The sequence below is a fragment of the Neisseria dentiae genome, from assembly GCF_014055005.1.
Taxonomy (GTDB): domain Bacteria; phylum Pseudomonadota; class Gammaproteobacteria; order Burkholderiales; family Neisseriaceae; genus Neisseria; species Neisseria dentiae.
Genome location: NZ_CP059570.1, coordinates 115344 through 346029, shown reverse-complemented (window position 1 = coordinate 346029; position 230686 = coordinate 115344). Strand labels below are relative to the sequence as shown.

The 230686-nt window shown below is 54.0% G+C and carries 180 protein-coding genes, 11 tRNA genes, 3 rRNA genes, 1 other RNA gene and 21 pseudogenes (1 of these 216 running past the window's edge); 102 read left to right on the top strand and 114 right to left on the bottom strand.

The window, feature by feature from the left end; translation table 11 throughout:
- The first annotated feature begins 128 nt into the window (after positions 1–128).
- The 4 genes from H3L92_RS01615 (at position 129) to H3L92_RS01600 (ending at position 2636) form a co-directional block, all read left to right on the top strand.
- Positions 129–521 (top strand): hypothetical protein, encoded by a 393-nt coding sequence (locus H3L92_RS01615; protein ID WP_085365062.1) that lies wholly within the window; start codon positions 129–131, stop codon positions 519–521.
- An 85-nt stretch (positions 522–606) separates the two neighbouring features.
- Positions 607–960 carry a hypothetical protein gene (locus tag H3L92_RS01610; RefSeq protein WP_143824302.1) on the top strand — a complete coding sequence of 118 codons (354 nt, stop codon included), beginning with the start codon at positions 607–609 and terminating at the stop codon, positions 958–960.
- 231 nt (positions 961–1191) lie between these two features.
- Positions 1192–2034, top strand: a complete 843-nt coding sequence (locus tag H3L92_RS01605; RefSeq protein ID WP_085365064.1) for an SDR family NAD(P)-dependent oxidoreductase — start codon at positions 1192–1194, stop codon at positions 2032–2034.
- Positions 2031–2636 carry a Maf family protein gene (locus H3L92_RS01600; protein ID WP_085365065.1) on the top strand — a complete coding sequence of 202 codons (606 nt, stop codon included), beginning with the start codon at positions 2031–2033 and terminating at the stop codon, positions 2634–2636. Before H3L92_RS01605 ends, H3L92_RS01600 begins: the two co-directional genes overlap by 4 nt.
- A 36-nt stretch (positions 2637–2672) precedes the next feature.
- Here the strand turns inward: H3L92_RS01600 and H3L92_RS01595 are convergent, their stop codons facing one another.
- A complete protein-coding gene (locus tag H3L92_RS01595; protein ID WP_158088138.1) occupies positions 2673–4202 on the bottom strand; it encodes an alpha/beta hydrolase-fold protein in 1530 nt (509 codons plus the stop codon).
- Between the two features lie 10 nt (positions 4203–4212).
- Positions 4213–6336, bottom strand: a complete 2124-nt coding sequence (locus tag H3L92_RS01590) for a TonB-dependent siderophore receptor (protein WP_085365067.1) — start codon at positions 6334–6336, stop codon at positions 4213–4215.
- Between the two features lie 101 nt (positions 6337–6437).
- Between H3L92_RS01590 and H3L92_RS01585 the strand changes: the two genes are divergently transcribed.
- The gene (locus H3L92_RS01585) at positions 6438–7310 is read left to right on the top strand and encodes a helix-turn-helix transcriptional regulator (protein WP_143824304.1); all 873 of its coding nucleotides are present in this window, start codon (positions 6438–6440) and stop codon (positions 7308–7310) included.
- Positions 7311–7369: 59 nt separating this feature from the next.
- Here H3L92_RS01585 and plsX read toward each other — a convergent pair whose 3' ends face one another.
- The 4 genes from plsX to H3L92_RS01565 all read right to left on the bottom strand — a co-directional run bounded on the left by plsX (position 7370) and on the right by H3L92_RS01565 (position 9916).
- Positions 7370–8434 (bottom strand): phosphate acyltransferase PlsX, encoded by a 1065-nt coding sequence (plsX, locus tag H3L92_RS01580; RefSeq protein WP_085365069.1) that lies wholly within the window; start codon positions 8432–8434, stop codon positions 7370–7372.
- Positions 8435–8501: 67 nt separating this feature from the next.
- Positions 8502–9029 (bottom strand): phosphoribosyltransferase, encoded by a 528-nt coding sequence (locus tag H3L92_RS01575; protein ID WP_085365148.1) that lies wholly within the window; start codon positions 9027–9029, stop codon positions 8502–8504.
- 168 nt (positions 9030–9197) lie between these two features.
- Positions 9198–9377, bottom strand: a complete 180-nt coding sequence (gene rpmF / locus H3L92_RS01570; protein WP_003785213.1) for a 50S ribosomal protein L32 — start codon at positions 9375–9377, stop codon at positions 9198–9200.
- A gap of 35 nt (positions 9378–9412) precedes the next feature.
- The gene (locus tag H3L92_RS01565) at positions 9413–9916 is read right to left on the bottom strand and encodes a YceD family protein (RefSeq protein ID WP_085365070.1); all 504 of its coding nucleotides are present in this window, start codon (positions 9914–9916) and stop codon (positions 9413–9415) included.
- Between the two features lie 51 nt (positions 9917–9967).
- Here H3L92_RS01565 and H3L92_RS01560 point away from each other — a divergent pair, with 51 nt between their 5' ends.
- The 17 genes from H3L92_RS01560 to H3L92_RS01480 all read left to right on the top strand — a co-directional run bounded on the left by H3L92_RS01560 (position 9968) and on the right by H3L92_RS01480 (position 26686).
- The gene (locus H3L92_RS01560; RefSeq protein WP_085365071.1) at positions 9968–10558 is read left to right on the top strand and encodes a Maf family protein; all 591 of its coding nucleotides are present in this window, start codon (positions 9968–9970) and stop codon (positions 10556–10558) included.
- A 132-nt stretch (positions 10559–10690) separates the two neighbouring features.
- Positions 10691–11401 (top strand): SAM-dependent methyltransferase, encoded by a 711-nt coding sequence (locus H3L92_RS01555; protein ID WP_085365072.1) that lies wholly within the window; start codon positions 10691–10693, stop codon positions 11399–11401.
- Between the two features lie 107 nt (positions 11402–11508).
- Positions 11509–11585, top strand: a tRNA-Pro gene (locus tag H3L92_RS01550).
- A 201-nt stretch (positions 11586–11786) separates the two neighbouring features.
- Positions 11787–12752 (top strand): beta-ketoacyl-ACP synthase III, encoded by a 966-nt coding sequence (locus tag H3L92_RS01545; RefSeq protein WP_085365073.1) that lies wholly within the window; start codon positions 11787–11789, stop codon positions 12750–12752.
- 176 nt (positions 12753–12928) lie between these two features.
- Positions 12929–14185 (top strand): DUF1294 domain-containing protein, encoded by a 1257-nt coding sequence (locus H3L92_RS01540; protein ID WP_085365074.1) that lies wholly within the window; start codon positions 12929–12931, stop codon positions 14183–14185.
- Between the two features lie 9 nt (positions 14186–14194).
- On the top strand, positions 14195–15124 hold the full coding sequence (fabD, locus tag H3L92_RS01535; protein WP_085365075.1) for an ACP S-malonyltransferase: 930 nt from the start codon (positions 14195–14197) through the stop codon (positions 15122–15124).
- Positions 15125–15189: 65 nt separating this feature from the next.
- The gene (locus H3L92_RS01530) at positions 15190–16203 is read left to right on the top strand and encodes a WaaS/CpsH family glycosyltransferase (protein ID WP_085365076.1); all 1014 of its coding nucleotides are present in this window, start codon (positions 15190–15192) and stop codon (positions 16201–16203) included.
- Positions 16204–16283: 80 nt separating this feature from the next.
- Positions 16284–17312, top strand: a complete 1029-nt coding sequence (locus H3L92_RS01525; protein WP_085365077.1) for a WaaS/CpsH family glycosyltransferase — start codon at positions 16284–16286, stop codon at positions 17310–17312.
- Positions 17313–17596: 284 nt separating this feature from the next.
- Complete coding sequence (msrAB, locus tag H3L92_RS01520; protein WP_085365149.1) at positions 17597–19150, top strand: bifunctional peptide-methionine (S)-S-oxide reductase MsrA/peptide-methionine (R)-S-oxide reductase MsrB; 1554 nt, start codon at positions 17597–17599, stop codon at positions 19148–19150.
- 205 nt (positions 19151–19355) lie between these two features.
- The gene (locus tag H3L92_RS01515) at positions 19356–20132 is read left to right on the top strand and encodes an ADP-ribosylglycohydrolase family protein (RefSeq protein WP_085365078.1); all 777 of its coding nucleotides are present in this window, start codon (positions 19356–19358) and stop codon (positions 20130–20132) included.
- Between the two features lie 158 nt (positions 20133–20290).
- Complete coding sequence (locus H3L92_RS01510; RefSeq protein WP_085365079.1) at positions 20291–21382, top strand: conjugal transfer protein; 1092 nt, start codon at positions 20291–20293, stop codon at positions 21380–21382.
- On the top strand, positions 21379–21846 hold the full coding sequence (locus H3L92_RS01505; RefSeq protein ID WP_085365080.1) for a low molecular weight protein-tyrosine-phosphatase: 468 nt from the start codon (positions 21379–21381) through the stop codon (positions 21844–21846). The genes H3L92_RS01510 and H3L92_RS01505 overlap by 4 nt, the downstream gene beginning before the upstream one ends.
- Positions 21847–22231: 385 nt before the next feature.
- Complete coding sequence (locus H3L92_RS01500) at positions 22232–22507, top strand: accessory factor UbiK family protein (protein ID WP_085365081.1); 276 nt, start codon at positions 22232–22234, stop codon at positions 22505–22507.
- 26 nt (positions 22508–22533) lie between these two features.
- A complete protein-coding gene (locus H3L92_RS01495; protein WP_085365082.1) occupies positions 22534–24024 on the top strand; it encodes a YifB family Mg chelatase-like AAA ATPase in 1491 nt (496 codons plus the stop codon).
- A gap of 112 nt (positions 24025–24136) precedes the next feature.
- Positions 24137–24946: an SPOR domain-containing protein gene (locus H3L92_RS01490; RefSeq protein WP_085365083.1), complete on the top strand. Its 810-nt coding sequence runs from the start codon at positions 24137–24139 to the stop codon at positions 24944–24946.
- A gap of 19 nt (positions 24947–24965) precedes the next feature.
- Positions 24966–25667 carry a thiol:disulfide interchange protein DsbA/DsbL gene (locus H3L92_RS01485; RefSeq protein ID WP_085365084.1) on the top strand — a complete coding sequence of 234 codons (702 nt, stop codon included), beginning with the start codon at positions 24966–24968 and terminating at the stop codon, positions 25665–25667.
- A gap of 191 nt (positions 25668–25858) precedes the next feature.
- The gene (locus H3L92_RS01480; protein ID WP_085365085.1) at positions 25859–26686 is read left to right on the top strand and encodes an undecaprenyl-diphosphate phosphatase; all 828 of its coding nucleotides are present in this window, start codon (positions 25859–25861) and stop codon (positions 26684–26686) included.
- Positions 26687–26850: 164 nt separating this feature from the next.
- Here the strand turns inward: H3L92_RS01480 and H3L92_RS01475 are convergent, their stop codons facing one another.
- The 6 genes from H3L92_RS01475 to H3L92_RS01450 form a co-directional block, all read right to left on the bottom strand.
- Positions 26851–27534: a M48 family metallopeptidase gene (locus H3L92_RS01475; protein WP_085365086.1), complete on the bottom strand. Its 684-nt coding sequence runs from the start codon at positions 27532–27534 to the stop codon at positions 26851–26853.
- A 22-nt stretch (positions 27535–27556) separates the two neighbouring features.
- A complete protein-coding gene (locus H3L92_RS01470; protein WP_085365087.1) occupies positions 27557–28291 on the bottom strand; it encodes a lysophospholipid acyltransferase family protein in 735 nt (244 codons plus the stop codon).
- A gap of 251 nt (positions 28292–28542) precedes the next feature.
- Complete coding sequence (gmhB, locus tag H3L92_RS01465; RefSeq protein WP_085365088.1) at positions 28543–29112, bottom strand: D-glycero-beta-D-manno-heptose 1,7-bisphosphate 7-phosphatase; 570 nt, start codon at positions 29110–29112, stop codon at positions 28543–28545.
- A 12-nt stretch (positions 29113–29124) separates the two neighbouring features.
- Complete coding sequence (locus tag H3L92_RS01460; RefSeq protein ID WP_085365089.1) at positions 29125–30180, bottom strand: glycosyltransferase family 4 protein; 1056 nt, start codon at positions 30178–30180, stop codon at positions 29125–29127.
- A 22-nt stretch (positions 30181–30202) separates the two neighbouring features.
- Positions 30203–30655, bottom strand: coding sequence for a DUF7832 domain-containing protein (locus H3L92_RS01455; protein WP_085365090.1), 453 nt, complete (start codon positions 30653–30655; stop codon positions 30203–30205).
- Positions 30656–30783: 128 nt separating this feature from the next.
- Entirely contained in the window at positions 30784–31302 is a 519-nt protein-coding gene (locus H3L92_RS01450) for an RNA pyrophosphohydrolase (RefSeq protein WP_085365091.1), read from the bottom strand.
- 314 nt (positions 31303–31616) lie between these two features.
- Between H3L92_RS01450 and H3L92_RS01445 the strand changes: the two genes are divergently transcribed.
- The 3 genes from H3L92_RS01445 (at position 31617) to tsaD (ending at position 35279) form a co-directional block, all read left to right on the top strand.
- Complete coding sequence (locus tag H3L92_RS01445) at positions 31617–32777, top strand: polyamine ABC transporter substrate-binding protein (protein WP_085365092.1); 1161 nt, start codon at positions 31617–31619, stop codon at positions 32775–32777.
- Positions 32778–33291: 514 nt separating this feature from the next.
- On the top strand, positions 33292–34137 hold the full coding sequence (metF, locus tag H3L92_RS01440) for a methylenetetrahydrofolate reductase [NAD(P)H] (RefSeq protein WP_085365094.1): 846 nt from the start codon (positions 33292–33294) through the stop codon (positions 34135–34137).
- Between the two features lie 77 nt (positions 34138–34214).
- Positions 34215–35279, top strand: a complete 1065-nt coding sequence (gene tsaD, locus H3L92_RS01435; RefSeq protein WP_085365150.1) for a tRNA (adenosine(37)-N6)-threonylcarbamoyltransferase complex transferase subunit TsaD — start codon at positions 34215–34217, stop codon at positions 35277–35279.
- Between the two features lie 145 nt (positions 35280–35424).
- Here tsaD and ispH read toward each other — a convergent pair whose 3' ends face one another.
- Together ispH and lspA are read right to left on the bottom strand one after the other, a co-directional pair.
- Complete coding sequence (ispH, locus tag H3L92_RS01430) at positions 35425–36363, bottom strand: 4-hydroxy-3-methylbut-2-enyl diphosphate reductase (RefSeq protein WP_085365095.1); 939 nt, start codon at positions 36361–36363, stop codon at positions 35425–35427.
- A gap of 28 nt (positions 36364–36391) precedes the next feature.
- Positions 36392–36904 (bottom strand): signal peptidase II, encoded by a 513-nt coding sequence (gene lspA / locus H3L92_RS01425; RefSeq protein ID WP_085365096.1) that lies wholly within the window; start codon positions 36902–36904, stop codon positions 36392–36394.
- A 228-nt stretch (positions 36905–37132) separates the two neighbouring features.
- Between lspA and H3L92_RS01420 the strand changes: the two genes are divergently transcribed.
- The gene (locus H3L92_RS01420; protein ID WP_085365097.1) at positions 37133–37909 is read left to right on the top strand and encodes a ferredoxin--NADP reductase; all 777 of its coding nucleotides are present in this window, start codon (positions 37133–37135) and stop codon (positions 37907–37909) included.
- Positions 37910–38085: 176 nt separating this feature from the next.
- On the opposite strand, the gene H3L92_RS01415 is transcribed toward H3L92_RS01420, so the two are convergent.
- The 14 genes and pseudogenes from H3L92_RS01415 to H3L92_RS01350 form a co-directional block, all read right to left on the bottom strand.
- Positions 38086–40161, bottom strand: coding sequence for a TonB-dependent siderophore receptor (locus tag H3L92_RS01415; RefSeq protein WP_085365098.1), 2076 nt, complete (start codon positions 40159–40161; stop codon positions 38086–38088).
- 348 nt (positions 40162–40509) lie between these two features.
- Positions 40510–40686 (bottom strand): zf-HC2 domain-containing protein, encoded by a 177-nt coding sequence (locus tag H3L92_RS01410; protein WP_085365099.1) that lies wholly within the window; start codon positions 40684–40686, stop codon positions 40510–40512.
- Positions 40687–40695: 9 nt separating this feature from the next.
- Positions 40696–41289 carry a sigma-70 family RNA polymerase sigma factor gene (locus H3L92_RS01405; RefSeq protein WP_085365100.1) on the bottom strand — a complete coding sequence of 198 codons (594 nt, stop codon included), beginning with the start codon at positions 41287–41289 and terminating at the stop codon, positions 40696–40698.
- A 3-nt stretch (positions 41290–41292) separates the two neighbouring features.
- A complete protein-coding gene (locus tag H3L92_RS01400; protein WP_085365101.1) occupies positions 41293–42015 on the bottom strand; it encodes an HvfC family RiPP maturation protein in 723 nt (240 codons plus the stop codon).
- On the bottom strand, positions 42002–42853 hold the full coding sequence (locus H3L92_RS01395) for an HvfB family MNIO-type RiPP peptide maturase (RefSeq protein ID WP_085365102.1): 852 nt from the start codon (positions 42851–42853) through the stop codon (positions 42002–42004). The genes H3L92_RS01400 and H3L92_RS01395 overlap by 14 nt, the downstream gene beginning before the upstream one ends.
- Positions 42854–42939: 86 nt before the next feature.
- Entirely contained in the window at positions 42940–43170 is a 231-nt protein-coding gene (locus H3L92_RS01390; protein WP_085365103.1) for an HvfA family oxazolone/thioamide-modified RiPP metallophore, read from the bottom strand.
- Positions 43171–43276: 106 nt separating this feature from the next.
- Positions 43277–43366, bottom strand: a pseudogene (locus H3L92_RS13690) (HvfA family oxazolone/thioamide-modified RiPP metallophore); the annotation flags it as partial.
- Positions 43367–43555: 189 nt separating this feature from the next.
- A complete protein-coding gene (locus H3L92_RS01380; protein WP_085365105.1) occupies positions 43556–44011 on the bottom strand; it encodes an HvfX family Cu-binding RiPP maturation protein in 456 nt (151 codons plus the stop codon).
- A gap of 235 nt (positions 44012–44246) precedes the next feature.
- Positions 44247–45155: a DMT family transporter gene (locus H3L92_RS01375; protein ID WP_245945455.1), complete on the bottom strand. Its 909-nt coding sequence runs from the start codon at positions 45153–45155 to the stop codon at positions 44247–44249.
- A 22-nt stretch (positions 45156–45177) separates the two neighbouring features.
- Positions 45178–46254 (bottom strand): NADH:flavin oxidoreductase/NADH oxidase, encoded by a 1077-nt coding sequence (locus H3L92_RS01370; RefSeq protein ID WP_085365106.1) that lies wholly within the window; start codon positions 46252–46254, stop codon positions 45178–45180.
- Positions 46255–46548: 294 nt separating this feature from the next.
- Positions 46549–46878 carry an ArsR/SmtB family transcription factor gene (locus tag H3L92_RS01365; protein WP_085365107.1) on the bottom strand — a complete coding sequence of 110 codons (330 nt, stop codon included), beginning with the start codon at positions 46876–46878 and terminating at the stop codon, positions 46549–46551.
- Between the two features lie 142 nt (positions 46879–47020).
- Positions 47021–48460, bottom strand: a complete 1440-nt coding sequence (locus H3L92_RS01360) for an efflux transporter outer membrane subunit (protein WP_085365108.1) — start codon at positions 48458–48460, stop codon at positions 47021–47023.
- A gap of 2 nt (positions 48461–48462) precedes the next feature.
- Positions 48463–51663, bottom strand: a complete 3201-nt coding sequence (locus tag H3L92_RS01355; protein ID WP_085365109.1) for an efflux RND transporter permease subunit — start codon at positions 51661–51663, stop codon at positions 48463–48465.
- Positions 51664–51674: 11 nt separating this feature from the next.
- Positions 51675–52946, bottom strand: a complete 1272-nt coding sequence (locus H3L92_RS01350) for an efflux RND transporter periplasmic adaptor subunit (RefSeq protein ID WP_085365110.1) — start codon at positions 52944–52946, stop codon at positions 51675–51677.
- 234 nt (positions 52947–53180) lie between these two features.
- On the opposite strand from H3L92_RS01350, the gene mtrR reads away from it, so the two are divergent.
- Positions 53181–53825, top strand: a complete 645-nt coding sequence (gene mtrR, locus H3L92_RS01345; protein ID WP_085365111.1) for a multidrug efflux system transcriptional repressor MtrR — start codon at positions 53181–53183, stop codon at positions 53823–53825.
- A gap of 294 nt (positions 53826–54119) precedes the next feature.
- Here the strand turns inward: mtrR and H3L92_RS01340 are convergent, their stop codons facing one another.
- The 15 genes from H3L92_RS01340 to H3L92_RS01270 form a co-directional block, all read right to left on the bottom strand.
- Positions 54120–55070 carry an IS110 family RNA-guided transposase gene (locus H3L92_RS01340; RefSeq protein ID WP_085365112.1) on the bottom strand — a complete coding sequence of 317 codons (951 nt, stop codon included), beginning with the start codon at positions 55068–55070 and terminating at the stop codon, positions 54120–54122.
- A gap of 1108 nt (positions 55071–56178) precedes the next feature.
- Positions 56179–57333 (bottom strand): zonular occludens toxin domain-containing protein, encoded by a 1155-nt coding sequence (locus H3L92_RS01335; RefSeq protein WP_085365113.1) that lies wholly within the window; start codon positions 57331–57333, stop codon positions 56179–56181.
- A gap of 9 nt (positions 57334–57342) precedes the next feature.
- Positions 57343–57627, bottom strand: a complete 285-nt coding sequence (locus H3L92_RS01330; RefSeq protein WP_085365114.1) for a DUF2523 domain-containing protein — start codon at positions 57625–57627, stop codon at positions 57343–57345.
- A 4-nt stretch (positions 57628–57631) separates the two neighbouring features.
- Entirely contained in the window at positions 57632–59269 is a 1638-nt protein-coding gene (locus tag H3L92_RS01325) for an IgG-binding virulence factor TspB family protein (RefSeq protein ID WP_115336271.1), read from the bottom strand.
- Between the two features lie 409 nt (positions 59270–59678).
- Entirely contained in the window at positions 59679–59954 is a 276-nt protein-coding gene (locus tag H3L92_RS01320) for a hypothetical protein (RefSeq protein WP_085365116.1), read from the bottom strand.
- 12 nt (positions 59955–59966) lie between these two features.
- Positions 59967–60185 (bottom strand): major capsid protein, encoded by a 219-nt coding sequence (locus H3L92_RS01315; protein ID WP_085365117.1) that lies wholly within the window; start codon positions 60183–60185, stop codon positions 59967–59969.
- Positions 60186–60270: 85 nt separating this feature from the next.
- Entirely contained in the window at positions 60271–60468 is a 198-nt protein-coding gene (locus H3L92_RS01310; protein WP_085365118.1) for a hypothetical protein, read from the bottom strand.
- Between the two features lie 3 nt (positions 60469–60471).
- Positions 60472–60768: a hypothetical protein gene (locus tag H3L92_RS01305; RefSeq protein WP_085365119.1), complete on the bottom strand. Its 297-nt coding sequence runs from the start codon at positions 60766–60768 to the stop codon at positions 60472–60474.
- A 54-nt stretch (positions 60769–60822) separates the two neighbouring features.
- A complete protein-coding gene (locus H3L92_RS01300) occupies positions 60823–62148 on the bottom strand; it encodes a replication initiation factor domain-containing protein (RefSeq protein WP_372338515.1) in 1326 nt (441 codons plus the stop codon).
- On the bottom strand, positions 62145–62351 hold the full coding sequence (locus H3L92_RS01295; RefSeq protein WP_085365120.1) for a hypothetical protein: 207 nt from the start codon (positions 62349–62351) through the stop codon (positions 62145–62147). The genes H3L92_RS01300 and H3L92_RS01295 overlap by 4 nt, the downstream gene beginning before the upstream one ends.
- A gap of 133 nt (positions 62352–62484) precedes the next feature.
- A complete protein-coding gene (locus H3L92_RS01290) occupies positions 62485–63243 on the bottom strand; it encodes a peptidylprolyl isomerase (protein WP_372338517.1) in 759 nt (252 codons plus the stop codon).
- A gap of 21 nt (positions 63244–63264) precedes the next feature.
- Entirely contained in the window at positions 63265–64140 is an 876-nt protein-coding gene (locus tag H3L92_RS01285; RefSeq protein WP_085365122.1) for a peptidylprolyl isomerase, read from the bottom strand.
- Positions 64141–64201: 61 nt separating this feature from the next.
- On the bottom strand, positions 64202–64471 hold the full coding sequence (locus H3L92_RS01280; RefSeq protein WP_085365123.1) for a BolA family protein: 270 nt from the start codon (positions 64469–64471) through the stop codon (positions 64202–64204).
- Positions 64471–64761, bottom strand: coding sequence for a YciI family protein (locus tag H3L92_RS01275; RefSeq protein WP_085365124.1), 291 nt, complete (start codon positions 64759–64761; stop codon positions 64471–64473). The genes H3L92_RS01280 and H3L92_RS01275 overlap by 1 nt, the downstream gene beginning before the upstream one ends.
- 3 nt (positions 64762–64764) lie before the next feature.
- The gene (locus H3L92_RS01270) at positions 64765–65298 is read right to left on the bottom strand and encodes a septation protein A (protein WP_085365125.1); all 534 of its coding nucleotides are present in this window, start codon (positions 65296–65298) and stop codon (positions 64765–64767) included.
- A gap of 288 nt (positions 65299–65586) precedes the next feature.
- Between H3L92_RS01270 and H3L92_RS01265 the strand changes: the two genes are divergently transcribed.
- Positions 65587–67974, top strand: a complete 2388-nt coding sequence (locus tag H3L92_RS01265) for a motility hub landmark protein FimV (protein WP_085365126.1) — start codon at positions 65587–65589, stop codon at positions 67972–67974.
- 599 nt (positions 67975–68573) lie between these two features.
- Here H3L92_RS01265 and hflX read toward each other — a convergent pair.
- The 8 genes from hflX to H3L92_RS01225 form a co-directional block, all read right to left on the bottom strand.
- Positions 68574–69665, bottom strand: a complete 1092-nt coding sequence (gene hflX, locus H3L92_RS01260; protein ID WP_372338518.1) for a GTPase HflX — start codon at positions 69663–69665, stop codon at positions 68574–68576.
- Positions 69666–69765: 100 nt separating this feature from the next.
- A complete protein-coding gene (locus tag H3L92_RS01255) occupies positions 69766–70539 on the bottom strand; it encodes a TatD family hydrolase (RefSeq protein ID WP_085365128.1) in 774 nt (257 codons plus the stop codon).
- Between the two features lie 226 nt (positions 70540–70765).
- Positions 70766–71824, bottom strand: a complete 1059-nt coding sequence (alr, locus tag H3L92_RS01250) for an alanine racemase (RefSeq protein ID WP_085365154.1) — start codon at positions 71822–71824, stop codon at positions 70766–70768.
- A 331-nt stretch (positions 71825–72155) separates the two neighbouring features.
- A complete protein-coding gene (gene hisD / locus H3L92_RS01245) occupies positions 72156–73448 on the bottom strand; it encodes a histidinol dehydrogenase (RefSeq protein WP_085365129.1) in 1293 nt (430 codons plus the stop codon).
- A 41-nt stretch (positions 73449–73489) separates the two neighbouring features.
- Positions 73490–73849 (bottom strand): MmcQ/YjbR family DNA-binding protein, encoded by a 360-nt coding sequence (locus H3L92_RS01240; protein ID WP_085365130.1) that lies wholly within the window; start codon positions 73847–73849, stop codon positions 73490–73492.
- A 31-nt stretch (positions 73850–73880) separates the two neighbouring features.
- Positions 73881–75113 (bottom strand): NYN domain-containing protein, encoded by a 1233-nt coding sequence (locus tag H3L92_RS01235; protein WP_085365131.1) that lies wholly within the window; start codon positions 75111–75113, stop codon positions 73881–73883.
- A 26-nt stretch (positions 75114–75139) separates the two neighbouring features.
- Positions 75140–75799, bottom strand: coding sequence for an ATP phosphoribosyltransferase (gene hisG, locus H3L92_RS01230; RefSeq protein ID WP_085365132.1), 660 nt, complete (start codon positions 75797–75799; stop codon positions 75140–75142).
- 73 nt (positions 75800–75872) lie between these two features.
- A complete protein-coding gene (locus H3L92_RS01225; RefSeq protein ID WP_085365133.1) occupies positions 75873–76538 on the bottom strand; it encodes an SCO family protein in 666 nt (221 codons plus the stop codon).
- A 242-nt stretch (positions 76539–76780) separates the two neighbouring features.
- Here H3L92_RS01225 and H3L92_RS01220 point away from each other — a divergent pair.
- Positions 76781–76865: transfer RNA gene (locus H3L92_RS01220), tRNA-Leu, on the top strand.
- A gap of 375 nt (positions 76866–77240) precedes the next feature.
- Here the strand turns inward: H3L92_RS01220 and H3L92_RS01215 are convergent.
- The 3 genes from H3L92_RS01215 to H3L92_RS01205 form a co-directional block, all read right to left on the bottom strand.
- Positions 77241–77750, bottom strand: a complete 510-nt coding sequence (locus H3L92_RS01215) for a TPM domain-containing protein (RefSeq protein ID WP_085365134.1) — start codon at positions 77748–77750, stop codon at positions 77241–77243.
- Positions 77750–78634 (bottom strand): TPM domain-containing protein, encoded by an 885-nt coding sequence (locus H3L92_RS01210; protein ID WP_115336270.1) that lies wholly within the window; start codon positions 78632–78634, stop codon positions 77750–77752. Before H3L92_RS01210 ends, H3L92_RS01215 begins: the two co-directional genes overlap by 1 nt.
- Positions 78635–78745: 111 nt before the next feature.
- Positions 78746–79336 carry a LemA family protein gene (locus tag H3L92_RS01205; RefSeq protein ID WP_085365136.1) on the bottom strand — a complete coding sequence of 197 codons (591 nt, stop codon included), beginning with the start codon at positions 79334–79336 and terminating at the stop codon, positions 78746–78748.
- Between the two features lie 189 nt (positions 79337–79525).
- Between H3L92_RS01205 and rfbB the strand changes: the two genes are divergently transcribed.
- The 5 genes from rfbB (at position 79526) to H3L92_RS01180 (ending at position 84194) form a co-directional block, all read left to right on the top strand.
- A complete protein-coding gene (gene rfbB, locus H3L92_RS01200; protein ID WP_085365137.1) occupies positions 79526–80611 on the top strand; it encodes a dTDP-glucose 4,6-dehydratase in 1086 nt (361 codons plus the stop codon).
- A 97-nt stretch (positions 80612–80708) separates the two neighbouring features.
- The gene (gene rfbA / locus H3L92_RS01195) at positions 80709–81587 is read left to right on the top strand and encodes a glucose-1-phosphate thymidylyltransferase RfbA (RefSeq protein WP_085365138.1); all 879 of its coding nucleotides are present in this window, start codon (positions 80709–80711) and stop codon (positions 81585–81587) included.
- A gap of 81 nt (positions 81588–81668) precedes the next feature.
- Positions 81669–82205, top strand: a complete 537-nt coding sequence (rfbC, locus tag H3L92_RS01190; RefSeq protein WP_085365139.1) for a dTDP-4-dehydrorhamnose 3,5-epimerase — start codon at positions 81669–81671, stop codon at positions 82203–82205.
- Positions 82202–83068 (top strand): dTDP-4-dehydrorhamnose reductase, encoded by an 867-nt coding sequence (rfbD, locus tag H3L92_RS01185; protein WP_085365140.1) that lies wholly within the window; start codon positions 82202–82204, stop codon positions 83066–83068. The genes rfbC and rfbD overlap by 4 nt, the downstream gene beginning before the upstream one ends.
- 121 nt (positions 83069–83189) lie before the next feature.
- Positions 83190–84194, top strand: a complete 1005-nt coding sequence (locus H3L92_RS01180) for an IS5 family transposase (RefSeq protein ID WP_174222533.1) — start codon at positions 83190–83192, stop codon at positions 84192–84194.
- Between the two features lie 273 nt (positions 84195–84467).
- On the opposite strand, the gene yacG is transcribed toward H3L92_RS01180, so the two are convergent.
- The 7 genes from yacG to H3L92_RS01145 form a co-directional block, all read right to left on the bottom strand.
- Positions 84468–84671: a DNA gyrase inhibitor YacG gene (gene yacG, locus H3L92_RS01175; protein ID WP_085366436.1), complete on the bottom strand. Its 204-nt coding sequence runs from the start codon at positions 84669–84671 to the stop codon at positions 84468–84470.
- Between the two features lie 10 nt (positions 84672–84681).
- Positions 84682–85440, bottom strand: a complete 759-nt coding sequence (gene zapD / locus H3L92_RS01170; RefSeq protein WP_085366434.1) for a cell division protein ZapD — start codon at positions 85438–85440, stop codon at positions 84682–84684.
- Positions 85437–86057, bottom strand: a complete 621-nt coding sequence (coaE, locus tag H3L92_RS01165; RefSeq protein ID WP_085366432.1) for a dephospho-CoA kinase — start codon at positions 86055–86057, stop codon at positions 85437–85439. Before coaE ends, zapD begins: the two co-directional genes overlap by 4 nt.
- A gap of 113 nt (positions 86058–86170) precedes the next feature.
- On the bottom strand, positions 86171–87034 hold the full coding sequence (locus tag H3L92_RS01160; RefSeq protein ID WP_085366430.1) for a prepilin peptidase: 864 nt from the start codon (positions 87032–87034) through the stop codon (positions 86171–86173).
- 1 nt (position 87035) lies between these two features.
- A complete protein-coding gene (locus H3L92_RS01155) occupies positions 87036–88274 on the bottom strand; it encodes a type II secretion system F family protein (RefSeq protein ID WP_085366428.1) in 1239 nt (412 codons plus the stop codon).
- Positions 88275–88466: 192 nt separating this feature from the next.
- The gene (pilB, locus tag H3L92_RS01150; RefSeq protein ID WP_085366426.1) at positions 88467–90146 is read right to left on the bottom strand and encodes a type IV-A pilus assembly ATPase PilB; all 1680 of its coding nucleotides are present in this window, start codon (positions 90144–90146) and stop codon (positions 88467–88469) included.
- Positions 90147–90418: 272 nt separating this feature from the next.
- A tRNA-Phe gene (locus tag H3L92_RS01145) sits at positions 90419–90494 on the bottom strand.
- A 353-nt stretch (positions 90495–90847) separates the two neighbouring features.
- Between H3L92_RS01145 and H3L92_RS01140 the strand changes: the two genes are divergently transcribed.
- From H3L92_RS01140 to groL, 3 genes are all read left to right on the top strand, one after another.
- The gene (locus tag H3L92_RS01140; RefSeq protein WP_085366424.1) at positions 90848–91468 is read left to right on the top strand and encodes an isochorismatase family protein; all 621 of its coding nucleotides are present in this window, start codon (positions 90848–90850) and stop codon (positions 91466–91468) included.
- 267 nt (positions 91469–91735) lie between these two features.
- Complete coding sequence (groES, locus tag H3L92_RS01135) at positions 91736–92023, top strand: co-chaperone GroES (protein ID WP_085366422.1); 288 nt, start codon at positions 91736–91738, stop codon at positions 92021–92023.
- Between the two features lie 85 nt (positions 92024–92108).
- On the top strand, positions 92109–93749 hold the full coding sequence (groL, locus tag H3L92_RS01130; RefSeq protein ID WP_085366420.1) for a chaperonin GroEL: 1641 nt from the start codon (positions 92109–92111) through the stop codon (positions 93747–93749).
- Between the two features lie 294 nt (positions 93750–94043).
- Here groL and H3L92_RS01125 read toward each other — a convergent pair whose 3' ends face one another.
- The 4 genes from H3L92_RS01125 to H3L92_RS01110 are packed head-to-tail and all read right to left on the bottom strand — an operon-like array spanning position 94044 to position 97878.
- The gene (locus H3L92_RS01125) at positions 94044–94694 is read right to left on the bottom strand and encodes an ABC transporter ATP-binding protein (RefSeq protein ID WP_085366418.1); all 651 of its coding nucleotides are present in this window, start codon (positions 94692–94694) and stop codon (positions 94044–94046) included.
- A complete protein-coding gene (locus tag H3L92_RS01120; RefSeq protein ID WP_085366416.1) occupies positions 94691–95488 on the bottom strand; it encodes an ABC transporter permease in 798 nt (265 codons plus the stop codon). Before H3L92_RS01120 ends, H3L92_RS01125 begins: the two co-directional genes overlap by 4 nt.
- Positions 95488–96693, bottom strand: coding sequence for a capsule biosynthesis protein (locus H3L92_RS01115; protein ID WP_115336269.1), 1206 nt, complete (start codon positions 96691–96693; stop codon positions 95488–95490). The genes H3L92_RS01120 and H3L92_RS01115 overlap by 1 nt, the downstream gene beginning before the upstream one ends.
- Before the next feature lie 15 nt (positions 96694–96708).
- A complete protein-coding gene (locus H3L92_RS01110) occupies positions 96709–97878 on the bottom strand; it encodes a polysaccharide biosynthesis/export family protein (protein WP_085366412.1) in 1170 nt (389 codons plus the stop codon).
- A gap of 241 nt (positions 97879–98119) precedes the next feature.
- Between H3L92_RS01110 and wecB the strand changes: the two genes are divergently transcribed.
- The 14 genes and pseudogenes from wecB to H3L92_RS01045 all read left to right on the top strand — a co-directional run bounded on the left by wecB (position 98120) and on the right by H3L92_RS01045 (position 118215).
- Positions 98120–99367 carry a non-hydrolyzing UDP-N-acetylglucosamine 2-epimerase gene (gene wecB / locus H3L92_RS01105; RefSeq protein WP_310648957.1) on the top strand — a complete coding sequence of 416 codons (1248 nt, stop codon included), beginning with the start codon at positions 98120–98122 and terminating at the stop codon, positions 99365–99367.
- A 13-nt stretch (positions 99368–99380) separates the two neighbouring features.
- Entirely contained in the window at positions 99381–100649 is a 1269-nt protein-coding gene (gene wecC / locus H3L92_RS01100; protein ID WP_085366410.1) for a UDP-N-acetyl-D-mannosamine dehydrogenase, read from the top strand.
- Between the two features lie 160 nt (positions 100650–100809).
- Positions 100810–102870 carry a CgeB family protein gene (locus tag H3L92_RS01095; RefSeq protein WP_085366408.1) on the top strand — a complete coding sequence of 687 codons (2061 nt, stop codon included), beginning with the start codon at positions 100810–100812 and terminating at the stop codon, positions 102868–102870.
- Complete coding sequence (locus H3L92_RS01090) at positions 102867–105233, top strand: glycosyltransferase (RefSeq protein WP_085366406.1); 2367 nt, start codon at positions 102867–102869, stop codon at positions 105231–105233. The genes H3L92_RS01095 and H3L92_RS01090 overlap by 4 nt, the downstream gene beginning before the upstream one ends.
- Before the next feature lie 17 nt (positions 105234–105250).
- Entirely contained in the window at positions 105251–107575 is a 2325-nt protein-coding gene (locus H3L92_RS01085; RefSeq protein WP_085366404.1) for an asparagine synthetase B family protein, read from the top strand.
- A 6-nt stretch (positions 107576–107581) separates the two neighbouring features.
- The gene (locus H3L92_RS01080; RefSeq protein ID WP_143824358.1) at positions 107582–108730 is read left to right on the top strand and encodes a DUF6270 domain-containing protein; all 1149 of its coding nucleotides are present in this window, start codon (positions 107582–107584) and stop codon (positions 108728–108730) included.
- Complete coding sequence (locus H3L92_RS01075; protein ID WP_085366400.1) at positions 108727–109707, top strand: CgeB family protein; 981 nt, start codon at positions 108727–108729, stop codon at positions 109705–109707. The genes H3L92_RS01080 and H3L92_RS01075 overlap by 4 nt, the downstream gene beginning before the upstream one ends.
- 91 nt (positions 109708–109798) lie before the next feature.
- A complete protein-coding gene (locus H3L92_RS01070) occupies positions 109799–111850 on the top strand; it encodes a capsule polysaccharide biogenesis protein (protein WP_158088161.1) in 2052 nt (683 codons plus the stop codon).
- Positions 111851–112337: 487 nt separating this feature from the next.
- Positions 112338–113594, top strand: a complete 1257-nt coding sequence (locus H3L92_RS01065; protein ID WP_085366396.1) for a capsule polysaccharide biogenesis protein — start codon at positions 112338–112340, stop codon at positions 113592–113594.
- A 158-nt stretch (positions 113595–113752) separates the two neighbouring features.
- Entirely contained in the window at positions 113753–114646 is an 894-nt protein-coding gene (locus H3L92_RS01060; protein WP_085366394.1) for a DMT family transporter, read from the top strand.
- 17 nt (positions 114647–114663) lie between these two features.
- On the top strand, positions 114664–115020 hold the full coding sequence (locus H3L92_RS01055) for a SpoIIAA family protein (protein ID WP_085366392.1): 357 nt from the start codon (positions 114664–114666) through the stop codon (positions 115018–115020).
- Between the two features lie 178 nt (positions 115021–115198).
- Entirely contained in the window at positions 115199–116023 is an 825-nt protein-coding gene (locus tag H3L92_RS01050; protein WP_211276421.1) for a crotonase/enoyl-CoA hydratase family protein, read from the top strand.
- Positions 116024–116060: 37 nt separating this feature from the next.
- Positions 116061–116207: pseudogene (locus tag H3L92_RS13085) on the top strand (lipoprotein signal peptidase).
- Between the two features lie 220 nt (positions 116208–116427).
- Positions 116428–118215 (top strand): 2-isopropylmalate synthase, encoded by a 1788-nt coding sequence (locus H3L92_RS01045; protein WP_085366390.1) that lies wholly within the window; start codon positions 116428–116430, stop codon positions 118213–118215.
- 399 nt (positions 118216–118614) lie between these two features.
- Here the strand turns inward: H3L92_RS01045 and H3L92_RS01040 are convergent.
- The 5 genes and pseudogenes from H3L92_RS01040 to H3L92_RS01020 form a co-directional block, all read right to left on the bottom strand.
- A pseudogene (locus H3L92_RS01040) lies at positions 118615–119444 on the bottom strand (integrase core domain-containing protein).
- Between the two features lie 50 nt (positions 119445–119494).
- On the bottom strand, positions 119495–120565 hold the full coding sequence (locus H3L92_RS01035; protein ID WP_085367129.1) for a Csu type fimbrial protein: 1071 nt from the start codon (positions 120563–120565) through the stop codon (positions 119495–119497).
- Positions 120553–123093 carry a fimbria/pilus outer membrane usher protein gene (locus tag H3L92_RS01030; protein ID WP_115336268.1) on the bottom strand — a complete coding sequence of 847 codons (2541 nt, stop codon included), beginning with the start codon at positions 123091–123093 and terminating at the stop codon, positions 120553–120555. Before H3L92_RS01030 ends, H3L92_RS01035 begins: the two co-directional genes overlap by 13 nt.
- Positions 123080–123805 carry a fimbrial biogenesis chaperone gene (locus H3L92_RS01025; protein WP_085367128.1) on the bottom strand — a complete coding sequence of 242 codons (726 nt, stop codon included), beginning with the start codon at positions 123803–123805 and terminating at the stop codon, positions 123080–123082. The genes H3L92_RS01030 and H3L92_RS01025 overlap by 14 nt, the downstream gene beginning before the upstream one ends.
- A gap of 20 nt (positions 123806–123825) precedes the next feature.
- Complete coding sequence (locus H3L92_RS01020; protein WP_085367127.1) at positions 123826–124413, bottom strand: Csu type fimbrial protein; 588 nt, start codon at positions 124411–124413, stop codon at positions 123826–123828.
- Between the two features lie 451 nt (positions 124414–124864).
- On the opposite strand from H3L92_RS01020, the gene H3L92_RS01015 reads away from it, so the two are divergent.
- From H3L92_RS01015 to H3L92_RS00990, 6 genes are all read left to right on the top strand, one after another.
- Positions 124865–126211: a Na+/H+ antiporter family protein gene (locus tag H3L92_RS01015; RefSeq protein ID WP_085367126.1), complete on the top strand. Its 1347-nt coding sequence runs from the start codon at positions 124865–124867 to the stop codon at positions 126209–126211.
- The gene (locus H3L92_RS01010; RefSeq protein WP_085367125.1) at positions 126211–126429 is read left to right on the top strand and encodes a SlyX family protein; all 219 of its coding nucleotides are present in this window, start codon (positions 126211–126213) and stop codon (positions 126427–126429) included. Before H3L92_RS01015 ends, H3L92_RS01010 begins: the two co-directional genes overlap by 1 nt.
- Before the next feature lie 318 nt (positions 126430–126747).
- The gene (gene rlmH, locus H3L92_RS01005; protein WP_085367124.1) at positions 126748–127218 is read left to right on the top strand and encodes a 23S rRNA (pseudouridine(1915)-N(3))-methyltransferase RlmH; all 471 of its coding nucleotides are present in this window, start codon (positions 126748–126750) and stop codon (positions 127216–127218) included.
- Positions 127219–127411: 193 nt separating this feature from the next.
- The gene (locus H3L92_RS01000) at positions 127412–127771 is read left to right on the top strand and encodes a VacJ (RefSeq protein WP_085367123.1); all 360 of its coding nucleotides are present in this window, start codon (positions 127412–127414) and stop codon (positions 127769–127771) included.
- Between the two features lie 20 nt (positions 127772–127791).
- A complete protein-coding gene (locus H3L92_RS00995) occupies positions 127792–128190 on the top strand; it encodes an acyl-CoA thioesterase (protein WP_245945453.1) in 399 nt (132 codons plus the stop codon).
- The gene (locus H3L92_RS00990; RefSeq protein ID WP_085367121.1) at positions 128187–128675 is read left to right on the top strand and encodes a TlpA disulfide reductase family protein; all 489 of its coding nucleotides are present in this window, start codon (positions 128187–128189) and stop codon (positions 128673–128675) included. The genes H3L92_RS00995 and H3L92_RS00990 overlap by 4 nt, the downstream gene beginning before the upstream one ends.
- A gap of 269 nt (positions 128676–128944) precedes the next feature.
- Here H3L92_RS00990 and H3L92_RS00985 read toward each other — a convergent pair whose 3' ends face one another.
- The 10 genes from H3L92_RS00985 to H3L92_RS00940 all read right to left on the bottom strand — a co-directional run bounded on the left by H3L92_RS00985 (position 128945) and on the right by H3L92_RS00940 (position 138506).
- On the bottom strand, positions 128945–129949 hold the full coding sequence (locus H3L92_RS00985; RefSeq protein ID WP_174222525.1) for an IS5 family transposase: 1005 nt from the start codon (positions 129947–129949) through the stop codon (positions 128945–128947).
- A 144-nt stretch (positions 129950–130093) separates the two neighbouring features.
- Entirely contained in the window at positions 130094–130825 is a 732-nt protein-coding gene (locus tag H3L92_RS00980) for a LytR/AlgR family response regulator transcription factor (protein WP_085367207.1), read from the bottom strand.
- A gap of 421 nt (positions 130826–131246) precedes the next feature.
- Positions 131247–131323 (bottom strand) — tRNA-Met (locus H3L92_RS00975).
- 458 nt (positions 131324–131781) lie between these two features.
- Positions 131782–132081, bottom strand: coding sequence for a ComEA family DNA-binding protein (locus H3L92_RS00970; protein ID WP_085366598.1), 300 nt, complete (start codon positions 132079–132081; stop codon positions 131782–131784).
- 116 nt (positions 132082–132197) lie between these two features.
- A protein-coding gene (locus H3L92_RS00965) for an IS630 family transposase (protein WP_115336200.1) occupies positions 132198–133051 on the bottom strand; the annotation gives its coding sequence in 2 pieces (ribosomal slippage) (positions 132198–132736 and positions 132736–133051; 855 coding nt in all).
- Between the two features lie 143 nt (positions 133052–133194).
- Positions 133195–133307: ribosomal RNA gene (rrf, locus tag H3L92_RS00960) — 5S ribosomal RNA — on the bottom strand.
- Between the two features lie 148 nt (positions 133308–133455).
- Positions 133456–136339: ribosomal RNA gene (locus H3L92_RS00955) — 23S ribosomal RNA — on the bottom strand.
- 353 nt (positions 136340–136692) lie between these two features.
- A tRNA-Ala gene (locus H3L92_RS00950) sits at positions 136693–136768 on the bottom strand.
- Positions 136769–136773: 5 nt separating this feature from the next.
- Positions 136774–136850 (bottom strand) — tRNA-Ile (locus tag H3L92_RS00945).
- Between the two features lie 115 nt (positions 136851–136965).
- Positions 136966–138506: ribosomal RNA gene (locus tag H3L92_RS00940) — 16S ribosomal RNA — on the bottom strand.
- Together the 16S, 23S and 5S rRNA genes with 2 tRNA genes alongside form the textbook arrangement of a ribosomal RNA operon.
- Positions 138507–138914: 408 nt before the next feature.
- Between H3L92_RS00940 and H3L92_RS13550 the strand changes: the two are divergent.
- From H3L92_RS13550 to H3L92_RS13685, 5 pseudogenes are all read left to right on the top strand, one after another.
- Positions 138915–139642: pseudogene (locus H3L92_RS13550) on the top strand (transposase family protein); the annotation flags it as partial.
- Between the two features lie 48 nt (positions 139643–139690).
- Positions 139691–140265 (top strand): annotated as a pseudogene (locus H3L92_RS00925) (IS1595 family transposase); the annotation flags it as partial.
- Positions 140266–140479: 214 nt separating this feature from the next.
- Positions 140480–141451 (top strand): annotated as a pseudogene (locus H3L92_RS00920) (IS5 family transposase).
- A 100-nt stretch (positions 141452–141551) separates the two neighbouring features.
- A pseudogene (locus tag H3L92_RS00915) lies at positions 141552–141695 on the top strand (IS1595 family transposase); the annotation flags it as partial.
- Between the two features lie 17 nt (positions 141696–141712).
- Positions 141713–141808, top strand: a pseudogene (locus H3L92_RS13685) (IS481 family transposase); the annotation flags it as partial.
- A 107-nt stretch (positions 141809–141915) separates the two neighbouring features.
- Here the strand turns inward: H3L92_RS13685 and H3L92_RS00910 are convergent.
- Both H3L92_RS00910 and H3L92_RS00905 read right to left on the bottom strand, forming a co-directional pair.
- Positions 141916–151269: an Ig-like domain-containing protein gene (locus H3L92_RS00910; RefSeq protein WP_115336267.1), complete on the bottom strand. Its 9354-nt coding sequence runs from the start codon at positions 151267–151269 to the stop codon at positions 141916–141918.
- Between the two features lie 29 nt (positions 151270–151298).
- A complete protein-coding gene (locus H3L92_RS00905; RefSeq protein WP_085367175.1) occupies positions 151299–152195 on the bottom strand; it encodes an OmpA family protein in 897 nt (298 codons plus the stop codon).
- 444 nt (positions 152196–152639) lie between these two features.
- On the opposite strand from H3L92_RS00905, the gene smc reads away from it, so the two are divergent.
- On the top strand, positions 152640–156134 hold the full coding sequence (gene smc, locus H3L92_RS00900) for a chromosome segregation protein SMC (RefSeq protein ID WP_085367176.1): 3495 nt from the start codon (positions 152640–152642) through the stop codon (positions 156132–156134).
- Between the two features lie 132 nt (positions 156135–156266).
- On the opposite strand, the gene H3L92_RS00895 is transcribed toward smc, so the two are convergent.
- On the bottom strand, positions 156267–157067 hold the full coding sequence (locus H3L92_RS00895; protein WP_115336266.1) for an IS3 family transposase: 801 nt from the start codon (positions 157065–157067) through the stop codon (positions 156267–156269).
- Positions 157068–157167: 100 nt separating this feature from the next.
- Positions 157168–157419 (bottom strand): helix-turn-helix domain-containing protein, encoded by a 252-nt coding sequence (locus H3L92_RS00890; RefSeq protein ID WP_245945433.1) that lies wholly within the window; start codon positions 157417–157419, stop codon positions 157168–157170.
- Between the two features lie 661 nt (positions 157420–158080).
- Between H3L92_RS00890 and H3L92_RS13075 the strand changes: the two genes are divergently transcribed.
- Together H3L92_RS13075 and H3L92_RS13545 are read left to right on the top strand one after the other, a co-directional pair.
- Positions 158081–158338 (top strand): transposase, encoded by a 258-nt coding sequence (locus H3L92_RS13075; RefSeq protein ID WP_245945452.1) that lies wholly within the window; start codon positions 158081–158083, stop codon positions 158336–158338.
- Positions 158339–158480: 142 nt separating this feature from the next.
- Positions 158481–158971, top strand: a pseudogene (locus H3L92_RS13545) (transposase).
- Between the two features lie 429 nt (positions 158972–159400).
- On the opposite strand, the pseudogene H3L92_RS00875 reads toward H3L92_RS13545, so the two are convergent.
- From H3L92_RS00875 to H3L92_RS00855, 5 genes and pseudogenes are all read right to left on the bottom strand, one after another.
- Positions 159401–160151, bottom strand: a pseudogene (locus H3L92_RS00875) (IS5 family transposase).
- 759 nt (positions 160152–160910) lie between these two features.
- On the bottom strand, positions 160911–161402 hold the full coding sequence (gene greB / locus H3L92_RS00870) for a transcription elongation factor GreB (protein ID WP_085367106.1): 492 nt from the start codon (positions 161400–161402) through the stop codon (positions 160911–160913).
- Between the two features lie 81 nt (positions 161403–161483).
- Entirely contained in the window at positions 161484–162056 is a 573-nt protein-coding gene (locus H3L92_RS00865; RefSeq protein ID WP_085367107.1) for a DUF4126 domain-containing protein, read from the bottom strand.
- Positions 162057–162144: 88 nt separating this feature from the next.
- On the bottom strand, positions 162145–162468 hold the full coding sequence (locus H3L92_RS00860) for a rhodanese-like domain-containing protein (RefSeq protein ID WP_085367108.1): 324 nt from the start codon (positions 162466–162468) through the stop codon (positions 162145–162147).
- Positions 162469–162577: 109 nt separating this feature from the next.
- Complete coding sequence (locus H3L92_RS00855; RefSeq protein ID WP_085367109.1) at positions 162578–163228, bottom strand: protein-L-isoaspartate O-methyltransferase family protein; 651 nt, start codon at positions 163226–163228, stop codon at positions 162578–162580.
- Positions 163229–163384: 156 nt separating this feature from the next.
- Between H3L92_RS00855 and H3L92_RS00850 the strand changes: the two are divergent.
- A pseudogene (locus H3L92_RS00850) lies at positions 163385–164043 on the top strand (IS1595 family transposase).
- A 45-nt stretch (positions 164044–164088) separates the two neighbouring features.
- Positions 164089–164729: pseudogene (locus H3L92_RS00845) on the top strand (IS1595 family transposase).
- A gap of 394 nt (positions 164730–165123) precedes the next feature.
- Here the strand turns inward: H3L92_RS00845 and H3L92_RS00840 are convergent.
- On the bottom strand, positions 165124–166422 hold the full coding sequence (locus tag H3L92_RS00840; RefSeq protein ID WP_245945490.1) for a M23 family metallopeptidase: 1299 nt from the start codon (positions 166420–166422) through the stop codon (positions 165124–165126).
- 1329 nt (positions 166423–167751) lie between these two features.
- On the opposite strand from H3L92_RS00840, the gene H3L92_RS00835 reads away from it, so the two are divergent.
- Positions 167752–168741 (top strand): hypothetical protein, encoded by a 990-nt coding sequence (locus tag H3L92_RS00835; protein ID WP_085367110.1) that lies wholly within the window; start codon positions 167752–167754, stop codon positions 168739–168741.
- A gap of 93 nt (positions 168742–168834) precedes the next feature.
- Here H3L92_RS00835 and orn read toward each other — a convergent pair whose 3' ends face one another.
- The 3 genes from orn to H3L92_RS00820 form a co-directional block, all read right to left on the bottom strand.
- Positions 168835–169392: an oligoribonuclease gene (gene orn / locus H3L92_RS00830; protein ID WP_085367111.1), complete on the bottom strand. Its 558-nt coding sequence runs from the start codon at positions 169390–169392 to the stop codon at positions 168835–168837.
- Positions 169393–169519: 127 nt separating this feature from the next.
- A complete protein-coding gene (locus tag H3L92_RS00825; protein WP_085367112.1) occupies positions 169520–170149 on the bottom strand; it encodes a hypothetical protein in 630 nt (209 codons plus the stop codon).
- 224 nt (positions 170150–170373) lie between these two features.
- Positions 170374–172050, bottom strand: coding sequence for a formate--tetrahydrofolate ligase (locus tag H3L92_RS00820; protein WP_085367167.1), 1677 nt, complete (start codon positions 172048–172050; stop codon positions 170374–170376).
- 284 nt (positions 172051–172334) lie between these two features.
- Between H3L92_RS00820 and H3L92_RS00815 the strand changes: the two genes are divergently transcribed.
- From H3L92_RS00815 to prpF, 9 genes are all read left to right on the top strand, one after another.
- Positions 172335–172763, top strand: a complete 429-nt coding sequence (locus H3L92_RS00815) for an EamA family transporter (protein ID WP_085367166.1) — start codon at positions 172335–172337, stop codon at positions 172761–172763.
- A 76-nt stretch (positions 172764–172839) separates the two neighbouring features.
- Positions 172840–174675, top strand: a complete 1836-nt coding sequence (gene uvrC / locus H3L92_RS00810; RefSeq protein ID WP_085367165.1) for an excinuclease ABC subunit UvrC — start codon at positions 172840–172842, stop codon at positions 174673–174675.
- Positions 174676–175071: 396 nt separating this feature from the next.
- Positions 175072–175650 (top strand): CDP-diacylglycerol--glycerol-3-phosphate 3-phosphatidyltransferase, encoded by a 579-nt coding sequence (gene pgsA / locus H3L92_RS00805; RefSeq protein WP_085367164.1) that lies wholly within the window; start codon positions 175072–175074, stop codon positions 175648–175650.
- An 84-nt stretch (positions 175651–175734) separates the two neighbouring features.
- Positions 175735–175810 (top strand) — tRNA-Gly (locus H3L92_RS00800).
- A gap of 26 nt (positions 175811–175836) precedes the next feature.
- Positions 175837–175912: transfer RNA gene (locus tag H3L92_RS00795), tRNA-Gly, on the top strand.
- Positions 175913–175932: 20 nt separating this feature from the next.
- A tRNA-Gly gene (locus H3L92_RS00790) sits at positions 175933–176008 on the top strand.
- 45 nt (positions 176009–176053) lie between these two features.
- Positions 176054–176127, top strand: a tRNA-Cys gene (locus H3L92_RS00785).
- Between the two features lie 140 nt (positions 176128–176267).
- Positions 176268–176357: transfer RNA gene (locus H3L92_RS00780), tRNA-Leu, on the top strand.
- 247 nt (positions 176358–176604) lie between these two features.
- Complete coding sequence (prpF, locus tag H3L92_RS00775) at positions 176605–177786, top strand: 2-methylaconitate cis-trans isomerase PrpF (RefSeq protein ID WP_085367163.1); 1182 nt, start codon at positions 176605–176607, stop codon at positions 177784–177786.
- Positions 177787–177961: 175 nt separating this feature from the next.
- On the opposite strand, the gene H3L92_RS00770 is transcribed toward prpF, so the two are convergent.
- Positions 177962–178762 carry an IS3 family transposase gene (locus H3L92_RS00770; RefSeq protein ID WP_085367140.1) on the bottom strand — a complete coding sequence of 267 codons (801 nt, stop codon included), beginning with the start codon at positions 178760–178762 and terminating at the stop codon, positions 177962–177964.
- Between the two features lie 100 nt (positions 178763–178862).
- The gene (locus H3L92_RS00765) at positions 178863–179114 is read right to left on the bottom strand and encodes a helix-turn-helix domain-containing protein (RefSeq protein ID WP_259345789.1); all 252 of its coding nucleotides are present in this window, start codon (positions 179112–179114) and stop codon (positions 178863–178865) included.
- A 250-nt stretch (positions 179115–179364) separates the two neighbouring features.
- On the opposite strand from H3L92_RS00765, the pseudogene H3L92_RS13495 reads away from it, so the two are divergent.
- Positions 179365–180084, top strand: a pseudogene (locus H3L92_RS13495) (integrase core domain-containing protein); the annotation flags it as partial.
- A gap of 18 nt (positions 180085–180102) precedes the next feature.
- Here H3L92_RS13495 and H3L92_RS00755 read toward each other — a convergent pair.
- Positions 180103–180781, bottom strand: a pseudogene (locus H3L92_RS00755) (IS1595 family transposase).
- 47 nt (positions 180782–180828) lie between these two features.
- On the opposite strand from H3L92_RS00755, the pseudogene H3L92_RS13680 reads away from it, so the two are divergent.
- Positions 180829–180918: pseudogene (locus tag H3L92_RS13680) on the top strand (IS481 family transposase); the annotation flags it as partial.
- 36 nt (positions 180919–180954) lie between these two features.
- Here the strand turns inward: H3L92_RS13680 and H3L92_RS00750 are convergent.
- Entirely contained in the window at positions 180955–181686 is a 732-nt protein-coding gene (locus H3L92_RS00750; protein ID WP_211276431.1) for a ZIP family metal transporter, read from the bottom strand.
- Positions 181687–181877: 191 nt separating this feature from the next.
- Between H3L92_RS00750 and H3L92_RS00745 the strand changes: the two are divergent.
- The 3 genes and pseudogenes from H3L92_RS00745 to H3L92_RS00740 form a co-directional block, all read left to right on the top strand.
- Positions 181878–182329 (top strand): annotated as a pseudogene (locus H3L92_RS00745) (transposase); the annotation flags it as partial.
- Between the two features lie 66 nt (positions 182330–182395).
- A pseudogene (locus tag H3L92_RS13675) lies at positions 182396–182643 on the top strand (transposase); the annotation flags it as partial.
- Between the two features lie 369 nt (positions 182644–183012).
- A complete protein-coding gene (locus tag H3L92_RS00740; protein WP_085367064.1) occupies positions 183013–183231 on the top strand; it encodes a hypothetical protein in 219 nt (72 codons plus the stop codon).
- 111 nt (positions 183232–183342) lie between these two features.
- Here the strand turns inward: H3L92_RS00740 and H3L92_RS00735 are convergent.
- Positions 183343–183949, bottom strand: a pseudogene (locus H3L92_RS00735) (IS1595 family transposase).
- Positions 183950–184058: 109 nt separating this feature from the next.
- On the opposite strand from H3L92_RS00735, the pseudogene H3L92_RS13540 reads away from it, so the two are divergent.
- Positions 184059–184729: pseudogene (locus H3L92_RS13540) on the top strand (IS1595 family transposase).
- A 40-nt stretch (positions 184730–184769) separates the two neighbouring features.
- Here the strand turns inward: H3L92_RS13540 and H3L92_RS00720 are convergent.
- Both H3L92_RS00720 and H3L92_RS00715 read right to left on the bottom strand, forming a co-directional pair.
- Complete coding sequence (locus H3L92_RS00720; protein WP_085367065.1) at positions 184770–186605, bottom strand: lytic transglycosylase domain-containing protein; 1836 nt, start codon at positions 186603–186605, stop codon at positions 184770–184772.
- Between the two features lie 455 nt (positions 186606–187060).
- On the bottom strand, positions 187061–187849 hold the full coding sequence (locus H3L92_RS00715) for a FadR/GntR family transcriptional regulator (RefSeq protein ID WP_085367066.1): 789 nt from the start codon (positions 187847–187849) through the stop codon (positions 187061–187063).
- A 279-nt stretch (positions 187850–188128) separates the two neighbouring features.
- On the opposite strand from H3L92_RS00715, the gene H3L92_RS00710 reads away from it, so the two are divergent.
- The 5 genes and pseudogenes from H3L92_RS00710 to H3L92_RS00690 all read left to right on the top strand — a co-directional run bounded on the left by H3L92_RS00710 (position 188129) and on the right by H3L92_RS00690 (position 193804).
- Positions 188129–188902 (top strand): (Fe-S)-binding protein, encoded by a 774-nt coding sequence (locus H3L92_RS00710; protein ID WP_085367067.1) that lies wholly within the window; start codon positions 188129–188131, stop codon positions 188900–188902.
- Positions 188899–189591 (top strand): LutC/YkgG family protein, encoded by a 693-nt coding sequence (locus H3L92_RS00705; protein ID WP_085367068.1) that lies wholly within the window; start codon positions 188899–188901, stop codon positions 189589–189591. The genes H3L92_RS00710 and H3L92_RS00705 overlap by 4 nt, the downstream gene beginning before the upstream one ends.
- Before the next feature lie 92 nt (positions 189592–189683).
- Positions 189684–191126, top strand: coding sequence for a LutB/LldF family L-lactate oxidation iron-sulfur protein (locus H3L92_RS00700; RefSeq protein WP_085367069.1), 1443 nt, complete (start codon positions 189684–189686; stop codon positions 191124–191126).
- Between the two features lie 158 nt (positions 191127–191284).
- Positions 191285–192931 (top strand): lactate permease LctP family transporter, encoded by a 1647-nt coding sequence (locus H3L92_RS00695; protein WP_085367070.1) that lies wholly within the window; start codon positions 191285–191287, stop codon positions 192929–192931.
- 208 nt (positions 192932–193139) lie between these two features.
- A pseudogene (locus tag H3L92_RS00690) lies at positions 193140–193804 on the top strand (IS1595 family transposase).
- Positions 193805–193908: 104 nt separating this feature from the next.
- Here H3L92_RS00690 and msrC read toward each other — a convergent pair.
- From msrC to H3L92_RS00670, 4 genes and pseudogenes are all read right to left on the bottom strand, one after another.
- Entirely contained in the window at positions 193909–194397 is a 489-nt protein-coding gene (gene msrC / locus H3L92_RS00685) for a free L-methionine (R)-S-oxide reductase MsrC (RefSeq protein WP_085366037.1), read from the bottom strand.
- Between the two features lie 297 nt (positions 194398–194694).
- Positions 194695–195390 (bottom strand): annotated as a pseudogene (locus H3L92_RS00680) (IS5 family transposase).
- Positions 195391–195525: 135 nt separating this feature from the next.
- Complete coding sequence (locus tag H3L92_RS00675) at positions 195526–196035, bottom strand: protein disulfide oxidoreductase (protein WP_085366038.1); 510 nt, start codon at positions 196033–196035, stop codon at positions 195526–195528.
- Entirely contained in the window at positions 196028–196885 is an 858-nt protein-coding gene (locus H3L92_RS00670; protein WP_115336351.1) for a mechanosensitive ion channel family protein, read from the bottom strand. Before H3L92_RS00670 ends, H3L92_RS00675 begins: the two co-directional genes overlap by 8 nt.
- Positions 196886–197249: 364 nt before the next feature.
- Here H3L92_RS00670 and hemL point away from each other — a divergent pair, with 364 nt between their 5' ends.
- The 3 genes from hemL to H3L92_RS00655 all read left to right on the top strand — a co-directional run bounded on the left by hemL (position 197250) and on the right by H3L92_RS00655 (position 201131).
- The gene (hemL, locus tag H3L92_RS00665; protein WP_085366040.1) at positions 197250–198539 is read left to right on the top strand and encodes a glutamate-1-semialdehyde 2,1-aminomutase; all 1290 of its coding nucleotides are present in this window, start codon (positions 197250–197252) and stop codon (positions 198537–198539) included.
- A gap of 170 nt (positions 198540–198709) precedes the next feature.
- Entirely contained in the window at positions 198710–199303 is a 594-nt protein-coding gene (locus H3L92_RS00660) for a LemA family protein (RefSeq protein ID WP_245945447.1), read from the top strand.
- Positions 199304–199322: 19 nt separating this feature from the next.
- On the top strand, positions 199323–201131 hold the full coding sequence (locus H3L92_RS00655; RefSeq protein ID WP_115336264.1) for a M48 family metalloprotease: 1809 nt from the start codon (positions 199323–199325) through the stop codon (positions 201129–201131).
- Positions 201132–201338: 207 nt separating this feature from the next.
- Here H3L92_RS00655 and rpsI read toward each other — a convergent pair whose 3' ends face one another.
- The 6 genes from rpsI to H3L92_RS00625 form a co-directional block, all read right to left on the bottom strand.
- A complete protein-coding gene (gene rpsI / locus H3L92_RS00650; RefSeq protein WP_085366042.1) occupies positions 201339–201731 on the bottom strand; it encodes a 30S ribosomal protein S9 in 393 nt (130 codons plus the stop codon).
- 9 nt (positions 201732–201740) lie between these two features.
- Positions 201741–202169 (bottom strand): 50S ribosomal protein L13, encoded by a 429-nt coding sequence (rplM, locus tag H3L92_RS00645; RefSeq protein WP_085366043.1) that lies wholly within the window; start codon positions 202167–202169, stop codon positions 201741–201743.
- A 193-nt stretch (positions 202170–202362) separates the two neighbouring features.
- Positions 202363–202540: non-coding RNA, 6S RNA (ssrS, locus tag H3L92_RS00640), on the bottom strand.
- Between the two features lie 5 nt (positions 202541–202545).
- The gene (locus H3L92_RS00635; protein ID WP_085366044.1) at positions 202546–202851 is read right to left on the bottom strand and encodes a cell division protein ZapA; all 306 of its coding nucleotides are present in this window, start codon (positions 202849–202851) and stop codon (positions 202546–202548) included.
- A 4-nt stretch (positions 202852–202855) separates the two neighbouring features.
- Complete coding sequence (locus tag H3L92_RS00630; RefSeq protein ID WP_085366045.1) at positions 202856–203314, bottom strand: hypothetical protein; 459 nt, start codon at positions 203312–203314, stop codon at positions 202856–202858.
- A gap of 118 nt (positions 203315–203432) precedes the next feature.
- The gene (locus H3L92_RS00625; RefSeq protein WP_085366046.1) at positions 203433–204422 is read right to left on the bottom strand and encodes an NAD(P)H-dependent glycerol-3-phosphate dehydrogenase; all 990 of its coding nucleotides are present in this window, start codon (positions 204420–204422) and stop codon (positions 203433–203435) included.
- Positions 204423–204689: 267 nt separating this feature from the next.
- Here H3L92_RS00625 and H3L92_RS00620 point away from each other — a divergent pair, with 267 nt between their 5' ends.
- The 3 genes from H3L92_RS00620 to fhuB are packed head-to-tail and all read left to right on the top strand — an operon-like array spanning position 204690 to position 208335.
- Positions 204690–205451, top strand: a complete 762-nt coding sequence (locus H3L92_RS00620) for an ABC transporter ATP-binding protein (protein ID WP_085366047.1) — start codon at positions 204690–204692, stop codon at positions 205449–205451.
- A 14-nt stretch (positions 205452–205465) separates the two neighbouring features.
- Positions 205466–206365, top strand: coding sequence for an ABC transporter substrate-binding protein (locus H3L92_RS00615; RefSeq protein WP_085366068.1), 900 nt, complete (start codon positions 205466–205468; stop codon positions 206363–206365).
- A complete protein-coding gene (gene fhuB / locus H3L92_RS00610; RefSeq protein WP_085366048.1) occupies positions 206359–208335 on the top strand; it encodes a Fe(3+)-hydroxamate ABC transporter permease FhuB in 1977 nt (658 codons plus the stop codon). Before H3L92_RS00615 ends, fhuB begins: the two co-directional genes overlap by 7 nt.
- A 70-nt stretch (positions 208336–208405) precedes the next feature.
- Here the strand turns inward: fhuB and H3L92_RS00605 are convergent, their stop codons facing one another.
- A complete protein-coding gene (locus H3L92_RS00605; RefSeq protein WP_085366049.1) occupies positions 208406–208735 on the bottom strand; it encodes a DMT family transporter in 330 nt (109 codons plus the stop codon).
- 269 nt (positions 208736–209004) lie between these two features.
- Here H3L92_RS00605 and H3L92_RS00600 point away from each other — a divergent pair, with 269 nt between their 5' ends.
- Both H3L92_RS00600 and H3L92_RS00595 read left to right on the top strand, forming a co-directional pair.
- A complete protein-coding gene (locus H3L92_RS00600) occupies positions 209005–210648 on the top strand; it encodes a multidrug ABC transporter permease/ATP-binding protein (protein WP_085366050.1) in 1644 nt (547 codons plus the stop codon).
- A gap of 295 nt (positions 210649–210943) precedes the next feature.
- Positions 210944–213052, top strand: a complete 2109-nt coding sequence (locus tag H3L92_RS00595; protein ID WP_085366051.1) for a TonB-dependent siderophore receptor — start codon at positions 210944–210946, stop codon at positions 213050–213052.
- Positions 213053–213261: 209 nt separating this feature from the next.
- Here the strand turns inward: H3L92_RS00595 and tldD are convergent, their stop codons facing one another.
- Positions 213262–214704, bottom strand: coding sequence for a metalloprotease TldD (tldD, locus tag H3L92_RS00590; protein ID WP_085366052.1), 1443 nt, complete (start codon positions 214702–214704; stop codon positions 213262–213264).
- Between the two features lie 788 nt (positions 214705–215492).
- The gene (locus H3L92_RS00585; protein ID WP_085366053.1) at positions 215493–216383 is read right to left on the bottom strand and encodes an NUDIX hydrolase; all 891 of its coding nucleotides are present in this window, start codon (positions 216381–216383) and stop codon (positions 215493–215495) included.
- A gap of 379 nt (positions 216384–216762) precedes the next feature.
- Here H3L92_RS00585 and parC point away from each other — a divergent pair, with 379 nt between their 5' ends.
- The 5 genes from parC to H3L92_RS00560 all read left to right on the top strand — a co-directional run bounded on the left by parC (position 216763) and on the right by H3L92_RS00560 (position 227570).
- A complete protein-coding gene (gene parC / locus H3L92_RS00580) occupies positions 216763–219072 on the top strand; it encodes a DNA topoisomerase IV subunit A (protein ID WP_085366069.1) in 2310 nt (769 codons plus the stop codon).
- A 285-nt stretch (positions 219073–219357) separates the two neighbouring features.
- Positions 219358–220950 (top strand): two-component system sensor histidine kinase NtrB, encoded by a 1593-nt coding sequence (locus H3L92_RS00575; RefSeq protein WP_085366054.1) that lies wholly within the window; start codon positions 219358–219360, stop codon positions 220948–220950.
- Positions 220937–222613, top strand: a complete 1677-nt coding sequence (locus H3L92_RS00570; RefSeq protein WP_085366055.1) for a sigma-54-dependent transcriptional regulator — start codon at positions 220937–220939, stop codon at positions 222611–222613. Before H3L92_RS00575 ends, H3L92_RS00570 begins: the two co-directional genes overlap by 14 nt.
- A 94-nt stretch (positions 222614–222707) precedes the next feature.
- Entirely contained in the window at positions 222708–225929 is a 3222-nt protein-coding gene (recC, locus tag H3L92_RS00565) for an exodeoxyribonuclease V subunit gamma (RefSeq protein ID WP_085366056.1), read from the top strand.
- A gap of 249 nt (positions 225930–226178) precedes the next feature.
- Entirely contained in the window at positions 226179–227570 is a 1392-nt protein-coding gene (locus tag H3L92_RS00560) for a DEAD/DEAH box helicase (protein WP_115336263.1), read from the top strand.
- A gap of 192 nt (positions 227571–227762) precedes the next feature.
- On the opposite strand, the gene H3L92_RS00555 is transcribed toward H3L92_RS00560, so the two are convergent.
- Positions 227763–229931 carry a primosomal protein N' gene (locus tag H3L92_RS00555; protein WP_085366070.1) on the bottom strand — a complete coding sequence of 723 codons (2169 nt, stop codon included), beginning with the start codon at positions 229929–229931 and terminating at the stop codon, positions 227763–227765.
- 97 nt (positions 229932–230028) lie between these two features.
- Here H3L92_RS00555 and rarD point away from each other — a divergent pair, with 97 nt between their 5' ends.
- Positions 230029–230686, top strand: partial view of an EamA family transporter RarD gene (gene rarD / locus H3L92_RS00550; protein WP_085366058.1) — the 5' portion only. Its footprint extends 257 nt past the window's final position; 658 of the gene's 915 nt are visible here — the first part of the coding sequence; it begins with the start codon at positions 230029–230031; its stop codon lies beyond the right edge, outside the window.

Sequence of the window (230686 nt, the reverse complement as noted above, 5' to 3'; positions counted from 1 at the left end):
GTTTCTCCCGCTCGGAATGCCCCAACAACCTTTATGCGGAAATTTAACCGTTTATCTAAAAAATAGTCACAAGCGTAATTTGTTTGGCATAATTCGTTTTGTTAAAAAATGTATTTTTTAGATAACTTATGAAACGACCGCTTTTTGTAACGGTTCTCGCCTGGTTTTTAATCGCCGCCTCGGTATTAAGCACCCTGGCCATGCTGGCAACCCGGCACAACCCCGAAATGCAGGAAATCATCCGCCACATCCCGTTTCCGATAGGCATTTATACTTCGGCCGCTTATTCGGAATCGGTGTTGAACATCATTGCCGGTGCAGCCATGCTGCGTGCCAAAAACTGGGGGCGCTGGCTGTATGTGATTTACGGCACGGCGGGTATCGTATTTAATCTGGCGGTATCGCCCGACCAACCGATGCTGCTTTACGGGGTGGTGCTGTTTGCCTGCATCGTGTATTTTTTGTTCCGCTCCCGTACCCATTTTTATTTTCAAACCTCCGGTGGAATAGGTAATGCGTAATCTGTTGAGTATGATATTTTTCTGTGGTGCCGTTTTCTGTCTGTATATGCTGGGGCTGACCGCTTTTATCTCCACGCAAACGGTAGTGGACAAATGGTCGGCACTATTGGCCTTTTCGGCAGCGTCGGCCGTGCTGACGGCTGTCGGCCTGGCTATCGCCCGCTTCAAAAACTGGCGGCTGAAAACCGGCATGGTGCTGTTGTTTTCATGCCTGGCGGTGTGCGGCGTGATGTTTGTGATTTTGGCCGCCCCCTCCACACCGGTTATTGCGGGTGCCGGCAACATTATGCAGCTTAAGGATTTCGGCGATTACCAAACCGGCGGCACCACCCTGCTGCTGCTGCTGCTTGTATCGGGCGCTTTGGTAATCTGGCACACCCGCGTATCGAAACTGAAAGATAAAATCGCAGCGCTTAAACAGCGCGTGCAACGGCTTTAAATCTGTTTCGCCCTACTAAAAGGCCGTCTGAAAGCAAATTCCGCATTTGTTTTCAGACGGCCTAAACGATTTTGCAAAAACCTCTGCCTGTTATTATCGGCAACGGCTGTTTCAATTTCCGCTACGGCCTTGCCGCGCCCTGCCGCTCCCATGCGGCGGCCTGTCTCCCGGTATCGGAAAATATTTATTGGCTATATACTTACCCTCCGCACCCATCAAACCATTAATATTATGAAAACCATTTTAATCACCGGCTGCTCCAGCGGCATCGGTTACGATACTGCCAAACAACTGCACGCGCTCGGCTGGCGCGTATTCGCAACATGCCGCCGATCCGAAGACGTCGAGCGCCTGCGCAGCGAAGGCTTAACCGATGCGCTGCAACTGGACGTTACCGACAGCCGCAGCATACAGGCCGCTTTCGACACCCTGCTGGCACAAACCGGCGGCAGGCTCGACGCCTTGTTCAGCAACGCGGGCTACGGCCAGGTCGGCGCGGTGGAAGACATTCCGCGAGAGGCTTTGCGCGAGCAGTTTGAAACCAATGTTTTCGGCGCATGGGAATGTATCCGCCTGGCCATGCGGGTGTTCAGGCAGCAAGGCCACGGCAGGATTTTGGTAAACAGCAGCATTTTGGGGTTTTCGGCCATGCCTTGGCGCGGCGCCTACAACAGCACCAAATTCGCGCTTGAAGGCATGTGCGACACGCTGCGCCACGAAACCCACGGCAGCGGTATTTTTGTCAGCCTGGTCGAACCCGGCCCTATCGCCACCCGCTTCCGCCCCAACGCCTTGAAAAAACTGCACCAATATATCGACATCGAATCCAGCTTCCACGCCGAAAACTACCGCCGCCAGCTCAACCGCCTGGAGGCGGAAGGCGCGGTGGCGCCTTTCACCATGTCGTCGCCCGATTGTGCCGCCGTGTGCGTCAAAGCCCTCACTGCCGACCGGCCCAAAGCACGCTATCTCGTTACCTTTCCCACCGTATTGTTTTGGTATCTGCGCCGCCTGCTGCCCATTTGGCTGCTCGACCGCATGCAACGCGGCGCCGTCGAAGGACAAGGCAAATGAACACGGTTTACCTTGCTTCAGGCAGCCCGCGCCGCCGCGAAATTCTCGAAAACCTCGGCTACACCGTTGCCCGTCTGCGCGCAGAAATCGACGAAACCCCTTATCTGCACGAAGCCGCCGCCGCTTATGTGGCGCGAATGGCGCTTGAAAAAAACGCCGCTGCCGTTGCTTATTGGCAGGCACAACATCCTTTTGCGCCCGAATACCCGCTGCTGAGTGCCGACACCACCGTTGCGCTGCACAACCACATTCTCGGCAAACCCCAATCGGCAGAAGATGCCGCCGATATTCTGCGCCGGCTTTCCGGCACCACCCACCAAGTATTAACGGCCGTATGCGTTTATTGGCAAGGAGACACCCGCGCCCTGATACAGCAGAGCGACGTTACTTTCAAAACCTTGAGCGAAGCCGAAATCGCCGCCTATATCACCAGCGGCGAGCCGATGGACAAAGCCGGCGCATACGGCATTCAGGGTTTGGGCGGAATATTCGTGGAAAACCTGCGCGGCAGCTTTACCGGCGTGATGGGGCTGCCCGTGTTTGAAACCGTAACCTTGCTGAAAAGCTTGGGTTTGGCCACCCCGCCTTTTCAGACGGCCTGAAACCATTTGCCGGCCACAACACCAGTGGGGCAATATTCAAAACCTGCCAAACAAATAAACCAAGCCGTCGGTTAAGGCATATTGCCAGATAGCATAATCATGGCCGCCGTTGTATTCCCGATAAACGGCATCGCGACCTTGCGCAGTCAGCACATCGGTCAAACGGCGGCTGCCGGCGGCAATGCCGTCGGCCGGGTCTTCGCCGGCGCGCGCGGTTTCGTAGCTGCCGGCGGCGATAAACCAATGTTGGGGCGGCATTTTTTGCGCGGCAAATTGGTCAGCCAACTTCTGCCCGTTACTGTTTTTATGCCAAAACGAACCGGAAAGCGGGATGGCATTGCCGAAAGTTTCCGGCCGGCGGTAGGCCGCATAAGCCGCGGCCAAACCGCCGTAGCTGCTGCCTGAAACAACCGTATGCTGCGGCCGGTGGCGGATGGCGGTATGCTGTTCGACAAAAGGCAGCAGCTCTTCGGCGAGCATATCGGCAAAATCGGGATTGGCCGGCAATTCGGCGCGCCTGTTTACATTATCGATCAATACCACCGCCACGGGCGGCAGTTTGTTTTGGCGCCGCAGGCCGTCGAGTATCGGTATCAGGCGGGTTTCGTAAAGATACTGCCAACCGTCGAACAGATACAGCACTACGGGGTCGGCGGCTTGCGGGTCGGTTTGGTAAATCCAGATACGGCGGGTGTTACCGAGCTTCTTACTGTGAAACGCATAGTTTTTCAGACGGCCTCGCGGCGCAACGGCTGCCTGATCGTGCGGTTCTGCCAAATCGACCAGTGAGGATTCGGCAAAACGGCGGCGGTTGAGCGGGTCAGGCACCAACACCGACAATAGGGCGCGGCGGCTGCGGTAGGCATCGGCACCGTCGGGTGTGGGAATGTCGGGCGCCAAACGATAGCTCAGCCGCAAATCGTTGCGCACTTTAAATGTTTTATACCACACGCCGCTGCCGGGCAGTTTTTCCAACCATTCGTGATCATTCGACGGCCCGCCGAGCAGGCGCACATTGTATGCCGCATCGCGGTAAAGAAAAGTGAGCAGGCTGTGCCCGCTATCGGTTTTCTCCACCAACGGTGCACCCTGCCGGCGGATTTCCGCCCAAAACCTCTCTTCGGCACGGCTGCCCTGCCGGTTAATTTCCCGCTGCAACTGCTGCAAGCGCGGGCTTTGCGGTGCCGCGTTTTCACGCACCATTTCATCGTAATGCGCCGCACTCTGTTTCAGGGTAAGGCGGTAACACAGATGGCGGTTGCCCGGTGCGCTCAGTTTCAGCCAAATGCGGCTGCCGTGCGGATACCACAACAAAAAATCCTGCCGGTTGGTTTGGTCGGCGAACAATTTGCGTTCGGACGCGGTATCGGAAACCGCGCTCAACGACACACCGCCGCGGGAAAAGTCGAGACGGCTGAATTCGATGTTTCCTTCAATATAACGGCCTTTGTTTAAATCAACGGCAATCCGCTCTTCGGCGCGGCCTTTCAGACAGGCCTGCCGTACCGTATCGGCTGCTGCCGTGAGCGGTGCGGCGGCGAAAGCCAAAGCAAGCAAATATTTCATACGGCCTGCCTTACCAGCGATAGCTGCCGGACAGCGTCCAAACACGGCCTTTTCCATAGAAACATGAGGCGTGGTTGGCGCAAGAGGCCACATATTGTTTGCCGGCGAGGTTTTGCACGTTCAGCTGCAATTGCGTGCCTTTTAATGCGGGGATGGCGGTGCCGGGTTTGTAGGCCAGTTTCATGTCCCAAACCGTATAGGCGGGCACACGGAAGGTGTTGGCATTATCACCCCAGGTTTTGCCGGTGTAGCGCAAACCCGTGCCGATGCTCAGCCCTTTGAGCGGGCTTTGGCTGCCGAAGCGGTAATCCAGCCAAAGCGAGGCGGTGTGTTTCGGCACGCCCCATTGCGTGGTGCCGACCAGTGCGGGATTGCTGTCTTCACGTACTTTCTTATCCAGATAGGTATAGCTGCCGCTGACGCCCCATTGCGGCGTGATGTCGCCCTGCACTTCGATTTCCGCGCCGCGCGTACGGACTTTGCCGACCTGTGTTTTCTGCCAGCTTACCGGATCGTACACCGACAAATTGGATTGGTTGATGTTGAACAGCGCGCCGGTCAGCAACACCCGCGGCGTCGGTTGGTATTTCACGCCCACCTCCGCCTGGTTGGCGGTAGTCGGTTTCAGGCTGCCGCCGTCGGCCGCGATGCCCGCTTCGGGTAGAAACGAAGTCGCATAATTGGCATAAGCACTGAGGCCGTCTGAAAAACGGTAAACCGCGCCGGCGCGCCAAGTGAATTTATTGTCGGAGTTGCTGTTGGATGTTGCCCTGAACATATCTTCCTGCGAAGTATCGGCCATATCGTAACGGCCGCCGAGCAGGAAGCGCCAGTTGCCCCATTCGAGCTGGTCTTGCAGATAGAGGCCGGTTTGACGGATGCGGCTCTTTTCGTCGCCGCTTAAAGCCGGCGTATCGACCGCCACCCCGTAAACCGGATTGCGCCAGTCAATCGGCGGCGCGTCGCCCAAATAGCTTTTCAGAGCACTGCGGCTGTCCTGATAATCCGCACCAAACAACACCGTATGCCGCAGCGCATCCGAACCCGTTTTCCACACCAGCCGGGTATCCGCCTGAAATTCATGCCAGTTTTCATCAAAAATCCGCGCCATACGCCGGATATTGCTGCCGCCGAGCGGGTTCCACACCACCAAGGATTTCAGATAGTTGTTATAGGCGCCGTAGCGCAGATTCTGTTGCAGGCTCAGATTGTCGTTGAATTTGTGTTCCAGTTCGTAGCCGATTTGGTTTTTGGTGTTGTTCAAATCGTGGTAGTTGGGGTCGCCGCTGAAAAAGTCGAGCGGAATGCGTTGCCCGTCAACGGGAAACAGCGTTCCGTCGCTAATCAGAAAATTGCGGTCGCCTGCTTCAGGCTGCCGTTCGTAAAGCCCTTTCAACACCAACTTGGTGCGTTCGGTAGGCCGCCACATCAATGAGGGCGCGAGCGTCAGGCTGCGTTGGCGCGTCTGTTTGCCCGCCTGCCAATCCACTTGTTTGGCATTGCCAACCAAGCGGTAGGCCAATTGTTCGTTCCATTCTTTATCTATATCCAAGCCGATTTCCGCGCGGTTGCCGCTGCCGGTTTTCAGCACGATTTCACTTTCGTTGCTGCCGGTGGCTTGCTTCGTAATCAGGTTGACAATGCCGCCCGGATTGCTCTGCCCGTACAGCATCGAAGCGGGGCCTTTCAGAATGTCGATGCGGTCGATGATGTAGGGATTGATTTCCAGCGAAGCGCCGTAGCGCAGGCCGTCCCAAAACGTCGGCTGCCCGCCGCCGTTGCTTTTGCCGCCGATGCCGCGCACCGACATTTCGATATGCGTATTTTCACCGCGGTAGCCGCCCGACACACCCGAAGTGTAAGCCAGCGTTTCTGCAATATCCTGCGGTTCGCGCTCATCCAAATGGCGGCGCGTTACCGTACTGGACGATTGCGGAACATCCATCAGCGAACCGTCGGTTTTGGCGGCGGTGCGCGTTTGTGCGGAGTCGGTCACATACTCGTAACGTGCAGCATTACGCGTGCCGTACACATTAATCGTTTCCAATTCGGTCTGCTCGGCAGCGGAAGCGAACGCAGCGGCAAACAGCGCGGGCAATGGTGCGAGGCGGAAAATCAAACGGCTTGTTTTCATCACGGATACTCCTTAGAATTAAGAACCATTCTTATTTATTATATGATTAGCCGTTGCCGCACGGCCCGAAGAATCCGCAACAATATCCCTACCACAACAAAATGATTCACACCGCACACCCCGTCCACCTCTCTCACCAACACGGCACCGTCAACACTTACTCCATGCTCGGCGGCCTCGACTTGAAACACAGCGAACTGACCACCGTGAGCGGAATCTGCCGCGAAAGCGGCCGTTTCTACCCGGCGTTACGCCTTATTTTTACTTTGGAAGGACAATCCCACCTCCGCTTCGGCAGCCGCGAAATCAGGTTGCAGGCAGACAGCAACCGCTCGGCGGCCTGCCTGCCGATCAATATGCCCGAAGAAGGCTGCAAAATCTTCCATAACGGCCGCCAGCGCGAGCTGGTTTTATTGTGCAGCAATGTTTGGCTGGAAAACATGGGCTGCCCGCCCCACATTCTGAAAGCCTTGCGCCAAGCCCATCTCCAACCGCACTATCTGGCGATTACCCCGCCTTTGTCCGAAAAAATCCGCAGCCTGATGCAGACCTGCCGCCGCCCCGCACCGTGGCGGGCACTGCACCAAACCATGCAGAGCATGGTGCTGGCGGCAGAAGTTTTGCAGACTCTGTTTCCCGACCACTCGGCCAAACCGTTGTCCGTGCGCCTGCAAAAACTGCTCAAACTGCTGCACGATCCGGCAGCCGCCAATGCCTGTCTGAACACATTGGCTAAAGCCTGCCACAGCAATCCCACCACATTGCAGCAAGAATTTCAGACGGCCTTCGGCATCAGCATCGCCCATTACCGCCGCGAATACCGCCTGCAACTGGCACGCAACGCACTGCTGCAAAACCACAGCGTCGGCGAAGCGGCGGCGCTGGCCGGATACGGCAATCCCGAATGTTTCAGCAAAGCCTTTAAAAAACTGTTCGGGCGGCCGCCAAGCCGATACCGTCCGACAGGAGCATAAAAAAATCAGGCTGACATTCCGTCAGCCTGATTTTTTCCACAATATATTGCCAACCGGCACTAACCGATATTGTCAGCCATAGCCGCCTGCTCGCTTTCCAGCTTTTTCTCCATCATCACCGCTAATTGCGCAGCTACGCCCTGCTCTATTTTGGTTAAGCTGTCCGCATGGGCTTCGTGATAAGCCTCCTCCAGCGCAAATGCAAAGCCGGCCGCATCGGTGCCGCCGTGGCTTTTAATCACCACGCCGCGCAGGCCGAGAAAGATGGCACCGTTGAAGCGGCGGGGATCGAATTTGTTTTTGAAACCTTTCAATGCCGGCATGGAAACCAGGGCGGCGGCTTTGGTGAACACATTGGCCTGAAATTCCTGCTTGATGGCGCCGCCCATAAACTTCACCGCGCCTTCTATGGTTTTCAGCACGATATTGCCCACGAAACCATCTGCCACAATCACATCGACCTTGCCGGAAAATACCGCATTGCCTTCCACATTGCCGACAAAGTTCAGATTGCTTGCCTTCAGCAGTTTGAACGTTTGCTTAACGGTTTCGGTGCCTTTGATGTCTTCCGTGCCCACATTCAGCAAACCCACGCGTGCGCGGCCGTTTTCGGGATAAAGGGCTTGGTAGAGTTCGCTGCCTATAACGGCAAACTGCATCAATTGCTCTTCGGTGCAATCGACATTGGCGCCCAAGTCGAGCATTAATGTCATGTGGTCGTTGGAAGATGGCAGAAATTTGGCGATGGCTGGCCGCTCGATGCCGGGAATGGTTTTCAACACAAAACGCGCCGTCGCCATCAGCGCACCGGTATTGCCCGCCGACACGGCGGCCTGCGCCAAACCTTCTTTCACTTGGTTGATGGCGATGCGCATCGAAGAATCTTTTTTGTTTTTCAACGCCAACTGCGGGGCTTCGTCCATCTCCACCACTTGGGAAGCGTGCTGAACGGTGATGCGCTCCATCGGCGCATGGGCGGCGGCGAGCGCGGCTTTCACAAGCGCCTCGTCTCCCACCATAATCAGATTCACGTTGCTCTGCCGGTTTAGAAAGGCCACGGCACCGGGAACGGTAACGTTCAATCCGGCATCGCCGCCCATGGCATCAACGGCCAAAGTAATCATTCATGTTTCTCCGTATGTTATACAAATGTTTCAGACGGCCGGGCTTTGCGGCCGCGAAACCTGCCGCTCATTCTGCGGCCTGAGCTGCCAGGCGGTTGTGTCCGTCGATGTCTTCGGCATCCCACGGGTAGTTGATCCACCAGTCGGGCACGGTCAATCCGCTGAAATAAGGCATATTTTCAGGCAGTTTGCCTTGTTTTTCTTTGATTTTTTCATGTAAAACGGCAATGCCTACGGTGCCGAACTGCTCTTTGGCAAGCTCGTTGAGGCAGAATTCGAGCGTAACACGGCTGTCATCCACTTCGTCCACCACCAGCACGTTTTTACCGCACAGGGTTTCGGGCATGGGGTCCAGCCATTGGATTTTTTTCACGCCGTCGGTTACCTGGCCTTCGTTATCGCTGTCGTAATAGGCGGTGGTTACGGCGTAGATCGGAATTTCCAGAAAACAGCGCAAAATCCGCGCGGGAATAAAACCGCCGCCGCCGATGGCTATCATGGCATCGTAACGCACGCCCGAGGCTTGGATTTTTTCTGCAAGCTGCTTGATAACACGGTGAATATCGTCGTAGGTGTACCAGACTTTCTTTTTCATCATACAAATACCGGCAATGCCGCAGGCACATACCTTAAACAAGCAAACAAGGTTTCAGACGGCCTGATTTATTGATATGTCAAATCTGCGGCGTTTAACGCAAAAAAGCCAGTAATTGCGGTTGGAAGGCAATCTTCTGGCTTTCGTTCATAACGGGGGCGGTGCGGATTATTCGCCTTTGGCTTTCACCACTTTGCGGCCGCGATACATACCGTTGGGGGAAATGTGGTGCGGGCGGTGCACTTCGCCGGTAGCGCCGTCAACCGACAGGGCGGGCGCAGTCAAGGCATCGTGCGAGCGGTGCATACCGCGGCGTGAGGGGGATTTTTTGTTTTGTTGAACGGCCATTTCAAGCTCCTAAAATATAAAACTGTAAAACCGGGTCAGCGGCTGCTTTTCAGCCCTGCCAAAACGGCAAACGGGTTGGGTTTGTCTCGGTTGACCTCTCCGACGGCGGCGTTGCCGCAGTTTTCATGGCGCGGCGAAAACGGCAGGGCCATCAGGATTTGGTCTTCCACCAAAGTGCGCACGTCGAGCGTTTCTTCCGCCACCATGCCTTCCAAGTCGTCGTCGGAAAGCATGGCTTCGTCCAAACCGGCTTCGTCGCCGAACAACACGATACGGCCGGTTTCGTTGAAATCGAACGGCATCGGCTGCATACAGCGCTGGCACACCAGCGGCACGCTGCCGGTTACGCCCAAATCGAGAAACAAGCGCCCGAGGCGGTCTTGCCCGCCCTGAAGCGTAAACAACACCTCGGCCTGTTTGTCGGCAAAATATTCGTGCGACCAAACGCGTTCGTCCAACTGGCTCAGCAAAAATCTGCCTTGCAGGCTCTGCTTTTCGGCGGCGAAAGCGGCGGGGTCAATCAAATTAAGGTCTGACATAAACGGGGTATGATATAATTTCGTTGCTTTAACGTCAATGTTTTTACACACATGAATGCAAATCTGCCGCTTATTTTAGGCTCGAGTTCGGTGTTCCGCCAAGCCCAGCTGCAACGCTTGGGGGTTTCGTTTCAGACGGCCCGTCCCGATTTCGACGAAACGCCCGCGCCCGGCGAAACCGCCGAGCAAACCGCCTTGCGCCTTGCCGTCGGCAAAGCCCGCTCGTTGGCCGGAAAATTTCCGCACGCGCTGATTATCGGTGCCGACCAAGTGGCCTGGTGCAACGGCCGCCAGCTCGGCAAGCCGATGAACGTCGCAAACGCACAACAGATGCTGACAGACTTGAGCGGGCAGCGTATTGAGTTTTACAGCGCGCTCTGCCTGCTCAACACCGCTTCCAACGGCCTGCACACCCATGTTGATAAAACCGTGGTTACCATGCGCGAATTGGACGGCGGGCAAATCCGCCGTTATCTAGAGCGCGAACCCGATGCCGTTTATTGCGCCGGCGCAGCCAAAAGCGAAGGCTTGGGCGCGGCGCTGCTGGAACGGATAGACAGCACCGATCCCAACGCCCTTATCGGCCTGCCGGTTTTCAAACTGGTGGCGTTTCTGGCGGCGGAAGATGTGGAAGTTATTTAACAACAATCACACCAGAACCTTTGTAAAACCACCTTGAGGCCGTCTGAAAATATTTCATTAAAAAATAACCTGTTTTTTCAGACGGCCTGATCAAACCGGCCGGTTTGCCGATTACGCCGAAAGCCCGAAACCATGCCCACCATACTCTACCTCATCCCCACCCCGCTCGGCACACCCGACACACCCTGCCTGCTGCCGCACGAACAGGCGCAAATTACCGGCCTTACCGACTTCGTGGTCGAAGCCGAAAAAACCGCCCGCGCCCACCTGAAACACTTGGGCATCACTACGCCGATACGCAATCTGAACCTGCAAACGCTCAACGAACACACCGACATCAAAACCCTGCCCGATTTGCTCAAACCGCTGCAAGAAGGCCGCAGCATGGGCATTGTCAGCGAAGCCGGCTGCCCTGCCGTGGCCGACCCCGGCGCCAACCTGGTGGCGCTGGCGCACGAGCACGGTTTCGAAGTGTGCCCCTTGGTCGGCCCGTCCAGCCTGCTGCTGGCTCTGATGGCATCGGGCGCCAACGGCCAGAATTTTGCATTCAAAGGTTACCTGCCGTCTGAAAAAAGCGAACGTATCCATGCCTTAAAGGCATTGGAACAGCGCTCCCGCCAACACAACGAAACCCAGTTGTTTATCGAAACACCCTACCGTAACGATGCGCTGCTGGCCGATGCCGTCGAAACACTTTCCCCCGCCACCCGCCTGTGCACCGCCAGCGATTTAACGCTGCCTTCACAAACCATCATCAGCCGAACCGTGGCCGGCTGGCGCAAAAGCGGGCCACTGCCCAACCTGAAAAAACGCCCCACCATATTTGTTGTGCACGCCGCCTGACTTCCGCCATCACAACGGCAAAAGCAGCTGCCGGCAAAGCGCCCCGTTAATTTTCGCCACCCTATCTTGCCAAATAGAAATTCTTTACCTATAATGCGCAGCTTATTCGGAATGTAGCGCAGCCCGGTAGCGCACTTCGTTCGGGACGAAGGGGTCGGAGGTTCGAATCCTCTCATTCCGACCACCATAACTCAGGCAGCTTTGGCAATTCAAAGCTGCCTGTTTTCTTATGTTTGGCTTTATTTGCAACACCGGCGGCCGGCCGAAACCTTTGCCAAACCGCCGTTGTTCGAAGCCTCCCGCCGCCCTTGCGATTAATATTTGGGAAAATCGGGCGGATTATCTTACAATAGCCGTTACCCCCAAACCCTTAAAAGGCGTTACCATGCAGTATGCCAAGATTCTCGGCACGGGCAGCTATTTGCCCGCCAACCGCGTCAGCAACGATGATTTAGCCAAAAAAATAGACACTTCCGACGAATGGATTACCACGCGCACCGGTATCAAATTCCGCCATCTCGCCGACGATAACGAAAAAACCAGCGATTTGGCCGTTGCCGCCGCGCGCAATGCCTTGGCAAGCGCCAACCTGCCCGCCGAAGAGCTTGATCTGATCATCGTTGCCACTTCAACGCCCGATATGATTTTTCCTTCCACTGCCACCATCGTGCAGCAGAAACTCGGCATCGGCAGCAGCGGCTGCCCTGCTTTCGATGTGCAGGCCGTGTGCGCGGGTTTTATGTATGCCATCACCACCGCCAACGCCTACATCAGAAGCGGCATGGCCAAAAACGTGTTGGTAATCGGCGCGGAAACCTTCAGCCGCATTCTCGACTGGAACGACCGCACCACCTGCGTACTGTTCGGCGACGGCGCAGGAGCGGTGGTGTTGGGCGCATCCGACGAACCGGGCATCATCCACAGCAAGTTACAGGCCGACGGCGACTACCTCGATCTGCTCAAAACCCCGGGCCAAGTGGTAAACGGCCAAGTTTGGGGCACGCCTTTCCTAACCATGGACGGCCCCGGCGTATTCAAATTCGCCGTAAAAATGCTGTCCAAAGTGGCCGACGAAGTGATCACCGAAGCGGGCTACACCGCCGGTCAAATCGACTGGCTCGTGCCGCACCAAGCCAACAAACGCATTATCGAAAGCACCGCCAAGCATTTGGGTTTGAGCATGGAAAAAGTGGTGCTGACCGTGCAGGAACACGGCAACACTTCCGCAGCATCCATTCCGCTCGCCTTAGACAGCGGCATACGCAGCGGCCAAATCAGCCGCGGGCAGCACCTGTTGCTCGAAGGCATCGGCGGCGGCTTCGCCTGGGGTGCGGTGCTGTTGAAATACTAACTATTCAAATACAATGCAAACCATTTAAAAAAACAACATTCAGGCCGCCTGAACCACAGCAAACCGAATATTTTCAGACGGCCAAACAAAAAAAACGAATAAAACGACGGCAGCCAATCAACGAGCAGGGGAAGCTCCCGGCCGCCCAACCATAACTCACCAAATACATTACGAAAATGACCAAACAAATACATTACGGCACAGTAACGCACTGGTTCGCCGAGCTGCAACGCGGCTCGGTGGTTTCCGACGATCACGGCGCACAGCGGATTCTGCTCGAAGCCTCGTCTTTAAGCCGGCACTACGCCCACCCGAAAAGCGGAGACCGCATCAGTTTCTGCCTGCATCAAGACGCCAAAAACCGCCTGTGCGCAGAAGGCGCGTCGCTGTTGCCGCCCTTAAAGGAAAACGAACGGGTGGAAGTAACGCTCACCGAATGGAACTTCCAACAAAACGGTGGCTACGGCATCCACCGGGTGCAGCGCAGTTCCCCGATTTTTATTTTGGGGCAGTTTTTAAACGACCAAACCCGCATTCCCGAAACCGGCGAAGTTTTGGAAGGCAGGCTGGTCAAACACAGCAACGGCCAATGGCTTTTGGTGGAAGCCGATATTATCGGCAGGCCGTCTGAAACCGCACCGGATACGGCGCAACAACCCGCCGCCGTTATCGCCGAAGAACAGCCGCAAACCGAAACCGGCCGCGCCGACAGCCCGCAAATCTCCGGCGGCGCCGATACCAGGCAACACGGCACCGCCGGCACCGACACACACGCCCTGCCCGCCAACCGTGTTTTAAACGGCGAAATCATCAGTTGGGACGACGAAAAAGGCTACGGTTTTATCCGCACCGCAAAAAAGCAAAGCGTGTTTTTCCATATTTCTGCGTTCCACTACACATCGCAGCGGCCGCAGGCCGGGCAGCAGGTGAGTTTCTACTGCAACCGCCCCGTCGGCAGCGAACCGCAGAAAGCCCTGAAAGTGGTGTTGAGCGGCCACGAAGCGTCGCTGTTTTCCGACCGCCCCTACGATTACCACGAGCTGAACCTGAATATGCGCAAATTTTTGTGTTACGGCCTGAGCGGTACGGTTTACCTGCTGGCCGTCAACCATTATTCCACCAAACTGGCCGCGTTTTACCTGCTTGCCAGCGCTGCCGCCTTCTGGCTTTACCGCAGCGACAAGCAAACCGCCGTTACCCAAGCCGGCAAAACAGGTTATCTGGGGCGCGTGCCTGAGAAAAAACTGCACCAAATCGGCCTGATCGGCGGCTGGCCGGGCGCGCTTTTGGCACGCGGCGCCTTCAACCACAAAACCGGCAAAGCATCGTTTATCCGCGTTTTCTGGCTGGTGGCGGCAATCAATATTGCCATCACCTATGCGCTGCTGATACATTATGCCGATAATCCGCTTGCTTCATTGTTAAAAAACTAAAGGATTGCCATGTCTTTCGCATTTTTCTTTCCCGGCCAAGGTTCGCAGAGCCTCGGCATGATGAACGGTTTCGACGGCACCGCCGTTGTGAAAGCCACTTTCGACGAAGCCTCCGCCGTGCTCGGCCGGGATTTGTGGGCGATGATTAACGGCGATGATGCCGCCCCCATCAACGAAACCGTCAACACCCAACCGCTGATGCTGGCCGCCGGCGTGGCCACTTACCGCGCCTATCTCGAAGCGGGCGGCAAAGCTCCCTCCGTGGCGGCTGGGCACAGCTTGGGCGAGTACACCGCATTGGTGGTTGCGGGCGCATTGGATTTTGCCGACGCCGTCAAACTCGTGCGCCTGCGTGCCGAGCTGATGCAGAGCGCCGTGCCGCAAGGCGAAGGGGCAATGGCCGCCATTTTGGGGCTGGACGACGATGTGGTTCGCGAAGTTTGCGCCGAAGCCGCCCAAGGCAGCGTGGTGGAAGCCGTCAACTTCAACTCGCCCGGCCAAGTGGTGATTGCCGGCGCCGCCGCTGCGGTGGAGCGCGCGATGGAACTTGCCAAAGAAAAAGGCGCCAAACGCGCCCTGCCGCTGCCTGTTTCGGTGCCCTCGCATTGCAGCCTGATGAAACCGGCCGCCGAGCAACTGGCCGAAGCATTGAAAAACGTGGCAATCAAAACACCGCAAATCCGCGTGATCCACAATGCCGACGTGGCCGCCTACGACGATGCCGAAAAAATCAAAGACGCCTTGGTACGCCAGCTTTACAGCCCCGTGCGCTGGACCGAAACCGTCAACGCGCTGGTTGCCGAAGGCATTACCCAATCCGCAGAATGCGGCCCCGGCAAAGTGCTGGCGGGTTTGGCCAAACGCATCAACAAAGAAGCCTCGTGCAGCGCGCTGACCGATGCCGCACAAGTGGCCGCTTTTATCGAATCGCAAGCCTGATAACGAAACTTTTCAGACGGCATGAAACACGCATGCCGTCTGAAAATCCGACAATCTCTCCCACCATGAGCAAAACCGTTATTTTGGCCGTGCCTTATATGTACGGCTTGGATCAATGTATCGAGAAAAACCTACGCCACCACGGCTTCGATGTTATTAACCTGTGTTATGACGACCGGGATTCCTACTACCCGCACCTGGGCAGCCGGCTGGCTGCGCTTTATCATAAAAAAATCACTAAAAACCAAGACTATAAGAAAAAGCTGAAGTTTTCGCGCTTTCAAAACGAAATCAACCGCAAACTTGCCGCGCTGGGCGGCAACAAAGCCGATTTCGCCTTGTGCATACGTGCCAATATCTACCCCAAAGCCATTATTAAAAAAATCCGCGAGCATTCCGCCTTCTGCATCAACTACCAATGGGACGGCATCGGCCGCTTTCCCGATATCATCGACTACCTGCCCTATTTCGACCGCTGCTTCGTGTTCGACAAAAACGATGTGGCCAAATATCCCCAACACCGTTTCGAAGCAACCACCAATTTTTATTTCGACTTTCCGGTCGAAACCGAAAACGGCAGCAACGGTCTGTATTTTCTCGGCGGCTACGAAGCCAACCGCGCCGTCGATACCAAACGCTTTATCGAAGAAGCACGCCGTCTGAAACTGCCGCTTGATTTCCATATCTACTGCAAAGACCAGCGCGCCCGCAAAGCCTTCGGCACCGAAGGCATCACCTATCTCAACCGTTCCACCGTGCTGAGCTTCGAGCAAAACCTGCAAAAAGTATGCGGCAGCCGTGCCGTGGTTGATTTTGTCCAATTCGACCATTACGGCCTGTCGTTCCGGATTTTCGACGCCCTGTGTTTCGATAAAAAGCTGATCACCAACAACCAAACCGTTACCGGCTACGATTTCTACCACCCCGACAATATTTTCGTGTGGAACGGCAAAAACCTCGACGGGCTGGCAGACTTTCTCAACAAGCCTTACGTTGCGTTGGATCCCGAAATCAAACAATATTATTCGTTCGGAAGCTGGATACAGCGCGCATTTTCGCCCTCTGCCGCACTGCCGTAAACCTTTGCCCCGCGCCGTTTTCAGACGGCCTCCATCCCGCGCCGGGCCGTCTGAAACCCCATAAAGCCAAAGTCTCCGCCATGAACAAACCGACCGTTTTTTTAGGTATGCCCGACAATATGGGTATCTACCGAAGCATCCAAGCCAACCTCGAACATCACGGCTTCAACGTGATCCATTTGGTTTCCGACCCCCGTACATTCCGCTACCCTTCACTATCCGCCCGGCTCGGCGTTAAATTCAGAAAACTGGTATTGCGCGACAAATACGCCAAACAGAAATTGCAGGCTGCCGTATTTCACCAAAATATCTTGAGCACACTCGATGCCGCCGGCCAAGCCGATTACGCCCTCTTTATCAGGGGCGATCTCTACGCGCCCGAACTGCTGGCCGAAATCCGCCGCCGCATCCGCCGCACCATGGTCAATTACCAATGGGACGGCATGAACCGCTATCCCGATATCTGGCAAACCGTTTCCAAATTCGACCGCTTTTATGTGTTCGACCCTGCCGACTTGCAGCCAAACGGCAACTTTCTGCCGCTTACCAATTTCTATTTCGACTACCCCGCCGCACAAACCGACGAAACCCATGCCGATTTCTATTTCGTCGGCTCGCACCTGCCGCAGCGCAGCGGCGTGATTGCCGAATTCGGGCATCAGGCCCGCGCGCACGGCTGGACGTTGGATTTCAACATCGTCTGCGCCGCCAAAGAAGAGAAAGCCTGCCGCGCCCTTTACCCCGACAACATCAAACTTTCCACCCTAACCTCCGACTACGCCGAAAACCTGCAACACGCCGCCCGTGCCAAAGTGCTGGTCGATTTCAAAACACCCATCCACAACGGCCTGTCGTTCCGCGCATTCGAAGCACTCGGCTACCGCAAAAAGCTGATTACCACCAACACCGAAACCGCCAAATATGATTTCTACCACCCCGACAACATTTTCATTTGGGACGGCGAAACATTCGACGGCATAGATGATTTCCTAAAGCGCCCCTATCACGAAACCGCCCCCGAAATCCGTGAAAAATACAGCTTCGGCAATTGGATACGCTATGTGTTGGATATTCCGCCCTATCAGCCGATTGCCCTGCCCGAAGCCTGATAAACCGAAGTCTTTGCAAAACACCCTCAGGCCGTCTGAAAAATATTCAGACGGCCTGAACGAATTTCACAAAGGCCTCAAACCACAAGCCGCGCCGACTTCCCACCGGTTTTACATCAAACCGTGTAAGTTTCCGACACCGTTCCCGTCTGCTGCCATATAACTAACGGAAAAGTATGATTTCCGGCATCACGTTCTCTTATGGCGTGATGCCGAAACAAGCCGCTTTTCCCCAATCATTTAAAAACAGGAGACCCTCCGTGAAACTGTCCGCATTTTGGAAAATGCTGCTTTTGTCGGCCATACCCGCCCTGATTGCCTCACTGTTTCTGTTCCACATCAAGCCCGGCAACGCCGCGCCCGTGCCCGCAGCCTTGCAGCAACTGCACGACACGCAGGGCAAGCCCGCCGGTCGGCATTTGGCCAAAGGCAAACCCACGCTGATAAAATTCTGGGCAAGCTGGTGCCCCTTGTGTTTGTCGGAACTTGCCCACACCGAACAATGGGCGCAAGATAAGCGCTTTCAGACGGCCAATCTGATTACCGTGGCCTCGCCCGGCTTTCTCGGCGAAAAAAACCAAGCCGATTTTCTGCAATGGTACCGCGGCCTGAACTATCCCAAACTGCCCGTGGTTACCGACGAAGGCGGCGGCTTGGCCAAAAGCCTGAATATCGGCGTTTACCCCTCGTGGGCGGTGCTCGACAAACACGGCAACCTCGCGCGCATCGTGAAAGGCAGCATCAACGAAGCGCAAGCGTTGGCCCTGATAGAAAACCATGAAGCCGACATAGGCCGTCTGAAACACACCTTCTACAAACCCGCTCAGAAAAAGGAACCTGCTGCGATGAACACCAAAACCATTTACCTTGCCGGCGGCTGCTTCTGGGGCTTGGAAGCCTATTTCCAGCGTATCAACGGCGTGGTTGACGCCGTTTCCGGCTACGCCAACGGCAACACCGAAAACCCTTCGTATGAAGACGTGGTGCGCCGCAACACCGGCCACGCCGAAACCGTGCGCGTGGTTTACGATGCCGACAAACTAAGCCTTAACGATATCCTGCAATATTATTTCCGCGTTATCGACCCCACCAGCCTCAACAAACAGGGCAACGACCGCGGCACCCAATACCGCACCGGCGTGTATTACACCAACCCGGCCGAGCAGGCCGTGATTGCCGCCGCGCTGAAGCAGGAACAGCAGAAATACGCCCAACCCTTAGTGGTGGAAAACCTGCCGCTGAAACATTTTTACGAAGCCGAGGAATACCACCAAGACTATCTGGTTAAAAACCCCAACGGCTACTGCCACATCGACATCCGCAAAGCCGACGAACCGCTGCCCGGCAAGGCCGCCCCGCAAAACGGCAAAGGCTTCGATGCCGCCGCCTACCGCAAACCGAATGATGCCGAGCTGAAAAAACGGCTCACCGCCGAGCAATACCGCATCACCCAGCAAAACGGCACCGAATACGCCTTCAGCCACGAATACGACCACCTGTTCGCCCCCGGCATTTATGTCGATGTGGTCAGCGGCGAGCCGCTGTTCAGCTCCGCCGACAAATACGACTCGGGTTGCGGCTGGCCGAGCTTCACCCGCCCGATCAGCGCCTCGTCCGTTACCGAACACAACGACTTCAGCTACAACATGCGCCGCACCGAAGTGCGCAGCACCGCCGCCGATTCGCATTTGGGCCACGTATTCCCCGACGGCCCGCCGGCCAAAGGCGGCCTGCGCTACTGCATCAACGGCGCCAGCCTGCGCTTTATCCCGCTCGATAAAATGGACGCAGAAGGCTACGGCCATCTGAAAGCCGCCGTAACCGAGCAAACGCGCTAAAGCTGAGGCCTTTGCAAAATTCTTTTAGGCACCTTAAAACACTTGCGTCATGCTCGTGCTCAACCCGAGCATCTGTTTGTTTTAGAAGAAAAAGAGATACCCGGGTTAAGCACGAGCATGACGAAGCATAAATAAATTCAGGGCTAAAACAGCTTTTTTGCAAAGGTCCCGGGCCGTCTGAAACCCGCACAAACAAGGCAGAACCATGTTAGGCGCAGCCATCGGCGATATTGCAGGTTCGCGTTTTGAAAACGCCCCCTGCAAGCGCACCGACTTCACCTTTTTCACACCCGAAAGCGGCTTTACCGACGACACCGTCTGCACCGCCGCCGTGGCCGACTGGGTGCTCGGCGGCTGCGGCACCGATTTGGCCGCCCTGATGCAGGCATGGTGCCGCCGCTACCCCGAGCCGCGCGGCGCTTACGGTGCATCGTTCCAACGCTGGATTATGCAGCCCGATCCGCAACCCTACCGAAGCTGGGGCAACGGCTCGGCCATGCGCGTATCGGCGGCGGGCTGGGCGTTCGGCACGCTGGCCGAAACCCTCGCCTGCGCCCGTGCCTCTGCCGCCATCACCCACAACCACCCCGAAGGCATCAAAGGCGCCGAAGCCGTGGCCGCCGCCGTTTACTGGGCGCGCACGGGGCGCAGCAAAGCCTTTATCAAACGGCAAACCGAAAAAATGTTCGGCTACGATTTGGGCAAAAGCTGCGACGAAATCCGCCCCGGCTACACCTTCGACGCAAGCTGCGCAGGCAGCGTACCGCAGGCGTTAACCGCATTTTTGGAAAGCAGCAGTTTCGAGCACGCCGTGCGTCTGGCCGTTTCGCTCGGCGGCGACAGCGACACGCTGGCCGCCATCGCCGGCAGCATCGCCGAAGCGTTTTACCGCGAAATTCCCGACGAAATCGTAAAACAGGCATTGGCCATTCTGCCCGCCGACATCAGCAGCGTGCTGCTGGCCGTTTCCGCAAACCGTTAACGGCGTTGCTGTGTTCGGATACCGGAACCTTTGCAAACCGTTGAGGCCGTCTGAAAAAATCTTTTCAGACGGCCTCAAGCCCTGCCGGCCGCCTTATACCGTAAACAAACCGATTCGCTATATAATGCGCCATCTTACGCACACACGAAAGCAACACCATGTTTACCCTGCCCGACACCCGCCCCTATCCTACCGATCCGGTCAAAAACAGCCTGCTCACCTACGCCTCGCAAATCGTGCACAGCACTTCCGCCGCCCAGCGCAAACTTTCCACCGAATCGCTACAGGCCGAAATCTATATGATGTTGCAGCAAAACCATTATCTCGGCCTTTCCGTGGCCATGAGCATGGCACCCGATGCCGACAGCTACCGCGCGCTGTTAAACGGTTTGGACGACACCCTGCAAGCCAAAACCGATGATGAAATCCAATGGTTCGCCCTGCCCGTGGTGCTGGTGGCCGGCTGCAACCAGCCGCAAACGCTGCCGCTCGATGCCCCCGCGCTAGAACTGTGCGCCTGCCTGGCCGATTATCCGCACCTGCGCGGGCTGGTGCAGGCAACCTGGCTGCCCAAACTGGTGCGCTCCGCCGATTTGGCCGCCGTTAACGCCGGCCAATGGTTCGCCGCCAAACAAAACGAAGCCGCCGCCCAAGCGCTTGCCGCCAAACTGCCGCAAGCCGATTTGGACATACCCCAAGGGCAGTCGGTGCACGTGGTGTTCGCCCTGGGCTACAGCAACAAAAACATTCAGACGGCCTTAACCCCCAACCTGCGCGAAGCCGCGCTGCCGCTGATGCAGGTGTGGCAAACCGCCCTCACGCGCCCCGGCCTCACCCTGTTCACCAACCCGCTCGCCCCCGCCACGCCGCTGGCCGCCCTCACCGACGGCAGCCATATGCGCCTGCGCATGGCGATGGACGTGTTTGCCGCCAACGCCCTCCGCGCCGTACGCCTGCAAAGCCCGCGCGCAGGCGTGGTGATGGCCGCGCAGCAGGGCGGCAAAATCCTGTTCGGCTTCAACGCCACCGACAGCGCCTTCGAGCTGGCCGACCAAGTGTTTGCCTGGCCGCTCTCGCCCGCCGACCGCGTTGCCACCATCCAGCAGAACTTTTTAGACCTGATGGCCGAATGCCAAGTGGAAAACATCCGCCTGCTGCACGACGCGCTGCCCGAAGAAGCCGAACTGCCCACCTACGCCCAAGCGCTCAAACTGCCCGGCCACAACCCCTTGTTTGCAGAACAATCATGAAAACCTACCGCATTTTGTTCGTGTGCCTCGGCAACATCTGCCGCTCGCCGATGGCCGAATACGTTTTCCGCAGCCAGGCCGCCGAAGCGGGCGTGGCACACCGCATAGAAACCGCCAGCTCGGGCACTTCGGGCTGGCACAACGGCGAAAACATGCACAACGGCACCCTGAAAAAACTCAAGCAGCAAGGCATCGACCCTTCGGGCTTCGCCAGCAGCCAAGTTAGGCAGAGCGACGGCAGCCGTTACGACTTTCTCATCGCCATGGACGACAACAACCTCGCCGAACTCGAACGCCTGTTCGGCCGCCGCCCCGAACAAATTTTCAAACTCACCGACCTGATACCCGAAAGCGGCTACAACCATGTGCCCGACCCGTGGTACACCGGCGATTTCGACGAAACCTTCCGCCTCGTTTCAGACGGCAGCCGCGCCTTGCTGCGCAAACTGGGGCTAACCCCATAACTTCCCCCTTACTTTTAGACGGCTATTTGAAAGCCAGAGAGTGGCGCATTTACAAAAACACATCACAACTTAAAACGATGGTTTTTTCCGCACTACTACCAAATACAAGCAAGACCTTTGTAAAAATACCTTAAACCATCCTTCACACGCAGACGGAAACCTAGGTACTTCGCATCCAAGCATTTGTTTAATCAAAATCTTAATATTTCCATCCGGATTCCCATCTACACGTAAATGACGGGATTGGATTTAAGTATTTCAAACGGCCTTGAAATTGTTTTTACAAGGTTCTTAATTCATGCAAACCTTTTGATAAACGCGTGTTTTCAGACGGCCTGATTCGCTATACAATGCCCTCAATCCCCTAGAATTAAGGAGCAGCAAAATGATCGGCAAAAAAATATTTGAAGAAGTGTCGGCCAAAGTGAGCGAAACCATCGCCAACAGCCCCGCCAAAGACGTTGAAAAAAACGTGAAAGCCCTGCTCGGCAGCGCGTTTAACCGCATGGATTTGGTTACCCGCGAAGAATTCGACATCCAGCAGCAGGTGCTGATTAAAACCCGTACCAAACTGGCCGAACTCGAAGCGCGCCTGGCCAAACTCGAAGGCGGCACCGCCGAGCCGCAGGAAGCCGCCGAAGTGCCCGAACAAACCGAATAAGGCCGTCTGAAACCGAAGACTGCCAAATGTCGTTAGCCCTTGTTTACAGCCGCGCCTTAAGCGGCATGAACGCGCCGTTGGTGGAGGTGGAAGCCCATCTTGCCAACGGCTTGCCCGCGTTTAATATCGTCGGCCTGCCCGACACCGAAGTCAAAGAAAGCCGCGACCGCGTGCGCGCGGCGATTATCCAGAGCGGCTTTGAATTTCCCGCCAAAAAAATCACCGTCAACCTCGCCCCCGCCGACCTGCCCAAAGAATCCGGCCGCTTCGACCTGCCGATTGCACTCGGCATACTGGCCGCCTCGGGGCAGGTTATGGCCGACAAACTGGCGCAATACGAATTCGCGGGCGAGCTGGCCCTATCGGGCGCGCTGCGCCCCGTGCGGGGTGCGCTGGCGATGGCCTGGCAGGGCATGAAGGCCGGCCGCGCCTTTATCCTGCCGCAGCAAAATGCCGAACAGGCCGCCATCATCAACGGCATCACGGTTTACGGTGCCGGCAGCTTGGGGCAGGTGGCCGCACACCTGAACGCCGTCGAACCGTTGGCGCAAACGCAGGCCGATATGGCGCAAAGGCCGTCTGAAAACCGCAGCCTGCACGATTTGAAAGACGTAAAAGGCCAGCACACCGCACGCCTGGCGTTGGAAATCGCCGCCGCCGGCGGCCACAGCCTGTTGATGATGGGGCCGCCCGGCACGGGTAAATCCATGCTCGCCCAGCGCCTGCCATCCATTCTGCCGCCGCTAACCGACGAAGAATTAATCGAAGTGTGGGCGTTGCGCTCGCTGCTGCCCAACCACAGGCAGGATTTGCACGGCCAACGGCCTTTTCAAAGCCCCCACCATACTTCCAGCCCCGTGGCGGTGGTGGGCGGAAATGCCGGCCCCGGCGAAATTTCATTGGCCCACAACGGCATTTTGTTTTTAGACGAACTTCCCGAGTTTGACCGCAAGGTGCTGGAAGTGTTGCGCGAACCGCTGGAAACCGGCGAAATCCATATTTCCCGCGCGGCGCACAAAGCCGTTTATCCCGCCGGATTCCAACTGGTTGCCGCCATGAACCCCTGCCCCTGCGGCTATCTCGGCCACCCCGCCAAACCCTGCCGCTGCACACCCGAGAGCATCGCCCGCTACCGCGGCAAAATCTCCGGCCCGCTGCTCGACCGCATCGACCTGACCATCGAAGTGCCCGCACTTTCCGCCGCCGAGCTGGCGCAGCAGCAGGCCGGCGAGAGCAGCGCCGATGTGTCGGCGCGCGTGCGGGCCGCGCGCGAGCGGCAGTATGCCCGGCAGGGCAAGGTCAATGCGGCCTTAAGCGTAACGGAACTGGACGAAACGGCGATGGTCTCTAAAGAGGCGCACGAAACGCTGGGCGGCCTGCTCGAAAAACTCTCGCTTTCCGCCCGCAGCTACCACCGCATCATGCGTGTGGCGCGCACGCTGGCCGATTTGGGCGGCGACGAAGGCGTCAGCCGCGCCCATGTGTTACGCGCGGTAAGTTTTCGTCGGGCTTTGTAAGGTTTTTGCTTCAAGCATAAGTTATTGCTAAAATGCGCCGCTTGGAAACTGGGGAGCACAGCAGTTTTCAGACGGCATCACCCAATAAAAATCAAGGTATCGTAGGTATTTTATGAGCGCGAAAAAACAGTATGGAAAAGGCCTGTCAGGCTTTATGTTGGGCTTGTTGCTGGCAACCGCAGTGATTGCCGGCGTTTTGTTCTTTTTGAACAAGAGCAATAAAGAAGCATTCAAAGAAGAAGCGCAGAAAGAGCTGCCCAAACCCGAAATCCTCACACCGAAAAGCAGCGAGCCTGCCGCATCCGCACCGCCCGCCGCCAGCGCCCCCGTTGATACGGCTTCCGACGTTTTAGGCGGCTTTATCGAAGACCGGCAAACCGCTTCCGAGCCTGCCGCCTCCGGCTCTTCCGCAGCCGTGCTGCCCCAAACCGCAGTCAAACCCAAAACCGAACAGAAACCGGCGGTGAAAAAACCCGAAGCCAAACCCGAGCCTAAGCCCGAAGCGAAAAAAGAGCAGCCGAAAAAAGAAGAGCAGAAAAAAGCAGCCAAACCCACACCCGAGCAGATTTTAGACAGCGGCAGCATCGAAAAAGCGCGTGAAAACGCCCGTGCAGAAGCCGCGAAAAAAGAAACGGCAAAAAAAGAAACGGCCAAAAAAGCCGATAGCGGCAAGCAGCCCGCCGACGACGAAGGCGGCCGCACCGTGCTGCAAATGGGTTCGTTCAACAACCGCGAAAGTGCCGAAGCCCACCGCGCCAAACTGGCCATGATGGGCGTGTCGTCAAGCGTGGTGGAAGGCGAAGCCAACGGCAAACCCGTTTACCGCGTGCAAAGCGGCCGCATGAGCAGCGATGCCGCCCGCCGCACCCAACAAACCCTCAAACGCAACGGCGTGGACAGCTTCGCCCGCTCCGTGAAATAAGATGCAAAAAGGACCACACATGAAACTGAAAAGCATTTTACTGGCCGCCGCGGCAGCATTCGGCTTGGCCGCCAACGCCCATGCGGCAACCGAAGGCACCGACTACACCGTTCTGCCCAAGCCGATTCCCCAGCTTCAGGCCGACAAAATCGAAGTGCTCGAATTTTTCGGTTATTTCTGCGTGCATTGCTACCATCTCGACCCGGTGCTGCTGAAACATGCCAAAACTTTCCCTGCCGATACCTATCTGCGCACCGAACACGTTGTTTGGCAGCCCGAAATGCTGGGCTTGGCGCGCGTAGCCGCCGCAGTGAACAGCTCCGGCCTGAAATACCAGGCCAACCCCGAGGTGTTTAAAGCCGTTTACGAGCAGAAAATCAACCTGGCCGACACGGCCACATTCAAGCAGTGGGCCGAAAGCCAGAAGGGCTTCGACGGCAAGAAACTGATTGCCGCTTACGATTCGTTCGGCAACCCCGCCCAAGCCAAAAAAATGGAAGAGCTGACCAACACCTACCAAATCAGCGGCACGCCCACCGTGATCGTGGGCGGCAAATACCAGGTGAAATTCACCGGCGACTGGAACGCCGGCATGAAAACCATTAACGAGTTGGTGGCCAAAGTGCGCAGCGAGCGCGGCATGAAAGCGCCGGCCGCTAAAAAAGCCGTTCCGGCACTGAAAAGCAAGGGCGCGTCGATTGCCAAGTCTGCCAACAAATAAGCAGCAAGCGGGCAGCCGTAGCAAAGAAACCTAATGATGATGCAAAGCTGGCGGCATCGGCGCAAAGAAGTGCGGCCGGGCGCGGCGGTTGCGGAATCGTTAGGTTTTCAGGCTATAAAAGGCTGCCTGAAATTTATTTTTACCAGGCCGTCTGAAAGCTGCCCGGCCGTCTGAAAGAACCTCCCTGATTTATGGATATCCTGTTATTGTTCAAAGCCCTGATTCTGGGCATTATCGAAGGCCTGACCGAATTTCTGCCGATTTCCAGCACCGGCCACCTGATTGTGGTAGGCGATTTGATCAACTTCAAAAGCAACGGCAAAGTGTTTGAAATCGCCATCCAGCTCGGCGCGGTGCTGGCGGTTATCTTCGAATACCGCCGCCGTTTCACCCATGTGGTTACCCACATCGGCCGCGACAAACAGGTGAACCGTTTCGTGATCAACCTGGCCGTGGCCTTTATCCCCGCTGCCGTGGTCGGCCTGATTTTCAGTAAGCAAATCAAACTTTGGCTGTTTAACCCGATTACCGTGGCTGCGGCCTTGGTTATCGGCGGATTTATTATTTTGTGGATCGAGCGCCGCCAGCGCTTTATTCCGCCGAAAGTAACCAGTGTGGACGATATGCGTATGCGCGACGCGCTGGTGGTGGGCATTGCCCAAATCTGCGCGCTGGTACCCGGCACTTCGCGCTCGGGCAGCACCATTATGGGCGGTATGTTGTGGGGGCTGGAGCGCAAAGTCGCCACCGAATTTTCATTCTTTCTGGCCGTGCCGGTGATGATTGCCGCCACCACTTACGATGTGTTGAAACACTTCCATCTGTTTTCCGCGCAAGACATCGGCCTGATTGCGGTGGGTTTCGTTTCCGCCTTCGCCGCCGGCCTCTTGGCGGTGAAAGCCCTGTTGAAATTCGTTGCCACCAAAAACTATGTGCCGTTTGCCTACTACCGCATTATTTTCGGCGGTTTGATCCTGATCACTTGGTGGATGGGCTGGGTAAACTGGACGGAAATGTAGCCGTTTTTCCCGAAAACGATTGATTGCGTCAAACCCGCCACAAAGGCCGTCTGAAAATATTTTCAGACGGCCTTCGCAGTATATAGTCAAGCAACTTAAGAAAAAGTATATACATCATATTCAGGCTTGGCCCAAGCATGACGACGGCGTTTGCCCCGCCCGCTTCAATCCAACACAAACAACTCGCCGCCGTGCTGTTTCAACCACTTTTTGGCGGCCTCTGTGTGCGGCGTATGGCGGTTGACCATTTCCCAAAAACGCGGGCTGTGGTTGGGATGCGGGATATGGCAGAGTTCGTGTATGCACACATAATCCGCCACAAAATCAGGGGCGCCGATAAGACGCCAGTTGAGACGGATGCCGGTGCGGCTGCGGCACACGCCCCAAAAGGTTTTGGCATTGCTCAGGGCGGTTGCGGCAGGGGTCAGCCGCATTGCGGCGGCGTGTTGCGCCAGACGCGACAGCAGGGTTTCGGCGGCGCGCCCGGCAAGGTGGCGGCGCAACAGGGTTTTCTGCCGGCTCCACGGTGCGTCGGGTAGCAGGATTTGCGGCGGTTGGTGCCGGATATGCGTCTGCGCGTGGGTATGCAGGGTATGCCGTTCGCCGCGATACCAAATGCGTTCGGGCATGGTTTCGGGCGCGGGTTGCGGGGCGCGGCTGAGGGTTTTCAGCAGCAAAGGCTCGTTGCCCGCCAGCCAGGCCTGCAACTGCCTGCCGCTCAGATAGGGCGGCACGTTGATGCGGACGGTGTCGGCCGAATGCGGCCGCAGAATGATATTTTTCTTGGCGCTGCGTTTCAGTTCGATATGAACGATGAGGCCGTCTGAAAAGGTGTAGGTAAGCTGCATGTGAATATGGCCGGAACAGGTTTCAGACGGCCTTGAGGGCTGCAAACGGCCCCCTGCCGCCGATTCTTTGCTGCTGCGCTTCAATCCAGCTTTCGCATTGCGCCATTACTTCTTCGGGCGCGCCGCTGTTGTAGGCGACGGGTTTGCCGATAACCACGGTGATTTCGCCGGGATATTTCCAAAACGAGTTTTTCGGCCAGAATTCGCCGCTGTTGAGCGCCACGGGCACTAAGTCCATTTCAAACATCTGCGCCATGCGCGCGCCGCCGAGTTTGTATTTGCCGCGTTGGCCGGGCGGCAAACGGGTGCCTTCGGGGAAGATGGTAATCCAAAAACCTTCTTTTTTGCGCGCCAAGCCCTGCTCCATCAGCCGGCGGTTGGCTTGGGTGCGGTTGCTGCGGTCTATGCCTATGGTGTTGGCCAGTTTCAACCCCCAGCCGAAAAACGGGATTTTAAACAGCTCTCTTTTGGCCACGAAAACATGCAGGGGGAAAATTTCTTGAAACGCCAAAGTTTCCCAGCCCGATTGGTGCTTGCTGCAAATAATCGACGGCCGCGCGGGAATGTTTTCGCGGCCTTCCACGCGGTATGTGAGGCCGACGATGTTCTTCAGCAGCCACACCAGCACCAGCGCCCATGCACGGCCAACGTAATTGGCGCCTTTGGGTATCAGGGCGGCGGGCAATATCAGGATAAACATCGGCGGGGTAATCAGCACCAGCACCAGCCAGTAGATAAGGTTGCGGATATAAAGCATTCGGGGTTCCTGTGGGTTGCGGGTGTTTTTTCAGACGGCTTGGGTTGTAGAAAAATCCAACGTTGTTTGGGCTGAGGCCTTTGCAAGTCGTTTAGGCCGTCTGAAAAATCCTACTGTCGTCATACTCGGGCTTGACCCGAGTATCTCTATTTATTTCTTTGCGAAACCAAAAGATGTTCGGCTCAAGCCCGGGCATGACGCAGAGTGTTTGCAATATCGATATGGCTCGCAAAGGCCTCAACTTGCCGGCATCAGGTTTCTTTGGCTTCTCCGGCGGCTTTCTCCTGCATAACGTATTGCGAAAACGCCAGCAGGTTGTCGAACACCTGCGTGTTTTCCGGCAGACGGTCGCCTTCGTTTTCCAGCGTTTTTTTGCCTTTGCCGGTGAGCACCAGCGCGGGCTTGCCGCCCACCGCGTCGATGGCCTGCAAATCGCGCAGGCTGTCGCCCACCAGCCAGGTGTCGGCGGCTTCGGCGTTGAAACGCTCGATAATGTCGGCAATCATGCCTGGCTTGGGTTTGCGGCAGCCGCAGTTGTCGGCGGCGGTGTGGGGGCAGAACCAGATACCGTCGATTTTTCCGCCTGCCTGCTGCACCAGCCGGTGCATTTTGGCGTGCATTTCGGTGAGGGTTTCCACGGTGAAATAATTGCGGCCTATGCCGGATTGGTTGGTGGCCACGGCCAGGGTGTAACCCGCCTCGGTGAGAAAGGCAACGGCATCCATGCTGCCCTCTATCGGCACCCATTCGTCGGCGGATTTTACAAAATCGTCGCGGTCGTGGTTAATCACGCCGTCGCGGTCGAGAATAATCAGTTTCATGTGTTTTCCTTTTCAGACGGCCTGCAACATGGCATCCAACCCGGCTATATGGTGCGCCACATCGGGATTGTAGGTTAAGGCTTGCAGCGGCTCGGCGATTTTATGGCCGCCCGCCTGCTTGAGGGCTGCCGCCTGCCGTACGGCCTCGGCCAGGGTTTCGGGGTTTTCGCGGGAAAAGAAAAAGCCGGCGCCGCCGTTCATCACTTCGGTGCAGGCCATATTGTCCGATAAAACCACGCGGGTGCCGCTCAACACCGATTCTACGCCCACCAAACCGAACGGCTCGTAGAGCGATGCCATAATAGTGTAGTCGGCGGCGCGGTAAAGGGCGGGCATATCGTCGCAGAAGCCCAGTTCCACCGTGTTTTTCATCGGGCGCGGCAAGGGCGAGCCTGCAACGGCGAGCTTGACCGGCAAATCGGTGTGCTCGAAAAAAGCAGCCAGCAAATCCAAACCTTTGCGCGTATGACCGGTGGACGGAAACAGGAAAACGGTTTCATCGTCGCGAAAACCGTAGCGGCGGCGCGTGGCGGCAGCCGACCCGGCATCGGGGTAGAAGCGGCGGGTGTCGGCAGGCGGATAAACCACACGGATTTTGGCAGAATCGATGCCGTAAAGCTCCACCAGTTCGCGCTGCATCATCGCCGAGTGCGCCATGATGGAGCGGGCGGTGGCGTAATTGCTGCGGTTGCGGCAAACGGTTAGTTTGTCGATCGGGTTGGCGGTTTTGCCCATGTTGCGCAGATAACCAAGATGCGTGCCGCCGCAAACGAATACGGCGGCATGGTCGCTGGGGTTGCAGGCTATCAGCTGCTCTTCGGGGCGGCGGTGCGGCTGCAATTGGGCGGAAAAGAAAAACGGCCTGAGTTTTTTGGGCACCAGCCTCTGCTTGACCAAACAAGGTTCGATGTGGGCGTATTCGGGCAAGGCGGCATCGAATTGCGCCGCATAAACACGCACGCTGCGGCCGCCGCCGGTGAGATGGCGCACCAAATCGAAAGTGTAGCTTTCCATGCCGCCGCCGCGGCGGAAGCAATTGATGCTGATGGCTAAGGGTTTGGCAGACATAGTGTTTATTCTTTCAGACGGCCTAACGTTTGCTGCGCAGGCTGGCATCCCACGCTTCAAAAGCGGCTTGGAACACGGCTTCCAAAGCGGCGCGGTTTTCGGCGTTGTCGGCAACATGGTAAAAACTGCCGAGCGCGGGGGTGTTCATGGTGCGCACATAGTCTTCCATAAACGCACCGTAGCCGTCTTCTTCGTCGTCGTAATAAAAGTCGGTAAAACGTTGGCCGAAATCGTTGAAATCGTCGCGCGTGAGTGCGCCGTCCATATGGCGGCGCAGAAATTCGGCGCCGCTGATGCCGCCTTCGAGCATGGCGGCGAAATCGGCGGCGGTTTCGGGCGCGCTCTGCCAAACGGGGTTGGTGAGGCCTTGCGATGCCGCCCACGCCCAATACATGCCGATATGGGTGGCCGCGTTTTCCGGCGGCAGGCCGGCGGGATAGTTTTCGTCGGTGTGGAATTGCACGTGGTCATACATGGTTTCTGCCCTCTTTCAGACGGCCTTCTGTATAGGCAACATTATCTGCACAAAACAGGCCGTCTGAAAAACCGCCGGTTGCCGTGCGGATATTCAGACGGCCTGAATGCGTGGTTAAACAAGCGCGCTCAGCGCTCTGCCGACTGCCTGCGGTTGAATTCTTCCAATGTTTCCAAACCGCGCAGAAAGCGCGACAACTCGCTTAAAGCGCCCGCATATACATCCCGTTTGAAATCAATTACCTCATCTATGGGCGCCCAATATTGGTGCCAGCGCCAGCCGTCGAACTCGGGGTGGCTTGTGGCGCGCAGATGCACGTCGCTTTCGCGGCCGATAAGGCGCAGCAGATACCAAATCTGCTTCTGGCCGCGGTAGGAGCCGCGCCATTCGCGGCGCACCCAGTGCGAAGGCACGTCGTAGCGCAGCCAGTCGCGCGTGCGGCCCAAAATCTTTACATGGTGCGGCAGCAGGCCCACTTCTTCCAAAAGTTCGCGGTACATCGCCGTTTCGGGGCTTTCCCCCGGTTTGATGCCGCCTTGCGGAAACTGCCACGAATGTTCGCGCACGCGTTTGCCCCAGAAAACCTCGTTGCGGTCGTTGGTTAAGATAATACCGACGTTGGGGCGATATCCTTCACGGTCGAGCATCGTTCGCCCTTTGCATAAAATTCAATCGGGCGATTTTCCCATAAATGCAGGGGTTTTGACAAATCCGCCACGGTGCGCGCAGCTGCTGCGGCACCGCGTGAAAAAAATTTTTGTTTATGATGAAACGCCTATCTGAAAATGTGTTAAAAAACGTTGGTTTTTACGCGCTAAGGTATTGCATCTGAAAGGCTTTTGCCGTTTAATCCGCACTACGCCGGCCAGCCGGCGCCTGCTGTATGCGGCAAGGTGCCGTTTACATATTTCTCTATTTTTTTGTACCACGCAAACGGTACGTTTTTTTGAAGGATAAAAAGATGAAAAAAACTTTATTGTTTTCTGCGCTGGCAAGCCTGTTTCTGGCCGCCTGCGGCGGATCGGGCGGCTCCGGCACCCAACAGGCAGGCGACACACCGGCAAGCGGCGCGCAGCAAACTTCTGCTGAGGGAACAGCCAACCTCAACATCTATAACTGGTCCGACTATGTCGATCCCGCCACCATCACCGAATTTGAAAAAGCCAACGGCGTGAAAGTGCGCTACGACTATTACGACAGCAACGAAACGCTCGAAGCCAAAGTATTAACCGGCAGATCGGGTTACGATTTGGTGGCGCCCTCGATTGCCAACGTGGGCCGCCAGATTAAAGCCGGCGCCTATCAGGAAATCGACAAAAACCTGATCCCCAACTATGCCAATCTTGATCCCGACCTGATGGCGATGATGGACAAAGTCGATCCCGGCAACAAATATGCCGTGCCCTACTTCTGGGGCATCAACACGCTGGCCATCAACAAAGACCAAGTGAAAAAAGCGCTCGGCACCGACCAGTTGCCCGCCAACGAATGGGATTTGGTGTTCAACCCCGAATACACCGCCAAACTGAAATCTTGCGGCATCAGCTTCTTCGACAGCCCCACCGAGCAGATTCCGCTGGCGCTGAACTATCTGGGCAAAGACCCGAACAGCGAAAACGCCGACGACTTGAAAGCCGCAATCGAGCTGATGAAAAAAGTTCGCCCCGACGTTAAACGCTTCAGCTCCTCCGGCTATATCGACGATATGGCGGCCGGCAACCTGTGCGTATCCGTAGGCTACGGCGGCGACCTCAACATTGCCAAAAACCGCGCCAAAGATGCGAAAAACGGCGTGAACATCGAAGTGCTCACCCCGAAAACCGGCGTGGGCATCTGGATCGATTCGTTTATGATCCCGAAAGACGCGCAAAACGTTGTTAACGCCCACAAATACATCAACTACACGCTCGATCCGAAAGTGGCGGCGCAAAACGGCAACTTCGTTACCTACGCCCCCGCCAGCAAACCCGCGCGCGAACTGATGGAAAAACAATATTCCGACGACAACTCCATCTTCCCCAGCGAAGAAGTGAAAGCCAAGAGCTTCGTGGTGCTGCCCAAATCGGCCGACGCCGTCAAACTGAGCGTGCGCCTGTGGCAGGGCTTGAAAGCCAACAAATAATAAGCACGAAGGCGGGAAGCACTTTGCCAACCCGCTTGAAGCATGGAAATATTTGTTTTCAAAAATACTCGGGCTCTGCCCGAGTATTTTTTGTTCCGCCGCAATAACCGATATTCGGGTGAATGCCGGCAAATGCGGCGCAGGCGTTTGGTGTTTCAAAAACCAAAAGCTTTGCCGGATATCTTTAAAGAAGGCCGTCTGAAAACATTTCCCTTTTGCCGCGCGCAACAATCCGATTCATATCCGAACAAATATTTTTCACGCAAACACCGCGCATTAGCGCTTGATTTAAAAACATCATGCCGCATAATCTAAGGAGTGCAGTCAGAAGGCATTGCGGCGGTATTTTTGGTTAAAATCCGCATCTGCGGCGTTACAAATGCTCGCAAGATATCCAATCTTGCTGTGCTTTTTGCCTTGCATCTGCGGATTTTTCCTCAAAAAACCGCTTCGCAAGCTTTCTGAACTACACTCCCTAGGGCATACTGAAAACCGAAAACCAAAAGGCCGCACCATGTTAAGCAGCAAGCAACGCAAAAAACTGAGTTTTGAATTTTTCCCCACCCGCACCCCCGAAGGCCGCGCCAAGCAAGTAATTACGCGCAAGCAGTTAAGCCAGTTCGACCCCGAATTCTTTTCCTGCACCTCCGGAGCGGGCGGTTCCACCAAAGAAGGCACCATGCAGGCGATTCAAGATATCTTGAGCGAAGGCGTGGCCGCCGCTCCCCACCTGCCCTGCGTGGGCATGCAGCCGCAGGAAATCATCAACCTGCTCAACGAATACAAATCCCTCGGCGTGCGCCACATCGTTGCCCTGCGCGGCGACATCCCCTCCGGCATGGGCGCGGGGCTGGGCGGCCTGCGTTACGCCAACGAACTGGTTTCATTGATTAAAACCGAGTTCGGCAGCGACTTCCACATCGAAGTGGCCGCCTACCCCGAATACCACCCGCAGGCGCGCAGCGCCGAAGACGACTTGAACAACTTCGTGCGCAAAGCCAAAGCCGGCGCCGATTCGGCCATCACCCAATATTTTTACAACGCCGACGCTTATTTCCGCTTCGTGGACGACGTGCACGGGCGCGGCGTGGATATTCCAATTATCCCCGGCATCATGCCGATTGCCAGCTTTTCCAAACTGGCGCGCTTTTCCGACACCTGCGGCGCCGAAATCCCCCGCTGGCTGCGGCTGAAGCTGCAATCGTATGCCGACGACACCGCCTCCATCAAAGCGCTGGCGCTCGACGTGGTAACCGACATGTGCGAGCGCCTGCTGCGCGAAGGCGCGCCCAGCCTGCATTTCTACACCCTCAACCAAGCCGGTTTGGTTTCGACCATCTGCCAGCGTTTGGGTTACTGATGCGCGCGGGCGGCAAGCCACGGCGGGCGCAAATCCGTTAGAATACCGCCTTTTACTTTTCAGACGGCCTGATGATTATGTTGGTATTGGGAATAGAATCTTCGTGCGACGAAACCGGCGTTGCGCTTTACGACACCGAACGCGGCCTGCTCGCACACCGCCTGCACACGCAGATGGCGATGCACGCCGAATACGGCGGCGTAGTGCCCGAGCTGGCCAGCCGCGACCATATCCGCCGCCTGGTGCCGCTCACCCAAAGCTGCCTGCGGGAAGCGGGCGCAGACTACGCCGACATCGACGCGGTGGCGTTCACGCAGGGGCCGGGTTTGGGCGGCGCGCTGCTGGCCGGCTCGGGCTACGCCAACGCGCTGGCGTTTGCGCTCGGCAAACCCGTGGTGCCGGTGCACCATCTCGAAGGCCACCTGCTCTCGCCGCTTCTGGCCGACGACAAACCCGCCTTTCCGTTTGTGGCACTGCTGGTTTCCGGCGGGCATACGCAGTTTATGGCGGTGCGGGGTATCGGCGACTACACGCTCTTGGGCGAAAGCGTTGACGATGCGGCGGGCGAAGCCTTCGACAAAACCGCCAAACTGCTCGGCCTGCCCTATCCGGGCGGCGCCAAACTGTCGCAACTGGCCAAACTCGGCTCGCCCGATGCGTTTGAATTTCCGCGCCCTATGCTGCATTCGCCCGACTTGCAGATGAGTTTTTCCGGCCTGAAAACCGCCGTATTAACCGCCGTGCAGAAAGTGCGTGCGGAAAACGGCGGCGAAATCCCCGAGCAAACCCGCAACGACATCTGCCGCGCGTTTCAAGACGCAGTAGTGGACGTGCTGGCGGCCAAGTCGCAAAAAGCCCTGCTCGACACGGGTTTCCGCACGCTGGTGGTGGCCGGCGGCGTGGGCGCCAACTGGAAGCTGCGCGAAACCCTGCTATCGCTCACCGTGCAGCCACCGCACGCCAAAGGCCGCGCCAAACCGCCCGCCGAAGCGGTGAGCGTGTATTTTCCGCCGATGGAATACTGCACCGACAACGGCGCCATGATTGCCTTTGCCGGCGCCATGCGCCTGCAAAACGCGCAGGCGGCGGGCGGCTTCGATGTGAAACCACGCTGGCCGCTGGCGGAGATTGTGAAAAGCTGAAATATCTGCGCCATGCCCGGGTTTGACCCGAGTATGACGTAAATGTTTTGCAATACCGAAATGGATTTATAAACACAGGCCGTCTGAAAACTTTCAGACGGCCTGTGTTTATGCAAATACCGATATATCGAAACCGTTTCCGCAATTATTCTTTCCGCAATGCTTTGGGCAGCACAAACACAATACTCTCTTCCGCACCCTCGCCTTCGCGCACGGTTTCATGCCCCCAGCTCTGAATCGTGGCAATCACTTCTTTCACCAGCACTTCGGGAGCAGATGCGCCGGCGGTTACGCCCACGCTGTTTTTGCCTTCGAACCATTCGCGTTTCAGATAGCCCGCATTGTCCACCATATAAGCGTCCACACCGCGCAGGGCGGCCACTTCGCGCAGGCGGTTGCTGTTGGAAGAATTGGGCGAGCCGACCACAATCACGATATCGCATTGCGCGGCCAGCTCTTTTACCGCTTCTTGGCGGTTGGTGGTGGCGTAGCAGATGTCTTCTTTATGCGGGCTGCGGATATGCGGAAAACGCGCCTGCAAGGCTTCGATGATGTCGCGGGTTTCGTCTACCGACAAAGTGGTTTGGCTCACATGGGCGAGTTTTTCGGTGTTGCGCACCTCGAGCTTGGCAACGTCTTCCACGGTTTCCACCAGAAGCATGCTGCCTTCCGAAAGCTGCCCCATCGTGCCTTCCACTTCGGGGTGGCCGGCGTGGCCTATCATAATAATCTGATAGCCCTGCGCATCGAGGCGGGCGACTTCTTTGTGCACTTTGGTTACCAGCGGGCAGGTGGCGTCGAACACCTGAAAACCGCGTTCGGCCGCTTCCTGCTGCACGGCTTTGGATACGCCGTGGGCGGAATAAACCAGCGTGGCGCCTTCGGGCACGTCGGCCAAATCTTCGATGAACACCGCACCTTTTTCGCGCAGGTTATCGACCACGAATTTGTTGTGCACCACTTCATGGCGCACATAAATCGGCGCGCCGAATTCTTCAAGCGCGCGCTCGACGATGCTGATGGCGCGGTCGACACCGGCGCAAAAACCGCGCGGGTTGGCTAAAATTATGGTTTTCTGGGTCATGATGTGTACTTTGTTGAATAAATGGTTTTCAGACGGCCTCTGCTCCGCTGCCTGCCGCTTTTTCTTTTTTGTGTTTAAAGCCGTCAATCACCAGCATCACGGCGCCGACGCAGATAAAGCTGTCGGCGGCATTAAACGCGGGGTAAAACCAGCTTTGCCAGTAAAACAGCAGAAAATCCACCACATGGCCGTGAATCAGGCGGTCGATCACATTGCCGAAAGCGCCGCCGATCACCATCGCCGCGCCCCATTTGCCCCATGCGCCGAAGTCGTCTTTCACAATCGCGCGGGCAAGATAAAAGCTGATAACGGCCGCCAGGGCGAGAAAGAAATATTTCTGCCAGCCGCCCGCATCGGCCAGAAAGCTGAACGCCGCCCCGGTGTTGAACACCAGCGTCAAATCGAAAAAATCGGGGATAATATTCAAACGTTCTGCAAATTGGAAACGCTGCAAAACAAGGGTTTTGGTGATCTGATCGATCACGATGGCGGCGGCAATCAAAAGCCAATATTTGATTTTGGAAGATTTTGGGGCGCTCATGTGTGTGGTTGGGATAGGGAAAATTTAAAGAACGGTATTTTACCCGAATCATCTGCAAGCGGGGTTAAATTGCGCAAACGGCGCAGCGGGCATCTTGCTTAACGGAGGGCGGCATCCAAAACAGACCAACCGCCAAAAACCACAGTCAAAATAAGTTTGCCCGCCCTAACCCATTTTCAGACGGCCTTTCGGTATAATTCAGGCCGTCTGAAAACATTAGGGGCAAACATGAGCGCCGCACCCGAAGCCAAATACACCGAAGAAACCGTTTTATGGGTTGAACGCCACACGCCCAAGCTGATGACGTTCGCCATCACCCGCCCCGAAAGCTACCGCTTCTCGGCCGGCCAGTTTTCGCGCCTGGGCTTTCGCGACGGAAGCGGTTTTATTTGGCGCGCTTATTCTGTGGTGTCTGCCGAGTATGCCGACACGCTCGAATATTTCGCCGTATTGATCGAAAACGGCCCGATGTCGGCCAAACTTGCCGCACTGCAAAGCGGCGATACCGTGTTGCTCGACAAAACCGCCACCGGCTTTCTGCTGCCCGAACGCTTTGCCGACGGCCGCGATTTAGTGATGCTCTGCACCGGCTCGGGCATCGCACCGTTTTTATCGATATTGGAGCAGCCCGAAATCTGGCAGCGTTTCGACAGCTTAACGCTGGCGCATTCCGTTTCTTATGCGGGCGAATTGATTTTTAACGGGCGCATCGCGGCTTTGCAGGCGCACCCTCTAGTGGGCGAGTATTTCCACAAACTCACCTTCCTGCCCGTGCTCACGCGCGAACAGGCGGCGGGCGCGTTAAACAAACGCCTGCCCGAGTTGCTGAAAAACGGCGGGCTGGCCGCCGCCGCAGGCAAAACGTTCACCCCGCAGGATACGCGCTTTATGATTTGCGGCAATCCGGCAATGGTGAGGGATACTTTCCAAGCGCTGCTCGATATGGGTTTCGCCATGCACCGCAACCGCATACCGGGGCAGATTATGATGGAAAACGGGTTTTGAAGCCGACAGGATTTTTGCAAGATTATCCAAATCGAATACACAATATAAAAGGCCGTCTGAAAGATTTTGATGCTTTCAGACGGCCTTATAGTTTCTATTTCTGTTTCCGCCAAAATTCCAAGCACAGCGGTTATCCGGTTGCGATACCCGCCATACCTGAAAAACAGTAGGGCAGATTAGAATCTGTAGTTCACTGCCAAGCGGAAATCGCGGCCTATGCCGGGCAGGGTTGTACCCTTCTGGCTGTGCGGATAATAGAACTTGTTAAACACATTGTTAACGGCGAAATTCACATTCAAAGTATCTTTGCCCAACGGCTTCCAGTTGGCATAGATATCGTTAACGTTATAGCTCTTGCGTTCAACCTGCGAACCGTCGCGCACCAAAACGGAACCCGAGGCTTTCTGCACGGTACGGTTCTGCCAGCCGATTTCCAAATCGGGCTTGTTGAAGCGGTAGGCCAGCGATGCGGTCCACGTGCGGCCTACCCGAACGGCAAATTCGGGGTTGTCGCTTAACAACTTCTCGGGGTGTGTGTCGTAAAGGCGCGGTTTGCTGTGTGCAACGCCCACTTTGGCAATCAGGCCGCCGGTACGGTAAGACGCGCCCAATTCGTAGCCGCGGTTTTTGATGTAGCCCGCATTGGCGGCTTCTCTAAAAGCCGAACCGTGGCGGTCTTGCGGGTTGGCGATAGCATCGCTGATTTTCTGCCAGAAGTAACTGCCGTTTGCCGCAAAAGTGCCGTTGTTGTAGTTGAAGCCGATTTCCGTGTTGCGCGCGCGCTCGGCTTTGGTACCGTCGGCAATGGAAACGATGCCGCGGCGGCCGTGGATCATCAAGGCATCATACAGGCGCGGGCTGCGGCTGGCGTAGTTGTGGACGGCGCTGAAGCTGAGCGTGTCGAGCGGCTGCCAAATCACGCCGAAGCTCGGGTTCAGACGGCCGGCAGACACTTTTTTGCCGTCGTGGGTTTTGATGTCGAAGTGGTCGTAGCGCAGGCCGCCGGTTAAGGTGAAATCGCCGATATCGTGAATGGCTTCCGCATACACGCCCGCGTCGGTCTTGGTCGGGTTAACCAGATTGTAGCTTCTCACCAGGCTTTGCAGTTGCGCATCATCTCTGTTGGTGTATTGCGAATTTAAAAAAGCGTGCGGCTTAATTTCCTGATGGCGGTAGTTCACGCCGTATTTGAGCAGCGTTTTTTCGCCCAAGCGGCTGTCCAAACCCAAATTGGCACCTTTGGTGTCGATTACGGTGGTGGTCGGGCCGGGCACATTGCCGGCATAACCGTTGCTGGTGTCGTCAACTGAATAACGCTTGTTTTTCATCAGATAGGCGTTTGCTTCCAGTTTTTCGATGAAACCCAAGTCTTGTGCCGTCCACTCCAAATTGGTGTTGGAAAGGGTGGTTTCACGGTAAACCGGGGCATTATCGGCAATCCGGTTGCCGCGCGGGAGGGTTTCCCAGCCGAATTCTTCGCGCACAAAACGCTCGCCGCGATGTTGGTCCTGCATATGGCTCAAGGCAATGCGGTGGTTGTCGAAATTCGCACCGATTTTGGCCAAATAGCTGCGCTTGTCCAAACCGCTTTTCAAAACGGTTTGGCCGCCATATTGGTTGGCGTAACCTTTGCCCGCCTTGTAATCGTCTTCATCTGTCCGGCTATAAGAGAGCAGGCCGTCAAAATTGCCTGCGCGGCCGAATACGCTGGTGCCGTAATTGTGGCCTTCATTGCTCGAATAACCGGCATTGACGCGCACGCCCCAATCTTTATCCAAGCCCTTGAGCAAATCTGCGGCATCAACGGTTTTGGCGACAATCGCGCCGTTGGTGGCACCGATGCCCGCGCTGGCCGAACCCGCGCCTTTTTGCACCGATACGATTTTCACCAACGCCGGGTCGATAATGAAGCGGCCTTGGTGATACAGAATCTGGCTGTCGGAATAGGCGTTGTCTATCTTAAGATCAACCGAGTTCTGACCCATGCCGCGAATGGTGAGAAACTGAGAAGTGCCGTTGCCGCCGCTGAAATCGATCGCAGGCTCTTCTTTTAACAGACCACGCAAATCGGTTGCCGTGCTTTCGTCTTTTTCCTGCAGGGTAACGATATTGGTTTTGATTTTACTGCCTTGCCGGTCGCCTTTCACCACTACATTATCCAATGTAACGCTTTGTGTTTGTGCTTCCGTTTCTGCCCAAGCAGGCAGGATAAATGCGTTGCCGATCAATACGGCCAAAATCGTTTTCTTCATTTTTCACCTCGTTTACACACTTAAAACAAATTAATTAAGAATTAGTATTATTTACATTTTTGCATGGTATTACAGGAATAATTTTACGTCAATAAAAATTTCGGCTCGGCTTTCGCCAAACCGAATTTTGTTTTTTATATTCAAATACAGTTACTTAAAATAAAATACACTCTGAAACTATTTTCATGATAATTATTTATCCTGATTGGACTTAATCCGATTATGGCGCGCATACTTTTCTTAAATTGATTCACGATAGCAAAAATAAAGCAGCGGTTTTATCGTTTAAAAACCGCTGCCCGGATGGCCTGCCGGCAAACACGAAAATTTCCAGCCGGCCGCCCCGCCCTATTCCCGCTCCTGCCAATTTTTAATATTTTTTCTGATAAACTTCAACTGTTTGCGGTATCGTCGGCAATGCGGGCAAATTGCCAGATGCACCCACACCGAAAGGCGTTCGCGCGGGGTGAGTGTGCGGTCCTGGCTTTGCGAAAGCAATACGCAGGCTTCTTTGCATTTCAACATATTTCCTCCTTATTTCCCTGCGCCTTCTTCTTCGGCCAAGTCGAACCAGCGGTGTTGCAGGCACCGGCGCAGGCCGTTGCGGGCGCGGTGCAAAATAACGTAGCAGTTATCTTTGCTGATGGCAAATTCGCGGCAGATTTCTTCCACGTCCCAACCCATCACTTCGCGCAAATAGAAAATGCGGGCGGTATCCTGCGGCAGGCCCTGCATGCAGTTTTCGAGCGCGCGGAAAAAATCCTGCCGGGCAACGGCTTCTTCGGGGGCGGGCTGCCAGTTTTGCGGGCTGTCGGCAAGCTGCCAGTGGCCGTTTTCGTCGAAACAGTGGTCGTAGTGGCGTTCGATGGCGTCGTTTTCTTCTTGCAGGCTCTCAAGGCTGACGGTGTATTTGTGGCTGCGGAAGTAATCGGCGATTTTGTTTTTGAGTATGCTCAACACCCAGGTTTTCAGCCCGGCGTCGCCGCGGAACTGGCTGTGTTTGGCGATGGCGGCGGCCAGCGTGTCTTGCACGATGTCTTCGGCCAGATATTCGTCGCGCAGTTGGATTTTGGCAAAGCGCAGCACATCTTGGCGAATGGCGGCCAGTTTTTGCGTGAATGCTTCCATGATTTATTCCGCCGTGAGTAAAACGCCTGCTTCCACCCAACCGCCGACGGCCGTTTTCAGGCGGCCTTCGATGTCCTGCCCCGGCAGCAGGCTTTGCAGGCTTTCGAGCAGGCGGGCGAAGGTGTCGTTTTGGCTTTGAAAATGTTGCAGTAAAAACAAATCGGTATCTTCCACAATGCGGTAATACACTTCGTTGCGGCGGTTGCGCCAGCTTAAAACGTGGCACGCGCCGGCGTTTATCTGCGCCAAACCGCTGCTGACGAAATCGCAGGGATATTGTTGCAGGCGGGCGGCGGGCGCCCATGATAACACGCTGTGTTCGCTCCAGCGGCCGTCTGAATCGGGTTGTCGGGCGGTTTCTGCGTGCAGCAGCGCGGTTTCGAAATCCATCATCGCCAGAATGTTTTCAGACGGCCTGTCGTGTTCGGGCAGGCGGTTGAGGTAGGCGAGAAACTGCGCGGGAATATCGTTGAAAAACGGCGATTCGGGGCGCGCTTCGATCAAAAAGCGGTTCTGCCAGCCCTGCCATTGCGCGGGGTCGAGCATAAGGCTGCTGTCGCTGAAGCAGAGGTCGAGAAAGCTTTTCAAATTGTTGCGCACCAGGCGGGTGTACACGGCCAGACGCTCGGGGGCGATGCCGGCGGGCGCGGGCAGCGCGGGGTTGCGCACATGGTCGGCCAGCTCGGCCTGCGCGCGGGCGGAGGGGCTGGGGTTATGCGGCTGCATGGCGTTCCTTTTCTGCTTGTTGTTGGATGGCGGCGATGCGGGCGACTTCGGCTTCCAGCTCGGCAAACGGCGGGAAGTTGCTGTCGCGCTCCAGCAGGGTGGGCACGCTGTGCGGCAGGCGGCGGCAGGCATAGGCAAACAAATCCCACACGTCGTCGCACACGGGCTGGCCGTGGGTGTCGATGAGCAGGTTTTCGGTTTTTTCGTCGTGGCCGGCCATGTGCATATAGCTGACGCGCGCCAAATCGGTGCGGTCGATGTAGTCGCGCGGGGCGACAATGCCGTGGTTGACGGCGTTAACGTAGATATTGTTGATGTCCAGATGGATGTCGCAGTCGGCCTCGCGCACCACGGCGTTGAGAAACTCGGCTTCGTCCATCTCGGCAATCGGGTTGTGGGCGTAATATGAAGTGTTTTCCACGGCGATGCGCATTTCGAGAATATCCTGCACCGCCCGGATGCGCGCGGCGGTGTGGCGCACCGACTCTTCGGTAAACGGCAGCGGCAGCAGGTCGTAAATATGGCCGTGGTGGCTGCAATAGCTCAAATGCTCCGAAAAAAAGCCGATGCGGTATTGCCGCAAAAATGCTTTGATTTGTTTGAGAAAATCAAGCTGCAACGGGTCTTGCCCGCCCAGCGACAGCGACAGGCCGTGGCAGGCGACGGGAAAGCGTTCGGCCACTTCATCAAACTGCTTGCGTGCCGCGCCGCCCATTCTCAACCAGTTTTCGGGGGCGATTTCAATGAAACGGATCGGGCTGTTGTTGCGGTCAAGCTGCAAGAAATCGGCAGCCATGCTGCGTTTGTAGCCCAAACCGGCGCCGTGCAAGGTATTCATTCCATCTCCTTTTTCATACTGTTCCAGCCATACGGGGCGAAAAGGCCGTCTGAAAACGGCAAACCTTTTCAGACGGCCTCAATTATTTATTTGCTGCCGCACTTGCCTTCGCCGCACTTGCCTTCGCCCGCTTTACCGGCAGATTTCTTGCCGGCCGACGCGCCGCATTTGCCCTCGCCGCAAGCGCCTTCCTGCGCTTTTTTAACGGCGGTTTTCACGGTTTTGGCTGCAGCGGGCTGTTTGGTTTCCGCCATTGCCTGTCCGCCCAACAATGCCAGCGCACCGGCCAATGCAATCAGAGAAGAAGATTTTTTCATGATGTTTCCTTTTAAAAAGTATTGAAAATTAACAAGTATTGAAAATGAAGTTGAACACATGAGGCCGTCTGAAAATGCCTGGCAGCCTTTTCAAACCGGTATCACATTATTTGCTGCCGCATTTACCCTCGCCGCACTTGCCTTCGGCAGCCTTGCCCGCTTGGGAAGCCGCGCCGCACTTGCCCTCGCCCGCTTTCTGCTGCACCGACACTTCCGGCGAAGAAGATTGCGCAGGCTCGACCTGGCAGCCCGCCAAAACCAGCGCGCCGGCCAATGCCATCAAAGTAGAAGTGGTTTTCATATTTCTTTTTCCTTTCAAACATATAGAGGGGATAAAACCAATAAAGAATAAAATCTCTGCCGGATAAAACGGCGCTTAACCGTTTCAGACGGCCTTATTGCGCCGGCCGAAAAGCAGATAGTCCAGCGAAAAACGGCCCATGCCCTGCAAAACCAACGGCAGCAGCGCCACCAGATAAATCAGTGCCATTTTGTAGCCGTTGTCGCACACGTTATAGCCGTTGCCGCTGTGTACCGCCGCCCATGCCACCGCCGTTAGTGCCATCAGCATCAGCGCGCCGGCGCGCCCGAACAGGCCGAACAGCAGCAACAGCGGCGCCACCAACTCGATGCCCGTTGCCGCCGTCCAGTTGAATCCAGCGGAAAACAAATTGAACGGAAACGGAAACGCGCTTTGAATATCGGCAAACCAGTTTTGGCCGTTCCATTTTTCAATGCCCGCTTCCCAGAATTCATAAGCGGCAAACAAGCGCAAACCCAAAATCGCGGCATCTTTGCCCCATGTGTCTGAAAAGCGGCTCAAACAAGCTGTGCGGTTCATGATGGTTCCTGAAAAATCGTTCATGCCCGAGTAGACGGCACAGGCGGCGGCTTCTTACACGTTGCTACAGATTTTTTATGATAAATCTTCAAGCGATTGAAAAAATTTAATATTTTGTTATAAAAACACCGCGGCCGTCTGAAACATTTCAGACGGCCGCGGTGTTTTTATAACAACCAACCCTTTGCAAAATCCATAACGCCATCTACTACATCAGCGTTATGCAAAAGCAGCCTTATGTTTTCCGAAGATTCATAACCAACATACCGCCCACCACCATCACCGCACCGCCGAGCAGGGAAACATGCAAAGGTTCGTTCAACCACAAAGTAGAGACGGTGATGCCGAAAACCGGTACCAGCGCCATATAGATTGCGGCTTTACCCGCGCCCAACGCTTTGATGCCGTCGAAATACCACAAATAGCCCAGCACAGTAGCCAGCACAACGATACCGGCCAAACTCATCCATGCCGCCGGCTGCGTATGGGCAAGCTGCTGCCAGCCGTGCACGCCTTCAACCAAAAACGAAGTTACCAGCAGCATCAGGCTGCCGCTGCCCGCCGCAACAAGCGTGCTGATGAGCGGCGGGATACCCTTGAGCAGAAAGCGGCCGATAAGGGTATAGGCGCCCCAACTCAGCACGGCACCGAAAAGCATATATTCGCCCATGCCCAGCCCGCCGGAAAACAGCGCCAGCCAATCGCCACGAGAAATGGCGGTTAATGCACCGGCAACCGCCAGCGCCATGCCGCAGAAAATACGCAGGTTAAGCGGTTCGCGAAACAGCCAGGCGCCGAGCAACAAAGGCAGCACCGGGTTTAGGGCAACCGTGGTCGCGCCTTTGCCGGCGGGCACATATTGCAGGGCAACCATGAAAAAGACGGCATAGAGATAAATGCCGAAAAAGCCGGCAATAATCAGCCCCGCCCACTGCGGGCGGCCAAGCGCGCGCAGCGGTGCAAAGCCTTGCCGGTAATACAGCCACATCAAGAGAATGGCGGTGCTGAACACAAAGCGCAGGCCGGCGCCGGCAATCGGCGGCATATGCTGCACCATGGTTTTCGCAAACGACCAGCTCGCACCCCAAAACAACGCCATGCCGATAAGTTGCAGGTGGACGCGCAAACGCGATGGGGCGGGCATAGTGCGGCTCCTTGATAAAAGCCTACACGCCGAACGCGCGCCGATAAGAATCAGGCACGAACTGCACTGGCGCGGCATCGGCGGCGGTTTGGCGGTATTGCGCGTTTAACAGCCAATACGGATCGCGCAGCAGGCCGCGGCCGACGGCCACCAGATCGGCGGCACCACTGCCCAACACATAATCGGCGACGGCGGGATCGTCCAGCAGGCCGACGGCAATCACCGGCAGGCCGGTGGCCTTTTTCACCGCATCGGCCAAATATACCTGATAACCGGCGGCAATCTGCGGCATATGCGCAGCATCGGGCGTATCGTCGCCGCCGCCGCTCACATCAATCACATCGGCGCCTGCCGCGGCATAATGCTTGGCGATTTCGCAGCCATAGGCCAGGTCATAACCGTTTGCGCCGTATTCCTGCGCAGAAATGCGCACCAACAGCGGCATTTCCGGCGGCATCACCGCACGGGCGGCGGCAATTACCTGCTCGCCGAACAAAAATTTGTTTTCGCCGTATTCATCGCTGCGCAGATTGGTTTTCGGTGCGTGGAACTGGTGGATCAAATAACCGTGTGCGCCGTGCAGCTCGATGGCATCAAAACCCGCTTCCACCGCGCGGCGCACCGCATCCTGAAACGCCTGCACGGTTTGGGCGATTTCTGCGCGCGACAATTCGCGCGGCTCCTGATAGCCGCCCCAGCGCGGGTCGGCTTCCACACCGCCGCCGTACGCACCGTTGGCCGAAGCGGACACCACATCGTCGGTGCCCAAGGCTTTGCGGCCGGCATGGGCGATTTGAATGGCAATCTTGCTGCCCTGCGCGTGTACGGCATCGACGATTTTTTTAAACCCATCGCGCTGTTCGTCGTTCCACAAGCCCAAACAGCGCGGGCTGATGCGGCCGTTGGGGGCAACGTTGGTCATCTCCACAATAATCAAGCCGGCGCCGCCGACGGCGCGGGAAACGTAGTGCACATAATGCCAATCGTTCGGCACGCCGTCAGTAGCCTGATATTGGCACATCGGCGGCATCACCAAGCGGTTTTTCAGCGCGAGGTTTTTGATGGTAAACGGGGTGTTGAGAAAACGGAATTTGGCCATTTTGGTTTCCTTATTTGTCTGTGAATCAATTGAAATCATACGCCCGATAGGCCGTCTGAAAGCGGTGCGGCGGCTTGTTCAAACAGGCCGCTGTTGTTTTGGTTTAACACGGAAAGATTGGGCAGTTGGCTGGTTTGCATATTGACTGCCCCTTTAAGTTTACCAATCGAAAATTTCTGTATTACATATATCTAAAAATTTAGATATTTAATCCGTTTAAAAACCGCTGCGAACAGCGCAAAACGTTTACGATACGCGGCAAAACCAGCTGCCGCGAACCGCTGAATCCCTGCCTTACAAGTTTTTTTGCAGGGCTTCGATTAATCCGGCCACGCCTTGCGGCAGATAGCGGTAGTAAGTCCATTTGCCCACCCGCCGGCTTTCGATCAGCCCGGCCTGCTTTAAGGTGCTCAGATAGCCCGACACCACCGACTGCGCCAAGCCCGATTTTTCAGTAATCATGCCCACGCACACCCAGCCGTCGAACGCTTCGCCCGAGGCTTGCAACATTTCTTGGTTGTTCAAACGCTCGGCCGCGAAATGCCCGTAAGGGTTTTTCAACCATTGCAGCATTTGCAAGCGGTGTTCGTTGGATAAGGCTTTTAAAACTTCGATGGTGTTCATGTGCGCGGCGTGGCGGGTGGATATGGCGGTGATTATATCTAGTTTTATAGATTTGTAAATAAGATATAATAAAAAAAGCCGTCTGAAAACTTTAGGCTTGAGATAAGCTGTTGTTTTCAGACGGCCTCTGTTTCATCAAAGATTATTGCCGGGCGGCATCGTCGTTTTGGGTGTAACGCTTCAAACCGCCGCCGAGGGCTTTATACAGGTCGGCAAGGTTCTCCAAACGGGTGAGCTGGTTGGCCAGCAGCGCGGTATCGGCGCTGTAGCTGCTGCGCTCGGCATCGAGCAAATCGAGCGCGCTGGATACGCCGTGGCGGTAGCGCAGGTTAATCAGGCGCAGCGAATCGGCATAAGCCCTGCTCTGCTTGGTTAAAGCGGCATTGCTTTTATCCAGCTGCTCGCGGGCAACCAAGGCGTTGGCTACGTCTTGGAAAGCCGACTGTACGGCGGCCTCATAATTAACCACTTGAATCTGCTGGCGGATTTTCGCAGCATCGAGGTTGGCTTTGTTGCTGCCCCAGTTGAAAATCGGCAGATTGATGCTGGGTGCGAACGACCATGTGCCGTTGCCGCCCTTAAACAAACCGCTCAACTCGGTAGAACCTGTGCCGATGGTGCTGGTGAGGCTGATGCTGGGGAAAAACGCCGCACGCGCCGCACCGATATTGGCGTTGGCCTGTTTGAGCGAATGCTCCGCTGCGCGGATGTCGGGGCGGTTAAGCATCACTTCGGAGCTTAAGCCTGCGGGCAATTTGCTGATTTTGAACTGTTTGTTCAACGGCAATCCGGCCGGCAAATCGGCCGGAAGCGGCTGGTTGATCAGCACGGCCAACGCGTTTGCCGCCTGCTCTTTGGATTTCACGGCATTAGCATAATCGGCTTTGGCCGATTCGATCAGGGCTTCCTGCTGGCGCAAATCAACGGCGGAAACCACGCCCGCTTTGTGTTTCAGCTGGGTGAGTTTGTAGGTTTGCTCGCGGGTTTTCAACACGTTTTGCGCCAGCTTCATGCTTTCTGCGGCATAAAGTTCGTTGAAATAGGCTTTCGCCACCGAAGCCACCAGAGAAAGATGGGTGGCATCGCGGGTGGCGGCGCTGTTGAAATAGCTTTGCAAGGCGGCTTCGGTGTTGCTGCGCACTTTGCCGAACAGGTCGATTTCGTAAGAAGTTACGCCCAAGCCGACGCTGTAAGCCGACGACACATACGACCGGCCCGTGTTGCTCAAATCGGCCGCCGTTCTGCCGCGCGAACCGCTGCCGGTGGCATTGATGCCGGGCAGCAGGTCGGCACGCTGAATCATATACTGCTTGCGCAGGGCTTCGGCATTGAGCGCGGCGCTGCGCAAATCGGTGTTGCGCGCCAACGCGATTTCAATCAGGCGGTGCAGGCGCGGGTCGGCGAAATAATCCTGCCAGCCCAAAGAGGCCGCCTGAATGCCGGTGCCTGGATAAGTGTCGTATTTGAAATTCTCGGGCACGCTTACCTGCGGCTGCTCGTATTTCGGAATCATGGCGCAGGCCGACAGGGCAATACTCACGGCCACGGCACTAATAAGGGGCTTGAAGTTCATGTGTTTCATACTTAATCCTTGCCAGGGTGGGCATTATCGGTTAAGGCGGCATTGTCTGCAACCTGTTCTTGCTCAGGTGTACCGTGGCCTCCTTTAAAGATTTTACGCACCACAACATAGAAAATCGGCACAAGGAACACGGCCAAAACCGTACCGACCAACATCCCCCACAACACAGTCGTACCAATGGCGCGTTGACTGGCCGAGCTGGCACCCGAAGCGATATACAGCGGCACCACGCCCAAGATAAAGGCAAACGAGGTCATAATAATCGGACGGAAACGCAGGTGTGCGGCTTCCAGTGCTGCGGCAATGGCCGTTTTGCCCTGCTCTTGCAAGTCTTTGGCAAACTCGATAATCAGAATGGCGTTCTTCGCACTCAAACCGATTACGGTAATCAGGCCGACTTGGAAGTAGATATCGTTGAGGTATTGGGCAGGCATACCGAACAGATTACCGGTAAGGTTGCGGCCGGTTACACCCAACACCACACCCAAGAAGCCCAGCGGCACCACCAAAATCACGGCCAGCGGAATCGACCAGCTTTCATACAATGCGGCCAGCACGAGGAATACGGCCAAAATGGCAAAACCATACAAAACATAAGTTTGCGAGCTGCCCTTGGCTTCTTCGCGCGACTGGCCGCCCCATTCCAAGCTGTAGCCGGGCATTTGGTCTACCATTTTCTGCACTTCGGCCATCACTTCGCCCGAAGAATAACCTGTAGCCGCCGCGCCTGAAATCTGCATGGCGGGATAGCCGTTGAAGCGCACGCTCTGCTCCATACCGTTTTGCCAAGATACGGTGGCAACGGTGGAAAGCGGCACCGCTACGCCGTTACTGTTGGGCACGGGCAATGCAAGAATATCGGCAGGCTGCATACGCGCGGCGGCATCGGCCTGAACAATCACCCGCTGCAAGCGGCCGTTATTGGGGAAGTCGTTTATATAAGAAGAACCCAACGCCGTACCCAAAACGGTTTTGATGCTGGAAAAATCAATGCCCTGCGCGGCGGCGGCCTGACGGTCGATTTCAATCTTCAACTGTGGCGCATCTTCCAAACCCGAAGCACGCACATTGCTGGCATCAAACATCGGGTTTTGGCGCATTTTGCCGATCAGCTCGTTACGTTTGGCTAACAACGCTTCGTGGCCGCTGTTGTTGCGGTCTTGCAGATACATTTCAAAACCGGAGCTGGTGCCCAATTCCATAATGGCGGGCGGGTTCATCACGATCGCAAAACCGTCGCGCACGCTGCCCATCAGCGCACCGGTAATCTTACCGGCCACCGAAGCAGCATCACTGCCTGCGGCTTTGCGCTCGTTCCAATCTTTCAGGGTCACGAAACCAAAACCCATATTCTGGCCGGAACCGGCAAAGCTGAAACCAGACACGCCGATAAAGTTTTCCACTTCGGGCATGGAGGTAATCACTTGGTTGGCAACGGCCAAAGTGGCATCGGTACGCTCTTTGGTGGCGCCTGAAGGCAGCTGCACCATCATCATCAGACTGCCTTGGTCTTCAGTCGGCAGGAAGGATGTGGGAATGCGCACAAACAGCAAACCGGCCACGGCGGCCAGCGCCACATACACCACCATCATGCGGGCGGATTTGCGCAACAGCTTGGCCACCCAGCCTTCGTAGCGGTGTGTGCCGTCTGAAAACTTGCGGTTGAACCAGCCGAAAAAGCCTTTTTTCTCTTCGTGATGGCCTTTGGGAATGGCTTTGAGCATGGAAGCGCACAAAGCGGGCGTGAGCGTGAGGGCGAAAAATGCCGAGAAAGCAATCGCAATCGCCATGGTTACGGCAAACTGGCGGTAAATATTACCGGTGGCGCCGCTGAACATCGCCAGCGGCACAAACACCGAAATCAACACGGCTGTAATACCGACTACCGCACCGGAAATCTGGCTCATGGCCTTTTTAGTGGCTTCAACCGGAGGCAGCCCTTCTTCGGCCATAATCCGCTCGACGTTTTCCACCACCACAATCGCATCGTCCACCACGATACCGATTACCAGCACCATCGCAAACATGGTCAGCACGTTAATCGACATGCCCAAATACCAAATCGAGGCAAACGCACCCAACAGCGAAATCGGCACCACGATGGTGGGAATCAGCGTATAGCGGATATTCTGCAAAAACAGGAACATCACAATAAACACCAACACAATGGCTTCGATCAGCGTGTGCACCACTTTCTCAATCGAAATGTTCACGAACTTAGACGTATCGTAAGGCGCCGACCATTTCATATCGTTGGGGAAATAACGCTGCAACTGATCCATTTTTTCACGCACGGCGGTAGCCGTCGCCACGGCGTTACCGCTGTTGGACAGCATCACCGCCATACCCACCGAAGGCTTGCCGTTCAAGCGCGTGCCGGTTGCATAATCCTGGCTGCCCAAAGCGATTTTGGCCACGTCTTTCAGATAAACGTTGGCACCGTCGGTGCTGGAACGCAAAACGATGTTGCCGAACTCTTCGGGCTTGCTCATCTGGCCTTGCGCCACAATGGTGGCGGCAATGGTCTGCCCCTGTACGGCAGGCAGATCGCCCATCGTGCCTACGGAAAGCTGGGCGTTTTGGGCACTGATGGCAGAAGATACGTCGGCAAAAGAAAGGTTGTAGTTTTGCAGTTTTTTCGGATCAACCCACACGCGCATGGCACGTTGCGAGCCGAACAGGCGGGCTTCGCCTACACCTTCCACACGCTGGATTTCCGGCTTGATGTTGCGCTCCACATAGTCGGCGATTTCTTCTGTGTCCATGGTGTCGGACGACATCATCAACACCATCAGGAAGTTGGATCGCGATTTGGATACGGTTACACCGTTTTGCTGCACGGTTGCGGGCAGCAGCGCCGTTACTTCGGAAAGTTTGTTCTGCACTTCAACCTGCGCCATATCCTCGTCGGTTTCGGGGGTAAAGGTCAGGCTGACCGTGCCGCCGCCGCTGGACGTTGCATTGGTGGTCATATAGTCCAAGCCTTCCACACCGTTCATATTGCGCTCGATAACGGCCAGCACGCTGTCTTCCATTACCTGTGCCGATGCACCCGGATAGGTGGCCGTCAGCGTGATGGTAGGTGCGCCCACGGAAGGATATTGGGAAACCGGCAGACTTCTGATGCCCACAACACCTGCGATAATCACGAAAATCGCGATTACCCAGGCAAAAATCGGGCGGTCGATAAAAAATTTAGCCATGTGTCGCTTCCTTATTTTTTCTCGCCGGAAGCGGCGGCGGGTTTGGCTTCAGAGGCCGTCTGAACGGCAGATGCGCCTTGGGCGGCGGGGGCGGCTTGCGATGCCTGCTCCGAAGGCGGCGTCCATTCTTTAGGCGTTACTTTTTTCGCCTGCATCATACCGGCGATAGATGTACCGTCCACAATCACTTTGTCGCCCGCCTTGAGGCCGTCTGAAATAATCCAATTACTGCCGTATTGCTGCGCCACCGTTACCACGCGCGGTTCCATACCGCCTTGGGCGTTCACAATCATCACCGTATCTTGCTTGCCGCGCGTTACCGCCTGCTGCGGCACCACGAACACATCATCCATATCGGCCTGCGGCAGGCTCACACGCACATATAAATTGGGCAGCAGAATGTTATCGGGATTGGGCACTTCGGCGCGCAGGGTTACTTGGCCGGTGGTTTCATCCACCGTTGGGTCTGCAAACAGAAGGCGGCCTTTGTGGGCGTAGGTTTGGCCGTTTTCAAGTTTGATGTCCACTTCCACCGCGCCGTTTACCGCCTTCATTTTGCCGTCGGCGATATCTTGGCGCAGCTTCATGGCATCGGTTGCGGATTGGGTAAGGTTCACATACATGGGGTTGGTCTGCTGGATAACGGCAAGCTTGGTGGTGCTGCCGGAACTAACCAACGCACCTTCCGAAACATAAGATTGGCCGATATAACCGGAAATCGGTGCGCTGATGCGCGAGCGGTCCACATTGATTTGGGCCGATCTGATTGCTGCTTGGGCAGCTTTCACACCGGCTTCGCCGGAGCGCTTAGACTGCACGGCGGCATCGTAATCCTGCTTGCTGATGGCATCGGCGGCCACCAAAGGCTTGTAGCGCGCCAAATCGGCATTGGCCTTAGCCAACGTTGCCTGTGCGGAAGCCAGCTCGGCGCGGGCGCTTTCCAAAGAAGCGGTATAGGTTGCATCATCCAACTGATACAGCGCCTGACCGGCCTTCACATAACTGCCCTCTTGAAACAAACGCTTTTTGATAATGCCGCTCACTTGCGGCAGGATATCGGCCGAGCGGCGCGACTCCAAACGGCCGGGCAGTTCGGTGCTGATGGTTACCGACTGCGGCTGCACGGTAACCACGCCCACTACGGGCGCGGGCGCCTGCTGGCCTGCCGCGCCCCCTTTGCCCTGCTGGGCCGATTCTTCACTTTTGCCGCAGGCAGACAATGCCAGCAGCGTAGCAGCGGCTACGGCCGCCAAGCGCAATGTTTTAGAAGAGCAATATGTCATGATCTCAATCTTTCTATGAAAATGTAATTTCCTTACATATCTTACACGGCCCAAACCATTTGCAAACCATGCAGATTTATTTTCGGCCGCCGGCAAAACCGGCAAAACCCACCTGCATCACGCAATACAGGCATAGTAAAATAATCCGCCATTATACATACACGCTTGCATGTTAAAAAGTTATTTCTTATAATCGTGAAACTTTTTTACAAAAAATAACCCGCAACACAAACCATGCGAAAAACCAAAGCCGAAGCCCTGAAAACGCGCGAACACCTGATGCTGGCCGCGTTAGACACTTTTTACCAAAAAGGCGTTTCCCGCGCCTCGCTCAACGAAATCGCCCAAAACGCCGGCGTAACGCGGGGGGCTTTTTATTGGCACTTCAAAAACAAAGAAGACTTGTTCGACGCCATCTTCCAACGCCTGTGCGACGAAATCGCCGGCCGCTTGGAGGCAGACTTGAACGATGATGCTGCCGATATGTGGGAAACCATGCACGTCAGCCTCACCAATATGTTTCACCGCATGGAAAACGACCCAGCGCACTATAAATTCAGCAGCGTGCTGCATTTGAAATGCGAGCATACCGAGCAAAACCAGGCCATCACCGCCGTTATCGACAAATATGAAAACATGTGGCACGAACTGCTCGATGCCGTGTTGAAACAATGCATCAAACAAGAATCGCTGCCTGCCGATTTAGACACCACACTTGCCCGGCTTTATCTGAAAGCATCCATTCACGGCCTGATTCACCAATGGCTGATCAATCCCGAACGGGCCAACTTAAAAGAAAACGGCCCGCGTTTCGTGCAAACCATACTCAGCAGCCTCAGGCACTGCCCCACCCTGCGCAAACCGCAAACCGCCGCTTAACCGTTTCACCAACTTTCAAAGCCCGAAAGCTTTATAAACATAATTAAGGCCGTCTGAAATGCTTAAATCCCGCCATTTCCGCCTATGCGGGAATGACGGTAATCGAATGTTTCAGACGGCCCAAACGAATTTTGCAAAAATCCAACCCATCGATATTCAACAGCTATTGTGTAAGAGCCAAAGACACAACAAAGATAGTGTATTAAACTGTCAATGCCATTATATTAAACAGCAGGCAACAGTTACCCCAAACCCCGTATTTTTACGGGGTTTTGCACTTTGTATATTGAAATTCTATGATACTGTTTTATATCGGTTTTTGTCGTATTCCGTCCCGTTTTTCAGTATATGGAAAGCGATTACGGCCAATTTTCGCATTATTGCAACAATAATGACTTTGAACGGCTTCTTTTTCTCTTTCAGGCGGCTTATGAAGTCGGGAAAGGCATTTATCCGATAAGCAACGAGCGCGGGCATATACAGGGCTGCCCGCAAGTCGGATTTGCCTACTTTTGAGATACGCGGCCTGCCGTTTATGCTTTGCCCTGATTGGTATTTGCGCGGATCCAGTCCGAGATATGCAGTAAATTGGGCGGAGCTTTCAAAGCGGTTCGTTAGTGTGGCAAGCAATACCGCCGCTGACATTTCGCCTATGCCGCTGATGGTTTCCAGGCGTTTTCGGTTTTTGTCGTAATCGGGGTTTTCTTTGTAAAAGGCCTGCAAGTCTTTTTTTAGCGCCTGTAAATGACCGTTCAAGTAGTCTATTGTTGCCTTTATGTGCCGCTTCAAGTAATCGGGGGCGGTCTGGTATTTGGTCAGTTCCGCCGCCCGTTGTTTTTTGACACGGGTTATATAGCGGGTAAGTTCCTGAAGCTGTTTTTGTGCCGGTGTCGGCTGTTGCCACGGTTCGGGATTCATGGCTTTGCAGTATTGGGCTATCAGTTTTGCATCTTGTTTGTCTGTTTTGCTTCTTTGCAATACGGCAACCGCGAAACCTTTTATTTTGCGCGGGTTCTCAACGCTTATTTTGTAATGGCCGCCAAGATATTCCGCCACGCTTTCGTAATAAGTTCCTGTTGCTTCGCAACAGCAATGCAGGGTAGCGGGGGCGGCGCAGCTTTCCAGCCATGCTTTCAGGGCTTTAAACCCGTCTTCGCTGTTTAAAAAATCACGCTCATAAAAAATGCCGTCTGAAATCAGACAGCACGACAGTTCAAACTTGCCTACATCTATGCCTAAGTACATGGGTTTTACCTTATAAATACAGGCTTTGCGCCTTAGATAGTGTTCAAACTTGATAATTGAGACAAGCCCCCGCTTCAATCTTTGTTACATGCTTGGACGCATCGGCCGTACTTGCAAAGTCGGGAGCTTTGCGGCGCGGGTAGCTAATCCGAGCCGCGCGGGAATTTTAACGGTATCGGGTATTTATAGCAATTTGGCATTTTATGCCCGCCGGTTTCGGTCGATTTTCGCCGTTTCGGCTTTGGCCAGTAAAATCGGTTGAAATAAAATGCTAAAGGCCGTCTGTATCGCGTTTCAGACGGCCTTTATTGTGTTTTGTTCAAACAGTGCAGGAAGATTCAGGCATCGGGGGCGGCGGGGCGGGGCGCTCTATCTAGGGTAATACCAGTCAAGGAATTCATGCGTTACCGCACCAACAACATGCCGAAGCCCTGGCCATATTCGCGCCCGGCCGCCCCCGATGTTTCGGCCTGTCGGCCGATGCCTAAAAATCCAACCGTTACCGGAACTACCCGTTACGCTGCATTTCCGCCATCTTGCGACGCAATCGGACGGGGGTTTTATGCGATTTAAAAACTGCCCTGTAAATCCTGCAAGGGGGTATTCATAAAGACTTCGTCTTTACAAACCTTCCCCCTTGCAGGATTTACAGGGCAGTTTTTGGACAATCGCAACCCCCGACCGACAGCGACGCAAGACCGATAAAAAAAACAGCTCCACTAATCAACCCCCCTTCCCTCAAGCTCAACAATCCCGATGGGGGCTGGCAGGACAGGGAACCAAACATTATTAATGAGATTTTCGCCAGCGACGGATTAACCAGCTGAAAAAGAAAGGAAATGACATGATTTAATTTTGAATGAAAACCGAATCAAGCAGGGCGGGGAATAGCAAAAATCCCCGTTGGCGCGGGGATTTTGGCATTGCCCGTCATCGTTTAATACGTTGAAAGGCTTAAAATGCAGTTTAAAATACTCTTCGCTAAGGGAAAACTGCTTTTGACGGTCAACATTGACACGCGGATTATTTTAGCGGTCATCATGTTAATCAGTCAATAGCGAGACCCGCCAAATAGGCCGACTGAATCCGATTCAGACGGCCTTTCTGTTTACGGCCTGAATTTTTCCCCCGCTTCGACATAGCCGTCATACATTAAATTCGGTAGTGGTTTTCCGCCCATTACCAGCACTTCCCCAGCAGGGGCAGAGATACCCCCTGCCGACGATTCAGACGGCCTATTTTGTGTGGTTTCGTCTTTGTACGGGTTAAACGGCAGGCCGTTTTTAACGTAGTCTTTGCACATTTCGGCGCTTACTTCTTTCAGCGGTGTAGCCTGATCTGAATAGCAGGTACAACCACTACTTCCACCCGAAATACAGGCCGCGATACGTTCATAGGTTTTTACTTGTCTTACACCGTCATACAGGGGCTTGCTTTCGGGCTTCTCGGCCAGCGTAGGCACATATAAATCAGGCGTGAGGCTTTGACCCTGCCCCACCGCAGACGGTGGCGCGGCAGGCATCGGAGACGAAGCCGGCGAAACGGCAGCATCGGAAGATATAGCCGAAGTTTCAGCTTCAACCTGCCCCGTTCCGCGTTTATAAGCATCATAAACGCCGTATCCTTTCCACGCGATTAATCCGAAAACGGCAACCAGAGCATAAACAGCTAAGGGAATATTCTTTTTGAATTTAAGATGCTGGCTAGACGATTTATAGTATTTAAATGCGTCTTTAGGCGGTTTCCAGCTTGCCGACTGGACACCTGTTACAGCAGCAGGATTTTCAAGACTGGTAACAGCCTTATACCACCAATATTGCTTCATTCCGATTGGCTTACGTTCGAGATGTATATGTTTCGAGACGAGATTACGTAGATACGGATCTATCATCATCGGATGTTGCGTCATAAGGATTAAGGTAAAACCCTCATGACGCAATTCTTTCAGCGTTTTAATATATGGCGGCACTTCGCGCCCCGCAGAGCGGGTAGGATAGGCATAATCGCATTCATCAACTATCACAACAGAACCCGTAGGCACAAGTTCATTTAGCGGCGCAGACTGTATTTGTTCTTCAGTCAACTCTTTTGCCTTGAATTTCTCTTTATTTAATCCGTCTATATGACAAAAATAAAGAGGGCGCGGCACTTCCGTACCATCTTCAAGCGTCATCTTAAACAAGCCGTCTTCGTTGTTCAAAATCATAGAAACAACTTTAGACGTTTTGCCGGTGCCCATATTTCCAGTTATTAAATAAATCATGGCAACCCCTTATCTAGGCATGACAAAAGTCAGCTTGTTTAAAGCAGCCATACCGACATAAAACGAAAAAGCGCCGAAAAGATAACCCAAACCCTGACCGAAACCCCCTATCAGCAGCAGGTTTAAAATATCAGACGGCATCGAGCTAAAAGCGTCAACAACATATTCTTTGAACTTGGTGAGTGCGACGGCATAGCCTACATAGCTTACAAAGGTAAGACCCGTAGCAATAATAATGCGGACTATGAGCAATTTAAGCAGCAAGGCCAAAAGCGGGATAAAAGCAGCAGGCATTTTTTTAACCCTTTCTCAACGAGCCGAAAACAATAAATGCGGACATGATGATAAAACCGAGCAATACAGCAAAGCGCACCTGCTCCATAAAATGACACAAAGGCGTATAGCTTATTTCAACGGGCTTACCCCAAATATGGAAAGTTTTAGGCTGAGGGCAAACACCATTAGGCGGTAAAAAATCATCGGGTTCCCAAGTTCTTTCATCTATTGTTTGCGGGATTGAAATGCCATCGAACATATCTTGGGTAGGTTCCCCGACTTTTGCACAGGCGAGAATATCGGGGAACAACTCACACAATAAGCCGCCGTCTTGCTTTTCATTGGGTTTGTCATCTGATGAATCGTCTTGTTTATCGCTATCAGGATTGTCTTTGTTATCCCCATCTTGATTAGGTATGTTTTCGGTACGGGTATCACCGTCTGTTTGCGGGGAACCATCAGGGCTTGGCGATGTACCCGGATTCGATGAGCTACCGGGATTGCTGGAACTGCCCGGATTGGACGAACTACCCGAATTGCTGGAACTGCCCGGGCTTGACGACGGCGCGGACGAACTGTTCGGGGTTAAATCGGGGCGCGGAGTAATCTGAACATTTACGGTTGTTTGACCGTTGGCGGTATTAAAGGTTACTGTTACCTGTTTGGGCTGGCCGTCTGTATCGGTATATGGGCCGATTGTTACAACGGTGCCGTTAGGTACGGTTACATCGGGGCTTGTCGTTACACCCGGCACAGTGCCGTCATCATTGGCGGTTGCATTGACATAGGGAGTAGGATTCGTATCGGCACGAGAGCCGATAATATCGTCAAATTCGGATTGGGTTATAGGCTGTTTGGTATTCGGCTTGATAGTCCAAAAGGCCTTAACCGCAGCCCCCCAACCAGTAACAGCACTACAACCACCATACGGAGTAGAGCCAGTATAACTTTTAGCTTTATGACTGGTATTACCCTTACTTTCATAATAGGCATCAACATCACGCGAAGCCCTATCACACAAGCCGTCTAAGGTTGATTTATAGCTTTCGTAGCCGTAATCATAAGACCGCTTGGTCAACCCCATACGGTAAAGAACCAGTTGTTTGCCTTCGCTATCTTTACGGTCATCATTACCTGTTATTTCGATAATATATTCTTTCGTAGTAACGAAGTTTTGGGCGTTGCTATCCCATACGTAGCCGTTTTCCTGTAGTGTTGGCGCAACTAAATCATAGGCGGTTTTTGCAACGGTTGCCGCCGTGATTCCCCAGCCGATCGGACCGCTGCCCGCACCGGCGGCGAGGCGGCCGCCTGCAATGGCTTTGCCAAGCAAGTTTTTTAGGACGGTTTGGCGAGGGACAGAAGCCGCAATAGAAACAGGAACTTTAGAAGAAGAAATGGCACCACTAGCAGCGTGTTTTACAGATACTTCATTAATTTTTTTAGCAAGATAACGCGCTTCAGCCTCTTCAGTTTTAGACCAGTTAACAGAGCGAAATTCTTTGCCATCAATACGGGTTATATCCTGATAAATAACCTTGCCACCACTATTTTGAACTAAAAGATGGTCAGAACTTCGCTCAATAACCGAAGCAAATGAGTTAGAGCAAACGAATAGAATAACGCCCGTAATAAAAAGCTGTTGAAATTTCATTATCATAATATTCCGAACATTCAAAGCCCGAATCGGAAAAATGAACTTTCAAAATAGAACTATCTTCAAAAAATACAACAATATCATTCAAATAAGTTCTATTAAGGAAATACTGGAAATATCGCCTTGCAAAAGAAACAAAATCATCAATAGGATAACGTTCATTCAATAAAACAAGTTCCCTAACACATATCTGATTAAGTTTTAAATCACGATATTCAAAAACAGTATCTTGCTTAAACTTTAATTCATCTTCCGAAATATAAAACATCTCAAACCCCACTTTCTAACCATCGTTACAGTTTTGAAAGTGCGAATTTAACACGTTTTCATAAATGACGGTATCAGTCCTTAAAAAGAATAAAGCCAATCGCAACCGGAACGGCCAATCCAAGATAAAAGTAATAATCCATCATCATTGAAACAGCCTTTTTGTAATTGAAACGAAATACACGGCAGCCATGACACCGAAAAGCAGCCAGCCTGTTTCAAGACCTGATTTCAGATTATCAACGGGATTGCATTGCGGCAGATTTGCCTTAATAGTTTGGCCGTTTAAAACCCATGCGGAACCGTTGTATTCTGGCTTGATAATTTGGCCGTCTTGACTAATTTGAGGTACTACCAAACTGAAATAGACGTTTTCAGCCTGGCTTTGCTCAAGACATTTATTTCCAACTTGGTAGTACATTCTGTTTACCTATTATCGCAACAAGCGTTTTACGATGGAGATAACAAACAGCGCCGCAAATACGCCCACTACCAGCCAACCAGCTTCAAGGCCGTCTGATTTGGCAGTTTCAATACCTGTTTTTGCCGCTTCAGGCAAAGCAGCATAGGCTTGAGTAGCGAGAGCCAGCGGAGCGGCTACAAAAAAGGCGGCTTTTGCGCCGTATTTACGGGCAATATTCATTGCTTTCATGATATTTCCTTTCAAAAGTGAGTTAAGAAAAATTTAGGTACGGGCTTTGTGAAGGTAATCAGACCGCCCGCCGAGCCTGAATCTTTTACATTTCAGTCAGGAAACCAAAGACGATAAAGTTGTCACCTATCTCTTCCAGCGCGGTTTCTATGGCTTCGTTCCTATCGAAGAAAAAACCGGCTTGGTTTATAAACGGCGTATGACCCACATCACCCGTATCAGACGGGTATAGGAAATCCCCTGTTTCCCGTGACTGCACTACATAAACATGGGTTATCGTCATGGCTTAACCTTTGCTTTGTGTTTTGGGCTGGAAACCGATGATTTTCAGTTTTTGGCTTTTGCCGTTAGTTACCAGCTCAACGGTTAAATTGGCTTCAAAAGGGAATGATGCGCCTTTGAATTGTTCAAAATTAACGGAACCGCCGAAATCGTATTCCGTAGCCGAGCTGCCCAAGGCGTTGCCTTGGCTGGCATCTAACGGGGTTGCGACGATAACGCGGCAGTAGTCGAATGTTTTGCCGTCGATTTGGCCGTTAAAACGTTTTACGCCCATGATTTGGCCTTGAATCTGCATTTGCATGATGGTTTTCCTTTCATAAATACGCTGCACTTTCAGGCGGCAGCGTTCTGCCTTTTAAAACTTGCTAGAATATTGGTGATACGCCCAAGCCAAATAATCTTCTTCGTGCTTGTCTGAAATCAGCTTGGTCATTTTTTGTTTCTGTTCCAATACCATTTCAATCAGCATTTGGGCGGATTCGCCCAGTTTCAGACGGCCTTCATCTTCATGAACAGCAGGTGCGTGATTATGTTCGGCTGAATAGGCTTCCATACTCAAACGCTTAGGCAATAAGTCGTGTTCGGGTTCAAACATGGCCAGTATTTCGGCAGGCTGTTTGTTCGGGAACATGGATTTGGCGGCATTGATGGCGCGGCCAACTTGGTTTCTGGCTACTTCGATACAGCGTTCAAAAGTCAATTCAAGATTCTTTTGTACGGCTTCAATCCGTTTGGCTTTCTCTTGGAACTGCGAGCAAATGGGATATGCACCGCCGAAGTATTCGCCCGGCACGGTCAGCACCTCAAAAGGAATCACAATATCTTTGGCCTTGAATTCGATTTCAAAACGCACCCAAGGGCTTTCTTTGTCGCCCAACTGTTTGCCTTTTTCGTACACACGGACGTATTTGGACGATTCGCGCGAGCCGACATAATAGGTTTTGCCCTTACCATTGTTTGATTCCCAGTCTGTTCCGACAGATTCGCCATCAGGCATCATGTGGTGATTGGTGAATTTGCCCGCCAGTCGGTCAGCTTTGGCTTGTTCGGGCGTGTATTCGCCGTTGAAAAAGTCTTTGGCAATATCGATACGGGTAATTTTCGGGCGGACGGCTTTGGTGATGAATTGGTAAAGACGGGATTCCCAGCCGTCTGAAGCGGCATTGCAGCCGGTGGCGGTAATTTCGACCAACATTGTGTTGTTTTGGCCGCCGAAGTGAACACGCCCGTATTGGGCGTTATCGGTTCCCATCAACCAGCAGGAATCATAGAAACGGCCGCCCGAATGTTTGGCTTTTTCTGTAATGCCAAAGCCGAAAATATCGTTAAGTGCCATTGATGCACGGATAATGTATTCATCATCTGCAACGAGCGGATAACCGGCGAGCAGCGACAAGGTATCTTCATGAATGGAAAAACTGATTTGGTCAATAAAGGCGGAATTTGCCTTACCGCGTCTTAACGGAATTTCCAGCAAACGGCCTTTGGAATCGGTCAAAAAGTGGGTGTATTTTTCAAACGCTTCCTGCTCCACGCTTACGACCGCTTCCGTTTCTGCTCCCCCCCTATTAGATAAGGGGGGCGCCATACCGGCGCATGAAGCCGCCTTTGGCGCGTCGTCGAAGCCGCCGCCACCAAATACGGCTTCATGCGCTTTCTTTGCTTTGTCTTGACTAATCATTTGGCAAGTTCCTTATCCATGATTTCGCGCACGGCCAAACGACCAAATTCGTAAGCTTGGTTCAAGGTTTTGACGCGATTATGCGGATTGCAAATAGGAAAAGAGACGGTGCGGATCAGAATGTCATCCCTGAAAATGCGGACAACGTAGGATTTGGGAGAAGTATAATCGTCGGGATTGACGGTATAGAATGCGATGAACATGATTAAGCCCCTTCACTTGGCGTTTAAGTTAAAGGGGCTTTACGTTTGTAAGATATGCCCCTTACATGGGGCGCAATATATAAGGCCGTCTGAAAACAAAGTTTCAGACGGCCTCGAACAACAGCCACGGTATTTAACCGCCTACTCCGTTGTCTTTCAAGATTTTTTCGATTTGTTCCTGAACTTTCTGCTGCTTAACCTGCTGCGTCAGGAAAGGTTTCACCTGCTCGAACGGCGGCGCTTCCGGGTTGCGCTCGGAGGCGGCCAGTTTAAACAGATAGAATTTTCCGTCCATATTCACCGGTTCGCGGGTAACTTGGCCGCGCGTCATGCCGTCAACCAGCTGTGCCATTGCGGGCGGCAGCTGCTGGGGCGAGACAAAGTCGGCAAACGCTTGTTCGGGGTTGGGATAGCGTTTCATCAATTCGTCGAACGACAAACCTTTCAGCAGCAGATCCTGAGCCTTGCGCGCCTCTTCGGCAGTGGGGAAATACACCTGCTGCAACTTCACCACACGGGTCTGCCGGTCGTAACCCGCACGCAATTCCGCTTCGCTAACTTCGGTGTTCCGCTCCAAATAAAGCGCATACTGCATGGCGTAAAACTGCGCTTCTACGTTTTTAAACTGGTTCTGCACTTCGGCATCTTTGTTCAAACCCGCCTTGAATGCTTCGTTTTTCAGCACCTCTGCGGTTTGCAGCTGCAAAATCACGTTTTTGCGTATCGCCGCGCCGTCGGGGCGCGGCGTACCGGGCGTGTTGTCCGCCTGTTGCAATACTTGGGCAACCATGCTGTCGATGCGCCCGCGGTCGATTTCAGGGGCTTTGGCAACTGCCAAACCGGCAGCCGCCAACACGGCCGCAGCCGCCAAAGTAGTGTATTTGTGTTTTATCATGGCATTCTCTCCAACTGCTTATCTGGCGTTTTGTATTTTGGCTTTGCGGTAAAGCGACTCAATCGCGCCGTCCACCCGGGCCGCCTGCAATTCTTGTGCAATGCCGTTTTTCGCGGTTTCGTAATCCGGCACTTTGGCGGCACGTTTGTCGTTAATATAAAACACGCCATACAAACCGTTGCCGTCTTCCAGCGGAGTGGTGGTGTATCCGCCCTTATTCAGGTTTTTCACGGCAGCATAAACGGCGGGCGCGCCCTGTTCCAAATCTTTCAAGTTCACATAAGCGGCATTCAGGCCGCCGGTCTGCTTGCCGCGCGGGTCGGCCGTATATTGCTTGGCAACGGCTTTGAAGTCTTTTTTGGCTTTTAAATCGGCAATGGCTTTTTGGGCGTCCGCCGCATTGCGGGTTAAGATTTCACCCAACTGCACTTCGTGGCTGCCCCGGTAAAACTTGCTGAAATCACCGTAGGCTTTTTTCACGTCGTTTTCTGTAACGGGGTTGCCGCGCAACACATGGGCGATGTAGGCTTGGTTTTGCAGGGCGGTTTCAAATGCCGACCACTGCTGCGGAAAACCGGGTTTCTTGTCATCCCCGCTCTGCTTCGCCGCCGCACGCGCCTGCTCCAGCGCCTGTTTGTATTCGGCAGACTGCTCCAGCTTCAACCGCTTCGCCTCCTGCGCCACCAAAGTCATGGTTACTTGGCGTTCGGTCAGGTTGCGGCGCAGCATCGCGCTGTCTTGAACCTGCGGGTTTTGGCTTTGCAGCAGCTTCACTTGGTAGTCGATATCTTTACTGTCGATTTTCGCACCGTTCACCGTTACGATGGTTTGCGCCATCAAGCTGCCGGACACCAACAACAACGCTGCGGCAGATGCAATATAAGATTTTTTCATGGTTGCTCTCTGATTTATCGGAAATCAAAATTAAACGTTAATCCGTATCAGCCGAACCGGCTTAACGGAAATATTCTTCGGGCGTAACCGCTTTGATGCTTAAGGCATGTATCAGGCCGTCTGAAAACAAATCCTGCAACGAATCTTTAACCATGCGCTGACGGTTGACCCTGCCCACGCCGGCAAACACTTCGCCTACCACTACAACAGCATAATGACCGCCGCCCCTGTTGCCTGCATGGCCGGCGTGCAGATGGCTGTCGTCGCGGAACTCGCACAATTGCAAGCCCAACGGTTTCAGACGGCCTTCGATAATCGCCTGCATATCCATTATTTAAACACGGCCTTAAACGGTTTGATCAGAATTTCTTCATACACGCCCGCTCCCACATAGGGATCCTGCTCCGCCCATGCCTGGGCATCGTCCAGCGACGCAAACTGGGCGATAATCAAACTGCCCGACACCCGATCGGGGTTCTCCGGCAGGGGGTTGGGGCCTGCCGTGAGCAAACGGCCTTCGGCCTGCAAGGCTTCCAAGCGTTTCAAATGCTCGGGGCGCGCAGCCATACGTGCATCGTGCACCCCTTCGCCGTCGGTGGCCAGCAACATATAATATTCCATAAATCAATCCTCCTGAGGCAGGTAACGGCCCAAATACATACCCTGCCCGATAACGAAAACAACCATCAGCCCGGTTGAGCCGAACAGTTTGTAATTAACCCATTGCGCTTCGGTAAACATATAGGCAACCGCAATATTGGCAATACCCATAAACACCAAAAAAGCCACCCAAATCCAAGTCAGCCGGCGCCAAACCTGATCGTCAAGCTCCAATTCCTTGCCCATCACGGCTTTCAAGCCGTTTTTACCCAAAAACTGCCCCAAGCCCAAGGCCAACGCCCCCGCCCAAAACAGCAAAGTGGGTTTCCACATAATGAAACGCGGATCACGCAGCAGAATCGTCGCCCCGCCGAACACCACTATCAAAACCAGGCCCACCCATTGCATCGTATCGAGCTTTTTATGCTTCAACCAGGCAAACCCGGCCTGCAACACGCCCACCACCAAGGCAACCGCCGTCGCCCACACGATGTTTTTGGTGAGCGTGTAGGTGGCGAAAAACAGAATCACAGCGATTAAGTCGCTTAAAATTTTCATATCTTGCCGAACAAATCCAAGCTAAAAACAATGTGCAATGATACAGGCAGATGAACTCTTTTGCATTACTTATGTCAATGGTAACAATAAACCGACAGGCCGTCTGAAAAACAGGCCGATTATCGGATTTTCCCCCGTGCGCAACAGAAAGTGGTTATAAAGTTGCAAACTCTGGTTTATTGTTTACATAAATTAGCAATTTTACTTGGCAGAGTAGGCGGTTAGCATATATCATGCTGTCTATATATTACAGGCAGCCTAGCTGCAAACTCGAACAGGGGACATAATTTGAAAAACAATCACAAAATCAAACTGATTGCTGCCTCCCTCGCGCTGACGACGTCATTTTCGGCAGTTGGCGGCCTAGGCGGCTTGAACGTTCAATCCAATCTCGGCGAGCCGTTTTCCGGCACGGTAACGGTAACTGGGGAAGAAGCCCGGATTCTGCTGAACGGCGGCAACGCCTCGCTTTCAGACGGCAGCCTGCGCGCCAGTGTTAGAAAATCCGGCAATAACGCCGTTATCAACATCCGCTCCAACGCACCGGTAAACGACCCCGTTTTAGTATTCCAAGTAGGCGTAGGTTCGCAATCGCGCCAATACACCGCCATTATCGACCCTGCCGACTACCCTGCCGAAAGCAGCGGCTCCGCCGGCACACAGCCGGAAAGCCGCACCCAAACGGCACCGGCCCAAACCGATGAAACCGGCACCCGCGCAGAAACACAACAATCCGCCGCCGCCCGTGCCAAACTGAAAGCCAAAAAAACACAAGAACAGCAGGCACGCAAAGAGCAGCAGAAAGCTGCCGCGGCCGCTCGCGAAAAATTGCGCGAACAAGCCGCAGCCGAGCGCAAATCCGAGCCGCCCCGCGGCAACTATAAAGTCAGCCGCGGCGAAACGCTCACCTCTATCGCCAACCAAATCCGCCCCTCTGGTTTGAGCGTACACGAAACCATAGCCGCCATCATGACGGCCAACCCGGAAATCTTCCCGACCCGTAACGCCAACCAGATTCTTGCTGGCCGCGTGTTGAACATTCCTTCTTCCGAAGAATTGAAACGCCTGGCCAAACAACCCGCTCCTGCCGCACAAGAGCAAGCCGCACAAGCATCGCAGCCTGACACCGCCGCTTCCGCACCCGCCGGAACCGCCGCCACTGCCTCTGCCCCGGCTTCCGCTCCCGCAGCGGACACAACCACGGCCGCAGCATCCGCCGCTCCCCAAGCATCGGAGCCGGCAACCGCCGCTGCCAGCAGCACAGCTTCGGAACCCGCCGCCACTTCCTCTCCGGCAGCAACGCCGCAACCTGCCCAACCCGCTTCTGAAGAAAGCAGCGGTTTATGGCGTTGGTTGCTGTTTGCAGGCTTAGGCACCATCGCCTTATGGCTGCTGTTGAAATTGGCAGGTAAGAAAAAAGCCGCCGTCGAAAGCACAACCGAGGGCGGCAAAGAAATTATTGCCAAAGACACCGATTCAGACGACGAATACGAAACGCTTGAATCCGCACCCGAAACAGAAATCCGCACACATCAGCCCGCAGCCTATCCGAGCGGCGAAGCCAAATCATCCGCAGGCACAACTGCGGCAGCCGCTACGGTTACAGCCGCGGCAGCCGCTGCAACAGCGGCCGCAACCAAAACCGAAGACGACGGTTTGGATGTGGAAGACGACTTCGACGATATTTTCTTCAGCGAAGCCGAAGCCGCTCCCGTAGAAAAAACCGAAAGCAACTTCAACTTGGATTTGGGTTCGATTGACCGCGAACAAGGCGGCATCGTATCCGGCGCACTGACTCAAGACGAAGAAACCCAGAAGCGCGAATATGCCGACTGGGATAACATCGAATCGACCGAAAGCGTTTACGAGCCTGAAACCGAAAGCGAATTCCAACATGTAGCCGTTGAATTCAATGCAGGTGAAGATGCGGATTCAAACCAAGAAACAACCGTAATAGCAGAATCCGAACCGAGCGATTCCGCTAAAGCCGACGACGATGCCTCGCTTGAGTTTTACACCGGGCAGGCTGAGGATGCCGTTACCGGCCAAGCTGCCCCTGATGGCGAAGAGCAGGTTGAAGAACTCTCTTTGGTGCAAATCGAAACCACAACTGCTCCGGAATCCGTAGCGGAAACGGTTGAAATCGACACGTTGTCGTTTACCGACGAAGCCGATGCGGCAGCACCCGCAGCCGAAACCATTACCGAGCAGCCCCCTATTACCATTGAAATTGCAGAAGATGCCGAACCCGAAACAGCGGATCATGTCTCTGAATCGACTGTTGGCGCCATCGAAACCGCACCGGCAGAAGAGCCTGCCGTAACCGAAGCAACAACCGAATCCGCTTGGACTGCGGCCACCCCGCAAGACGACGGTTTTGCCTTCCAAGACGGTGAAGATTTCGGCACCACGGTTAATCTCTCTACCGATGATGCGGAAACCATCGAATGGGAAAGCATCAACGTTGAAGGCGATTCACGCAGCGACGACGGCGGCTTTATCTCCGAATCCGTGGGTATGACCGCTCCGCTGGAGGCCAAATACGAACTGGCGCAAATGTATGTTGAAATCGGTGATCCCGAAGCAGCAAGAGAAACCCTGCAAGAGTTGTTGGAAGAATCCAGCGGCACGATTTTGGAAAAAACCAAAACTATGCTTGCCGAGTTGGATAAATAATTCCGATTTCTACAATAAATGCCGTCTGAAAAGACGGCATTTTTAGTTTCAACCCATAGTTACAGAGGGAAAAGAGAGTACCTGCAGAAAAATCTGGCGCTTTTTTATAGTGAATTCAAATAAAAACTCCGAAATGAAATAACTGCATTCAAACTTGCAATTGGGCGATATGCTAAAGAATCGTTTTACCCTACTTCGGCATTCTTATTTTAATCCACTATACATTGTCGTTTTTGCTTGCAAGCCCATTTTGGAATTTTTGAAGATTGAGACCTTTGCAAAAAAGCCGTTTTAATCCTGAATGTATTATATTTCGTCATACTCGGGCTTAACCCGAGTATCTGCCTTTTTCTTCTAAAACAAAGGATGCTCGGGTCAAGCCCGAGCATCACGCAAGTGTTTTGAGGTGTCGAAAAGAATTTTGAGAGGCATCAGGCCGTCTGAAATGCTTAAATTCCGTTATTCCGGCAAAATAAATGATACCTTTGCAAGTCGCTTAGGCTGTTTGGTATAAAAAGGATGTTGGCATAAAAAAGCATAAACTATTCCATCTATCCCACCTTTTCCAACACTTGCCTTGCCGGCAGGGCCTGAACCGCTCACTCTGCCCGTTCGATCATGGCCTCGCGCAATGCATCTAAGCCGAGATTTTCCGTAACCGAAACATTCACCGCCACCGCCCTGCCCCGCGTGTCGCGCAATACGCCGGCGGGGCGTTTGTTGTCGGGCAGCAGGTCGATTTTGTTATATACAACAAGCTGCGGCACTTCGTGGGCGCCGATTTCTTCGAGCACGGCATTTACATCGTCCATCTGCCGCTCGAAATCGGGGTGGGCGGCATCGACAACGTGCAAAAGCACATCGGCCAAGGCGGTTTCTTCGAGCGTGGCCGAAAAAGCCGATACCAGCTTGTGCGGCAAATCGCGCACGAAACCTACCGTATCGGTGAGAATCACGCTGGTTTGATGGTTGAGGTACAGGCGGCGGGCGGTGGTGTCGAGCGTGGCGAAAAGCTGGTCTTTCGCCAACACGTCAGCTTTGGTTAGGCGATTGAACAGGCTGGATTTTCCGGCATTGGTATAACCCACCAGCGCAAAAGTTTTGATATTGCCCTGCATACGCGCTTTGCGGCGGGTGGCGCGCTGTTTCTGCACGTTATGCAGCTGCTTTTTCAGCGCGGTGATTTTTTGGTTGATGAGGCGGCGGTCGGTTTCGAGCTGGGTTTCGCCCGGCCCTTTCAAACCGATGCCGCCTTTCTGGCTTTGCAGATGGCCGTAGCCGCGCACCAGGCGCCCGCTCAGGTGGCTGAGCTGCGCCAGCTCCACCTGCAATTTGCCTTCCTGCGACTGCGCACGTTTGGCGAAAATCGCCAGAATCAGGCCGACACGGTCGAGCACGCGGCATTGCAGCACCCGTTCCAGATTGCGCTCCTGCGTGGGGCTGAGTTCGTGGTTGAACACCACCAGCTCGATATTGTGCTGCCGCACGGTTTCGGCCAGCTCTTCCGCCTTGCCGGTGCCCACAAATAAAGCGGTATGCGCTTTGTCGCGCTTGGCGGTTTCGGTGCGCACCAAGTCGCCGCCTGCGGCCCGCACCAGTTCGGCCGCTTCGTTTAAAGCCGCCTGAAACGCCTGCTCGCGCAACTCGTTGGCACCGGTATAGTCGGCGCTGAGCATCACGCCCGCCAGCATCACGCGCTCGGGCTTTTCAAGGGATTTGTCGATTTGGAACAGGGTGGGTTTGCTCACGGCGCAGGCTCCGTTGGTCGGTTTTTTTCAGACGGCCTGAAGCCTATTGCGCTCTCGGCACTTTGTTAAACAACCGGTAAAAATTCTCGGTGGTGGTTTCGGCGATGCGCTCCGGCGTTTCGCCGCGCAACTGCGCCACAAAATCGGCGGTGTATTTCACATAGGCCGGTTCGTTGGGCTTGCCGCGCTTGGGCACGGGGGCGAGAAAAGGCGCATCGGTTTCCACCAGTATGCGGTCGGCGGGCACATATTTTGCCGCCGCCTGAATATCGGGGGCGTTTTTAAAGGTAACGATGCCGGAAAACGAAATATAAAAGCCCAAATCCAGCGCGGCTTTGGCCACTTCCACGTTTTCGGTGAAGCAATGGATAACGCCCGCGTGCGCCTGATGCCCGCGCAACAAGCGCATGGTGTCGGCGGCGGCATCGCGGGTGTGCACCACCAGCGGCAACCCGCTTTGGTTGGCGGCCAGGATATGGCAGACAAAACGCTGGTGCTGCCACGCCAAATCGCCTTTGCACCAATGGTAATCCAAGCCGGTTTCGCCTATGCCCACCACTTTCGGGTGTTGCGCATGGCGTACCAATTCTTCCACCGTAAACTCTTCGGCGTCTTCCCGGTCGGGGTGCACGCCCACGGTGGCAAAAATATGGTCGTTGGTCTCGGCAATCGCCAGCACCTCGGCAAAACTCTGCCGGCTCACGCTGATCGCCAGCGCCTGCCTGACCTGATTTTCAGCCATATTGGCAAACACTTCGGGCAGGCGGCTGCTTAGGCCGTCGAAATTAAGGTGGCAGTGGGAATCAACTAAATACATGATATTGTTTTAATAGGCTATATAAAGTATCGAGGCCGGGACCTTTGCAAAATTAAAAAAACATCACAAAAAATTTATTTCCCGTCATTCCCGCCTACGCGGGAATGACGGAATCTAAGCATTTCAGACGGCCTCAAGGTATTTTTGCAAAGGTCTCAGGCCGTCTGACAAAACGGAGCGGCTGCCGGAACAATGCGGGCTTTCAGACGGCCTTCGGCGCATCCGGTTATTCGTAATAAGTAAACTTCGCCCGCTTCACATGGCAGAGCAGTTCGTAGGCAATGGTGCCGGCGGCTTTGGCCACTTCGTTCACGTTCACCACATCGCCCCACAGCTCGACTTCGTTGCCTATGCCTTCGTGCGACACATCAAGCTCCACCGTCATCATATCCATCGACACGCGGCCAATAAGCTGGCTGCGGTGGCTGCCGATGGCAACGGGCGTGCCGTTGGGGGCATGGCGCGGGTAGCCGTCGGCATAGCCGCAGGCAATCAGACCCACGCGGGTGGATTTTTTGGTGTAGAACGCCGCGCCGTAACCCACCGGCGAATGCGGCTGCAACACCCGCTCGCCGAACACGCGCGTGCTCAGGCGCATCACGGGTTTCAAACGGCTGTCGGTGTGGCCGAACGGGCAGGCACCGTAAAGTGCGATGCCCGCCCTGCCCCAATCGCGGCGGGCGGCGGGATAACGCAGCATAGCGGCGGAATTGGCCAGGCTCTCTTCGCCCGCCAACCCCTCGCAGCCCAAATCAAACGCTTCAAGCTGCATTTCGGTCATGGCGTTGTCGGCTTCGTCGGCGCAGGCGAAGTGGCTGAATTTCACAATGCTGTCAACATTTCGGTTCTGTTTCAGCGCCGTGTAGGCAGCGGCGTAGTTATGCGGAAAGAAGCCGGCACGGTGCATACCCGAATCCATTTTCAGCCATACTTTCACGGGTTGCTGCCATGGGTGGTGCAGCAGCGCTTCAAGCTGCCATTGGCTGCACACGGCTGGCCACAGGCGGTGGCGGTCGACCTGTTCGTATTCTTTGGCTTCAAACACGCCTTCCAGCAGCAGAATCGGGTTTTCGATGCCGTGTTCCCGCAACTGCACCGCCTCTTCCACGCTCGCCACGGCAAAACCGTCGGCCAAATCCGCCAGCGCGTGCGCGCACCGCACCGCACCGTGGCCGTAGGCATCGGCCTTCACCACCGCCAACAGTTTGCCGCCGTGGATGTTTTTTAAGGTTTGATAATTGTGGCGCAGGTTTTCAAGGCGGATTTGGGCATTTAGCGGACGCATTTTCAGAATATCCTTTACGGCAGGGTTGGCAGGCATTGGTTAAAGGCCGTCTGAAAACGGCGCTTTTCAGACGGCCTGTTGTTTGAAGAAACGGATTATAGGCCGATCGGGGCGGTTTTTAAATATACACCTATGCCGAAACATTAGGGAGTGTAGTCAGAAAGCGTTGCGGCGGTATTTTTGGTCAAAATCCGCATCTGCGGCGTTAGGTAGCGTAGCGGACTTGCGAAGCTAAAATGCTCGCAAGATGTCCAATCTTGCTGCGCTTTTTGCCTGGCATCTGCGGATTTTTCCTCAAAAAACCGCTTCACAAGCCTTCTGACTACACTCCCTAATCTTTCAAACGGAATTCGGCCGCGCGCGCATGGGCGGTGAGCATTTCGCCGTGTGCCAAAATGCTGGCGGTTTTGCCCAGTTTTTGCGCGCCCGCTTCGGATACCTGAATCAGGCTCGAGCGTTTTTGGAAATCGTAGGTACCCAAGGGCGACGAGAAACGGGCGGTACGGCTGGTGGGCAGCACATGGTTGGGGCCGGCGCAATAGTCGCCCAAGCTCTCGCTGGTGTATCTGCCCATAAAAATCGCGCCGGCATGGCGGATTTTCTGCGCCCATTGATCGGCGTTTTCCACCGACAATTCCAAGTGTTCGGGTGCGATATAGTTGGCGATATCGCAGGCTTCGTCCAAATCTTTTGCCAACACAAACGCACCGCGGTTGCCCAGCGAGGCTTCGATGATGTCGCGGCGCGGCATTTCTTCAATCAGTTTGTCCATGGCCGTCTGAACTTCGTTTAAATACGCTTGCGAAGTGGCAATCAGAATGGCTTGGGCTATTTCGTCGTGTTCGGCCTGGCTGAACAAATCCATCGCCACCCAATCGGCGGGCGTGCTGCCGTCGGCAATCACCAGAATTTCAGACGGCCCGGCCACCATGTCGATGCCCACCACGCCGAACACGCGGCGTTTGGCGGCGGCCACAAAAGCATTGCCGGGGCCGGTGATTTTATCGACCTGCGGCACGGTTTCGGTGCCGTAAGCCAGCGCGGCCACGGCTTGCGCGCCGCCAATAGTAAACACTTTGGTTACGCCCGCCACATAAGCTGCCGCCAGCACGATGTCGTTGCGTTCGCCTTTCGGGGTCGGCACCACCATGATGATTTCTTTCACGCCGGCCACATGCGCGGGCATGGCGTTCATAATCACCGAGCTGGGGTAGGCTGCTTTACCGCCGGGCACATAAATGCCGACGCGGTCGAGCGCGGTAATTTGCTGGCCCAAGAGCGTGCCGTCTTCGTCGGTGTATGTCCACGATTCCAGTTTTTGGCGTTGGTGGTAGCTTTCCACGCGCGCGGCGGCGGTTTTCAAGGCCGTCTGAACATTTTCGGGCAGGCGTTCGAAGGCGTTTTTCAAATCTTCTTGGCTTAAGGTTAAATCGGCAAAGGTTTGCGCCGCCGTGCCGTCGAATTTATTGGTGTATTCGATTACAGCCGCATCGCCGCGCTTTTGCACGTCGGCGCAGATGTCGGCCACGATTTGGTCGATTTTCGGGTCTTGCGCGGTTTCAAAAGCCAGCAGCGCTTTGAGTTCGGCTTGGAAATCGGGGGATTGGGTGTTGAGGTGTTTCATGGTTTCGCTCTTTCGTTTTTTAAAGGTTCGGCCCGGGTTTTTCAGACGGCCTGTGTTAATGCGAAGCTGCCGTCCAGCAAAGCTTTTACCGTTTCCGCATCCGCAGAGCCGTCGAGCCGCACGCTCAGCCAGTGCGTTTTGTTCATGTGGTAGGCGGGCAGAAAACCCGTCTGCACGCGCAGGAGCTGCACCAAATCGGGGGCGGCTTTGATATTGGCCAACGGCACATTTGCGCTGCCTGCCAAGCCGAGTTTGGCGGCGGACACATCCATTAAAACGGCATACCATTTGCCGCTGCCCCTGTGGCGCAGCACGGCATAATCGGGATGCTTTCGCCACGGATATTCGGGCACGGTAAGGTAGCGTCGGGCGACATAGTCAAGCAGGGTTTGGCGGTCCACTGCGCGTACTCCTTGCGGTTTTCAGACGGCGTCAGTCTTTGCTCACAAACCGCTTGTTAACGCGCACGCGCTCACCGCGGCCGGCTTTTTTGATTTCCAGCCAGTCGCTGTAAATGGCGTGTATCAGCGCGCGGTCGGTGTCGAAGCCGTATTGGTGCGGGTTGACGGCGGGGGCGAGCTGTTTGAGCACGTCGCCCAGGCGCGCCCAGCCGCTCCCGTCGGCTGCGGCATCGACGGCCTGCTGCACCACGGGTATCAGTTTGGTGAAGGTGGGTTTGCCGTTGCTTTTGGGTTTGGCGGCGTTGTCTGCCGTTTCGGCCGTTGCGTGTGCCGCTGCGGTTTCAGACGGCGTTTCGTTTTGCGGCGCGCGCGCTTTGCGGGCGGGCTTTCGGCCTGGCGCGGGCACATCGGGTGCGGCGGGTTCGGCAGGCGCATTGTCCGGCTGAGCGGTTTGGTTTTTGCCGCGCACAGGCTCGCCGGTTTCGTTTTGGCGGGGCTCGTGCTGCCCGTTTTCAGACGGCCTGCCGTTTTTTTCGGCAACGGGGCGGCGGCGCACTTGGATTTGGTTGTTGTCGGTGCGCCATTCGAAGATGTCGAACGATTTGATTAATTCGGAAAGTTTGCTGAAACCGTAGAGGCGCGGGTCGAAATCGGGGTTGATTTTGTTGATGTAGCTGCCGATGGGGCCGAGGTTGGCCCAGCCCAAATCGTCGGCGTTTTCGCGCACTGCGCGTTTGATGAGCGTGGCGGCGTCGGGCGCGGACGAGCCGGTTTCGGCGGCAGGCTTGGTTTTGCCGCTGCTTTTGTTTTTATCGGCGCCGCTTTTTTCGGGGCGGAAAATTTCGGTGTGGATGAATTTGTCGCAGGCTTTGCGGAAGGCTTCGGGAGTTTTCTTTTCGCCGAAACCGTAAACGGTAAGGCCGCTTTCGCGCAGGCGGCTGGCCAGGCGGGTGAAGTCACTGTCGCTGGAAACGATGCAGAAGCCATCGAAATTGCCGCTGTAAAGCAGGTCCATCGCATCGATAACCAGCGCCATATCGGTGGCGTTTTTGCCTTTGGTGTAGGCAAACTGCTGCACGGGAATGATGGCGTGCGGCAACAGCGCGGCCTTCCATTTGTTGAGGCCGTGGCTCCAGTCGCCGTAGATGCGTTTGACGCTGGCGATGCCGTATTTGGCGATTTCTTCCAGCAGGCGGTCGATGATGTCGGCAGGGGCGTTGTCGGCGTCGATTAAAACGGCGAGCTTTTTGTCGGTGATGTTCATGGTTTGTTCTTCTTTTGGTTATCTTTTCAGACGGCCTCTGCGGCGATTGCGCCCGCAAATGCGTCGATTACGGGCTGGATGAGCGTGTGTTTCACTTTCAGCGCCGCCTTGTTCACCACCAAACGGCTGGAAATATCGCAGATATGCTCCACCGCTTCGAGATTGTTGGCTTTCAACGTGCCGCCGGTGGAAACCAAATCAACAATGGCGTCGCTCAAACCCACCAGCGGGGCGAGTTCCATCGAACCGTAAAGTTTGATGATGTCCACATGCACGCCTTTGGCGGCGAAGTGTTCGGCGGCGATATCGGGATATTTGGTGGCCACGCGCAGGCGGCAGCCCGGTTGCGAAGCGGCGGCATAATCGAAACCTTTGGGCACGGCCACCATCATGCGGCATTTGGCGATTTGCAGGTCCAGCGGCTGGTAAAGGCCGTCGCCGCCGTGCTCGATCAACACGTCTTTGCCGGCGATGCCGAAATCGGCCGCGCCGTATTGCACATAAGTGGGCACGTCGCTGGCGCGCACAATCACCAGGCGGATGTTTTCATGGTTGGTGCCGATAATCAGCTTGCGCGATTTTTCGGGGTTTTCTGCGGGTGTGATGCCTGCGGCGGCCAACAGCGGCAGGGTTTCGTCGAAAATGCGGCCTTTCGATAAGGCGATGGTCAATTGGTTTTCTTGCATATTTTTTGAAATGTTGTGATGTGATGGTTATCAGGCCGTCTGAAATCTTTTTCAGACGGCCTGATTCAGACGGTTAAGATTTTAACAAGATGCGGATATCGTCTGCAATCTGTTGCGCGGTGTTGCCGTAAGGCTCGAACACGGCTACTTCGCCGTTTTTATCAAGCAGATAAGCCCCTGCGGTGTGGTCGACCAGATAAACTTTTTCCGACTGCTGCTGCGCTTTGGCCGAAACCACGCGGTATTGCTGCTTGATCAGCGGCAAATCCTGGTCTTCTGTGGCAGTTAAGCCGATAAAGGCCGGGTTGAACTGGCGGGCATATTTGCCGATCAGCTCGGGCGTGTCGCGCTCGGGATCGACGCTGGCGAACACCACCGCCACCTTATCCGCCTCGGCACCGAGCTGCTTGAGCGCATCGCTGTAGGTGAGCAGTTCGGTGGGGCAGACATCGGGGCAATGGGTATAGCCGAACGATAAAATCACCGTTTTGCCTTTCAGGCTGCTCAGGCTGAACGGTTTGCCGTCGCCGTCGGTTAGCGTGAAATCGCCGCCGATGTCTTCCTTACGCATATCCGTGCCGTGAAAGCCCGCCGGCTGCGCCGCCGCCACCGTGGCGGAAGCCTTGTCGGGCGCAGGTTGCGATGCGGCCGGATCGGTAGTTTCCTGCGGCTTGCAGGCCGCCAGCAGGGCCGCAGCCGCAACGGCAAGCAGAATACGGCGGGGGGTCGGTTTGAACATGGCATTCTCCTGAATCGTTCAGATGAAATCAGTTTCCGCCATCTTAACCTGTTTACAGGTTTTAATGTTGCCCAACCGCCTGTTTCAGGTCAAATTCAGCACGTTTTTCCGCCCAAACGCCAACTGCGCCAAACATACTTTTATTCCATTTATTTTCAAGCAATTGTAAAAACAGCCCGAGAAATCCCCACACAAGGCTTTACAAGATTTTTTTTGGCACTATAATAGCCAACTCTTCACCTGCCCAGGTGGCGAAATTGGTAGACGCAGGGGACTCAAAATCCCCCGCCGAAAGGTGTGTCGGTTCGAGTCCGACCCTGGGCACCACACAAAACCGCTTTTTAGCGGTTGTTTTTTTGCCTGAAACAACCGCCGCCGTTCCCAATACCCCCGAGACCTTTGCAAAAAAACCAATTCAACCCTAAAAAGGTTTGTGCCTCGTCATTCCCGCGTAGGCGGGAATCTAGTCGTTTTTCGTAAACTATTGAAATAAAATACTTAATGGTTTAAAGGCTGGATTCCCGCCTACGCGGGAATGACGATGGTTGAATATTTCAGACGGCCTAAATGAATTTTGCAAAGGTCTCCCGTTAAAAAAGCTGCCGTACACACAGTTACGGCAGCTTTTTCATTCAGACGGCCTACAATGCGCTTGATTAACCGTGTTTGATGTTGCTGACTGACGAGTTGGTAACACAGTTGCTACCTGATCACCACATCGTTCGGCAAATCGTCTGCGGCGGCGGCGCCGTTGCGCGGGAAATGTGCGGTCAGAATGGCGTTGACTTCCTGCAAGCCGCTTTCCAAACCTTCTACGAACGCCCCGCGCTTAAACGCTTCGCGCATGGTTTCGCAAACGTGCCGCCATTCGTCTTCACCCACTTTGGCGGCGATGCCGCGGTCTGCCGCCACTTCGACGGCATGGTCGGCAAACGACACATACACCAGCACGCCGATGTTAAGCTCGGTATCCCACACTCCTAATTCTCCGAACCATTGCCAGGCGCGGGTGCGGGGTTGCAGGCCGCCCAACACGGCGCTGCCCGGGTAGCGCGATTCGACTACAAAGCGTATCTGCCCTTGGTGGTGCTGCTCGGATTCGCCGATATGGCGGCTGATGCGCTGCAAATCGGCGGTGGGAAAATACCGCTCGACACGGGCGCGCGGGTGCAGCCAATGCTGCCATAAGCGTTTGAATTTGTTTTGTTCCATTACCAACCTCCCGATGCGCCGCCGCCGCCGAAGCTGCCGCCGCCGCCGCTGAAACCGCCTCCGCCGAAGCCGCCGCTGCTCCAGCCGCCGCCCCCGCGCGAACCGCCGCCGAAGCCGCCTCCGCCGAAACCGCCGCCTCCCGAAATAAACGCCCCGCTGCCGATGATAAAGGCCAGCACCGCGCCGACCAGGGCGGCCAGCACGCCGATTGCCAGCCCCCAGCCGAACAGCATGGCAACGCCGAACATCACGCCGCCGGTAAACAGGCTGCCCAGCGTGCGCCCGAAGATGGCCTTTAAAAAGCCGCCGGCGATAAACGGCAGGATAAACAGCAGAATCAGGCTGTCGCCGCCGCCCTCCCCGCCGCTGTCGTTCTGCGCTTCGGGCAACTGCTCGCCGGCAATCAGTTTCTCAATCTGCACCACGGCGGCGCTGATGCCTTCATCGGTTTTACCTTCGCGCAGATAGGGGCGCAGAACATCTTCGAGAATGCGCTTGGCGTACACATCGGGAATCGCGCCTTCCAAGCCGCGGCCTACCGCCAAATGGGTTTTGCGCTCGTCGCGCACGAGCAGCAGCAGCACGCCGTCGCTGTGTTCCGCGCGGCCGATTTTCCATTGCTCCATCACGCGGGCGGAATAATCGAACGGGGTTTCCGGCTCGATTTTGGGCACGGTCAGCACCACAATCTGGCTGCCTTTTTCACGGCTGTATTGCAACAGATGGGCGCTGAGTTCCTGCCGCGCCTGCGGCTGCATCATCTGCGCCGTGTCCATCACGGGATCGGTAAGCTGGGGCACGGCAGCAAGCTCGGCGGCAAACAGCCACACGCTGGCCAGCAGCATGGCGGCGAAAACACCGATTCGCTGTATTACGGATTGCATGGCTTTCCTTTCCAATCGTTTTTTTCAGACGGCCTGCCGGCTCGGTAAGGCCGTCTGAAAAGCTTTTGCTCCGACGGTGCCGGCAAAAAATGCTTTCAGACGGCCCAAACGTTAAAACTCGACTTTGGGCGCGGTGGATACGGCTTTTTCGTTTTCAACCGTAAACTGCGGGCGCGCTTTCATGCCGAAGATTTTGGCGGTGATGTTTTGCGGAAACTGGCGCAGGGTGGTGTTATAAGTCTGCACCGCTTTGATGTAGTTGTTGCGCGCGAGCGTAACGCGGTTTTCCGTGCCTTCGAGCTGGGCTTGCAGGTCGCGGAAGTTTTGGTCGGCTTTAAGCTGCGGATAGTTTTCGGAAACCACCAGCAGGCGCGACAGGGCGCTGCTCAATTCGCCTTGCGCCTGCGCGTATTGCTTGAGCTTTTCTTCGTTGGTAGCGTCGTCGGCAGTCATCTGGATGCTACCCACTTTGCTGCGCGCGGCGGTAACTTCGGTGAGCACCTGCTCTTCGTGTTTGGCGTAACCTTTAACGGTGTTGACCAGGTTCGGAATCAGATCGGCGCGGCGCTGGTATTGGTTGAGCACTTCCGACCAAGCCGCATTGGCCGCTTCGTCTTGCGTTTGCATGGTGTTGTAGCCGCAGCCGTTAAGGGCGAACAGCGAGGTGAATACGGCGATAATGGCCAGCCATTTTTTCAACATGGGGAGTCTCCGTGAAAAAAATAATTTAAAGGGTTTCAGACGGCCTGAAGTTATCGGGCCGTCTGAAAACGTTAGGAGTATATAGAAAAGCACCTTGCCGAAAAACCCTAAGCGACAAACGGTTGTTGTGCGCTTTGGCCGTTTGCCGATACAATTACCGCCGATTACATTAACCGCAGAAATCCATCCATGCAGAAAAACACCGTGTTCGTTACTGGCGGCGCCGGCTTTATCGGCTCCGCGCTTATCCGCCACCTGATTGAAAACACCGACGCCAAAGTGGTGAATATCGACAAACTCACCTACGCAGGCAACCTGCAATCTTTGGAAAGCGTGTCCGCCAACCCGCGCTATGTGTTTTCGCACACCGACATCTGCGACCGCGCCGCACTCGATGCGCTGTTTGCCGAACACCGGCCGCGCGGCGTGCTGCATCTGGCCGCCGAAAGCCATGTTGACCGCAGCATCACCGGCCCCGCCGCCTTTATCGAAACCAACATCGTCGGCACCTACACCCTGCTCGAAGCCGCGCGCCAATATTGGAACACGCTCTCCGAACAAGACAAGCCGCAGTTCCGCTTCCACCACATTTCCACCGACGAAGTGTTCGGCGACCTGCACGGCACCGACGATTTGTTTACCGAAACCACGCCCTACGCGCCCAGCAGCCCCTATTCGGCCAGCAAAGCCTCCAGCGACCACCTCGTGCGCGCCTGGCAGCGCACCTACGGCCTGCCCGCAGTGCTTACCAACTGTTCCAACAACTACGGCCCCTACCACTTTCCCGAAAAGCTGATTCCGCTGATGATACTGAACTGTTTGGCAGGCAAACCCCTGCCCGTTTACGGCGAAGGCAAACAAATCCGCGACTGGCTCTATGTGGAAGACCACGCCCGCGCCTTGTGGACGGTGTTCACCCGCGCCGAAAACGGCGAAAGCTACAACATCGGCGGCCATAACGAGCGGCAGAATATCGACGTAGTGCGCACCATCTGCGCCATTCTCGACGAAATCCACCCCGTTGCCGGCAACCCCGCCGTGGCAGGCCGCATCGCATCGTATGCCGAACTGATCACCCACGTTGCCGACCGCCCCGGCCACGACGTGCGCTACGCCATCGACGCCTCCAAAATCGCACGCGACTTGGGCTGGAAGCCGCAGGAAACCTTCGAAAGCGGCATACGCAAAACCGTGCAATGGTATCTCGACAACGAAAACTGGTGGCAGGCCGTGCTCGACGGCTCGTATCAGGGCGAACGTTTGGGCCTGGTGTAAAAAACAGATGGTTTTCAGACGGCCTGTTACCGCACAAACATTCGAATACCCGAGGCCGTCTGAAAAAACAACGAAAAGAATAAAGAAAAGGAACAACATGAAAGGCATTATTCTGGCCGGTGGCTCCGGCACCCGCCTTTACCCGATTACCCGAGGCGTGTCGAAACAACTGCTGCCCGTTTACGACAAACCCATGATCTACTACCCGCTCTCGGTGCTGATGCTCTCCGGCATCCGCGACGTGCTGGTGATTTCCACCCCGGAAGACATGAGCGGCTACCAACGCCTGCTCGGCGACGGCAGCGACTTCGGCATCCGCATCAGCTACGCCGTCCAGCCCAGCCCCGACGGCCTCGCGCAAGCCTTTCTTATCGGCGAACAGTTTATCGGCAACGACCGCGTGTGTTTGGTATTGGGCGACAACATCTATTTCGGCGAACATTTCAGCAACAAACTCGCGGCCGCCGCCTCACGCGAAAACGGCGCCACCGTGTTCGGCTACCAAGTGGCCGACCCCCAACGCTTCGGCGTGGTTGAGTTCGACGAAAACTTCAAAGCCGTTTCCATCGAAGAAAAACCCGCCAAACCCAAATCCAACTACGCCGTTACCGGCCTGTATTTCTACGACAACGACGTCGTCCAAATCGCCAAACAAATCAAACCCTCGCCGCGCGGCGAGCTGGAAATCACCGATGTCAACCAAACTTATCTCGCCCAAGGCCGTCTGAACGTAGAGCTGCTCGGCCGCGGCTTTGCCTGGCTCGACACCGGCACCCACGACAGCCTGCTCGAAGCCGCCCATTTCGTGCACACCATCGAAAGCCGCCAGGGCCTGAAAGTGGCCTGTTTGGAAGAAATCGCCTTTAAAAAAGGCTGGCTGACCGCCGAACAGCTCGAAGCCCGCATTCGGCCGCTGGCCAAAACCGGCTACGGCCAATACCTGCAAAAACTGCTCGACGGCAGCCGCAGGGTTTAAACCGACTTCCGTTCAGACGGCCTGCCTGCCGTTTAAACAGGCCGTCTGAAACAACCAACCGCTTTACCAAAAGAACCCATCATGCAGATTATCGACACCGTGATTGCCGACGTTAAAATCATCCAGCCCAAAGTGTTCGGCGACGAGCGCGGCTTTTTTCTCGAAACCTTCGAAAAAAACCGCTACCGCGAAATGCTCGGCATCGAAGCCGATTTCGTGCAAGACAACCACTCGCGCTCGCAAAAAGGCGTGCTGCGCGGCCTGCACTTCCAAACCGAAAACCCGCAAGGCAAACTGGTGCGCTGCGTGCGCGGCGAAGTGTTCGACGTGGCCGTAGACATCCGCCCCGACTCACCCACTTTCGGCAAATGGGCGGGCGTGATTCTCAACGAAGACAACAAAACCCAATTCTGGATTCCGCCCGGCCTCGCCCACGGCTTCGCCGTATTGAGCGACACCGCCGACTTCGAATACAAATGCACCGATTTCTACAACCCCAAAGCCGAAGGCTGCCTGATTTGGAACGACCCCGCCGTCGGCATCGACTGGCCGCTGCAAAACCCACTGCTCTCGGCCAAAGACCAGCAAGGCAAAACCCTGGAGGAACTGTTTAAATGAGAATTCTGCTTACCGGCTCCAAAGGCCAACTCGGCCGCTGCTTCAAAGACCGCCTGCCTGAAGATTGGGAAATCATCGCCGCCGACTCGGCCACGCTCGACATCACCGATGCCGCCGCCGTGCTGAACATGGCGCGCAGCTTCCAGCCCGACGCCATCGTCAACGCCGCCGCCTACACCGCCGTTGACCAGGCCGAAAGCGAGCACGACAAAGCCTTCACGGTAAACGGCACCGCCGTACACAACCTCGCCGCCGCCGCCCGCACGGTGAAAGCCCGCTTTATCCACGTTTCCACCGATTACGTATTCGGCGGAAACAGCAAAACGCCCTACACCGAAACCTCGCTGCCCGAACCGGCCGGCGTGTACGGCAAATCCAAACTGGCAGGCGAATTGCTGGCGCTGGCCGCCCACCCCGACAGCGTGATCCTGCGCACCGCCTGGGTGTTCAGCGAGCACGGCAACAACTTCGTTAAAACCATGCTGCGCCTGGCCGCCGAGCGCAGCGAGCTTTCGGTGGTGAGCGACCAAATCGGCAACCCCACCTACGCCGGCGATTTGGCACAAGCCATGATCGACATACTCCGCCGCCCCGCCGCCCCGCGCGGTATCTACCACTTCTGCGGCGACAAACCCGTAAGCTGGTATGAATTTGCCGAGCGCATTTTTCAGACGGCCGCCGGCCACAACCCGGATTTCAAAGCCCCCGTGCTGCACGCCATCGGCACCGAAGCCTACCCCACCCCCGCCCCGCGCCCGTCATACAGCGTGCTCGACTGCAATAAAATCCGCACCGAGCTGGATATCGCCCCATCCGACTGGCAAAAAGCATTGGGCGAAGTGGTCAAACAATTGGCCGGATAAACCGCCGTGCGTCAGCTTGGTAAAACGAGAGGCCGTCTGAACAGTTTTAGACGGTTTGAGACCGTTGCAAAAACCCAAAAACTCCTCTAAATTCCCTTAAAGAATTCAGAGGAGTTTTTTGATGAGCTGCTTATTCCACCAACAAGCCCAAATCATGATGGGCAAACATATCGACAGCTATCCGTTGCTCAAAATTAACCAGCTACTCGATTGGCAGCCCATCGAACAACTTCTCAACCGGCAAAAGACCCGTTACATCCGCGACCACCGCGGTCGCCCCGCCTATCCGCTACTGCCCATGCTCAAAGCCGTATTGCTCGGCCAATGGCACAGCCTTTCCGATCCGGAATTGGAACGCTGTTTAGCCACCCGTCTGGATTTCTACTTCTTCTGCGGGTTTGATGAGGTCTCCTTACCTGACCACAGCACCCTCTGCCGTTTCCGCAATTGGCTGGCACAGGATGACACCTTAGCCCGGCTTCTCGAACTGATTAACTGCCAGCTGACCCAAAAAGGCTTAAAAATAGAGAAAGCCCCGGCGGCAGTAATTGACGCCACCATCATCCAAACTGCCGGAGGCAAACAGCGTCAGGCTATCGAAACCGATGAAAACGGCATCACCGCCGAAACCTTGCCCAGCAAAGACAAGGATGCGCGCTGGGTGAAGAAAGAGGGCAAATTCACCTTGGGCTACAAACAACACACCCGCACCGATTCAGAAGGCTATATCGAGAAACTGCACATCACTCCGGCCAACGCCCATGAATGCAACCATTTCGAACCGCTGTTGGACGGCATCGCACCCGGAACAACCGTCTATGCCGATAAAGGGTATGACAGTAAAGCCAACCGGGAACATCTGCAAAGCAAACAGCTATCCGACGGCATTATGCGTAAGGCACACCGGGGCAAACCTTTAACGGAGCATGAGAAACAGCGCAATACGCAGCTGTCGAAAGTGCGTTATGTGGTCGAGCAAACCTTCGGTACGCTGCACCGGAAGTTCGGCTGTAAAAGAGCGCGTTATTTTGGCTTACGAAAAGTGCTGGCGCAAAGCCATTTGAAAGCGGTGTGCCTGAACCTGTTAAAGGCAGCCAACAGGCTTCGTGTGCCTGCTGCTGCCTGAAAAGGCAATGGACACCCCGATAAAGGGGCTAATTGAGGGAAATATGGACGAGAAACACGTCTGAAAATGCAAAAACGGTTACTTGATTGTTCAAGATAACCGTTTGGATGGGGGGCGCCGGTATTTCGCAAAGGTATCGGCCTTTTGGTTTTGTGATTAACCGGTTGATAAAGAAAAACCTTGCCAGCCCCGACCAAGTTTTGCGAAAGCACCGAGCCATACAAAACCAAACCGATTTGAACCGCCTAAAAATAGCGGGAAATCAAGTCCTGCTCAATGTTTTCGGCCTAACCCCGGTTCGTCGGACAGCAGCCATTCTTCTTCCTGCGTTGCTACCGCATAATCCTCATTGGCCCAAGCACCCAAATCGATCAGTTTGCAGCGCTCGCTGCAAAACGGCCGGAAAGGATTATCGGCAGACCATTCGGTTAACGTGCGGCAGGTCGGGCATTTCACCCATGTGGTTTTTTCGGTCATAAAATCCCCTTTAAATCGGGTCGAAACTGCACATCATCAGTTTGAACGGCACATCGCCCGTTACCGGCCTGCCCCGGGCGTGTTCTTGCGAAGCTTCCAAAAAACGGATATGGGTAACGTATTTGTTGGCCGAAATCTCGGGCAAGGCCCGATACTGCATACCCACCTCGATGGTCAGCATATGGATGCTTTGCGCCAAACTGCTGCTTTGATAACTGCCTTTCTGCGCCACGCAATCAGCGGCAGCGGTATTGCCGCGCAAGATAGCCAGCAGCATGCCGACCGCTTCTTGAGTCGGCAGCAAGGTGGCCGCCCATTTCTGCAAATCGGCCAAACGGTGCGCATGCGGCTGCCGCTGCCAGAAATAATATGCGGGCAAATCGAACGGGCTGGTGCCGCCGGCCACCAGCATACGCTGTTTAATGGCCATCAGCCAATCGTTTTCACGCAGATGCTGGCCGAATTTCTGTTTGATTCCCTGCAAATTCTCGGCCACTGCCTGCAACTGCGCCGATAAAGCGGCCTGCGCACCCTGAATCCTACCGGCCGCCGCAAACTGCCGCTGCCGTTCCAACTCCTGCAAAAGATCCAGCTTTAACTCTGCACGGCCGGCACATTCCATAATTTCAAACAGCGTAAACAATGCCAAATGATGCGGCCACGGGCTGTCTTCCTGCCGCATACTTTCGGTTTGGAAACGGTTGAACAAATGTTCGATGCGTAAAAAACTGCGTACCCGCTCGGAAAGCGGGTGCTCGAAACGGATCATGGGTTTGCTCTCGAAAAACGGGAAAAATAAGCTCGGTAATAACGATGCAGACGTTGCACCTTAACCGCCAACTCTGCCAACGTGCCTTCATTAGGCAAAACATCATCGGCTGCGAGCAGGCGCTCCCTGCGGCACGCCTGCGAAGCCATGATACGCTTGATTTCTCCGGTATCAAGCCCGCTGCGGCTTTGCACGCGCTCGATTTGGGTTGCTTCTGAAACGTCCACCACCAGAATACGGTGGGCCAGCACGGAAAATGCGGGCTGCTCGATCAAAAGCGGAATATCGATTACACCGTAAACCTGTTCCGCCTCACTTTGCCGACGCCGGATCTCCGCCAAAATCAAGGGGTGCATGATACTTTCCAAAACCTGCTTGGCCTGAGGCCGTCTGAACACCCTATCCCGCAATGCGGCACGGTTCAGACGGCCTTTTGTATCAAATAATTCGTTACCGAGCCTCGCTCTTATTTCGGGCAAAGCCGCACCGTGATCCGCCGTTAAGCTGCGGCTGACCTCATCGGCATCAATCACCGGCACCCCCAAGCGGGCAAATTCGGCAGCGGCCTGTGATTTGCCGCTGCCGATTCCTCCGGTCAGTCCTACCCAGTATGTCATGTTCCAAGCACCTCCGAGCCGCTCGGGCTCTCTGCCTGCCGGCGTATCCTCTGCTCTTTCGGCGGTGCGGCTCTTATTTTAAGATCAAGTTTCACACAACGTTGCAAACCACCTTAAAACCCGGAAGCGCCCAACCACCATTTCACCGCAGCGGTGATTTTATCGTTGGCAATAAAAATCAGCCAGCCGGCCATGGCCAAACTCGGACCGAATGCAAACTGCTGGCCTTTGGCCACCCGCATTACCAGCGCGGCAACCACACCGATCAGGGCGGCCATAAATACCAATACGGGCAATACGCCCACTCCCAACCATGCGCCCAGCGCCGCCAACAGCTTGAAGTCACCGCCGCCCATGCCGATTTTGCCGGTGAGCAGCTTGTAAATATAACACAGCAGCCACAAGCTCATATACCCGCACACCGCACCCAGCACAGCCGAAGTAAGCGGCACAAAAGCGCCGTTCAAATTAAACAGCAAACCCAACCATACCAACGGCAGGGTTAATTGATCAGGTAGGTATTGCGTATCGGCATCGATAAAGGTTAAGGCAATCAGCATGGCGGTCAGCACCACGCCGCCCAAAGCAACCACAGTCCATCCGTATTGCCACGCCACTACGGCAAACAATACACCGGTTAACAGCTCTACCAAAGGATAACGCTTGCTGATCGGGGTTTTGCAGCTTCCGCACTTTCCGCCCAACAACAAATAGCTGACCACCGGAATATTTTGCCAAGGTTTGACCGGAGCATGACACTTCGGACAGCGGGAATCCGGTTTAATCAGATTGAAAGGCTGCCGTTCTTCGGCCGTAAGCACCAAACCCAGGTGTTCTTTGGCAAATGCCGTCCATCCGCGCTCCATCATCACCGGCACGCGGTAAATCACCACATTTAAAAAACTGCCTGTCAGCAAACCGAACAAAGCGGCCAAAGGCACCGCGAAGGGTGCCAGCTCTTGAAGAAAATCCAGCATATCAGCCCACCACATTACCAAGGTTGAACAGGGGCAGATACATCGCAACCAAAATCACGCCGATAATCGAACCGAGCACCACCATGATAATCGGCTCCATCAGCGATGAAAGCTGGGCAACGGCATTATCCACCTCGTCTTCATAAAATTCGGCGGCTTTATTCAGCATATCGTCCAATGAGCCTGATTCTTCGCCGATGGCAGCCATCTGCAACACCATATTGGGGAACATATCGGTACCCTGCATACTGGAAGTCAGCGACAAACCCTGAGTAACTTTGGCGCGAATATCCTGTGTGGCTTCTTCATAAAGAATATTGCCCGCCGCGCCGGATACCGAATCCAACACTTCCACCAAAGGCACGCCGGCAGTAAACAATGTGGCAGTAGTGCGTGCCCAGCGTGCAATCGTGGCCTTGCGCACAATATCACCGAAAATCGGCAGCTTGAGCAAAGCCGCATCAACCCGCTTTTGCAGCATGGGCGATCTTTTATACCACTGATACAGGCCGAAACCGACCGCAATGGTACCGACCACGATTACCCAGGCATACTTCACCATCAAGTCCGACATGTTCATTACGATTTGGGTTAACCCGGGCAACTCCGCCCCCATGCTGCTATATACTTTACCGAACTCCGGCAACACGAACACCATCATGATAAACACCAGCACAACGGCCACCACCACAATGGCAATCGGATAAGTTAGCGCGCTCTTCACTTTCTTTTTGATGGCTTGGGTTTTTTCTTTATACACCGCCAATTTGTCCAGCAATGATTCGAGCACGCCGCCCGCCTCACCGGCGGCAATCAGATTGCAATAAAAACGGTCGAAATATTTGGGGTGTTTGGAGAACGCCTTACCCAACGCGCTGCCCTGTTCCACATCGGCACGCACCTGCATCAGCATTTGCGTCATGGAAGGGTTGGAGTGGCCGCGCGCCACGATTTCAAACGCCTGCATCAAAGGCAAACCGGCCTTCATCATGGTGGCGAGCTGGCGGGTGAATACGGTAATGTCTTCTTGGGTGATGCGCTTTTTGCGTACCGCTTTAACCTTGCTCACGCGTAACGGCTTGATACCGCGCCGCTGTAACTTTTTGCGTGCTTCTTCTTCGTTTTTGGCCACCACTTCACCGCGCACCATTTGCTCGGTATCTATGTTTCTGCCTTCAAAAGAAAAACGCACGCCCTTGTCTTTTTTGGCCGAGCGGCTGCCAATATTGCTTTTAATCATGTTTACCCCTTAAATAATCAACTGTTTTCCGAGAGCTGCCGAGAATCAACTTGCAAAATGTTTTTAACAAAAACGGCAGGTGCAAAGCAAAAAACACAGCAAGGCAGATGCCCTGCCGGTATTTTTAACGCAGCAAATGGCTGTTTTGAAAAAATACCGCTGCAATGTCAATCGTCAACCGGCTCCGGTTAATTAATCGTTAGTGTGAGCCAAAACCTCTTCTAAAGAAGTAATCCCCTGCATCACTTTCAACAAACCGGCACGACGCAGATCCACCATACCTTCTTTATAGGCCATATTCATAATATCTACTTCGGTGCCGTTATTCATAATCACCCGCTGCATTTCTTCGGTAATCGGCATCACTTCATACACACCGGCACGGCCTTTATAGCCTTTTCCGCGGCAGCTGTCGCACCCGACCGCACGATACATCGTCCAATCTTTAGCCAGATCTTCATCTGTAAAGCCGGCTTTTTTCAAGGCAGGCACCGGCGGGCGCTCCATCGGCGTTTTACATGCCGGGCACAAACGGCGCAGCAGACGTTGCGCCATAATCAGGCTGACCGAACTGGCGATATTGAAAGGCGCCACCCCCATATTCAGCATACGCGACAAAGTGGCCGGGGCGTTATTGGTGTGCAGTGTGGAAAATACCATGTGGCCCGTTTGCGCAGCTTTAATGGCAATATCCGCAGTTTCCAAATCACGAATCTCACCCACCATAATGATATCCGGGTCTTGGCGCAGAAACGATTTCAATGCTGCCGCAAAAGTTAACCCCTGTTTGTCGTTCACGTTAACCTGATTGATGCCGGGCAGATTGATCTCTGCGGGGTCTTCCGCCGTAGCAATATTTACACTTTCGGTATTCAGAATATTCAAACAGGTATAAAGCGACACGGTTTTACCGGAGCCGGTGGGGCCGGTTACCAGCACCATGCCGTAAGGACGGTGAATAGCCTCGAGCAGCATTTCTTTTTGAAAAGGTTCGAAACCGAGTTGGTCGATATTAAGCGAGCCGGCATCCGAATTCAAAATACGCATCACCACTTTTTCGCCGAACAAGGTAGGCAGCGTGCTGACACGGAAATCGATCGGGCGGCCGTGTTTATGGAAGGCAATTTGAATACGGCCGTCTTGCGGCACGCGCTTTTCCGAAATATCCAAACGTGCCATCACTTTGATGCGCGAAGCCAGCTGGCCGCGCACCGCCACCGGAGGTTGCACCACCTCCCGAAGCTGGCCGTCGACACGGAAACGCACCCGCGCCATCTGTTCGTAAAACTCAAAATGGATATCGGATGCGCCGGCATTCAATGCATCGGAAAGCGTTTTGTGGATAAAGCGCGGAATCGGCCCGTCTTCCGCCTCTTCATTATCGATATATAACGCTTGTGCAGGAGCGGAAGCATCATGCTCCTTGCTCATTTCGTTCAAAATAGAAGTAGACCGCTGCCCCAACCACTCGAGCAAAGTGCTCAGCTGGTCGTCGCACACCACCACTAAATCAACCGATATACCTGAAGCAAAAGCGATTTTTTGGAAATTTTGAATCTGGGTAGGGTCAGACACCGCAAAATAAACTTTTCTACCCCGCTGAAAAATCGGAATACAGCGGTTTTGCAGCATCTGCTCTTCTGAAAGCACATCCGAAAGGATATTGCTGCGCGGATAATGGCGCAGATCCAACAGCGGATAGCTGAACACCCGCGCCAACAACTCCCCCAGCGCTTTAGGTGTAATCACGCCCTCCTCAAACAACATAGGAAGAATAGATTTATCGCTTTTTAATACGCTTTGATACCGCTCTACTTGTGCGGCATCGACAATCTGGCTTTGCACCAATACTCTTAATATACCGACGCTCATTTTTGTTATTCCTGCTTGACTGCCTGCCTGATACACAGGCAATTGCCATTATTATTAAATATGCCATTATACGGCATCATATGGTGATTTGCCGCCCGACATAAAACCCGCAATGCTGTTTCATACCCGATAAAACTATCTCGGTAAAAACAGTGCCATTATAAGCGAACAGGCCGGGTAAACCTACCCGGCCTGCGTTGAAATATATTCAATTTAATATTTATTCGGCGTAAAAACAACAGATAAAAAAATAACCGCATCATTGCGGTAAATGGTGGCCAGAGGCGGGATCGAACCGCCGACACACGGATTTTCAATCCGTTGCTCTACCAACTGAGCTATCTGGCCGTGCCTGAAGAGATGCGTATTAAAACAGAATCAGCCATACGGCGCAAGCATTTTGTTAAAAAAGTGCGCCGTTTCAAGCTAAGCGGCTATTTTTTCTGAAAATAAAACTGGTATTGTTGTTTACAGCATGCACAAATATGCCGACGCTGTTTATTTACTGCAAATATTTTTGCCCAAAACACCGATTATCTGTAATATAAACCGAATATCCTATGTGGGTAAGGTTTGATTATCACACTATTTTTTATTTATCAAAAATAATCAATATCTTGAAAATCAAACTGCCACGATATCCAAATAATGATAAACACCGTGCCGTGTGTGATTCTCTTTTCTCCAAATAGGGATTTTTTATGAGCATTGTCGCCATTGATATACATCCGCAGAAAACGTTTTCAGAACTCTGCCCGAACGAGCTTCCCGTACCGGGCGCGCTTTCTATTGTTCCCCATCTCAACCGCCAAGCAGCTTGGGCGCATTACCGGGTATTAACCAAAGATGCCCACAGCCCGCACGAGCCGTGGCAGATCGACAACCAAGAACACTATCTGCCGCTGGAAAACGCCGGCGACTGGGTCAGCCATGCGGTTTTGGGCACCGAAGGTTATGAAAACCTGCCCGGCCTGCCCTTGCCCGACAACTATCATTTTCTGGTGCATATCGGGCTGGAAAGTCACACCCACACTTTCGGCGCCTGTTTTCACGATATGTCTGAAAACATCAGCACCGGCCTGATAGAATGGCTGGCCAGCCGTAATGCAAAAACCTTGATTGTCGGCGGGCTGGCAACCGAATATTGTGTGCAGGCAACCGTGTTGCAGCTTTGCTGGTATGGAAAATGGCGCGTGATTGTTAATTTAGATGCCTGCCGCAGCCTGAATGCGAAAGAAGAACAGCAGGCTATCCGCAATATGGAAAAGGCCGGCGCCCTGATTGTGCACCACACCGACGATATTCCCGCCCTGCTGGCTTAAAATCCGGCCGTTAAAGCAGCTTCGTTTCGATAACAAGCTGCTTTCCCTTTTAATAAGGAACAAACCTTTACCATTGTTTTCAGACGGCCGTCTGAAACAATATTTTTAGCAAAAATGGTACTCGAGGGCTTGAATTTACCGCGCCCAGCCCTATTTTGCCTCTCGTTCAAAACAAAATACTGCGCACACGTTTGCCGTGCAGTATTTCCTTTCTTAACAGCCTTATATTCAGGCATTTGTTTTTATTATCTATTTTGGAGCATACGCATGACTATCCGCCCCCTGCACGACCGTGTAGTCGTTAAACGCTTGGAAGCTGAAGAAAAAACCGCATCAGGCATCGTATTGCCGGGTGCCGCCGCCGAAAAACCCGATATGGGCGAAGTAATCGCCGTCGGCGCGGGTAAAATCGGCCGCGACGGCAACCGCCGCCCGCTCGACGTAAAAGTCGGCGACAAAATCATCTTCGGCAAATACAGCGGCCAAACCGTGAAAGCCGACGGCGAAGAGCTGTTGGTAATGCGCGAAGAAGATATTTTCGGCATCGTAGAATAAAAGGCCAAAGGCCGTCTGAAAATGTTTTCAGACGGCCAAACAAAGAAAAACCCATTTTAATTCAATTAACTGGAGCATATAGATTATGGCAGCAAAAGACGTACAGTTCGGCAATGAAGTCCGCCAGAAAATGGTTAAAGGCGTAAACGTATTGGCCGACGCAGTAAAAGTAACCTTAGGCCCCAAAGGCCGCAACGTTGTGCTCGACCGCGCCTTCGGCGGCCCGCACATCACTAAAGACGGCGTAACCGTAGCCAAAGAAATCGAATTGAAAGACAAATTCGAAAACATGGGCGCGCAAATGGTAAAAGAAGTGGCGTCCAAAACCAACGACGTAGCCGGCGACGGCACCACCACCGCCACCGTTTTGGCGCAAGCCATCGTGGCCGAAGGCATGAAATACGTTACCGCAGGCATGAACCCCACCGACCTGAAGCGCGGCATCGACAAAGCCGTGGCCGCTTTGGTAGAAGAGCTGAAAAACATTGCCAAACCCTGCGACACTTCTAAAGAAATCGCCCAAGTGGGCGCCATTTCCGCCAACTCCGACGAACAAGTCGGCGCCATCATCGCCGAAGCAATGGAAAAAGTGGGCAAAGAAGGCGTGATTACCGTTGAAGACGGCAAATCGCTGGAAAACGAGCTGGACGTGGTGGAAGGCATGCAGTTCGACCGCGGCTACCTGTCGCCCTATTTCATCAACGAGCCGGAAAAACAAATCGCCGCCCTCGACAACCCCTTCGTGCTGCTGTTTGACAAAAAAATCAGCAACATCCGCGACCTGCTGCCCGTTTTGGAGCAAATCGCCAAAACCAGCCGGCCGCTCTTGATTATCGCCGAAGACGTGGAAGGCGAAGCGCTGGCCACTTTGGTGGTGAACAACCTGCGCGGTATTCTGAAAACCGTTGCCGTTAAAGCGCCCGGCTTCGGCGACCGCCGCAAAGCCATGCTGCAAGACATCGCCATTCTCACCGGCGGCACCGTGATTGCCGAAGAAGTGGGCCTGTCTTTGGAAAAAGCCACGCTGGAAGATTTGGGCCAAGCCAAACGCATCGAGATCGGCAAAGAAAACACCACCATTATCGACGGCTTCGGCGATGCCGCCCTGATTGACGCCCGCGTGGCCGAAATCCGCCAGCAAATCGAAACCGCCACCAGCGATTACGACAAAGAAAAACTGCAAGAGCGTGTAGCCAAACTGGCCGGCGGCGTGGCCGTGATTAAAGTCGGCGCCGCCACCGAAGTGGAAATGAAAGAGAAAAAAGACCGCGTTGACGACGCCCTGCACGCCACCCGCGCCGCAGTGGAAGAAGGCATCGTGGCCGGCGGCGGCGTAGCCCTGCTGCGTGCCCGTGCGGCTTTGTCTAAAGTGGAAACTTCCAACGCCGACCAAGACGCAGGCGTACAAATCGTTTTGCGCGCAGTAGAATCTCCACTGCGCCAAATCGTGAAAAACGCCGGCGGCGAGCCGAGCGTGGTGGTGAACAAAGTGCTGGAAGGCAAAGGCAACTACGGCTATAACGCCGGCAACGACAGCTACGGCGATATGCTGGAAATGGGCGTACTCGATCCTGCCAAAGTAACCCGTTCTGCATTGCAGCATGCCGCTTCCATCGCGGGCCTGATGCTGACCACCGACTGCATGATTGCCGAAATCCCCGAAGACAAACCCGCAGTCCCCGATATGGGCGGCATGGGTGGTATGGGCGGCATGGGCATGATGTAAGGCCGTCTGAAAGCATAACTGCACTATTCAATACCCGTACGATGCAAATCGTGCGGGTATTTTATATAGCGAGCTACTTAATTTTCGGCACAAGGCAACAAATCAAAGGCTGAGATCTTTGCAAAACTACCTTGAGGCCGTCTGAAATGCTTAAATCCCGTCATTCCCGCCTACGCGGGAATGACGAGACACAAACCTTTTCAGGGTTTAATTGTTTTTTTGCAAATGTCTCAGCCTGAAACCCTTGCAAAATGCCCAAAGGCCGTCTGAAAAATATTTCAGACGGCCTTTGGCTTACATTTGTGCATTGTAATATTGATACGCTTCATCCATATTATCAAACCGGTGCAAATGCCCTGCTTCCAACACCATCGCATTATCGCAATACTGCTTCATCGCACTGGGGCTGTGCGACACCAGAATAATCGAACGGTCGCGGCGTTTTTCAAACAATTCGTAACGGCATTTTTCTGAAAAGCGCGAGTCGCCCACGGCAATCACTTCGTCAATCAGGTAGCAATCGAACTCCACCGCCAGCGACAGCGCAAAGGCCAGCCGCGCCTTCATACCCGAAGAATAACGTTTTACCGGCTCATAAAGATATTGGCCCAGCTCTGAAAATTCTTCGGTAAACGCTTTCACATAATCTATATCAACATTATAAATACGGCAGATAAAACGCAGATTGTCCATGCCGGTGAGGCTGCCCTGAAATGCGCCGGAAAACGCCAACGGCCACGAAATGCTCATGGTGCGTTTGATTTCGCCCTTGGTCGGCGGCTCCACACCGCTGATCAAGCGGATTAAAGTGGACTTACCCGCGCCGTTGCGGCCGAGAATGCCGATTTTTTCACCTTTTTGCAGTGTGAAGTTGATGTCGTTCAACACCGTCCGCATTCCGTTGCGGGTTTGGTATTGTTTATAAACGTGTTCGACGGAAATCATTGCGGCTCCACCCCTTTGCTGAATTTGGCCACCATGGCCAAGCCGATAAACAGCAACACCAAATCACACAGCAGCAGATACCACGGGTTTCCCATCGTTATCGCGGAACTGCCGAAATAGCCGTGGCGGAACATTTCCGTGCCGTGCACCATCGGAATCCACAACACATATTCCTGCACCTGCTGCGGCAGCGACGATACAAAGAAAAACGCCCCCGAAAGCGGCAGCATCACAAAGCTCGCCGTGTTCCAAAGTTTGCCGAAAGCGTCGAATTTAAACGCAACCGAACACACCACCAGCCCCAAGCCCAGTGCAAACAAAGCCATCAATACCCAAGCCAACAGCATATAGAAAATATCGGCGGGCATTTCAACCCAGCGCACGGCAACCAGTATGGCAACAATAACGATTTGCGCCACCGTTGCACCCGCCACTTCGAGCAGAACACGCGAAAAAATTGTGTCCAACACCCGCACGTTGCGGTGGTAAAGCAGGCTCATATTGGCGGAAATCGCACCGATGGCGCGGTTGGAAGCATTGCGCCACATCATCGCCATCGGATAGCCGGTCAACGCAAACGCCACGATATTCAGCGATGAAACCTGGTCGGCACGCAGAAACTTCCACATACCCACAATAAACGCCGTCATCAGCAGCGGCTCGACAAACAACCACAAAAAACCGATATTGTTGCGCCCGTAGCGGGTAATGATTTCACGCATCAGCAACGCGCCGATCACCCGCCCCTGTATGGCCAGCGATTCTTTAAATGAAGTTTCGTGCAAGGCTTTCATCAATTTTTATGCTCTCTCACACTGGCCGTAAGCAGGCTGATGATGCCGTAAACCATCAGGCCGATAAAGAAAGTGGCGATGATGTTATAAAGCCGGTGAGGCTTCAACGCCATATCGGGGCGGCTCGGCTGCGACACCACTTCGAGATAAAGCTGTTTGCGGTCGGCTTCCGCTTTGGCGCTTTCCAACGAGGCGATGGCTGCGGCCAATTGCTTTTCCGCCAATTCGTTTTCTAAAAACAAGCGCTGGTAAGCGGCCGCCTGCGCGGTAATCGAATTATCACCCCCGCCCGAAATCATCTGCATCTGCTGTTTGATTTCGCGTTTCAGGCTTTTTTCACGCGCCTGCAAGCCCGAAAGCTGCGGGTTTTCAGGCGTTACCGCACGCACTTGGTCGAGCTGGGTTTGAATCACGATCAATTCGTCTTGCAGCTTCGACACCAATCCCATTTGCGCTTCCGATTGGGTTTTCAAATCGAAAATGCCGTTTTTGGTGCGGTAAACCGCCATATCTTCCGCAGCAGTCTTAACGCGCTCTTCGGCCACCGTTACGTTCTGCTCGGCCTGTGCAATGGTATCTTTGCGCGCACGGGCATTCAGCTTGTTAATCAACTCTTCGCCACGGCTCAATAAAGCCGCGTTGATTTGCTGAGACTCCGCCGCATCAAACGACTCCACGCTCAGCGTGGAAATGCCGGAAACCGGATCAAACGCAATATTGACCTTGCCTTTGTAGTACTGATAAAAGGCCTCGTTGGCATTCCACAAACCGAAACCGTTGAAACGGCTGAAAATATCGCCCTTATTTTCATAAAAAGAACGCACCGGCAACGCTTTTTCCAACGCCGTTAACGCCGAACGGGAACCCATATATTCGCGCACGGTATAAGTATCGTCCTGCGCACGCGAAAAGCCCGCGTTTTGCAGCAGCGCGCCCAAGCCGCTAACCGAAGCCTGGTTACTGGGCGAACGCACTACGAAGCTCGATTCAGACACATAGCGGTCTGAAGCCCAAGCCGAAAAATAAACCAGCGAACAGGCCGTCGGAATAATCACCGTAACCCAAAACAGTTTGCCGAACTTTTTCACTCGGAATTTCTTACCCTTTTGCGGCGTATCCGCCGAATAGGCCGCCTTAGCGGCGGCCGCTTTTTTTACTTCTTCTGATACTTGAGTGTTTTCCGTATCCACTTTTTGCTCAGACATTTTCACGCTTTCCGGTTAATTACCTAAATCATTAATACTGTTCGCACCGCTGATAATCGGCGAGAACACAAATTGCAGGAATTTCTGAATTTCAGCCACAGGCGCATTCGACACATAAACAATATCCTTGTCTTTCACAGGAAAGCGTTGCAACCAAAACAAAGAATTCGGATCCAGCAGATTCATGCGGTAAACCGTAGGCACATCCATCGCCAAATCGTAACCCTTGCCCAGCCACTTATCCTGCTCGCCCTGCGGCAGCGCAGAAACAGGCTGGTAGCGGAACACAAACACACCCTCGGCATTAGAACGCCTGTCTTGCAAGCCGCCCACCGCACCGATGGCCTCACCCAAATTCATGCCCTTGGCCGAAAACGGCACCTGCTGATTGCGCCCCAACGCACCCAAAGCCGTAAAACTCAAAGGCTTGGAAAGCAAAGTCAGCACATCGCCCGGGCGCAGCACCACATTTTGCGCCGCATCCGCCGTTACCGTTTCCAAAGCAACCGTGCGCACCGTATTACCGCGCGTGAGCTGAACGGAAATATCCTGCACACCGCTGTCGGTGCCGCCCACTGCCGCCACCGCATCCAGCACGCGCTCGTGATGCCCGGTAAGCGGCATACGGATACTGCGCCCCGCACGGATCACCGTTACATTGCTCGAATTATTCTGCGCCACACGCACCATCGCCTGAGGCTGGTTCGCCATTTTTTTCAGACGGCCTACGATTTCCTGCTGGATTCTGGCCGGTGTTTTACCGCTCACCGCCACATTGCCCAAAAACGGCACCGAAACCATTCCCTTCGTATCCACCACCTGCGGCGGCAGGCTTACCATTTGCGCAGAACCCGAGCCAACCGAATTCAGCGCCCCGCCGAACAGCACCGCCGGCGCCGCTTCCCACAGCGTAATTTCCAACACATCACCGGCGCCTACCGCATCGGCAAAACCCGAATGGTGCGTTGCCAAATCGGCTAACGACTGCCCTTTTCCGGCGGCATACAGTGCGGAAATCACCCGCTCGTCGATATCGACCACGGCAACATCAGGCACAGACACCTGCGCCTGCTGGTTTTGCAAACCCATCACCTTAGTCCGGTTCGGCCCCGATGTTGGCAAATTACCACACCCCGACAACACCAATAAAACAATACAGCTTTTCAGCAGCTTAAAACGAGTCATCAACAAACTTTCTTTACAAAAGCAAACAAAATGCGCTTGAAATTCAAGCGCCGCATTTTACCACTTTACAACCATTGTCAGCACAGTAACCAAAAATATTTTAACAAAATACCAATCATTTGCTGAAAAATAAAAAAACAAGATAACAAAATTTTTCAAAACTATAACAAATTACACTATAATGCAGTCAATTCAAAAACATATGCCAACGTTTTACTTGCCCGATAAGAAAGGTTAAACCGTGGAAAAAACCAATAACACCACCGATAGTGCTCTAACATTTGCATCATTCAATGACCCCTTTCCCCTTAACGCCCACAACGGAATCTTCCATTCAGGCACCCCTGCCAAAAAACTGCTGATCGTATTCGGCACCCGCCCCGAAGCCATCAAAATGGCTCCTTTGGTTGAGGGTTTGAAAAAAAGAAACGCAGACTTCCGTGTCTGCGTAACTGCCCAACACCGCCAAATGCTTGACCAAGTGTTGGAATTGTTCGACATTGTGCCCGACTATGATTTGGACATCATGAGCAGCAAACAAACGCTGTCTACCGTAAACTCCGCCATTTTAGAAAAAATCCAACCCGTTTTAGACGACTACAAACCCGATGTTGTTTTTGTGCACGGCGACACCGCCACCACCTTGGCAACCGCCTTAGCCGCTTATTACAACCAAATCGATATCGCCCATGTCGAAGCGGGTTTGCGTACCAACGATATCTATTCGCCCTGGCCTGAAGAAGGTAACCGCAAACTCACCGGAGCCATTGCCAAATATCATTTTGCCCCTACCGAAAGCACCAAAAGCAACCTGCTTCGCGAAGGCGTTGCGTCTACAGGAATATATGTAACCGGAAACACCGTTATCGACGCCCTGTTTCTGGCCTGCCACAAAATCGACAGCAAAAAAGAATTGATGCAGCAATATGCCGGGCAATTCGCCTTTTTAGGCAGCGGCAAAATCGTGCTGATTACCGGACACCGCAGAGAAAATTTCGGCGAAGGCTTTGAAAACATCTGCCAAGCCATTTCAAAGCTGGCAGACCAACACGCCGACGTGCAGTTTGTTTATCCCGTCCATCTGAATCCGAACGTGCGCGAGCCCGTTAACCGCCTGCTCACAGGCAAACGCAATGTTCACCTGATAGAGCCTTTAGATTATTTGGCCTTTGTTTATCTGATGAGAATGTCCCACCTGATTCTTACCGACTCCGGCGGCATTCAAGAAGAAGCCCCGTCTTTAGGCAAACCCGTATTAGTGATGCGTGACACAACAGAGCGGCCCGAAGCCGTGGCGGCGGGCACCGTCAAACTGGTCGGCACCTCCCAAGAAACCATTATCGAACAAGTGGGCCTGCTGCTAACCGATACCGCCGAATACGAAAAGATGGCCGGTGCACACAACCCCTATGGAAACGGAACGGCCGCAGACCAAATTTTATCGGTATTTACCGAACAACCGGCAACCGAACAACAACTCGCAATTTAACAAGGAAAGCGCAATGCAAACTTTTCAAACCATTTCCGTTATCGGTTTAGGCTATATCGGCCTGCCCACCGCCGCTGCTTTTGCCGGCCACGGCGTGAAAGTTATCGGCGTAGATGTCAACCAACACGCCGTCGACACCATCAACCAGGGGAAAATCCACATTGTCGAGCCCGACTTGGATACCGCCGTGCACCAGTGCGTTAACAATGGCACACTCAAAGCCACTTTAACCCCCGAGCCTGCCGAAGCATTTTTAATCGCCGTTCCCACCCCGTTTAAAGGCAACGATTACGAACCCGACTTAAGCTACATCGAAGCAGCCAGCAAAGCCATTGCTCCGGTTTTGAAAAAAGGCGACTTAGTGATTTTAGAATCCACCTCGCCCGTTGGCGCCACCGAACAAATGTCTGCCTGGCTGGCCGCAGAACGCCCCGACTTAAGCTTTCCACAACAAAAAGGCGAAGATTCCGATATCCGGATCGCCCACTGCCCCGAGCGCGTGCTTCCCGGCCAAGTAATGCGCGAATTGATTGAAAACGACCGCATCATAGGCGGCATGACCTCGAAATGCTCGGAACAAGCCGTAGCCCTGTATAAAACTTTTGTAAAAGGCGACTGCATTATTACCAATGCCCGCACAGCCGAAATGTGCAAACTAACCGAAAACTCTTTCCGCGACGTAAACATCGCCTTTGCCAACGAACTTTCCATTATTTGCGACAAACTGGATATCAACGTGTGGGAATTGATTTCGCTCGCCAACCGCCACCCCCGTGTCAACATCCTGCAACCGGGCTGCGGCGTAGGCGGCCACTGCATTGCCGTCGATCCGTGGTTTATCGTTAACAAAACACCCGACTTAGCCAAACTGATCCACACCGCACGCCTCGTAAACGATGGCAAGCCTGAATGGGTTATCGGCAAAATAAACGATGCAGTAATCGAAGCTTTGCAGAAAAACCCTAGCAAAACCATTGCAGACATCAAAATCGCCTGCTTGGGATTAGCATTCAAACCCGATATCGACGACTTGCGCGAAAGCCCGGCCTTAAAGATTACCGAGCAACTGGCAGAAAAATATCCCAATCAGATTTTGGCCGTTGAACCAAACGTTGAAACCCTACCTGCCAAACTTGCGGCCCAAAATATCCGCCACGCCAAATTGAACCAAGCATTGGAAGAAGCCGATGTTTTGGTGGTTTTGGTTGACCACAAAGAATTTAAAGCGATTCAGACGGCCTCTGTGGATGCGGTTATTGTAGATACAAAAGGTATTTTGTAAGCATCAAATTTAAATGCTAAGTTCAGATGATTTCTAAATAAGTTTTATGGATTGGCTTTCGAGCAGGTATCAGCATCTTATCCCTTGATGAATTCCCCAATCCATAAAACTATGGCAGCAAAAACAAAATTATTCTATATATAATTATTAAGTTACCCATATGAATAAAATAGATTTAGATAATTTAAAAAGCCGTTTCCATCAGGAAAATATACAACTCAATGATACACAGCTTGAAAAAACTGTTAAATTGTTTACTGAGTTCTCAAACAGTATTCACAAAGAGCAAGAAAAAAAAATCAATCAATTACAAGATGAGCTATATCATTTACGCGTAGAAAAAAGCAAATACCAACTGTTATTGACTCAACGCTTTCAAGATAAAAACAACCAAACAATTGCTTATCAATTTGGACGACTAATACTAGATTTTTTTAAAAACCCAATTCGTAACTTCATTACCCCAAATGCCCTATTATCGATTTATATACAATATTTAAACCGAAAAGCAAAAAAAAATCCACATACATTTTTTGAAAGAAAATGTATGGAATGGTTTAAGCATTTAGAGGCTAGCAAACCAATTGATGATACATTCGACACATTGGTGCATACCCCTACCTCTTCTGCGGAACAACAGAACCTTAAAGCAATATCTATAAATAACACCCCCACTAAAAAGCGTAAAGCACTGAAACGCAACTTCACCCATAAAAAAGCTAAAGAACTGAAAGTTGCCATCATTTTAGACGAGTTCAGCTTCAATTCATTCAAAGACGAATTTACGCCACTAATTATTACACCAAGTAATTGGAAAATGGTTTTTGCGCAGCAGAAACCCGACTTGTTTTTTTGTGAATCCGCTTGGAGCGGTACAGATAGTGTTAATAGACCTTGGAAAGGGAAAATTTATGCCAGTGTAAATTTTCCAAAGGAAAACCGTAATGAATTACTTGAAATCTTAGATTACTGTAATACACACGGTATTCCAACCATATTTTGGAATAAAGAAGACCCGACTCATTATCCCGACCGTGTCCATGATTTTGTAAAAACAGCCTGCCTGTTTGACTTTGTCTTTACAACCGCCCAAGAGTGTGTAGAACAATACAAACAGGAATACGGCCTTGAAAATGTATATGCTTTGCCGTTTGCAACCAATCCGGTAGTTTTCAACCCTATCGACAACCCTGAAACCCCACGTACAGAAAAGATAGTGTTCGCAGGGAGTTGGTATGCAAACCATATTGAACGTTCCAAAACAATGCACAAATTGTTTGATAACTTAATCGGCAACGGTTATGAGCTGGAATTTTATAATCGATACTATAACGACAATGATCCAAACCACTTAATTCCCGAACAATATCGGAAATATGAAAAACCAAGCGTTCCCAATAAGGAAACCAGCCGTATTTATAAATCCAGCCTATTCGGTTTGAATTTGAATACTGTTGTAGATTCCGAAACTATGTTTGCCAGACGGGTATTTGAACTGATGTCTAGCAACACTTTGGTATTATCGAACCATTCCAAAGGAATGGAAAAAATGTTTGGCAATAATGTACTTTTTCTAGATACAGAGCCGAGCCGCCTAAAAGCTTTAACTCATAAGGAAATTGAGCGAATTAGAGAGGAGAATCTGAATAATGTTTTGGCAAACCACACTTATCAAAAACGCTTTGAAAGTATCTTAAATACTGTAGGAGTCATCTATGATAAAGAACAAGAAAAAATCACTCTAACCGTCAAAATATCAAATACAGAACAACTGCAAGAAGAAATCCGCCTATTTCAACAAAAGTTCCGTGATGATAAATACCGCCTGCTTGCCGTATTGACTGACGCAATTTCTGATTTAGATGCTGCCGAGCTTTATTCGGAGCTCAACTATCAGAAAATCAATATACTTGCTGAGTCTTATGTCAAGCGTTATGGTAATGAGCGTTCCAAATATTTAGAAACACCGTATTTTGTTCTAACCGATAGTTTAAAAGCTTTGGAGCATGCCACTATTGATAAAGCCCTATTGCATAGCAGTTATATTTCAGACAACTACATCGCACTTAACGCTCATAGAAAACAAAAATATATATTTGAACCTAAAATGAAAATGAACCATATTTTTGCACCTGCACAAAAATTTACCGAGGCTATAACTTACTTTAACCAAACAGTAGATTATCCCATTTACTACATCAGCAAACAGGAGAGTGAATGATGAATATCAGTATCATTATTCCCTGTTACAATGCTATTGGTAAGGTAGAAGCCTGCATCGCATCTCTAAAAAATATCGATTATCCAGACTCACAATATGAAGTTATTTTTGTAGATGATTGCTCCAAAGACGGCACATTGGCATATCTAAACGAGCAAGCAGCACAACATCCCAATTGGAAAGTGCTGAAAATGAACCAAAATAGCGGTTCGCCTTCCGAACCCCGCAATCTCGGTATATCTCATGCAGTCGGTGAGTATATTTTTTTCCTTGATTGTGATGATGAAATTTTTAGTGATACATTGAGCATACATATGCAGGCTGCCAAACAGCAGAATGCAGATATTGTGCGCGGCTATCTTATTGTGAATGATGGCAACAAACATTTTCCTGCCAATCGAATTTTAGAAAATATTGATAGCTTAAGCAAAAATGAAATAATTGAGACCATTATTCGCAAGCAAAGCACAACCGTACCCAGCCTGATTAAACGCAGTTTACTAAAAAAACACCAAATCAAATGGCACTCTGATCTCAGAATGGGGGAAGATACGATTTATTTAGCTGACGTATTGTCCGTTGCCAACCGCATTATCTACATCGATCACCCAACATTTATTTATAACAAAAAAATCAATGAAGAAGCCTCTTCAACGCAAAGCTATGGCTCCCGCGAACTAAAAAACCATTTAACTGTTTGGCAAACAGCCCAAGAGAAGCTCGCCAAGCAAGGCGTAGATTATTATACAGCCCGCCTGCAAGTTGGTTTGCAAACAGCAATCCAATCCATGATTACCTATAACCGCTTTGACATTAGCGAAAACGACTTCATCGAGTTTTCTAAGTTTATAAATAAAAACAAACAGTTAATAAATAGCTTTAACTACAATACGCGTATTAAAAGCGTATTAAACGAAATTTACAATAGCAATTACCAAGGTTTTCTCGAAGCTATTAAACTCAGGTTAGTCATAGCCGGCTATGATTTGAAATTTATCAAACCCGTTTTACCGGAGTTGGAAAAATACTATCAAATTCAAGTAGATGAATGGTCCGGACACAATGATCACAACGAGCAACACAGCGAAAAATGTTTACAATGGGCAGAGATCGTATTTTGTGAATGGATGCTGGGTAACGCCGTATGGTATAGCCAACGGATTAAAGAGAGCCAAAAGCTCTTTATCCGCATGCACCGTTTTGAACTGACAACTTCTTGGTTCAAACAAATAGACTTCACAAAAGTCAACCGTGTGTTTGCCGTATCACTCTATTTCTTTGAGAAACTGGTGGAATATACCCGTATTTCCCGCTCGCAAGCCTGTCTGTTGCCCAATTATTTGGATAGTAATGATTATGAGCGTTCCGAAAGTGAAGAGAAGCTCTTCAATCTTGGGATTATCGGTATCCTGCCTTCAAGAAAAGGCTACCTGAATGCACTGAAATTATTGAAGAATCTTGTCAATAAAGACAAAAAATACCGCCTATACGTTTATGGGAAAATGCCGGAAGAACTGCCTTGGGTAAAAAGCAATCCGACGGAAATGGCTTATTTCAATGAATGCAAACGGTTTATTGAGCAAAATAATTTACAGGAACACGTTATCGTTAAAGGTTGGGTTAACGTTAAAACAGAATTGAAAAATATCGGCTTTATCTTATCCACAAGCGATAACGAAGAAATCCCGGAAAGCTTCCATATTGCACCAGCAGATGGCTTCTCGGCAGGGAACCAAGGCGTATTGTTGGATTGGAATGGCGTAGAATATATCTATCCGAAAAAATATATATTCGACTCACTTGAGCTAATGACAGAACATATTCATGCCCAAAATACATTAAATAAATTCAACCGCTATAATCAACAAGGTTTGGAAATGATTCAAGAGCGTTACTCAGTAGAAGCCTTTGTCAAACAGCTTCGGCGACAGTTCCGCATTTCTGCAACCCTCTTCCCGACTGCACCTGCACCAAGAGAGGACGATACAGCAAACCGAAAATGCCTTGTAGTAATTAACAATCGCAAACTCACCGCCGAAGGTATTGTTATCGAATTACCCAAAGAAGCACAAAGCAACTGTAAATTAATCTTGGAATACAGCCTAAAAATTTCCGCTAACACCAGAGTTAATGCTGCTTTGGTTGCCCTTAAATCAGCCAATACAGAACCCGTATCAGGTTTTAAGTTATCCAATCTCAAAGAAATCGGTCTGTATAAATATCTGAATACAACAGCCGGCGGACAAAGCCATTTTTTAGAAATAACATTATCTAAAAACAATATGGTTGAGCAATTGAAGTTGAATTTATGGCAACGAGATACAGAGATTAACATTGACTTTATCAGAATAAGTAAATTTTAGATTATAAGGAATGAATTATGGCAATTTTTTTAGCTAAATTTTCAAAAGTTAATAATTATTCAGAATCAATATTAAAAAATGAAAATATCTTTAAAAAGTATCTTCCGTCAGAGCCTAAAAACATAGAAAAATTTAATATTGGCAAATGTGAGGCTATTGTTTTTTATTTTGATGCAGCATTAGATAGAAGTGTTGTTACCAATATCCATCAGAAAGAGATTGTCTTATGCCATGGGTATGGGGATCACAATCTGGAAAATAAAATTAGTAACGCCTTCGAAAGCAAACTTCCACTAGATTTATCACAATTTCCTGAAGCATTTTGTGCGATCAAACTTACCGAAGATCAAATAAGTTTTGGTAGTTCTGGGGTAGGTATAGACCCTCTATTCTATTACCAAGATGATGAGCAACTGATTGTAACAAATCGACATAATTTGTTAGGAAATTGGGTAAGAGCGCCTGAATTAAGGAAACAGGCACTAGCTTGGACGATTGGTAGATCTCACATAGGTGATTTTGGAACATATTGGAATGAAATTAAGAAAACCATACCAGGTTGCACATATATTGCTTCCGAACAAAGCTTATTTCAATATAAATTGAATTATGCTTCTTTATATCGCTCTGTTTCAAATCATGAAATTTCTGATTATATTGAAGATGTTGCTAATAGCTTTTGTAATATTATCGACAGCTCCGATAGAGGATTAAGATTTTGGCTTAGCGGGGGCAAAGATAGTCGTGCCATAGTCGGATTACTATCAAAAGCAAAACGCTTTAAAGATATTTCTTTTAGCACATTCGGAGAAAAATTCCAACCAGACGTTATGTCTGCACAACTTTTAGCTAAAGAATTGAATATTTCCCATAGACATATTATTCATCCCTCATCGATGTCTATGCCAACAGTTAATATAGCAAAAGAAATTTCTTTTGATTTATTAACAGACTCTGTAGGTAGCTCACTTGCAGATTTTAGAAAGATAACATTCTCAGATATGTTAATTATTGGCGGACATGAGAATGGATTTAAGGCATTGGGAAATAAATTAGATTTTCCTGAATATATTCAAAATAGGAGATACTGGGCAGATAATCTTGGAACACTTAATACTGATATGTTTGATGATATCAATGGTTGGTATCAGCAGCAATTGAAAGAAGTTTTGGAAGGTTGCCCTAAATCACGCTACCCTCAAATAGATGCTATTTTATTTAGAAATGGCACTTATTTAAGTGGTGCACAGATTAATTCCCATATTTCACGTAGTGAAATTCATCCATTCTTGGATGGTCGTATGATGAGATTGTTATTAGGTGTTTCTGATGAAGCATTAAATAACCAACTTATCCACTACATAATGATGAGAAAATCTGATGCAATTTTAGAAAAAATACCATTTGCCAACGATAGATGGCCGGCAGATACTCAACAGATTGCAAACAGCATTAATCTTCCTTTTAGAGCAACCCCAGATATACCGTATTTATTTCAACCTTATTTTCCTTCATCAAAAGTTTTTGGAGGGTATTCTTGGCGGTTAGAGCTAATTGAAAGAACCAAACATTTTGTTTTGCAATATCTTTATGACAATAGAGATTTTTTTGACTTTGTGAATTTTAAACGAATTCAGGAATTAAGCGAAAGAAATCCAAACTCGCTAAATATCACGTCTATTTATTATCATTTATCTTTATTAAAGGTTTGCCTGATACATTATTTTAATAACGAAGATACATTATTTGATTTCTCAAAAAGAGAAATTATTGAAAGTAAAATTTCTACGCTATTTAATGCTAGTGAAATTAGACATACAGATACCCCTGAAAAGCAGATTATCGAAGCATATAAAACTAAATTAAATAATTATGAAGCTGCAATAGCAGAAGTAGCAGAACGTGATAGAAAATCCGCTACAATTTTACAAACAAAAATTAATTTAAGTATAGCAATAACATTATCTAAAATTCTCATTAATGATAATCAAAAATTAAAATCAGAATTAGATAAGTTAGGGTTTAATCTTTTGCCTAAAGATGGTTTATACATTGGTAAAATCCACAAAAGCTGCCCTGCTCAAGTTAATGGTTATATGTTAAGTATCCTAAATGAGAAAAATAAAGTTTTAATTGCATTGAAAGGTACCTCCAAAAATCATACTGTAGAAGGGTTTTCTTGGTCAGAGCATGGGAAGTTTTGGTTTAGATATATCAATACAAACTTGGATAACATTGAATTTGATATTCAAATTCCAGCTTTAGAAGCTGATTGTGAAATACATCTGATACCGTGGTATCCCCAATCAGATATATATACATCAAATATTACAATTGGTTAAATTCAAATGAATAAGTTATTTATTTTAGGCTCTTGTGTTAGTAGAGATGCTTTCTCATTAGATGAAGGAAATTCATATAATATTATCTCTTATTTTGCACGAACTTCTTTTGCCAGCACTTTCCACAATCAATCTGTTAAAGATATAGACTTATCAAAAATACCGTCATCATTCCAAAAACGGATGGTAGAAAACGATTTATTAAAACAAACGGCTCATACCTTAACGCATAACGAATTTGATTGGCTGATTATCGATTTGATCGATGAGCGTTTTAATATTTTTGTTTCCGATAAGGAAGAAGTATTTACACTCTCTCCGGAGTTCTCGAATAACTGCATTTTTGATAAACCCGGCAGAGTACTTATTCCTAACAGCGATGAATTTCTTGAGCGTTGGAAAAAGGGATGGGATAACTTTATCGATTTGGCAAAAAAACATCAATTTTTGCATAAAATTATTTTAAATAAGGTATTTTGGACCAACCAAACCAGCTCTGGAGGAAAAGTTGTTTCGGATTTATACCAATCTTGGATTGATGAAAACAACCGCTGGTTAAAAGAACTTTACTCCTATATAGAAAAAACAAGTGGTATCAAGATCTTGGAATATCCCCAAGAGCTGTTTAAAGCAGATTCTGACCACAAATGGGGGCTTCAACCTTATCACTACGCCAAACCGCTGTATCTGTATTTTCTAGACTATATAGGCCGTCTGAAAACCTATCAAAAGGCATTGGAAAACAATATTGTTTATACTGATTATTTGCCGCTTGGTTTCGACACGCTGCCGATTAAAAGAAAAAATGATTCGGTATATCAACCTTTAATTTTTCAAGGCGGTGAGCAAGACTGCATAGTGAGTATTGATATTGCGTTTGCTGCAAATAAAATGGCCGGTGAAAAAGATTTACTGCATACGCTGAGATATGAGCCGGAACAATCTGAATGGTATTCCGAACAAAAATATGCCCATTCCGATTTTGAAGAAATTGGCTATTTCAAATATATAGGCACCCAACCTTATACTGTATATAACCGCGAGATTAAATTTAGAATACCGGCCAATACACGTGCATTTTTTTCCATTCAAGAATTCTATCCGAAAGGAAAAAATGTAATCTTGGAAGTAGAGATCAATAAGGTTGATAAATGAAGATCTACCTGATCAGCGACACATTAACCCAAACATCTCTACAGGGTGAAAATACGGCCATAAAAAGCAGTTGGTTTTCTCTCGATAAAAGCCATAATGCAATATTATTGGTCGAATCCGCTTGGAACGGCTATAAAAACCGCTGGAAATTCAAAATCGCCTCCTATCCCGACCACCCCAAACGTACCAACGAAAAACTGGTGCGTTTGGTTCAGGCCGCGAAAGATAAGGGGATTCCCACCGTTTTTTGGAATAAAGAAGATTCGGTTCATTTCGACCGTTTTATCGATTCTGCCAAACATTTCGACCATATTTTTACTGTGGATGAAAACTGTGTGGAGCGGTATCGGGCGGTTGTGCCGGCTTCAACCACGGTTGATGTGGCGATGTTTCCCGTCCAGCCCCGTATTCATAACTATCAGGGGTTTAACTTTCGGCAATTGGAGGCGAATTTTGTCGGCAGTTTCAGCAGGCATATCCACGGCAAGCGCCGCGAGCGCCAAGAAATGTTGTTTTCTGCGGCTTTGAAGGCGGGTTTGCCGGTTACGGTTTTCGACCGCAATTCAGACAGAAAATCAAGCAATTACCGTTACCCCGGGCAGGAATTCGGCCTGAAAATCATGCCGGCTTTAGATTATGCCCAAACCGCCGATATCTACCGCCGCTTTGCAGTATCGCTGAATGTAAACACGATTGAAGATTCGCCCACAATGTTTTCACGGCGGGTGGTGGAAATCTTGGCCTGCGGCGGTATTTTGGTTTCCACGCCCGGCATGGCGATGGACAGATTGTTTAAAGATTATTGCCATATCGTAAACAATGAAGATGAAGCGGTGGCTTTGTTTGAACGTTTGAAGCACGGGCCGTCTGAAAGCGATCTGGAAATGGCCAAAGCAGGGGCGGATTTCGTTTTGAATAATTTTACTTGGCAGAAATTTTTAGAAAAAATACAATCTGTTATTGCTGCGACAAAATAAAATGTTTTTTTCAAGCTTCGGGCTGTGGCGCCAACAAAAATCCCTGCATGTTTTCCTTCACCCTGCCAAACAGGTTGAAGGAAAATTTCTATTGTGGGGCAAAAAACATGCCAAACGGGAATATTGGATACGTTCGTTTTTGAAAAAGCCCATTGTGTATCTCGAAGACGGCTTTCTGCGCTCGCCCGGTTTGGGCGTAGCAGGCTGGCCGCCGTTTTCTATGGTGGTTGATGATTTGGGTATTTATTACGACACCACCCGCCCTTCCCGTTTGGAAGCGTTGGTTTTGACGGCGGATCAGATGCCGTCTGAAACTTTGGCCGATGCCGAGAAGGCGGCGGACTTAATCGTTGCCCACGGTTTGTCGAAATATAACCATGCGCCTGATTTTTCTTGGGATTTATTTCAGACCGCGCATTCCGATACCATGTGCGTGCCTGAATCTGCGTATGGCAAATCAAGCGGGGCAGATACAAAGCGGGATACTCGGGTCAAGCCCGAGTATGACGAAAATAAATATCTCAGGCCGTCTGAAAAAAAAGTCGTGTTGGTTATCGACCAAACCTACGGCGATATGGCGGTGAAATTCGGCGGAGCCGACGAGCAAACGTTTGCGCAAATGTTTCAGACGGCCTTAGCCGAAAATCCCGATGCCGAAATCTGGGTAAAAACCCACCCCGATGTGTTGAGCGGTAAAAAGCGCGGCTATCTCACCGATTTGCCGCAAACGGAAAACGTGCGCCTGCTGGCGGCCGATATCAACCCGCTTTCTTTGTTGAAACAAGTAGATAAAGTATATTGTGTTACGTCGCAAATGGGCTTCGAGGCTTTGCTGCTGGGCAAGCCGGTGTCGGTGTTCGGATTGCCGTGGTATGCGGGCTGGGGGGTTACCGACGACCGTCATACGGGCGTAGCAGCCTTACAACAGCAAAACCGCCGCGCGCCGCGCTCGCTGATGCAGCTTTTTGCGGCCGCCTATCTGCAATACAGCCGCTATATCAACCCCAACACAGGCGAAGCAGGTGATATTTTTGATGTGGTTGATTATCTTGCGGCAGCGCGCCGCCGCAACGAAAAACTGCGCGGCAATCTTTACTGCGTGGGTATGTCGTTATGGAAACGGGCGGTAATGAAACCGTTTTTCAATGTTCCCGCCTGCCGCCTGCATTTTGTTTCGTCGCTGAAAAAACTGCGGAAAATGCCACTGCCTGCCGATGCGCGGCTGTTGGTGTGGGGCTATGGCAGGCGCGAACTGCTGGATTTTGCCGCCGGGCGCGGCCTGCCCGTTTTGCATATGGAAGACGGCTTTATCCGCTCGGTGGGCTTAGGCTCGAATCTGGTGCCGCCGCTCTCACTGGTTTGCGACGATATGGGCATTTATTTCAGCGCAGAAAAACCTTCGCGCTTAGAGCATATTCTGCAAAACCATTTGTTTACCGAACAGGATTTTCAGACGGCCTCATGGCTGCAAACCGCGCTCACCGAGTCCGGCATCAGCAAATACAATGTCGGCGGCGGCGCGCTAGCTATTCCGCCCGATGCGCGCAGGGTGCTGCTGGTACCCGGCCAGGTTGAAGACGATGCCTCGATACGCCACGGCTCTCCCGAAATTCGCAAAAATCTGGATTTGCTGAAAAAAGTGCGCGGGCTGAACCCCGATGCCTACATTATTTACAAACCGCACCCCGATGTGGTGAGCGGCAACCGCACCGGCCATATTGCCCCCGAAGAGGCCGCACGCTATGCCGACCAAACCGTTACCGAATGCGACATCACCACCTGCCTGCAACAAGCGCACGAAGTACACACCATGACTTCGCTTTCGGGCTTCGAAGCCCTGCTGCGCGGCAAAACCGTGCATTGCTACGGCCTGCCTTTTTATGCGGGCTGGGGTTTAACACACGACCACCTGCCGATTCCCCGCCGCACGCGCAAACTGGCCTTGTGGCAGTTGGTGGCGGGCACGCTGGTTTATTACCCCGATTATGTCTGCCCCGAAACCCGCCGCCCGGTTGATGCGCAAACCGCCGTGGACATTCTGCGCCGGCAGAAAGCGCAACGGCAGCACGGCGCGCCGCTGAAAAAAAGCTTCGCCGCCAAGCAATGGGGCAAACTCAAACAGCTTCGCGTGTTAGTGAAATAAAATATATATTTATAGTTATTTAACAAACAATAAATCAGGTAAAATAGCGTTTTGGGAGATTTGCCGCCTTTCGCAGAAACGGCGGTATAAATGGTAGCAATGTTTTTTCAGACGGCCTGAGATGTTTATTTCCGCCATGCCTGAGCTTGACTTTAATTAATTCCCGTCAAACCCGGGTATGACGGAAATGTTTCGGCACCCGATATTGTTTTGTACAGGCCGAGACCTTTGCAAAATTCAAATTATCACCTGAAAAACCTGATTTCCGTCATTCCCGCGTAGGCGGGAATCCAGATGAAATTATTAAAGTAATGGCTAAACAAATATTTGAATGCCGAGCGTCTGGATTCCCGCCTACGCGGGAATGACGGGATTTAAACATTTCAGACGGCCTTAAGGTATTTTTGCAAAGGTTTCAGGCCGTCTGAAAACACAGCATACCAAGCGCGCAACACCGTTCACGTATTCACAACAATAAACAAACCGCATGGAAAACACGTTTATCCCCAGCTCGCTGGAAGAGCTGGTCGGCAAAAATTCGCGCATCCTGCTGTTGCAGGGGCCGATCGGGCCGTTTTTCAAAACATTCTCGCAATGGCTCTCCGAGCGCCATCACAAAACCGTTTTTAAATTGAATTTTAACTACGGCGACGAAACGTTTTACCCGCTGCATATCCCCCGCACCTTTGCCTATCGCGACACTTATCAGGCTTTTCCCGCCTTTTTGGCAGCATTCGTGCAGGAAAACCTTATCGATGCCGTTGTGTGCTTCGGCGATTCCCGCCCCTACCACATCGCCGCCAAACAGGTGGCCGAAGATTACGGCCTGAGTTTCTGGGCATTTGAAGAAGGCTATTTCCGCCCGTTTTACATCACGCTGGAACAAAACGGCGTAAACGCTTTTTCGCCGCTGCCGCGCGATGCCGCCTTTTTTCAGACGGCCTTTCCGAAACTGCGGCAGCAGGAATACAGCGAACCGCCCGCCGTGCCCGGCGGCTTTCTGCCCATGGCCAAATGCGCGGTGCGTTATTACGCCGCAGCCAACCGCCACCGCAGCCGCTACCCCCACTATATCCACCACCGTATCAACAGCCTCACACACTATATCGGCGCTTGGGCGCGCTCCGGTATCAAACGCGCCGTTTATATGCTGCAAGACCGCAAGTTCGGCCGCGAAGTGGAAAACGGCCGCTACGGCAGGTTTTATATTCTGCCGCTGCAAGTGTTTAACGACAGCCAAGTGCGTGTACACAGTGATTTTTCGTCGGTACAAAACTTTTTACTGCACGTGCTCACTTCGTTTGCCGCCCACGCGCCCGACGATACCAACCTGATTGTGAAACACCACCCGATGGACAGGGGCTTTACCGACTACCGCCAAGACATCAACCGCTTTCTCCAGCAACACCCCAAGCTCAAAGGGCGTATTTTTTATGTGCACGACGCACCGCTGCCCGTTTTCCTGCGCTACGGCGCCGGCATGGTTACACTCAACAGCACCAGCGGCCTTTCGGCACTGATTCACGGTATGCCGGTTAAAATCATCGGCCGCGCCAGCTACGATATCCCCGGCATCACCTTTCAAGGCAGCTTGGCCGAGTTTTGGAAACACCCCGTGCCGCCCGACGAAGATTTGTTTCATGCCTACCGTATGTACCACATCAACACTACGCAGATTAACGGCAGTTTTTACAGCGAAGTGCGCTTTCCCGAAATCGGCGGCAGCGCAACACCCGCGCGGTAAGTTATTTCTTCTTTACAAAATACCGGTAACAGCCGCACAATCCGCAACCGGTGCGGTTGAGGCCGTCTGAAACATCCAACTATCGTCATTAGCTTCGCAAGCCCGCCGCTTTCAAACCACCGCAAGCTTCCAGCTTAACCTTACCCTTGTTTTAATATATGGTTTCCCCCTCTACCGCCTCCCCGGACCGGCTCGGCTCGGGCTGGATGATTATCGCCGCCGTCGGCTTCACCCTGATGAATTTCTGGGTGAAGGCCGCCGCGCAAACTTTCGGCTTCGGCGCAGGCGAGCTGGTTTTCTGGCGCATGGGTTTTGCCGCGCTGTTTCTCGGCATCACCGCCAAAATGCAGGGCAAAACCTTTGCCACGCCGCATTGGCGCGCACACTTAAACCGCAGCGTTTCCGGCACGCTGGGCATGTTTTGCATTTTCTATGCCGTGATGCACCTGCCGCTGGCAACCGGTGTAACGCTGGGCTACACCTCTTCGATTTTTTTGGCGGTGTTATCGTTTGTGGTGTTGAAAGAGCGGGTGTCGGCCTACACGCTGGCGGTGTTGCTGCTGGGCTTTGCCGGTGTGGTGCTGTTGCTCAACCCTTCTTTTCAAAGCGGGCAGGAGATGGCCGCTTTAGTGGGCTTGTGCGGCGGCCTGCTTGCCGGCTGGGCCTATTTGCAGGTGCGCGAACTTTCGCTCTTGGGCGAGCCGGGCTGGCGGGTGGTGTTTTACCTTTCGCTGGTTGGCATGGCCTTATCGGCGGTGTGGGCAAGCCTTACCGGCTGGCACCCGCTAACCGCCGCCGCCCTGCCCTATCTGCTCGGCATCGGCGCTTCGGCACTGGTGGCGCAACTGTGCCTGACCCGTGCCTACAAGGTCGGCAACAAATTTACCGTGGCCTCGCTTTCCTATTTAACGGTGGTGTTTTCGTCGCTGGCCGGCGTTTGGTTTTTGGGCGACAAAATCAGCTGGCAGGAAGCGCTGGGAATGGGTATTATTGTGGCAAGCGGTATTTTAAGCAGCATGAAGCCGTCGTGGCGGCGGCGCAAATCCCCATAACACTAAGGAGTGTCATCATGATTTCCATCAGAGAGCAGGCCTACGGTTTGAATGTGGCGCTGTATAACGAATTTACGCTGGAAGATTTCTACGAATTCGAGCGCGCCGCTTTGGAATGCACGCAGAAAGTCCACCGCCCCGATATGCTGCTCGATTTGACCATGCTGAAAGATTTCACCATCGATATGGCGGTGGAACAGCTCAAATTCATGCGCGAACACGAAAACGATTTCGGCCGCATCGCCATCGTGGTTGACGATGTTTGGATCAAACTCGGCACCCGCCTCTCCAGCCTGATCACCCAGCAGCACCCGAAATATTTCGACGATGCCGCATCCGCACAAGCTTGGTTGCAGGAAACGCAACCGGCGTAACCCGCCTTAAAAAACAACAGGCCGTCTGAAACGCCGGATTATGGTTTCAGACGGCCTTAAATATTTTTGCCAAGGCCTTTGCTTTTCACCCGATGAAACAGGCCGGAACTTTTGCCGTTATGAAACATCAGTAATTGTTAGGCAGGCCATTATGGCCGTCAAAAACAAAGGAAAAAGTATGGATAAAACCTACCCGCACATGCAGGTTGCGTATGACCCGCAACACAAAGCCGCCTGGGTGGCGATGGCGGCGCAACCCGTGCCGTGCTTCACGCAAACGCTGCTGCACAGCCTGTTGGCGTATTTCAGCGACGTGCGTGCCGAAATCGACTCAGGCGGCCGCGAATACCGCTATATCGTCGGCACTTCCGGCGTGCCGGGCGTGTATAACCTCGGCGGCGATTTACGGCTGTTCGCGCAGGCGATTGTGCGCCGCGACCGCGACACCCTGATGGCCTATGCCGCCGACTGCATCAAAGTATTATACGAAGTAATGACCCATCTCGACCGCGAGCTGACCACCATCAATCTGGTGGAAGGCGATGCGCTGGGCGGCGGTTTCGAGGGCGCGCTGGCAGGCAACGTGCTTATAGCCGAAAAAGGCGCGCGCATGGGGCTGCCCGAAGTGCTGTTCAACCTTTTTCCCGGCATGGGGGCTTATTCCATGCTGTCGCGCAAAGCGGGCGGCAGCGTAGCCGAAAAAATGATGATGGGCGGCGAAATCTATACTGCCGAGCAGCTTTACGAAATGGGCGTGGTGGACATTCTGGCCGAAAAAGGCGAAGGGCGGCAGGAAGTGCTGCGCTATATCGAACGCGCCGAAAAATCACCCAACAGCTACCGCGCCATGCGCCGGGTGAAAGATTACTGCAACCCCGTTTCCTACCAAGAGCTGTTAGACATCACCACCATCTGGGTCGATGCCGCACTCAACCTGACCGAGCGCGATTTGCAGGTTATGTCGCACCTGCTGCACAAACAGGGCAACAAATTCGCCGGATAACGCACCGCCCGAAACCTATACAGAGGCCCCGAGACCTTTGCAAAACCCCCATCTGCGGCGCATTTCTACGTTGTGCGCTGCTCGTTCGCTTGCCTAACTTCATGTTATGTCTACGCTCGCTGCGCTGCTACGCCTTGAACTGCATCCACATCTGGAGGTTTTGCAAAGGTCTCAGGCCGTCTGAAAACCGAAATATTTTCAGACGGCCTTTAAACGGCTTCCGCATCCCAAAAAATATCTAGTTAACTAACCCAAGAAAAAGCAAATTAGACAAAAAGTCTTAAAACTTATAAAAATATCCAAACGAAAACAAATTTTTCATAATTTATTGCCGTTTTGTCTGATTTCTGTATAATCACCGCCATATCCACCCCTACCGAAACAAAATTAGACAAAGGCATCCCATGCAATTAGACATCGACCGTTTAATCGCCTATTTCGGCGGCGTAAACGCGCTGGCCGAAGCCCTGAAAGCGCACGACCCCGAAAATGCGGCGAGCACGGCGGCCATCTACAAATGGCGCACGCGCGGCTCGCTGCCGCTGGCGCAACTGCAAAAACTCACCGCGCTGGCCGAAGCACAAGGCCGACCTTTAGATTTAAACGCCTTTTTACAGCAACAAACCTCGTTGGAGAAACAAACCATGCCACAAAACAACCGCGTTATCATTTTCGACACCACCCTGCGCGACGGCGAACAGTCGCCCGGTGCCGCCATGACCAAAGAAGAAAAAATCCGCATCGCCCGCCAGCTCGAAAAACTGGGCGTTGACGTTATCGAAGCCGGTTTCGCCGCCGCCAGCCCCGGTGACTTCGAAGCCGTGAACGAAATCGCCAAAACGCTGACCCGCGCCACCGTCTGCACGCTGGCTCGCGCGGTTGAAAACGATATCCGCAAAGCAGGCGAAGCAATCGCCCCTGCCGCCAACCGCCGCATCCACACCTTTATCGCTACCAGCCCCATCCACATGGAACACAAGCTGAAGATGAAACCGGCCAAAGTGGTGGAAGCCGCCGTTAAAGCCGTGAAAATAGCCAAAGAATATACCGACGACGTCGAATTTTCATGTGAAGACGCACTGCGTTCCGAAATCGGCTTTCTGGCCGAAATCTGCGGCGCCGTAATCGAAGCGGGCGCCACCACCATCAATATCCCCGACACCGTCGGCTATTCGATTCCCCATAAAACCGAAGAATTCTTCCGCGAGCTGATTGCCAAAACCCCCGGCAGCGGCAAAGTGGTGTGGTCGGCGCACTGCCACAACGATTTAGGCCTGGCGGTTGCCAACTCGCTGGCCGCATTGAAAGGCGGCGCGCGCCAGGTAGAGTGCACCGTAAACGGCTTGGGCGAACGCGCCGGCAACGCATCCATCGAAGAAATCGTGATGGCGCTGAAAACCCGTAACGACGTTTTCGGTTTGGAAACCGGCATCGACACCACTCAAATCGTACCCTCTTCCAAACTCGTGTCCACCGTAACCGGCTACCCCGTGCAGCCTAATAAGGCCATCGTCGGCGCCAACGCCTTCGCGCACGAATCGGGCATCCACCAAGACGGCGTGCTCAAACACCGCGAAACCTACGAAATCATGTCGGCCGAATCAGTGGGCTGGGCCGCCAACCGCCTGAGCTTGGGCAAACTTTCCGGCCGCAACGCCTTTAAAACCAAGCTTGCCGATTTGGGCATCGAGCTGGGCAGCGAAGAAGCCTTAAACGCCGCTTTCGCACGCTTCAAAGAGCTGGCCGACAAAAAACGCGAAATTTTCGACGAAGACCTGCACGCGCTGGTTTCCGACGAAATGCACAGCCTCGCCCAAGATGCCTATAAATTCGTTTCGCAGCGCATCACCACCGAAACCGGCGAAGAGCCGCGCGCGCAAATCGTATTCAGCGTGAAAGGCGAAGAAAAACAGGCCGAAGCCACCGGCTCAGGCCCGGTCGATGCCATTTTCAAAGCCATCGAAAGCGTGGTGAACAGCGGCGCCACCCTGCAAATTTATTCGGTGAACGCCGTAACCGAAGGCACCGAAAGCCAGGGCGAAACCTCCGTGCGCCTCGCCCGCGGCAACCGTGTGGTAAACGGCCAGGGTGCCGACACCGACGTGCTGGTCGCCACCGCCAAAGCCTATCTTTCGGCCTTAAGCAAACTGGAATTCAGCGCCGAAAAAGTGAAAGCACAAGGCGATATTTGAGTGTGAAGGCATATTGAAAACAGGCCGTCTGAAACGTTTCAGACGGCCTGTTGTTTTATAAAATGCCGGTTCAACCTTGAAAATGTTTGCGCTCTGATATAGTGGATTAAAATAAGAATGCCGAAGTAGGGTAAAACGATTCTTTAGCATATCGCCCAATTGCAAGTTTGAATGCAGTTATTTCATTTCGGAGTTTTTATTTGAATTCACTATACTTTTGCAAGTTGTTCAGGCCGAGACCTTTGCAAAAAGTCGATTCATTCCTGAAAATGCTTGTATTCCGTCATACTCGGGCTTGAGCCGACTATCTGTTATTTCTTTTGAAACAAAAAGATGCTCGGGTCAAGCCCGAGCATGACGCGGCGGTTTTAAGATATTGAAAGAAATTTTGCAAAGGTTTCAGGTGTGGGAAAAGGTCGGGTTGTTTACACAACAGGTTGGGAATGAAGCCTGTAAAACCTCAAAAGGGGGGTCGCCTTTCAGGCTCTTGTGGGGCTTGACGGTGTTATAAAAGTTAACAAAACGACATAACTCTTTTTGCCGGAGCGCCGAATCCTTAAACGGATGCTTGTCATGCCACATTTCCATTAAGGTACGGATAACCCGCTCGGCTTTACCATTGGTTTGCGGCCGGGCAACACGGGTGAATTTTTGGCTTATGTTGTTTTGCACACAGGCAATGCCAAACGGGTGCTCCGCATTGCCACGATTTCCACACCGTTGTCGGAATAGGCGCATTCGATGGTATAGGGACAACAATCTATCACATCGCGCAAAAGAAATTTGGCTGCGCTGGCTGCTGTACGGTCCGGCAATATTGCAGCATACAGCTCGCGGGAAAAATCATCAATGGCAACAAACAGATAATCCCGAGGGTCGGTTGCTTTTTGGTTTTGTAGCAAAGGCAGCCGTTTGGTATCGAAATGAACCATTTCGCCGGGATAGGATTGGTTGTAACGCTTTGCCTGTTTTTTGAGTTTCTCTTCGATTTCCCGCTCAACTTTAGCCAGGCGTTTCATGCCGTATTTGGCTTGTTTAAAGCGGTTGTTGGTGCTTTTTTGCGGGGTGAGCAGCCGCAACCGGGCTGCTTTGAGTATGCGGTAAATCGTTACTCTGCTGACACGGTATTGTTGTGCCAACGAAGTTACACTGATTTTGTCTTGTGTATAAGCGCGCCAAATGGCCTGGCGGTTATGCGGGGTTAGCCGGGTATTTTTATGGATGTTCATGCAGTATTGTCTTTCAAATACTGTAAACAACGCTAGCTTTTCCTACATATTCAATAATTAACCTGCACGGTTACGGTGTCTTGATAATCGCCGTAGTGGTAGTCGGCGGAAGGCACGGTAGCGTAAATATTGTAGTTTTGCAGTGACCCCGTTCCCGTTCCGCCTATGCCGTTTCCGGTTTGTGTGGCGGTGGCGGTGTTGCCCCAAACCGCACCGTTGGCGCCGCTGCCCGAGCGGAGCTGGTAGGGAATGCGGTCGGTATTGCCGCCGCCCGGTGTAACGGGCAGCATTTCGCCCGCACCGGCGGTATTGTTGTTGGACGGCTTCAAGCCGATGTTGTAAGGCGTGCCGCTGGTACAGGTTACGCCGAGGGATGTGTTCCCTGTCAGATTGGTGTCGACGGGATTCACCGTGCCGAAGTCGATGTTGTTGGGTTTGTTAATATTGCAGTTTTTTACCACGGTGGCGGAAACGGTAAACGGAAAGCGGGTACGGGTATCACCACTATATTGACCGCAACGGCCGGAGTCGCTGAAAGCAAGACCTGTCGAACCTAACGTGAAGCCGTTGGTATATTGGCCAGCGGCAATAGCGGCAATATTGGATGAAGAGGTTATCAGCTTGGCATATACAGGAACCGTTTTAGATTGGGAAGACGGAGAGTTCCACATAAAATCAAAGACCATATTAATAGTGGTGGGGAATGCCGGATACTTGAAGGAACCCCAAATCGTATTATGGTTGGCATCGGTGTAAAGGTTAAATGCCAACCGGTTCCCTGTTCCAGAGCAAGCGCCGTTCGGGCACATATAGCGGGGGTTGAATTGGGTGGCTCCCCCTGCTTTTCCACCGTCGACTCCCAAACAAACATGAAACGTTTGATCCTGCCAAGTGGTTCTACTACAAGTAACAGTTACGGTAGCCTGAGTGGTCAGCGTGTCGGGATTAAGCAAATCCACATTGCCGAAATTAACATCCTGCATGGTTGCCATGCAGTTTGCCCGGGCCGTCTGAACAAACAACAGCAGGCAGGCTGCGGCAAACAGCCGGGCGATAAGCAGTATGCGCGGTTTGGCGGGGCGGCCGGAAAACGGGCGACTAGTCAGGTTTATTGTGTGCATATGATTTCACCTAAATCGGGCAGGTCGGCCTGATGCGGGCCGGTTTGATAGTTTGCGCTGAAGCGGCATTCGCTTTCATCGGGCAGGGTGATGCTGAAGCGGTTTTCTCCTGCCGCCAGGTTTTCAATAAAGGTTTGGCCGTCGAAACCGACCACGGCCGCCGGTAGGCCGTCTGAACGGCGGATAACGGCTCCGGCGGGAACAAACTGCCCGTCGGCGCTTTTCAAAACCATCGAAGCGGCCTGCATGCGGTTGAACCTGAAGTTAACGTTAACGCCGGACCGTTCGGACGGCACGGCCAAAATGCGAGCGCGCTCGGCTGCCATATTTTGCGGCAGGTCGGTGATGTCGGCATCGAGCGTATTCTCTTGATAGGCCGAAAGATTGGGCACCAGCAATAAGCCTTTGCGGTTGGTATGGCCTACTTTGTTGTTAAACAAAGACACGGGCACGTCTGCCACGCCGTCGGTGCTGACAACGGCAAAGCTGTTGTCGACGGTGCGCGTGGCAAACAGGCCGCCGTTCATCCACACCAGCCCGCCTTTCCAACCTGCGCTCCAATCGGTGCGGCCCTGTGCGTTGTAAACATTGCCGCGCGCATCGCCGTATTGGGTGTCGTAGTTGATAAAGCCGTTCAGACGGCCTCTGCGCCGCCCCTGTGTTTCGTTTTGCTGCCAGCCGATGTTCCACGACGGGCTGTTCAGGCCGTCTGAAGATTTGCTGACCGAAACGCGGTAGCTGTTGTCGCCGCCGTTGTCGCGCTGGCCGCTGAGCGTGGAGAAATAGCCTTTGTCGAGGTTGAACGACACGCCGCCGTAAAGGCTGTGCTGCCCGCCGGGGGTGAAGTTGCGGGCCGCACTCAAAAATATGCTGGTGCGGCTGCCGAAATTGCGGTTCCAGTTTAAAGTGCCCACCTTGTCGGGCGTTTCCTGCCCTTTTTTGCTGTGCAGGTAAGACAGGGCAAAAGAGCCTAACAGGTTGTTGTTCCAACCCACGGCAAGGGATGCGGTGCGGACGGGGGCGGCAGCTTCGGCAAGATAGGCGGCGGGGTCGAGCGTGGTGCTCAAATGCGCGAAACGGCCGTCGGTTCGGCTCCAACCCGTGCCGAACGACCAACCGCCTTTCTGCGTGCTGAAAGAAACGCTGCTCTGCCTGCCGTTTTGTGTTTGAAGGCGGCTGTGCGCATGGCTGAGGTTTAACTGTCCTAACGAACCCAGCACCATGCCGGATGCCGCACCGATTTGGCGGTAGCCGCTGCTGCCTTCGGCGTGCAGCTGGACGGTTAGGGCATTGGTGATGCCGTAACGCCATGTGCCGCTGCCCGCCGGTTTGTTGCCGTAATCGGCGGAGGCCAAACCGTAACCACGGCGCAGATAGCCTGCCTCCAGCGACCATTCCGACAATCCTTTGGCCAAGAGGCCGCTGCCGCCGTATAAAGGCATATCCACAACAACGGTTCGGCCCAACACATCGGTGGCCACCACTTGCGCCATGCCGCTGCCGCTGATGCCCGGCGGCAGGGTGATTTCATATTTGCCTGCGGCAATATCGCGGCTGTATTGTTTTACGCCGTCCAGATATAAATCTACCGTGCCCGGCAGCGTACTTTCGCCCAAATAAGAAAACAACGGGGCGGTATTGCGCCACGGCTGCACACTGTATGTGCGTTCCAGCCTGATGCCCCCGAGACGCGAACTGCCCGAGCCGTTCAGTTGGCTGGTAAGCACGTCGCCGGCAGTCAACACCAACCCTTTGTCGGCCCATACCGTGCGCCAATAAGTGTCCAAACGGACATTGTTCGGCGACGCGGCACCGGCTTGCGGGCTTTGGCGGCTCCAAAGCTGATTGTGGCTCAAATAGCCGAAGGGCGTGGTGAGACGTGCCTCGGCCAACAGCCCTTGGCTGACATCGCCGTTGTGGTTGCGGGAAACGTTGTAATCATAATTGAGCACACCTGCGAAACCCGATTCGGCAACCTGATAAGCCCGTTGCGGCAGGCCGCCGATACGGGTGGTCGGCAAATCCAGCCACGCCAGCGGTGCGGTTAACGCCAAAGCCTGCCCGGCGGCATCGTATTGCATCTGTAACTGGGCAATGCTGTCCAGCACATACCAAATATCATGTGGCGGCTCGGCAGGAGTGGCTTCGGCTGGGATTTCGGTTGGGGTTTCGGTGTCGGATGAAGCGGCGGCGGATGAGGTGCGGCCGTCTGAATCTGATGTGCCGTCGCGGGGCTGTTGCGGCGCCATGCTGCGGGCCTGCTGCAACAATTCGGGCGGTATGCGGATGCCGAGCGAGGTTAGGGTTTTGTTTTGAACCAGCAGGGTTTCTTTATGCGAAATGAATTCATACAGGCCGTCTGAAACGCTGCCGTTTACGCTCACCTGAGGGTAAACCGGCAGCCATTCGGCCGAATAAACGGCCGCGTCCGGCAGATTGGGCTGTGCGGATATTTGTAAGGGGAGAAAACACAGCAAAATGCCGGAAACGATATGCTTGAGCGGGAAAGCAGCGTTAACGGGCTGCAAACTGAACCTCCGGTTGAATTATGCGGCCGTTAACCGTAACAAAAAGTTTACCTTGGCGCAGGGCGGCGGCAGATGTGTTCAAACTGTATTGCCAGGTTTTGCCCGGCAGCACATATCCGGCCAAACCGCCGACCAGGCTGTGCCGGTTTTTGCCGTTTTCTACGGCAATATTGCTCAATTGCGCATGAGCCGTGCCGGTGTTGGCGGCGGTAAGCAGCACCTTGCCGTCGGGCGTGCTTTGGGCGCGCCACTGCAACACGGTTTCGGGGTTTTCGGTTTGGTTTAAAAACAGGGGCACCGAATAACGCAATACGAATTGCAGGCCTTTTTGCGGTTTATCCGGTGCGGGCAGTTCGTCGACCACCAAGCGGTAGGCTTCTTCGGCCGCTCCGGCAGATTGGGTGCGGATAACCCGGAACTGCTGCGAACCGCCCGCAGCAAGCTTAACCATGGGCGGGCTGGCCACCACCGCATGGCTGGGCGTGAGTACGTCTTTGCCTTTGCCGTCCTGATCCCAACGGTAAACGCGCACTTGCGCGGTAAGCGGTTGTGCGCCCGTATTGGTTAAAGTGAAAACACCCGCCCGCTGTTTGGCGGGCAGGGCAAGTCCGGTAGGGCTGATTTGCAGGCCGGCGGCTTGGCTGCAAAGCGCCGCAGCGCCCAACGCCAAACCGCACAGCCAACCTGCCGGTTTATGTGTGAACCATACCATATGTATATCGGCTTGTCGGTTTAGTAGATAACGGAAACGGTTACTTTGTCGGCATAGCGGCCAACCGGCTTGTCGAGCTGGTTGCCTGCCACGCGGCCGTAAACCGGATAATTGACATTTTGGGCAAAACCTTGGCCGGTTGCGGATAAGGTGTTGGTACCGTTTTGGTCGCCCCACACTTGGCTGCGGGCGCTGTCTTGATACAGGGTGTAGGCGATTTTTTCGTTGGCTGCGCCGGTGCCGGCCAAACCGTTCATGTTACCGCCGCCGGCATTGTTATTGTCGGTAGCGGGGGTAAGAGCGATTTGGTAAGGCGTGCCTCTGGTGCATTTCACGGCAATGCCGTCCGAACCGCCGGCTTTGCTTTGGCCGTCAACATCAGTATTGTGGTTGGAGAAGTATTCGCCGAAATCGATATCCGCACCGGCAGAAGGCGTGGTTGCCTCTACCGTGGGGGCGCCGCCGCCGTTGGTTACCACTTCGCAAACGGGTTTGATGCGGATGGTAACGTGGAAGTCGGCTGTTTTGGTTTCTGCCGCCGCCATGCCGGAAGCCAGCAAAGTTGCTGCGGTCGAGGTGAGTACGAAGAGTTTTTTTACCGTTTTCATGTGTAAAGTCCTTTTATTAAAACAACCGGTTAAAATACCGGCCGTATTTATTTTTTAGCGTTGCGTTGGAAGTTATCTTGCAGGCCGTTTATATTTATTGCGGGCTGCACCGTAAATCTTGTGAAAGATTTTATACATACCGAATATCAAAAATTCCAGCCGTCAGGATATTGGAATTATCTGATTGTTTACTAAAATTGGCAATATTTTTACTTAGGTTAATTTAAAACATTTACTAATCTGTTGCAAACACATCCATACGCCCCAAAACCGGGCGGCCTTGGCAGGCACTTTACCGGCAACAACCGTTTTATCCCGCACCGCATCGGCGGCACACCGCGTTTTACAAGACTTTAAAATTTGTAAACCTTTCAACTCGCAGGTAAAATCCCGCCGGTTGGAAATTTATGTTGATGCGGCTGTGCCGCCGTTATTTTGTGGAGAAACAGATATGAATGCCGTGGTGATTGCGGTTTTTGTGATGCTCGCGCTGTCGCTTGCGCGCGTGCATGTGGTGTTGAGCCTGCTGCTGGGCGCGCTGGCCGGCGGCCTGATGGCCGGATTGGGCTTGGCGGAAACCATGAAAGTGTTTCAAACCGGCCTGGCCAACGGCGCGCAGATTGCGCTTTCGTATGCCATGCTCGGCGCGTTCGCCGTGGCCATCGCCCACTCGGGCTTGCCGCAAACGCTGGCCAATGCGGTTATCCGCCGTTTGGATGCCAACCATGTGCGCGACAATGTGCCCGGCCGCATCGGCAGCATCAAATGGGGGCTGCTGCTGGCTCTTTTGGCGATGAGCATCATGAGCCAAAACCTGATTCCGATTCATATCGCCTTTATTCCGTTGATTATTCCGCCGCTGCTGTTGGTGTTCAACCGTATGCAGATCGACCGCCGCCTGCTTGCCTGCGTGATGACGTTCGGCCTGGTTACCACCTATATGTGGCTGCCCTACGGCTTCGGCGAAATTTTCTTGAAACAGATTTTGGTGGGCAACATCAACAAATCGGGTCTGAACGTGGATAACGTAAACGTGATTCACGCCATGACCATTCCCGCTTTGGGCATGGTGGCCGGCCTGCTGATTGCGGTGTTTTTCAGCTACCGCCGTCCGCGCGCCTATCAAAATACTTCTGCCGATGTGGCGGCCAACCATCAGGCGATGGTGCAGCCGAAAATGTCTGCCTACCGCAGCTGGGTGGCGTTGGCGGCGATTGTGGTGTCGTTTGCCGTGCAATTATGGGCCGATTCGCTGCTGCTGGGCGCGATGGTCGGCTTTGCCGTGTTTATGGCCGCCGGCGTGGTGCGCTGGGGCGAAGCCGATGCCGTGTTTAACAACGGCGTGAAAATGATGGCGATGATCGGCTTTATTATGATTGCCGCACAGGGTTTCGCCGAAGTGATGAAGGCTACCGGCCAGATTGAGCCGCTGGTGAAAGCCTCGGCCGATATGTTTGCCGGCAGCAAAGGCATGGCCGCTTTTGTGATGCTGCTGGTGGGGCTGCTGGTAACCATGGGCATCGGCAGCTCGTTTTCCACCCTGCCGATTATCACTGCGATTTATGTGCCGCTGTGCGTGGGCATGGGCTTCTCACCGATGGCAACGCTGGCGATTATAGGCACCGCAGGCGCGCTGGGCGATGCCGGTTCGCCCGCCTCCGACTCCACGCTCGGCCCCACCGCCGGTTTGAATGTGGACGGCCAGCACGACCACATGCGCGACACGGTTATCCCCACTTTTCTACACTACAACCTGCCGCTGATGGTGTCGGGCTGGATTGCCGCTATGGTGTTGTGATGCAAAACCTCGAAAACCGCATCACCGAACTGGAAATCCAAACCGCGTTGCAGGCCGATTTAATCGACAGCCTCAGCAACACCGTCGCCAAGATGCAGCAAGCGTTGGATTTGCAGCAGGGACAGCTCAGGCTGCTCTACCGGCGCCTGCAAGAAAAGGGAGGCGAAGGCAACGATGCCGCATACAATCCGGCAGACGAAATCCCGCCGCATTATTAATCTGCCGACAGGCCGAGACCTTTGCAAAAAACCAATTTTAACTTGAAAACGTTTGTATTCCGTCATTCCCGCGCAGGCGGGAATCCAGTCGTTTTTCATAAGTTATTGAAATAAAATACTTGATGATTTTAAGGCTGGATTCCCGCCTGCGCGGGAATGACGATAACCGGATGTTTCAGACGGCCCCAAAGAATTTTGCAAAGGTCTCGGCCTGTTTGGTATCCGCCGCCATTACGCTTATCAAGGCCGTCTGAAAACATCACCCATCAAGCCAACCGCAACCAAACAAGATTTTGCCGGGCAGAAAGATTATCCACCATGAACATCACCGTTTTGGCCGTCGGCACCAAAATGCCGCGCTGGGTCGATGAGGCCGTCAACGAATACGCCAAGCGTTTCGGGCGCGACGTTTGCTACACCTTAAAAGAAATCAAACCCGAAAAGCGCGGCGCCGGCGTGAATGCCGCCCAAGGCATGGCCGCAGAAGAAAAACGCATACTCGAAGCCATCCCCGCCGGCGCATTTTTAGTGGTGCTCGACGAGCGCGGCAAAGCCCCCACATCGGTAGAGCTGGCCGGCCATTTGGAAAACTGGCAGCGCAACGGCGAGCACGTCTGTTTCGTTATCGGCGGTGCCGACGGCATGACCGACCGGCTCAAGCAACAGGCGCGCCTGATGATGCGCCTGTCCAGCCTTACCCTACCGCACGGCATGGTGCGCGTGCTGCTCACCGAGCAGCTCTACCGCGCCGTATCGATTCTGCACAACCACCCCTATCACCGCGAATAAACAGGCACACAACCCGAGGCCGTCTGAAAACATTTTCAGACGGCCGAAAATTTTTACACCGCTTGCAACACAACAGCAGCCACGCAAAATATGCCGCCAACGGCAGATTCGCACAGGCTGATGCCCGAGCCGTTATAGATTTTCACCCCCCTTTGCTATATCATTCCCCCCATCTATTTGCAGGAGCACAGCCATGTATGAAGTTAACCGCAGCGTATTTTTCCTGATTCCCCTCGAGCCGTTTTGGAACTGGCTGCAATCACTGCCCGAAAGCCCCGAAGACATCCGCCTCGAAGACTTGCAGGCCGATTCCAATTCCTATCTCGTACGCCCCTGCGAAACCGCCGACGAAGTGTGGGACGAAATCGAAAGCCGCTACGAACAGCTTTTCGCCGCCGAGCTGGCCGACTGGTGCGAAGACGAAAGCCTGTGGCCCGATTTGGATCCCGACATCTTCAACGAATGGTTCGACATCCAACTTTCCACCGTATTGACCGATTTGGAACAAGAACCGCTCGGCCGCGAAATCTTCCAGCCCATCACCCTGAATTAAGTTTTCAGACGGCCTTTCGCATGACCCGCATACGCATACGCAGTTACCACCTCGACGGCTACGGCCACGTCAACAACGCGCGCTATCTCGAATTTCTCGAAGAAGCGCGCTGGGCTTTTTTCGAACAGCACAACCTGCTGCGCCTGCTCGACGGCATCATGATGGTGGTTGCCCGCATCGACATCCGCTACCTGCGTGCCGCACAAGAAGGCCAAACGCTGGATATCGCCACCCGTATCCAGTCTGCCGAACCCCGCCAAGTTATGCTCCGCCAAACTATCCGCCGCAACGACACCGGCAAAACCGCCGCCGAAGCCGACATCACGCTGGTTCCCGTCAGCGCCGCCAACGGCCTCAGCACCGACCTGCCTGCCGAACTGCTCACCTTTTTAACCGAACACACATACGCCGAATCATGAAAAAAATCCTCACCGCCGCCGCCGCGCTCATTGTCGCCGCCCTGCTTGCCTTCGTGCTGTGGCCGAAAAACCAACCCGCCACCACCTTTTCCCTACCCGACTTAAACGGCAAAACCGTCAGCAATGCCGACTTGCAGGGCAAAGTTACCCTGATTAACTTTTGGTACCCCTCCTGCCCCGGCTGTGTCAGCGAAATGCCCAAGCTGATTCAAACCGCCAAAGACTACCACGGCAAAGATTTCCAAATCATCGCCATTTCCCTGCCCTACGATCCGTTGGAAAGCGTTAAAAACTATGCCGCCGACCGCCAACTGCCGTTTACCGTCATGTATGATGCCGACGGCAAAACCGGCAAAGCCTTCGGCGTAAAAGTCGCCCCCACTTCGTTTTTCGTCAATAAAAAAGGCGAACTGCTGAAAACCTTTGCCGGCGAACCGGATTTCGCCAAGCTCTATCAGGAAATCGATCGAGAGCTGGCGAAATAAGCTGAAACATTACACAATCCGAAGTTTTTTCAAACCATATCGGCTTCTAACGCGCCCGCGCAATACTTGAATTTGACAAAAACCTCTCCCAAACCACCCAACCGCAAAGAGGCCGTCTGAAACATTTCAGACGGCCTCTTTGCGAAATACCAGCTACTCCATCCAAACGGTTACCTGAACAATCAAGGTAACCGTTTTTGCATTTTCAGACGTGTTTCTCGTCCATATTTCCCTCAATTAGCCCCTTTATCGGGGTGTCCATTGCCTTTTCAGGCAGCAGCAGGCACACGAAGCCTGTTGGCTGCCTTTAGCAGGTTCAGGCACACCGCTTTCAAATGGCTTTGCGCCAGCACTTTCCGTAAGCCAAAATAACGCGCTCTTTTACAGCCGAACTTCCGGTGCAGCGTACCGAAGGTTTGCTCGACCACATAACGCACTTTCGACAGCTGCGTATTGCGCTGTTTCTCATGCTCCGTTAAAGGTTTGCCCCGGTGTGCCTTACGCATAATGCCGTCGGATAGCTGTTTGCTTTGCAGATGTTCCCGGTTGGCTTTACTGTCATACCCTTTATCGGCATAGACGGTTGTTCCGGGTGCGATGCCGTCCAACAGCGGTTCGAAATGGTTGCATTCATGGGCGTTGGCCGGAGTGATGTGCAGTTTCTCGATATAGCCTTCTGAATCGGTGCGGGTGTGTTGTTTGTAGCCCAAGGTGAATTTGCCCTCTTTCTTCACCCAGCGCGCATCCTTATCTTTGCTGGGCAAGGTTTCGGCGGTGATGCCGTTTTCATCGGTTTCGATAGCCTGACGCTGTTTGCCTCCGGCAGTTTGGATGATGGTGGCGTCAATTACTGCCGCCGGGGCTTTCTCTATTTTTAAGCCTTTTTGGGTCAGCTGGCAGTTAATCAGTTCGAGAAGCCGGGCTAAGGTGTCATCCTGTGCCAGCCAATTGCGGAAACGGCAGAGGGTGCTGTGGTCAGGTAAGGAGACCTCATCAAACCCGCAGAAGAAGTAGAAATCCAGACGGGTGGCTAAACAGCGTTCCAATTCCGGATCGGAAAGGCTGTGCCATTGGCCGAGCAATACGGCTTTGAGCATGGGCAGTAGCGGATAGGCGGGGCGACCGCGGTGGTCGCGGATGTAACGGGTCTTTTGCCGGTTGAGAAGTTGTTCGATGGGCTGCCAATCGAGTAGCTGGTTAATTTTGAGCAACGGGTAGCTGTCGATATGTTTGCTCATCATTATTTGGGCTTGTTGGTGGAAAAAGCTGTTCATAAAAAACTCCTCTGAATTCTTTAGGAGAATTTAGAGGAGTTTTGGTTTTTTTGCAAAGGTCTCGGCCTCTTTCATTAGCAAAATATACCGTTACCGGTAAAATTCTTCGACACAAAACAGATAACGTATCAAAAAAACTCAGCTTTACCCTTCCCGCAAAATCTTGCGGATAGCAGCCAATTGCCGACGGCTCACGGCCAAAGGTTTCTCCACGTCCAAAATACGGGCGCCCCAAGTGGCATTATTATCGTCTTCCTCGCCGTTATCCAAGCGGATCAAGCAATCCAACGTATGGCGGAATACCAAAGCATTACGGTGGATGCGGATAACCTTCTCCCCCAGCAATTCTTCCCAATAAACCAATGTTTTCGGCAACTCATAACTCTGGCCGTCGCCGGTAAACAAAAACACCGTTTTATGCTCGGCCAACAAATAACGCACCTGCTGCCACGGAATCTCAACCATACGGTTACGGTTGAACACTTTGAAGTGCGTAAAATCATCGGCCTTTTCGCGGTGCTTCTCATTCAGCCGCTCCAACGCCGTCTGCAAACGCGAAACTTTAATCGGCTTAAGCAGATAATCCGCAGCCGCAAGCTCGAAAGCGCGCAAAGCATGCTCTTCGTATGCCGTCGTAAAAATAATTTCCGGCTGCTTCTTCGCCACCCGCTTAATGCGCTCGACAAAATCCAACCCGGTAATCTCCGGCAGGCCGATATCGGCGAATACAATATCCACCTCATGGATACTCAACCAATCCAAAGCGGGCTGGGCGTGATGGAAAATCTTCAGCAAAACAACATTGCACTCTTCCAGCAGAACCCGCAAACGCTCTGCCGCCAATACTTCATCTTCAACAATAATGGCACTCAGCATATTCTGTCATTCTGTTGGTTAATCAATCAAAATGTTCAATTTCAAACAATAACAAGCACTCTGCTGTCAAATCAGTTACCAACCTGCGATACAGGCATTTCCAAACTGAACGGATAAGGGCATATCGTATCCTGAACAATAGCTTATATCAATATTAATCATTAAAAAACAAAGAGCAACCACGCATTACGAACCGAACATTACATCAAAATAAACAAATAAATGAAATTTTTTTCTACAAAAAACAAGAATAATGAAACAAACGCAAAAATCAAACAAAAAAAACAAAAGAAAAAGCTATAAAAAAAGAAATTTAAATTCTATGACAAATGTAACAAACTTCATAATTTTGTAAACTTAATACAACGGAAGGTATCAAAGGCATAAAAAAACCGCCTTTTATTAGGCGGTTTTTAATATTTGGTTGCGGGGGCAGGATTCGAACCTACGACCTTCGGGTTATGAGCCCGACGAGCTACCATGCTGCTCCACCCCGCGTCATTAGATTTAAAATTATATAAAACTATCAAAACTGTGTCAACCGTTTTAATCAGGCTTTCAAAATACCTCTTTCTAATTATCTACTTCACCTAAAATTGAAAAAGTATAATTTAAAAAGTATAGCGGATTTGATTACTTCAATACAAGGCAGCAAGCCGCAGGCTGCCTATACCGTTTAACCGGCTGGTACCGGCTGCATAAGCATACGGCTGCCACAACACCTGCCGAATAGCACAACACGATATTCAAGAAACCAGCCCTGCAATTAGGCCGTCTGAAATAGATTCATTTCAGACGGCCTTTGCATCTATAGTGGATTAAAATAAGAATGCCGAAGTAGGGTAAAACGATTCTTTAGCATATCGCCCAATTGCAAGTTTGAATGCAGTTATTTCATTTCGGAGTTTTTATTTGAATTCACTATACTTGCCCTGCACAGCCTGCCGGCAGCTTCACTACTTACCGGCCGGTTTTTTCACCGCGGGCTGCGCCTTCTTCGCCGCCCCGGCCCCCACCGTCGCCTCCTCACGCAGCTTCGCCAGTATCCCCGCGCCTATCCCCTTCACGTTCTGCAAATCGTCCACGCTCTTGAACGGCCCGTTCTGCTCACGGTACGCCACGATCGCCGCCGCCTTCGACGGCCCTATCCCCGGCAGCGCCTTCAGCTCCTCCGCCGTCGCGGTGTTGATGTTCACCGCCGCCAGCAGCAGCGGTGCCGCCAGTGCCGCCAGGGCACCGAAGAGATAATGTTTCAGTTTCATGCTTTTCCTCCGTAATGAATGTCTCTAAACCGTGCCGGTCTTTTCCGGCACGCCGTCTATCATAAGCGATGACTGCCGCTTTTCAAACACTTCCACCCCCTCAATTATAGTCAATTAAAATAAGAACTACGTAGCAGTGCAGTCATAAAATCTCCCACGGCAGGTAAAACTTTCCGTAAATGCTTTTTAATATTCGCCCATACCTTTTCAATCGGATTAAGCTCGGGTGAATAAGGAGCAAGGGGCAATACTTTATGTCCCTGCTTCTGCGCCATTTCAGTCAAAACCGCCATACGGTGGAAACGGGCATTGTCCATAATGATGACGGATTTCTCCGTCAGTTCGGGCAGCAGCATTTGCTCAAACCATGCTTCGAACAGGCTGCCGTCCATGGTGCCGCAATAGGTCATGGGGGCAATCAGGCTGCCTTTACCTTGGATTTGTGCCGCAACCAATGAAATACGTTGGTATTTTCTGCCGCTGATTTGTGCTTTGACGGGTACGCCTTTTTTCGAGTAAGCGTAAGGGCGGTAAAAAAAGGTGTCGAACCCTGTTTCATCAAGAAAAACTGCTTGATAGTCAGTATATTGGCTCAATGCTTGTTGATAAGCGGCTACTTGTTCGGGTTTTTGTTCTTTGTATGTGGTGGTCTTTTTTTTCGTGTGATGCCCATGACTTTGAGCAGGTAGCTGACATTTGGGGCGCTGCACCCTAAATGTTCTGCGATTTCGTGCAGGTAGGCATCAGGATGCTGTTCGAGATAGTCTGAAAGCTGTTGCCTGTCTATTTTTGTGGCATTACCACCTTTGACTTGATGCGCCAGTGAACCTGTTTGTTCATAGAGTCGCAGCCAACTGCTCAGCGTTTTGTCGCTGATACCATATACACGGCAGACTTGGCTTGCATTTTGGCATTGCCGGTAATATTCGATTGCTTTTTGTCGGAGTTCTATCGGGTAGGCCATTTTTTTCTGCTGGTAAGGGGGAGTAAAGTTCGGAATTCTTATTTTAATTCACTATAATAACTATGGTAACCGTTGTCGCCGCCCGGCAACACTTCCCATGGAACAAGCCCCCGATACTTCCGTACCGGGGGCTCTGAATGGGTGTCTGGCAGTGACCTACTTTCACATGGGTATCCACACTATCATCGGCGCTGGGTCGTTTCACGGTCCTGTTCGGGATGGGAAGGCGTGGGACCAACCCGCTATGGCCGCCAGACTTAAACTGTACAAATCGGTAAGCCGTTACGGAGCTTTTGCTCCGCTTATTTATTCTTTAATCAACTTTTCGGTGACGAAGTATCTTCATCAGTAAGCTTTCTCTTTGATGCTTTGTTTACGTTTCCGTCCAAAGTCCTTCAAATGATAGAGTCAAGCCTCACGAGCAATTAGTATGGGTTAGCTTCACGCGTTACCGCGCTTCCACACCCCACCTATCAACGTCCTGGTCTCGAACGACTCTTCAGTGCGGTTAAACCGCAAGGGAAGTCTCATCTTCAGGCGAGTTTCGCGCTTAGATGCTTTCAGCGCTTATCTCTTCCGAACTTAGCTACCCGGCGATGCGACTGGCGTCACAACCGGTACACCAGAGGTTCGTCCACTCCGGTCCTCTCGTACTAGGAGCAGCCCCCGTCAAACTTCCAACGCCCACTGCAGATAGGGACCAAACTGTCTCACGACGTTTTAAACCCAGCTCACGTACCACTTTAAATGGCGAACAGCCATACCCTTGGGACCGACTACAGCCCCAGGATGTGATGAGCCGACATCGAGGTGCCAAACTCCGCCGTCGATATGAACTCTTGGGCGGAATCAGCCTGTTATCCCCGGAGTACCTTTTATCCGTTGAGCGATGGCCCTTCCATACAGAACCACCGGATCACTATGTCCTGCTTTCGCACCTGCTCGACTTGTCGGTCTCGCAGTTAAGCTACCTTTTGCCATTGCACTATCAGTCCGATTTCCGACCGGACCTAGGTAACCTTCGAACTCCTCCGTTACGCTTTGGGAGGAGACCGCCCCAGTCAAACTGCCTACCATGCACGGTCCCCGATCCGGATCACGGACCTGGGTTAGAACCTCAAAGACACCAGGGTGGTATTTCAAGGACGGCTCCGCAAAGACTAGCGTCTCTGCTTCTCAGCCTCCCACCTATCCTACACAAGTGCCTTCAAAGTCCAATGCAAAGCTACAGTAAAGGTTCACGGGGTCTTTCCGTCTAGCAGCGGGGAGATTGCATCTTCACAACCATTTCAACTTCGCTGAGTCTCGAGAGGAGACAGTGTGGCCATCGTTACGCCATTCGTGCGGGTCGGAACTTACCCGACAAGGAATTTCGCTACCTTAGGACCGTTATAGTTACGGCCGCCGTTTACTGGGGCTTCGATCCGATGCGCTAACATCTTCAATTAACCTTCCAGCACCGGGCAGGCGTCACACCCTATACGTCCACTTTCGTGTTAGCAGAGTGCTGTGTTTTTAATAAACAGTCGCAGCCACCGATTCTCTGCGACCCTCCAATGCTTACACCGCAAGGGCTTAACATCGAAGGGCATACCTTCTCCCGAAGTTACGGTATCAATTTGCCGAGTTCCTTCTCCCGAGTTCTCTCAAGCGCCTTAGAATTCTCATCCTGCCCACCTGTGTCGGTTTGCGGTACGGTTCTGATCCAACTGAAGCTTAGTGGCTTTTCCTGGAAGCGTGGTATCGGTTACTTCGTATCCGTAGATACTCGTCGTCACTTCTCGGTGTTATGAGCGTCCGGATTTGCCTAAACACTCCACCTACCGGCTTAAACAAACTATTCCAACAGTTTGCTAACCTAACCTTCTCCGTCCCCACATCGCATTGAATCAAAGTACGGGAATATTAACCCGTTTCCCATCGACTACGCATTTCTGCCTCGCCTTAGGGGCCGACTCACCCTACGCCGATGAACGTTGCGTAGGAAACCTTGGGCTTTCGGCGAGCGGGCTTTTCACCCGCTTTATCGCTACTCATGTCAACATTCGCACTTCTGATACCTCCAGCATGCTTTACAACACACCTTCTACGGCCTACAGAACGCTCCCCTACCATGCGCCAAGCGCATCCGCAGCTTCGGTTACAGATTTGAGCCCCGTTACATCTTCCGCGCAGGACGACTCGACCAGTGAGCTATTACGCTTTCTTTAAATGATGGCTGCTTCTAAGCCAACATCCTGGCTGTCTGGGCCTTCCCACTTCGTTTACCACTTAATCTGTCATTGGGGACCTTAGCTGGCGGTCTGGGTTGTTTCCCTCTCGACAACGGACGTTAGCACCCGCTGTCTGTCTCCCATGATTGCACTTTCCGGTATTCTTAGTTTGCCATGGGTTGGTAAGTCGCAATGACCCCCTAGCCATAACAGTGCTTTACCCCCGGAAGTGATACATGAGGCACTACCTAAATAGTTTTCGGGGAGAACCAGCTATCTCCGAGTTTGTTTAGCCTTTCACCCCTATCCACAGCTCATCCCCGCATTTTGCAACATGCGTGGGTTCGGACCTCCAGTACCTGTTACGGCACCTTCATCCTGGCCATGGATAGATCACTCGGTTTCGGGTCTACACCCAGCAACTTGTCGCCCTATTAAGACTCGGTTTCCCTACGCCTCCCCTATCCGGTTAAGCTCGCTACTGAATGTAAGTCGTTGACCCATTATACAAAAGGTACGCAGTCACCCCTTAGGGCTCCCACTGTTTGTATGCATCAGGTTTCAGGTTCTCTTTCACTCCCCTCCCGGGGTTCTTTTCGCCTTTCCCTCACGGTACTGGTTCACTATCGGTCGATGATGAGTATTTAGCCTTGGAGGATGGTCCCCCCATCTTCAGACAGGATTTCTCGTGTCCCGCCCTACTTGTCGTATACCTAGTACCACCATTCGGATTTCGAATACGGGGCTATCACCCACTATGGCCAAGCTTTCCAGCTTGTTCTTCTATCCCAACGGCTATCGTATACAGGCTCCTCCGCGTTCGCTCGCCACTACTTGCGGAATCTCGGTTGATTTCTTTTCCTCCGGGTACTTAGATGGTTCAGTTCTCCGGGTTCGCTTCTCTTATCCTATGTATTCAGATAAGGATACCGTACAGAATACGGTGGGTTTCCCCATTCGGACATCGCGGGATCATTGCTTTATTGCCGGCTCCCCCGCGCTTTTCGCAGGCTTACACGTCCTTCGTCGCCTATCATCGCCAAGGCATCCACCTGATGCACTTATTCACTTGACTCTATCATTTGAAGAACCTTCTGACTTCGCTAACCCAACCGTTGACTAGCCGGCTAGCTTAGATTCCCTAATCTGATAAAGCTTACTGCTTTGTTGTGTACCGTATCCCGCCTTTTGTCTTTCAGGATACGGTCGATACAATCATCACCCAAATACTGTGGCCGGATTCTTTTCAGACGGCTTCAACCGCCTGCGGGCCGCGCTTTGACGCTTCCCAATCCGACCAACATTGTCTTTGTTTGTTGATTTCGGCTTTCCAATTTGTTAAAGATCGATGCGTTATTCGGAATGCTTTATTCCTAACGGCGCAAATCAAAGCAAACTCTTCAATTCGCTTTCATTTGCAGCGTTTTTTGGTGGAGGCAAACGGGATCGAACCGATGACCCCCTGCTTGCAAAGCAGGTGCTCTACCAACTGAGCTATGCCCCCAATCTTGGTGGGTCTGGGAGGACTTGAACCTCCGACCCCACGCTTATCAAGCGTGTGCTCTAACCAGCTGAGCTACAAACCCAGGTCGTGCCTCGAACAACAAATGTCTCCATCCGCCATCCGAAACCCTTGCCCGCATCTTCGTCTCACAGTTTACCGATAAGTGTGAATGCCCAAGCACCCCTTCTTTTCTCTAGAAAGGAGGTGATCCAGCCGCAGGTTCCCCTACGGCTACCTTGTTACGACTTCACCCCAGTCATGAAGCATACCGTGGTAAGCGGCCTCCTTGCGGTTAGCCTACCTACTTCTGGTATCCCCCACTCCCATGGTGTGACGGGCGGTGTGTACAAGACCCGGGAACGTATTCACCGCAGTATGCTGACCTGCGATTACTAGCGATTCCGACTTCATGCACTCGAGTTGCAGAGTGCAATCCGGACTACGATCGGTTTTTTGGGATTGGCTCCGCCTCGCGGCTTGGCTACCCTCTGTACCGACCATTGTATGACGTGTGAAGCCCTGGTCATAAGGGCCATGAGGACTTGACGTCATCCCCACCTTCCTCCGGCTTGTCACCGGCAGTCTCATTAGAGTGCCCAACCAAATGATGGCAACTAATGACAAGGGTTGCGCTCGTTGCGGGACTTAACCCAACATCTCACGACACGAGCTGACGACAGCCATGCAGCACCTGTGTTACGGCTCCCGAAGGCACCCCTCCGTCTCTGGAGGGTTCCGTACATGTCAAGACCAGGTAAGGTTCTTCGCGTTGCATCGAATTAATCCACATCATCCACCGCTTGTGCGGGTCCCCGTCAATTCCTTTGAGTTTTAATCTTGCGACCGTACTCCCCAGGCGGTCAATTTCACGCGTTAGCTACGCTACTAAGGTATCAAGTACCCCAACAGCTAATTGACATCGTTTAGGGCGTGGACTACCAGGGTATCTAATCCTGTTTGCTACCCACGCTTTCGGGCATGAACGTCAGTATTATCCCAGGGGGCTGCCTTCGCCATCGGTATTCCTCCACATCTCTACGCATTTCACTGCTACACGTGGAATTCTACCCCCCTCTGACATACTCTAGTCACCCAGTTCAGAACGCAGTTCCCAGGTTAAGCCCGGGGATTTCACATCCTGCTTAAGTAACCGTCTGCGCCCGCTTTACGCCCAGTAATTCCGATTAACGCTCGCACCCTACGTATTACCGCGGCTGCTGGCACGTAGTTAGCCGGTGCTTATTCTTCAGGTACCGTCATCACCCCGGGGTATTAACCCGAAGCTTTTCTTCCCTGACAAAAGTCCTTTACAACCCGAAGGCCTTCTTCAGACACGCGGCATGGCTGGATCAGGGTTGCCCCCATTGTCCAAAATTCCCCACTGCTGCCTCCCGTAGGAGTCTGGGCCGTGTCTCAGTCCCAGTGTGGCGGATCATCCTCTCAGACCCGCTACTGATCGTCGCCTTGGTAGGCCTTTACCCCACCAACCAGCTAATCAGACATCGGCCGCTCGAATAGCGCGAGGTCCGAAGAGCCCCCGCTTTCCTTCTCAAAGCGTATGCGGTATTAGCCATCCTTTCGGACAGTTATCCCCCACTACTCGGTACGTTCCGATGCGTTACTCACCCGTTCGCCACTCGCCACCCAAGAAGCAAGCTTCTCTGTGCTGCCGTCCGACTTGCATGTGTAAAGCATGCCGCCAGCGTTCAATCTGAGCCAGGATCAAACTCTTATGTTCAATCTCTAACTTTTAACTTCTGGTCTGCTTCAAAGAAACCGACAAAGAATAGATATATCTACATCTTGTCTGTTTTTTGTCGCAGTGTGAGGCACTAAGGCACTCACACTTATCGGTAATCTGTGTTGTTAAAGAGCGTTTCCTGCCGCCGAAGCAGCGAAGAAGGCGAACTATACACAACCAACAACAAAACAGTCAACACAAAAACCGAAAAATCCCACAACAAAAACAACAACCGACTGTTTCACAACAATATTTAATTCAACACAAACATTAAGCCGCCTGAAATCACTGAAACACTCCCTAAAAGTTGAACATCTTTGTAGAAATCATTACATTCTTTACACGACAGATTATTGTGTGTAGGAAAAGCTAGCGTTGTTTACAGTATTCAAAGGACAATACTATATGAACATCCATAAAACACCCTACTCGATCCGCATAACCGCCCAGCCATTTGGCGCGCTTAATATCCAAGACAAACAAAATCAGTGTGACTTCACCAGCCAAACAATACAACATCAGCAGAGTCACCATTTACCACATATTGAAAACCAACCGGTTGTAACTGCTCGCCTCGCACGAAGAGTACCAACAACCGTTTCAAACAGGCCAAATACGGTATGAAGCGTTTGTCCAAGGTAGAGCGGAAAATCGAGAAAAACTCAAGAAAAAACCAAGCGCTACAACAAGTCTCATCCCGGCAAAAGGTGCATGTCGATACCAAACGACTGCCATTACTACAAAACCAAAAAGCAACCAATCAGCGGGATTATCTGTTTGTTGTCATTGATGATTTATCGTGCGAATTGTGTGAATTGTATGTAGCTATTTTACCGGACCGTACCGCAGTCAGCACCGCCAAGTTTCTGCTGCGCGATGTGGTTGACTGCTGTCCGTATACGATAGAGTATGTTTATCCCAATAATGGGGTTGAGTACAAAGGTAGTGCCAACTACCCGTTCGGCATCGCCTGTTATGTGAACAATATCGGACAGAAGTTTACCCGTGCTGCCCGCCCGCAAACCAACGGTAAGGCGGAGTGGGTAATCCGCACGCTGATGGAGATGTGACACGATAAGGGGCGGTTTAAGGATTCGGAACACCTGCAAAAGGAGCTATGCCGTTTTGTTAATTAGGGACTTAGGAAGCAAAATCAGCAAAAATGATGCTAAGCTTCTGATATGTCTATTAAAAACAAGTACCAAAAGTTCAGTAAAATTACCGAATCAAAATTCCGCCAAATCCTGCGCTTTTCGCACTTGATTTGACCGCTTCCGATACCGCCAGACTCACCGGCATCAGTACCCGAAGTGTCAATAATCTGTTTCTCAAACTGCGTTGCCGTATGGCCGCTGAATGTGAACGGCAAACTCCCTTTGCCGGTGTGGTCGAACTGGACGAATCCTACTTCGGCTCCAAACGCATTCGCGGTAAACGCGGGCGAGGAGCGGGAGGCAAAACCATTGTTTTCGGCATCTTAAAACGGGACGACAAAGTCTATACCGAAATCGTGCCGGATACCTCGAAAGCTACACTGCAACAGGTTATTCGAGGGCGGGTTGCTGTTGAAAGTGTCATCAATACCGACGGCTGGCGCGGCTATCACGGTTTGGTCGATATGGGCTATGAAAAGCACTTCCGGGTACATCATGGTGCAGACGAGTTCGCCCGGGGTGCGCAATACATTAACGGCATCGAGTCGTTTTGGGGTTATGCCAAAAACCGCTTGGTTAAATTTAACAGTGTATCGAAACAGACTGAGACCTTTGCAAAAAAACCAAAACTCCTCTAAATTCTCCTAAAGAATTCAGAGGAGTTTTTTATGAACAGCTTTTTCCACCAACAAGCCCAAATATAGTGGATTAAAATAAGAATGCCGAAGTAGGGTAAAACGATTCTTTAGCATATCGCCCAATTGCAAGTTTGAATGCAGTTATTTCATTTCGGAGTTTTTATTTGAATTCACTATAATGATGAGCAAACATATCGACAGCTACCCGTTGCTCAAAATTAACCAGCTACTCGATTGGCAGCCCATCGAACAACTTCTCAACCGGCAAAAGACCCGTTACATCCGCGACCACCGCGGTCGCCCCGCCTATCCGCTACTGCCCATGCTCAAAGCCGTATTGCTCGGCCAATGACACAGCCTTTCCGATCCGGAATTGGAACGCTGTTTAGCCACCCGTCTGGATTTCTACTTCTTCTGCGGGTTTGATGAGGTCTCCTTACCTGACCACAGCACCCTCTGCCGTTTCCGCAATTGGCTGGCACAGGATGACACCTTAGCCCGGCTTCTCGAACTGATTAACTGCCAGCTGACCCAAAAAGGCTTAAAAATAGAGAAAGCCCCGGCGGCAGTAATTGACGCCACCATCATCCAAACTGCCGGAGGCAAACAGCGTCAGGCTATCGAAACCGATGAAAACGGCATCACCGCCGAAACCTTGCCCAGCAAAGACAAGGATGCGCGCTGGGTGAAGAAAGAGGGCAAATTCACCTTGGGCTACAAACAACACACCCGCACCGATTCAGAAGGCTATATCGAGAAACTGCACATCACTCCGGCCAACGCCCATGAATGCAACCATTTCGAACCGCTGTTGGACGGCATCGCACCCGGAACAACCGTCTATGCCGATAAAGGGTATGACAGTAAAGCCAACCGGGAACATCTGCAAAGCAAACAGCTATCCGACGGCATTATGCGTAAGGCACACCGGGGCAAACCTTTAACGGAGCATGAGAAACAGCGCAATACGCAGCTGTCGAAAGTGCGTTATGTGGTCGAGCAAACCTTCGGTACGCTGCACCGGAAGTTCGGCTGTAAAAGAGCGCGTTATTTTGGCTTACGGAAAGTGCTGGCGCAAAGCCATTTGAAAGCGGTGTGCCTGAACCTGCTAAAGGCAGCCAACAGGCTTCGTGTGCCTGCTGCTGCCTGAAAAGGCAATGGACACCCCGATAAAGGGGCTAATTGAGGGAAATATGGACGAGAAACACGTCTGAAAATGCAAAAACGGTTACCTTGATTGTTCAGGTAACCGTTTGGATGGAGTAGCTGGTATTTCGCAAAGGTCTCAGACTTTTTATTTACACTTAAAGAAAACCGAATTTCGCTTCAATCACAGGCATGATGATCTGTATAAAGTCTTGCTTAAAATACTGCGAAATCAACCCTTGGGCTAATTTTGCTTCCTTAGCTCCTTAATTATTACAATACGGTCAAACCGCATAGCTGTCTGAAAGGGAAAACGCCTTTCGAGGTGTTACAGACCTATTTTTCCCAACTTATTGTGTAAACAACACGGTTATTTCCAACATCTAAGGCCATCTGCAAAAATTATCTGGCATTATTACGAGAAAAGGCCCTGCCTTACGACAGGGCCTTTTTTTACCAACTGTTTAATCAGCCGATAAATTCAACATGTTTTTCCAGAATGCTGTTCAGGGTTTCGCCCGAAGAGATGCCGGAGAACGTGATGCTGTTTTGGTAAGTGGCGCCATCCTTGCCTACACCGGTAAAGCTCAGGGTGTGGGTTTGGTCGTTCCATACCGCGCCTTGAAGCTGCTCGGGACCTACCAAATCGGCAAATACAACTTTGTCGCTACCGGCCTGAAAGTCAAGGATTTGGTCTTTGCCGCTGTTGCTGTTGGCCAAGAATACAAACTTATCCGCATCTTCTCCGCCGGTCAGGCTGTCGTCACCGGCGCCTCCGAACAGGATGTCGTCACCGGCACCGCCGTTTAAAGTATCGTTACCGCCGTCGGAACGGTTGTCCAGCAATTCTGCCCAATGTTTTTGAACATAATCGACTTTTTGCTGGTCGGTTGCCGCAACACCTCCGTTTTCACTCCATTTGATGAATTCGTTCAGTGCTTGCGAACCCATACCGTCGTGGCTGCCGGCTTTGTAAACTGATCCGGTTGCGCTGTTTGTCCAAGACAAATGGTCGGTATTGATGGAGTCGCCGAACAAGATGTCGTTGCCTTCCCCGCCAGCCAGGGTATCGTTTGATACGCCTTCCACTACTGTGGTTGACGAACCTTTCTTCAAGGCGGCATCCAACTCGTCGGGCGAATTCACGATAGCGGCTTCGCCTGCCGTTCCTTGGTAAACCACTCGCTCTCTTCCGTAAGAGTAGAAAGTGTCGACAACATTACTTTCTTCAGTCAGATTGCCTGATTGGGTTGTGGTGTCGAAATATTTCAAAGTGGTTTGCTCTACGCCTTGCTTAAAGCCGATTGCATGTACGTCAGATACTGCGCTCAATGCTTTGAAGCTGTTCAAGCCGGCATTGACTGCATTCTGTGTAACGTAACCGAGATAGCGGAGATCGCCGCTGCGGCCGTCGTCACCATAGGCTGTAGGTTGTCCGTCGGTCAGGAAGTAAGTTACGTTGGTGTAACCGTTGCCTGACACTTTGTTAAACCATGCTGCCGTATCTTTGAACGCATCATCGTAGTTGGTAACACCACCGGCTTGGCTATCTTGGACGATGATGCCTCTCAACAACGAATCTACATTGCTCTCGTTCAAATCGCGGATATCAACCACTTGTTTGGCCGTTTGGTTGAACACAATCAGGCTGACATTCACATCGCCGTCGTGCGCCGCCAACTCTCCTGCCAGTTTCAGCAGGGAAGCTTTAGCCATATTCAGGTAAGACATACCGCTCTCGGTTTTATACGTTTTCATGCTGTTTGAGATATCAAACAGAATGGCAACATTATAGTCTGTTCCTTTGGTGATAATAGTTTGCGTGCCGCCTGCATCACCGATCAGTACATCATTGCCGCCACCGCCTTTAATATCGGTATTCGGCTCGTTGGTGCCGATTGTGATTTTGTCGCTATCTACACCGTTAATGGTAATGCTGAGAGTGGCCGTTGAAGTGTCGCCGTCGGCATCCTTCACGGTATAGGTAAAGGTATCAACCAGCTTCTCACCGCTGTTCAAGGCTTTTACGGTTTCATTATTGCCGTCGAGATGGTATGTATATTTACCGTCGTCACCCAATACCAGCTTGCCATAGTTACCGTTTTGTTCACCGGAAGTTACCGTTACCGGAATATCCGCGCCGGTCGTGTCGTTGGCCAACACGCTGCCGCTCACCGATGTACCTTTTTCTCCAATGCTGTTCACATCGTCCACAGCAACAGGAGCGGTATCGGTTATCTTGATATCCAAGCTGTCCATGGCGGTATTACCGGCTTTATCCTTCACCGCAACAATAAAGTTATCGATTACGGAATCATCACCCTTGCTGTGGTCTTTGCGCGTACCGTTTTCGGTGTAGGTATAAGTTACTTCACCTTTGACAGCATCGTAACCGTTAATCACCAACTGGCCTTTGGCGGTGTTAATCACAACCGGTGTTGTCGAGGTTGCGGAGGTTACATCTTTACCGGCTACAGTAATCGAAGCTACACCACCTGCATCCCCTACTTTGATAATACCGCTAACTTTCGCATTACTGGCTTCTGCAACTTGTTGGTCTTGCGCTTTCACGGTCGGAACAACAGTATCCACAGAGCCTGGATCCTTAGCAGCTGCTTCGTTACCGGCCGGATCTTTCACCGAAGCTTCGGCTGTGTAGCTGCCGTCGGGCAGTGCGTTGGGTACGTCTACGCTGTAAGTGCCGTCGGCTTTGACGGTAGCAGTAACGGTTTGGCTTTGGCCGTCTGAACCGGTTACCACAACGGTTACCACCGAACCGGCGGGGGCGTCTGTTTTGCCGCTGATGGTCGGGGTGTTGTCGCTGCTGTTGTCCGGCGCGTCTACGCTGATGCTCGGCGCGGTGGTGTCCACTTCGCCTTTGTCGGTCGCTTTGCCTTCGTTGCCTGACGGATCTTTTACGGTGGCTTCTACGGTTACCGGACCTTCGGGCAGTGCGTTCGGTACTTCTACGCTGTAAGTGCCGTCGCCGTTAACGGTAGTGGTCACGGTTTGGGTATTGCCTTCGCCGTCGGTGATCACAACGGTTACCACCGAACCTGCGGGCGCATCTGTGGTGCCGGTGATGGTCGGGGTGGTGTCGTTGGTGACGTCGGGTACGTCTACGGTAATGCTCGGCGCGGCGGTGTCAACGGAGCCGTCGTCTTTGGCCACCGCTTCGTTGCCGGCCGGGTCTTTCACCGAGGCTTCGGCTGTGTAGCTGCCGTCCGGCAGTGCGTTGGGTACGTCTACGCTGTAAGTGCCGTCGGCTTTGACGGTAGCAGTAACGGTTTGTGTTTGGCCGTCTGAACCGGTTACCACAACGGTTACCACCGAACCGGCGGGAGCGTCTGTTTTGCCGCTGATGGTCGGGGTGTTGTCGCTGCTGTTGTCGGGCGCGTCTACGCTGATGCTCGGGGCGGTGGTGTCTACCACGTTGCCTTCTTTGTCTTCGGCGGTCGCGCTGTTGCCGGCTTTGTCGCTGACGGTGGCGGTAACGCCGTAGTTGCCGTCGGGCAGTGCGTTCGGTACGTCTACGCTGTAGCTGCCGTCGGCTTTGACGGTGGTGGTCACGGTTTGGGTGTTACCCTGGCTGTCGGTCACCACAACGGTTACTACCTGGCCTTCTTCCACATCGGTGGTGGTGCCGGTAATGGTCGGGGTGTTGTCGTTGGTCAGCGCCGGTGCGTCTACGGTGATGGCGGCGGCGGTGTCAACGGAGCCGTCGTCTTTGGCAGCCGCTTCGTTGCCGGCCGGGTCTTTCACCGAGGCTTCGGCTGTGTAGCTGCCGTCCGGCAGTGCGTTGGGTACGTCTACGCTGTAAGTGCCGTCGGCTTTGACGGTAGCAGTAACGGTTTGTGTTTGGCCGTCTGAACCGGTTACCACAACGGTTACCACCGAACCTTCGGGGGCGTCTGTTTTGCCGCTGATGGTCGGGGTGTTGTCGCTGCTTTTGTCGGGCGCGTCTACGCTGATAGACGGGGCAGTGGTATCCACCACGTTGCCTTCTTTGTCTTCGGCGGTCGCGCTGTTGCCGGCTTTGTCGCTGACGGTGGCGGTAACGCCGTAGTTGCCGTCGGGCAGTGCGTTCGGTACGTCTACGCTGTAGCTGCCGTCGGCTTTGACGGTGGTGGTCACGGTTTGGGTGTTACCCTGGCTGTCGGTCACCACAACGGTTACTACCTGGCCTTCTTCCACATCGGTGGTGGTGCCGGTAATGGTTGGGGTGTTGTCGTTGGTCAGCGCCGGTGCGTCTACGGTGATGGCGGCGGCGGTGTCAACGGAGCCGTCGTCTTTGGCCGCCGCTTCGTTGCCGGCCGGGTCTTTCACCGAGGCTTCGGCTGTGTAGCTGCCGTCGGGCAGTACGTTGGGTACGTCTACGCTGTAAGTGCCGTCGGCTTTGACGGTAGCAGTAACGGTTTGGCTTTGGCCGTCTGAACCGGTTACCACAACGGTTACCACCGAACCGGCGGGAGCGTCTGTTTTGCCGCTGATGGTCGGGGTGTTGTCGCTGCTGTTGTCCGGCGCGTCTACGCTGATGCTCGGCGCGGTGGTGTCCACTTCGCCTTTGTCGGTCGCTTTGCCTTCGTTGCCTGACGGATCTTTTACGGTGGCTTCTACGGTTACCGGACCTTCGGGCAGTGCGTTCGGTACTTCTACGCTGTAAGTGCCGTCGCCGTTAACGGTAGTGGTCACGGTTTGGGTATTGCCTTCGCCGTCGGTGATCACAACGGTTACCACCGAACCTGCGGGCGCATCTGTGGTGCCGGTGATGGTCGGGGTGGTGTCGTTGGTGACGTCGGGTACGTCTACGGTAATGCTCGGCGCGGCGGTGTCAACGGAGCCGTCGTCTTTGGCCACCGCTTCGTTGCCGGCCGGGTCTTTCACCGAGGCTTCGGCTGTGTAGCTGCCGTCGGGCAGTGCGTTGGGTACGTCTACGCTGTAAGTGCCGTCGGCTTTGACGGTAGCAGTAACGGTTTGGCTTTGGCCGTCTGAACCGGTTACCACAACGGTGACCACCGAACCTTCGGGCGCGTCTGTTTTGCCGCTGATGGTCGGGGTGTTGTCGCTGCTGTTGTCGGGCGCGTCTACGCTGATGCTCGGGGCGGTGGTGTCTACCACGTTGCCTTCTTTGTCTTCGGCGGTCGCGCTGTTGCCGGCTTTGTCGCTGACGGTGGCGGTAACGCCGTAGTTGCCGTCGGGCAGTGCGTTCGGTACGTCTACGCTGTAGCTGCCGTCGGCTTTGACGGTGGTGGTCACGGTTTGGGTGTTACCCTGGCTGTCGGTCACCACAACGGTTACTACCTGGCCTTCTTCCACATCGGTGGTGGTGCCGGTAATGGTCGGGGTGTTGTCGTTGGTCAGCGCCGGTGCGTCTACGGTGATGGCGGCGGCGGTGTCAACGGAGCCGTCGTCTTTGGCCGCCGCTTCGTTGCCGGCCGGGTCTTTCACCGAGGCTTCGGCCGTGTAGCTGCCGTCGGGCAGTGCGTTGGGTACGTCTACGCTGTAAGTGCCGTCGGCTTTGACGGTAGCAGTAACGGTTTGGCTTTGGCCGTCTGAACCGGTTACCACAACGGTTACCACCGAACCGGCGGGGGCGTCTGTTTTGCCGCTGATGGTCGGGGTGTTGTCGCTGCTGTTGTCCGGCGCGTCTACGCTGATGCTCGGCGCGGTGGTGTCCACTTCGCCTTTGTCGGTCGCTTTGCCTTCGTTGCCTGACGGATCTTTTACGGTGGCTTCTACGGTTACCGGACCTTCGGGCAGTGCGTTCGGTACTTCTACGCTGTAAGTGCCGTCGCCGTTAACGGTAGTGGTCACGGTTTGGGTATTGCCTTCGCCGTCGGTGATCACAACGGTTACCACCGAACCTGCGGGCGCATCTGTGGTGCCGGTGATGGTCGGGGTGGTGTCGTTGGTGACGTCGGGTACGTCTACGGTAATGCTCGGCGCGGCGGTGTCAACGGAGCCGTCGTCTTTGGCCACCGCTTCGTTGCCGGCCGGGTCTTTCACCGAGGCTTCGGCTGTGTAGCTGCCGTCGGGCAGTGCGTTGGGTACGTCTACGCTGTAAGTGCCGTCGGCTTTGACGGTAGCAGTAACGGTTTGGCTTTGGCCGTCTGAACCGGTTACCACAACGGTGACCACCGAACCTTCGGGCGCGTCTGTTTTGCCGCTGATGGTCGGGGTGTTGTCGCTGCTGTTGTCGGGCGCGTCTACGCTGATGCTCGGGGCGGTGGTGTCTACCACGTTGCCTTCTTTGTCTTCGGCGGTCGCGCTGTTGCCGGCTTTGTCGCTGACGGTGGCGGTAACGCCGTAGTTGCCGTCGGGCAGTGCGTTCGGTACGTCTACGCTGTAGCTGCCGTCGGCTTTGACGGTGGTGGTCACGGTTTGGGTGTTACCCTGGCTGTCGGTCACCACAACGGTTACTACCTGGCCTTCTTCCACATCGGTGGTGGTGCCGGTAATGGTCGGGGTGTTGTCGTTGGTCAGCGCCGGTGCGTCTACGGTGATGGCGGCGGCGGTGTCAACGGAGCCGTCGTCTTTGGCAGCCGCTTCGTTGCCGGCCGGGTCTTTCACCGAGGCTTCGGCTGTGTAGCTGCCGTCGGGCAGTGCGTTGGGTACGTCTACGCTGTAAGTGCCGTCGGCTTTGACGGTAGCAGTAACGGTTTGTGTTTGGCCGTCTGAACCGGTTACCACAACGGTTACCACCGAACCTTCGGGGGCGTCTGTTTTGCCGCTGATGGTCGGGGTGTTGTCGCTGCTTTTGTCGGGCGCGTCTACGCTGATAGACGGGGCAGTGGTATCCACCACGTTGCCTTCTTTGTCTTCGGCGGTCGCGCTGTTGCCGGCTTTGTCGCTGACGGTGGCGGTAACGCCGTAGTTGCCGTCGGGCAGTGCGTTCGGTACGTCTACGCTGTAGCTGCCGTCGGCTTTGACGGTGGTGGTCACGGTTTGGGTGTTACCCTGGCTGTCGGTCACCACAACGGTTACTACCTGGCCTTCTTCCACATCGGTGGTGGTGCCGGTAATGGTTGGGGTGTTGTCGTTGGTCAGCGCCGGTGCGTCTACGGTGATGGCGGCGGCGGTGTCAACGGAGCCGTCGTCTTTGGCCGCCGCTTCGTTGCCGGCCGGGTCTTTCACCGAGGCTTCGGCTGTGTAGCTGCCGTCGGGCAGTACGTTGGGTACGTCTACGCTGTAAGTGCCGTCGGCTTTGACGGTAGCAGTAACGGTTTGGCTTTGGCCGTCTGAACCGGTTACCACAACGGTTACCACCGAACCGGCGGGAGCGTCTGTTTTGCCGCTGATGGTCGGGGTGTTGTCGCTGCTGTTGTCCGGCGCGTCTACGCTGATGCTCGGCGCGGTGGTGTCCACTTCGCCTTTGTCGGTCGCTTTGCCTTCGTTGCCTGACGGATCTTTTACGGTGGCTTCTACGGTTACCGGACCTTCGGGCAGTGCGTTCGGTACTTCTACGCTGTAAGTGCCGTCGCCGTTAACGGTAGTGGTCACGGTTTGGGTATTGCCTTCGCCGTCGGTGATCACAACGGTTACCACCGAACCTGCGGGCGCATCTGTGGTGCCGGTGATGGTCGGGGTGGTGTCGTTGGTGACGTCGGGTACGTCTACGGTAATGCTCGGCGCGGCGGTGTCAACGGAGCCGTCGTCTTTGGCCACCGCTTCGTTGCCGGCCGGGTCTTTCACCGAGGCTTCGGCTGTGTAGCTGCCGTCGGGCAGTGCGTTGGGTACGTCTACGCTGTAAGTGCCGTCGGCTTTGACGGTAGCAGTAACGGTTTGGCTTTGGCCGTCTGAACCGGTTACCACAACGGTTACCACCGAACCTTCGGGCGCGTCTGTTTTGCCGCTGATGGTCGGGGTGTTGTCGCTGCTGTTGTCGGGCGCGTCTACGCTGATGCTCGGGGCGGTGGTGTCTACCACGTTGCCTTCTTTGTCTTCGGCGGTCGCGCTGTTGCCGGCTTTGTCGCTGACGGTGGCGGTAACGCCGTAGTTGCCGTCGGGCAGTGCGTTCGGTACGTCTACGCTGTAGCTGCCGTCGGCTTTGACGGTGGTGGTCACGGTTTGGGTGTTACCCTGGCTGTCGGTCACCACAACGGTTACTACCTGGCCTTCTTCCACATCGGTGGTGGTGCCGGTAATGGTCGGGGTGTTGTCGTTGGTCAGCGCCGGTGCGTCTACGGTGATGGCGGCGGCGGTGTCAACGGAGCCGTCGTCTTTGGCAGCCGCTTCGTTGCCGGCCGGGTCTTTCACCGAGGCTTCGGCTGTGTAGCTGCCGTCGGGCAGTGCGTTGGGTACGTCTACGCTGTAGCTGCCGTCGGCTTTGACGGTGGTGGTCACGGTTTGGGTGTTACCCTGGCTGTCGGTCACCACAACGGTTACTACCTGGCCTTCTTCCACATCGGTGGTGGTGCCGGTAATGGTTGGGGTGTTGTCGTTGGTCAGCGCCGGTGCGTCTACGGTGATGGCGGCGGCGGTGTCAACGGAGCCGTCGTCTTTGGCCGCCGCTTCGTTGCCGGCCGGGTCTTTCACCGAGGCTTCGGCTGTGTAGCTGCCGTCGGGCAGTACGTTGGGTACGTCTACGCTGTAAGTGCCGTCGGCTTTGACGGTAGCAGTAACGGTTTGGCTTTGGCCGTCTGAACCGGTTACCACAACGGTTACCACCGAACCGGCGGGAGCGTCTGTTTTGCCGCTGATGGTCGGGGTGTTGTCGCTGCTGTTGTCCGGCGCGTCTACGCTGATGCTCGGCGCGGCGGTGTCAACAGAGCCGTCGTCACTCGCCTGACCCTCGTTACCCAATTTGTCTTTAACGGTAGCCGTTACTGTGTATGTACCGTCTAGCAGTGCGTTCGGTACGTCTACGCTGTAAGTGCCGTCGGCTTTGACGGTAGCGGTCACGGTTTGGCTTTGGCCGTCTGAACCGGTAATAACCAGTGTCACAACCTGACCTTCTTCCACATCGGTTACTGTGCCGCTGATTGTGGGTGTGTTGTCGTTGGTCAAATCAGGGGCGTTAACGGTGATTTGTGCGGTTGTATCGATGCTGCCGGGATCAGTAGCGGTGGCAGACTTGCCGGATACTGTTTCAACAGTTGCCGTAGCGGTATAAACGCCGTCGGCCAGCGGATTGGCCGGCTCTACTGAATATTCGCCGGTTTCACCGATGGTTACCGAAACGGTTTGGCTGACTCCTTGGCTGTCAACCAAAACAACGGTTACTACGCTGCCCGGTTCTGCGTTGTTAACGGTACCGGTAATTTCGGGGGTATTGTCCGTGGTGTTGTCCGGTGCGTTAACAGTAATAACCGGTGCCGGATTATCCGAACCGCCATCACTGCCGCCTGCCAGCGCCGCCAAACCTGCCAGCGGCAGCAAACCCAAGAGCCATAAGGGATTGGGCATCCACATGGCTGTAATGATTTCACCGCCCAAGGCTTGGCCGGCTGTTACCTCTTCCGCCAGCATGGTAACGGCATCTGAAGTTTCCGTGCTTTCCGGAACATAGGGGTAAGTGTTGCCGTTTTCGTGCTGGCCGATTAACAGGCTGCCTTTGGACGCGCCGGTTTCTTTTGAATAGTAACCTTCTAAAATCAAGTCGGGATTGGCAATATCCGACCCTTCGAAGGCAACGGTCAAATCATCGCCCACACGCTTGGTCATGATGTTTTCAGGTGCGTACGATGTTGCATCTTCGATAAATTGATAATTGACGTCAGCCTGAGCGGGAATGCGCAATGCTTCGCCGGAGGCCGTCTGAAACTTTACGGTCTCCAAAGTTTTTTGAGCATTGTTGATATTTAAAGTAATGTTTTTAGACATTTTATTCACCTTATAATGTTAAATTCAGTTTATTTTTTCTCACCGTGCAGAATCACTTCCACACGACGGTTGGGTTGGTCGCACTCTTTGCGCGCTTGGGCGTTATTGGGGTGCTTTTTACGACAATCGTTAACCACCAATTCGCGCTCGCCCTTGCCTTCGGCACTGATCAATCTTCTATCCAAACCGCTTTCGGCCAGTACCTGTTTTACGGTTGCGGCACGGTTCGTGGAGAGTTTCTGGTTGTATGCGGGCGTACCGGACGGATCGGTATGGCCTACAACGGCAATACCGCGGATTAAATCGGGATTTTGTTTGATTTCTTCGGAAATAGCGGAAAGCTCCTGCTTGCCTTTGGGCAGCATATTTTCGTAGTCATAACGGTCGAATTTGAACAGGGCCGAAGTTTGCAGGCTGTATTTTTTCAATACGACCGCGCATTGTTCTTCGCTTACCACGCGTGAAAGTGTATGGTTTTGACGCGGGATGCCTTTCATTTCGGCTTCAGCCTGTTCGGGAGAAACGGCTTGCAGCACAGGATGACCGTTGCTGTCGCTGACCACCTTGAAGAAAGACACGGCTAAATCAGGCAGGTTATAATAGTCGCCGGAGTTATGTTTGTTGCGGTAACCGGTATCGCTCTTAGTGAATTCGGCATAAAACCGCTGGTTTTGCGCACAAACGGTTTCTTGGCGGTAGGCATTCGGCTGCAACGATCCCGAATATTGGCCGTTTACGTAAATATTGACGGTAGGGCCGCTGATGGCATCGGCCTGACGGTAAAACACAACTGAAGAGCGGTTATCCGGCACGGAAGTGCTGTAAGCGGCCTGCTTGGTATCAATCCAGCTTTCTTTTTGGTGCGATGCGCATCCGACTGCGGTAAGCGGCAGCAAAACCCACAATAATTTACGATACTGAAACATGATTCAAACTCCTGGTTAATTAAGCCGCCTGTTGCGTTTTACGGCTTACCTGTTAAACATCCCCGTTGTTGCGGTATATTTGGCTGTGCCATTTTCCAACGACATAACACATGGCAATATTAAAATGATATACGCATTCGAGTTATATTTTCGCCAACTCATACCAACGGTATTTTTTTATAGATAATAGGTATCTGGTTAAATTAATCAAAACTAAAGTAATTATTTCGTCAAAAATATAACAATTTGAAATTATTAGAACTTTATAAACCATATAAAATAAAAAACGGCGCAACAGCCCGTTTTATATGCCATTCGCCTTTATGCAACACTTCTTGCCGCCCACGATAAATAAAGCATTGGCGCCTCTCTCGCCCGCCGCCACCTTTTCAGACGGTTTTCCGTTAAAATAACGCTTTTTTCCGCCCCTGCTTTTCTCTTTCCATGCGCCTTACCCACATCAAACTTGCCGGCTTCAAATCGTTTACCGACCCCACCACCATTCATGTGCCCGGCCAGCTGGTGGCCGTTATCGGACCGAACGGCTGCGGCAAATCCAATGTGATTGACGCCGTGCGCTGGGTATTGGGGGAAGCATCGGCCAAGCAGTTGCGCGGCGAAAGTATGCAGGACGTGATTTTCAACGGCGCCGCCACCCGCCGCCCCGCTCCGCGCGCTTCGGTTGAACTGGTGTTCGACAACAGCGACCACAGCCTTCAAGGCGCGTGGGGGCAATATGCCGAGGTGAGCATCAAGCGCCAGCTCACACGGCAGGGCGAATCCACTTATTTCATCAATAACCAAGTGGTGCGCCGCCGCGACATTACCGATTTGTTTTTGGGCACGGGTGTGGGCGCACGCGGTTATGCAGTGATCGAACAGGGCATGATTTCGCGCATTATCGAAGCGCGGCCCGAAGAATTGCGTGCTTATATAGAAGAAGCGGCGGGCGTGTCGAAATACAAAGAACGCCGCAAAGAAACGGAAGGCCGTCTGAAAGATACGCGCGAGCACCTGCAACGTTTGTCCGACCTGCAAAGCGAACTGGCGCGCCAAGTGGAAAAGCTGGAAAAACAGGCCGAAACCGCCGAGCGTTATCAAACGCTCACCCGCCAACTTGCGCAGCAGCAGGATTTGCTCGACTATGTGCAATGGCAGCAATCGCTCGCCACCGCCGACAAAGCCACCGCCCAGCATCAAACCTTCCAGCAGCAGCAAGACGAAACCGCCGCGAAAATTCAGGCTTTGGGCGAAGCCGTGCACACTTTGCAGGCCACCGAACAGGCGCAACAGCAAAGCGTGCACGACATCAGCAACCGGCGCGGCGTATTGCGCGAACAGATTGCCCGCCTGGAAGAGCAAATCCGCCACCGGCAAACCCTGCACCAACGCATCGAGCGCGACAAAGCCGCCGCGCAAGTGCAGCTTTCGCGCATCCACCAAGAGCAGCAGCAAATCCGCGCCCTGCTTGAAGAAGCCGACACCCACATCGAAGAAAAACAAACCGAGCTGGCCGAAACCGCCATGCAGGTGGCCGAATACGAAGAACGCCTGCCCGAGCTGGAAGAAGCGCAGGCCGCACTCAACACCGCCTACCAAAGCCAGCAGGACGAACACAACCGCATCAAACGCGAGCTGGCCCTGAAACAACAACAACTTGCCCACTCGCAACACACCCTGCAACAGCACGAAGCGCGCAAAGGCCGTCTGAAACAAGAAAGCCTCGCGCTCAACCTGCCCGACCGCAGCGATACCGAAGCCGCACAAGAGCAGGCCGCCCTGCTGCAAAGCCAACAAGAGCATTACGAAGAACAACTTTTGGCCGCCGAAAACCGCTTGGCCGAGAGCCAAACCCGTTTTCAGACGGCCTCATCACACCGGCAAGCACTGCAACAGCAACACATCACGCTCGAAGCCCAGCAGCAGGCGCTGGCGCAACTCTTGGCGCAAGACGAAAACAGCAGCGGCGATTTCTGGCAGCACACCGATGCCGGCCAAGCCCCGCAACTCTGGCAGCACATCACCGCCCCCACCGACTGGCAGCACGCACTCGGCGTGATACTGGCCGAACGCCTGCACGCCCGCGCCGTGCCCGCCTCGTTCGCCCCGCCCTCGCCGCTTCCCGAAGGCAGCGCCGCCTGGCTGGCCGACAACCTTTCCGGCGGTCTCAAAAAAACCCTGCCCGCCCCCGCCCTGCTCAACCAAATCCAAGCCAAAGCCCCGTTTCAGACGGCCTTGCACCATTGGCTCGACGGCGTATTGTGCGCCCCCGATTTGGATTACGCCCTGAGCCGCCAAAGCGACCTGCAACCCGGCCAGCTTTGGCTCACGCCCGAAGGCCACCGCATCGACCGCGTCAGCACCGTGCTGTACGCCCGAAACCGGCAGGACAACCTGATGGCGCGCAAAGAACGTTTGGACGAACTGGCCGCCGAACTGGCCGCCCTGTCGCCCCATTTGGCCGATGCCGAACAACAGCTCGCCCGCAGCAAAACCGAGCTGGCCGATGCCGAAGCACACCATAAAAACCTGCTGCAACAACAAAAACAACACAACCAGCAATACCAGCAGGCGCAGCAGCGCGCCGCCGAAATGCTCGCCCGCACCAACCAAGGGCAAATCCGCCGCGAACACATCGGGCGCGAACTGGCGCAAATCGAAGAAGAACAAACCGTGCTCGAACAAACTTCAGACGGCCTGCAAGACGACATCGCCACCCTCACCGAAGCCGCCGCCGAACTCGAACACCAGCAGCACAACACCGGCGGCAGCCGCCAAGAGCAGCAAGGCCGTCTGAAACAGGCCCAGCTCGCCCTTTTGGAAGCCAACCGCCAATACGGCCTCGCCGAAGTGGCCGTGCACAAACTGCAACAGCAAAAACAGCATTTCCAACAACAGCTCGTCCAGCTCGAACAGCAAACCTTAGACTGGCAGGAGCGCCAGTCCGAACTCGCGCTGGCCTATGAGGCCGAAACCCAAAACAACGAACAGCACGCCCAACTGAGTGAGCTGGGCGAAGCCGTGCAAACGCTCGACGAACAATACCTCGCCATGCAGGACCAACTCGCCGCCACCCAAGCGCAAGGCCGTGAGCAATACGCCCAACAGCAGGCGCTGCAAAGCAAACTGCCGCAATTGCAGGCCGCCACCCAAACCGCCCTGCTGCAACAGCAGGAAGCCCTGATTAACGCCAAACGCTTCCACCAAAACCTCACCGAAAGGGAAGCCGACTTCGAATCGCTCGAAACACTGGCCGCCGCATCAGGCAATCTGAAAGCACTTAGCAACGACATCGGCAGCCTCGCCCAGCAAATCGAAGCCCTCGGCGCCGTCAACCTCGCCGCCCTGCAAGAGCTGGAAGAAGCCCGCGAACGCGACGGCTACTACCGCGGCCAAAGCGAAGACGTGCAGGCCGCCATCAACCTGCTCGAAGAAGCCATCGCCCAAATCGACGGCAAAACCAAAGAGCGTTTCAAAGCCACTTTCGACGCCGTCAACGAAAAAGTGCAAACCTTTTTCCCCACCCTGTTCGGCGGCGGCGAAGCCACCCTGCACATGATAGGCGACGACCTGCTCTCCGCCGGCGTATCCATCATGGCCCGCCCGCCCGGCAAGAAAAACAGCACCATCCACCTGCTCTCCGGCGGCGAAAAAGCGCTTACCGCCATGAGCCTCGTGTTTGCCCTCTTCAGCCTCAACCCCGCCCCGTTCTGCCTGCTCGACGAGGTGGACGCCCCGCTCGACGATGCCAACACCGGCCGTTTCTGCAATTTGGTGAAAGAAATGTCGGCGCAGACCCAGTTTCTCTATATTTCGCACAACCGCCTCACCATGGAAATGGCCGAACAGCTCATCGGCGTAACCATGCAGGAAAAAGGCGTGTCGCGGATTGTCGCCGTGGATATCCGTCAGGCGCTGAAAATGGCCGAACCGGCGTAAACACAGCCCGAACCGTTTTCCCGCTCCGGCATACAGAAAAGCCGGAGCCTGCGGGAAGCCCGTCAATTACGTTTAAGGCCGTCTGAAATATTTGAACTGTCCCCCAATACTTGGACAAGTTAAGAATCTTTATCAAACAGCCTTTTCAAGCTGGGTTCTGTAGCCGACAGGACTCAGCTTTTTCAAGTTTAAACTAATCCGTTCATGATTGTAGTAATGTATGTAATCATCTATTACCTCTGTCAGCTCCGCCACCGACAGCGCACCTTCCTGATAGAAACTCTCCGTTTTCAGTGTACCGAAAAAACTCTCCATCGGCGCATTGTCCCAACAATTGCCTTTGCGCGACATACTTTGCACAATCCCTTTCTCAGCCAATTTCGTTCGATAAGCCTCGGTGCGGTAAAGCACACCTTGGTCGGAATGCAGCAGCGGCGTTTGGCCTTTCAGACGGCCGAATGCTTGGTCCAACATTTGCGCCACCATTTTACTGTTTGCTCTGCGGCCTAAAGAATAGGCCACAATCTCCCTATTAAACACATCCAATACCGGCGATAAATACAGCTTCCCGTTTGTGCATTTGAACTCCGTCACATCGGTCAGCCATTTGTCTGCCGGTTTGCCGGCAGTAAACTCACGATTGAGAATATTGTCCGAAGCCTCTCCTACTGCTTGCGGACGGTAGGCTTTTTTACTGCGGACTTTGGCTTTTAGTCCCAACAAACCCATAATGCGCTGCACTTTCTTTTTGTTCCACGACAATACGGCGGCAATCCGCCGATGACCGTAACGGCCTTTGTGTCGGCGATAGACTTCACTCACGGCGGTTTTGGCCGCCGCATCGGGATCGGCTTTGCCGATATGGTAATGAAAGCTGCTTTTGGGAATGCCGGCACTGTGCAGCAGATATTTCAGCGGGTGTTTCGCCCTCAACGTTTGAACGGTTTCGCAGCTTTGGCGGCGTTCTTTTCGTTGAGGGCTTTCATGTGCTTTAGGTAGTCGTTCTCCGCCCTCATGTAACGTAACTCTTCAATCAGTTCCGCCTGGGTTTTTTCGTGGTCGGGTTTGTCGGCGATAAACGGGTTTTTGCGTTGGTCTTCATAGTCTTCATAAACGTAGCCTGCGGGTGTTGGAGTGCGGCGATACCGCCTTGCCGATAGGCGGCTATCCAACGGCGCAGGTGGGTGCGTGAGACGTTGAAGTGCTCTGCGGTGCGCTGTTGGCTGTGCACTTGGTGGTAATGGAGTACGGCTCGGTATTTGAAGTGTAGGTTATATTTGGACATAAGAAAACTGCACCTTTTAAAGTTGGAGGGGGTGTCCAATTTTTGGGGTGCAGTTCAATTTTCAGACGGCCTTATTTCTTAAGCCCAATCAATAATAGAGTAACAACACCAGCAAACTGTTTCCCCATGCCGTATCATATCCGCACCGCTTGAACACAAACGCAAATGCCCTGAAACAGCCTGATCACGGAGCATTCACATTCAAAGCAAATAAAACAAAGGAGAAACAGCATGACCAAACTCTATCTCGGCCCGGTATTGTCGTTCCGGGGCGGTTCGGAAAAAGGCGAATAGAAAGTAACCGCACTGATTGCCGTGTCCGACAAAGAAGCCTTTCCCGTTATCCGCCTCAACGGCAAAGCCGTGTCCGCACCGTTGATTTTGCTGCGCCACGGCGGCAAAGCCTGAGATGTAGGAAATTCTAGCGTTGTTTACACTTTCCGTTTTTTGCATGCAGACCCATTTTGGGATTTTTGAGGGTTGTCAAGAATGCCGAAAGGCACGGCGAAGCCGCATCGTTCTTGAGAATACTCAAAAATCACGAAACCATCATTCCAGCAAAAGACAAAAGCCGTTTGGCATAAAAAGTGTAAATAACCCGACCTTTTCCCACACCATAAAAACTTTAAATTCCCTTGAAAGAATTCAGAGGAGTTTTTTTATGAGCAGCTTCTTCCACCAACAAACCCAAATCATGATGGGCAAACACATCGACAGCTACCCGTTACTCAAAATTAACCGGCTACTCGATTGGCAGCCCGTTGAACAACTGCTCAACCAGCAAAAGACCCGTTACATCCGCGACCACCCCGCCTATCCGCTACTGCCCATGCTCAAAGCCGTCTTGCCCGGCCAATGGCACAGCCTCTCCGATCCGGAATTGGAACGTTGTTTAGCTACCCGTCTGAATTTCTTTTGATGACGTCGCCTTACCCGACCACAGCACCCTCTGCCGTTTCCGCAATTGGCTGGCACAAGATGACACCTTGACCGGGCTTCTCGAACTGATTAACCGCCCGCTGACCGAAAAAGGTTTAAAAATAGAAAAAGCCCCGGCGGCAGTGATTGACGCCACCATCATCCAAACCGTTGGCGGCAAACAGCGCCAGGCCGTCGAGACCTTGCCCAGCAAAGACAAAGATGCGCGCTGTGTGAAGAAGGACGGCAAATTCACCTTAGGCTACAAACAACACACCCGCACCGATTGGGAAGGCTATATCGAGAAACTGCACATCACCCCGGCCAACATCCACGAGTGCAACCATTTCGAACCGCTATTGGCCGACATCGCACCCAAAACAACTGTCTATGCAGAAAGGGATATGACAGTAAAACCAACCGTGAACACCTGCAAAGCAAACGGCTATCCGACGGCATTATGCGTAAGGTACACCGGGGCAAACCTTTAACGGAGCAGGAGAAACAGCGCAATACGCAGCTGTCGAAAGTTCACTATGTAGTCGAACAAACCTTCGGTACGCTGCACCGGAAGTTCGGCTGTAAAAGAGCGCGTGTGTTGGTTTACGGAAAGTACTGGCGCAAAGCTATTTAAAAGCGGTGTGCCTGAACCTGCAAAAGCAGCCAACAAGCTTCGTGTGCCTGCTGCCTGAAAAGGCAATCAGTACCCCGATAAAGGGGTTAATTAGGGGAAATATAGACAAGAAACACGTCTCAAAATGAAAAAAACGATTACTTGATTGTTCAGGTAACCGTTCAGATGGGATAACCGGTATTTCGCAAAGGTTTCGCCTGTGTAACAGCACCCAATAATTGACAGGTACGCAATCAAACCAACCCCATCGGTGTGCTGTATAGCAACCGGCTGTTTACATTCGGTTTATTGCATGCAGCGTTCAACTGCAGGATATTCGATACTTGGTTGAAGCAAATGCTGATACCCCAGCTTCTGGCCAATAGTGTGGTGGTAATGGAAAATGTGGTATTTTGTAGGCTCTAGACTAGGGTCTGTCGACATTCAAGTTTACCTTAATTTCAATACGGCAGCAACAAGGTAAATATTGGCAGCAAAAGATTGGTCGGTTTTTTCTGCGCGCATCGCAATCTTTTTGAATTCTTTGAGTTTGCAAAAAAGTTCTCAATCAAATGTCGCCAGCAATACATCATCTTGTCGTGTTCCCGCTGCAATTTGCGGTTGTTACGCGGCGGAATAACCACCTTACTCCCCCTTTCGGTCAACTCTTCGACCAGCCAGTCGGCATCAAAGGCTTTATCCGCCAATAAAGCATCAAATTCCTTTTCTTTAATCAGCGGTTCTACGCCGCAAATGTCATTGCGCTGACCAGGCATCAGTTTGAAGTCAATCAGGTTCCCCAAAGCATCCACCATAGCCAAAATCTTGGTCGTCATCCCGCCTTTGGATTGGCCGATGGCCTGATTTAGAGTCCCCCTTTTGCACCCTGACCGTGGCGGTGAACTTTGACAATTGTGCCGTCAATCATGACATACTCCATATCGAGATCACGGTTCAGTTCTTCAAAAATATCATGAAAACGGTCGGCCAAGACCCATCTGCGGTAGCGTTTGTGGATACTTTTCCAATTACCGAACTCTTCGGGCAGATCGCGCCAAGGACTGCCGGTACGGATAATCCATAGTATGGCTTCTATAAATAATCGGTTATCGACAGCGGTTCGGCCGGCATCGCCAACTTTTCCTTGGCATAAAGGCTCAATTTTTGCCCACTGTGCATCGGTCAGAATATATCTGGTCATGAGGATAGGATACACTGAAAACTTGAATGTCGACAGACCCTAGCAGCTTTATATAAATTTACTTTAGGGGCTTAGGAAGCAAAATTAGCCCAAGGTACGAAGCAGGTTTAATCGTCGTCATGAAAAAAGCATACGTATTCAAAGCATGACCGCAGACGGCTTTAAAGACATCACCCAACTCTTTTCCGATATTCTCTTCCAACTATGCCAATTCCACCAGCAGCAAACTATACGCCACTACCTGAGCCGAAAACCAGAATCCGACGCAGCGCACGCTTTAAAGAAGTTGTCGGACAATATTTTATGTTGGAAGAAGCGGAGTTTAAAACATAGTTGAACGATTAGTATGACGCTCATAAAAACTATAGTGAATTCAAATAAAAACTCCGAAATGAAATAACTGCATTCAAACTTGCAATTGGGCGATATGCTAAAGAATCGTTTTACCCTACTTCGGCATTCTTATTTTAATCCACTATACTTGAATGAAATCAGTTTCCATGAAGACGGCACACAAAAATGGTATACCCACAAAAGATTAAGGAGCGCATATAGCAGCCTAAAATGTAACCTAACTTATCTGTTTATTTTTGAACAAAACAGGGAATTAGATACGCCGAACACGACCAATATACCAGAAGGTAGATTTGGCGAATTGAAGACTCAAAAACGCTGCCATGCGGGTGTGAGCAATGAGACCAACCTCAACAACTAGACCTTAGAAGTTTGGGATTTCAACAAAACTCCGTCCCCGCGCACTCACTCAATCCGTACATACGCCACCGACAAAATCTCAATCACTTCCCTGCCCTCCGGCCCGTTCAGCACCACTTCGTCTCCTTCGCGCGCTTTAATCAGGCAGCGTGCCAGCGGCGAAATCCATGAAATTTTGTTTTTGGCCGTGTCGATTTCGTCGATGCCGACGATTTTCACCACCTGTTCGCTGCCGTCGCCGCGCAAAAGTTCTACCGTGGCGCCGAAAAACACTTGGTCGGTGGCTTCGCGGGTTTCGGGGTCGACCACCTGCGCCGCTTCCAAACGCTTGGTTAAAAAACGGATGCGGCGGTCGATTTCGCGCATACGGCGTTTGCCGTAGAGATAGTCGCCGTTTTCGCTGCGGTCGCCGTTGCCTGCCGCCCAGTTCACAATCTGAACGATTTCGGGGCGTTCTTTGTTAACCAGGCCGTACAGCTCGTCTTTCAAAGCCTGCCAGCCTGCGGGGGTGATGTAGTTGGGGGTGTTGCCGCTCATGTTGATGCCGTCTGAAATGTGCAAAGGTGCATTTTAACCGATTGCCGCGCTTTTTTCAGACGGCCAAAATACCGGTTGCCGCTATGCCTGCGCCCTGCCGCGCTGATAAGCCGCATATTTTCGGTATAGCCACACAGCCACAAACACCACCACGAACACGGCCAAAACCGGCAGAAACAGGCTGAGCAGCGTCATCACCACCGCCGTGCCGGTTTCCAAAACCGAAAACACAGGGTTGGCCGTGCCGCCCGTGGCGGCGGTGCTGGCTGCGCGCGTGGTGGCGTTCACGCCTTTGATGGCCGCCGCTGCGCCGCCGCCTGCGATAATCGCCAGCGCCCACGTTACGGCGGGGCTTAAATCGGCGGCGGTCGAGGCCACCACGGCCGTACCCGCCAAGCCGGCCAACGGTACGGCGAGCGTGTCGAGCAGATTGTCGATAAACGGCACTAAGTAGGCCAGCGATTCGGTGATGGTGGCGATGCCGAGAATAATCAGCGCATTGGTGCTGCCCAGCCACTGCCAGCTTTCGTTCAACGGCCACATACCGAAATAAGCCGACACGCTCAGGGCAAACAAAGGCAGAAAAACGCGAAAGCCCGAGCTGGCCGCCAGGCCGATGCCGAGCGCGATGCTGATAAGTGTTTCAAAGTTCATGATTTCAATCGGAAATGTAGAAAACGCGCATGATACTGCAATCTTGCGCGTTTGGCGGCAGATTTACGATTAGGGGCAACCCGGCCCGTCAATATCTCGGCACGGTAGCGTCGGCCTGCAACGACCAGGCGTCGATGCCGCCTTGCAGGTTATACAGTTCGTCGAAACCTGCGTCGGCCAGATACATAGCCGTGTGCAGGCTGCGCACGCCATGGTGGCAATACACCACAATCGGGCCTTCGTCGGGCAGCTCGTTGTGGCGCAGCGGAATCAGGTTCATCGGAATATGCACATGGCCGGGCAGCGCGCAAAAGGCGACTTCTTCGTCGGTGCGCACGTCGAGCAGGGTGAGCGGTTTGCCTTCGGCAAGCCATTGCTGCAATTGTTGTGGGGTGATCTGCGGAATCATAATGGGTGTGTTTGAGTGTGTGCGAGGCCGTCTGAAATGCGTTCAGACGGCCTCAAGCTTTAGGGCGTTTCTTATGCGGGCCGGCCGTGCGGAAGGTTTGGCCTGTTTGTTGTTAAAACTGGAATTTGCCGGCGGCGGCGGGGGCATTCAGATAAGGGATATAGGTGTCGAACAGCGTGTGTTCGGTAAAGCCTTCGCCGCGGCGGGTTATCAGCAGGGCACGCTGAACGGGTGCGCTGCCCGCCACCACCACCATGCGGCCGCCGTTTTTCAATTGGTTTTTCAGGGCTTCGGGCACGGCGGGAACGGCGCCGCCGATATAGATGGCATCGAACGGGGCGCTTTCCGAAACACCCGCCAAACCGTCGCCGGTTTGATAGACCACGTTGTCGAAACCAAGCTCGTTAAGCACGCTTTGGGCGCGCTGCTGTTGCGCGGCATCAATATCAACCGTGGTTACGCTGCCGCCCAGTTTGTGCAGCAGCGCGGTGGCATAACCCGAGCCGGTGCCGACTTCCAACACGCGCTCGCCCGCTTTCAGCGCCAAACCCTGAATCAGGCGGGCAACGATTTTCGGCTCCAGCATACTGCCGCCGTTAGGCAGCGGCAGCGTTATGTCGGCATAAGCGTAAGCCTGCTGCGCTTCGCCCACAAAACGTTCGCGCGGCACTTCGGCCAGTGCGTCTAAAACATCGAAATCCAACACATCCCAGGGGCGGATTTGTTGTTCTACCATATTGAAACGTGCTTGCTCAAAGTTCATGCCTTGCTCCGTGGTGGTTTGGTGTTTGGTTTAATCTTCGGATTATACGGTGTTTTATGTGTGCATCACAATGTTTCAGACAACACGAATAACACCTTAAGTAGAGATATCTCTTAAGACTCTAGACTAGCAGAATAGCTCTGTTAGACTAGAAAAATGAAATATAACACCAAGTTAAGTGACTATCAGCTCAAAAAATCATCAAGCATTTTTGTGTCGATATAGAAGCCTCAAAAACCGCTTTGCTGACAGGCTTCAACCGCAATACCATCAACTACTGGTATAGCATTTTCAGGCACGAAATATACCGCTACCAAAGCGAGCAAAAAGACCCGTTATACGGCAGCATAGAGGTTAATGAAAGCTATTTTGGTGCCAAACGGCAGAGCGGTTTCCATGGCAAGTTAAAGTGTGGCAGAGGAACGCTTTAACAACCCGTCTTTGGTATTTTCGAAAGAGACTGCAGAGTTTATACCGAAATCGTTTCTGATTGTAAAAAGCAAACACTTCAATCTGTTATATTGGGAAAGGTCTCTCTGGAGAGCGTTATTTATTCTGATAGCTGGCGCGGTTATAGCGGCTTGGTCGATGTCGGCTACTCTAAACATTTGCGCGTTAATCACGGACAAAATGAGTTTGCAGATGATACCAGGCACATCAATGGTATTGAAAGCTTCTGGAGTTTTACCAAACGAAGGCTCGCCAAATTCAACGGCCTAACCAAAAACTTTGATTTACACCTGAAGGAATGCGAATGGCGATGGGACCGAAACTCTGATGAACTGAGTCACGAACTTTGGAGGCTTTTAAAGTAGGGGCTTAGGAAGAAAAATCAGCAAAAATGATGCTAAGCTTCTGATATGTCTATTAAAAACAAGTACCAAAAGTTCAGCAAAATTACCGAATCAAAATTCCGCCAAATCCTGCGCTTTTCGCACTTGATTTGACCGCTTCCGATACCGCCAGACTCACCGGCATCAGTACCCGAAGTGTCAATAATCTGTTTCTCAAACTGCGTTGCCGTATGGCCGCTGAATGTGAACGGCAAACTCCCTTTGCCGGTGTGGTCGAACTGGACGAATCCTACTTCGGCTCCAAACGCATTCGCGGTAAACGCGGGCGAGGAGCGGGAGGCAAAACCATTGTTTTCGGCATCTTAAAACGGGACGACAAAGTCTATACCGAAATCGTGCCGGATACCTCGAAAGCTACACTGCAACAGGTTATTCGAGGGCGGGTTGCTGTTGAAAGTATCATCAATACCGACGGCTGGCGCGGCTATCATGGCTTGGTTGATATGGGCTATGAAAAGCACCTCAGGGTACATCATGGTGCAGACGAGTTTGCCCGGGGTGTGCAACACATTAACGGCATCGAATCGTTTTGGGGTTATGCTAAAAACCGCTTGGTTAAATTTAACGGTGTACCGAAACAGACTTTTTATTTACACTTAAAGGAAACCGAATTTCGCTTCAATCACAGGCATGATGATCTGTATTAAGTCTTGCTTAAAATACTGCGAAATCGACCCTTGGGCTAATTTTGCTTCCTAAGCCCCTAAAGATATATAGAGAGGGTGGTTGATGATTGATGCCACCCACATCAAAGTTTATCCCCATGCGGCAGGAGCTAAAGGCGGTAATGAGCGAAGGCAGTGCGGTAGATTGTCTATTTGTCGAAGCGCTGGTTGTAAATACGGCAGCCGACAAGCTGTTGGCCAATAAGGCCTATGGTATTGATGCGATCGGGAATTTGGTAGCTGTTCTGAGGATAGCACCCTTATCCCACCAAAGATTCACCGCAAGATGTGCTTGAAAATATTGTGAATACACTATCTAGAAAACTCATCATATAAAAAACCGCCCATACAATAGGCGGTTTTCTCTAAGCAAACATCAATCCAACTGTGTTACCGTTACCGGCAGATTGCGCACCGCAGCCATGGTTGCGGTATGCGCCTGTTGCTGCCTGCGGAACTCGGCCATGTTGGTGGGTGTGAGTTTCGGCGTCGGCAGGGCAATGGCCGTCGGGTTCATATGCTGGCCGTTTTTACGTACTTCATAGTGCAGGTGCGGGCCGGTCGAGCGGCCGGTGCTGCCCACATAACCGATAACCTCACCGGCTTTAACCTGGCCGCCGGCCGATGAGAATGCGCTCATATGGGCATACAGGGTTTCGATACCGTTGCTGTGTTGCAGAATCACGGTATTGCCGTAACCGCCCTGCCAGCCTTTAAACGTCAGCACACCGTCGGCAGTAGCGCGGATGGGCGTGCCTGTGGGTGCGGCATAGTCGATACCCGTGTGCATTTTCACGGTGCGTAAAACGGGGTGGATGCGCACACCGTAGGGGGATGAAACGCGCATATAGTCAACCGGCTTCACATTGAAACCTTCGTGCAAACGCAGCGATTTGCCGTTTTGGTCGTAATAGCTGCCGCTCTCTTCGTCGCCCTTACCCTGGCTGTAATAATAAGCCTGATAGGTCTTACCGCCTTTCACCACTTCGGCAGCCAAAATATCGCCGGTTGCCATTTCCTGACCGCGGAAATACATACTGTTATACAGCAGGCGAATGGAATCACCGCTGGTGAGTTCGTCTACATTAACGATATCGTTGAAAATCTCGTTCAGAGACTCCCGCACTTCAACCGGCACGCCGGCCTGCGCCATCGCACCGCGCGCAGAAGTACGCACTTGTACGGCACGCAGGGTGGGCATGGTTTCCATTTCGACGGCGGAGGTGGAAGTACGCCATTTGCCGTTTACTTTTTCCAAAGCCACCAAGTCGCGGAAACCGTTGTCGTCGTCGTTAAAGAACTGTACGTCGGTGATATTGCCCGAAGCATCGAAGCGCACGTTTACCGATTGGCCGGCACGCAGCTGGATCATGCTGCGGTCAACCGAATTGCGCGCCAGCACTTCGCGGATTTCCTCGTCCGAAACGCCCATGCGCTGCAATACGTCGGTGAGCGAATCGCCCGGCTCCACTGCTTCCTGCGCCCAATAACTGCCTTGGAACGTGCCGCTTTCCACATAAACGGCCGGCAACTCTTCCATCACCCGCTCCGTGCGGTAAAGCTCCGGCTGGGGCTGCGGATCGGTTACGGCATATGCGGCCACCACGCCGGAAACGGGCAGCAGCACGCCCAAAATCGACCAGCGGACAGGTTTGTTTTGCCAAAAACGACCCACCGCCGCCACGGCAGGCACGCCGGAAATAGCCGATACTGCCGCACGGATGGGTTTGACTGCAGTTTTAAATGCCGCCGCCTGGGATTGGGTAACTTTCGGCACCGAAATCTTGGGTACGCTGATTTTGGGCATGGAAATTTTCGGCAGTTTCGGCAAAGCAATCTTGCCGCGCGGCGCACCGGCAGCTGCCTCTTGGCCTGCCGCATAAGCGGCAGCGGCAACGGCCAGTTTTTCTGCCGCACGCTCCGAAACAGAAAGGGCTTCGGATTCTGCAACAGTTTGCACCGCTTCGGGCCGCACTACTTCAAGCGCGGCAACAGCAGGCTGTTCTTCGGCTTCCGCAACGCAAGCAGCCGCAGCTTGTTCTGCTTCTGCTGCAACAGTTTCAACCGCTTCAGGCTCTACCGCTTCAAACGCGGCAACAGCAGGCTGTTCTTCAGTTTCCGCAACGGAAGCAACAGCGGTTTGCTCCGTTTCTGCCGTAACGGTTTCAACAACCGGCGCATTTGTTTCTACAACGGCTTCGGCGATATCTGCCGTTTCAAAGGCCGTCTGAACGGTTTGTTCGGCTGCATTATCGGCTTCTGCCGCCGCAACGGTTTCGTGTTCGGCAGACGGCTTCTGCTTGATAAACAGCGAAGGTTTCACATTGATGGCGGGTTTGAACAAGCCCGACAAAGGTTTGTTGGCGGTGATTTTCGCCGTCGCCACCATTTTTTTGGCAGCCGTGGCAGCCGCAACGGCAACTTCCGGTGCGGCTTGTGCGGCAGGATCTTCGGCAGCTTCTTCATGACGGGCGGCCACGGGTTTCACCAACACAGGCTCAACCGGTACCGATTTCATTGCAAACGGCGTGGTCATCATCGGCTCGGCGGCCAACAGCGCAGGCTCCACTACCGGGCTGACCAAGTCGGACGAATCCTCAAACAGGGCGGCTGCCGTTTCCGGTGCGCGCTCAGGCACGGCGGCGCTTTCAACGGGCGCAATAATGCGCTCCGGTTCGGTGTGTGCACGCTGAACGGGTTCGGGTTCGACAGGGCGTGCAACGGGCGCGGCAGATTCTGCCTTTGCCTCGTCGCTTTGCGCCAACGATTTTAAAAACATACTTAGGGGCTTTGTCATATCAGGCCTCTTATCTTGCTTGTGCGGCGGGATTTTCCGCCATTATTCTGCTACTGCGTTGATTTTCACAAAATTTATATCTTTTCGGTTCTGACCAAAGTGTACCACAAAACCGCTTCCCCTGCTTTAAGGGGAAGTTTCGCTGCGTGAAAAATCCGCACAATAGCGTAAAATATGTACAGTTTTTTCACCTGCACATATCCTCCCATGTATCTTACTTTAGCCCTCCCGGCCCTGAACCGCAACACTTCCGCCGCCCTGCCCGAAACCGTTTTGCCCTCGCTCAATAAAATGATGCGTTTCGGTGTGCATACTGCAACACCTGCGCGGCCGTCTGAATTTTACGGCCGTTTTTTGTGGCGCGGCAGCCTGCTGGAAAACGCCAAATCGGCTTTAGGCATAAGCCCAAACCGTGCGGCGGTGTTCGCCAGCCCGGTTTGGCAGCAGATGGGAATGCACCATATGGATATGCTCGGCGGCAGCGATATTCAGATTGAAGCGCACGAAGCCGAAACGCTCTGCGGCGGCCTGAACGGTTTTCTGCAAGACGACGGCTGGCACTTCAGCCCGCTGCGCCCCGATTTGTGGCTGGCCCTCCTGCCTGAACAGCCAAACTGGCAGGCTGCACCGGTTTTAGACGTGCTCGGCAGAATCGACGGCTCAATCCGCGCCGAAGGCGGCGGCAACCGCGCATGGCTGCAAAAGCAAACCGAAATCCAAATGTGGCTGCACGCCCACCCGCTCAATGCCGAACGCGCCGCCGCGCGGGCACCTGCCATTAACGGCGTGTGGCTGTGGCGGGATATGGCGGGCGGCCAAAGCGGTGCACCGTTTCTGGGCAGCAGCAGCCCGTGGGCGCAGTTTTATCCGGGCAGCCGCACCGATGCGCCTTATGATTTCAACGCTTGGCTGGAAATGGTGCGCGAACACGGCCGCCCCGTTTCAGACGGCCTGCTGTTTTTAGACGACTTGGCCGTTACCCTGCACACCGACGATGCGTGGGCATATAAAGATATTTTGGAAAGCTGGGAGCAGCGCTGGTTCGCCCCGCTGTGGCAGGCTTTGCAGCAAGGCCGTCTGAACGGCCTCACCATCGCCACCGACGGTGAAAAGGGAGGCAGTCTCACGCTCAAACCCAAGGCGGCGCGGGCGTTTTGGAAGAAAAAGAAAGTGTTTGCGGGAAGCTTGGGCGGCTAGGCCGTCTGAAATACCCTAAACCGTCATACTCGGGCTTGACCCGAGTATGACGAAAATTCTTTAAAAGCCCGCACAGGTTTTGCAAAACCGTTTTCAGACGGCCTCGGGCAGTTTGAGAAAGCTGTTGCGGTAGTAGCGCATCTCTTCGATGCTTTCGAGAATATCGTCCAAAGCCTGATGCGAACCTTTTTTCACCACGCCTTTATACACGGGCGGGTTCCAGCGGCGGGCGAGTTCTTTCAGGGTGGACACGTCCAGATTGCGGTAGTGGAAATAGGCTTCCAGGCGCGGCATATAGCGCACCATAAAGCGGCGGTCTTGATGGATGGTGTTGCCGCACATCGGCGTGGTTTTTTCGGGAACCCATTGCGCCATAAAGTCCAAGAGCCGCTGCTCCACTTCGGCTTCGGTGAAACGCGATTCGCGCACGCGCTGCGTGAGGCCGGTGCGCGCGTGGGTGGCGGTGTTCCATTCGTCCATATTGTCCAACACTTCATCGCTTTGGTGCACGGCATACACTTCCGACTGCGCCAGCACGTTCAAATCCTGATCGGTGATAATCATCGCCACTTCGATAATGCGGTCGGTGTCGGGGTTCAGGCCCGTCATTTCCATATCGAGCCAGCAGAGGTTGTTAGCGTTTTGGGTCATTTTTTCAGACGGCCTTGTTGCTGTTGACTGGGGCATGATTATAAAGCATCTGATCGACACAAAGCTGTCTGAAAATGATTTTTTCAGACAGCTCGCTTCCTTGGAATAAAAATATTATTTTTAATAATTATTCCTTTTTCTCTATTTCATCCAATATTTTTTCACCATCTGTGATGCGTGATAAAGTTGCTGCAAACGGAAAAGATCTGCTCAAAATACGCTTTACTTCACTAGCTTTAATGGGTTTAGGTAATACTTGAAAATCATCCAGCTTTTGAAAAAAAGTTTTATCCGCCCTACCATAATGTTCGGTTTTTTCCAGCACACCCGAAGCCTTACCCAAAGCAACAATACCCTGTCCTGATTCGTAGAGAAATATCCAATCACCTTTTCTAAATTTTTGAATTTTTTCTTTATAACCATCTTCAAAAGCTGCGGCAACTCCATTTGACAACATCCATTTATGATCATCAACATCGTTGATTTTATTTGTATTTAATAAAAAGTAGTTAACTGATTTTGTTTCTTCAATCACCAGTTCTTCTTCCGCCTGTTCTTTATGCCTTTGTTTCCAAGGTTCGATAATCTGTTCTGTAATCAAACGATGAATCAGCTCTTGCCTAGAGAACTCAAAACTATCAGCCACCTCCTGCAAAATCAGATCTTCTTTGATAGAAAGACGAATACTGAACGTCGTCTTTTCTTGATTACGCTCTACAAACTCATTAGATAAGCTGTCTAAAAAATTTATTGCCATTTTTATTCCTTTTTAGATTGTTAAAAATAATTTCACTATCTGGTCTTATATGACTATACAGTAAAATAATTATAAATAATTTTATGGCAAAATAAAACACAAATTTATTAAAAAATAGAACACAAATTTATTATTACTTGATTCTATTAAAATTTATTAAAACAAGGCCGTCTGAAAAATGTTTTTCAGACGGCCTTTCTTTTCAATCAACAAAATCCGATAACTTAAAACAGCCCGTGAATCACGCCGTTTTCATCCACGTCGATTTTTTCGGCGGCGGGCACTTTGGGCAGGCCGGGCATTTTCATCATATTGCCGCACAGGGCAACGATAAAGCCGGCGCCGGCGGATACAGTGATGCCGCGCACATGGATGGTAAAGCCTTCGGGCCGGCCCAAAAGCTTGGCATCGTCGCTGAGCGAATATTGGGTTTTGGCCATGCACACGGGCAGGTTGCTGAAGCCGAGTTTTTCGAGCGAGGTGATTTCGGCGGCGGCTTCGGCGCTGAATTCGACATCGGCGGCTCCGTAGATTTTCTGCGCAACGGTGCGGATTTTTTCTTTAACCGGCAGTTCGGCATCGTAGGCAAACTGAAACCGGTTGGGCTGGGTTTCGACGGCACTTACCACTTTGCGCGCCAAGTCCTCGCCGCCTACGCCGCCTTTGCCCCACACTTCGGTGAGCGACACTTCCACGCCTTCTTTCGCGCAGGCCGTCTGAATCATTTGCAGCTCGGCATCGGTGTCGGACACGAAACGGTTAAGCGCCACCACCACCGGCAGGCCGAACACGTTTTTCAGGTTGGCTATGTGTTTGAGCAGGTTGGGCAAGCCTTTTTCCAGCGCGCCCAGGTTTTCTTCGCCCAGCTTGGCGCGTTCGGCGCCGCCGTTGTATTTGAGCGCACGCACGGTGGCGACGACCACGGCGGCATCGGGTTTCAGGCCGGCGAGGCGGCATTTGATGTCGCAGAATTTTTCTGCGCCCAAATCGGCGCCGAAACCTGCTTCGGTTACGGTGTAGTCGCCGAGATGGCGGGCGGCGCGGGTGGCAATCACCGAATTGCAGCCGTGGGCGATGTTGGCGAAGGGGCCGCCGTGCACCAGCGCAGGCGTGCCTTCGATGGTTTGCACGAGGTTGGGTTTGACCGCGTCTTTCAGCAAGGCGGCCATTGCGCCGTGGGCTTTGATGTCGCGGGCGTAAACAGGGCTGCCGTCTTTGGCGTAGGCAATCAGAATGTTGCCCAAACGCTGTTTGAGGTCGGCCAAATCTTTGGCGAGGCAGAACACGGCCATCACTTCGGAGGCAACGGTAATGTCGAAACCGTCGGGGCGCATCACGCCGTCAACCGGTTTGCCCATGCCACCGATGATGTTGCGCAACTGGCGGTCGTTCATGTCGACCGCGCGCCGCCACAGCACGCGCTTGGGGTCGATGTTCAGTTCGTTGCCCTGATAAATGTGGTTGTCGAGCATGGCGGCCAACAGGTTATTGGCCGCGCCGATGGCGTGGAAGTCGCCGGTAAAGTGCAGGTTGATGTCTTCCATCGGCAGCACTTGTGCGTAGCCGCCGCCGGCCGCGCCGCCTTTCACGCCGAACACGGGGCCGAGCGAAGGTTCGCGCAGGGCGATAACGGTTTGTTTGCCGATGCGGTTGAGCGCGTCGGCCAGGCCGATGGTTACGGTGGTTTTGCCCTCGCCGGCCGGCGTGGGGTTGATGGCGGTAACCAACACCAGCCTGCCTTGTTTGGGCGGCAGGGCGGCGATGTCGGCGGGGTTGACTTTGGCTTTGTAATGGCCGTATGGCTCGATTTGTTCGGGCTTCAGGCCGATTTTGGCGGCGATTTCGGTTATCGGGCGCATGGTGGCGGATTGGGCGATTTCGGCATCGGTTTTGTAACTCATGGCGCTTTCCTGCAAACAATGAAAATAGGCGTTATTATAGATGCAACGGGAAAATCATGCCCGGGTGCAGGTCAAATTTTCAGACGGCCTGAAGGCTTTGCAAAACGCCTTAATGCGATGCCGTCTGAAATGCTTCAACCTCGTTATTGGCCATGCAGATCCGCTGCGCTACCCCGCGTAGGCGGGAATGACGATAATCAGGTTTTTGAGAAGGCAGTTTGATTTTTGAAAAACGGTACGGGCCGTCTGAAAACGTTTTCCAATATTTTCGCAAAAGGTGTGCAATGGCTTATTCATGGTTTTACTGGGCGCTGGCATCGGCTTTTTTCGCCGCACTCACGGCAATTTTCGCCAAAGCGGGCTTGCAGGGCATCGATTCGGATTTCGCCACATTTATCCGCACGTTGGTTATCATCGCCGCGCTGGCGGCTTTTTTGAGCTATACGGGCAAATGGCAGGGCGTGGCGGGATTTACGGGCAGAAACTGGCTGTTTCTGATTCTCTCGGGCTTGGCCACCGGCGCATCGTGGCTGGCGTATTTCAAGGCTTTGCAGTTGGGCAACGCTTCTCAAGTTGCGCCGGTGGACAAATTCAGCCTGGTGCTGGTGGCGCTGATGGCGGTGGCGTTTCTCGACGAACGCCCTTCCGCGCAGGAATGGCTGGGCTTGGGGCTGGTAACGGCAGGCGTATTAACACTGGCCTTGAAACGCTGAACCCAGCCGTCGAAACCGCGCTGCCCGCAGCCTTTTCCCGTATAATCGAGGCCGTCTGAAAACCGATTGTTCCGCCGTGTCTGCAACCTTCGATCTGAATATTTTTCTCAAAAACCTGCCCAACCTGCCGGGCGTGTACCGCATGCTCGATAAAAATGGGCAGGTGCTTTATGTGGGTAAAGCCGTCAACCTGAAGCGGCGCGTGTCGAGCTATTTCCAAAAAAATGACCACTCGCCGCGCATCACGCTGATGGTGAAGCAGGTGCACACCGTCGAAACCACCGTTACCCGCTCCGAAGCCGAAGCGCTGATTCTCGAAAACAACCTGATCAAAGCCTTATCGCCCAAATACAACATCCTCTTCCGCGACGACAAATCCTACCCCTACCTCATGCTCAGCGGCCACGCCTTCCCGCAAATGGCCTATTACCGCGGCACGCTCAAAAAGCCCAACCAATATTTCGGCCCCTACCCCAACGGCTATGCCGTGCGCGACAGCATACAGGTGCTGCAAAAAGTGTTCCGCCTGCGCACCTGCGAAGACAGCGTGTTCGAACACCGCGACCGCGCCTGCCTGCTCTACCAAATCCGACGCTGCTCCGGCCCCTGCGCCGGCCACATCAGCCAAGAAGACTACCAGGCCAGCGTGCGCGAAGCCGTTACCTTTCTCAACGGCAAAACCGGCGAACTGACCCAAGTGCTGCACCACAAAATGCAGCAGGCCGCCGAACGGCTCGACTTTGAAGAAGCCGCCCGCTACCGCGACCAAATCCAAGCGCTCGGCCTCGTGCAGAGCCAACAGTTTATCGACAGCAAAAACCCCAACAACCCCAACGACATCGACCTGCTGGCGCTGGCCGCAGAAAGCGGCAGCGTGTGCATCCACTGGGTGAGCATACGCGGCGGGCGGCACGTGGGCGACAAAAGCTTCTTCCCCGACGTGCGCCACGACCCCGAGCCAAACGGCCAAGATTACGCCGAAGCCTTTGTCGCACAACACTATTTAGGCAAAAGCAAGCCCGACATCATCATCAGCAACTTCCCCCTGCCCGAAGTGCTTCAGACGGCCTTAAACCAAGAACACGGCAAACAGATCCAATTCGTTACCAAAACCATAGGCGAGCGCAAAGTGTGGATGAAAATGGCCGAACAAAACGCCCGCCTCGCCATCGCCCAACACCGCCTGCAACACAGCAGCCAGCAACACCGCATCGAAGAATTGGCGCGCGTGCTGGACATGGAAGCCGACAGCCTGCAACGCCTCGAATGCTTCGACATCAGCCACACCCAAGGCGAAGCCACCGTCGCCTCCTGCGTGGTGTACGACGAACAAAACATCCAACCCTCGCAATACCGCCGCTACAACATCACCGGCGCCAAAGCAGGCGACGACTACGCCGCCATGCGCGAAGTGCTCACCCGCCGCTACGGCAAAATGGCCGAAGCCCAAGCCAACGGCGAAACCGTCCGCTGGCCCGACGCCGTACTCATCGACGGCGGCAAAGGCCAAATCGGCGTGGCCGTAGAAGTATGGGAAGAATTGGGCCTGACCATTCCGCTGGTGGGCATCGCCAAAGGCCCCGAGCGCAAAGCCGGCATGGAAGAACTCATCCTGCCCTTCTCCGGCCGCACCTTCCGCCTGCCGCCGCACAGCCCCGCCCTGCACCTCTTGCAAACCGTGCGCGACGAATCGCACCGTTTCGCCATCACCGGCCACCGCAAAAAACGCGACAAAGCCCGCATCACCTCGTCGCTCAGCGACATCCCCGGCATCGGCAGCAGGCGCCGCCAAGCCCTGCTCACCCGCTTCGGCGGCCTGCGCGGCGTAACCGCCGCCAGCGTGGAAGATTTGGCTCAGGTAGAAGGCATCAGCCGCGCGCTCGCCGAAAAGATTTACGACAGCCTGCATTAGGGGGCTATTATCAGAAGGCTGCCGAATATTCGTTTGCCTACCCGTTTTCAGACGGCCTGAGACATTTGCAAAAATGCTCTTAAGGCCGTCTGAAATGCTTAAAGTCCGTCATTTCCACGCAGCAGACTTGCATAGCTAATAACGATAATTGGATACTTCAGGCGGCCTCAACAAATTTTGCAAAAGCCTTCGCCCATGAAATTTACCAAACCGCAACACTTTGTTAAAAATAATTAACAAAACTACCCCGCCTGCACACTTACCCACTAAACCGCCCGCAAATTCGTTATAATCCGCCACTCAAGCCAACCATAAACCACTCTGCCACATACATCTTTTTTCAGACGGCCTGTCCGAAACCCAAGGCCGTCTGAAAACCAACAGAAAGCCCCTGCTATGCCGTGGAACCTTCCCATCTTCCTCACATGGATGCGCGTATTGCTGATACCGGTGTTCACCGCCCTGTTCTACCTGCCCGGCGGCTGGATAGACCCGCAAACCGTCAACTGGACGGCCGCCGTGATTTTCGCCGCCGCCGCCGTAACCGACTGGTTCGACGGCTTTCTCGCCCGCCTGTGGAAGCAAACCTCGGATTTCGGCGCCTTTCTCGACCCCGTGGCCGACAAACTCATGGTTGCCGTCGCCCTGTTGCTGCTGGTGAGCCTCAACCGCACCTACGTTATTTTCGCCATGATTATCATCGGCCGCGAAATCACCATATCCGCCCTGCGCGAATGGATGGCCCAAATGGGCAAACGCGGCAGCGTGGCCGTGGCCACCATCGGCAAGCTCAAAACCACCGCCCAAATGGCCGCCATCCTGCTGCTTTTGGTCGGCCTCGAAGACTTTCACGGCTTCGATTTGATATTAATCGGCAACATTCTGATGTTTATCGCCTCCGTGCTCACCATCTGGTCGATGTTCTACTACCTCAAAATGGCGTGGAAAGAATTTCAAAACCCCGCGCAGCAATAAATTTTAAAAAACTATTGACACTGTTTTCACACGCACTATAATAGCGTTCTCTTCGCCGCAGCACACAGCAGCGGCAACACCCAAGCGGGAATAGCTCAGTTGGTAGAGCGCAACCTTGCCAAGGTTGAGGTCGCGAGTTCGAGACTCGTTTCCCGCTCCACAGTTTCATTGCAAATGTAATCCGATGCGGGAATAGCTCAGTTGGTAGAGCGCAACCTTGCCAAGGTTGAGGTCGCGAGTTCGAGACTCGTTTCCCGCTCCAACCGCTTACATTTGAACCACGCGGGAATAGCTCAGTTGGTAGAGCGCAACCTTGCCAAGGTTGAGGTCGCGAGTTCGAGACTCGTTTCCCGCTCCAAAATACCAAGCCGTTTACACCACTTAAACGGCTTGTAAAGTTTCAGGCGGAATGGCAGAGTGGTTATGCAGCGGCCTGCAAAGCCGTGTACGCCGGTTCGATTCCGACTTCCGCCTCCAACATCAAACCCTCCACGGCGGGGTGGCAGAGTGTTTATGCGATAAGGGGTGCAACCCTTATACAGGCCGGTTAAAATCCGCGCCCCCGCCTCCAAGTTCCATGTCTTCGGGTTTAAGTGCAACTGCGATTCGAGGATACCGCCCGGGTGGTGAAATAGGTAGACACAACGGACTTAAAATCCGTCGACCCTAAACAGGTCGTGCCGGTTCGATTCCGGCTCCGGGCACCACAATCCGCATTTTTGCGGATATTTTTTTTGCCTACCGCCCCTGCCCTATCCCGATATCCTTGATAAATATTTCCCAAAACTTTTGCCGGGCTTACAAAAGCCCCAATCCCACCTTTCCCGTATTTAAATTTGGTGTATGATTAAGCGTCTTTCAGACGGCTCCATTCAGGCCGTCTGAAAAGCAAAATCCCGACACAGGCATTAATCAGCAATTAATCAAATCAAGAAAAACACAGGAGAAAAAAAGATGGCCAACCACGCTGCCCAAATCAAAATCCCCGCCGTTTACTACCGCGGCGGCACATCCAAAGGCATTTTCTTCAAACGCAGCGATCTGCCCGAAGCCGCACAAGAACCCGGCACGGCACGCGATAAAATCCTGCTGCGCGTTATCGGCAGCCCCGACCCCTACGGCAAACAGATCGACGGCCTCGGCAACGCCTCTTCCTCCACCAGCAAAGCGGTAATTATCGACAAAAGCAGCCGCGAAGGCCACGATGTTGATTATTTGTTCGGCCAAGTTGCCATCGACAAACCGTTTGTTGATTGGAGCGGCAACTGCGGCAACCTCACCGCCGCCGTCGGCGCATTCGCCGTCAGCCAAGGTTTGATTGATCCTGCCAAAATACCGCAAAACGGCATCTGCACCGTGCATATTTGGCAGAAAAACATCGGCAAAACCATCGTTGCCCACATTCCGATCACCAACGGCGAAGTGCAGGAAACCGGCGATTTCGAGCTGGACGGCGTAACCTTTCCCGCCGCCGAGGTACAAATCGAATTTCTCGATCCCGCCGACGGCGAAGGCGATATGTTCCCCACCGGCAACCTGGTGGACGAGCTGGACGTGCCCGGTATAGGCCGTCTGAAAGCCACGCTGATCAATTCAGGCATTCCCACCATTTTCGTGAACGCCGCCGATATCGGCTACACCGGCACCGAGCTGCAAGACGATGTGAACAACGATGCCGCCGCGCTGGAAAAACTGGAAACCCTGCGCGCATACGGTGCCTTGAAAATGGGTTTGATTAAAGATCTCTCCGAAGCCGCCACCCGCCAGCACACCCCGAAAATCGCTTGGGTAGCCGCGCCGAAAGATTATGTTTCATCCAGCGGCAAAACAGTTAAGGCCGCCGATATCGACGTTTTGGTGCGCGCCATGAGTATGGGCAAACTGCACCACGCCATGATGGGCACCGCCTCGGTGGCCATCGCCACCGCCGCCGCCATTCCCGGCACCTTGGTGAATCTGGCCGCCGGCGGCGGCGAGCGCAACCAAGTGGTATTCGGCCACCCTTCCGGCACCCTGCGCGTGGGTGCAGCCGCCGAAATGCAAAACGGTAAATGGACAGCTACCAAAGCCTCAATGAGCCGCAGCGCGCGCATCATTATGGAAGGCTTTGTGCGCGTGCCGGGCGACTGCTTCTAAACCCGATTTACATCAAAATCCAACTGTTCAACACGCTTTCACCCTACCCCTCTTTTGGCCGTATCCGGTATTTTTGAGCAAAGACGGTTTCCAGTTGATTTCGTCTCACAAAGATTTCAGGCCGTCTGAAAGCAGTGAACTGTCCCCCAATACTTGGACAAGTTAAGAATCTTTCTCAAACAGCCTTTTCAAGCTGGGTTCTGTAGCCGACAGGACTCAGCTTTTTCAAGTTTAAACTAATCCGTTCATGATTGTAGTAATGTATGTAATCATCTATTACCTCTGTCAGCTCCGCCACCGACAGCGCACCTTCCTGATAGAAACTCTCCGTTTTCAGTGTACCGAAAAAACTCTCCATCGGCGCATTGTCCCAGCAATTACCTTTGCGCGACATACTTTGCACAATCCCTTTCTCAGCCAATTTCGTTCGATAAGCCTCGGTGCGGTAAAGCACACCCTGGTCGGAATGCAGCAGCGGCGTTTGGCCTTTCAGACGGCCGAATGCTTGGTCCAACATTTGCGCCACCATTTTACTGTTTGCTCTGCGGCCTAAAGAATAGGCCACAATCTCCCGATTAAACACATCCAATATCGGCGATAAGTACAGCTTCCCGTCTGTGCATTTAAACTCCGTCACATCGGTCGGCCATTTGTCTGCCGGTTTGCCAGCGGTAAACTCACGATTGAGAATATTGTCCGAAGCCTCTCCTACTGCTTGCGGACGGTAGGCTTTTTTACTGCGGACTTTGGCTTTTAGTCCCAACAAACCCATAATGCGCTGCACTTTCTTTTTGTTCCACGACAATACGGCGGCAATCCGCCGATGACCGTAACGGCCTTTGTGTCGGCGATAGACTTCACTCACGGCGGTTTTGGCCGCCGCATCGGGATCGGCTTTGCCGATATGGTAATGAAAGCTGCTTTTGGGAATGCCGGCACTGTGCAGCAGATATTTCAGCGGGTGCTTCGCCCTCAACGTTTGAACGGTTTCGCAGCTTTGGCGGCGTTCTTTTCGTTGAGGGCTTTCATGTGCTTTAGGTAGTCGTTCTCCGCCCTCATGTAACGTAACTCTTCAATCAGTTCCGCCTGGTTTTTTTCGTGGTCGGGTTTGTCGGCGATAAACGGGTTTTTGCGTTGGTCTTCATAGTCTTCATAAACGTAGCCTGCGGGTGTTGGAGTGCGGCGATACCGCCTTGCCGATAGGCGGCTATCCAACGGCGCAGGTGGGTGCGTGAGACGTTGAAGTGCTCTGCGGTGCGCTGTTGGCTGTGCACTTGGTGGTAATGGAGTACGGCTCGGTATTTGAAGTGTAGGTTATATTTGGACATAAGAAAACTGCACCTTTTAAAGTTGGAGGGGGTGTCCAATTTTTGGGGTGCAGTTCAAACCTTTCAGACGGCCTGAAATCTCATATAACTACTGTTAGCAGATTTACTTACACTATATAGCCAATCAACTTAAGAAAAGCACACGCACCATACTCGGGCTTAACTCGAGTATGACGAAATTATTGCTAAGTTAAGTGGTTAACTATAGGAAAAGCTAGCGTTGTTTACAGTATTTGAAAGACAATACTGCATGAACATCCATAAAAATACCCGGCTAACCCCGCATAACCGCCAGGCCATTTGGCGCGCTTATACACAAGACAAAATCAGTGTAACTTCGTTGGCACAACAATACCGTGTCAGCAGAGTAACGATTTACCGCATACTCAAAGCAGCCCGGTTGCAGCTGCTCACCCCGCAAAAAAGCACCAACAACCGCTTTAAACAAGCCAAATACGGCATGAAACGCCTGGCTAAAGTTGAGCGGGAAATCGAAGAGAAACTCAAAAAAACAGGCAAAGCGTTACAACCAATCCTATCCCGGCGAAATGGTTCATTTCGATACCAAACGGCTGCCTTTGCTACAAAACCAAAAAGCAACCGACCCTCGGGATTATCTGTTTGTTGCCATTGATGATTTTTCCCGCGAGCTGTATGCTGCAATATTGCCGGACCGTACAGCAGCCAGCGCAGCCAAATTTCTTTTGCGCGATGTGATAGATTGTTGTCCCTATACCATCGAATGCGCCTATTCCGACAACGGTGTGGAAATCGTGGCAATGCGGAGCACCCGTTTGGCATTGCCTGTGTGCAAAACAACATAAGCCAAAAATTCACCCGTGTTGCCCGGCCGCAAACCAATGGTAAAGCCGAGCGGGTTATCCGTACCTTAATGGAAATGTGGCATGACAAGCATCCGTTTAAGGATTCGGCGCTCCGGCAAAAAGAGTTATGTCGTTTTGTTAACTTTGGGGTTTAGGAAGCAAAATTAGCCCAAGGGTTGATTTCGCAGTATTTTAAGCAAGACTTTATACAGATCATCATGCCTGTGATTGAAGCGAAATTCGGTTTTCTTTAAGTGTAAATAAAAAGTCTGTTTCGATACACCGTTAAATTTAACCAAGCGGTTTTTGGCATAACCCCAAAACGACTCGATGCCGTTAATGTGTTGTGCACCCCGGGCGAACTCGTCTGCACCATGATGTACCCTGAGGTGCTTTTCATAGCCCATATCAACCAAGCCGTGATAGCCACGCCAGTCGTCGGTATTGATGACACTTTCAACAGCAACCCGCCTCGGATAGCCTGTTGCAGCGTAGCTTTCGAGGTATTCGGCACGATTTCGGTATAGACTTTGTCGTTCCGTTTTAAGATGCCGAAAACAATGGTTTTGCCTCCCGCTCCCCGCCCGCGTTTACCGCGAATGCGTTTGGCGCCGAAGTAGGATTCGTCCAGTTCGACCACCCCGGCAAAGGGAGTTTGCCGTTCACATTCAGCAGCCATACGGCAACGCAGTTTGAGAAACAGATTATTGACACTTCGGGTACTGATGCCGGTGAGCCTGGCGGTATCAGAAGCGGTCAAATCAAGTGCGAAAAGCGCAGAATTTGGCGGAATTTTGATTCGGTAATTTTGCTGAACTTTTGGTACTTGTTTTTAATAGGCATATCAGAAGTTTATCATCATTTTTGCTGATTTTGCTTCCTAAGCCCCCTTTTATAGCACCGCCAAACCCCACAAGAGCCTGAAAGGCGACGCTCCTTTTGAGGTTTTACAGGCTTATTTTTCTCAATCTGTTGTGTAAACAACCCGACCATTTCCTACAGTTAAACTATATAGATCAAGCCAAAAGCTGCACGGCCCAGAAACTTAAAAATCCGGCAAACAGCACCAACACCGAATAATTTTTCTCCTGCACCTCGTGTGCTTCGATCAGCAATTCTTCGGTTACCAAATACAGCAAAGCCGCCGCGCTGGCTGCTAATACGGCACCCATCACGTCATGCGATGCGCCGCTTAATAACCAATTGCCCAGCGCGGCAAACACAAACACCACCACGCCCAACAATGTGGTTAAAACAACCATGCGCCAGCCTTTCAGCGCATCGCTCATCAAAGCCAGGCCGAGAAACAACAATTCCACCAACAAACCCAGCGCCAGAATCAGGCCCGATTCGCCGCCCGATGCAAAACCCGCACCGATAATAAAACCGTCGGTGGCAATATCGATAAAGGTGGCCAGTAGCAGGCCTACCGGCAAGGCGGCACCGGCAGCCGCTACGCCGGAATGCTTGCTGTGTTCAGCCCCGCTTTCCAATTTTTCGGTCAGCAATTTCAGGCCGAACATTAACAGGCTGCCTGCCGCAAATGATGCAATCAATACCCACGGTCGAGCATGTTCGCGGCCGATTTCGGGCAGCAACTCTACCGACAAGGCAGACAACACCACACCGGCGGCAAAGTGCTGGATCAGACTGCGCGTCTGTGCCGACGGGTTCCACAACAATGCCAATACGCCGCCGGCAACGGCCACGGCGGCGGGAATCAACATAATCAAATATTCGTTTTGCACGGCTTTCCTGCATCAAAATTAAGAATGGGCAATGATAAATGCGCCGGCTTAAGCCAAGCTGAACAATGCCCAAACCGAGAGCTTTCGTCGTATTCAGGTTTGGCCCGAGTTACCTTAAAATCTGTTGAAATTCAAGGTACTCGGGTCAAGCACGAGTATGACTAAACGGTTGAGTAAGTGGTTTAACTATAACCCGTTACATCCGCAACCACCGCGGCCGACCCGCCTATCCACTACTGCCCATGCTCAAAGCCGTATTGCTCGGCCAATGGCACAGCCTCTCCGTTCCGGAATTGGAACGCTGTCTGGCTACCCGTCTGGATTTCTACTTCTTCTGCGGTTTTGATGACATCACTTTACCCGACCGCAGCACCCTCTACCGTTTCCGCAATTAGCTGGCACAAGAGACACCTTGGCCGGGCTTCTCGAGCTGATTAACCGCCAGCTGACCGAAAAAGGCTTAAAAATAGAGAAAGCTCCGGCGGCAGTGATTGACGCCACCATCATCCAAACCGCTGGCAGCCAACAGCGCCAAGCCGTCGAAACCTTGCCCAGCAGAGACAAAGATGCGCGCCGGGTGAAGAAAGACAGCAAATTCACCTTGGGCTACAAACAACACACCCGCACCGATTCGGAAGGCTGGGAGCTTTGCAAAATACCGGCCTATCGAAACCCACCAGCCCGTGTGTAAAAGCAGTCGAGGTGACCAGGCGGAGTGGATAGCAGGCAATTTATCAATGCCGTTTTCTGGATGCTGCGCACCGGCGCCCCCTTGCGCGACCTGCCGCCCGATTAAGGCGGCTGAAGTAACACCCACCACTTCTTCATCCGTTGGTGCAACAAAGGCATTTGGACGAAAATGATGCTCATCCTTTCGGAAGAAAAGATATAGAATGGTTGATGATTGATGCCACCCATCTCAAAGTTCATCCCCATGCGACGGGAACCAAAAGCGGCATGAACACTGTTATCTCGCCAAAGATTAACCACAAGGAGCCGCTGTTTTGACCGCTATCTGTACCGTTACCGTCACGCGGTAGAAAACCTTTTTTTTGGATTTCAAACATTGGTGGAGCATTGACACGTGTCATGCGAAGAGATTGACTTCATTTGCGGCGGCAATAGAAATTCGGATTATTGCGATGTGGTTAACAATATTGTGACTACACTATCTAAATTTTTCCCCGCTGCCAAGAAGCCTGGCTGCCTGCTGTTTCTGTATGAATACATGCATCTCAAGCAAGCCTATGCAACTCGCCCAACGCCATCTGAAGCAAAGCACCTTAACTGTCCCGCATCAAGTGGCATCCTATTGCTAACATCATCATGGATGCTACCGATTTTGGCAGAGTTTTTGGCGTGATGGTATCTATGAACAGCCTCAATAATCAAGTCATTTACACGCAATACGTCAGACAGGAAAGTACGGTACTTTATGAATTGAGATTAAAGACCGTGATGAATCAAGGCATACACATTCAAATTATCACCACCGGTGGCTTTAAAGAACTGACAAAACTCTTTCCCGGTGTTCCTTTCCAGTGATGCTAATTCTAACAAGAGAACCGTGAACTGATGATACCGAACACCACCAAGCAGCTTTATATAAATTTACTTTAAAAGCCTCCAAAGTTCGTGACTCAGTTCATCAGAGTTTCAGTTCCATCGCCATTCACATTCCTTCAGGTGCAAATCAAAGTTTTTGGTTAGGCCGTTGAATTTGGCGAGCCTTCGTTTGGTAAAACTCCAGAAGCTTTCAATACCATTGATGTGCCTGGTACTATCTGCAAACTCATTTTGTCCGTGATTGACGCGCAAATGTTTAGAGTAGCCGACATCAACCAATCCGCTATAACCGCGCCAGCTATCAGAACAAATAACACTCTCCGGAGAGACCTCTCCCAATATAACGGCTTGAAGTGTTTGCTTTTTGCAATCAGGAACGATTTCGGTATAAACCCTGCCGTCTCTTTTGAAAATACCAAAGACGGGTTGTTAAAGCGTTCCTCTGCCACGCTTTAACTTGCCATGGAAACCGAGCTGCCGTTTGGCACCAAAATAGCTTTCATCAATCTCTATGCTGCCGTATAACAGGTCTTTTTGCTCGCTTTGGTAGCGGTATAGCCTGAAAATGCTATACCAGTAGTTGATGGTATTGCGGTTGAAGCCTGTCAGCAAAGCGGTTTTCGAGGCTTCTATATCGACACAAAAATGCTTGATAATTTTTGAGCTGATAGCCACTTAACTTAGTGTTATATTTCATTTTTCTAGCCTAACAGAGCTATTCTGCTAGTCTAGAGCCTTAATTATTCAATAAAATTAAAAAGGGGCTTAGGAGGCAAAATCACTAAATATAATGACAAAATTCTGAAATGAAATTAAAAACAAGTATCATAAAGTTCAGTAAAATTACCGAACCAAATTCCGTCAGATCCTGCGGCTTTTCGCCTTGGATTTAACCGCTTCCGATACCGCCAAACTGACAGGAATCAGTATCAGAAGCATCAACGTCTCCTCGTTTAAGGATGCCGAAACGATGGTTTTACCGCCCGCTCCGCGTCTGCGTTTATCTCGGATGCTCTTTGAACCAAAATAGGATTCGTCTAATTCTACGATGTCGGGCGTATGCTGTTCGTATTCGTCAGCCAAACTCCGGCGCAACTTCAAGTACAGGCCAAGGTTTATAACGAAATCGTTCCTGATGCTTCCAAAGCAACGCTGCAACAGGTTATCAGAGGCCGTATCATGGTCGAGAGTGTGATCAATACCGACGGCTGGCGGGGCTATGGATTGGTCGGCATGGGTTTTACGAAACATTTCAGAGTGCATCACGGCGACAATGAGTTTGTTTCGAGGTATGCAACATATCAACAGTATCGAATCCTTTTGGAGCTATGCCAAACATCGCTTGGTACAGTTTAACGGAGTGCCAAAGCATACCTTTTACCTGCATTTAAAAGAAACCGGATTTCGCTTCAACCACCGACATGATGATCTGTATAAAGTACTATTGGAAATGTTGCGGCAAGACCCTTTAAAATGAATTTTGCTTCTAAGCCCCAATTTATTTTTCATCATCAAAATCAATAGCGACCCGGCACCACGCCCATGCGCTGTTTCAGCGAGGTTTGCGGCTCGTTGAACAGGCTGGCGTAGAAAGTGGCGTTGGTCATCACTTTTTTCACGTAGTCGCGGGTTTCGGTGAAGGGAATGGTTTCGGCGTAAATCGCGCCTTCCAGCGGTGCGGATGCCTGCCAGTTGCGGGCGCGGTTGGGGCCGGCGTTGTAGCCGGCGGTAGCCATCACTTCGTTGTTTTGCAGGCGGCGTTTGGCATCGGCCATATACCAGGTGCCCATGCGGATGTTGCCGTCCATGGTGTAAAGCTCGCTGCTGCTCATGCCGATTTTGGCGGCGATTTCGCGGGCGGTGGCGGGCATCACCTGCATCAGCCCTTGCGCGCCCACGCTGGATTGCGCGCCCAGCATGAAGCGGCTTTCTTGGCGGATAAGGCCGTACACCCATGCGGGATCGACACCCGCCTGATTGGCGTAGCGCACGGTGGTGTCTTTAAACGGCGAAATATAGCGCAGGTTGTAGTTGAGCTTGGTGTTGGTGCGCTCGGCGCTGTTGATGGCCATTTCGTAAAACTGGTTGTCGTATGCCAGTTGGGCGGCGGTCAGCAGCAAGTCTTCGTCGGCACCGCGGGTGGCATAACGCCATTCTGCCTGCGCCTGGCGGCGCATTTTCCAATCGCCGCTGCTTTGGCTGGCTTTAAACAGGGTAAGGGCGCGGTCGATGGCGCCGTCTTTCGCCAAGTGTTTGACATCGCTTTTCGAGGCTTCGCCCACGTTGTTGCGGGTGCTGACGCGGCGGCCCAATTCTTCGCCCGCCATCACGGCATAGAAATTGCGGCCGCTGGCGGCGGCTTTTTCATACAGAGGCTCGGCCCGGCTGCGGTTGCCTTGTGCGGCGTAGCTGCGGGCGAGCCAGTATTGCCAAGTCGGGTCGTTTTGCAGTTTGGCGGGCATGGCGGTGATGATGTCAGCCAAATCGTTCCAGCGTTGCAGGCGCAGGGCGGCGCGGGCATACCATTCGAACTGTTCGTTACTCAGCTGGCTGCGGTCGGCACGGCTGAAATAGCTCAAAGCGGTGGCCATGTTTTGGCTTTGCGCCTGCATATGGCCGAGCACGCCCCAGGCAAAGCCTATCTGTTCGCGGCTCAGGCTGCCCTGCATGCTTTCAAGCGTGTAGGCGGATGCGGTGCTTTTTTTGGCGGTGTTGCCGATAACGCTGATCAGGCTGTATTCCTGCGCGCCTTGTCCGCCGCCTTCAAACGGGCTGCCGAGTGCGGCGGCCAGGTTGCGGGCGTCGGTTAACTGATTGTTGCTGATCAGGCCGCGCACGCGCCGCCATGCGTCTTTCTGATTCAGACGGCCCGAAGCGGCGGCGGCTTCAATCAGGCGGTTGCAACCTTGCGGCAGGCGGTTGATTTCTTTAACCAGTACGGCGGCCAACGCGGTATGGTTGCCGCTGCCCAATTCGGCATAGCATTGCACTTCCTGCGCGCGGCCGGCTTGGTCGAGTTTGGCGTATTGTTGGTTGAACTGCGCCCATTGGCTGCGTTTGCCGAGACTTTTGAGCCATTCGTTGCGCACGTCTTCCGCCATGGCGCTTTCGCCGGCTTGGCTGAGGAATTGGGCGGGCAGGATGTCGTCGTCTTGTTTGGCGGCGGTCAGCGCGCTTTGGTAAAGGCTGTAATCGGCCAACACTTTGGCGGGCGGCTCGGCGGCACGGACGGAGGGGCGCGGCGCATCGCTGCGTTTGACCGGCTCGACGGGTTGTTCGTGTGAGGAGCAGGCGGCCAGTATGGTGGCGGCGAGGGCGCTAAGTGCGAATGTGAGCGTTCGTTGCAAGGTCATGGTTCGGCCTTTCGTTGGTATTCTTGCAGAAAACGTTAATTTTAAATGATTCGGGCGCGGGTTTGAAATCCGGCGGCGATATTTACATTTCATGCGGTTTCAGCGGAAAGGTTGGCTGGCCGGCAAAAAGGCTGAGACCTTTGTAAAAATACCTTAAGGCTGTCTGAAATGCTTAAATACCGTCATTCCCGCGCAGGCGGGAATCCAGATGGAAATATTGAAGCATTGATTAAACAAATACTTGGATGCCAAGCGTCTGGATTCCCGCCTGCGCGGGAATGACGGAGTTCAGATTTTTTAGATAGCAATTTGAATTTTGCAAAGGTCTCAGGCTTTCAGACGGCCTGTGTGTGTACAGGCCGTCTGAAAACGGATTCGGTATTAAAGCGCATTCCGGTATTTTGCCCGCCGCGCAAACCGGTTGCCGATGGATGTCCATGAATACGGGCTGCCGGTTATTTGAACCCGGGTTTGAGTTTGTCGCTGGCGGCCAGTGCGTTCGACACCGCTTCGCGGCTTTGCTGTTCGCGCTGCCGTATCAGGCAGTTTTGCACATAATCCAAATGGCGGTAGGCGGCCTGGGCGGCGGCGGCGGCATCCTGTTGCGCGATGGCGTTAAAAATGGCTTCGTGCTGCGCCATCAGTTGCGCATACACATCGGGCACGCCGAACATATTGCCCAGATTGCGTTTGGTTTGGCCGGTGAGCAGGCGCAACAGGCCGTCTGAAAGGCGGGTGAACAAAATATTGTGCGCGGCTTCGGCCACGGCCTGGTGAAAAGCCACATCGGCGGCGGATTGCTGGTCGAGGTTATTTTGGCTGTAGGCTTCGCGCAGCTTGGCCAACCAGTTTTCCATACGCGCCAAGTCGGCCTCGGTGCGGCGCTGGGCGGCCAGCGCGGCCAGCATACCTTCGATGCCGCGGCGGAAATCCAGCACTTCGCTTTCCATGCCTTCGTGCGCGTCGATTAAATCTTCCCAGCCGTAATGGAACGTTTCTTCAACGTTGCCCGAAACATAATGCCCGTCGCCCTGCCGCGCGTGCAGCAGGCCGCGGGTGGCCAATATGTGCAGCGCGGCGCGCAGCGATTGGCGCGACACGCCGAACTCTTCGGCCAAGCGGCGCTCGGGCGGCAGTTTGCAGCCGATAGGATACACGTTTTGTAAAATCCGCTCCTCCAACACGGAAGCAATCTGCATACCGATGGCGGGCGGTTTGATGCCGGCGGCGGTTTTGTTCGGCATAATTCATACCTTAATCAATTTTTCTTCAGCCCGCGCCTGCAACGGCGGCCGGCCAAAGGCTTTCGGGGTTCGTCAGACTATTTATTTATTATTGAATATTCAGGTGCGCGGAAAGAGTTGCCGGTGCGCGTGGTGATTGTACCGTAAACTTTTCGGCGTTCGCCTAAAAAATTATCAACCGCACACCCGATTTATTTTTTATCCGGCACTTGACCGGTTACACGGCATTACGTAAAGTAAGGCCAGTTTAACAAAATTGGTCAGACCAATAAACCAATAATGAACCAAACCAACCATACCCCCGTTTACGGCAGTAAGCCTGCCGATGTTTATTTTTTCGGCACCTGCCTGTTGGATATTTTCATGCCCGAAGCCGGCATGGATGCGATAACGCTGCTCGAGCAGCAGGGCGTGCGCGTGCATTTTCCGATGGAGCAGAGCTGCTGCGGTCAGCCGGCGTTTTCTTCCGGCCACCCGAAAGAGTCGTTTGAAGTGGCCAAGGCGCAGCTGGATTTGTTCCCCAACCCGTGGCCGGTGGTGGTGCCTTCCGGCTCGTGCGGCGGCATGATGAAACACCAATGGCCGCTGATGTTTAAAGGCAGCGTTTACGAGCGTTTGGCCAACGACGTGGCCGGCCGCGTGGTGGAGTTCACCCATTTTCTGCTGGCCATCGGCTACGAGCCGCAAGACAAGGGCGCACAGGCCAAAGTGGCGGTGCACACCTCTTGCGCGGCCCGCCGCGAAATGAACGTGCACCTTTCGGGCTGGGCGCTGGTGGACAAGCTGGTCAACGTGGAGCGCGTGGTACACGACCACGAAAGCGAATGCTGCGGTTTCGGCGGCACGTTTTCGGTGAAACACCCCGACATTTCCGGCGCGATGGTCAGCGACAAAGTGGCCGCGCTCAAAGACACGCAGGCAGTAGAAATCGTCAGCGCCGATGCGGGCTGTATGCTCAACATCGGCGGCAAAATCGCCAAAGACGAACCCGGCATGCCCAAACCCAAACACATCGCCACGTTTCTGCTGGAGCGCACGGGAGGCAAAGCATGAGCGCACGCGACAACATTCTGGCCAAGCTGCGCCGTGCGGCCGCCGCACCGATGAAAGAGCCTGAAACTGCGGCTTATTATCAGGAAATGACGCCGCAGTGGGAAAGCGAAGCAGGCCGTCTGAAACATTGGGCAAAAGCCATGCGGGCGGTGAAAACCGAAATCCATTGGGTGCGTGCCGACAATTGGGTGCAGACACTGGTGAAAGTGGCGCAGGAAAAAGGCTTGCGCAACATTCTGCTGCCCCTGCAAACCGAACACGGCCGCATGGCCGCCGCCGCCGCAGAAGCCGCCGGCATCGGCATCAAAGCCTTCGAAAAGCCTATCGAAGACTGGAAAGACGAGTTTTTCGCCGACATCGACGCCGGTTTTACCGATGTGCGCTGCGGCATCGCCCACACCGGCACGCTGGTGTTGTGGCCGTCTGAAAGCCAGCCGCGCAGCCAGAGCCTGGTGCCGCCCGTGCATATCTGCCTGTTTGATGCGGCCAAAATGTATAACGATTTCTACAGCGCCATGCAGGGCGAAAATATGGCCGCCGGTATGCCCACCAACGTGGTGCTGGTGTCCGGCCCGTCGAAAACCGCCGATATCCAGCTCACGCTGGCCTACGGCGCGCACGGCCCGCGCGATATGGTGGTGCTGGCGGTGTTGCCCGACCATATCGATGAAGCCGATTTGGCCGACTGACGAGGCTTTTGCAACCCAAACCACACAGTATTTTTCAGACGGCCTCAATTGCAAAACAGGCCGTCTGAAACAAATATTTAAAGAACAGCACTATGAACACGCAAACGATTCATTTCCACCCCAAGCCGGAAACCTTCAAGCAAAACGCTGTCGGCGCGCTGGCCGACGCCCCGCTGCGCAAAAGCCTGCGCACCGCGATGGATATGCTGATGACCCGCCGCAAAGGCGTGTTGTCCGACGAACACGAATTGCAGGCCCTGCGCACCCTGTGCGAACACATCCGCCAACGCTCGCTCGCCCGCCTGCCCGAACTGTTGGAAGAGTTGGAAGCCAACCTGACCCGCTTGGGTGTGAAAGTGCATTGGGCGGAAACCCCCGACGAAGCCTGCCGCATCATCCACGGCATCATGGCCGAAAAAAACGGCCGCCTGATGGTTAAAGGCAAGTCGATGGTGAGCGAAGAAATCGAGCTGAACCACTATCTCGAAGAAAAAGGCATCAGCGCAATCGAAAGCGATTTGGGCGAATATATCGTGCAGATGGCCGGCGAAAAGCCCACCCACATCGTGATGCCCGCGATTCACAAAACCAAAGAGCAGGTGAGCGAGCTGTTTCACAACCATCTGCACACCGCGCCCACCGACGATGTGGACGAACTTACCGGCATCGCCCGCCGCGCCCTGCGCGATATTTACCGCACCGCCGATGTCGGCCTCTCCGGCGTGAACTTCGCCGTGGCCGAAACCGGCACGCTGTGTTTGGTGGAAAACGAAGGTAACGGCCGCCTCACCACCACCGTGCCGCCCGTGCACATCGCCATCACCGGCATCGAAAAAGTGGTGGCGAAACTGTCGGACATTCCGCCGCTCTACAGCCTGCTGCCGCGCAGCGCCATCGGCCAGCCGATTACCACCTATTTCAACATGATCACCGGCCCGCGCCGCAGCGAAGAACTCGACGGCCCGCAGGAAATGCACCTGGTGCTGCTCGACAACGGCCGCAGCCAGGCCTATGCCGACGAACAGATGCGCCAAACCCTGCAATGTATCCGCTGCGGCGCGTGCATGAACCACTGCCCGGTTTACACCCGCATCGGCGGCGCGGCTTACGGCACCACCTATCCCGGCCCCATCGGCGAAATCATCTCGCCGCACCTTTTGGGTTTGGAATCCACTAAAGACCTGCCCACCGCTTCTTCGTTGTGCGGCGCGTGCGCCGAAGTCTGCCCCGTGCGGATTCCGATTCCCGACCTCTTAATCCGCCTGCGCGAAGAGGCGCAGCGTTCGCCCGACGAAAAAGTGGCGCACCCGATCCGCGGGCAGGGCGCATCGCACAGCCTCGGCGAACAGCTTGCCTGGCGCACCTTCAACGGCATTTTCAGCGGCAACAAGGCCTACCGCGCTTTCGGCTGGGCAGCCACCAGATTCCGTTCGCTCGCCCCTTCCAAACAATTGGGCTGGACGCAGAACCGCGTGCCTCTGAAGCCCGCCGCCAAAACACTGCACCAGTTAGTTGCCGAGAAACTCGGCAGATAAATTTTCAGACGGCCTTACACAACCGAACTACGGCAGGCCGTCTGAAAAAAACACCCCGGAAAACCAAAGGCTTTTTCGGGAAACACACCGCACAACCGCCTTCCATCCATTCGGGCGGCATGAGGTATAACAACATCTTTGATTTCGGAGATTGATAAATGGATACTTGGGTTCAAAATTATACGGCGGTAGGCGACAGTCTGATTCTGACTGCCGCCGTGGCGCTGCTGCCGATTATTTTCTTTTTCGTCGCCTTAACCATTTTGAAAATGAAAGGTTATCTGGCCGGCTTTTTCACGCTGCTGATTTCGATTCTGGTGGCCGTGTTCGCCTACGGCATGCCGGCGGGCATGGCGCTCTCGTCTGCCCTGTTCGGTTTTGCCTACGGCTTGTGGCCGATTGCGTGGATTATCATTACCGCCGTGTTTTTATACAAAATCACCGTCAAAACCGGCCAGTTCGACATTATCCGTTCGTCTGTGATTTCCATTACCGAAGACCAGCGTTTGCAGATGCTGCTGGTGGGTTTCTCGTTCGGCGCTTTCTTGGAAGGCGCGGCCGGTTTCGGCGCGCCGGTGGCGATTACCGCCGCCCTGCTGGTCGGCCTGGGCTTTAACCCGCTGTATGCCGCCGGTTTGTGCCTGATTGCCAATACCGCACCGGTTGCTTTCGGCGCGATGGGTATTCCGATTATCGTGGCAGGCCAGGTATCCGGTTTGGATGCCTTCCACATCGGCCAAGTGGCCGGCCGCCAACTGCCGATTCTGTCGGTTATCGTGCCGTTCTGGCTGGTGGCGATGATGGACGGCATGCGCGGCATCAAGCAAACCTGGCCTGCCATTTTGGTTGCCGGCGTATCGTTTGCCGTTACCCAGTTTATCACCGCCAACTTCATCGGCCCCGAGCTGCCCGACGTAACGTCTGCGTTGGTAAGCCTGATCTGCCTGTCGCTGTTCCTGAAAAAATGGCAGCCGTCTGAAATTTTCACTTTCCAAGGCATGAAAAAACCGGAAGCGCGCAAAGGCTCCGAATACACCACCGGCCAAATCATCAAAGCATGGTCGCCTTTCGGCATCCTGACCGTGTTCGTGAGCCTGTGGACGATGAAATCGCTGAAAACCTTTTTAGACAGCTTCAGCCTGATTAAAATCGAATGGCCGGGTCTGCACAATCTGGTGATGAAAGCCGCCCCGATTGTGGCCGAACCCAAACCGTATGAGGCCGTTTACAAGCTGAACCTGTTGAGCGCGGTGGGCACGTCCATTCTGTTGGCCGCCATCGTTACCATCATCCTGCTGAAAATGAAACCTGCCGAGGCTGTGAAAACATTCGGCGAAACTTTATACGAACTGCGCTTCTCCATTCTTTCCATCGGTTTGGTATTGGGCTTTGCCTTCGTGGCCAACTATTCCGGCCTGTCTTCTACGCTGGCGCTGGTGCTGGCCGGCACAGGCGTGGCATTCCCGTTCTTCTCGCCGTTCTTGGGCTGGCTGGGTGTGTTCTTAACCGGTTCGGATACTTCCGCCAACGCATTGTTCGGCTCGCTGCAAGCCAGCACGGCCAACCAAATCGGCATTTCACCTGAGCTGGCCGTGGCCGCCAACACCACCGGCGGTGTTACCGGCAAAATGATTTCCCCCCAATCCATCGCCGTCGCCTGCGCGGCCGTGGGCCTGCAAGGCAAAGAATCCGAGCTGTTCCGCTTCACCGTAAAACACAGTATCGTTTTCTGCGTATTTGTCGGCATCCTCACCGTTTTACAGGCTTATGTGCTGCCGTGGACGCTGATTTTCTTCGATAAATAATCTTCGGATTCGGAATGAAAACAAATGCCGCCAAATCGAAATTTGGCGGCATTTTTGCATAGTTAAACACCAACAATTCAGGGTTGATGGAAAAAAATGGCTGCTAATTCATATATTAACTAGAGAAATAATCTAGTCTCTAGACTAGCAGCTTTATATAAATTTACTTGGCTCTAGACTAGCAGAATAGCTCTGTTAGACTAGAAAAATGAAATATAACACCAAGTTAAGTGACTATCAGCTCAAAAAATTATCAAGCATTTTTGTGTCGATATAGAAGCTTCAAAAACCGCTTTGCTGACAGGCTTCAACCGCAATACCATTAACCACTGGTATAGCATTTTCAGGCACGAAATATACCGCTTACCGCTACCAAAGCGAGCAAAAAGACCTGTTATACGGCAGCATAGAGATTGATGAAAGCTATTTTGGTGCCAAACGGCAGCGCGGTTTCCATGGCAAGTTAAAGCGTGGCAGAAGAACGCTTTAACAACCCGTCTTTGGTATTTTTGAAAGAGACGGCAGGGTTTATACCGAAATCGTTCCTGATTGTAAAAAGCAAACACTTCAAGCTGTTATATTGGGAAAGGTCTCTCTGGAGAGTGTTATTTATTCTGATAGCTGGCGCGGTTATGGCGGCTTGGTCGATGTCGGCTACTCTAACATTTATGTGTTAATCACGGACAAAATGAGTTTACAGATGGTACCGGGCACATCAATGGTATTGAAAGCTTCTGGAGTTTTACCAAACGAAGGCTCGCCAAATTCAACGGCCTAACCAAAAACTTTGATTTGCACCTGAAGGAATGTGAATGGCGATGGAACCGAAACTCTGATGAACTGAGTCACGAACTTTGGAGGCTTTTAAAGTAAATTTATATAAAGCTGCTAGTCTAGAGCCTTGGTAATTTTGCTTCCTAAACCCCTTTTTATTTTCTCAATTTACATGCAAAAGTATAAGTCAAAGCAATTCAATGTTAATCATGGCGGCGCGTGATGATTTCGGCCAGCCTGCCCAGATAATGGGCGTCGGTGCCGTCGAAACAGCCCACGGTTTCGGCATCGGCATCGAGCACGGCGGCGAGGCGACGGGTTTTGTCCCACACGGGCACAACGATTTCGGATTGCGACAGCGACGAGCAGGCGATGTGGTCGGGGTGGCGGTTTACGTCTTCCACCACGATGGTGGTGCCTTTTTCCCACGCTTGGCCGCACACGCCGTGCCCGTAGGGAATGCGCGTGCAGGCCGGCGGCCCCTGAAACGGCCCCAACACCAGCTCGCGGCGGTTATGGTCGGCCAGATAAAACCCCACCCACAGCCAGCCGAACGCTGCTTTCAACACTGCGCTGATGTTGGCGAGATTGGCGGTTAGATCGGGTTCGCCCCGAATCAGGCTTTCGATTTGCGGCAGGATTTCCTGATAAATTTCCACTTTGGTGGTGCCGCCGGTTTGGATGGTGTTCATGGTGCGGGCTGCTTACGGTAGATGAAACAGCCGTCATTGTTGCCACAGCCGCCCGGCAGGTCAAGCATTGCGGGTAAAATTAACGGTAATTAAACTTTTTTGCATATTGTTTTTCAAGCCCCAGCCCTTTTGCACCAAACTGCGGCCGTCTGAAAAATATCCCGTTGCGCGTTATAGCGAAACAAAATAAAAAGGAGACAAGGCGACGAAGCCGTAGACAGTACAGGTAGTACGAAACCGATTCTGTTGCCGCTTTAGCGGCTTACAAAATCGTTCTCTTTGAGCTAGATAGTGTAGTCACAATATTTTCAACCACATCGCAATAATCCGGATTGCTATTGCCGCAGTCAATGAAGCCAATCTCCTCGCATAACACGTGTCAATGCTCCACCAATGTTTGAAATCTCAAAAAACAGTTTTCTACCAAGTGACGGTAACGGTACAGTCGGGCTGCCGTATTTACAGTCAGAGATTCGGCAAACAGACAATCTGCCGCATTGCCTTCGCTTAACACGAATTTTACCGATATCTCATGGGTGGCCACCACTAAATGTAGCTTAGTATTCAGCCCCCCTTTTATGCGGCTCATGCTTTCATTGCCATCTTTGGCTCCCGCTGCATGGGGATAAACTTTGATATGGGTGGCATCAATCATCAACCACTCTATATGCCATGCGCGTCGGTGCCAAAGGTGTCAAAATCATGACTTCAGGCCGTATATCTTTTTCTCCCGAAAGGATGAGCACCAGTTTCGTCCAAATGCCTTTGTTGCGCCAACGAATGAAGTGGTGGTAGGCATTAACCAATTGCCATAATCAGACAGTAGATCCCGCAGTGTGCTCCGGTGCATAGTATCCAGAAAACAGCATTGATGAATCACCTGTTATCTACTACCTGACCACTCCGACTACCTTTTCGCCCGGGTAGGTGTGTTAAGAGCGGCTCGCGCCGGTTTTCAAAAACGGCACGGCCCGCATCGCAGTTTCTTTGCACAACATTTGCGTCATACTCGGGCTTGGCCCGAGTATCTTCCCGAGTATCTTTTTGTTGCAGAGAAAGCGGGGGACATTTGGGTTGAATCCGGGCATGACGGAACAAATCCGGCCGTCTGAAAACCACGCATCCGTTTCAATACACCCTGTCCGCCAGCCAAACGCGCCCGCGCAAGCCCCAATAGCTGCCGATGCCGGTGGTGTTGTGTACCGTTTTGCCGTTTTTCACCAACACTACCGTCGGCGTAACCGCCACCCGCCACTGCCGCGATATTTCCCCCTGCGGGTCGTTTGCCGTGTCGAACGACAAACCGTGCGCCCGCATATAGGCGGCCACTTCCTCCGCGCCGCCCGATTGCAGCGCCACGCCCAACACGGGCACGCCCGCTTCGTGCAGGCGCTGTATGGCGGGGGAAGTGTGCTTGCAGATGCCGCACCAGCTTCCCCAAAAATAAACAACGGCGGTGCGCCCGTGGCTGAGCGCCGCCAAAGTGGTTTGCCCGCCGCTTAAGGTGGCCAGCGGCTGCGCGGCAAACTGCTCGGGCTGCGCCGGCTTGCGCCACCAATCGACGGCCAGCGACACTAACAGCACCAACAAGGCCGTCTGAAACGCCTGCCTGAGCCAATATAAGGCGGGTTTACGCACCGTTTTCCTCCCCGCTTTGCTTGTCGTCCTGCGCCAGCAGCGGCTGCACGCACGTCAGCACGCGGTCGAGAATCAGGTTGTTGTCGGTGTGCCCCTGCGCCCACCAGCGCAATTCGAGCGTGCCGGTGGTGTCGGAAAGCGCGGTAACGGCGATTTCGGGCTGGGAAACGATGTCGCCGCACTGTTGTTGCAGCGCGCGGATAATCTGCTGCTTCACTGCATCGGCGTTCAAATCGGCAGGCAGAGTCAGCACGGTGCTTTGGCGGTACAGGCCGCCGCGCGTGTTAACGGTAACGGGCGAGGTAAAGAGCTGCGAATTGGGGATAACGATGCGCCTGCCGTCGTAGGTGCGCAGCGTGGTGGCGCGGATTTCGATGTTTTCCACTTCGCCCTCAAACGTGCCCGAAATAATGCGGTCGCCGATTTTAAACGGCTCGTTGAGCAGCAGCAGAATGCCCGACAGCAGGTTTTGGAAAATATCTTTGAAGGCAAAGCCGACGGCCACCGAGCCGATGCCGAGCGTGCTGATAAGCTGCGCGGGCGTGAAATCGGGAATGGCGATCATCATTGCCACCAGAAAGCCGCCGAAAACAATCAGCGCGCTGCCGATGCGCTGCAACACCAAGAGCAGGTTCATGCGGTTGCTCAGGCGGCGCGACAAGAGCTTCACCGACAAAGTTTTAAACAGCCGGGCCGCCAGCCAAAACAAGATAAACGCCAGCAAGGACACCACCAGATAAGGCACGCGCAGCCAAAAGGCTTCTATCATGGCCTGCACGCTGTTGGTCATGGCTTCGTAGTGGCTGAGGCTTTGGCGGATGCCGTGGTTGAGTTGGTTGAGTGTATCCATAAAAAAAATCGGGTGCGGTTGGTTGGAAGGCCGTCTGAAATATATCACATCCGGCCGTTTGCAACGGCGCGCCCGGGGGCGTGCCATTGACAGTGTTGCGGCGGTATTTTCGGTTAAAATCGGCACCTGTGGCATCAGGTAGCGTAGCGGATTTGCGAAGCTAAAATGCCCGCAAGATGTTTATCTTGCTGCGATTTTTGCCCGGCATCTGCGGATTTTCCTCAAGAAACCGCTTCACAAGCCTTCCGGCTGCACGCCCTAAAGCTGCTAAAATACGGCTTTCTATTTTTTCAGACGGCCTTTTCGGCAGCATTTCCTTCCGGGGCCGTCTGAAACGCAGCCATATATTCAGCAAGGATTCCCCATGAACCGCAACGAACAATTATTCAACCGTGCCAAAAACATCATTCCCGGCGGCGTGAATTCGCCCGTGCGCGCATTCGGCAGCGTCGGCGGCGTGCCGCGCTTTATCAAAAAAGCCCAAGGCGCTTATGTTTGGGACGAAAACGGCACGCGCTATATCGATTATGTCGGCTCGTGGGGGCCGGCCATCGTCGGCCATGCCCACCCCGAAGTGGTGGAAGCCGTGCGCGAAGCGGCGTTGGGCGGTTTGTCGTTCGGCGCGCCCACCGAAGGCGAAATCGTGATGGCCGAAGAAATCGCCAAACTTGTGCCCAGCGTCGAGCAGGTGCGCCTGGTCAGCTCCGGCACCGAAGCCACCATGAGCGCCATCCGCCTGGCACGCGGTTTCACCGGCCGCGACAAAATCATCAAGTTCGAGGGCTGCTACCACGGCCATTCCGACAGCCTGCTGGTTAAAGCCGGCAGCGGTCTGCTCACCTTCGGCAACCCCAGCTCCGCCGGCGTGCCCGCCGATTTCACCAAACACACGCTGGTGTTGGCATACAACAATACCGCCCAGCTCGAAGAAACGTTTGCCCGAATCGGCGGCGAAATCGCCTGCGTGATTTTGGAGCCGTTTGCCGGCAACATGAATCTGGTGAGGCCGTCTGAAAACTTTATCAGGTCTTTGCGCGCGCTCACTAAACAACACGGCGCGGTGCTGATTTACGACGAAGTGATGACGGGCTTCCGCGTCGCGCTCGGCGGTGCGCAGTCGCTGCACGGCGTCAAACCCGATTTGACCACGATGGGCAAAGTTATCGGCGGCGGTATGCCGCTGGCGGCGTTCGGCGGCCGCAAAGACATCATGGCCTGCATTTCCCCGCTCGGCGGCGTGTATCAGGCCGGCACCTTGTCGGGCAACCCCGTGGCCGTGGCCGCCGGTTTGAAAACGCTGGAAATCATCCAGCGCGAAGGCTTTTATGAAAACCTGTCTGCGCTCAACCGGCAGTTAACCGAAGGCTTCCAAGCCGCCGCCCGCGAAGCCGGCATTACCTTCAGCGCCGACTACATCGGCGGCATGTTCGGCCTGTATTTTTCAGACGGCCTGCCGCAAAGCTACGCCGATATGGCCGCTTCCAATACCGACGGCTTCAAAAAATTCTTCCACGGGATGCTCGACAACGGCGTGGCATTCGGCCCCTCCGCCTACGAAGCCTGCTTTATGTCGGCCGCACACACGCCCGAATTGGTGGAAGAAACCGTGGCGGCGGCGCGCAAGGTATTTGCGCAAATGGCGGCGGAAATTTAACCGGATAAGGATAATAGGATAGAAACGAGGCTTTCTGAAGACTTTCAGACAGCCTTATCAGTTACTTGGTAGAAAGCGTACACCATCAACCACTTTCTTGTGTACTTACTTTCACTCTTTCAGACGGCCTGCTAAGATAAAGGCTATCGAACGTCATAACGGAGAAAACGATGATGGAATGGGTGTTATTGTTGGTGTTGGCCGGCCTGTTCGGTGTGTTGCCGGTTGCTATCTACAACCGCTTGGTGCGCGCGCAAAACGAATACCGTAACGCCTTTGCGCAAATCCAAGTGCAGCTCAAACGCCGGCATGATCTGATACCCAATTTGGTGGAAACCGTGCGGGCCTATCTGCAACACGAAAGCCAAACCCTGGAAGCGGTGGTACAGGCGCGCAATCATGCGGCCGGGTTGTTGCAGGCTGCAGGGAGCAAAGCCGGGGATCCTTCGGGCATGCTGCCGCTGGCGCAGGGCGAGCAGCAGCTTACGGCAGCATTGCGCAGCCTCAATGTGGCGGTGGAAGCCTACCCCGAATTGAAAGCCGATCAGGCCGTGCGCGATTTGCACGAAGAACTGGCCGGTGCGGAAAACCGTGTGGCGTTTGCGCGGCAGGCTTATAACGATGCCGTACAGGATTACAATAACGCCCGCGAAACCTTCCCCGCCTCTTTGCTGGCCGACTTTTTCGGGCATAAGAAAAACGCCGTACCGTTGCAGTTCGACGATCATGCGGCGATTCAATCCGCACCTGAAATTTCGCTGTAAACCGGTCGGATAGGTTTAAATGAAGTTCCGCAAATATCAGGCAAAAGCCCGCCGCACCAGCGGGCATTTGTTGTGGCTGTATGCCGCTGCGGTGGCTGCCGTTGCGGGCTTTACCGCCTTTGTTACCGCCCTGTTGTGTTCGCTTTACCTTTCCACAGGCGCAAGCGGTGCGGGGTTCGCCGTCAACCGCACGGTTTTTGCGGTGGTGTTCGTTTTGATATCGGCATTGATTGTCGGCGCCGGCTGGATACGCCTGCGCCAATTGTCGGCAGGCGGGCATGTGGTGGCCGAGTCGCTCGGCGGACGGCGGATTACGCGCGAACAAGCCGGTTTTGCAGAGCGCCGTCTGCTGAACGTGGTGGAGGAAATGGCGATTGCCTCGGGCGTGCGCATGCCCAAAGTGTATATTCTGCCTGAAACCGGCCTGAACGCATTTGCCGCCGGCATGGAACAGCGCGATGCGGTTATCGGCATCACCCACGGCGCTTTACAGGCTTTCGACCGCAGCGAACTGCAAGCGGTGGTGGCACACGAATTCAGCCATATTCTCAACGGCGATATGCGCCGCAATATGCAGCTTTGCGGCTGTCTCTACGGTTTGCAGATGATCACCATGCTCGGCCGCCTGTTTATCAACGGCGATCCCCAAAGCCATATCCGCCATGCCGAAAACCGCAACCTGCCGACGATTTTTCTCGGCATGGTGTTGCTGTGTATCGGTTTTGCCGGCTCGCTGGCCGCCGGCTGGATACAGGCGGCCATCAGCCGCCAACGCGAATTTTTGGCCGATGCTTCCGCCGTACAGTTTACGCGCCAAAGCGACGGCTTGGCTTCGGCGCTGTATAAAGTGGCCGTCGCCCCCAACCGTCGCCTAACTTCCCCCCATGCGGCCGAGTATGCCCACTTTATGTTTGAAAGCGTGCACGAAGCGGATATTTTCGACAAATTGGCCGCCACCCACCCCGATATTCTCACCCGCATCGAAAGGCTCAGCCCCGCAAAAGCCCGCATCTGGCAATCTGAAATACGGCGGGCACAAACCGTTAGACCTGCTTTTTTCTATATACCGAACGGAGCCAGTTTTTCAGACGGCCTGCAACAGGCAATAACCCCAAACCGTGAAAACACCATTTACCGGCAACAGCGGCAAGCCGAACAACTGGCTGAAAACATCCGCCGCATTTGCCCGCAATCCTTGCAACTCAGGGAAGAAATGCTGCGTTACCGCCCGAAACATTGGCTCAGCGCCGAAGGCGACAGCGAACGCCTGATGGTGGTGCTGGCTGCCTTATTCGCCCCTGCGGCATTGGCCGAAGCCGAGACCGAATGGGCCGCCCGCTTTCCTTTGCGCTCGGCATTCTACCGCCGCTTGCAGCAGCACCCCCTGCCCCAACCCCTTCACCGCGCCTTATTGGAATACCTGCTGCCTTCGATAGCCGCCCTGCCGCAAAGCGAGCAAGATTATCTCAACACCCAGCTGCACCTTCTGCTGGCCAACCACACCCTGCCTGCACCGAAAGCCTTTCTGTGGCTGCTGGCTTCGGCCTGGCTGCCGCAATTCGGGCATCAAATACATGCGGAAAATAACAATATTACCGAACACCTGATTGATACCGTGACGGAATGGACCAAACAAGGCGGTGCTTTAAATGCCGCCGCCCGCCAAAACCTGCCCCAAGCCCTGCATCAGGCCGCCATGCTGCCGCGCAGATCGCGCGCAACTGCAATGGAGCGCTGCCGGCAGATTATTATTGAGAGTAGTGAAATACCGTGCACAGCGGAAGCAGAAGAAGTGTTACGGATATACGGGCAGCTTGCCGACAGCTGATACCATAACAGGTAAAACCGAAACCTTTGCAAAATTCATTTAGGCCGTCTGAAACATTCAATTATCGTTTGAACCCTTTTAAAAGCCCCGGCCTGGCGAATTTTGCAAAAGCATCCGCCCGCAAATATTTTAACCAATCCGCCAACTCAAAATAAAAATCCCTGCTTGAAAGCAGGGATTGTTGCAATACAAAACGGATAAAACAAATTAACGTTTTGAGAACTGTTTGGCGCGGCGGGCTTTGCGCAAACCGGGTTTTTTACGCTCAACTTCACGGGCATCGCGGGTAACGAAGCCGGCTTGCGACAGAGCGGGTTTCAGGGCTGCATCGTAGTCGATTAGTGCACGGGTAATGCCGTGGCGGATAGCGCCGGACTGGCCGGTTTCGCCGCCGCCGGTTACATTAACTTTGATGTCGAAAGCTTCGGCATTTTCAGTCAGAACCAAAGGTTGGCGAACCACCATGCGGCTGGTTTCGCGTGCGAAGAATTCGTCAACGGGGCGGCCGTTTACGATAATCTGGCCGGTGCCTTTTTGCAGGAACACACGAGCCACTGAACTTTTGCGGCGGCCTGTGCCGTAGTAGTATTTACCGTTCATGTCGTGTCCTTAGATTTCCAAAACTTTGGGTTGTTGGGCTGCATGGCCGTGCTCGGAGCCGGCATACACTTTCAGTTTTTTAATCATGGCGTAACCCAAGGGGCCTTTGGGCAGCATGCCTTTAACAGCTTTTTCCAAAACGCGCTCGGGGAATTTTTCCTGCATTTCGGTGAAGTTGCGCTCATAGATACCGCCGGGGAAGCCTGAGTGGCGGTAGTATTTTTTGTCGAGCGCCTTGTTACCGGTTACACGCAGTTTGTCGGCGTTAATCACGATGATGTAATCGCCGGTGTCAACGTGGGGGGTATATTCGGGCTTGTGTTTGCCGCGCAGACGGCGGGCGATTTCTGCGGCAACGCGACCCAAAACTTTGTCTTGGGCGTCAACCACGAACCACTCGCGCTTTACTTCATGCGGCTTGGCTGAAAAGGTTTTCATAAGGGGTAATCCAGATAGATATAGAAAGCTGCCGATTTTATAGAGGATTGCGACGGCTGTCAATCCGATTCGAGCGCTTCTTTATAAGGTACCGGCCCGACCGGGAAAATCGGGCGCACGACCGCATACCGGGTGTTGTTTTCGCACCGCACATGGCGAAATACCGCCCTGCTCGGGCGGTATTTTTGAATGGGGAATCCCCGCAGATGCCGTTTGGGCGGAATCCGCTTGAACCTTGCTGACAAGGCGGTCACCTCGGACAGTTTCGGGTGCATCTGTTCAGACGCTCGCGCCCACTGCAACTCCCGGCAACCTGAAGCGAACGTATTGGTTCAAAGGAATGTATGCCTTCGCGAACACCGCAGGGAAAGAGAGGTTAGGCTTGCGCTTGTGTTTTGTTTAAAACTTTTTCGCAAGCATTAATCATGTCTGTTATTTTACGCTCAAAATCGCCGATTGCCAAATCGTCTTTCATCGACATTTTCAACAGGTCGTGCACGAGGTTGAGTGCGGCCATAATCACGATTTTGTCGGTTTCGACGATACGGCCGCTTTGTTTGATGGCGTCGAATTTCTGGTTGAGCATGGAAACGGCTTGCAGCAGCGTGGCTTTTTCTTCGGCAGGGGTGCCGATGGTGAAAGAGCGTCCCATGATTTCGAGGCTGACTTGTTCGATACTCATTAATTTAGCCCTCTTGTGCGGTGGTTTCGGCCTCCTGCGGCAGGCGTGCCAGCAGGGTGCGCAGGTGTTCGGCATTGGCGCTCAAGGCGTTGCGGTATTTTTGGTTTTCGGCGGTTAATGCGTCGATTTGCGCCTGCATCTGTCCGGTGATGCCGCGGTGCTGCGCCTGCATGGCTTCGGTGGCGGCAAGATGCTGGCTCTGCATGGTTTCGGTGGTTTGGCGGTGTTGCGCTTCCATGTCGGTTTTGAGCTTGTTCATCTGCACCATCAGGGCTTCGCTCAATTCGCCCACCGCGGCCTGGTGTTCGTTTTTCTGCTGCTCCTGCGCCAGGTGTTGGCGGGAAAGTTCGTCGTTAAGGCGGGCAACTTCTTCTTGCAGGCGTTTGTTTTCGCCAAGCTGGGTTTCGAATTTCTGCGCCAGCTGGTAAACGTTGACTTCGAGTTTGTCTAATAACTGATTCATGTTGTGTGCACTCGGTTGGTTACGGGGGCAAGCATAGTAGGGATAAAGGGGGCTGTCAAACAAGGCCGTCTGAACGTTATGTTTTTCAGACGGCCTGTATAGGCGGCGGGGTTGGGGTTTATTCGAAACGGGCTTCCCGCTCCATCAGGCGTTCGACCACTTGGCGGGCATCAAGCTCTTTGCGGATGAGCTGGAGCAGGGTTTGCGTGATGGGCATATCGATTTGGTAGGTGCAGGCGGTGTTAAACACTTCTTCGATGGTACTCACGCCTTCCGACACATGGCCGATTTCGATTAACACTTGGTGCAGCTCTTTGCCTTCCGCCAGCCCCAGGCCGACGCGCCGGTTGCGCGACAGGGCGCCGGTGCAGGTGAGGATCAGATCGCCGATACCTGCCAAGCCCATCATGGTTTTGGGCTGTGCACCCATGGCAACGGCCAGGCGGGTGATTTCGGCCAAGCCGCGCGTAACCAAAGCGGCGCGGGCGTTGAGGCCGTAACCGAGGCCGTCTGAAAGGCCGGTGGCGATGGCCATGATGTTTTTAACGGCTCCGCCCACCGCTACGCCGATTGCGTCTTCGCTACCGTATAAACGCAGAACGTTGGTGTTCAGACGGCCTACCAGCTCTTCCACCCATGCTTTGTTTTCCGATGCGAGCACCACGGCACACGGCAGCTGCTGCGCCAATTCTTGTGCGAAGCTGGGGCCGGACAGCACGCCGATGTTGGGATTATCCGGCAACACTTCTTTCACCACTTGAAAGGTGAGCAGGCCGGTATCCTGCTCGAAGCCTTTGCAGGCGGTGAGCACGGGCAGGTGGCCGGCGCCGTGTTCGGCCAAAAGCCTTGCGCTGTCGCGCAGGCCGGCAACCGAGGTTACGATCAGCACAAGCTCGGCGCCTTCCAAGGCCTCGCTCAAATGCGTGTGCACCGACAAACCGGCCGGCAGCGCGAAACCGGGCAGATAGCGCTTGTTTTCACGGTCGCGCGCCAAGTTTTCCATGTGTTCGGGATTGCGCGACCACATGGCGGTTTCGTGGCCGTGCAGGGCGAAGTGGATGGCTAGCGCAGTTCCCCAAGAGCCTGCGCCCATTACGGTGATTTTCATGGTTGGTTTCTCCGACTCAATTTACTAACTTTAAAACAATCGCGGCAGTGGTGCAAGTTTGCGGGCGGCGCATTGCGTTTGCATATCGATACCTGTGGTTTTGCGGTCTGGATACCCGTCTTGCTGCAATTGATGATAATCATTATAATTAACTAATCAAACCATGTTTACGCCGCCTTCCAAACTGTTCGGCGCATCCAAGCCGGAGTTTCCGTTCGAGCCTGCCTGCCCCGCTTTCCACCTTATTCTCAAACCCGCCGTTTCTTTATGTTCCAACTCAACCGCCTTTCTTTTTCCCTGCCCGAACGCACCTTGCTGCACGATATCAATCTGCAATTCGAAACCAACCGCGTGTATGGCTTAATCGGCCACAACGGATCGGGCAAATCCACTTTGCTGAAGCTGCTTACCCGACAAATCCAGCCTACCGCCGGCAGCCTACTGCTCGACGACCGCCCTGCCGCTGCCTATTCCGCGCGCGAATATGCCCGCCAAGTGGCTTATCTGCCGCAGCACCTGCCTGCCGCCACTTCGCTGACCGCGCGCGAACTGGTGGCGATGGGGCGTTATGCGTGGAGCGGCCTGATGGGGCGCGGCGCAGACGACCAAGCAGCGGTGGAAGAAGCGTTTGCGCTCACCCACACCGAGCGCTTTGCCGATCAGATTGTCGACACGCTTTCCGGCGGCGAACGCTCGCGCATCTGGCTGGCCATGTGCTTGGCGCAGCAGAGCCGCTTTTTGCTGCTCGACGAGCCGCTGGCGGCGCTGGACATTGCCCACCAAATCGAAGTGATGGCCTTGGTGAACAGCCTTTCGCGCCGTTTGAATCTGGGCGTGGTGATTGTGATTCATGACATCAATCTGGCGGCGCAGTATTGCGACGAACTGATTGCGCTCAAACAGGGCCGCCTGCTCAAACAGGGCGGGCCGTCTGAAATCATGACCGCCGGCGTGCTGAAAGATATTTACAGCGTAAACATGAACATCATCGCCCATCCGCACAGCGGCCGGCCGGTGGCTTTGCCGTGAAAGCAGGTTTGGTGATGAAACGCTTTTTTTCAGACGGCCTGAAACACCTTCTGCCCGGCTGCGCGGTTTGGGCGGCGTGTTTGGCCGTTTTGCCTGCCGCCCATGCCGCGCCGCGCGTGGCCACCGCCGATTGGTCGGCCGCCGAAACCCTAACCGCCATGAAACTGCCGCCGCTGGCGGTGGGCGACAAACGCGCTTACGGCAATTGGGTCAATTATCCCGTGCTGCCCGCGCAAACCTTGGATTCGGGCCTGCGCTTCCAACCCAATCTGGAGCGCCTGCGGCAGCTTAAGCCCGATATGTTTGTGCAGTCTTCATGGTTCGCCCATTTGAAGCCGCAGTTTGCCGCCATCGCGCCGGTGCACGAAATCGACTTTGCCACTGCCGAAGGCACGCAATATGCCCGCACCGTGGCCGCCACCCGCGCGCTCGGCAGGCTGGTGAATGCTTCGCCTGCCGCCGAGCAACTGATCGCCGACACCGAACGGCAGCTGGCGCAACAGCGGCAAACGCTCGCGCCCTACCGCTCCCGCCCGCTGGCCATCGTGCAGTTTGTCGATACGCGCCATCTGCGCATTTACGGGCGCACGTCGATGTATCAGGCGGTGTTGGACAAACTGGGCCTGCGCAATGCCTGGCAGGGCGAATCCAACAGCTGGGGCTTTGCCAATATCACGTTGAACAAGCTGGCCGGGCTGCCGCCTGACACGCTGTTGCTGATTGTGAAGCCGCATCCGGCCAATGTGCGGCCGGGTTTGGAAAAAAGCGCGCTATGGCGGCGGCTGCCGTTTGCACAACCTGCCAACCGCCGTGTTTTGCCGCCTTCGTGGAGCTACGGCGCGCTGCCGTCGATGCAGCATTTCGCACAACAATTGGCACGCGCGCTGCCGTCTGAACAGGAAACACCATGGTAGGGCAAAAGGTTTTTTTCAGACGGCCTGCTTGGGCGCTGATGCTGATATTGGCCGCTTTGGCCTTGCTGTCGGGCTTATGGATACTCAAGCTGCAATGGGTTTGGCCGTGGGCGCAGCTGTTTGCCGCGCCCGACACGCTGCCGCTTGACGCGCTGGCGGTGCAGCAAAACACCCTGCCGCGCATGGCGATGGCTTTGCTGGCGGGCGGCGGTTTGGCGGCGGCCACCATGCTGATGCAGCAGGTGCTGCGCAATCCGCTGGCGGCCGACAGCACGCTGGCGGTGGCGGGCGGCGCGCAACTGGCCTTGTTGGCTGCCGGCGTGTTTTTCCCTGCCTTACTGCTGCACGGCACGTTTGCCGTGGCCTTTGCCGGTGCGGCCGCCGCGCTCTCGGCGGTGCTGGCCTTGTCGGCACGGCGCGAAATGATGCCGGTTACGGTGGTGTTGGCCGGGTTGGTGATGAGCCTTTATCTCGGCTCGGTGAGTGGCATGATTACGCTGTTTTACGGCGAAGAAGCGCGCGCGGTGATGCAGTGGGGCAGCGGCTCGCTGGTGCAGGACAGCTGGCACGACAGCCTCGGCCTGCTGTGGCGGCTGCTGGCGGCGGGGGCGGTGTCGGCCTTGTTGCTGAAACCTTTGAACATCATGGGCTTGAGCGACGACCAGGCCGCCGCGCTGGGCGTGCCCGTGAAAGCCGTGCGCACCGCCGCATTGGCTTTGGCGGCGTTTGTGTGCGCCACCGTGGTAGGCATGGTGGGCATGATGGGATTCGTGGGGCTGGCGGCGGCCGCTGCGGTGCGGCAGGCCGGCGTGCGCACGCTTGCTGCCCGTTTGGCCGCATCGTTTGCGGCAGGAGGCCTGATGCTGCTGGTAACCGACAATGCGCTGGTGCTGCTGGAACACTACCGCGGCATCGCCCTGCCCGCCGGTGCGCTAACCGCCTTAATCGGCGCGCCGCTGCTGTTGTGGCTGATGGCGCGTATGCCCGCCCGCCCTGCTTTTCAGACGGCCTCGGGCGGCAAAACCGCCGCGCTGCGCGCTTCGCCGTGGCTGCGTTATTCGCCCGCCCTGCTGCTGCCGGCAGCCGCACTCGCGCTGTTGGCAGGCAACGGCGAACAGGGCTGGCACATCGACACCGACCCCGCCGTGTGGGCATTGCGTTATCCGCGCCTGCTACTGGCGGCCGGCTGCGGCATGATGCTGGCCACGGTGGGCGTGCTGTTGCAGCGTTTGGCACAAAACCCGATGGCCAGCCCGGAATTGCTGGGCATCAGTTCCGCCACCGCTCTGGGGGCGATGACGGCGGTGATGATATTCGGCGTTACCTCGGGCAGCGTGCTGTTCTGGCTGGCCGGCGGCGCGGCGGCTTTGCTGGCCTTGGGTTTGATGATGTGGTTCAACCGCAAAAACGGCCTGCAACCCGAAAAAGTGCTGCTCACCGGCATGGCGCTGGCGGCCTTGAGCGATGCCGCCATCCGCACTTGGTCGGCGCTGGGCGACTACCGCACGCAGCAGCTCTTAATCTGGCTTTCCGGCTCCACTTACCACACCACGCCGCTGCTGTCGGCGGCTGTGGCCGTGTCGGCCTGTTTGCTGCTGGCTGCGGTGCTGCCGCTGGCCAAATGGCTCGCGCTGTTAAGCTTGGACAGCGTGGTGGCGCAGTCGGCCGGGCTGAACGTGAAACGTGCGCGGCTGGTGCTGATTCTGTTGAGCGCGGTGCTCACCGCCGCCGCCACGCTGACGGTCGGCCCGCTGAGCTTCACCGGCCTGCTCGCGCCGCATTTGGCCGCCATGCTCGGCGCACGGCTGCCCAAACAGCAATTGCTGTATGCCGCGCTGCTGGGCGCGCTGATGATGGTGCTGGCCGACTGGCTGGGGCGGCAGCTGGCCTTTCCCTACGAAATCCCCGCCGGCCTGATGGCCACCCTGATCGGCGGCGCGTATTTTATGGTGTTGGTGAGAAAGCTGTAAGAAACGGCAAAGGCCGTCTGAAAACCCGATATTTTTCAGACGGCCTCAACAATCAAACACACGCTTGGCGTTAATGCCCGCCCATTTTGGAAAACAGGTTCAGCACCAGCACTCCCGCCAGAATCAGTGTGATGCCGATGATGCCGCCCGCATCGACTTTCTGGCCGAAAAACACCACGCTCACCGCTGCCGTCAACACCAGCCCCACGCCCGCCCACACGGCATAGGCCGTGCCAAGCGGCATGGTTTTCAAGGCAAGGGAAAGAAAATAAAATGCCAGCCCGAACCCCAGCGCCACGCCGAGTGCGGGCCATAATTTGCTGAAACCGCTGCTGAGTTTGAGCATGGTCGAGCCGAACACTTCGCTCACGATGGCCAAGGCCAGAAACAGCCAGTGCATGATGGATTCCTTATAGCGTTTGCCGAAAACGGGAAACGGATTGTAACAACAGGCTAAACATTTGTGCAGGCTTGTTTTTTCAGATTTTCCATGCGCAAACCGCCCGTTGTTTTCAGACGGCCTGAACCCTTTGCCATATTCGTTTAGGCCGTCTGAACGCCGTAGGTCGGGCATTTATGCCCGACATCATCATCAGCTAAGCTGTAACAGTCGGGCATAAATGCCCGACCTACGGCTTTTTAACCACCTGCCAAGCATAAACACACACCATGTCCATCTTCCACATTATCTACCGCAGCCACCGCCAACCGTTTCTGCTGATGCTGCTGTTCACCTTATTATCCGGCGCGCTCGGCATCGGTGTGCTGGCCTTTATCAACAGCCGCCTGCTCCACGGCGGCGCAGACGGCGCGGCGGTGTGGCAGTTTGCCCTGCTGGTGCTGTTTTATTTTGCCGCCGCCACGTTTTCGCAAATCAAACTCTCGCAAATCGGCCACCGCTTTATCTGCACCATGCAGGCCGAGCTGGTAAAGCGGGTGATGGACGCCGATGGCGAAACCGTGCAAAAAACAGGCAAAGCCGCTATTTTGGCCAGCCTTGCCAACGACATCCACCACCTTTCGGTGGCATTTACCCGCCTGCCCGATTTGGTGCAGGGGCTGCTGTTTACCGCCGCGTGCAGCCTGTATCTGATTTGGCTCTCGCCCAAGCTGTTTGCCGTTACCGCGCTGATGCTGGCACTGATGGTAGCGGGCGGCCACCTCGCCGTGCGCCTGCACTACCGCTATTTCCGCCAAAAGCGTCTGTCGGAAGACGCGCTGCACCGCCATTACGAAACTGTGCTCGACGGCCACAAAGAACTCTCCCTCAACCGCTACCGCGCCGAACGCTTTTTCCGGCGCGAATTCACCCCCGAAGCCGAACGCAAACGCAGCTACCACGTCCGCGCCGACGCCTATCATCTGCTCGCCATCAACTGGGGCAACAGCGTGATGCTGGCGGCGGTGGGCGCGGTGTTTTATCTGTCGGCCTATCACCAATGGGCGAGCCTGGCCGACGCCGCCACCGTGAGCATGACGGTTTTGTTTATGCGCGGCCCGCTCACCGCCGCCATCGGCGCGTTTCCTGTGATGCTGCAAAGCCAAGTGGCCTTGCAGGCATTGGCACGGCTGCAACTGCCCGAACACCGCAGCGGCTTCCACAACGGCACCGCCCTGCCCGAAAACTGGCAAACCCTCCGCTTGGAAAACGTCTGTTACACCCACCCTGCGCAAGGCGGCCAAACCTTCGCGCTCGAGCCGCTCAACCTCACGCTCGTGCGCGGCGAAACCGTGTTTCTGATTGGCGCCAACGGCTCGGGCAAATCCACGCTGGCCATGGTGCTCGCCGGCCTGTATCCGCCCGCCGGCGGCAGAATTCGGGTGGATAACACCGAAATCACCGAAGCCAACCGCAGCGCCTACCGCCAGCTGTTTGCCGCCGTGTTCACCGATTTCCACCTGTTCCAACAGCTCACCGACGGCATGGGGCAAGATGTTTCAGACGGCCTGATTGCCGATTGGCTCAAGCATTTGCAGCTTGACGGCAAAGCCAAAATCGAAGCCGGCCGCATCCTCAACAGCAAGCTTTCGCAAGGCCAGAAAAAACGCCTCGCCCTGCTGGCCGCCGCGCTCGAAGGCCGCAGCCTGCTGATACTCGACGAATGGGCGGCCGACCAAGACCCGCAGTTCCGCCGCACCTTTTACGAACAACTGCTGCCGCTGCTCAAAAAGAGCGGCTACACCGTGTTTGCCATCAGCCACGACGACAAATATTTCCACCATGCCGACCGCATTCTGTCGATGAAGCACGGCGTGTTGAGCGAATACGGCGCAGAAGAAGCCGTGCGGGTGGCCGACGCGCACAGCCGCTGAAGCCGGCCGCCGCCCCTGCCCCAACCGTGCCGCCTGCGGCTGTTTTTTTCAGACGGCCTCACGGCTGCCGCAACGATTCAAAATCATTTCATAGCTCAATCAATAAAAATAATAACAACAATTCGTATCAAGAAAACAACAAAAATAAAGAAATATTGTCATATTATTTCTGTTTACATAACAGATAAAACAAAATATGCCACAAACAGCCTATAATCCGCATCACCAGGCCGTCTGAAAACAACCAAGGCTTTCAGACGGCCTCTTCCCTTATAACAACCCGAAAGAAAACACGATGAAAAGCAAACAACACATTTTTGCCCACAGCCTCTTGGCCGCAGCCGTTTTGGGCGCCTACACACACAGCTTCGCCGACGACGACACCGGCGCGCAAAACGCCGGAACCGCCGAACTGGAAACCGTTACCGTGGTCGGCTCCATCAACAAACTGAGCGGCGTACCGTTCCGCCAGGCCAAATCCGCCGTGGCCGTCAGCGCAGAAACCTTAAGCGAAGAAGGCGTGGAAAAAATGGACGAAGTCGGCCGCTACCAAGCCGGTTTCACCAACCAACCTTTCGGCAGCGACACCAACACCAACTGGTTCCGCATCCGCGGCACCGAAGCGAGCCAGTCGTTTGACGGTGCGCCCGCCGCCGCCTACGGCTTCTTCACTCCGCATATCGATCCCTTCGGTGTGGAATCGGTGGAAATCACCAAAGGCGCAGACGCGCTTACCTACGGTGCGGCCAATGCCGGCGGCCTGGTCAACTACATCAGCAAACGGCCGCATAAAAACCGAGTGGGCAAAGGCGTGGTAGAAATTCATGTCGGCGACAACAAGCAACGCGGCTTGGCAGCCGACTATACCGGCGCGCTCAATGCCGACCAAAGCCTGCGCTACCGTTTGGTGGGTTCATACAAACGCGCCGACGGCGAATGGAGCCGCACCTATAACGAAAGCTATTATTTCGCCCCGTCGCTGGCCTACGATTTCAGCGACCGCACCCGCATCAACCTCTTGGCCAGCGTGCAAAAAGACAACGGCACGCCCAGCTCCAACTTCCTGCCGCAAAGCGGCACGCTGGTGGCCACGCCTTTGGGCACCATCGCCCGCAGCAGCAATCTGGGCGACCCTTCGCAAGACGACGAGAAAAACATCGCCCGCTCCATCGGCTATGAATTCAGCCACGATTTCGGCAAAGGCATCAGCTTCAGCCAAAACTACCGCTATCAAAACATCAGCAACTACCACCGCGGCACCTACGCCTACCCCGCCGCATCCGATGCAAACTGGAATCCCCTGCCGCTGAACGAATCGGGATACGAAGTGCCGCGCGGCGTGGTGTTTAACGACGGCAAAGTCCGCAGCCACAGCATCGACAACCGACTGCGCTGGCAGTTTAAAAACGACAGTATCGACAATACCCTGCTTGGCGGCGTGGATTACCGCCATGAAAAAATTGATGCGTTCTACAACCTGAGAGGTTCGGCTTCAAACGTCAACGTATTCAACCCTGCCGCTTCTTACGGTGCGGCGCAAACCATCAATGCACCCGAAACCGGCATCAAATCTAAGCAGTTGGGCTTTTATCTGCAAAACAGCATGAAACTGTTTAACCGCGTAGGCATCACCGCCGGCATCCGCCACGACCGCGCACGCAGCGAAGAAGTGGAAAACGGCCAATCGGTTAAAGCCAACCACACTTCTTATTCCGGCTCGCTGATGTATTACGCCCCCTTCGGCCTCAACCCCTACATCGCCTACAGCGAATCGTTCCGCCTGCCCACCGGCCTGAGCGGCAACCAAACCCTGTATGACCCGAACACCACCGAGCAATACGAAGCCGGCCTGAAATACATTCCGTCGTGGCTGGACGGCAGCGCCTCCGTTGCCGTGTTCAAAGCCCGCGATAAAGGCGCGTTAGTGTCCAACGCTACCGGCGCCACCGTCAGCAGCGCCGACCCGATTAAGCGCAAAGGCGTGGAAATCCAGGCTCAGGCCAACATTACCGACAACATCAGCGGCCAGTTTGCCTACACTTATTTGAGCAGCATCACCGACAGCAGCGGCGGTGAAATCCGCAACCCGCTGATTCCCAAACACAGCGCCAGCCTGCGCGGGATATACAGCTTCGACAGCGGTGTGCTCAACGGCCTCTCGCTGGGCGCGGGCGTGCGCTATGCGGGCAACAGCCACACCTCCAACGGCTCGCTTTACTCAGGCTACCGCGTGCCTTCTTCCACCGTGTTCGACCTCTTCGCACGTTATAAAGCCGGCAAAAACTGGGAAGCCCAAATCAATGCCGACAACATCACCAACCGCAGATACATCAGCGGCTGCGATTATTACTGCTACTACGGCCAAGGCCGCAGCATCGTCGGCAAAGTGAGCTATAAGTTCTGACACCTGACTTTTCCGGCAATAACCGGCACTCAGGCCGTCTGAAAACACAACAAGCTTTGCAGCAACATTGCTTTGTTTGTTTTCAGACGGCCTTTAAGATATTTTTACAGAGGTATAAGGCCGTCTGAAATATCCGATTATCGTCATTCCCGTAACCATAAAAAAATACCCGGAAACAACTCCGGGTATTTTTATTCAAACCGCCGCCGTCAAACCTCGCTGCCGCCCACCACCAAGCCCTCGTCGATACGCAAAGTCGGCTGGCCCACGCCCACCGGCACGCTTTGGCCCTCTTTGCCGCACACGCCCACGCCGGTGTCCAACGCGCTGTCGTTACCGGTCATGCTCACATATTTGAGCACTTCCGGGCCGTTGCCGATAATGGTGGCGCCTTTTACGGGGTATTGCAGCTTGCCGTTCTCCACCCACCACGCCTCGGATGCGCTGAAAACGAATTTGCCGCTGGTGATATCGACCTGGCCGCCGCCGAAATTGACGGCGTAAATGCCTTTATCAACCGAAGCGATGATTTCTTCGGGATCGTAAACACCGTTTTCCATAAAAGTGTTGGTCATGCGCGGCATGGGCGCCGCCGAATAACTTTCGCGGCGGCCGTTGCCGGTTACGGGCACACCCATCAGGCGGGCGTTGGTTTCGTCCTGCATATAGCCGGTGAGAATGCCGTCTTCGATCAGCACGGTGCGGCGGGTTTCATTGCCTTCGTCGTCGATATTGAGCGAGCCGCGTCGGTCAGCTATATCGCCCTGATCGACCACGGTAACGCCTTTGGCAGCCACCCGCTCGCCGATGCGTCCGGCGAACGCACTGGTTTGCTTGCGGTTGAAATCACCCTCCAAACCGTGCCCCACCGCTTCGTGCAGCAGCACGCCCGGCCAGCCGTTGCCGAGCACCACCTTCATCGCGCCTGCGGGTGCGGGGCGGGATTCGAGATTGGTCAGCGCCTGTTTGACGGCAGCATTCACATATTGCGCCACACGGCTTTCATCGAAATAATCCAAGCCGTAACGCCCGCCGCCGCCCGCGCTGCCCTGCTCGCGCCGCTCGCCCTGCTTGGCGATAACGGTAACGTTCAGGCGCACCATCGGGCGGATGTCGGCGGCGTGGCGGCCGTCCAAACGGGCGATGTAAACCAAATCGTATTCGCAGGTCAGCCCCGCCATCACCTGCACGATGCGCGGGTCGGCGGCTTTGGCCAGCGCCTCCACTTTATTGAGCAGGGCGACTTTGGCGGCCGAATCCAAACCGGCTATCGGGTTTTGTGTGGTGTGCACTTGCAGGCCGCCGGCCGGCACGGCGGCTTTCACGCTGCCGGCCGCGCCTGCCGCACCGATTACCCGCACGGCCTGCGCCGAACGATTAATTGATTCTTCATTGAGGCTGTCGGCATAGGCAAAAGCGGTTTTTTCGCCCGAAACGGCACGCACGCCCACGCCCTGATCGATTTGGAAGCTGCCCGATTTGACCATGCCCTCTTCGAGATGCCAGCTTTCAAAAGCGGTGCGCTGGCAATAAATATCGGCATAATCCACATAGTGGCTGCCAATCAGGCTCAGGCTGCGGGCAAGCTGCTCGGGCGAGAGACCGTTGGCTTCGAGTAAATCCCGTTGTACGGTTCGGTAGGTTTGCGGCATGGTATTCGGCTGGTGGGGCCGTCTGAAACGTTTTCAGACGGCCTGATATGAAAAAAATGTTGAGAATAGTAATTATACGGGATTTGCCCTGCCGTTGATATGTGGTTTGATTTTGGCTATGGGCGGAATTTATCGCAAACCCAAATAAAACGATACGGCGTTGCTCCTTTTTATTTTGCTTTACGATACCAGCAAAATCTTCGGTAAAACGGTGCGGAATCGCGCCTTATCACTGTATTCCAGTAAAACAGCCTAACCCGGATATAATTTATTTTCTTTTTTTATCAAACAATTATCCAAAAATCCACTACTCTTTATATTTTGTTATTGATAATTGTTTTTATTTATATTAAGATAAAGACACTCGGCAGCCATCCTAATGCCGGGCCATTAAACACCAAACAGCTGATTCCCTTAAACCGTCTTTAACGATACCGGAGTGCGCGTATACGAAAGATTCCGTTCCCTTTACATCAAATACTCAAAACCGAAACACCGAACCGCCGTTTAACACGGCGGTTCGGTGTTTTTGGGCTTATGTCATATGGAAAACCTTGCAAAACCCGAGCAGGCCGGGGCCTTTGCAAAATTAAAAAACCATCACAAAAAATTTATTTCTCGTCATTCCCGCGCAGGCGGGAATCCAGTTGTTTTTTTCATAAGCTATTGAAATAAAATACTTGATGGTTTTAAGTCTGGATTCCCGCCTGCGCGGGAATGACGGGATTTAAGCATTTCAGACGGCCTTAAGGTGTTTTTTGCAAAGGTCTTAGGCCGTCTGAAAACCGCTAAAGCTCCGTCTTCTGCGTGGCCGCCAGCCATTTCGCCAAACCGTGTGTTTCGTCGAGCAGGCCGTAGCGGGCAAAAGCATCGAGCGTGGCGATCATGGCATCGTTCATCAGCAGGCCGTCGCACATGGCAGCGGCAAGTTCGGCCACGCCCATGCGTTTGAATTCGGCCACTTCGCCGTCTTGGTTTTCGGGAACCACATCGGGCGGCAGCACCACATCGAAAATATGCAGCAGCTCGTTGTGCAACCCGCGCGACACGGGGCGCACACTCAGGCGGCGGCTGCGGCACGGCAGGTTTTGCAGCAGGCCGGCATCCAATCCGGCTTCTTCGCCGCCCTCGCGCAGCATGGCTTCCTGTATGCTCTCGCCGCTGGCGATACCGCCGCCGACCAAATTATCAAGTTTGTTGGGATCAACCGCTTTGAAGGGGCTGCGGCGGCCTATCCAAAATACCCATTCGCCGTTGTGTTCGGTTAAACCGTTGATGTGTACGGCCTGGCTCATCAGCCCCAGCGGGCGGAAAGCGGCGCGCTCGAGTGCAAACAGGGCGTTGCCTGCGTTATCGGTGGCGTCGAACTTTTCGTTGCGCCAGCCGCCCAGATGGCCGAGCTGGTGCCAACCCTGCGCCATGTGTTGCAGGCTGTCGCCCATCGAGAGCCAGTTGTCGGTAAAAAGATAAATGCCGTCGGGCTTTTCTTCCAACCGCCCCGGCCAGTCCTGCTCCACCCGCTCCAGCCATTTTTCGTTCAGACGGCCCAAACGCACACCGTTCAGCCACAAATAACGCCAAGCGTCGGCACGCCAGTCGAAATGGTTTTCCAAACGCGCCAGCAGGCGGTTTTGTTCGGTTTCGCCCAAACGGCAGTTAAAGCGGGGCTGGGGAATCATGGTGCGGTTTCCGGAAAATAAACTGGCGGAATTATAACAAGAGCGCCTGCTTTTCTGATGATTCGGATTAGATTTTTTTATCAGACTAAGGCCTTTGCAAAATACGTTTCAATCCTGAATTTATTTATGTTTTGCCATACTCGGTCTTGACCCGGGTATCTGCTATTTCTTTTGAAACAAAAAGATGCTCGGGTCAAGCCCGGGCATGACGCAGAGGTTTTAAGATGCTGAAAGGGGTTTTGCAAAGGTCTCGGACTGCCGAAGGCGGTGTAACCCGGAAAGGCCGTCTGAAAAAACCGCCTATCCGCCGTATAAAGCGCCGCCGCCTGATTTGTTTTACAATACGCCCTTTTATCTGAACCAACTTTCTGCCGCAATGATTGAAGAACACGCTTCCGCCGCCCCCGTGGGCAGCGATTATCTGCTGCTCGGCCAATATGCCGAGCGCGCCTATCTCGAATACGCCATGAGCGTGGTGAAAGGCCGCGCCCTGCCCGAAGTTTCAGACGGCCAAAAGCCCGTGCAGCGCCGCATTCTTTATGCCATGCGCGATATGGGGCTAACGCACGGGGCGAAGCCGGTAAAATCGGCGCGCGTGGTGGGCGAGATTCTCGGCAAATACCACCCGCACGGCGACGCTTCGGCCTATGACGCAATGGTGCGCATGGCGCAGGATTTTACCTTGCGCTACCCGCTGATCGACGGCATCGGCAACTTCGGCTCGCGCGACGGCGACGGCGCGGCGGCCATGCGCTACACCGAAGCGCGCCTCACGCCGATTGCCGAGCTGTTGCTTGCCGAAATCAATCAGGGCACGGTGGATTTCGTGCCCAACTACGACGGCGCGTTTGAAGAACCCCTGCACCTGCCCGCGCGGCTGCCGATGGTGCTGCTCAACGGCGCATCGGGCATCGCCGTGGGGCTGGCCACCGAAATCCCGTCGCACAACCTCACCGAAGTAACCCAAGCCGCGATTGCCCTCTTGAAAAAGCCGTCGCTCAGCACCGCCGAACTGATGCAGTATATTCCCGCGCCCGATTTTGCCGGCGGCGGCCAAATCATCACCCCAGCCGCCGATTTGCAGCAGATTTACGAAACCGGCAAAGGCAGCGTGCGCGTGCGGGCGCGTTACGAAGTGGAAAAACTCGCGCGCGGCCAATGGCGCATCATCGTAACCGAGCTGCCGCCCAACACCAGCGCGCAGAAAATCCTGGCCGAAATCGAAGAGCAAACCAACCCCAAGCCCAAGCCGGGCAAGAAAAACCTCACGCAGGAGCAGCAAAACACCAAAGCGCTGATGCTCTCGCTCTTGGAGCGCGTGCGCGACGAAAGCGACGGCGAAGCGCCTGTGCGCCTGGTGTTCGAGCCGAAATCCAGCCGCATCGAGCCTGAAAACTTCATCAACACGCTGATGGCGCAAACCTCGCTCGAAGGCAACGTGCCGATGAACCTCGTGATGATGGGCACGGACAACCGCCCCGCCCAGAAAAACCTGAAAACCATTCTGAGCGAATGGCTGGAATTCCGCACCGTAACCGTTACACGCCGTCTGAAATTCCGCTTGGGCCAAGTGGAAAAACGCATCCACATTCTCGACGGCCGCATGATTGCGTTTCTGCACATCGACGAAGTGATTAAGGTTATCCGCGAATCCGACGATCCCAAACCCGACCTGATGGCCGCCTTTGGGCTTACCGAAATCCAGGCCGAAGACATTCTCGAAATCCGCCTGCGCCAGCTCGCCCGCCTGGAAGGCTTCAAACTCGAAAAAGAATTAAACGAGTTGCTCGAAGAAGAAGGCCGTCTGAAAACCCTTTTGGCCGATGAAAACGAAAAGAAAAAGCTGATTATCAAAGAGATGCAGGCCGATATGAAGCAATACGGCGACGGGCGCCGCACGTTGGTGGAAGAAGCCGGCCGCGCCACGCTCACCCAAACCACCGCCGACGAACCCGTAACCATCATCCTGTCGAACAAAGGCTGGATACGCAGCCGCTCCGGCCACAACCTCGACTTGAGCCAAACCGCGTTTAAAGAAGGCGACGGCCTCAAACAAGTGATGGAAGGCCGCACCGTATGGCCGGTGGTGGTGCTCGATTCGCACGGGCGCACCTACACGCTCGATGCCGCCGACATTCCCGGCGGGCGCGGCGACGGCGTGCCGGTGGCCTCGCTTATCGAACTGCAAAACGGCGCCCACGTTGTCGCCATGATGACCGGCCTGCCCGACCAACACTATCTCTTGAGCAACAGCGGCGGCTACGGCTTTATCGCCAAGCTCGGCGACATGACCGGCCGCGTCAAAGCCGGCAAAGTGCTGATGACGCTCAAAGCGGGCGAACAAACGCTGCCGCCCGTGCCCGTGTTTGCCGTGTCGCTCATCAACCCCGACTGCAAAGTGCTGCTGGCCTCAAGCGACAACCGCCTGCTGGCCTTCACCATCGGCGAATTGGAAGTGATGGCCAAAGGCCGCGGCCTGCAACTGATAAGCCTTTCGGACGGCGCCAAGCTGGAACATACCGCCGTTACCTCGTCGCCCGAATTCATCGTCGAGAGCACCGGCAAACGCGGCGCCGAACACAAAGAAAAACTGCGCATTCAAGATATAAACAACAAACGCGGCCGAAAAGGCAAAATTTTAGAGATTTCAGGCCGTCTGAAAAGATTATCCGGCGCAGATTCGGTATAATTACTGCATTGCTGTTTCACAACCGAAACAATCAACATAAAACACGGCAGCGCATACGGACGGGAGGGCCGCAAAACGGCAACCGGTGCGCGGCCTGCAAACACCGAAAAAAATAAACGGCTGAAGAATAAATACTTTAACCCTTCAAAAAAAGCCGCCTTTAACTGCCCGGGCTTGCTGCCGGGAACCTGTACGCAGCCGCTTTGCACCGAAGCTGCGGCATTTTTACAACATAACAATATCCGCCCGCCCACAACAACAACAATACAACAGGCCCTACATTACATGAGCGTAAACAGATTATTCCTCAAACACGACTGGGAAACGTTGAACGAGCGCATTCCCGGCCTGATCAACATCGCCCGCATCGCCATCGTGCTCTCGCTGTTGGTGTTCCATTTGGTGAGCGTGTATTCGGGCGACGAAACCAAAAACCTGTTTCCGCCGCTGGAGTTTTACACTTGGGCGGCGATTTATGCGGTTTTAATCCTGCTCTCCATCTTCAAGCCCGACTGGCAGTTGCAGTCGCTCGATTTGCCCAATGCCAGCGCGGTAGTCGATATCAGCATGATGCTGATGCTCACCTTCATCACCGGCGGCATAGATTCCGGCTTCGGCATCCTCGTGCTGCCCTTTATCGCCACCTCGTGCCTGCTCAGCCACGGCCGCTACCCCATGCTCTACGCCAGCTATGCCTTCCTGCTGATTTTGCTGAGTATGTTTCTGGCCGGCCAGATTCAATTCCACCCGCTCGAATGGGACAGCCGCTCCATCGTATCCGCCGCCCTGCTCGCAGGCGCCTGCTATCTGGTGGCCGCCTTAACCGCGTTTTCCGCCACCTATCTGCAAGCGGCCACCGAATCGGCCGAAAAACACCAGCTGGCCTACCGCCGCGTAAGCGGGCTGAACCGTTTGGTGCTCAACCGCGTGCAGGAAGCCGTTATCGTAATCGACGCTTCGCAGCGCGTGTGGCTGTTCAACCGTCAGGCCAAAACCTATTTCCCCGGTTTGGAAGTCGACAAACAGGAAACCGTATTTGCCGAACTGGTGTCGCGCTGGCAATACCAACCCGATAAAAACTTTGAAACCGACATCCACATTTTCCAACATTCCATGCACGTTCGCGCCGTGCCGCTGATTCAGGAAAAAACCGAGCTGCTGATGCTGTTCGTGCGCTCGCTGCGTGAAGTGGCCGCCGAAGCGCTGGCCACCAAACTGGCCTCGCTCGGCCAGCTTACCGCCAATCTGGCACACGAAATCCGCAACCCCATGTCGGCCATCCGCCACGCCAGCGACCTGCTGCACGACGGCGACGATGCCGATGCCACCAAAGCCAAACTTCACAGCATTATCGACACCAATATCCAGCGCATCGACAAAATGCTCGAAGACGTGTCGCTCATCAACAAGCGCGACAGCGTCAGCCGCGAACCGGTCAACCTGATGAAATTCTGGCTGGAATTCAAGCAGGAATTCACCCTCAACAACCCCGATGCCGTCGGCTGCCTGCGTATGAATATGGACGGCAGCAATTTAAGCGTGCTGGCCGACCCCATGCACCTGCAACAGATTATGTGGAACCTGTGCAACAACGCCTGGCGCCACAGCCGCCAAGACCAGCACGCCATCACCGTGTTGATCAGGCCCAGCGGCCGCATACACATTTCGATCGTGGTGGCCGATAACGGCACCGGCGTGCCGCCCGACGTGCGCAACCATTTGTTCGAGCCATTCTTCACCACCGAAAAACAAGGCACCGGCCTGGGGCTTTATGTGGCGCGCGAACTGGCGCACGCCAATCTGGGCCAACTGCACTACCACCCCGAAATGAACGGGTTCGAACTGATTTTACCGAGAGAAACCGATGAGCAACCATAACCTGCAAGACCCCGTATTGGTGGTGGACGACGAAGCCGATATCCGCGACCTGATGGAAATGACCCTGATGAAAATGGGTTTGCGGGTACAAACCGCCGTGGGCGTGGAAGATGCCAAAGACAAGCTCGACAACAACGACTATTCGTTAGTGTTAACCGATATGCGTATGCCCGACGGCTCGGGCCTCGAAGTGGTGCAATACATCGACGAGTTGGCGCTCGACACCCCCGTGGCCGTGATCACCGCCTTCGGCAACGCCGATCAGGCAGTCGAAGCCCTGCGCGCCGGTGCGTTCGACTATCTGCAAAAACCGATCACCCTTTCGCAACTGCGCTCACTGGTGAAATCAGCGGTGAAAATCAGCGAGCCGTCCGAACACGCACCGGCCGCTCCGCAACCTGCCGAACCGCCGCCCGTGCAAACCGCACCTGCCGCACCCGCTTTCGCCAAACCGCAGCCTTCCCCGCCGCACGCCGCACGCGTGCCGTTTCCCTCCGCACCGCCCGCAGCAATGCGCAAAACCGGCTCCGCCCTCACCCGTTCGGCAGGCGTGCCCGAGGGACTGCGCTCGCTGAAAGACCGCTTTGCCAGCGGCGAGCTTACCGCACGCGTATTGCCCGAAACCGAGCTGGGCGGCGAGTCGGATATGCCGCGCCTGCTGGGTATGTCGCCGCAGATGGTGGAAGTGCGCCACTTAATCCGCCGCCTTGCCAAAAGCGGTGTGCCCGTTTACATATCGGGCGAATCGGGCACGGGCAAGGAGCAGGCCGCGCGCACCATACACGAGCTGTCCGACCGTACCGACAAGCCCTTTATCGCCGTCAACTGCGGCGCGATTCCCGAAAACCTGATGGAAAGCGAATTTTTCGGCTACAAAAAAGGCAGCTTCACCGGCGCCGACACCGACCGTTTGGGCTTTTTCCAACATGCCGACGGCGGCACGCTGTTTCTCGACGAAGTGGCCGATCTGCCGCTGGCCATGCAGGTGAAACTGCTGCGCGCCATTCAGGAAAAAGCCGTGCGCCGCATCGGCGATCCCCGCGAAACCTTTGTGGACGTGCGGATTGTGTGCGCCACCCACAAAAATCTCGAAGCGCTGGTGGAAAGCGGGGCTTTCAGGCAAGACTTATACTACCGCCTCAACGTGGTGTCGCTGAATATGCCGCCGTTGCGCGAAATGCGCGAAGATTTGGGCGGCCTGATTATGCACCTGCTCTACAAACACCGCAGCGGCAACGAAACCTACAAACTCAGCCCCAAAGCGCAAGACGCCCTGCTGCATTACAGCTACCCGGGCAACTTCCGCGAGCTGGAAAACATACTCGAGCGCGCCGTCGCCCTCACCGTGGGGCAGGTGATCCAATTTGATGATCTGCAAATCAACACCGGCCATACCCTGTCGCTCTCCGCGCTCCCCGAAACCGCCAATACGCCGGTTGCCGAACCCGAGACGGATTCCGGCACACCCGCCCCGGATAGCGGCCGGCTTGCCCGCTTCGTGCCCGGCCAGATGCAGATTCAGGATTATCTCGACCAGGTCGAGCGCGAAATCATCGAAATGGCTTTGCAGCAAACCCGCTTCAACCGCACGCAGGCCGCCAAGCTGCTGGGCATCAGCTTCCGCTCCATGCGCTACCGCATGGAACGCCTCGATATCAACTGAAACCCGCCGTTATGGCGAAGCGGCCGTCTGAAACCGTTTTCAGACGGCCGCCCTTCATTCATAATCGCCCCTCCGGCCCATCAAAAAAACCATCATGCTCTATCTTTACCAATCCAACCGTTTGGAAGACCTGGCCGCCCTGTTCAACCAAGTGCACCGCCTGCAACCGCCGGCCGACCCGCTGGCGGAGGAAGAAATCGTGGTGCAGAGCCAAGGTATGCGGCGCTATCTCAACGCTTATCTGGCGCGCGAAACCGGCGTGGCGGCCAACCTGCGTTTCAGCCTGCCCGCCGGGCTGGCCTGGCGGCTGATGCGCGAACTGATACCGGGCATTCCCGCGCTCAGCCCGTTTTCGCCCGAAGTGATGCGCTGGCGTTTGCTGGGGCTGTTTCAAAGCCGGCTTTTTCAGACGGCCTCCGAATACCAAAGCGCGCGCGACGCGCTGCAAAGCTATCTGGGCAGCGGCGGTTCGGCGGCCTACCAGCTGGCGGGGCAGCTGGCGGATATTTTCGACCAATATCTGGTGTACCGCCCGCAATGGATAGACGCTTGGCAGCAGGGCAAAACCTTGGGCCTGGGCAGCGGCGAAAACTGGCAGGCGGCACTGTGGCGCTATCTCGACGACGGCAGCACGCAAACACCGCACCGCGTCGCATTATGGCGGCAGCTTCTCGGCGCGCTCGATAAAAGCAAGCTGCCCGAACGCTACTGTGTGTTCGGCATCGCCACCATGGCACCGATGTATCTGCAACTCTTGCAAGCGCTTGCCGAGCATTGCGACGTGCATATTTTCGCCCTCAACCCCAGCAGCGCCTATTGGGGCAATGTGATTGAAGCGGCGCAGGTGCTGCAACAAGAAGGCGATATCGATCTGAGTCAGGCAGGCCACCCGCTTCTGGCCTCGCTGGGTAAGCAGGGGCGCGATTTTTTCGACGCGCTGGCCGAAGTGCCCAAACACGAAATCCCCGTGTTCGACGACGAACCTTTTCAGACGGCCCCGCCCACCCTGCTGCGCTGCCTGCAACACGATATCCAAACCTTAACCATGCCGTCTGAAAGCTGCTATACCGCCGATGGCGTCGAAAACGACCGCTCGATACAGATTGTTTCCGCCCACAGCCCCCTGCGCGAATTGCAGATTCTGAAAAACCGCCTGCTCGCCGTTTTGGCCGAACACCCCGAATGGCAACCGCACGACATCGCCGTGCTCACCCCGAATATCGAACCCTACAGCCCGTTTATCGAAGCCGTGTTCGGGCAGGAACAAGCCGGGGCGCAGGCGCTGCCCTATTCGGTGTCGGACGTGAAAATCAGCCGCCGCCAACCGCTCTTTCAAGCACTTTCGCAAACACTCGCGCTGCTGGAAAGCCGTTTTGAAGTCGATCTGCTGCTGCCCTTGCTGGAAAACGACCTGGTGCTGCAACGTTTCGAACTCAGCCGCGACGACCTGCCGCTGCTGCACGACACCATCGCCGCGCTCAACGTGCATTGGGGGCTGGATAACGGAATGCGCGGCAGCAGCGACAACCTGTTCACCTGGCAGCAGGGCTTGGAGCGTTTGGCGCTCGGCTGGCTGCTGCCCGAAAACGGCAACCCGCTGTGGCACAACATCAGCGCCTGGCACGGCAACCCCGGCCAAACCGCCGTGCTCGGCCGCTTCACCGCCCTCGTGCGCACGCTCGCCGCCGCTGCCCGCGAATGGCAGCGCCCCGCCACCGTGGCCGAATGGGCCGAACGCGTGCGCAACCTGCTGACCGCACTCACCGCTCCCGGCAGCGGCGACCAATACGCCTGGCAGCAACTGAGCCAGTCGCTCGCCCGCTGGCAGCAGGAAGCCGCGCTGGCAGGCTTTGAAAGCCCCCTGCCTCAGCACACCGTTATCCGCCACATCGGCCGCTTTCTCGACAGCGAAAGCCAAGCCGGCTTTCTGCGCGGCGGCATCACCTTTTGCAGCATGGTGCCGATGCGCAGCCTGCCGTTCAAAGTTATCTGCCTGCTCGGCCTCAACGACGGCGACTTCCCCCGCAACACCAAAGCCGCCGCCTTCGACCTCATCGCCCGCCACCCCCAAAAAGGCGACCGCGCCCGCCGCGACGACGACCGCTACCTCTTTCTCGAAGCTATCATGAGCGCGCGCGAAATCCTGTATTTATCGTATGTGGGGCGCGACATCCGCAACAATCAGGAGCTGGCGCCCTCCGCCCTCTTAAACGAGCTGGCCGACACCCTTGCCGCCATGACCGGCCGCAGCACCCGCAGCTGGCACGAAAACCACATAGAACACCACCCCCTGCAACCGTTTTCACGCAGCTATTTCACCGGCCAACCCCGTTCAGACGGCCTGCAAAGCACCCGCCGCGACTATGCCGCCGCCCTGAACGCCCCTGCCACCGCCCCCGCACCCTTTTTCAGCGAACCGCCCGGCGAAGCCGGAAACACCGTGCAGGCCGTCAGCCACCACGAATTTATCCGCTTCTGGAAAAACCCCGTCAAAAGCTGGCTGCAACACACCCTCAACTGGCGCGCACCCTACCGCGACACCGCTTGGGATGCCGCCGAGCCGTTCGAACCGCAGCAGGCCGCCGCCATCGTCGCCGAATATACCGCCGCGCGCCGCAGCAACGAAAACTTCCAACAAACCGAAGCCCGCCTGCAAGCCGAAAGCCTGCTGCCCGCCGGAGAGCTGGGCATATTGTGGCAGCGCAAGTTCCAAGCGGCCGCCAAATCGCTCGACGGCACGCTGGTAGCCAGCCCCAAACTGCCCGCCCTGCCCTACACGCTCGAGCTTGACGGCACCACCCTATCGGGCAGCCTCAACCACCTCTACCAACACGGGCAGATTTACTTTCTCAGCGAGAAACCCCACTCTCCCGCGCACATCGCCATTCTGCTCGAACACCTGATTTTCTGCGCCGTGAGGCCGTCTGAAACCCCAAACCGCCAAACCCACCTGCTGCTGCCCGCCCAACCCGAAACCCTGTTGGAAATCCCGCAGCCGGAAGCGCTCGAACTGCTGCGGCAATGGCTGGATTATTACCGCCTCGGCCAAACCCGCCCGCTGCCGTTTTTCGCCCGCACCACGCTGAAAGCGGCCGAAGAGCTGGCGCAAAACAAAAGCAGGGAAGAGGCTGAAAAAGCCGCCCGAGGTGTCTATTACGGCAACCAAAACAGCAAAGGGCAGCGCGACTACACCGAAGTCGCTTTGGTGTTCGGCAACGACGAAACCCCGCCGATAGAAACCCCGCTGTTTTGGAATATGGCCGAACAGCTGCTCGCGCCGCTGTTGAAATATTCCAATCACAAAAGTGCCGAATAAACCCTGAAGCATTGGCAAAGTTTGCAGCATCACCGCCATATTCGGGCTTGACCCGAGTATGACACGGGTTTCAACAACCGCCTGCAAACGCACCGGACGCCCGCCCACCCCGGCATCCGATTTATGGCATAATAGAGACCGTATATCCGTCAGGCAGGCCACCGCCCTGCCTTATTTTTCCCCGATATTTTTTCAGACGGCCTATATTTTCACCGCCCGCACAGGCCGTCTGAAACGAAAGCAAACATTATGAATCCGACCTTTTCATCACTCGGCTTGGGCAGCGAAATCGTCGCCGCCCTCACCGAACAAGGCTACGAAACGCCCACCCCGATTCAGGCCGCCGCCATTCCCAAAGCATTGGCCGGACACGACCTTCTGGCCGCCGCCCAAACCGGCACCGGCAAAACCGCCGCCTTTATGCTGCCCAGCCTCGAGCGCCTGAAACGCTACGCCACCCCCAGCACCTCGCCCGCCATGCACCCCGTGCGCATGCTGGTGCTCACGCCCACGCGCGAGCTGGCCGACCAAATCGACCAAAACGTGCAGGGCTACATCAAAAACCTGCCGCTGCGCCACACCGTGCTCTTCGGCGGCGTGAATATGGACAAGCAAACCGCCGACCTGCGCGCAGGCTGCGAAATCGTCGTCGCCACCGTCGGCCGCCTGCTCGACCACGTCAAACAGAAAAACATCAATTTCAGCAAAGTCGAAATCGTGGTGCTCGACGAAGCCGACCGCATGCTCGACATGGGCTTTATCGACGACATCCGCAGCATCATGCGCATGCTGCCCAAACAGCGCCAAACCCTGCTGTTTTCCGCCACGTTCGCCCCGCCCATCCGCAAACTGGCGCAGGATTTCATGAACAACCCCGAGCAAGTGGAAGTGGCCGCCCAAAACGCCGCCAGCGCCAACGTCGAGCAACACGTTATCGCCGTCGACACCGCCCGCAAACGCAACCTGCTCGAGCGCCTGATTGTCGATTTAAACATGAACCAGGTTATCGTGTTCTGCAAAACCAAACAAAGCGTCGACCAGGTAACCCGCGATTTGCAGCGCCGCGAAATTTCCGCCCAAGCCATCCACGGCGACAAATCGCAGCAAACCCGCCTCGAAACCCTGGGTGCATTCAAAGAAGGCGCATTGCGCGTGCTGGTGGCCACCGACGTGGCCGCCCGCGGCCTCGACATCGCCGAGCTGCCGTTTGTGATCAACTACGAGCTGCCCACCCAGCCCGAAGACTATGTGCACCGCATCGGCCGCACCGGCCGCGCCGGCGCCGACGGCGTGGCGATTTCACTGATGGACGAACACGAACAGAAAATGTTCGAAGCCATCAAAGAGCTGACCCGCAGCCAAGTGGAAGTCGAGCGCATCGAAGGCTTCGAGCCGAGCTGGTGGCAGCAAGACGGCACCGCAGCAACCCCCGCCGCGCCGCGCACCGCCCGCGAACGCGAGCGCAACACCCGCGAGCCGAAAAACCGCGACAACAAATACGCCCGCAGCGAAAACCGCAACGAACGCCAGGCCGACCGCAACGACCCCGGCGCCGCCTGCGGCAAAATCGCCGGCCGCTCCCGCCGCAGCCGCCGCGAACGGCAGAAATGCGCCCTGCTGCAACCCAACTACGGCGCGTGAACCGCAGAGTGTTGAAGCCTTTGCACAATTCAACAAGCCTCACCGGCAGCTGCCCGGATCAACCCCGAACATGATGCAGACGTTTTAAAAACCTGGAATGGTTTTGGCAAAATATATCAGGCCGTCTGAAAAATTTGATTTTCAGACGGCCTGATATATTTTGCCGTTATGAGGCGGCCTTAAAGACCTCCTTCACATCTCCGCAGGATCCACATCCACCGACCACCTGATTTTGCCGTCGCGGTATTGCTGCAACACCTGCACCCACAGGCTCACGGCGCGGTGCAGGCTGCGGCGGTCGGGCGATTCTAAAAACACTTGCGCGCGCTCGCGTTCGGCCAGCCGCACCATAAACATCGGGGCGGGGCCGAACACGGATACGTTTTCACTGATTAACGGCTCGGTTACGGCTTTGATGCCGTTGAGAAAATCCATCGCGTCGGCCACTTTGGCGGCATCGGCGCGGATGGCCGTCTGAAAGGCAAACGGCGGCATATTCAGCAGCTTGCGTTCGGCCAATTCGGTTTCGGCGAAGATGCGGTAGTTTTGCGCTTTCACGGCGGCGAACACGGGGTGTTCGGGCAGTTGGGTCTGTATCAGCACGCTGCCTGCGGTTTGCGCGCGGCCGGCACGGCCGGAAACCTGCATCAGCTCGGCAAACAGACGCTCGGGGGCGCGGAAGTCGGCACTGTAAAGGCTGCCGTCGGCGTTGAGCACCACCACGAGGTTCAGGCGGGCGAAGTCGTGGCCTTTGGCGAGCATCTGGGTGCCGACCAGCACGTCGATTTCGTTGCCGGCGATGCGGCGGTATAAATCGGCCCAGTCGTTTTTATGGGTGGTGCTGTCGCGGTCGACGCGGGCAACGGCGGCTTGCGGCATCAGCGCGCGCAGGGTTTCTTCAACGCGCTGCGTGCCCTGGCCGACGGCGGTCAGGTCTTGGTTGCCGCAATCGGGGCATTTGTAGGGCACGCTTTGGCGGTAGTCGCAATGGTGGCAGCGCAGTTGGCGGGCACGCTGGTGCAGCACCATTTTGGCCGAACAGCGCGGGCAGCCGAAGGTGTGGCCGCAATCGCCGCAAAACAGGGCGGGGGCGAAACCGCGGCGGTTGAGGTAAACCAGCGACATACCGCCTTGTCGGTAATTTTGTTGTAAAAGTTTGAGGGCCTGCGGCGAAAAACCGTTGTCGAGTTTCAGACGGCCTACGTTTAAAACCTCCACCTGCGGCAGTTTGGCGGCGGCACGGGCGCGTTCGGCCAGCTCCAGCAGCCGGTAGGCGCCGCTTTGCGCTTTGTGCCAGCTCTCGAGGCTGGGCGTGGCGGAACCTAACACAATCGGGCAACCGCTCTGTTTGGCGCGCCACACGGCCAAATCGCGGGCTTGGTAGCGCAATTCGTTGTCTTGTTTGAACGAGCCGTCGTGTTCTTCGTCCACCACAATCAGGCCGATATCGGGCAGCGGCGTGAACACCGAGAGCCGCGTGCCGATAACCAGCTTGGCTTGGCCGAGCATGGCGCGCAGATAATCCTGCGCGCGCGCGCCGGCGGCGGTTTGACTGTGCAAAACGGCGGCCGGCACGTCGGCAAACCGCGCCTGCACCCGTTTGAGCAGTTGCGGCGTAAGGTTGATTTCGGGCAGCAGAAACAACACCTGTTTGCCCGCGGCCAGCACTTCGGCCATCACGTCGAAATACACTTCGGTTTTGCCGCTGCCGGTAATGCCGTAAAGCAGAAACGGTTGGAAAGTGCCGGCGGCGGCCTGCACGGCCTGCGATGCGGCCTGCTGCGCGGCGTTCAGCGTATGTTCGGACGGATTCAGCTTCGGCGCGGCGGCGTGCGAGGTGTGTATCCAGCCTTGGGCGGCCCACTCTTGCACGAGTTTGGGGGCTTGGTTGTTGATGCGTTTCAAGGCCGCCATTTCAAGGCCGTCTGAAAACAGCGCCTGCCATAATGCGTGTTGTTTGCGAAACCGCTCCGGCGGCGGTGTTTGTGCCCTGCCGGTTTCGTTTAAGGCATAAAACAGCGGCGGCTGCGGCATGCCAACGGGTTTCGGCTCTTTCAACCCTGCCGGCAGTGCGGCAAATACGGCCTGGCCGGTGGGGTAATGATAATAACGGGCGGTAAAGTCGATGAGCGCGCGCCAGCTTTCGGGCAACGGCGCCCCATCGGTAAAAGCCGTTTGCACGGGCAGGATTTTCTCAATTGCCATGCTGCTTTCCACGCCGCTTGCCCACACCACGCCCGCCACCGTTTTTCCGCGAAACGGCACCGCCACCCGGCAACCTGCGGGCAGCGCGGTCGGGTGGCGGTAGGTGAAGAGGCCGTCTGAAACCGGCACGTTTAACGCGATGTGGTGCAAAATCATGCGGGCATTATAAGGGATATGGCGGCTTTGCTGAATGCGGCATTGCGGCGGTGCGGCTTCAGGCGGATAATCACCGTCTTTACCCAGCCGATCTGTTATGAATTCCGCGTATTCCGCCCAAGAAACCCGCAAAGGCATTTGGTATGCCGCCGGCTGTTATGCCATTTGGGGGCTGTTTCCGATTTATTGGTATCCCATCAATCAGGCGGGCATGGCGGCCGATCAGGTGTTGGCGCAGCGGATTGTGTGGTCGGCGCTGTTTGCCGTGGCGGTACTGCTGTTCACCCATCAGCAGGGCGCGTTTGCCGCCGTGCTCAAACAGCCGAAGGTTCTGGCGGCGCTGGTGTTGAGCGGGTTCTGTATCGGCATGAACTGGCTGGTGTATTTGTGGGCGATTGCCAATAACCATGTACTTGATGCCAGCTTGGGTTATTTTATGTCGCCGCTCTTTAGCGTGTTTCTCGGCCGCGTGGTCTTGAAAGAACGGCTGGATAAGCTGCAAGCCGCTGCGGTGGCACTGGCGTTTGCGGGGATTTTGTGGCTGGCGGTGCCGGCCGGGCAGATGCCGTGGGTGGCGCTGCTGCTGACGCTGACTTTCGGATTCTACGGTTTTATCCGCAAGCTCGCGCCGGTGGGCGCTTTGGTGGGGCTGACTTGGGAAACCCTGATCCTGCTGCCGTTTGCGCTGGGCTATCTGGCGCACCATTATGCGGCAGGCAGTTTGCAGTTTGCCCAACTGGGCGCGCTGCCGCTGG

Coding starts and splice junctions, on each gene's coding strand:
- H3L92_RS01305 (WP_085365119.1), bottom strand. CDS start 60,768: ATGCAAATGCAGATTCAAGGCCAAATCATGGGCGTAAAACGTTTTAAC.
- H3L92_RS01210 (WP_115336270.1), bottom strand. CDS start 78,634: ATGCAATCCGTAATACAGCGAATCGGTGTTTTCGCCGCCATGCTGCTG.
- H3L92_RS01515 (WP_085365078.1), top strand. CDS start 19,356: ATGTTAGGCGCAGCCATCGGCGATATTGCAGGTTCGCGTTTTGAAAAC.
- H3L92_RS01575 (WP_085365148.1), bottom strand. CDS start 9,029: ATGAAAAAGAAAGTCTGGTACACCTACGACGATATTCACCGTGTTATC.
- rpmF (WP_003785213.1), bottom strand. CDS start 9,377: ATGGCCGTTCAACAAAACAAAAAATCCCCCTCACGCCGCGGTATGCAC.
- ispH (WP_085365095.1), bottom strand. CDS start 36,363: ATGACCCAGAAAACCATAATTTTAGCCAACCCGCGCGGTTTTTGCGCC.
- H3L92_RS01390 (WP_085365103.1), bottom strand. CDS start 43,170: ATGAAAAAATCTTCTTCTCTGATTGCATTGGCCGGTGCGCTGGCATTG.
- gmhB (WP_085365088.1), bottom strand. CDS start 29,112: ATGAAACTGATTATTCTCGACCGCGACGGCGTGATTAACCACGACCGC.
- metF (WP_085365094.1), top strand. CDS start 33,292: ATGTTAAGCAGCAAGCAACGCAAAAAACTGAGTTTTGAATTTTTCCCC.
- H3L92_RS01115 (WP_115336269.1), bottom strand. CDS start 96,693: ATGTCTGAGCAAAAAGTGGATACGGAAAACACTCAAGTATCAGAAGAA.
- H3L92_RS01595 (WP_158088138.1), bottom strand. CDS start 4,202: ATGAAATATTTGCTTGCTTTGGCTTTCGCCGCCGCACCGCTCACGGCA.
- plsX (WP_085365069.1), bottom strand. CDS start 8,434: ATGATTACTTTGGCCGTTGATGCCATGGGCGGCGATGCCGGATTGAAC.
- rpsI (WP_085366042.1), bottom strand. CDS start 201,731: ATGAACGGTAAATACTACTACGGCACAGGCCGCCGCAAAAGTTCAGTG.
- H3L92_RS01045 (WP_085366390.1), top strand. CDS start 116,428: ATGCAATTAGACATCGACCGTTTAATCGCCTATTTCGGCGGCGTAAAC.
- tsaD (WP_085365150.1), top strand. CDS start 34,215: ATGTTGGTATTGGGAATAGAATCTTCGTGCGACGAAACCGGCGTTGCG.
- rfbA (WP_085365138.1), top strand. CDS start 80,709: ATGAAAGGCATTATTCTGGCCGGTGGCTCCGGCACCCGCCTTTACCCG.
- fhuB (WP_085366048.1), top strand. CDS start 206,359: ATGGTAGGGCAAAAGGTTTTTTTCAGACGGCCTGCTTGGGCGCTGATG.
- hflX (WP_372338518.1), bottom strand. CDS start 69,665: ATGCTGGCGGGCGTGATGCTCAGCGCCGACTATACCGGTGCCAACGAG.
- H3L92_RS01590 (WP_085365067.1), bottom strand. CDS start 6,336: ATGAAAACAAGCCGTTTGATTTTCCGCCTCGCACCATTGCCCGCGCTG.
- H3L92_RS01615 (WP_085365062.1), top strand. CDS start 129: ATGAAACGACCGCTTTTTGTAACGGTTCTCGCCTGGTTTTTAATCGCC.
- H3L92_RS01225 (WP_085365133.1), bottom strand. CDS start 76,538: ATGTTCAAACCGACCCCCCGCCGTATTCTGCTTGCCGTTGCGGCTGCG.
- H3L92_RS01325 (WP_115336271.1), bottom strand. CDS start 59,269: ATGATAATGAAATTTCAACAGCTTTTTATTACGGGCGTTATTCTATTC.
- H3L92_RS01270 (WP_085365125.1), bottom strand. CDS start 65,298: ATGAAAATTTTAAGCGACTTAATCGCTGTGATTCTGTTTTTCGCCACC.
- H3L92_RS01605 (WP_085365064.1), top strand. CDS start 1,192: ATGAAAACCATTTTAATCACCGGCTGCTCCAGCGGCATCGGTTACGAT.
- lspA (WP_085365096.1), bottom strand. CDS start 36,904: ATGAGCGCCCCAAAATCTTCCAAAATCAAATATTGGCTTTTGATTGCC.
- H3L92_RS01275 (WP_085365124.1), bottom strand. CDS start 64,761: ATGGAATATTATATGTTGCTGGCCACCGACGGCGAAGGGGTGCACGAT.
- hisD (WP_085365129.1), bottom strand. CDS start 73,448: ATGAAACACCTCAACACCCAATCCCCCGATTTCCAAGCCGAACTCAAA.
- H3L92_RS01340 (WP_085365112.1), bottom strand. CDS start 55,070: ATGTACTTAGGCATAGATGTAGGCAAGTTTGAACTGTCGTGCTGTCTG.
- H3L92_RS00585 (WP_085366053.1), bottom strand. CDS start 216,383: ATGATTCCCCAGCCCCGCTTTAACTGCCGTTTGGGCGAAACCGAACAA.
- H3L92_RS01475 (WP_085365086.1), bottom strand. CDS start 27,534: ATGCAGCTTACCTACACCTTTTCAGACGGCCTCATCGTTCATATCGAA.
- rfbC (WP_085365139.1), top strand. CDS start 81,669: ATGCAGATTATCGACACCGTGATTGCCGACGTTAAAATCATCCAGCCC.
- H3L92_RS01370 (WP_085365106.1), bottom strand. CDS start 46,254: ATGGCCAAATTCCGTTTTCTCAACACCCCGTTTACCATCAAAAACCTC.
- H3L92_RS01160 (WP_085366430.1), bottom strand. CDS start 87,034: ATGCTGGATTTTCTTCAAGAGCTGGCACCCTTCGCGGTGCCTTTGGCC.
- H3L92_RS01285 (WP_085365122.1), bottom strand. CDS start 64,140: ATGAAAAAATCTTATATTGCATCTGCCGCAGCGTTGTTGTTGGTGTCC.
- H3L92_RS01025 (WP_085367128.1), bottom strand. CDS start 123,805: ATGGTATGGTTCACACATAAACCGGCAGGTTGGCTGTGCGGTTTGGCG.
- H3L92_RS01255 (WP_085365128.1), bottom strand. CDS start 70,539: ATGTATTTAGTTGATTCCCACTGCCACCTTAATTTCGACGGCCTAAGC.
- H3L92_RS00560 (WP_115336263.1), top strand. CDS start 226,179: ATGAATCCGACCTTTTCATCACTCGGCTTGGGCAGCGAAATCGTCGCC.
- H3L92_RS01445 (WP_085365092.1), top strand. CDS start 31,617: ATGAAAAAAACTTTATTGTTTTCTGCGCTGGCAAGCCTGTTTCTGGCC.
- H3L92_RS01530 (WP_085365076.1), top strand. CDS start 15,190: ATGAGCAAAACCGTTATTTTGGCCGTGCCTTATATGTACGGCTTGGAT.
- H3L92_RS00910 (WP_115336267.1), bottom strand. CDS start 151,269: ATGTCTAAAAACATTACTTTAAATATCAACAATGCTCAAAAAACTTTG.
- H3L92_RS01020 (WP_085367127.1), bottom strand. CDS start 124,413: ATGAAAACGGTAAAAAAACTCTTCGTACTCACCTCGACCGCAGCAACT.
- H3L92_RS01035 (WP_085367129.1), bottom strand. CDS start 120,565: ATGCACACAATAAACCTGACTAGTCGCCCGTTTTCCGGCCGCCCCGCC.
- H3L92_RS00600 (WP_085366050.1), top strand. CDS start 209,005: ATGTCCATCTTCCACATTATCTACCGCAGCCACCGCCAACCGTTTCTG.
- H3L92_RS01140 (WP_085366424.1), top strand. CDS start 90,848: ATGAGCATTGTCGCCATTGATATACATCCGCAGAAAACGTTTTCAGAA.
- H3L92_RS01125 (WP_085366418.1), bottom strand. CDS start 94,694: ATGATTTCCGTCGAACACGTTTATAAACAATACCAAACCCGCAACGGA.
- H3L92_RS00855 (WP_085367109.1), bottom strand. CDS start 163,228: ATGAACTTTGAGCAAGCACGTTTCAATATGGTAGAACAACAAATCCGC.
- rplM (WP_085366043.1), bottom strand. CDS start 202,169: ATGAAAACCTTTTCAGCCAAGCCGCATGAAGTAAAGCGCGAGTGGTTC.
- H3L92_RS01395 (WP_085365102.1), bottom strand. CDS start 42,853: ATGAATACCTTGCACGGCGCCGGTTTGGGCTACAAACGCAGCATGGCT.
- H3L92_RS01415 (WP_085365098.1), bottom strand. CDS start 40,161: ATGAAGAAAACGATTTTGGCCGTATTGATCGGCAACGCATTTATCCTG.
- rfbD (WP_085365140.1), top strand. CDS start 82,202: ATGAGAATTCTGCTTACCGGCTCCAAAGGCCAACTCGGCCGCTGCTTC.
- H3L92_RS01460 (WP_085365089.1), bottom strand. CDS start 30,180: ATGTCTGCCAAACCCTTAGCCATCAGCATCAATTGCTTCCGCCGCGGC.
- H3L92_RS00660 (WP_245945447.1), top strand. CDS start 198,710: ATGATGGAATGGGTGTTATTGTTGGTGTTGGCCGGCCTGTTCGGTGTG.
- H3L92_RS01490 (WP_085365083.1), top strand. CDS start 24,137: ATGAGCGCGAAAAAACAGTATGGAAAAGGCCTGTCAGGCTTTATGTTG.
- H3L92_RS01015 (WP_085367126.1), top strand. CDS start 124,865: ATGAATGCCGTGGTGATTGCGGTTTTTGTGATGCTCGCGCTGTCGCTT.
- H3L92_RS01295 (WP_085365120.1), bottom strand. CDS start 62,351: ATGTTCATCGCATTCTATACCGTCAATCCCGACGATTATACTTCTCCC.
- H3L92_RS00630 (WP_085366045.1), bottom strand. CDS start 203,314: ATGAATCAGTTATTAGACAAACTCGAAGTCAACGTTTACCAGCTGGCG.
- zapD (WP_085366434.1), bottom strand. CDS start 85,440: ATGATCCGTTTCGAGCACCCGCTTTCCGAGCGGGTACGCAGTTTTTTA.
- H3L92_RS00865 (WP_085367107.1), bottom strand. CDS start 162,056: ATGAACTTTGAAACACTTATCAGCATCGCGCTCGGCATCGGCCTGGCG.
- coaE (WP_085366432.1), bottom strand. CDS start 86,057: ATGACATACTGGGTAGGACTGACCGGAGGAATCGGCAGCGGCAAATCA.
- H3L92_RS00605 (WP_085366049.1), bottom strand. CDS start 208,735: ATGCACTGGCTGTTTCTGGCCTTGGCCATCGTGAGCGAAGTGTTCGGC.
- msrC (WP_085366037.1), bottom strand. CDS start 194,397: ATGAACACCATCCAAACCGGCGGCACCACCAAAGTGGAAATTTATCAG.
- H3L92_RS01505 (WP_085365080.1), top strand. CDS start 21,379: ATGAAAACCTACCGCATTTTGTTCGTGTGCCTCGGCAACATCTGCCGC.
- H3L92_RS01350 (WP_085365110.1), bottom strand. CDS start 52,946: ATGACATATTGCTCTTCTAAAACATTGCGCTTGGCGGCCGTAGCCGCT.
- H3L92_RS01180 (WP_174222533.1), top strand. CDS start 83,190: ATGAGCTGCTTATTCCACCAACAAGCCCAAATCATGATGGGCAAACAT.
- H3L92_RS01155 (WP_085366428.1), bottom strand. CDS start 88,274: ATGATTAAAAGCAATATTGGCAGCCGCTCGGCCAAAAAAGACAAGGGC.
- H3L92_RS01080 (WP_143824358.1), top strand. CDS start 107,582: ATGAATAAGTTATTTATTTTAGGCTCTTGTGTTAGTAGAGATGCTTTC.
- H3L92_RS01405 (WP_085365100.1), bottom strand. CDS start 41,289: ATGGAAGCATTCACGCAAAAACTGGCCGCCATTCGCCAAGATGTGCTG.
- prpF (WP_085367163.1), top strand. CDS start 176,605: ATGGCCAACCACGCTGCCCAAATCAAAATCCCCGCCGTTTACTACCGC.
- H3L92_RS01075 (WP_085366400.1), top strand. CDS start 108,727: ATGAAGATCTACCTGATCAGCGACACATTAACCCAAACATCTCTACAG.
- H3L92_RS01335 (WP_085365113.1), bottom strand. CDS start 57,333: ATGATTTATTTAATAACTGGAAATATGGGCACCGGCAAAACGTCTAAA.
- H3L92_RS01300 (WP_372338515.1), bottom strand. CDS start 62,148: ATGATTAGTCAAGACAAAGCAAAGAAAGCGCATGAAGCCGTATTTGGT.
- H3L92_RS01010 (WP_085367125.1), top strand. CDS start 126,211: ATGCAAAACCTCGAAAACCGCATCACCGAACTGGAAATCCAAACCGCG.
- pgsA (WP_085367164.1), top strand. CDS start 175,072: ATGCCGTGGAACCTTCCCATCTTCCTCACATGGATGCGCGTATTGCTG.
- H3L92_RS01000 (WP_085367123.1), top strand. CDS start 127,412: ATGTATGAAGTTAACCGCAGCGTATTTTTCCTGATTCCCCTCGAGCCG.
- H3L92_RS00905 (WP_085367175.1), bottom strand. CDS start 152,195: ATGTTTCAGTATCGTAAATTATTGTGGGTTTTGCTGCCGCTTACCGCA.
- H3L92_RS01600 (WP_085365065.1), top strand. CDS start 2,031: ATGAACACGGTTTACCTTGCTTCAGGCAGCCCGCGCCGCCGCGAAATT.
- H3L92_RS01420 (WP_085365097.1), top strand. CDS start 37,133: ATGAGCGCCGCACCCGAAGCCAAATACACCGAAGAAACCGTTTTATGG.
- H3L92_RS00890 (WP_245945433.1), bottom strand. CDS start 157,419: ATGTCCAAATATAACCTACACTTCAAATACCGAGCCGTACTCCATTAC.
- H3L92_RS01065 (WP_085366396.1), top strand. CDS start 112,338: ATGGAAAACACGTTTATCCCCAGCTCGCTGGAAGAGCTGGTCGGCAAA.
- H3L92_RS13075 (WP_245945452.1), top strand. CDS start 158,081: ATGAGCAGCTTCTTCCACCAACAAACCCAAATCATGATGGGCAAACAC.
- H3L92_RS00635 (WP_085366044.1), bottom strand. CDS start 202,851: ATGAGTATCGAACAAGTCAGCCTCGAAATCATGGGACGCTCTTTCACC.
- H3L92_RS01565 (WP_085365070.1), bottom strand. CDS start 9,916: ATGTCAGACCTTAATTTGATTGACCCCGCCGCTTTCGCCGCCGAAAAG.
- H3L92_RS01480 (WP_085365085.1), top strand. CDS start 25,859: ATGGATATCCTGTTATTGTTCAAAGCCCTGATTCTGGGCATTATCGAA.
- H3L92_RS00825 (WP_085367112.1), bottom strand. CDS start 170,149: ATGGCAATAAATTTTTTAGACAGCTTATCTAATGAGTTTGTAGAGCGT.
- H3L92_RS01485 (WP_085365084.1), top strand. CDS start 24,966: ATGAAACTGAAAAGCATTTTACTGGCCGCCGCGGCAGCATTCGGCTTG.
- hemL (WP_085366040.1), top strand. CDS start 197,250: ATGAACCGCAACGAACAATTATTCAACCGTGCCAAAAACATCATTCCC.
- pilB (WP_085366426.1), bottom strand. CDS start 90,146: ATGAGCGTCGGTATATTAAGAGTATTGGTGCAAAGCCAGATTGTCGAT.
- H3L92_RS00625 (WP_085366046.1), bottom strand. CDS start 204,422: ATGAAAATCACCGTAATGGGCGCAGGCTCTTGGGGAACTGCGCTAGCC.
- msrAB (WP_085365149.1), top strand. CDS start 17,597: ATGCTGCTTTTGTCGGCCATACCCGCCCTGATTGCCTCACTGTTTCTG.
- H3L92_RS01085 (WP_085366404.1), top strand. CDS start 105,251: ATGGCAATTTTTTTAGCTAAATTTTCAAAAGTTAATAATTATTCAGAA.
- mtrR (WP_085365111.1), top strand. CDS start 53,181: ATGCGAAAAACCAAAGCCGAAGCCCTGAAAACGCGCGAACACCTGATG.
- H3L92_RS01315 (WP_085365117.1), bottom strand. CDS start 60,185: ATGAAAGCAATGAATATTGCCCGTAAATACGGCGCAAAAGCCGCCTTT.
- H3L92_RS00700 (WP_085367069.1), top strand. CDS start 189,684: ATGAACACGCAAACGATTCATTTCCACCCCAAGCCGGAAACCTTCAAG.
- H3L92_RS01280 (WP_085365123.1), bottom strand. CDS start 64,471: ATGGATATGCAGGCGATTATCGAAGGCCGTCTGAAACCGTTGGGCTTG.
- H3L92_RS01110 (WP_085366412.1), bottom strand. CDS start 97,878: ATGACTCGTTTTAAGCTGCTGAAAAGCTGTATTGTTTTATTGGTGTTG.
- H3L92_RS01235 (WP_085365131.1), bottom strand. CDS start 75,113: ATGAACATCACCGACAAAAAGCTCGCCGTTTTAATCGACGCCGACAAC.
- orn (WP_085367111.1), bottom strand. CDS start 169,392: ATGACCCAAAACGCTAACAACCTCTGCTGGCTCGATATGGAAATGACG.
- wecC (WP_085366410.1), top strand. CDS start 99,381: ATGCAAACTTTTCAAACCATTTCCGTTATCGGTTTAGGCTATATCGGC.
- rlmH (WP_085367124.1), top strand. CDS start 126,748: ATGAACATCACCGTTTTGGCCGTCGGCACCAAAATGCCGCGCTGGGTC.
- H3L92_RS00575 (WP_085366054.1), top strand. CDS start 219,358: ATGAGCGTAAACAGATTATTCCTCAAACACGACTGGGAAACGTTGAAC.
- groL (WP_085366420.1), top strand. CDS start 92,109: ATGGCAGCAAAAGACGTACAGTTCGGCAATGAAGTCCGCCAGAAAATG.
- H3L92_RS01205 (WP_085365136.1), bottom strand. CDS start 79,336: ATGTTGAAAAAATGGCTGGCCATTATCGCCGTATTCACCTCGCTGTTC.
- alr (WP_085365154.1), bottom strand. CDS start 71,824: ATGCGTCCGCTAAATGCCCAAATCCGCCTTGAAAACCTGCGCCACAAT.
- H3L92_RS01400 (WP_085365101.1), bottom strand. CDS start 42,015: ATGCAGCCGCATAACCCCAGCCCCTCCGCCCGCGCGCAGGCCGAGCTG.
- H3L92_RS01525 (WP_085365077.1), top strand. CDS start 16,284: ATGAACAAACCGACCGTTTTTTTAGGTATGCCCGACAATATGGGTATC.
- H3L92_RS01060 (WP_085366394.1), top strand. CDS start 113,753: ATGGTTTCCCCCTCTACCGCCTCCCCGGACCGGCTCGGCTCGGGCTGG.
- H3L92_RS01355 (WP_085365109.1), bottom strand. CDS start 51,663: ATGGCTAAATTTTTTATCGACCGCCCGATTTTTGCCTGGGTAATCGCG.
- H3L92_RS00720 (WP_085367065.1), bottom strand. CDS start 186,605: ATGACCTTGCAACGAACGCTCACATTCGCACTTAGCGCCCTCGCCGCC.
- groES (WP_085366422.1), top strand. CDS start 91,736: ATGACTATCCGCCCCCTGCACGACCGTGTAGTCGTTAAACGCTTGGAA.
- H3L92_RS00985 (WP_174222525.1), bottom strand. CDS start 129,949: ATGAACAGCTTTTTCCACCAACAAGCCCAAATAATGATGAGCAAACAT.
- H3L92_RS01450 (WP_085365091.1), bottom strand. CDS start 31,302: ATGCTCGACCGTGAAGGATATCGCCCCAACGTCGGTATTATCTTAACC.
- H3L92_RS00655 (WP_115336264.1), top strand. CDS start 199,323: ATGAAGTTCCGCAAATATCAGGCAAAAGCCCGCCGCACCAGCGGGCAT.
- H3L92_RS01495 (WP_085365082.1), top strand. CDS start 22,534: ATGTCGTTAGCCCTTGTTTACAGCCGCGCCTTAAGCGGCATGAACGCG.
- hisG (WP_085365132.1), bottom strand. CDS start 75,799: ATGCAAGAAAACCAATTGACCATCGCCTTATCGAAAGGCCGCATTTTC.
- H3L92_RS01585 (WP_143824304.1), top strand. CDS start 6,438: ATGATTCACACCGCACACCCCGTCCACCTCTCTCACCAACACGGCACC.
- H3L92_RS00765 (WP_259345789.1), bottom strand. CDS start 179,114: ATGTCCAAATATAACCTACACTTCAAATACCGAGCCGTACTCCATTAC.
- H3L92_RS00595 (WP_085366051.1), top strand. CDS start 210,944: ATGAAAAGCAAACAACACATTTTTGCCCACAGCCTCTTGGCCGCAGCC.
- H3L92_RS00835 (WP_085367110.1), top strand. CDS start 167,752: ATGTATCTTACTTTAGCCCTCCCGGCCCTGAACCGCAACACTTCCGCC.
- H3L92_RS01330 (WP_085365114.1), bottom strand. CDS start 57,627: ATGCCTGCTGCTTTTATCCCGCTTTTGGCCTTGCTGCTTAAATTGCTC.
- H3L92_RS01360 (WP_085365108.1), bottom strand. CDS start 48,460: ATGAAACACATGAACTTCAAGCCCCTTATTAGTGCCGTGGCCGTGAGT.
- H3L92_RS01375 (WP_245945455.1), bottom strand. CDS start 45,155: ATGCCCGCCCCATCGCGTTTGCGCGTCCACCTGCAACTTATCGGCATG.
- H3L92_RS01380 (WP_085365105.1), bottom strand. CDS start 44,011: ATGAACCGCACAGCTTGTTTGAGCCGCTTTTCAGACACATGGGGCAAA.
- H3L92_RS01120 (WP_085366416.1), bottom strand. CDS start 95,488: ATGAAAGCCTTGCACGAAACTTCATTTAAAGAATCGCTGGCCATACAG.
- H3L92_RS00705 (WP_085367068.1), top strand. CDS start 188,899: ATGAGCGCACGCGACAACATTCTGGCCAAGCTGCGCCGTGCGGCCGCC.
- H3L92_RS01555 (WP_085365072.1), top strand. CDS start 10,691: ATGCCCACCATACTCTACCTCATCCCCACCCCGCTCGGCACACCCGAC.
- H3L92_RS01560 (WP_085365071.1), top strand. CDS start 9,968: ATGAATGCAAATCTGCCGCTTATTTTAGGCTCGAGTTCGGTGTTCCGC.
- yacG (WP_085366436.1), bottom strand. CDS start 84,671: ATGACCGAAAAAACCACATGGGTGAAATGCCCGACCTGCCGCACGTTA.
- H3L92_RS01365 (WP_085365107.1), bottom strand. CDS start 46,878: ATGAACACCATCGAAGTTTTAAAAGCCTTATCCAACGAACACCGCTTG.
- H3L92_RS00615 (WP_085366068.1), top strand. CDS start 205,466: ATGAAACGCTTTTTTTCAGACGGCCTGAAACACCTTCTGCCCGGCTGC.
- H3L92_RS01215 (WP_085365134.1), bottom strand. CDS start 77,750: ATGGAACAAAACAAATTCAAACGCTTATGGCAGCATTGGCTGCACCCG.
- H3L92_RS01470 (WP_085365087.1), bottom strand. CDS start 28,291: ATGCTTTATATCCGCAACCTTATCTACTGGCTGGTGCTGGTGCTGATT.
- H3L92_RS01095 (WP_085366408.1), top strand. CDS start 100,810: ATGAATAAAATAGATTTAGATAATTTAAAAAGCCGTTTCCATCAGGAA.
- H3L92_RS01510 (WP_085365079.1), top strand. CDS start 20,291: ATGTTTACCCTGCCCGACACCCGCCCCTATCCTACCGATCCGGTCAAA.
- H3L92_RS00980 (WP_085367207.1), bottom strand. CDS start 130,825: ATGCTGAGTGCCATTATTGTTGAAGATGAAGTATTGGCGGCAGAGCGT.
- H3L92_RS01090 (WP_085366406.1), top strand. CDS start 102,867: ATGATGAATATCAGTATCATTATTCCCTGTTACAATGCTATTGGTAAG.
- H3L92_RS01540 (WP_085365074.1), top strand. CDS start 12,929: ATGACCAAACAAATACATTACGGCACAGTAACGCACTGGTTCGCCGAG.
- H3L92_RS00995 (WP_245945453.1), top strand. CDS start 127,792: ATGACCCGCATACGCATACGCAGTTACCACCTCGACGGCTACGGCCAC.
- fabD (WP_085365075.1), top strand. CDS start 14,195: ATGTCTTTCGCATTTTTCTTTCCCGGCCAAGGTTCGCAGAGCCTCGGC.
- H3L92_RS01050 (WP_211276421.1), top strand. CDS start 115,199: ATGGATAAAACCTACCCGCACATGCAGGTTGCGTATGACCCGCAACAC.
- smc (WP_085367176.1), top strand. CDS start 152,640: ATGCGCCTTACCCACATCAAACTTGCCGGCTTCAAATCGTTTACCGAC.
- H3L92_RS01310 (WP_085365118.1), bottom strand. CDS start 60,468: ATGACGATAACCCATGTTTATGTAGTGCAGTCACGGGAAACAGGGGAT.
- H3L92_RS01055 (WP_085366392.1), top strand. CDS start 114,664: ATGATTTCCATCAGAGAGCAGGCCTACGGTTTGAATGTGGCGCTGTAT.
- H3L92_RS01455 (WP_085365090.1), bottom strand. CDS start 30,655: ATGTATGACCACGTGCAATTCCACACCGACGAAAACTATCCCGCCGGC.
- H3L92_RS01320 (WP_085365116.1), bottom strand. CDS start 59,954: ATGTACTACCAAGTTGGAAATAAATGTCTTGAGCAAAGCCAGGCTGAA.
- H3L92_RS00670 (WP_115336351.1), bottom strand. CDS start 196,885: ATGGATACACTCAACCAACTCAACCACGGCATCCGCCAAAGCCTCAGC.
- H3L92_RS00570 (WP_085366055.1), top strand. CDS start 220,937: ATGAGCAACCATAACCTGCAAGACCCCGTATTGGTGGTGGACGACGAA.
- H3L92_RS00990 (WP_085367121.1), top strand. CDS start 128,187: ATGAAAAAAATCCTCACCGCCGCCGCCGCGCTCATTGTCGCCGCCCTG.
- recC (WP_085366056.1), top strand. CDS start 222,708: ATGCTCTATCTTTACCAATCCAACCGTTTGGAAGACCTGGCCGCCCTG.
- H3L92_RS01545 (WP_085365073.1), top strand. CDS start 11,787: ATGCAGTATGCCAAGATTCTCGGCACGGGCAGCTATTTGCCCGCCAAC.
- rfbB (WP_085365137.1), top strand. CDS start 79,526: ATGCAGAAAAACACCGTGTTCGTTACTGGCGGCGCCGGCTTTATCGGC.
- H3L92_RS00620 (WP_085366047.1), top strand. CDS start 204,690: ATGTTCCAACTCAACCGCCTTTCTTTTTCCCTGCCCGAACGCACCTTG.
- H3L92_RS00710 (WP_085367067.1), top strand. CDS start 188,129: ATGAACCAAACCAACCATACCCCCGTTTACGGCAGTAAGCCTGCCGAT.
- H3L92_RS00815 (WP_085367166.1), top strand. CDS start 172,335: ATGGCTTATTCATGGTTTTACTGGGCGCTGGCATCGGCTTTTTTCGCC.
- greB (WP_085367106.1), bottom strand. CDS start 161,402: ATGAGCGGCAACACCCCCAACTACATCACCCCCGCAGGCTGGCAGGCT.
- H3L92_RS00820 (WP_085367167.1), bottom strand. CDS start 172,050: ATGAGTTACAAAACCGATGCCGAAATCGCCCAATCCGCCACCATGCGC.
- H3L92_RS00555 (WP_085366070.1), bottom strand. CDS start 229,931: ATGATTTTGCACCACATCGCGTTAAACGTGCCGGTTTCAGACGGCCTC.
- H3L92_RS00715 (WP_085367066.1), bottom strand. CDS start 187,849: ATGCCGAACAAAACCGCCGCCGGCATCAAACCGCCCGCCATCGGTATG.
- H3L92_RS01500 (WP_085365081.1), top strand. CDS start 22,232: ATGATCGGCAAAAAAATATTTGAAGAAGTGTCGGCCAAAGTGAGCGAA.
- H3L92_RS01410 (WP_085365099.1), bottom strand. CDS start 40,686: ATGTTGAAATGCAAAGAAGCCTGCGTATTGCTTTCGCAAAGCCAGGAC.
- H3L92_RS00740 (WP_085367064.1), top strand. CDS start 183,013: ATGGATGCTACCGATTTTGGCAGAGTTTTTGGCGTGATGGTATCTATG.
- tldD (WP_085366052.1), bottom strand. CDS start 214,704: ATGCCGCAAACCTACCGAACCGTACAACGGGATTTACTCGAAGCCAAC.
- H3L92_RS00695 (WP_085367070.1), top strand. CDS start 191,285: ATGGATACTTGGGTTCAAAATTATACGGCGGTAGGCGACAGTCTGATT.